The organism is Methylorubrum sp. SL192 (genome assembly GCF_026672325.1).
In the GTDB taxonomy this organism is placed as follows: domain Bacteria; phylum Pseudomonadota; class Alphaproteobacteria; order Rhizobiales; family Beijerinckiaceae; genus Methylobacterium; species Methylobacterium extorquens.
The window spans coordinates 63,419-291,972 of sequence record NZ_JAPPQV010000003.1 but is presented as its reverse complement, the minus strand read 5'-3'; the positions used below and the strand labels follow the sequence as shown (position 1 = coordinate 291,972).

The window sequence follows — 228,554 nt, the reverse complement described above, 5'->3', positions numbered from 1 at the left end:
GCGCCTGCTGGTCGAGCGGGTGAAGGCGGTGCTGCGCCGCTTCGCCCCGAAGGACGCCACGCCGGGGGCGGCTGCCCGCGAGGCCGACGCCGCCGCCCGCTCGCTCGAGCGCGGCCAACTGATGATGGACCCCGAGCGCCATACCTGCACCTGGAAGGGCGAGCCAGTGACCCTCACGGTCACCGAGTTCCTGATCCTCCAGGCGCTGGCCCAGCGCCCCGGCGTCGTGAAGAGCCGCAACGCCCTGATGGACGCGGCCTACGACGATCAGGTCTACGTCGATGACCGCACCATCGACAGCCACATCAAGCGGCTGCGCAAGAAGTTCAAGGTGACGGACCAGAGCTTCGACATGATCGAGACGCTCTACGGCGTCGGCTACCGGTTCAAGGAGGGTTGAGGCGATTCCCCCGCGGTCCCGTCCGTCGATGCTCGCCCCCCTGTCCCGCCAGCCCGATTCCGATGAGGTCCACGCCCGCCGCGGCGTCCTCGCGCGGCTCGTCGGCTCCCTCACCCGCCCGCCGCTGACCTGGCCGCGCGCCCTCTGGAACGCGGTCGGCCAGCGCGCCTCGTCGAGCCTGACGCGCCGCATCGTGGTGCTCAACCTCGTCGGGTTGATCGTCCTGCTGTTCGGCTTCCTCTACCTGAACCAGTTCCGCCAGGGGCTGATCCAGGCGCGGGTGCAGAGCCTGCTGATCCAGGGCGACATCATCGCCGGCGCCATCGCTGCCCAAGCCTCCGTCGACACCGACACGATCCGCGTCGATCCGGACAAGCTCCTGCAGCAGCAGGCCGGCGAGGGCCGGGAATTCGACGACGATCCCGCCTCGCTCGCCTTCTCGCTCAACCCCGAGAAGGTCGCGCCGCTCCTGCGCCGCCTCGTGACCCCGACGGGCAACCGCGCCCGGGTCTATGACAGCGAGGGGAGCCTGCTGTTCGACACCCGCACGCTCTACGCCCGCGGCGACATCGGCCGCAGCGAGACCGTGGTGAAGCCGCCCAAGCCCAACGTGCTGGAGCGGATCTGGGACTTCGTCGGCACCCGCATCCTCGGCCTCGTCGTCAGCGAGCGCTCGGCCCAGGAGGAGGCGGGCCCGCAGGACGGGCGCGCCTTCCGCGAGGTTCAGGCGGCGCTCAAGGGCTCGCGCGGCACGATCTCCCGGCGCAACGAGCGCGGCGAGACCATCGTCTCGGTGGCGGTGCCGATCCAGCGGGCGGGCTCAGTGCGCGGCGTGCTGATGGTCTCGACGCAAGGCGGCGACATCGACCGGGTGATCGCCTCCGAGCGCTTCGGCCTGCTCCAGGTGTTCCTCGTCGCGGCCGCCGTGATGCTGGTGCTGTCGATCCTGCTCGCGGGCGCCATCGCCGGGCCGGTGCGGCGCTTGGCCGATGCCGCCGAGCGGGTGCGCCGGGGCATCAAGTCGCGCCAGGAGATCCCGGATTTCACCAGCCGCACCGACGAGATCGGCCATCTCTCGGGCGCGCTGCGCGACATGACCCAGGCGCTCTATCGGCGGCTCGATGCCATCGAGAGCTTCGCGGCCGATGTCAGCCACGAGTTGAAGAACCCGCTGACTTCGCTCCGCAGCGCGGTCGAGACCCTGCCGCTGGCCAAGACCGACGAATCGCGCGGCCGGCTGATGCAGATCATCCAGCACGACGTGAAGCGCCTCGACCGGCTGATCTCCGACATCTCCGACGCCTCCCGCCTCGACGCGGAACTCGCCCGCGCGGAGGCGCGCCGGGTCGATCTCGGCAAGCTCCTGACCACCGTGACCTCGGTGGCCAACGAGCGGCGCCGCGCCAAGGCGGCGGTGATCCAGTTCGACATCGAGCGGCCGAGCGGCGAGATCGAGGACCCATTCCGCATCATCGGCCACGACAGCCGCCTCGGACAGGTCGTCAACAACCTGCTCGACAACGCCCGCTCGTTCTCCCCGCCCGGCGCCAAGGTGCGGGTGGCCCTGCGCCGCCTCAAGAACGAGGTCGAGTTCGTGGTCGAGGACGAGGGACCCGGCATCCCCGAGCACGCGCTGGAGCGGATCTTCGAGCGCTTCTACACCGACCGGCCGGAACAGGGCTTCGGCCAGAATTCCGGGCTCGGCCTGTCGATCTCGCGGCAGATCATCCAGGCCCATCACGGCTCGATCCGCGCGGAGAACCGCCCCGGCCCGGCCGACGAGGAGGGACACCCGACGGTGCGCGGCGCCCGCTTCATCGTGCGCCTGCCCGTGGCCCCCCGGGCCGACCGCTACCGCGACGACGACCTCGCCGCATGAGCGGGGAGGCTGCGCCGGAAAGCGAGCCGCCACAGGAGACGGTGCAAAACACGGTACAGGAAACGGTTCACGCGAGCTGCGTGCTCCTCGACGAGGCCGGCGTGCTGATCCGGGGGCCGTCCGGGGCGGGCAAGTCCGCACTCTGCCTCGCGCTTCTCGACCGTTTCTTCCTGGAAGGCCGCCATGCCCGCCTCGTCGGCGACGACCGCATCCGGCTGGAGGCGCATCACGGCCGCCTCGTCGCCCGGCCCCACCCGGCGCTCGCCGGCCTAATCGAGATCCGCGGTCTCGGCCTTCGCCGTCTGGCGGCACATGCACCGGCCGCGGTGCTGCGCCTCGTGGTCGATCTCGTGGCGGAGGCCGAGCGCCTTCCCGAGACCGCCGCGACCGCCATGCTCCTCGGTGTCGCGCTGCCCCGCCTCGCCCTTGAACCGCGCCATCCCCACGAATACCTGATCCGTGAGGCGCTTCGAGCCGGCGTGGCAATGCGGACGCACCCGGCGGCTCTTGTGCCCGGCGGCGCCCGCGATGTGTAGCGCGGCTGCCGCGGCCGTGTCATGGTGAGCCCGTTGTGTCGCGCAAAACGACGCGACCCGCTTGCGCTTCACCTTGCGCTGCACAAGATGGCGTCTCCGCTCACAGGGCGTTGGAACACGCTTCGATGATTGGAATGGTGCTCGTCACACACGGGCTGTTAGCGACCGAGTTCAAGGCCGCCCTGGAGCATGTCGTCGGCCCTCAAAAGCAGGTCGAGACGATTACGATCGGCCCGGAGGACGACATGGAGCTGCGCCGCGGCGACATCATGTCCGCCGTCGGTCGGGTCAACTCCGGTCAGGGCGTCGTGGTTCTCACGGACATGTTCGGCGGCACGCCGTCGAACCTCGCTTTGTCATGTATGAACGGCGGCCAGGTCGAGGTGGTCGCCGGGATCAATCTGCCGATGCTGATCAAGCTCGCCAGCGTGCGCGAGGCCGAGAGCCTGGGCGATGCCGTGCTCCACGCGCAGGAGGCGGGCCGCAAGTACATCAACGTTGCCTCGCGGGTTCTTGCGGGCAAGTAGCTTCTTGCGGGCAAGTAGCCCGGTCTCACTCCCGCACGGCCTTTTCTTCGCCCCGCTCCCGGCTTAACCACGTCGTCCCGCATCCGGAACGGCGCGCCGACGCGTCGCCGGTTCGCACCGAAGCGGCGGGGGAGGGAGTGCCAGGGGCGATGGGAGAGAGTGTGGACGGCGAGGTCGAGCCGCAGCCGGAGGTGCCCGAGGGTGGCCTCGTCCGGATCTTGCCGATCATCAACCGCCGCGGCCTGCATGCCCGCGCCTCGGCCAAGTTCGTGCAGACGGTGGAGCGCTTCTCCGCCGCCGTGACGGTGACCCGCGGCGGCGAGACCGTCGGTGGGCGCTCGATCATGGGCCTGCTGACGCTGGGGGCGGCCAAGGGCACCTCCATCGCCGTGGTCGCCGTCGGCGGCGACGCGGACGCCGCCCTCGACGCGATCGAGGCGCTGCTCGCCGACAAGTTCGGTGAGGACGAGTAGTCCTCGGCCGTTCCGTCTCGCGCGGCAGGGCGATTTTGGGCGCGACGGCACCGGTCATGCGCGCGGGCGATGGCGTCGCTCATCGCCTCGTATAGTTCGTGCCAGACCAGCAGCTCGCGCTGTCGCCGGTCGTGAAGTCCTTCATCAATCTGTTCCGATGCGCGGAGGCACGGCGCCGAAGGTTTGAGCGGACGTCCATGTAGAGCCTCCCGTCGCGGCACTGGCCATGATGTCGACGATAGGTCCCGGCATCGATCGTGCCGCGGGTCAGACCGTTCCCGCGCACAATTCACGTGCACGTTGCTGCGTGAACGAGGCTGTCGCGGCGCTTCGCGGCGTCACACACGCATCTGGGACGCGTTGGCGGCCTGCGTCACTTTTATTCCCCAAGCTCTCCATTTTCTGAAGGGTTCGTTCATCGGGCGTTCCTAGACGAACGGCGATGGTGTGGCCGGAAGCCTGGCCGTTGGACTCATCCCAGGGTCCCTTACGCCACCGACGTCGGACAATGCCCTTGAAGATCGCCGTCATCGCCCATCTCAAGTTCCCGATTGGACAGCCCTATCTGGGCGGCCTCGAGATGCACACGCATCACTTGGCCGGCGCGCTGCGCGCCAGGGGCCACCGGGTCACGCTTTTCGCCTCGGAGGGCTCCGATCCGGCGCTGGTGCCGAACCCCGTCTGCCCGCCGACCGGCGACGCCCTCGGCGATCCCGTCGCCTGCGAGCGGATCGAGCGCGCCGAACTCGCGGCCTACGAGCGGATCATGGAAGCGGTCGCGCGCGGCGGTTTCGACATCGTGCACAACAACAGCCTGCACGACCTGCCGCTGCGGGTGAGCCACACGCTCCCCGTGCCGATGACGACGGCGCTGCACACGCCGCCCTTCGAATCGCTGGCCGAGGGTGTGCGGGCGGCCAAGCCCGGCATGATCTTCGCCGCCGTCTCGCCGTCGCTGGCGCAGGAATGGCAGCCGCTGGTGCCGGATGCCCGCGTCATCGGCAACGGCATCGACCTCTCGACCTTCGCCTTCAGCACCAAGGCCGACCCGGCGGGCTACGTGTTCTGGAGCGGGCGGATCGTGCCGGAGAAGGGCACGCATCTGGCCATCGACGCGGCGCGCCGCGCCGGGATCCCCCTGCGCTTTGCCGGCCCGCAGCCGAACCCGCGCTACTGGAACGAGTGGATCGCCCCGCGTCTCGGAGCGGATGCGGCCTATGTCGGCCATCTCTCCCACCGGGAGCTGGCCCACCAGCTCGGCGGCGCGCGGGCGGCCATCGTCTCGCCGCGCTGGGAAGAGCCGTTCGGCCTCGTCGTCGCCGAGGCGCTGGCCTGCGGCACCCCGGTCGCCGCCTTCGGCCGCGGCGCGATCCCCGACATCGTCGATCGCTTCTCCGGCGCGCTTGCCCCCGCCGACGACGTGGCGGCCCTGGCCCGCGCGATCCAGCGCGCCGTCGGCCTCGACCGCCGCGCCTGCCGCCGCCGGGCCGAGACGCTCTACGACGCCCAGGTCATGACCGACGGCTACGAGGAGCTCTACCGCGAGGTCTTGGCGGGGGCGCCGGCCCAGAGCTCCCGCGCTGCCCTCTTCGAACGCCCGGCGGCCTGACACGATGCCCGCGACCTCCAGCCCGGCCGTCGTCTGCATCCCGGCCCGCAACGAGGCCGAGCGCCTGCCGCGCCTGCTGCGGGCACTCGCCGCACAGGAGGGGTTTTCGGCGGCTGCCCCCCTGAAGGTCGTGATCGTCAGCAACAACTGCACCGACGGAACGGTCGAGGCGGTGCATGCCCTCGAAAGCTCGGGTGCGCTCGATACCCTGGCGCTGCGTCTAATCGAGGCGACGTTCGCCCCGTCCGAGGCCCATGTCGGCAACGCACGCCGCCGCGCCCTCGATGCGGGCGCCGAGTGGTTGGAGAGCGAGGGCGCGCCGGACGGTGTACTGCTCACCACCGATGCCGATGCGCGGCTCGCCCCCGGCTGGGTCGCGGCGAACCTGCGCGCCCTGGAGAACGCCGAGATCGTCGGCGGCCGGCTCGTGATCGACGACGAAGAGGGGGCCGACCCCGCGCTCGCCACCTTCCACGCGCGGGTCGAGCGCTACTGGTCGAGTGTGCGCGCGCTCGAAGACGCCCTCGATCCGCCGCCCCATGACCCGGCGCCGCGCCACGGCGACCATACCGGCGGAAGTCTCGCGCTCCGGGCCTCGCTCTACCGCGCCGTCGGCGGTCTGCCGGCTCTGCCGCGCGGCGAGGACAACGCCCTGGTCGCCGCGGTCCAGCGGGCGGGCGGGCGCCTGCGCCACTGCCCCGCCGTGTCGGTGCTCGTCTCGGCTCGCACCGCCGGACGGGCCGAGGGTGGCATGGCGACCGAGATGCTGCGCCGTGCCCGCGTCGTGCGCGAGGGCGAGGCCTACCGGCTGCCGGTGGCCGCCCACTGGCAGCGGATCATCCTGCGCCGGGCCGCTTTGCGCCGCGCCTATCGCGAGGGCGCTGCGCCAGCCGCCCTGCACGCGCTCGGGCTCGACGCGGACGACCTCGCTGCCATCGACTTGACGGCCTGCCCCAACGACATCGCCTTCGTCGAGCGGGCCCATGCTCGCCTGGACGCGCGGGACGGTCCCGCGCCGGAATGCGGCCTCGACGAGGCGCTGGCAGCCCTCGAAAACCTCGCCGCGGCCTTGGGGCGCGATCAGGCGGCCTGAGAGCCGGCCTGTCGTCCCGGTGTTCTTGCCGCCTCGCGCCGCACGTTTCTCGGAGCCCGCATGACGCGTCCGGTCGGCTACTACGTCCACCATCAGGGCGCCGGTCACCTGCAGCGGGCGATCGCGCTGGCGCGGGCACTCGCGGCGTTCGGGCGGCCCTGCACGTTGATGGGCAGCTTTGCCGGCCTCGACATCTCCGGCGCGCCGGGCTCCGTCCTCGACCTGCCCGACGACCGCCTCGACCGGAGCTTCGACGGTCAGGACGGCGCGGGGCAGCGGCCCGAATGCTTCCATTACGTGCCGCTGAACCATCCGGGCATCCGCGCGCGGATGGGCCGGATCGCCGCCTGGGCGGCGGAGAACGACCCGGCGCTGATCGTCGTCGATGTCTCGGCCGAGGTGGCGCTGCTGGCCCGGCTCCTGTCGGTGCCGAGTCTCGTCGTGCGTCTGTCCGGCACCCGCACGGACCCGCCGCATCTGGAAGCATTCCGCGCCGCCTCGTGGCTGCTCGCCCCCTTTCCCGAAGCCCTCGACGGCGGGGATGTGCCGGCCTGGGTGCGTGAAAAGACCGTCTATGGCGGCTTCCTCGGGGGGGCTCCGGCCGGGGCGGTCTCCGAGGAGGATGGGCGCATCGTCGTGGTGTTCGGGCGTGGCGGCGAGGGCGGGCGTCTGGAGAGGCTCGTTCAGGCCGCTGACGCCGTCCCGGACCGGGCGTGGCACGTCCTCGGGCCGGTGACCGGCTCGGGCGCGGCTCCGAAAAACCTGCATCTCCACGGCTGGGTCACGGATGTGCGCCCGCATCTCGCCCCGGCCTCTCTCGTGATTGGGGGCGCGGGCGACGGGCTCGTCACCGCCGTGGCGGGTCTCGGCAAGCGCTTCCTGTGCCTGCCGGAGCCGCGCGCCTATGACGAGCAGGAGACCAAGGCGGCGGCACTGGAGCGGCTCGGCGCGGCCGTCGTCCAACGCGGCTGGCCGGACCCTGCGGCCTGGGCCCCCCTCGTCGCCCGCGGCCTCGCCCTCGATCCGGACGTGGTTCGGCGCCTCGCCGAGCCCGACGCGCTGGCGCGGACGGCCGCGGCTATCGAGACTCTGTGCCGGGATGCGGGCTGACGCGCGCTCAAGCCCATTGACCCCCGGACCGGCCTCGGCGCGTTTCACGAGCCACCTCCGGCGCGGGTCCGACGGTCGCGAGACACAGGATCGCGGCAGCGGGCAATCGCCCAACCGCCGCACCTTCACCTTTCCGGGTCGAGCCGATCAGCGCTTGGGCGTGTAGCTCGGGTCGCTGATGCGGCGCAGGTTCTCCGGCGGCGTCTCCGCCTCGGTGGCCTCGACCGACTCGATGCTGCCGCCCGCGACCGAATCACGCCGATCGAAGTCGGAGGCCGTGCGCGCTACCTGCGCCTCCCCGCCCGGATCTTCCTGGAGGGCGCGCTGGAGATCGGCGGGCCGGGCGACGTCGAGGGGACTGTCCTGCCCGAAATCCTGCCCGTTACGGTCGGCATTCGCGTTGAAGTCGCGCAGGGAATCGTGCTTGCGGCTCTCGTCCATGGCGGTTCTTCTCCTGATGCGGAGCGGATCATTCCGCTCGATGTCGGTGCGGCGCGCCGCCGTTAATGGGAGCGGTCGGTGCGGTCGGGGGCATGGCCCGGGCCGCTATGGGCGTGGTGTGCGTCGCGCTCGCCACCGCCCCCGGACACGTCGGACTTGGAACTGTTGGTCGGGCTGCCCGGTGTCGGCCCGTGATCCGGCTCGGCGGCGGGCTTCGACCGGTCCTGATGGCTGCTGCCCGGCCCGCCATGGTGACGGTCGGCGTTGGGATGCTTGCTGGAGGTGCTCATTCAGCGATCCTGCTGATGACCCTGATGGGTGGTGTTGATCTTCGAGTTGCCCGCTTGGCCGATCTTGTCCGGGTCCTTCGTCTGCGACGAGGCTCGGCCCTGGGTGGTCGCGGTCTCGGGGGCGCTTCCCGGCCCCTTGTCGGAGCGGTTGGCCGGCGGAACAGGTGGGGGCTTGGCAGTCATCGAGGCTCCTGGGTTCAAAGGAGAGATGAGATCCCCGGAGAACCAGCCGCATCTCAAAGAGTTCGCGCCGAGTGCTGAAAACTTTTTACGCGATGCGGCGGATCATCGCGCCACAGCGCAAGAGATAGGGCTGCAATGATCGGCGCTACACGTGCGTGCGAGCCGTCAATGCTACGCTGCGCCACGGATGTTGCTTGGCAGGATCATGAGGCGGGCAGGGGCCGCGCGGCCAAAACTGTGACGGCGCGTCATCCATGATGGGAGGCCGGTCCGCCATCCGGCGGCGAAAATCCCGCGCGGCGCCCGGAGCATCTTCGAGGCCGCCGCTTCGCTTGTGCCTCTCAAGGTAAGGTCGTGGAGGGGATCGACGGCATCCGCCCCCAAGACCGCTCAGAACGGCCGCTCGGGCGGCACGCGCGCGGCGGCGATCTCTTCCGGGCTCGGGCCGCGCAGGAGGGTGATGTCGGGCTCGCGGCTCTCGCCGATCAGGCCGAGCCGGGCGAAGGCGTCGAGCCAGCCGTCCATCGGCCAGAGCCCGTGCCTGGCGCGGAAGCGGCGGGCGTTGCGGACGATGTCGGCGAAATGCTGGAGCGGCGGGTCGCAGGAGAGGTGGTGCTGGTGGAAGGCCGGCGGGGCGCCCGCCAGCAGCACCGGCACGCCGATCTCGGCCGCGCGGAAGGCGAGATCGGTGTCCTCGGCGCCGTAGCCGTCATAGCCCTCGTCGAAGCCGCCGAGCCGGTCGTAGGTCGAGGCGCGCACCGCGAAGGCGAGCGACCAGAACAGGCCGGGATTCTGCGTCTCCGCCACGCCGCTGGACGGGAAGGTCCGGGCCGGGTGGAGGAGGCCGGCCTGCAGGAGATCGGCCTCCTGCCAGCCGTCCTGCACCGCGCCCGCGGGCAGGTAGCGGATCGGCCCGCAGACGAGGCCGTCATGCGCCGCCGCCGCAGCCAGGGCCGGAACGAGGCCGGCGGAGGGAATGCAATCGACGTCGAGGAAGACGAGGATGTCGCCGGAGGCCGCAGCCCGGCCGGCATTGCGCGCGGCGGCCAGCGGCAGGCCGGCGCTCGGGAAAGCGATCGGCCGCAGCGGGAACGGCGTCGCCGGCAGCGGCTCGGGGGCCGGGCCCATCTGGACCACGACGCATTCGGTGGGGGCAGGCCCGCGGGCGAGCCCCTCGATCAGTCGGGCGAGATGGGCGTCGCGCCCCTTGTTGAGCGTGACGACGCTGATGGTGCTCACGGGGATTCCGGTCCGGGCCAAGCTTTACGGTCGTACCCGTCCTGCCAGCCCCAACCTGAAACGCGGATGAAGAGCGTCAGCGGAAGGAGATCAGGGCAGCGCGATGTACCACTCGTGCGGGCCGCAGAGCCGGTCGATCATCGCCGTCTGCAACTGGAAGCCGGACGGATCATCCGTGATCAGCCCGGAGACCTGCGAGGCATGCGCCTCGACCGCCCGGCGCTTGGCCGCACGCTCGTCCTCCACCGCGAGGCGGTAGCCTTCGGGGGCCGGCCCGACCTCGCGCTCCGGCGGCAGGGTCCAGCCCCAGACCGGGTAGGCATAGGCCGCGATACCGGGAAGCCGGGCCTGGGCGAGACCGGCGATGGCGGCCGAGGCGGTGTGGTCGCAATGGGGATCGTGCCGCCAGGTCACGAACAGGGCGCTCGCCCCGGCCTCTCGGGCGATGTCGGCGATCCGGTCCGCCGCCGCCTCGGCGTCTGCGCCCTCGCTCGGCACGCCGCCATCGGGCAGGCGCAGGAAATGGACATGCTCGGAACTCAGCCCGAGTTCGGCCATCGCCGCCACGGTCTCCGCCTCGCGCAAGTCCCGCAGGCGGTCGTGCGGATAGGCCTTGGAATTCGGGTGCGAGCCGCAGCCGTTGCTGACGATGACGACGCGGACAGTTCGGCCCTCTCGCACGGCCTGCGCGATCAGCCCGCCGCAGCCGAGGCTTTCGTCGTCGGGGTGGGGCGCGACCACGACGAGGCCGCCCCCGTTCGGCACCAGGGTCGCGAGATCGGCGACGGGCAAGGCCTTCACGGCCTCGAGGAAGGCGTCGGCACGCATGGGAAGCCTCCTATTCCGCTCGCGCGGCGAGATAACGCGAAAATCCTTTGGCGCGCAGGTCGCAGGCCGGGCAGGTGCCGCAGCCATAGCCCCATTCGTGGCGCGCCCCGCGCTCGCCGAGATAGCAGGTATGGCTCTCCTCGACGACGAGATCCACGAGCGCCCGCCCGCCCAGAGTCTCGGCCAGCGCCCAGGTCTGCGCCTTGTCGATCCACATCAGGGGCGTGTGCAGCACGAAGCGGCGCTCCATGCCGAGGTTGAGCGCGACCTGCAGCGCCTTGATCGTGTCGTCGCGGCAATCGGGATAACCGGAATAATCGGTCTCGCACATGCCGCCGACGATGTGGCGCAGGCCCCGGCGGTAGGCGAGCGCGGCGGCGAAGGTGAGGAAGGCCAGGTTGCGGCCGGGCACGAAGGTGTTGGGCAGGCCGTCGCGGGCGAACGCGATCGCGCTGTCGCGGGTCAGCGCCGTGTCGGAGATCTCGCCGAGTGCGGCGAGCGCCAGCGTGTGATCCGGCCCGAGCCGGCGTCCCCAGTCCGGATCGAGGGCGGTCAGGCCCTGCCGCAGGGCCGCGCGCCGGTCGAGTTCGACCCGGTGGCGCTGGCCGTAATCGAAGCCGAGCGTCTCCACATGCGGGAAGCGGTTGAGCGCCCAGGCGAGGCAGGTCGCCGAATCCTGGCCGCCGGAGAACAGCACCAGCGCACCGGCCTCACCGCCCGCCACGGCCGCGTCCTCCGGCATGGTCAGTCGCCCTCGTACTCGGCCCAGGAATAGGGCGTCTCGAAGATCCGCACGCTGGAAAGCCCCGGAATCGCCGGCTTGGCCCGATGCCAGATCCAGGCCGCGATATGCTCGGCGGTGGGATTCTCCAGCCCCTCGATCTCGTTGAGGCAATGGTGGTCGAGCCGCTCCAGGAGCGGCGCGAAGGCACTCTCGATGTCGTAGAAATCGACCACCCAACCGCTCGTCGGATCGACCGCGCCGGAGACCGTCAGCTCCACGCGGTAGGAATGCCCGTGCATGCGGTGGCAGCGATGGGTCTGCGGCACGTTCGGCAGGCGGTGGGCCGCCTCGAAGGTGAAGGCCTGGGTGATCTTCATCGCGGGATCTTCACGAGGTCCGGAACGGTCCCGCCGCGGACAGGGCAGCGGGTTGTCGGTGGCCGGCGGGCGCACCGAGATCGTGGATATGTCACCACATCGGCCGAAATGCACCCTCTATCCGGTCTTTGCAGCCGCGAGCCCGCGTGTGGTGATCGTGCCGGCGCGGCCCCTCGAACCAGACCGGCCTCATCGCCTGGGACCGTTCGGACGATTCGTTCGAGATCAGGCTCGGGTTCAAGGGGAGACTGCAGAGGGCGTTCGGACCCGATCGCAACGTGGAGGCACGATCGTCACCCATCGACGCACGCAGCGCTGGCGGCCCCGGCCAGGGACGAGCGTCGATCAACGAACGCGGGTGCGACGGCGGGCCGGAGGCGGCTCCGACGCCCAAGCTGGCCGAGGAGAGATGTCACGCCCATCCCGGCAAACGAAGCGGCGAGCTTGGCCCATTGGGGTTACGGCTACCATCCATAATCGACGTTGCGCGCGTTGGTTGTTCATCTCAAGCTCTTGTCGCCGGCTTTCGTCGCGCTGCCACGACTGAACGGTCGCGCAGGATGCTCGTCAGCATTCCTGCATCCTTCAAAAACCGCCGGTGCTCGCGCTGCATGCAGAAAGAACTCCTGTCGTCGCGAGTGCGGCAGCAAAATTACAAATAAATTCCTGGCCTGGAGCCGTATCCGACCTGATTGCATCAGGCTGGCGGCTCTCGGTCTTTGTTTTGATGCGCAGTCTTTCGACGAGCCGGTGTCCGCTTCTTCGGAATGCGCTCTGGCCGAGTCGTCGCATGTCATGATGCAGGAAGCGTCAGACGAGATGGAGAGTCTTGATGAAGATCTCATGCGTCGGTGCGGGGCCTGCGGGACTGTATTTCGCGATCGTGATGAAGCGGCGCAACCCGAACCATGAGATTGTCGTCCACGAGCGAAACCCAGCGGGAACGACACATGGGTGGGGCGTCGTCTTCTGGGAGGATCTTCTCACCACCCTGCGGACCAACGATCCGGACAGCGCGCAGGCGATCGCGGATCAAGCGGTTCCCTGGTCCGGGCAAGTGGTCGACGTCGAGGGGCAACCGCCGCTTCACCACGGAGGCGGGGGCTACGGCCTATGCCGTCGTCGCCTCCTGCAGATCCTCATCGAGCGGGCGCTCGCGCTCGGCGTCGACGTGCGGTTCGAGAGCGAGATCAGCGAGTTGAGTCAGGTCGCCGATGCCGACCTCATCGTGGCGGCCGACGGTGTCGCGAGTCCGTTGCGTCGGCACCGCGCGGATCAGTTCCGGCCGCAGATCGAAGCCGGCCGCAACAAATACCTCTGGCTCGCAACGACGCAGCGATTCCCGTCCTTCACGTTCGGATTCGTTCCGACCAGCGCCGGATGGGTCTGGTTTCACGCCTACTCCTTCAAGGAGGGAATGAGTACGTTCATCGTGGAATGCGCACCGGAGACGTGGAAGGGGCTCGGTCTTGGCACGATGCGCGCGGATGCCGAGCTGCGCCTACTGGAAAGCATATTTGCCAAGCATCTCGACGGGCACGAACTGATCAGCCGCGATGGCCAGGGCAACACACTGCCATGGTCGAGCTTCCGCAGGTTGGTCAACCGAAGGTGGCGCGCGGACAACTTGGTGCTGATCGGCGACGCCGCGCATACGACACATTTCACGATCGGTTCGGGAACGCGTCTGGCCATCGACGACGCGATCGCGCTCGCCTCGGCGTTGAGCGAGCACGACAGCCTTCCCCGCGCCCTCGACGCGTTCGACCGTCGACGCCAACGCGCGCTCGCTCGCGTGCAACGGGATGCGCGCCTGAGTGCGGAATGGTTCGAGAACCTTCCGCGCTACATCCGCTACAACACACCCACCTTCTTCACGCTCCTGCTCGCAAGGCGCTCGCGGCTGCTGAAGCGGATACCTGCGAGAACATACCTGTATTTGCGTGGTCAATATACCAAACTGACGGGTCGCGCGGCCGCACCTCTCGGGCGAATCGGCGGACCGGCGCACCCGTTCGGATCAAGAGCCAAATGCGGCATCGCCGGAGCCGAACCGGGAACGCCCCGCCATTGACGCTGTCAGCGCCGGAGCGGGCTGAGAGCCGCGAACCCGGATCGGCGCCGAAATCGGCGAGGGCACCAGCGTCGTGCTGAGCCTTCGCGGCCTCACAACCCGGTCGGCACCGTCTCACCGCCGAGCGCCGCCTGAATCTCGCTCTGGCCCGCATCTGCGTGTTCGCCCTGCGCTGGCCAAGGTGGAAAGGGCATCCAGTCCGTGAACGCGTCCGACGCGTAGCCATGGTCGCACGAAGCGACCCGCCAGGGCTCGCTGTCACTGGAACTGCGCGGATCCCAGCGAATGACGGCGCGGCGGTCCGGCTCGCGCCGGTTGATGGCGATGATCCAGCGGCCGTCGCGGGGCGCCCGATCCATGATCCGCCAGCTCCACATCGATCAATCCTCGGATCCTCAGACCTGGGGACCCTAAACGCTGGATCAGGTCAGACCGTTCGGTCTGCTCAACTCAAATCGTCCGTCGCTCGTCAGCCCGGCTGGCGTTTCGTGATCGGCCGGAGCGGACCGTTGAAGGGGCCCGGCTTCATGCCGTGTTCGCGGGCGCGCTCCCCGATCAGCGCCTGTCCGCCCAGCAAGGAGGCGATCGGCGCGGACTGCATCTCGACGCTGTTGAGGGCCCGCCCGATCTGCCGGCCTTCCCACCAGAATTCGGCGAAGAGAACGGCGAGGACCCCGAGCAGCCCCCAGGTCAGGAGATCCCACCCCAGGATGTACACGCCGTAGGGTGGCGACAGCGCGGTCCCGAGATACGACAGGCCGATCGCTGCCGCGAAGCCGAGGACGAGGATCAGGGGCAGGCGGATCATCAGGCGCCGGTAGTGGCGCAGGGCGAGGTTGAGTTCCTCGATGGAGGAGTGATCGAGCCTGAGCGCCGCGGCGTCCGGCGTCGTGGAATCAGGCGTCATCGGGCATCCTTCTGGCCATAGGGCGGCCGGCCGGGGTTGCGCGCGAAGGTGGTCGAGGTCGGCGGCGGATGCAACCGCCGGCCGCACCTGTTCCGCCTGCCCACCCACCTGCCCACGCATCTCTGTCAGCCAAAGCCGGAAGCCGTCTCTCGGGGTGATGCCCTCACGGAATCCCGATGATCTTGTGCGTCTGGAGCGAGAGCCGCCAGCGGGCGTTCGACCGGCAATAGGCCACCGCCGCCGCGGTGTGGGCGGCGGCGTCCGGGCCGTCCATCGGCTGCAGGAAATGATGTCGGAAGGGCAAATCCGAGAAACGCTCCGGCGCGGCCTCGGCCTCCGCCTGCGGGAAGACGAGCTTCAACTCGTCGCCCGAGGTCTGGACCAGCGGGTTGCCGGCCTTGGGGCTCACGCAGATCCAGTCGATGCCGGGCGGGGCGGGAAGCGTTCCGTTGGTCTCCACCGCGATCTCGAAGCCGCGGGCATGGACGGCCGCGATCAACGCCTCGTCGAGTTGCAGCAGCGGCTCGCCGCCGGTGAACACGACGTAGCGGTTGGCCGTCCCCCCGGCCCAGGTCGCGGCGATGGCGTCCGCCAGGATCTCGGCGGAGGCGAAGCGCCCGCCGCCCTCTCCGTCCATCCCGACGAAATCGGTGTCGCAGAAGCGGCAGGCGGCGCCCGCCCGGTCCTCCTCGCGGCCGGACCAGAGATTGCAGCCGGAAAACCGGCAGAACACCGCCGCGCGCCCGGCCTGGGCGCCCTCGCCCTGAAGTGTGTGGAAGAGTTCCTTGACCGCGTAGGACATCGTTGCGCTTTTCTGTCAGGGCTTGCCCATACCTCTGAGAGGCGCGGAAGACCAAGCGGGGCACGATTTCGCGGAACGCAACCCTGATCGGCCGTGTACCGTTAGGCAAAACGCCGGGCTCTGCCATGCTCTCGCCACGGAGGGCACGTTGATGAACGGGTATCCTCGATCCGACCCTGTCCGGGCGCTTTCTTCACGAAGGCCCGGAGCCGGCAACGGAATTCCTGCTCCGCGGCGTCCCGCGCCCTCCCACCCTTTCGAGATTGGCCCGATGGTGAACCGTGTTTGGGGACGGCTGATCGGCTCGCTCACCGCCCTCGGCCTGATGGCGGGGGCGGCCTCGGCGGTGACGGCACCGATCCTCGTCGTCGATGCCGAGTCCGGCAAGGTGCTCTACAGCCAGGGCGCGACCGACCCCTGGTATCCGGCCTCGATCACCAAGCTGATGACCACCTACGTCGCCCTCGACATGGTGCGCCAGGGCAAGGTCTCCCTCGACACGCTGCTGACGGTGTCGCCGGCCGCTGCCGCCGAGCCGCCCTCGAAGATGGGCTTCAAGCCGGGCACGCAGATCACCCTCGACAACGCCCTCAAGATCATCATGGTCAAGTCGGCCAACGACGTGTCCTGGGCGATCGGCGAGGGGCTCGGCGGCTCCGTCGAGGGCTTCGCCGACATGATGAACGAGACCGCGCACCGGATCGGCATGCGCGAGAGCCGCTGGTACAATCCCAACGGCCTGCCCGAGCCGCGGCAATGGACGAGCGCCCGCGACATGGCGGTCCTGGCCCGCGCTCTGATGCGCGACTTTCCCAACCAGCAGAACCTGTTCTCGATCTCCGCGATCCAGTTCGGCAAGTCGGTGATGGCCAACCATAACGGCCTGCTCGGGCGCTATCCCGGCGCCGACGGCATGAAGACCGGCTTCATCTGCTCGGGCGGCTTCAACGTGGTGGCGACCGCGACCCGCGGCGGCCGGCGCATCATCACCGTGGTGATGGGCCAGCCGAGCGCGCGCGAGCGCGACATCAAGGCCGCCGACCTGTTTGATTACGGCTTCGGCCAATCGGCGGGCTGGACCGCGCCGACGCTCGAATCGCTGCCGCCCTCCAACGTCGCCGCCCCGCCGGACATGCGGCCCTACATCTGCGACAAGCGCAAGCCGATGCCGGTGGACGAGGGCCCCGGCGCGCTGACCGCGAGCGGCCCCGGCGCCAGCAGCGCGACGACGCAGCTCCTCGGCTCGGCGACCCCGGACGCCACCAACCTCGCCTTCGCCGCGCTCAGCAGCGCCAATGTCCGCGGACGCACCCTGCCGCCGCGGGCGCCGCTCCAGCCGATCCCGGTCTGGATCGGCAGCAGCCCCACGGAAGGCGCGATGGCGCTGGCCCGCGAGGAACAGGAGGCGCAGGCGTCCAAGCAGGCGGCCCGTCAGGCCGCGCTGGAGGCTGCTCAGCGCAAGCGCGCGGAAGCCAAGGCCACCAAGGACGCCGCCCGAGAGGCCGCCAAGCAGGCCGCCTCGGAGAAAGCCGCCAAGGCGCGCGCCGCCGCCGTGACCGCGCCCAAGCCTGCCACGAAGACCGCCGCCGGCCGGGACAAGAGCGTGCCGGCCACGACCAGTGCCTACACGGCGGTGGAGCCCGCTCCGAAGGCGGTCGCGAAGCCGGCGCACAAGCCGGCCGCCAAGAAGCCCGAAACGACAAAGCCCGAGGCGGCCAAGCCCGCTGCCAAGAAGGCGGACAAGAAGCCCGCCAAGGCGAAGAACGACGAGTCGTAAGGGGTTTTCGAAGGGCCCCGGCATCGTCATATCGTTGCCGAGACGCACGCTGCGGTGACGGCTGATCCCCTCGCCCCCGCCGGGGAGAGGGGGGAACCGCGAGCGGCTCAGACTTCGAAAGCCGTTCCACGATGCCCCAGACCGAACAACCCGGCCGCCCCGCGCCGATCCCGCTCACCGTGCTTACGGGCTTCCTCGGCGCGGGCAAGACCACGCTGCTGAACCGCCTCCTCGGCGATCCGGCGCTCGCCGACACGGTGGTGATCGTCAACGAGTTCGGCGAGATCGGGCTCGACCACCTGCTGATCGAGACGGTCGATGAGGGGATGATCCTGCTCGGCGCCGGCTGCCTATGCTGCACCGTGCGCGGCGACCTGATCTCGACGCTCGAAGATCTCCTGCGCCGCCGCGACAACGGCCGCATCAACCCGTTCCGCCGGGTGGTGATCGAGACCACGGGGCTCGCCGACCCGGCGCCGATCCTCCACGCCTTGATCTATCACCCCTATCTCGCGATCCGCTTCCAGTTGCAGGGCGTGGTGACGCTGATCGATGCCGTCAACGGCGCCGCCACCCTCGACGCGCACGGCGAGGCCCTACGGCAGGCAGCGGTCGCCGACCATCTCGTGGTGACCAAGGCCGACCTGCCCGGCGCCGAGGCGGAGGCGCTGACCCAACGGCTCGCTGCCCTCAATCCGGGGGCCCGGATCCACGGGCCCGACGTGCCGGCCGAGCGCCTGCTCGGCGGCCTGTTCGGCCTCGACGGCAAAGGCGACGACGTGCGCGCCTGGCTCGGCGCGGAAGAGCACACGCACGGCCATCACCACAACCACGGTCACCATCATCACGACGTGAACCGGCACGACGCGGCGATCCGCGCCTTTCACCTCACCAGCGACGAACCGGTGCCGCGCCCGACCTTCGAGATGTTCCTGGATCTCCTGCGTTCGGCACACGGGCCGAAGCTCCTGCGCCTCAAGGGCCTCGTGGCGCTCGCCGACGATCCCGAGCGGCCGGTCGTGGTGCATGGGGTGCAGCACGTCGTCCACACGCCGGTGACGCTGCCGGCCTGGCCCGACGCGGATCGCCGCTCACGGCTCGTGCTGATCGTGCGCGACCTCGACCCGGCCTTCGTCCGCCGGATCTGGGACGCCTTTCTCGGCAAGCCCGCCCTGGACACACCGGACCGGGCGGCGCTCACCGACAATCCGCTGGCGATCCCGGGGGGGTAGGGCGTCGTCCCGGCGAGGTCTCGGGCGTGTTCACGTCGCCCGAGGACACGCAGCGCCCTCGTGGCACGCCCAGAGACGCAGCAAGCCGGGAGCGGAGACGGTCGTCGGCGCCGCCACGTCGGGGCTGATCAGTCGAGGTGGTCGCCGTAGCGCTGGACGTGGTCGGCGAGGCCGAGGCCGTGGTCCCGCACGAGGCGCTCGGCGCGATCCGCGTCGCGGGCCTCCAGCGCCTCGATGATCTGCACGTGCTCCTCGATCGACTTCGAGGCGCGGTCGCCCTGGCGGAGCGCCGTGTTGCGGATGCCGCGCACATGCATCAGCAGGTTGCTGGTCAGGTCCGTGATCACCGCGCTGTGGCCGAGCGCAATGATCTTCTGGTGGAAGCGGATATTGGCTTCCGAGTACTCGTCGAGATGCTCGTAGGGCTGGCCGTCGAAAAACTCCGGGAAGGAGCGGCGCAGGCAGGCCAGATCCTCGTCCGAGGCGGCGGTGCAGGCGAGCCGCGCCGCCATGCTCTCCAGCGCCGCCCAGGCCTGGATCATGCCGACGATCTCGCGCTTCGTCTTCTTGACGACGAACACGCCGCGCCGGGGCTCGTTGCGCACGAAGCCTTCCTGCTCCAGCACCGTCAGCGCCTCGCGGATCGGCGTGCGGCTCACGCCGAGCGTCTGCGACAGGCCGCGCTCATCGAGCCGCACATCCCCGGTCTGGCCGTAGATGTCCATGTTGGTGATCGCGGATTTCAGCGCCTCGTAGGCCAGCGTCCGCAGGCTCGTCGCCGGAACGATCGGCTTGATCGAGAGATTTTCCATCACTTCGGATCGACCTTGATGCCGATGGGGTTGCGGGTCCGGAGTGGAAGCATCGAGCCGCGAGAGCATGGCGTCTCATCCTTCGGAAGACAAGGCAGCCCGCACTCCGGCGTCCCGGCTCTCCCCGCGGAATCCGCACGAGAACGTGCGGATCTTTGGTCTCCGGCCCGAAATGTTGACCTCTGGCATCTGGTATGCCAGAAGAAAACCGGGGAGTCGATGCTGGCGGCATTCGCCGGGTGCAGGGCAGCCTCGCGGATGGTGCCCTGAGCTGCGCTCACGTCGCGCATGCCAGCCGTACCGGAAGCCCAAGACCGGCACGGAACCAGACCAGCACGGAACCCTACGGGCGCACACGGCCGACGCCATCGGCCGATCAGCGCCCGGCAACATGCCACTCTCCTGGGGAGGAGACCTGCGATGAGCAAGGCACCGGGCAAGGCCCTCGAGGGCGTTCGCATCCTCGATTTCACCCATGTTCAATCGGGGCCGACCTGCACGCAATTGCTCGCGTGGTTCGGGGCCGACGTCATCAAGGTCGAGCGGCCGGGCGCAGGCGACGCGACGCGCCAGCAGCTTCAGGATCTTCCCGGCGTGGACAGCCTCTATTTCACGATGCTGAACCACAACAAGCGTTCGATTACGCTCGACGGCAAAAACCCCAAGGGCAACGCGATCCTCTGGCGGCTCATCGCCGAGTGCGATGTGCTGGTCGAGAACTTCGCCCCTGGTGCGCTCGATCGCATGGGGCTGACCTGGGAGAAACTGCAGGCTGCCAATCCGGGCCTGATCCTGGCCTCGGTGAAGGGCTTCGGGCCCGGCCGCTACCAGGATTGCAAGGTCTACGAGAACGTCGCCCAATGCGTCGGCGGCGCGGCTTCCACCACGGGCTGGCGCGACGGCGTGCCGATGGTGTCGGGGGCGCAGATCGGCGATTCCGGCACCGGCCTGCATCTGGCGCTCGGCATCGTCACGGCCCTCTATCAGCGCACCCAGACGGGGCAGGGCCAGCGCGTCGATTGCGCCATGCAGGATGGGGTGCTCAACCTCTGCCGGGTGAAGCTGCGTGACCAGCAGCGCCTCGCCCACGGCCCGCTGATGGAATACAGCCAGTACGGCGAAGGCGTCCCCTTCGGCGAGGCGGTGCCGCGGGCTGGCAACGATTCCGGCGGGGGGCAGCCCGGCCGCATCCTCAAGTGCAAGGGCTGGGAGCAGGATCCCAACGCCTACATCTATTTCATCACGCAGGGCGCGGTCTGGGGGCCGATCTGCGACATCATCGGCGAGCCGGACTGGAAGACCGATCCGGCCTACGCGACGCCGAAGGCCCGCCTGCCGCATCTCAACGAGATTTTCACGCGCATCGAAGCGTGGACGATGAAGCACGACAAGCTCGAGGCGATGGAGATCCTCAACGCCTACGAGATCCCGTGCGGACCGATCCTGTCGATGCGGGAGATCGCCGAGGATCCGATGCTGCGGGCGAACGGCACGGTGGTCGAGGTCGAGCACCCGACCCGCGGCGCCTATCTGACGGTGGGCAACCCGATCAAGCTGTCGGCGAGCCCCACCGAGATCACCCGCGCGCCGCTGCTCGGCGAGCATACCGACGAGATCCTGCGCGAGGTGCTGGGCTGCACCGATACGGAAATCAGCGACATCCTCGGTTCGGGTGCGGTGGGCGGCGTCCACCGCATCGCCGCGGAGTAGGTTGCGGCACTATTATGCCTAACGCCAGAGGAGTCGGAACTTGATTTCCACTCTCTGGTATGCCAGATACCAATGCAGGCGGGCGAGACCCGATACGGCGGCGTTGCGCACCGTTCGGGCCGGCGACCGGAGGATACGGTGATGGCCGAAAACGTCTCAGATCACGCCGCGGACCGCGCTCTGGCGGATCTCGTGGACGCGTTCGGTCACTACTCCGATGCCGAGATGCAGGCTTTTCTCGATGCGACGCCGTTCGCGGCCGAGATGCGCTGCGGAGTCTCGCTCGCCAAACCGGCCGGGCCCGAATGGCTGGCTGCCGCGGGATTTGCTGCAGGCGAAGTCGCGGTTCAGGCGGCGCGGGCGTAGCGGTCGGCGGTCTCCAGCGCCTCGGTGCCGCGGCCCGTCGGGGCATCCTGCGCGGCGCTCGAGACGGTCAGCCGGTCAGCCAGCTTGACGACGAGCAGAGCCTGCACGGCGACGAGGAAAACGAGCGCGGCGAGCCAAGTGGCGAGCATGGTAGTCTCCGTCGGTGCGGACTATGGTGCGGTGCGAACGAATCCGAAATAAGCCGCGCGTTTTGGGATATGAAGTACAAAATACCAGATACGCGCATGCGTCACGTTCATGTGAATGGCGTGCCGTGATCTGACCATGCGCGAATCCGGCTGCAATCTCTGCAGCCGATGACGGTGTGACAGACGCAATTTGATGTCGCACCGCAGCATGGCTGCGGTTCAGGAGTGCGCCCGGCCGGCCTCCGGACCCCATGCGCCGAGGGTCGAGGTTTCGTCCGGGCAGAGAATCTCGTCGAGCGGCGCGATGCCCTCGATCTCTTCCGTCAGGCCCGTCGCCGCGAGCGCCCGCGCGGTCCCGGCGTCGCGGCATGCGGCGGCGAGACCCGCCGGGTCGAGGCCGACGAGACGACCGTTCTCAAAGCGCGCGAAGACCCGCCCCGATGCCCGGTCGGCGAAGCGCACCACCGAGACCTGCCGCAAGGCCTCCCGAAGAAAGCGCGCCTCGGCCTCCGGTGCGTCGGCGACGCCGCGATAGACATCGGCCGCCGTGCGGGCGCGGATATCGATCCGCCGGTAGCGCTCGATCGCCAGCAGGGCTTTGGCATCGAGAATCGTCATCGCGTCGTTCGTGCCGAAGGCGATGGTGAGCGGACGCGCGCCCTTGGGCACGCTGTTGTCAAGGAATTCGTAAGTGACCGGCCGGTCCCGGCGCAGCGCCCAGGTGAAGAACAGCCGCGGCATGCCGGTGAAGGCCTCGACGTTGTGCGCGAGCAGATCCTCGACCGCCTTGTAGCGTCCGAACTCCTCGCCCCGCTTCCAGGCCCGCTCCACGGTTTCCTCGGGCGGCGTGATCATGAATTGCAGGTAGACGCGCTGGCCGAACCGGGTGAGGAGCTGGCCCGCACCGTCGCTGCCGGCCTCCGTCGAGAAGCTGTCGAAGCGGAAGCGATCGATCAGCAGGTGCGAGAGGCGGCCGCCAGCCGCCTTGCGGGTGATGTAGCGGTCGAGCTTGGCATCGATGATCTCGACCTCGTGCCCGGTCAACGGCCCGGCATAGCGGCGCGCTTCGCCCAAGCTGTCATAGTCCAGCAGGAACTTGCGCCAGACGTCGGGCGTGATGACGGCGAAGTCCTGCCATTGCGCGCCGATCCGCCCGGCGAGGTCGCGCTGATAGGGCCGGATCGTGCTCTTGCCCGAGGCCGAGGCGCCCTTGACGGTCATCACCACCGGCTGCGCTTGCGGCGCGGGCCGATGGTAGCCCTGCGCCACAGCGACCGCCTCGATCCAGGGCGCGATCAGTGCGCCGATCCGGTCGCTGCCGCAGCGGTTGGTGACGAGGATGCCGGCGAGCCGCCGCAGCAGCGTGCGGTCGCGGATCAGCATGCCCTGGCGGGCGATGACGTGGCCGAATACCGTGCGCAGGGCCTCGCGGGCGGCGCTCTCCATGCTCTCGGGCTCGCTCGCGGCCGCGCATCGTTCGTCGAGGCGGGCAAGGATGCGAGCCTGCCCGTCGCCGGCCAGAGAAGGGGAAGGGGAGGGCGGCTCGCGCGGGCCGAGGCGGCGGAGCCACCCGGCCCAGCCGGAGACCGGTTCGGGCGGCGGCGCGGGCGCCTCGTCGAACAGGGCCGACAGCTCGCATTCCAGCGCCGCATCGGCCTCGGCGCGGACCGCGTCGAGGGTCGCCGCGACCGCGTCGAGGCGGTGCATCACGCCCTCGCGCAGCAGCGTGCCGACGATGCGCCGGAAGTTCAGTCCGAGATCGGCATAGACTTCGCCGACGGGGACCGAGATGTCGGCCATGACCCGGATCAGCACCTCGTGGACCGCGAGGCGCTCGGGCCGGAAGGGGGCGAGCTGCGTCGCGGGCAGGCCGCTGACATCGGACAGTTCGAGGATTTCGGAAAAGGGCAGGCGGACGTTCTCGGGCCGGAACACCGTCGCGAGCGGGCGCATCGCCCGCGGCAGGCCGGGTTCGAGGCCGGGATTCCAGGCGTGGAAGGCCAGCTCGTCCGCGCGGGCGGTGCCGGCGGCCTCGGCCGGAAACCTGTCAGAGAGGGGCGGTGCGGCGTCGCTCATCGCTCGCCCCTCCCGGTTTCGATCAGGCGGCGGAGGCGTTCTCGATCGCCTCGAACCGGATCTGGTAGGCCTCGCCCCACAGGCTCGCCGCCCGCTCGTGCCACGCGGTGTCGAAGAACAGCTTGGCGCAGAACGAGCTGCGCCAGATGCACACCGCGATGATGCGCTCGTCCAGAACGCGGATGTGGCGGCTCTCCAGCCCGCCGGCGATGCCAAGACGGGGCAACATGTCGATGCTCGACGCACCGAATTCGTTCTCGCCCGGGAAGACGATCGGGCATTCGATGACGGTCAGATGTTTCATCGGGTTTTCCATGGCGGACGCCTTTTCTCGGACTCGTCTTCCGACCTGTTCCGGATCGTTCTCGCACAACGCTCGGTGAACGGTGCCTGCTCCCGGCAGGCATGAATCCGTAACGAGATGCGTCGTGTCCGGCGCTCCATTTGCGCTCACTGTGAGCCGTGCGCCTTCACGTATGCGGCAATGCCGGCGGGTTCGTCGCCCGTGCTTGGCCAATATCCTGGCCGACTCCTTGGCCAGCGCAGTCCCAGATACTCAGGATCGCGCTGATGCGGCAGGATTCCATTAGGGCGATGTGATCGACCTTCCGCTCGCAGAAGGTCTTCAGCCGCTCCTGCGCCGAGGCGCCGACATCGACTGCGGGAAAGTCGTGATCGGTGATGAGCCAGACGCTGCGGTTGTAGATTTCAGGGCCCTCGGTCGCCACTGCGCGGAAGATGTCGCGCTGGGTCAGCAGACCCGTCACCGTGGCGTCGGCATCGCCCTCGACGACGACGAGCGCGCCCGTTCCCGGCTCGGCGAGGAGTTGGGCCGCCTCGGCCACGGATCGGTCCCGGTGGATGGTGCGGACGCCACCGGCATCCGGCTCACGGCGCATCGTTCCAAACACGGCGCTCCTCCATCGGCATGCCTCTCGGACGGGGCCGCCTTGGACTGCAGGCTGGTATACAGCATACCTATTGTCAATCCTGCGTTTTGAATTATGGTGCCGCCGTCCGGGCGGGATTGGCAAGATTGAGCCGCCAAAATCATCCGCTTAGACGTCCTCCGTTCGGCCGGTGCGGCATGATCCGAGGCAGGTCCTGCCCCCTGATCCAGGGCTGCACGAATGCCTCGCGCTTGTCCTCGCAGGGTGTCCCCGGGAACCGGCAGAGCTCATCCGCGGCGGTGCCTTTCGGCTTCGTCAGCGCATTCTGACGAGGTGGCAGCCGGTTCGTCGAAACTCGGCGCGTTGAAACGAGGGTCCTGATCCGCCGATCCGATGTGATCGAGTTGGAGGCGACTCCAAGAATTCACCGGACGAACGCGATGGTCTGCTTACGCAGTCATTCCGCGTCAGCGAATATTTAAAGTCATATTTAAAAAATAATCGAGAAATTGAGCTGCCAAAAAGCTCGGAAAAATCGAGCGTACACTGGAGATACGTCCATGACCCAACCTACGACAACATACGTTCCACCACCGACGAGCCGATGGCTGCAATTGGTGTTCGGCATCGTCTGCATGTGCATGATCGCCAACATGCAGTACGGCTGGACGTTCTTCGTCAACCCGATGCAGGAACGGCACGGCTGGGATCGCGCCGCGATCCAAGTCGCCTTCACCCTGTTCGTTCTCACTGAGACCTGGCTGGTGCCGATCGAGGGCTGGTTCGTCGACAAGTACGGCCCGCGGGCCGTGACGCTCGTCGGCGGCCTGTTGTGCGGGCTGGCCTGGGTGATCAATGCCTACGCCGACACGCTTTGGCTGCTCTATGTCGGGGCGGCTGTTGGCGGCACCGGTGCGGGCGCGGTCTACGGTACCTGCGTCGGCAACTCGCTGAAGTGGTTCCCCGACCGGCGCGGTCTGGCCGCTGGCCTCACCGCCATGGGCTTCGGCGCGGGCTCGGCACTCACCGTCGTGCCGATCCAGGCGGTGATCCACCATTACGGCTACGAGGCCGCCTTCTTCTGGTTCGGGATCGGCCAGGGCCTGATCGTGATGCTGATCGCCCTGTTCCTCGTCGCGCCGAAGAAAGGGCAGGTGCCCGAGATCGCCCGCGTCAGCCAGAGCCGGCGTGACTTCACGCCCGGCGAGATGGTGCGCACCCCGATCTTCTGGGTGATGTACGCGATGTTCGTGATGATGGCGGCCGGCGGCCTGATGGCCACCGCCCAGCTCGGCCCCATCGCCAAGGACTTCCATATCGCCGACGTGCCGGTGAGCCTGCTGGGGATCACCCTGCCGGCGCTGACCTTCGCCGCCACGATCGACCGGGTGCTCAACGGCGTGACGCGCCCGCTCTTCGGCTGGATCTCCGACCATATCGGCCGTGAGAACACGATGTTCCTCTCCTTCGGCATCGAGGGCGTGGGCATCTACCTGCTGAGCCAGTTCGGCCAGGACCCAATCCTGTTCGTGATCCTGACCGGTCTGGTGTTCTTCGCCTGGGGCGAGATCTACTCGCTGTTCCCGGCGACCTGCGGCGACACCTTCGGCTCGAAATACGCCGCCACCAATGCCGGCCTGCTCTACACGGCCAAGGGCACGGCGGCGCTGATCGTGCCCTATACCAGCATCCTCACGACGATGACGGGGAGCTGGCACGCGGTGTTCCTGGCGGCCGCCGCGCTCAACATCCTGGCGGCGTTGATGGCGATCTTCGTCCTCAAGCCGATGCGGCAGGCCTACACGCGGCAGGAGTCGACCGTCTTGGAGGCCAACTTGGAGGCCAAGCCGACGACGGTCTCCGTCCACTGAGGCCGCGCACGGGCCGGGCCGCCGCCCGGCCTTTCGAAGAATGTCGGCGCGCGCCGGGCCCAGACGCCCGGTGCGCGCCGACGCGTTTTTCGGTCCCGACGCCGCGCATTTCTTGACGTGCTCCCGCCGACGCGGTCGATCCGGTGTGCCGGGTTGCCGCACCGCCACGCTTGGACTTTGCTGCTCTGGTATATTGTATGCCTAGCATCATTGTGCATGATGCGGCGCCAGGGGAGCACGAGAAACGTTCAGGGAGAGAACCGGATGGTACACCAACCGGCCGAGCAACACGTGCCACTCCAGGCGCCTCCGGATGCGCCTTCCGCCAAGTGGTGGCAACTCGCCTTCGGCGTGCTCTGCATGGCCATGATCGCCAACCTTCAATACGGCTGGACACTCTTCGTCGATCCGATCGATGCGCAGCACCAATGGGGGCGCACGGCGATCCAGTTCGCCTTCACGATCTTCGTCGCCACCGAAACCTGGCTGGTTCCGATCGAGACGTGGTTCGTCGATCGCTACGGGCCGAGCATCGTGGTGGGCTTCGGCGGCGTCATGATCGCCTTGTCCTGGACCTTGAACGCCTACGCCGACTCGCTTTCCCTGCTCTACGCCGCGGCGGTGATTGGCGGGATCGGCGCCGGCTCGGTCTACGGCACCTGCGTCGGCAACGCCCTCAAGTGGTTCCCGGATCGCCGCGGCCTGGCGGCGGGCGCGACGGCGGCGGGCTTCGGCGCGGGAGCGGCGGCCACCGTGGTGCCGATCGCCCACATGATCGCCGCGAGCGGCTACCAGAGGGCCTTCCTCGTCTTCGGGCTCGGCCAGGGATTGGTCGTCGTCCTGCTGTCCTTCCTGCTACGTAAGCCGTCGGTCGCCGTGCCGATCCGGCGCAAGAACCTGCGCCTGCCCCAGACCAAGATCGACCGCAGCCCGAAGGAAGCGGTGCGCACCCCCGTGTTCTGGACGATGTATGCGATGTTCGTGATGGTCGCCTCCGGCGGCCTGATGGCGGCGGCGCAGATCGCGCCGATCGCCCACGACTTCAAGGTCGCCGACGTGACGATGAACCTATTCGGTCTGCAGATGGCCGCGCTCACCCTGGCGATCTCGCTCGACCGCATCTTCGACGGGTTCGGCCGGCCCTTCTTCGGCTGGGTGTCCGACAACATCGGCCGCGAGAACACGATGTTCATCGCCTTCGTGATCGCCGCGACGGCCTGCATTCTGCTCCTCGGCTACGGGCGTAATCCGCTCGTCTTCGTTCTGTGCACGGCGATGTATTTCGGCGTGTTCGGGGAGATCTACTCGCTGTTCCCGGCCACTTGCGGCGACACGTTCGGCTCGAAATACGCCGCCAGCAACGCCGGCCTCCTCTATACGGCCAAGGGGACGGCGGCCTTCCTCGTCCCGTTGGCCAGCGTGCTGTCGGCCTCCTACGGCTGGTCGGCGGTGTTCGGCCTCATCATCGGGCTGAACATCCTGGCCGCGGCGCTGGCGGTCTTCGTGCTGAAGCCGATGCGGCGGCGCTACCTCGCGGCGGAGGCAGAGATCGCCGACGCGGCGGAGGCTCGCGCGGTGAAGCTGGCCTGAGGGCCTCGAACGATGGTCCGCCGCCTCGAACGGCTCGCGTCGAGGCGGCGGCCGCCCCAGCCGAATTCCCAGCCATTGAATTTCCCGCCACACCCCGACGGCCGACGAGATGACGTCAGGCCGTCCGCCGGAACCGAGGCCGGGACTGACCCTCAGGCGGGAAGAAGCAAAGCCGCTGGTTGGTGTGAACAAATCGGCACAACCAGCGCGGCAGATTACTGAGTTGCGATCTAAACCTATGTTTCATTTCAAGTCATTGTGAGAAGGAAGTCTCCCATCGTCATCGGGAGATTCGCAGGGTGTCGGACTTCACTTTTCACCGGGTCGGCCGGCTTGTGACGGCCCTGGTCTTGATGGCGGTGCCCGGTTCGTCGTTCGCGCAGGTCGCCATCGGCAACGAACCGGACCCGCTCGTGGACAACCTCCGGGTCGGGCCCAACGCCTCCGTGGTGGGAATGTGGTCGCCGGTGAGGGGCTGGCCGCTGGTCGGCATCCACGCGACGCTGATGCCCTCCGGCACCGTCATGACATACGGCACTGCCCTCGGCGGGGACGTGCATGACGGGCGCACCTTCGACCTGTGGGACCCGGCCCGGGGCCTCGACGATCCCGCCGCGCACTACACCCTGCCGAACGCGCAGTTCATCGACAGCTTCTGCAGCGCGGCCGCTTTCCTCAAGTCGGGCGCGATGCTGATCTCCGGCGGCAGTGCCGTGAGCAACAATTACTCGTCGCGGGCCAGCACTCTGTTCGACCCGAAGACCGCGACGCCGACGGCCGCCGCCTCGCAGCTCGCGTATCAGCGCTGGTACGCCTCGATGCTGACCCTGACGGATGGCCGCATCCTCATCACGGGCGGCGGCGCCCCCTACGTCGTGAATGCCTTTAGAGGTCCTGCCACCGCGATCGCCCAGGGCGACGTCTCGATGACGCCGGAAATCTACACGCCCGGCGCCGGCTGGAGCACGCTGCCCGGCGCGACCAGTCGCGACGCGTTCGGTCCCGACTTCAATCGGTGGTGGTATCCGCGGATGTGGGTTGCGCCGAACGGCCGGGTCTTCGGGATCTCGGCCGATAAGATGTGGTCGCTCGATCCGAACGGCCGCGGCGCCACCAGAACGCTCGGCAACTTCAAGACCGGCTTCAATGCCTTCCGGCGACCGAATACCGGTCCGACCTCGACGGCGGCGATGTTCGATGTCGGGCGGATCCTGCAGGTGGGCGGCAACGGGGCCTCGAACGAGCATGCCACGCCCTCGAGCGCGGCCGCCACGGTGATCGATATCCGCGGCGCGGCACCCGTCCTCACCGAGGTGGCGCCGATGGCCAACCCGCGGCAATGGGCGAACTCGACAATCCTCTCGGACGGCACCGTCGCCGTCACCGGCGGCACCCGCTTCGCCGACAATGCGGGCGCCGACGCCGTCTACCCGGCCGAACTCTGGGATCCCCGCACCGGCCGCTGGAAGACGGGCGCGAGCGCGGCCACCTATCGGGGCTACCACTCGGCGGCGGTGCTCCTGCCCAACGCCACCGTTCTGGTGACCGGCGGGGGCGTTCCCGGACCGGTCACGAACTTCAACGCCGAGATCTACTATCCGCCCTACCTGTTCAGGACGGACCAGGGCCGGCAGGTGCTCGCGCCGCGTCCGCGTGTTGCCAGCGTCAATGCCAAGACCTTCGATTACGGCGCGCGGCTGACGGTCTCGCTCGCGGGCGACGACAGCATTTCCAGGGTCGCCCTCGTCGCCCTCGGGACGGCGACGCACAGCTTCGACAGCAGCCAGCGCTACATCCCGGCGGCCTTCTCCCAGACCGGGCGGACGGTTTCGGTGGTGATGCCCGGCAGCCCCAACATCGCTCCTCCGGGCTACTACATGGCCTTCCTTCTCGACGCGGCCGGCGTTCCCTCGAACGGCGTCATCGTCTCGATCGGGGGGATGGCCGCGCCCGTTGCGGGGCCCACCGGGAAGGGGCCGATCAAGGCGCAGATCGGCGAGTTTTCGAAGCGCGTCTCGCGCGGCCGCGACGGCACGACCGTGGTCGTGAACGCCCAGGCCGGGACGCTCTGGCGGCTGACGGGCGGCCAGACCGCCGCGCCGATCCCCGCTCCGAAGCCGATGGCGGACGTGGCCGTCGTGACGGCCAACAGCATCTACGGTTTGGCCACCGATGGAAGCATCCTGCGCTACAACGGCAATGCGTGGAAGCAGGTCGGGCATGGCGGCCGGACGATTTCGGCCTCCGAGGACGGGACGGTCGTCATCACGAACATCGAAGACAACATCTACGTCAAGAACGCCGACGACGACGTGGAGGCCTGGAGCTACATGCCCGGCGCCGCGCTCCGGGTCGTGCCGATGAGCCGCCTTGCCTACTGGGCGATCGGGATGGACGGCAACGTCCACCGGATCGAGAGAAGCGGAAAATGGACCCAGGTCGGGGAGAGCGTCGGCGACCTCGCGACAGCCGGAGATGGCCGCATCGCCGTCACCAACAAGTTCACCAACGAGATCTGGACGAAGGCCGGCGACGACGTCATCCGGAACTGGCAGCACACTCCGACGAAGGCCATCAGCTTGGCGGTCGCGAGAGGGGGAAGCCTCATCACGGTCGGCCCGGACGGCAACGTCTATCGGGAGTAGCCCCGCCCTTCGCCGACCAGGCCTTCAAAGCTTTCGCGGTGTCACGCGAGCCGGTGTCTCGGCCCGCAGCCGCTCTGGCCGGCTGCTTACAACGAGGCTGGGCACGCTTCAGGGTCGTGCCGAGTGTGATCAGAAGCCGCTGACGACAAGCCCGCCGCCCCCCTCCATTCGGGGACCACGGCCGGCGGACGCCGGGAAGTCCGTCTCCCGACGCTTCACCCCTGACACTCTGGATCCTGCGGCCCCTTTTTCGACCGCTCCCCCGACGCTTCCCGCGTGCGGATGCAACGCCATGCGTTTCGTTTGACCGGCCTGTTGGTATTTGGTATGCCAGCTGTGTCGCAACAAGGCCGGCCACCCGAGACCGGTCCACACGCTGCGCGCGGCGCAGCAGCAGGCGCGAAATGAGCCCGGCCCGACGCCATCGGGCCCCGCGCCGGACAAGAGCATCCGCACCACAAGGGAGAACGCCGCATGACCGTCCAGGCCCAGAACATCGACGCGATCACCGCGGGCGCGATGCCCCACGAGGAGCCGGCGCTGACGGATGGCTTCCACCTCGTCATCGACGCGCTCAAGCTCAACGGCATCGAGACGATCTACAACGTGCCCGGCATCCCGATCACCGATCTCGGCCGTCTGGCCCAGGCCGAGGGTCTGCGGGTCATCTCCTTCCGCCACGAGCAGAATGCGGGCAACGCCGCCGCGATCGCCGGCTTCCTCACCAAGAAGCCGGGCATCTGCCTCACCGTCTCAGCGCCGGGCTTCCTCAACGGCCTGACCGCGCTGGCCAACGCCACCACCAACTGCTTCCCGATGATCCTGATCTCCGGCTCCTCCGAGCGCGAGATCGTCGATCTGCAGCAGGGCGACTACGAGGAGATGGACCAGCTCGCCATCGCCAAGCCGCTGTGCAAGGCCGCCTTCCGCGTGCTGCACGCCGCCGATATCGGCATCGGCGTGGCCCGCGCGATCCGCGCTGCCGTCTCCGGCCGGCCCGGCGGCGTCTATCTCGATCTGCCCGCCAAGCTCTTTTCGCAAGTCATCGATGCCGATCTCGGCGCGCGCTCGCTGGTCAAGGTGATCGATGCGGCCCCGGCCCAGCTCCCGGCCCCGGCCGCCATCGCCCGGGCGCTCGACGTGCTGAAGTCGGCCGAGCGTCCGCTCATCATCCTCGGCAAGGGCGCGGCCTACGCCCAGGCCGACGAGGCGGTGCGTGCGCTCGTCGAGGAAAGCGGCATCCCCTACGTGCCGATGAGCATGGCCAAGGGCCTCCTGCCCGACACCCACCCGCTCTCGGCCGGTGCGGCCCGCTCCACCGCGCTCAAGGATTCCGACGTGGTGCTGCTGGTGGGCGCCCGCCTCAACTGGCTGCTCTCCCACGGCAAGGGCAAGACCTGGGGCGAGCCCGGCTCGAAGCGCTTCATCCAGATCGACATCGAGCCGCGCGAGATGGACTCGAACGTCGAGATCGTCGCGCCGGTGGTGGGTGATATCGGCTCCTGCGTCGAGGCGCTGCTCGACGGCATCCGCAAGGACTGGAAGGGCGCGCCCTCCAACTGGCTGGAGACGCTGCGGGGCAAGCGCGAGGCCAATATCGCCAAGATGGCCCCGAAGCTGATGAAGAACTCCTCGCCGATGTGCTTCCACTCGGCGCTTGGGGCGCTCCGGACCGTCATCAAGGAGCGGCCCGACGCGATCCTCGTCAACGAGGGTGCCAACACCCTCGATCTGGCTCGCGGCATCATCGACATGTACCAGCCGCGCAAGCGCCTGGACGTCGGCACCTGGGGCGTGATGGGCATCGGCATGGGCTTCGCCGTCGCGGCCGCCGTCGAGACCGGCAAGCCGGTACTGGCGGTGGAGGGCGACTCGGCCTTCGGCTTCTCCGGCATGGAGGTGGAGACCATCTGCCGCTACGAGCTGCCGGTCTGCATCGTCATCTTCAACAACAACGGCATCTATCGCGGCACCGACACCGATCCGACCGGCCGCGATCCGGGCACCACCGTCTTCGTCAAGAATTCCCGCTACGACAAGATGATGGAGGCCTTCGGCGGCGTCGGCGTGAACGTCACCACGCCGGACGAGCTGAAGCGGGCCGTGGATGAGGCGATGAATTCCGGCAAGCCGACCCTGATCAATGCGGAGATCGACCCGGCCGCCGGCAGCGAGAGCGGCAATATCGGCAGCCTCAACCCGCAGAGCACCTTGAAGAAGAAGTGAGGCGGGCACTGCCCTTCCACCGCTTCGACTGAGCCGGACCGCGGTGCCCGAAATGGGCGCCGCGGTCCTTTTTTGTTCGGCGAGCCTTTCCGTTCCTCATGCTGAGGTGCGGAGCGAAGCGAAGCCTCGAAGCACGCACGACGAAAGCCCTGGGACAGCCTTTCCAGACACCGGGGAGGATCAGCGTTCCGGGTTGCTTCGAGGCCCGCTGTCGCGGGCACCTCAGCATGAGGGGCGGCGTCGGGCTCCACCCGCGAGACGCCCCATGTCCTCTTCCGCCTTCGATCCGACGGTTGCCCTCGATCCCCGTCTGGCCGGCCGGCTTGCCTTCCTGCCGCGGCTGCCGGGTAAGCCGCCGCTGCCGCCGGGCCGCCACGCGCTCGGCTTGTTCGAGACCCGCGACGCGATGCTCCGCGTGCCCGAGCACATCGATCCACGCCTGCCGACGCCGCTCGTCGTCCTGTTCCACGGCGGCGGCGGCAGTGCCGAAAAGATCCTGCCGATGCTGGAGGCCCATGCCGACAAGCGCGGCTTCCTACTGCTCGCGCCGCAATCGCTGCACCCGACCTGGGATCTCGTGATCGCCGGCAACGGGCCGGACCGGGAGCGGCTCGACCGGGCGCTCGCCGAGGTCGCCGACCGCTTCCTACTCGACCCAGGCCATCTCGCTTTCGCGGGCCATTCGGACGGCGGCAGCTACGCGCTGTCCCTCGGGCTCACCAACGGTGACCGGGTCAGCCACCTGATCGTGTCGTCCGCCGGGTTCATGTCGGTGCAGGTGCAGGCGGGTGCGCCCAAGATCTTCCTGTCGCACGGCACCCGCGACGAGCAGATCCCGATCGACCGGAGCGCCCGCAACCACGCCCGGCTGCTTCGGGTGGCAGGCTACGACCTCACCTACGTCGAGTATGACGGCCCGCACGCCTACGATCCGGAGGTGGTGAGCCAGGCCGTGGACTTCTTCCTGGGCGATTTCTTCGGTTAGGCGGCGCGGGCGAACGCGTCTCTACCCCAAATCCGGTTGATCTCGACGGGACGGCGGATTTCCCCTCTCCCCGCCCGAAGTCGGGTTTACCCGACTTCGGTGACGCCTTGCCAATCCCGGGCAGGCCCGGGATTGGTCGGGGAGAGGCCTGTCTGCACCCTGTCGTGCAGACAGGAAGCGCAGGCGAAGCCGGAGCGGCGGTGAGGGGGCGGCTCGGGAAGAGGCTCTTCGGGCCAAGCCCCCTCACCGTCGGCTGCCGCCTCGCCACGCTCCCCGACAAGGGGGAGACGTGGCCCTCTCCCCGCGTGCGGGGAGAGGGGAACGCTCGGCTTTCGCTGTGATCAGGTTTGATCAAACGAATACTGCATCAAAAACCCGGACAACGAAAAACCGGACCGACGGAGTCGGCCCGGGAAAGTCATCGGAGGAGGAAGAAACCCGGGCGTCATGCCCGGTCATGCGCTCCCGGGGCGATGCCCTGTCCCGGGAGGATCATGGCCGAAAGAGACTGGCCATCCTGTACGGGCAGCGCGGCGATCCGCGCTGCCGCTTCCCCTTTAGACCGCGCGCGACTCGTGCATCGCGGCGATCTGCTCGGGCGAGTAGCCGAGGCCGGCGAGGACCTCGTCGGTGTGCTCGCCCAGAAGCGGCGAAGCCTTGATGTCGACCTTCAGGTCCGAGAACTTGATCGGGGAACCGACGGTCAGATACGAGCCGAGCTTGGGATGCGGCACCTCGACGATGGTGCCGCTGGCGCGCAGCGACGGATCGGCGGCGATTTCCTTCATCGACAGCACCGGCGAGCACGGGATGTCGAACTTGCGCAGGATATCGACGGCCTCGAACTTGGTCTTGTCGGCCAGCCAATCCTCGATGATGGCGAAGATCTCGAAGATCTTGTCCTGGCGGGCGCGGGGCGTGTTGTAGGCCGGATCGTCGATCCACTCCTCACGGCCGAGCGCCTTGCAGATCGGGGCCCAGGCGTGGCCCTGGATCGTGAAGTAGATGTAGGCGTTGGGGTCCGTCTGCCAGCCCTTGCACTTGAGCACCCAGCCCGGCTGGCCGCCGCCGCCCGCGTTGCCGCCGCGCGGCACCACGTCCGTGAACTCGCCGTGCGGGTATTGCGGGTATTCTTCGAGGTAGCCGATGGCATCGAGGCGCTGCTGGTCGCGCAGCTTCACGCGGCAGAGGTTGATCACCGAATCCTGCATCGACACGGCGACCTTCTGGCCCTTGCCGGTCTTGGTCTTCTGGTGCAGCGCCGTGAGGATGCCGATGGCCAGATGCATGCCGGTGTTCGAGTCACCGAGCGCGGCGGCCGACACGGTGGGCGGGCCGTCCCAGAAGCCGGTGGTCGAGGCGGCACCGCCCGCGCACTGGGCCACGTTCTCGTAGACCTTCAGATCTTCGTAGTGGTGCCCGTCGGAGAAGCCCTTCACCGAGGCGAGGATCATGCCCGGGTTGAGCTCCTGGATGCGGGCCCAGGTGAAGCCCATGCGATCAAGTGCGCCGGGGCCGAAATTCTCGACCATCACGTCGGATTCTTGGATCAGCTTTTCCAGGACTTCCTTGCCCTGCGGGTTCTTGGTGTCCAGCGTCAGCGAACGCTTGTTGGAGTTGAGCATCGTGAAGTAGAGCGCATCCGCGTCCTCGACGTGGCGAAGCTGGTTGCGCGTCACGTCGCCCGAGCCCGGACGCTCGACCTTGATCACGTCCGCCCCGAACCACGCGAGGAGCTGGGTGCAGGCGGGGCCCGCCTGGACGTGGGTGAAATCGATGATTCTGATCCCGTCGAGCGGCTGGGTCATCTCGGTCTTCTCCCTATTTCGACTTCGTTGTGGGTCGTTGTTGGAAAATCGAAAAGTATTACGGCCGGTAATATTGCTGAATGGCTCAGGCGCCCCGCCTTCAGGCGCAGACGAGGGTGCCCAAAGCCTCTTCCAGCTCCGCCACGCGGCGGCGCAGGGAGCGCTCTTCCTGAAAGCGCTCGGTCTCGTCGCGGATGACCGCGGCGATGCCGGTGACCTCGCCCGCCGCGCCGTGCAGCAGCGCGACGGTGAAGGCGATCGACAGGGCCCGGCCATCCTTGTGCAGGGCCGGAACCTTGAGCAGCGACGTGCCGTAGCGGGTCTCGCCCGTACGCATCGTCTTGGCGTAGCCATCCCAGTGGCGTCGGCGGTGACGCTCCGGGGTGATGAGGTCGAGGCTCTGCCCGAGCGCCTCGGCTTCCGAGAAGCCGAAGATCCGCTCCGCAGCCGGATTCCAGACGACAATCCGTCCGTCCGCGTCGGAGATCACCACCGCGTCACCGATCGCCGCGACAAGGCCGGACGTGTCGAAGGTCTGCGATTGGGCCATCGGTTGCCCCCCTTCCGCCGCCGGCTAGCCCTGAGGCCGCGCTGTGAGCGGAGAGATGCGATGTCTGTCGAGGATGCCGCGTTCGGTCATGGCAGGCGTTGCCTCCTTGGCTTCCCGGGTCTCGGGCCTTCCGGATCGAAATCGCTCTTTCCGGTGGCTCGTCATTGGCATCTGGTATACCAGATACGAATGGCAGGTCAAGGCGCAGTGCGGGGCTCGAACGAGATCGCGCGGCGGTGGGTTGATAGGGAGGCGAGGAGGCCACGATGTCGGACAAGCACAGCATTCGGATCCGGCAGATCGAGGCCTACGCCTTCCGGATCGATTTCGGCGAGAGCTTCGTGCCGCTGCTGACGGACGAGCCGGAGCCGATCGGCGGCGGCACCGGTCCCTCGCCGGAGCAGGTGCTGATCGCCGCCGTGAGCAACTGTCTGTGCGCGAGCCTCGCCTTCGCGCTGGGCAAGTACCGGCAGGAGGGTGGGGGCGTGAGCGCCGAGGCGATCGGGCGCGTGGCCCGCAATGCGGAAGGCCGCCTGCGCCTCGTCGGGATCGAGGTCGATATCGCGCTCGGCGCGCCCGCCGAGTCGATGGACCGGCTCGACCGCGTGCTCGCTCAGTTCGAGCAGTTCTGCACCGTGTCCGAGAGCGTCAAGGCCGGCGTTCCGGTGGCGGTCGCGGTGCGGGACGGCGGGGGCAACCGCCTGAAATAGACAGGCCTGAAACAGACAGGGAGGAACGAGCGATGAGCGAGACGCAGCGGGACGTGGCACGCGAGCCGGAGGATCTGGCCCGCCTCTTCAACGAACGGGCCAATGCCGGCGATGCCGAAGGGCTGGTCGCCCTGTACGAGCCGCAGGCGGTGGTGGCCGCAGGCGATATCGTGGCGACCGGCCACGACGAGATCCGCCGCTTCTATACCGATCTGCTCGCGCGCAAGTCGGACTTCCCCGAACCCGAGACCCTGCCGGCGATCCGCAACGGCGACCTCGCGCTGACCTTCGCGCGGCTGCCGAACGGCGCGCTCTCGGTCGAGTCGGCCCGCCGGCAATCGGACGGGACGTGGCGCTGGGCCATCGACCAGCTCAAGCTCAAGCCCGTCGCCAAATCCTGAAGGGCTCCAAAGCGGGTTTCGAAAGGACAAGTCCTTTCGCGGGTCCAGGGCAGAGCCCTGGTGAAGGGACATCGGGGCGCTGCCCCGATGTCCCGCCAAAGGGATGATCCCTTTGGAAACCCGTTAATCCGCCGAGGCCGAGCGGCGCGGCGTGGCGTTGCGCCGGCTGGCGAAGATGCCGGGGGCGGTGCCGGGCACCACGACCAGGCGCCGGACCTCGCCGCTCAGATAGGCCTGGAGGAAGCGGGTGTAGTTCCGGAACACGACGCAGCCGTTCGAGGCGCCGCTCGGGCCCAGCATGTAGGTGTGGGCGAGGATGCCGTCACGCCCGTGGATGGCGGCCGAGCCACCGACCGGATTGAGGCGGATCGCCCGCACCCCATGGAACAGGGCCTCGCGCTCCCGCAGGTCGTAGACCCCGGGCGGGGTGGCGCCGCGCATCCGGATATGGACGTGGTCCGGGTTGTCCTGGGCGACGCCGAGGCCGGAATGGGCCTCCAGCACCTCGCCGCTCGGCAGCGTCACGGTGGCGGCGCTGATGTCGTAGACGGCGACCCCCGGCTCGGAGACCGGGCCCGGCACGACGCGGCGCCGCGCAGCCGAATCGACCGCCCCGCTATCGAGCCCGGCATAGGCCATCGCCTTGTCCGAGGACGGCGTGGGCGCCGAACCCGGCAGATCGAACATCTTCTCGAGGAAGTTGCGGTTGTCCGTGACCGCGGCGCTGAACACGCTGCGAGTCGGCTCGGTGGAGGCGCGCGCCGCGGACGCCGTGGCGATCCGAGGCGTCGCCGCCCGGGCGGTCTGCGTGCGCGGCTCGTAGCGGAATTCGTCGGGCCGCCGCACCGGCAGCGGCACCGTGAGGGCGAGGCGGGCCGTCGGTGCGGCCGGGCGCGGTGTGACGGCGGGCGCGGCGTCGGTGGCCTGCTCCGCGGGGAGGGCGGCCAGGGTCGTGGCCGGCTCCGATGGGGCAGGCTGCGACTTGGACGGCTCCGCCACGGGCGGCGCCCGGAAGGCGGACACCTGCGCGGTCCGCGGGATGAAGCCGCCGGAGGCCGTGTCGAGCACGGGGGTGGGGTCGAGCATCCAGGCCAGCGCGCCGGGCGCGGCCTGCACGGCCGCCGCCCCGTCGGCCTCGGCCGAAACCTGCGCGGTTTCCACGGGGGCGGGCGCAGCGCGATCCTGCGGTTGCAGGATCCCGGCGACCGCGAGACCCCCGAGGGCGGTCAGCGCGAGCGCCGCGACAGGCGGGCGGCGCCGACGGCGGATGACGGGCCGGGCGGAGCGACTCTGGACGAGCTCGGCGATGTCCATTGCGGGCGGTACTCGACAACGCGGATCCCACACGGCCTCCCGCCGTCATCTCCGGCTATCTGTGCCAGAATGACAAAACGAGATGGCTTCGCCGATTAGGGAAGGATCAACCTTAAGCCTCCGTCATTCAACGGGATCTTGGTTAATCTTGCCTAAAGCTCGGTCACGTCCTTCGAAAAACGTTCGTTGCGGATTCTCAGCGGCTCCGCCGCGCCACGAGGCGGCGGCCTCTACCAAACGCCGCGGCGCAGTGCGCGCTCGATGACGAGGCCAGCCGGACGATCGCCATCGTCTCGCGTGCCCGCCTTTGGGCCGATGCGGGAAGCGCAGCCGCTATGGGGCTTCTTGCGGAGCCCTTGTGCTCTACGGGCCACAGGTTGTGTGATGTTGTTACATTTCATTGGCCGGTCTGTTGACCCTGCGCCGCATCGCAGCGAAGTTGCTGCGGCCAAGGTTCCCCGGACGCATGTCCGAGGGCTAAGAGGGAATTCGGTAAGCCCGTCCGGGCGAGGCCGAAGCTGCCCCCGCAACTGTGAGCGGCGAGCCACCGTCGTCGAAGGTCACTGGTGCCCTGCACCGGGAAGGCCGAGACGGGGGCGCTGACCCGTGAGCCAGGAGACCTGCCTTGGCGCGACGATGTCCCCCGGGCGGGGTGCTCCGGCGGCGTGCCTGATCGGCGAGAGCGTTCCCCTGCGCTCCCGGCGGGGCACCCGCTCGGGCCCGCACCCGAACAGCCAGAGCGCGCCTTGTGACAGTTCGGACGATCCTGAACGCCATCGACGTCCCGGCCCGGCGCCCGCCTTGGATGCTCGCCGCGCTGCTCTGCGCCGGCCTGCACGGCCCGGAGGCGCGGGCACAGGAATCGGTCACCCTGGAGGAACTGGCGGTCGAGGGCGAAGGCCGCGGCGTCGGCAACGGCGCATCGGATGGCCGGACCAGCGCTGCCGGCACGATCGGCCTGATCGGGCCGACGCCGGGCTACCGCGCCGACCGCGCGGTGAGCAGCACCAAGACCGACACGCCCCAGCGCGACGTGCCCCAGATCGTCACGGTCGCCCCGCGCGAGGTCATCACGGATCTCGCCGCCACCCGCGTCGATCGCGTCTTCAACTACACGCCGGGCGTGGCGCAGCAGAACAATTTCGGCGGCCTCTCGGTGTTCAGCTACGCCATCCGCGGCGTCACCACCTCCGAGATCTACAAGAACGGCTTTCCGCTCAACCGCGGCACGCCGCCCCCGCCCGACGCCCAGAACGTCGAGCGCGTCGAGGTGCTCAAAGGCCCCGGCGGCGGGCTGTTCGGGCGCAGCGATCCGGGCGGGCTCGTCAACATCATCACCAAGCAGCCGACCGTCGAGCGCTTCGTCGAGATGGGCGGGTTGTGGGACTCGTTCGGGCAGTTCCGCGGCACGGTCGATTCCGGCGGCGCGCTGAACGAGGAGGGCACGCTCGCCTACCGCTTCAATCTCGCCGCCGGCCGCCAGGGCAGCTTTCGCGATTTCGTCGACAGCGACCGGCTGCTCGTGGCGCCCGTCCTGAGCTGGCAGATCACGCCGGACACGCGCATCACCGTCGAGACCGAGTTCCTGCGCAACCGCATCGTCTTCGACCGCGGCGTCATCGCCCTCAACGGGCGGCTCGGGCTCTTGCCGATCTCGCGCTTCCTCGGCGAGCCGGGCCAGAGCACCTATCAGACCAACAACACGATGCAGGTCCGCGTCGATCACCGCTTCAACGCCGATTGGCAGATGCGGCTCGCCACCCACTTCAACACCGGCACGCTGGAGGGTGAATCCGCCGAGATCCGCGCCATCGCCGCCGACAACCGCACCGTCTCACGCGACCGCAACATCCGCGACTACCGCTGGGACACGGCGATTGGCCAGGCGGAGGTGGTCGGGCGTTTCGACACCGCCGGCATCGGCCACACCATGCTGCTCGGCTTCGAGCGCGAGAGCACCGACAGCCGGACGGTCTACAACCGCTCGACGATCCGACCGGGTTCGACCTTCGCCATCGACATCTACGATCCGCGCTACGGCCAGCCGCTGCCGCCGATCGACCGCTTCCGCAACAACCTCGAACGGATCACCAACACCGCCCTCTATGCGCAGGACCAGATCGTCCTCACGCCCGAATGGAAGGCGCTGCTCGGCGTGCGCTTCGACTTCTTCGAACAGTCGTTCCGCGAGCGCATCCCGCGGTCCCAGGTCGATCAGACCTACTTTGCCGCGACGCCCCGCGCCGGCCTCGTCTACCAGCCGCTGCCCGAACTCTCCCTCTACGCCAATGTCGGCACGAGTTTCCGCCCCAATATCGGTCCCGATGCCGCCGCCGCCTCCGCCTTCGGGCCGTTCGCGCCGGAAACCGGCATCGGCTACGAGGTCGGGGCCAAGCTCGACCTCTATGGCGGCGCACTGGCGCTGACCGGCACCGCCTTCCGGATCGACCGGGAGAACGTGCTGACGCCGGATGCCAACGGCAGCGGCTTCTCCGTGGCGGTCGGCGGGGTGCGCAGCCAGGGTTTCGAGCTGACCGCCGCTGGCCAGATCACGCCGGAGATCAAGCTGCTGGCGGGCTACGTCTACGCGGAGGCCGTGGTCACCGAAGATCCGACCTTGCCGGCCGGCACGCCGCTCATCAACGTGCCGCGCCATTCCGGCAGCCTGCTCGCCGTTCACGAGGTGCAGGCCGGCCCGTGGAAGGGGCTCGGGCTCGGCGGCGGCGTGCGCGGCGTCGGCGAGCGGGCGGCGGACGCGGTCAACAGCTTCTCCCTGCCGGCCTATATCGCCGTCGATGCGCTCGCCTATTACCGCTACGAGAACTTCCGCTTCGGGCTGAACATCGAGAACGTGTTCGACACCGAGTATTACGAGAGCTCCCTCAACCGCTTCCGGGTCTATCCCGGCGCGCCCCGGCGCTTCACCGGAACGATGACGGTGCGGTTCTGATGAGGGCTCGCCAAGGGGCGGCCACGGCTGAGTCCGCACCGGCTCCCATCGCCGCGGGGGTCGCGCCACGCACCCGCATCGGCGCCATCGATGCCCTGCGCGGGCTCGTGATGCTGCTGATGCTGGTCGATCACGCGCGGGAGTTCTTCTACCTCCACGCCCAGGTGAGCGACCCGGTGAACCTCGCGGCGACCCCGCCCGGCCTGTTCCTGACGCGGGCCGCCTCGCATTTTTGCGCCCCGGTCTTCCTGCTGCTGACGGGGCTCTCGGCGAGCCTCTACGGGCAAAAGCACGGCAGCCGCGCCGCGACCTCCGCCTTCCTCATCAAGCGCGGACTCTTCCTGGTCGCCCTTGAAGTGACCCTGGTGAACCTCGCCTGGACCCGTGCCCTGCTGCCGCCGATCCTCTACCTGCAGGTGATCTGGGCGATCGGTCTCAGCATGATGGCGCTCGCCGCCCTGCTCTGGCTGCCGCGCCCGGCGCTGATCGGCGTAGGCCTGGCGATCATGCTCGGGCACAACGCGCTCGACGGGATCGTGCTCGCGCCCGATCAGCCGGGCTACGCCCTGTGGGCGGTGCTGCATCAGCGCGGCCTGATCCCGCTGCCCTGGGGCGCGGCGCGCACCTCCTATCCGGTGCTGCCCTGGATCGGTGTGATCGCCGCGGGCTACGCGCTGGGGCCGCTCTACGGCGCGGGCGTCGATCCGCGCACGCGCCGCCGACGCCTCGTCGCCCTTGGGCTCGCGAGCCTCGTCGCCTTCCTGATCCTGCGCGGCCTCAACAGCTACGGAGATCCGCATCCGTGGCTGGCGGGCAAGGATTGGGGCGCGGACGCCCTGTCCTTCGTCAACCTCACCAAGTATCCGCCCTCGGCCGACTTCCTGCTCGCAACCCTCGGTCCCGGCCTGCTGCTGCTCGCGCTGTTCGAGCGCCTGCCGGAACGGCGTCTAGGCTGGCTCACCGTCTTTGGCGGGGTGCCGCTGTTCTTCTACCTGCTGCACTTGTGGGCCCTGCGCCTGACCTATGACGGCCTGGCCGCCTTCGGTCTTGCGGGTCCCTCCGGCCGGATCGAAGTCGGTGCCCCGTTTCAGATCTGGCTGATCGCGGCACTGTTCGCGCTGGCCCTCTACCCGGCCTGCCTCTGGATGGTGCGGCTGAAGCGGCGCAGCCGGTGGCGGGGTCTGAGCTACCTCTGACCCCGCCCGCGCCGCCTACTGATATCCCTTCGGGAACGGGTTCGGCTCGATCAGCTCCGGGCTCTCGTAGACCACGTCGAACTGCCCGTCCGGCCGGGCGCGGGCGACCCGGGTCTTGGCCCAGAGGTGATGGTTCTCGTGGATCTTCACGGCGCCTTCCGGTGCGTCCTTGATCTCGAGGCCCGGTGAAACGGCGATCACCTTGTCGACCTCGAAGGAACCGGCCTTCTCCACCGCCGCCTTCCACAGGAAGGGGCTGAGATAGGCGGCCTGGGTGATGTCGCCGATGACGGTCTTGTCGCCCCAGCGCTTCTTGAAGGCGGCGACGAAGGCCTCGTTGGCCGGAGTCTTGACCGACTGGAAGTACTTCATGCAGCTATAGGCGTCGGCGATGTTCTCGCCGCCGATGCCGTCGACGTCGTCCTCGGTCACGGACACCGTCACCAGCGTCTGCTTCTTGAGGTCGATGCCGGCCGCCTTGAGCTGCTTGTAGAAGGCGACGTTCGAGCCGCCGACGACGGTGGCGAAGATGACGTCCGGCTTCTTGAGCTTGATCTTGTTGATGACCGAGTTGAACTGCGTGTGCCCGAGCGGGAAGTATTCCTCGCCGACGATCGTGCCCTTGGTCACGTTGGTGATGTGCTTGGTCGCAATCTTGTTGGTGGTACGCGGCCAGATATAGTCCGAGCCGACCATGAAGAAGGATTTGGCGCCCTTCTCCTTCGTCACCCAATCGAGGGCGACGAGCGTCTGCTGGGTCGCCTCCTGGCCGGTGTAGATCACGTTCTTGGACTGCTCCAGACCCTCGTAATAGGTCGGATAGTACAGGAGGCCGTTATACTGCTCGAAGACCGGCAGCACCGCCTTGCGCGAGGCCGAGGTCACGCAGCCGAACACCGCCGCGCAATGGTCGTTGACGACGAGCTTGCGCGCCTTCTCGGCAAAGGTCGGCCAGTCGGAGGCGCCGTCCTCCTGGATCACCTTCACCGTGCGGCCGAGGATGCCGCCGCTCGCATTGATCTGTTCGATGGCGAGCCTTTCCCCTTGCGTCGCCCCGGTCTCGGACATCGCCATGGTGCCGCTGATCGAGTGCAGGATACCGATGGTCACCTCCTTGTCGGTGACGGCGAGCGCGCCCGCGCCGGTCTGCGCAAGAGCACGTCCGGGCAGGGCGCTTAGCAGCGGAGAGGCGGCAAGGCCGAGCAGAAGCCGGCGGCGGAGATGGAAGTGGGCGTCGTTTCGGTCACGCGAGCGCATGTCTCTTCGAATTCCTTCGAACGTCATTCGGCCAATCGGTCCGAATGACGGCCCTGTGGCCGCCAGACGAGGCCGATGCCCCCGTGCGTATTTCGTCTCAGGAAACTGATTTGTATCAAGGGGAATTGCTGGGCGGCCTGCCCATATTTCTCGCGATGTGCCGTCCGGCTAGTCGTTTCGGGGCAATCTCTACTTTCGGCGCCGGCCGGGCGCGCACCCGCTCAAGGTCTCGAACACGATCCGGAACACCGCATCCATGCCCGCCGACAACGCACCGCCGTCCGGGGCGAGCAGGCGCAGGCCGAGTCCCGCGCCGTTGGGCAACGGGCTCACGCCGGTCAGGCAGCCCGCCGCGTCGGCCGCCTGTCTCAGATGGAGGCCGGCCAGGCGCGCGTCGTCGGGGGCGCCGAGCACGACCATCGTGCCGTAGGCGCGGTGAGGCCCCGTCGGTGAATCCGGCGCCGTGAACGCCCTCCCGTCGATGCGGCTGCGCTCCCGCACCAGCGCGCGGCCCTCGGGGTCACGGATCGTCAGGCCGAGGTCGAGCCGGTCGAACGGACGGCCCTCACCCGCGGGGTCGTGACAGGCGACGCTCTCGGTGACGATGGCGCGGGCGCCGGGCTCGGCGGTGATCTCGGTGGAGACGGCGAGATGGGCGCCCGGAAACAGGATCAGCGGATCGGGATTGAGCGCGAGGAAGGCATCCGCGGCGATGGTGAGCCGCGTCTCCTGGCGCGAGGGTTCCGGGCCGCCGCGATGCACGACCGTGCCGGCCTGGGTCGTGACATGGACCCGCGCGCCGGACCGCGCCGCGATCGCCAGGGTGAGGTGGTCGGCGGCGTAGAGGCCGCCCGAGGCCGATTGCAGGTAGAGGGTTGCGAGGTCGGGGCTATCCGGATGCATCCGGAAGGCGCGGGTGATGTGGAACGGGTAGGGCACGGCCTGCCGCGACAGCACCGTGGTGCCGCCGCCGCGGGCGAAGACGAGGGAGGCCTGCACCCGGCGCCCGACCGGAGCGGTTGGGGTGGGCGTCTCGGGAAGGCCGTCCAGCGACAGGGCCATCAGGGCGCAAACAGCACGGCGCGGCAGATCGCATCGGCCACCGCCTCGACGCCCTCGCCGGAGCGGGCATTGGTGGCGGCCACGGGCTTCGCGCCCCGGACGCGGGCGGCCTCCGCCAGCATGGCGGGCAGATCGACGCCGACATGGGGTGCGAGATCGGTCTTGTTGATGACGAGGAGGTCGCAGCGCAGCACGCCGGGGCCGCGCTTTCGCGGGATGTCGTCGCCACCCGCCACGTCGATCACGAAGATCCACCAATCGACCAGATCGAGGGAGAAGGTCGAGGCGAGGTTGTCGCCCCCCGACTCGAAGATCAGGAGTTGGAGCCCCGGAAACTTCGCCTCCAGATCGTCGCCTGCCGCGATGTTGAGGGTCGGATCCTCGCGGATGACGGTGTGCGGGCAGGCGCCGGCCTCCACCGCCTCGACCCGGGCCGGATCGATCAGCCCGGAGCGGCGCAGGCGCTCGGCATCCTCCTTGGTGACGAGGTCGTTGGTGACGACGGCGAGATCGACGCCGCGGGCCTGGAGTGCCGGGATCAGCCGCTCGATCAGCGCGGTCTTTCCCGAACCGACGGGGCCGCCGATGCCGATGCGGGCGGCGGTGACGGATTCGGGGAGGGCAGGGGAGGGGGAGGCGGTCATCGCAGCATGTAGCGTTGGGCGAGCGGGAGGACGGTAGCGGGCTCGCAGGTGGCGAGTTCCCCGTCCACGAAGACCTCGAAGGTCTGCGGATCGACCCGGATCTCCGGGCAGGCGTCGTTCCAGAGCATGTCGGCTTTGGTCAGCGTGCGGGTGCCGCGGGCCGGCAGCAGGTTCTTCCGCAGGCCCAGGCTCTCGCGGAGCCCACCCTCAATGGCGAGCGGGTGGACGAAGCAGGCCGACAGCCCCTGCTTGGCCAGCCCGAACGCGCCCCATTGCGGGCGCATCAGCATCGGCTCGCAGGTCATCAGGGAGGCCGCGGAATCGCCCATGGCGCCCCAGGCGATGAAGCCGCCCTTGATCACGAGTTCCGGCTTGATGCCGAAGAAGGCCGGGCGCCAGATCACGATGTCGGCCATCTTGCCGGGCTCCAGCGAGCCGATATGCTCCTGAATGCCGAAGGTGCGCGCGGCGTTGATCGTGTACTTGGCGATGTAGCGCTTGATCCGGGCGTTGTCGCCGAAGCCCGGCCGTTCCTCCGGCAGGGCGCCGCGCTGGTCCTTCATCTTGGAGGCGAGCTGCCATGTCCGGCAGATCACCTCGTGGATGCGGCCCATGCCCTGGCTGTCGGAGCCGAGCATCGAGATCGCGCCGATATCGTGCAGCACGTCCTCGGCCGCGATGGTCTGCGCGCGGATGCGGCTCTCGGCGAAGGCCACGTCCTCCGGCAAAGCCGGGTTGAGGTGGTGGCACACCATCGTCATGTCGAGGTGCTCGTCGAACGTGTTGACCGTGTAGGGATTGGTTGGGTTCGTCGAGGAGGGCAGGCAGTGGGGCAGCCCCGCCACCCGGATGATGTCGGGTGCGTGCCCGCCGCCCGCACCCTCCGTATGGTACATGTGGATCGTGCGCCCGCCGATCGCCGCCAGCGTGTCCTCCACGAAGCCCGACTCGTTGAGCGTGTCGGTGTGGAGCTGGACCTGGAAGTCGTATTCGTCGGCAAAGCCGAGGCAGGCATCGATCGCCGCCGGCATCGCCCCCCAATCCTCGTGGATCTTGAGGCCGAGCACGCCGGTCTCAAGCTGTTCCTTCAAGGCCGCCGGCTTGTGGGTGTTGCCCCTTCCCAAAAAACCGAAATTGACGGGCCAGGCTTCGGCCGCCTGGAGCATTTTTCCCGTGTTGAACGGCCCGCCGGAATCGATGCCGACGGTGATCGGCCCGAGCGAGCCGCCGAGCAGCGTCGTGATCCCTGAGGCGATGGCGTGATCGGGCAGGCCGGCGGAATCGAAGTGGACGTGGACGTCGATGGCGCCCGGCGTCGCGATCAGCCCCTCGCAGTCGCGCACGGTAGTGCCGGCCGACACGATCAGGCGCGGATCGACGCCGTCCATGATCGCCGGGTTGCCGGCCTTACCGAGGCCGACGATGCGCCCGTCCTTGATGCCGAGATCGCCCTTCACGATGCCGAGGACGGGATCGATCACGAGCACGTTGCACAGGAGGAAGTCGAGGGCTCCTTGCGCCGCCGTGACGCCGGGCGCGAGCCCGATGCCATCCCGAAGAGTCTTGCCGCCGCCATGCAGGCACTCGTCGCCGTAGACCGCATGGTCGTGCTCGACCACTGCGATGAGCGAGGTGTCGGCGAGCCGCACGCCGTCGCCGATGGTGGGGCCGTAGAGGGCGGCGTAATCGCGCCTTGGGATCGTGACCATGTTTCCGCGTCTCCCTCAGGCGCCCTTGAAGCCGCGAGCCTTGGCGCGCGCCAGCGCGTCGGCGCGCGCCAGCGCGTCGGCGCGGGCCGCGTCGGTGTCGAGCTTGCCCTGTGTCAGGTTGTTGAGGCCGGTGAGCTCGCGCTCGCCGCCGAACCCCACCAGCGTCACGCTCTTGCGCTGGCCCGGCTCGAACCGCACCGCCGTGCCCGCCGGGATGTCGAGGCGAAAGCCCAGCGCCTTGGCGCGGTCGAAATCGAGCGCCCGGTTGACCTCGAAGAAGTGGTAGTGCGAGCCGATCTGCACCGGGCGGTCGCCGGTGTTGACGACATCGAGGCTCACCCGCGGTCGCCCGGCACCAAGCTCGATCTCGCCCTCCGCCGGCAGGATCGCGCCGGGTTCGAGCGTGTCGGGCTCCGCCCCTTCCGCAGGCCGGATCGGCTCGTGCACGGTGACGAGCTTGGTGCCGTCGGGGAAGACGCACTCGACCTGCAGGATCGGCATCATCGAGGCGACGCCCGGCATCACGTCACCGGTCGTCAGGATGGTCGAACCCCAGCCGATCAGGTCGGCGACGGTGCGCCCGTCGCGGGCGCCCTCCAGGATCTCGTCGGTGATGATCGCCACGGCTTCCGGGTAGTTCAGCTTGAGCCCCCGCGCCCGCCGCTTACGGGCGAGTTCGGCGGCGGTGAAGATCGTGAGCCGTTCGAGTTCGGTCGGCGTCAGCAGCATCGGCGCGGCTCCTTCAATTCGCGAACAGGCGGAGTTCGGCCTGGGCTTGGCGCATGGCGGCGATCTCGATCAGCGGGGTGAAGCCGGTCAGTTCGATGGCGCCCACTGGCTCGCGCACGGGCTGCTCCAGCAGTTCGGCGATCAGCAGCAGCGCGCCCCCCAACACCCGCTGCGCCTCGATCGCCCCGATGGCGCCGAGCCGCACCGCGGCCGAGGTGAGCCCGCTGACGAAGAGATAGCCGGAGACGGATGCGGCCGCGCGCTCGTCGAGGCCGAGCGCCGGCCACAGCGCGCCCTGCACGGTGGGAAGATGCCCGAGCAGCCGGCCCGCCCGTACGGAAGCGCGCAGGTCGGCGGCGCCCGGCGTGCCGAGGCGGGCGTGCGAGGCCAGCAGCGAGGCGCCGTTGCGGCGGCTGCCGACCCGCATCGGCTCGGCCAGTGAGGCTGCCTCGACCGCTGCGTCGATGGCCGCGAGGCGTTCGATGGCGCCGCCGGCGCGGTGGGCCAGGATCAGCGCGATCCGGTCGGTCTCGGCCCAGCGGAAGCGCAGGGCCGCCGCGACGGTGCGGGCGAGCGCCGCCTCGTCGAAGGCCGGGTTCTCGGCCACCAAACCTTCGAGGCCGTTGGAGAAGGCGAAGCTGCCGCTCGGGAAGGCCGTGTCGGCCTGCTGGAGCGCGGTGAGGGCGGCGAGCAAGGCCTCAGGCCCCCTCGGCCGCCGCGTCGACGGAATGCGCGACGCGGCCCTCCTCGACCAGGGCGCCGAGGCGTACGAGGTAATCCTCGGCCGGCCCTTCCAGCGCGACGAGGATCGCCGCGCCGTCGAAGCGGACCCGCCAGTGCAGGTTGCCGGCATGGTAGCCGAGTTCGAGCGCATCGGCGGTGGAACGCGGCACGAGCCGCAGCCAGCTTTCGGTGCCAACGCGGGCGACAAGCGCGTGACCATCTTCGAGGACGAGCACCGCGCCGTCGAACAGGGCCTGATCCCGTGGCAGGGCGAGCGCGATTTCTTCGCCGGCCACCGTCGTCGCCCGCAGGCGCCGCCGGGCCACGTCGGCGCTCGGCACCCGCAGGATGTCCACCGCGCCGTGATGTTCGAGGTGATGCAGGCGCTCCGCGAGACCAGCCTCCGACCGGCTGCCCAGAACGCGTTGGATCACACGCATACGCCACGACTCCGATACACACGCCGCCCCGCCCGGTGCGGGGGCGGAGCTGTCCTTGGGGTGCCGAAACCGCAGGGCGGTTCCCGGCAACTCCCAAGATCCTAAGCGAGGATCGCGCCAGAATCGAGCGTATTGAGAATTAATTTTTCTCGCAAAGAAAGCAGTGGGCGGTGTGGCGCGCGCTCAGCGCGCATTCCGACGAAGTGGTCACCGATTCGTCGCAACAATGCGCGTCAGCACAAGGACCGAGAGTCACCGGCCTGATGCAATCAGGTCGGTGACTCTAGCGCGATGCAACCAGAGGGTTCGCGTCCCGGCCGCGACCCGGAACGACCACGACGCGGCGGATCTCGCCGCGCAGATAGGCCTGCAGGAACCGGTCGTAATTCTTGAACGAGATGCAGCCGTTCGAGGCGCCGTTGGGCCCGAGCAGGTAGGTGTGGGTGAGCAGTCCGACGCGGCCGTGGATCGCCTCGCTGCCGCCGACGGGCGTGAGGCGCAGCGCCCGCACACCGTGGAACGGTGCCTCGCGCTCGGTCAGGTCGTAGGTGCCCGGCGGGGTGGCGCCGCGCATCTTGAGATGGACGTAGCGCGGATCGTCCATGCTCTCGCCGAGGCCGGAATGCGCTTCCAACCGTTCGCCGCTCGGCAGAACCACGCTCTGGGCGCTGATGTCGTAGACCGCGATGCCGCCTTCGCCGACGGGCGGCGCGGCGGGCAGGGGCGTGGTCAGGACCCGGCGGGCGGCGGACTCGGCAGCGCCGTTCTCCAGGGCCGCGTAGGCGAGAGCGGGGGCCGGCGTGGCGGGTTTCTCGACGCCGAGCAGCTTCTCGAAGAAGGTGCGGGTGTCCTCGACCTGGGCCGGCGCCACCGCGACCGTGGACCGGCGCGCGACCATCCGCTCGGCCCGGCGCAGGGCGTCCGCCGCCCCAAGGCGCGTCAGCTCGGCCGGGCGGCGCACGGGCAGGGGCACGACCTGCGCGAGGGCCGCCGTCGGTGCCTCGTTCGGAAGCCAGAACAGGGAAGCCGTCCCGAAGCGCGCCTCGGTGGGGGCGGGCAACGCCTGGGGCATCCACTCGGCCAAGGATTCGGCCATAGCTTCGGCCGGCGGCTCCGCGGCGTCCGGTGCGGCCTCCGGCGCTTGGTCCGGGATCGAGGCCACCGTCTCTACGGGGGTATCCGGCACCGGGTCTGCCGCAATGGGGACCGCCACCGTTTGAAGCGGTGGCAGATCGATCCGTCCAAACGGCGCGGAGGAGGCCAGGATCAGGGCCGCGCTCAGATAGGCGGCCGAGGGGAGAGCCCACGAGAGGAGAGGATGTGCCATGCGCCGCCCGAATTCCCGTCCGGGAGCGGCCTCCGCCCCGGTCCTGAACCGCCCCGCCGACGCACGCGCCCTGCGACGCGCATCCCTCAGCCGGTCAATGTCTCGTTAACCAAGTGCGCCGTCGCGCTCGGCGATTCTGGGGCGAGATCATGGTCGGGCGGGGGTAAAACCGGAGCGGACTTTGGGCCGGATGATTGCGGGAGAGGCGAAGGGATGATGCCGAGGGACGGGACGGTCCGGCAGCGCGGGACCGATCCTACCGTGGATTCGGCGCCGAACTGCGAGCCCGAGCGCTTCACTCATTTCTGCGATTTGAGATAGCCTCGAATGTGTTCGAAAGATTCGCCGATCGCGCTCAAGGCGTGGCGACGCCTCCCCAGCAGATGTCGCAGGTCCAACTGGGCCGCTTCGCGGCTCGGGCCCTCCAAGGCCGGCAGGGGCGGCAGGATATGGGCGTAATAGGTCTTGCCCAGTAATCGATGCAGCAGACGTTCGCCGGGGAATGGGAGATTGTTGTTCAGGGCGCGCGCGGCTTTGAGAAGGTTTCGGATATCGTACTGTACAGGGCTGATATCCGGCACCTGCTTGTGCAGGCCGAGCAACGTATAGACGGCCACGCGCGCGGTGCGGATCGAGCTGTCTATCGTGAAGATGATGTCGTTCGAGGTTTCGACGAACTGGCCCATCAGGCCCAGATTCGTGCAGCCCTTCGGCACGACATGCGGCCGGTCGCCTGCCGCGCGCGGCATGAACATCGCCGTGATGTAGGGCATCAGCGCCAACCGCACCTTGGTGTTGGCCGCGACGGCTTCGCATTGGTCGGCGATGCCGAGATGATAGCAAAGTTCGCTCAAGATCTCCCGCCCGGTACAGGCCGGCATCGGCTTCCGGACGTGGTTCCCGTCCTTGTCCATCAGGAGCGCGTAGGCCCAGAGCACCAGCACGTCCTGGGGCTGTTCTGGGAAGTGCGGCTGACGGTTGCAGGTCACGCTCAGCACCCAGTTCGAATCCGTGAAGGTGATGATGCCACCCGTCACCGTCTTGCCCGAATAGGGATCGTTGACCGCCAACTCCTTCAGCCGCTCGACCAGGGGCGAGGGTTTGCAGGTCAGCGTCACCGATTCCCACATCGACTTGTCGATGTCGCCGTAGAACTTCGCGGGATTACCGAAGACCGGTGATTTCTCAGCCAGATTCTTCCACAACGCCCAGTCGCTGTCCTGGCCCGGATCGTGCCGACCACGTTCGAGGATCGGCGCCTGATCCATGTCGCCATAGGCCGTGCCCTCGGTCATCGAGCCGGTCAGAGCAAAGACCACGTCCCGGCTCTCGACGGGAATGACGTCCTCCTCGCCCTTCGTTTTGACGTGGATGCCCGTGACGGTGCGCGCATTGCCATCGACGCTCATAGCCAGATCATACGCCCGCACGCCGAACCGCACGGTCACGCCGCGCGCCATGAGGTGGTTGACCAGCGGCCGGACGAAACTGTCGTATTGGTTGTATTTCGGGAAGACGAGCGCCGACATATCCGCCAGCCCATCGATCGCGTCGAGGAAGCGGTGCATGTAGAGCTTCATCTCGAGCAGGCTCTGCCAGTTCTCGAAGGCGAACATCGATCGCCAGAAGAACCAGAAATTGGTCTCGAGGAACTCCGGGCTGAAATATTGCTCGATCGTGATGTCGTCGAGATCCTCCTTGCGCTTGAGCAGGAGGCGGATCAGTTCCCATTGCTGGGATTTCGTGAGGCCGAAATTCGAGAAATCGCGAATCTGCCCCTGCTCATGCATGAGGCGAGCTTTGGAGTAATTGGGGTCGTGATCGTTGACGAGCCGGTACTCGTCGAGGACGCTGTAGCCTTCCGGAAGTTCGAGCGCCTGAACATCCTGGAACATGTCCCAGAGGTTGTCGTAGTTCCAGTTCATCTCGCGACCGCCGCGGATGATGTACCCGTCCTCCGGGTTGCCGGCGCCGTCGAGCGAGCCGCCTTCGACGTCCAGCGCGTCGAGGATCGTGATGTCCTGGCCGTTCATGCCGCCGTCGCGGATCATGTAGAATGCGGCGGCCAGCCCGGCGATGCCGCCGCCGATGATCCAGGCCTTGCGCCCCTCCACCCGCGGCCCCGGCACCGGGCGGTTGCGCATGTAGGCGCCCATCATGTCGGGGGGCGGAAGCGTATTGGTGGGGCGATTGTGCCAATAGGCGGCCGATGCATCGGTTTCGACGACGAAATCGTGACCTTCCTTGCCTGGAATGGCTTCGGCCATTGCGCGTCTCCCGAGAGGACGGCCGGCGTCACAGGGCCGGCGTGACGGATAAGAAGGGCCTCACGAAACGCGCGATCACCGATCGTCCCCCCCTCCGGGCACGGCGGCGCAGCGGGCGTTTCGTGAGAGACAGTCAGGCGGGTGATCGGCTCGTGATCGCCGGCGTAGGGCCTGCTGCAAAAGCGGTTTTGAGCCTCGAAAGTCGGCCTGTTTGGCCATGAGTCCGGTGCGTCGGCATTGATGTGTCGCAATCGGGCCGTGCATCCCGTGTGTTAGCGCTGGCTTCGCGGTGAGCGATGGTTTCCCGAGGGGATGGCGCAGCAAGTATCCCGGCGAACGGCTGTGCAGAGAGAGGAGCTGCCAAGCTTCCTCTCGTTCAACAAGTCTGGATCGCGTCGTCCGCTGCCGCGGCATCGATGCGCTGCGGGACTGTTCAGGCGATGGGACGGTCCGGGTCCGCTGCCCTCGAGAATCCCCGCCAACACGTGTTCATCGAGGAGGATTGGATGGCAGAACTCGTGGTGATCGGCTTCGAGGATCCGCAGGAGGCGGATCGCGCTCTGAACGAATTGGCCCGCCTGCAGACGGAATATCTGATCGATCTCGAGGATGCGGTCGTCGCCATCCGGAGCCCTGACGGCAAGCTGCGGCTCAAGCAAAGCGTCGATCTGGTCGGCGCCGGGGCCGCCTCCGGCGGTATCTGGGGCGCGATGTGGGGCTCGCTGGTCGGCCTCGTCTTCCTCAACCCGCTGCTCGGCCTCGCGACGGGGGCCGCCCTCGGACTGGGCGCGGGCGCCCTGTCGGGCAAGCTTGCCGATTACGGCATCAACGATGACTTCATCCGCTCCGTCGCCGAGGCGGTGCAGCCGAACACCTCGGCGCTGTTCATCCTCGTGCGCAAGGCGCAGCCGGAGAAGGTGCTCGCGGAGATGTCACGGTTCCGAGGGCGCGTCATCCGCTCCTCGCTCTCGCCGGAGCAGGAGAGCCGCCTGCAGGCCGCCCTGTCGCAGCCTGACGTGTCGATGCCCGGAAGTGACGGCGCGTCGGCCGAACCATCCGCGGGCAGCACGGGCGCGCCGCCTCCCGGGGGCTCCGGCACCGCCGACGGCTCTTGATCGCGGCGCTCCCGCAACCGGCCGTGGCCGCCGGCAACCGCGCCGCCGATCCTGCGGGCCGATGGAGGCTGCCGGCCCGTCGCGGGTGGGTAGTCGGCCGGCCCTGTCTCGAAGGCGCGTAAGCCGTCGCATCCGGCCGTCGGCCGCGGCACGGCCGGGATGGGCGTGACGGCGTTGTCTCATGCGGCCGCCTAGTGAGACGCCGCCTTCCTGTCGAAACGAGGCCCGGCCTCACTTTCGCCTCCGCCGGACCTCCATGGTGGAACACTGCGTCGAGCCCCCAGCCTGTCCGAACGATGAAACCCGCCCCGATGAGCGAGCAAGAGGCTGCGCGCCTTCGTGCCTTGGACCGCTATCGGTTGCTCGACACCCCGCGCGAGCAGGATTTCGACGAGATCGCCGAGGCCGCCGCCGAGCTGTGCGAGGCGCCGATCGCGGTGGTCAATCTCGTCGGCGACGGGCGGCAGTTCTTCAAGGCGGAGGTCGGCCTCGGTGTGCGCGAGACGCCGCTCGAAACCTCCTTCTGCCGGCAGGCCATCCTGCACGATGACTTCCTCTACGTGCCCGACACCGCGCGCGACCCGCGCTTCGAAGGCAACCCGCTCGTCAGCGGCGATCCCGGCCTGCGCTTCTACGCCGGCGCCCTGCTGAGGACCGACGAGGGGCAGCCGATCGGGACCGTCTGCGTCCTCGATACCCGCCCGCGCGAACTCACGGAGCGGCAGCGCCGCGGCCTGATGCGGCTCGCCCGCCAGGCCATGACGCAGATGGAACTGCGCCGCTCGCTGCGTGAGCAGGCGGAGCAGCGCCTGCTGCACGAGCGCATCCTCGACAGCGCCACCGACTACGCGATCGTGGCCATGGATCCCCACGGCCGCGTCACGCGCTGGAACACCGGCGCCGAGCGCATCCTCGGCTGGACCGAGGCCGAGATGCTGGGCCGGACGGTCGATGCGTTCTTCACGCCGGAGGATCGGGCGGGCGACCGGCCCGATGTCGAGAAGCGCCTGGCGGCGCAAACCGGCAGCGCCCCGGACGAGCGCTGGCACATGCGCAAGGACGGAACCCGCTTCTGGGCCTCGGGCGAGATGATGCCGCTGACGGCCGAGGACGGCGGGCTCATCGGCTTCCTCAAGATCCTGCGCGACCGCACCGGGCAACGCGCCTCGGAGGCGGCTTTGCAGGCGAGCGAGTTGCGCTACCGCTCTCTTGTCGAGGTCAGCCCGCAGGTCGTCTGGTTCGGCGACGAGGCCGGCCGTGTCACCTACTGCAACACCTATTGGTACGACTATACGGGGCTGCCCCCCGGCGAGACCGGCGAGGCGAGCTGGATGGGTGTGATCCATCCCGATCACCGCGAGCGCGTTCGCGATGCGTGGCTTGCCGCGGCGCGAAGCCGGGGGGGCTACGAGGTCGAGTTCCCCCTTCGCCGCGCCGACGGGCAGTACCGCTGGTTCCTGTCACGGGCGCGGCCCGTGCGCGACGAGGCCGGGCATCTCAGGAGCTGGATCGGCACCACCCTCGACATCCACGAGCGCAAGGTGGCCGAGGAGCGCTTCGCGGCGCTCACCGAACTGGCACCGGCCATCATCTGGTTCGGGAATCCGGACGGCAGCCTCAGCTACCTCAACGACCGCTGGTACGCCTATACCGGCCAGACCCCCGAGCAGGCACTGCCGCTCGGCTGGGGTGAGGCGATCCACCCGGACGACGTGGACGGCCTTCTCAAGGTCTGGGAGGCGGCCCGCACCCACGAGACCGTCTACGACACCGAGGCACGCCTGCGGGCGCGCGACGGAACCTACCGCTGGTTCCTGATCCGTGCGGAGCCGCGCCGGGACGCGAGCGGCGCGGTGGTCGGCTGGCTCGGCAGCAACAGCGACATCCACGACCGTCGGCAGGCGGACGAGGATCTGCGCCGGGCGCGGGAGCAGTTGCACCTCGCCGTCGAGGCGACCGGAACCGGCATCTTCGACTACGACCTCGTCACGGACACGCTGGAATGGGACGCGCGCACCCGCGCGCTGTTCGGCCTGGGACCGGAGGCGCCGGTCGCCTACGACGTGTTCCTGGCCGGCCTGCATCCGGATGACCGGGCCTGGGTCGATCGGGCGGTCGAGGCCGCGCTCGATCCGGCCGGCAGCGGCACCTACGACATCGCCTACCGGACCATCGGGCTGGAGGATGGCATCGAGCGCTGGGTCGCCGCCAAGGGACAGGCCTTCGTCGCCGGCGGCCGCACCGTGCGCTTCATCGGCACCGTGCGCGACGTCACGCAGAGCCGGCGGGCCGAGCAGACCCTGCGCGAGACCGAGGAGCGTTACCGCCTCGCGGCGCGCGCCACCAACGACGCGATCTGGGACTGGAACCTCGCGACCAACCAAGTCCTCTGGAACGAAGCGCTCACGGTCGCTTACGGCTATCCGCCGGAGGCGGTCGATCCGACCGGCGATTGGTGGATCACCCATATCCATCCCGACGACCGGGCGCGGATCGACGCCTCCATCCACGCGGTCATCGACGGGACCGGCACCGCCTGGAGCGACGAGTATCGCTTCCTGCGCGCGAACGGCACTTATGCCGACATCCTCGACCGGGGCTACGTCATCCGTGACGGGCACGGGGCGGCGGTGCGGATGATCGGGGCGATGCTCGACATCAGCGAGCGCAAGCGGGCCGAGGAGCACCAGCGCCTGCTCACCGGCGAGTTGCAGCACCGGGTCAAGAACACGCTCACCCTCGTTCAGGCGATCGCCAGCCAGACCCTCCGCAACGCCCCGGATCTGGATGCAGCCCGCGAGGCTTTTGCCGCGCGCTTGATCTCGCTCGGCCGCGCGCACGACATCCTGACCCGGTCGAGCTGGACCGAGGCGCCCATCGCGGAAGTCGTGGAGGGGGCTCTGGCGGTCCATCGCGGCGCTGCCATGGCGCGCATCCGCGCGAGCGGGCCGAGCGTGCTGCTCGGCGCTAAGGCGGCGCTCTCGCTTGCGCTGGCCCTGCACGAGCTGGCCACCAACGCGACCAAGTACGGCGCCCTCGCCAACGAGGTGGGATGCGTCGAACTGCGCTGGCACGTGGTGCACGAGGACGAGGCTCCCCGCTTCTGCCTGACATGGTCCGAGCAGGGCGGCCCGCCCATCCTGAGCCAGCCCTCGCGCCGCGGCTTCGGCTCGCGCCTGATCGAGCGCAGCTTCGCCGCCGAGGTCGGCGGAGAGGTCAAGCTCACCTACGCGCCGACCGGCCTCGTCTGCCGCCTGGAAGCCCCCCTCGCATCGATGCAGGAGCCGCGCGACGAGGTCGCCGCCTGAGGGACTAGGTGCCCGCTCCACAGCAAAGCGCCTGGGATCTGGGCGAGCCTTGTATGGGTGTAAAATGGCCTAGCTTGTGCATACTGGGCCGCTGCGATCCCGTGTCGATCCGAGGCCCTGAGCCCTGGCGCGTACGACATCGCCACTCCTGACGCACCGGCGCGCATCGGCCGGTGCCGTTCGGGGTGAACACCTCTTGCAGGCGACGCCATCCATCCGGCCGCCGCGGAATCGTTGGAGATCCGGGTCATCGCGCTGTGCGGTTCCATGACGTCGGCGACGATTGTCCCGGGGCCGACGCCGAACCCGCAGGCTACGGTCTCGCCACCGGCTGTGGCTGCCGCGATCTTCACCGGTCCGCTGCGGCCGGCCGGCATCGCCCGAAATTCCGTAACGGGAAGCATCTCCACGATGAGACATACCGCCCTCCTCGCCGCGTTCCTCGCCCTTGCCGCACCGGCTTCCGCCCACGACCTCTGGATCAATCCGGTCGGCGGCGGGGTGCAGATCCTCTACGGGCATCCCCACGAGCCGGAACTGCCGAGCGCGGCCAAGCTGATGAGCCTGACCGCCTACGAGCCGTCCGGCGCGGTGGCCCTGAGCGCCAAGCTGCAGACCGGCGCGGCACCTGTGCTCAAGGCCGCCTACGATGGCGATGCGCTGGTCGCGGCGTCCTACGACAACGGCTACTGGGTCCGCTTGTCAGACGGCAGCTACCGCAACGCCAGCAAGCGGATGCTGCCGCAGGCCGACAAGAGCCTCTGGTCGGTGAAGTTCGCCAAGGCCATATCCGGCCCGACAGCTCCGTGGGACAAGGTCGTCGGCCAGCCGCTGGAGATCGTCCCGCTGGAGGAGCCCGCCGCGGCTTCGGGCCAGATCCGGGTGCGCGTGCTGTTCGAGGGCCGCCCGCTCGACGGCGCCAGCGTGGTCGCCACCGACGGCGTGAACTTCAAGAGCGAGGCGGATCAGGCCCGCGCCACGACCGACGCGGACGGCGTCGCGGTCGTCTCGCTGCGCAGTGCCGGACCGCAGGTGCTCGGCGTCAGCCACCGCGTCAGCCCCTCGCAGACGCCGGCGCTGGCCGATGCGGACAGCTACGGCGCGACGCTCGCCTTCACCGTAACCGACCCGAAGACCAACTGAGCGCAGGGACGGCACCCGGTGGCGCCGGCCTCGATGGCCGGCGTCACCGTGCGTGGTCCTGCTCGGGTGCCCTCTGGCGCCGTAGCGCCTTGAAGCTTGGCGAAAGCCCGTTCGATCGGGGTGAGGTCGGGCGCGGAGGCCGGCGAATGGCGCCGGCATCCGCGAAAGACCGTCCGCTACGGCGTTTCCTGTCGCGCCGCCGCGATCATGCGATCGCCGTCCTCCTGCAGCAGCAGGCGATCCGACACGAGTGCATCGACGGATTTCGTCACGGCCGCAACGTAGGCACCCACATCCTGATATCGCTCCTCAAGGGACAAGCGGGGGTCGCCGGCCGTGTCTCGTTCGGCACGGGTGCGCGCGAACGGGATCTGGCTGCCCTCGCGATCGCACAGCGCGCCGGCGGGGAACGGATCGGCATACAGGTTCCAACCGGTGAAGGTGGCACGCGGGGCCGCAACCGCCGGCAGGCGAATGCCGGCCACCTCGTTGCCGTCGGCATCGACGCGCGGGACCAGTGGGCGATATTGCGGGCCGCTTTCCGGGTGCGGATCCACGTAGGTGCTGAAGCGCGCGATCGCATTCGGTGCTGTCGGAACGGGAACACCGACCATGAACGGGAAGCCGATGTCAGCCGCCTCGACGAGGGTTTGATCGGAGAGGCGCGGCACACGGCTCTCCGGGGGTGCCTTACCGTCCTTCACCCACTCCTCAAGCGCGACCAGCAGCGCCCTGACCGCCGGGGCCGGGTTCAGGCTGCTGCGTGGGTTCGTGCAGGGGCCCTTGGTCGAGCCCAGGCCGGCACGCCCATAGTGGAAGCCGCTCGAGACCAAGTAGGCGCGCGCGGTGTCGGGCAGGGGCACATCGGTGCGGCCAACCGGATCGGTCGTGAGGAGAGAGGCACCCTTCTGCCAATACTCGGTGCCGGTATTGGCCTCGATCAACAGAGGGTCGAATCCGTCATCCCGCAGCAGCTTGCCCGTCCGACCAGTGACGGGATCGTGCTGGGTGATGGCCGAGAACGGGAAGGTGTTCTCCGGGTAGAGGTGGTCTTCGTGCTGCGTGTTGGTGCGTGAGGGCTGACCGAAGCGGGCGTTGAGGAACACCCCGCCCACGCCCGCGATGTGAGACAGGACGCCGTCGAACACCCGCTTGCCGGTTTCGTCCCGGTTGAAGCCCTGTTGGATGAAGTCGCGCAGATAGCGCCCGCTCTGCGAGATGCCGAGCGCGAGGGCGTGCCGGATCGCGCCACCCGCCGGATTGGCCGCGCCGCCCTCGCTGCGGAGATAGGCCACCACGTCCCGCGTGGCGGCAAAACCGATCCCAAGCACCTTCGGCTCGGTGGCTTGGTACGTGAATTCGTAGAGCGACCCGGGCAGCGGCTTGGTGCCCTTCGGCAGAAGCTCGATCTGACGCGGCGTCGCGTAGTGCCAGGCGTCGGGCGGTACCGGCCGCGGCGGGTCGGACTCCCGGCGCCGAACGGTGAGGCGCGCCTCGGCCTTGTCCGGGCTGGCTGTCTTGAAGGAAAGGTAGAACGGCGCCTCCGGCGGGCCACGGGTCGCGCTGACGAGTTCATCGCGCACGACCTCGACGATCGGCTTGCCGCTGCGCGTGGCCACCGGCACGTCGATCGCCATACCGCCCTGCTGGCGCAGTGCGTCCGCCTCCCAGCCCGACCAGACGATGGTGTAGCCCCGGCGTAGCACGAGCCCGGTCCCGGCATCGGTGGCGGTCTTAGGATCGTTGACCGCCTGCGCGGCCTGAGCCGGTGCGTCGAGAACCCAGTTGAAGAGGAACTTGCGGCCCCGGTTCAGCACCTCGAACAGGAGCGTTCCGCTGCCTCGGGCCGGATCCTTGGGCCGCAGGATGAACAGGTCTGTCTTGTACTCGACCATGCCGCGGGCGTTGCGGGGCGCCAGGGCGATGTCGACGATGCCGGCATTTGCGGGATCGGCCGGGTCCAACTCGCCACGGGCCGTGCCGACGACACGCTCGTAGCTTCCGGCTGATCCGAACTCCGCGCCATCGGCAAAAGGCTCGACGCTGGCGATCTCGATGCCGGTGATGCCCGCATGAGCCGGCGCAGCGCCGAGGGCGCAGCCAAGTGCGCCGACCACAACCCAACCGTTGCGCATGTTTGCTCCCTGTCCGGCTCGTGCTGGCCGGTGTTCTCAGCAAGCATGTCAGGGGAAAGACGTCGAGAGGGATGCCGGGCTGCGCCTCGTTTTCTCTCTGTGTTGGCACTGCGCGCTGCTTTGTACGCTCTTCAGTTCGAGCGGCGCGTTCGATGGCCGAGTGAGGACTTCGAGCGCACCGAGGCATTCCACGGGTCGTCGGTGCCGCAACCAAGGCCCCGGAGCTCGACCACGAGGCAGCGCATCGGTGCCGATTCTGATTGTCGTTATTTTGCAGGAATCTGCGCGGTGACCTGTTCCACGCACCCGTTGGATCGGTATGATCGTGCTGAGGCACGACGCGTAGGAACCAAATATGACATCGACACTGCCGGAAGGTGCGAAGCCGGGCGATATCGTGACAGCAGACGGTAAGATCCTCTGCCGTGACCGAGAGCTTCACGAGTACGGCTATTTCACCGTCACCTACGAGCAGGCCCAGATCGCCCGCAAGCATGGCTGGGGCTGCCGGGCCGGCGTCGTCTTGGATGGGGAGCACTCCGACGAGTGGAGCTGGGACTACGCCGAGGAAGAGCGTCGCATTGCGCTGGAAAACGGCGATGAGCCGCCCGGAGTGCGGATCTACCGAGAGCCGCCCGCTTCGTGCCCCGTCGAAACAGCCCCCTCTTGCCGCCTCGAAGGCCGGTAGGCGAACGGGCTTCACCAGCCTGCATCGTACCCTGAGCGGCCCGCCCAGAACGGCGAGCCGGCTCACGACGACGTCGGTGACAGCACCGCCACGCAGGGGAGAGCTGGACTTCCGATCCGGCCCGGACGGCGCATCTCCCGGCTCGCCGGGGCGGACGCTACGCTCTCAGCCGCTCCGTGTTCGCAGCCACGTGTTCACGGTAGCGGGCAACCACGTCCTCGTGTGAACCGCCGGTCAGCAACGTCGTGGTCGCTTCAGTGGCTGCCGCGATCTTCTCGAACACCATCGAGTTCATCTCGGCCCACCCTTCCTGACCGCCCCAGGCAAGCCGTACCAGACGGAGTTCGATAACCCGCTGCGCCTCGAACGCGAGCAGAAGGGACGTCATGAAGGGATTGAACAAGCAGGGGCTCCGGTCCGTATGAAGGCGAGGTGGCAACCGCGCTTCATCGGCGGGTGATCCCAAGCTGGGCAGTTGGTCGCAGGGACAGCCCTTTCACGAGCGCATGAGCGCCCGGAAATCGAAGAAGGCAAACGCCCTCCAGGCCGGTAGGCTGACGCTAAGCCAGCCCACCGCTTTCCTTATTGGCGACCCTAAGACGCCCGACGATCAGGCAACCTGGAGCTGTCCGGCCGACTCTTTGCCGCTCTTCCGGTCGATCTCGACCTCGTAGGTCACCTTCTGCCCTTCAGCGAGATCGCGCAGGCCGGCGCGCTCGACCGCCGAGATGTGCACGAACACGTCCTTGCCGCCGTTGTCGGGCTGGATGAAGCCATAGCCCTTCGTCTCGTTGAACCATTTTACCGTACCGGTTGCCATGTGTGCTCCTCCTGTGGCGAACAGAGGCTTTAACGCGCCGAGCGGCTTTTGTTCCAAACCGTTGGCTTCTTGAGGCGTCTCGCCGTAGCCGAGCCTCAGCCTCCAGGTCGCAGCCTCTTGCCCGCAGACTTGGCTTATCGCCAGGTGCGGATGCCTGATGGCGTCCCGCAGCCGATCCGCATGGGCAGGCTCTGGGTACACCAGAGACGTCACGGAGTCGAAGGCCGTCCATACCGGAAGCGAGCCCTCTTGAACGAACATGTCGATCGCCTCGACAGCCTCCCACCGCTCGAAGGCGTCAGGCCCATGCACGGCCCGGCAAACAATGCGGGCGCGCAGGAATGGGTCTTCCGCCGTGGGAGCCGTTTCCAGCGAGAACATCACCCCTGAACGGTCGGGCTGCAGCTCATCCGGGAGAGCCCCGATCTTGCGCCAGAGGCAGTGCCAGGTGGCGCAGGCGGCCGGACGATCCCGGTAGATGCCGCATGCCACACCTGTCTGATGCTCGCATAAGGTTCCGGCAGGCTTGGCCAGCGCCTTGACTTCAAGAACCCGGCAGCACGCCGCGCAGGTGCCACAGGTTCGGCCGGGAACGAGAACGTGCAAGACTTCCGGACTTCCAATCTGAGGCCGTGCTGCAGGTGCCCGCCGCTCCTCACGAGAGACGGTCTCCTCGGCCTGCCGGGGATGATCGATCGGCGGAGAAAGCCGGGCCGTCCTCAGACCCGGCGCCTGTGGCTGCCCGGTCGGATGCCCCTTTCTCGAAAGGGGTTGTTAACCTTCCCGGCATGGGGGGCGAAACGGAATCGCGAGCAACGCCGTATAGGCGCACCAGACAGGAGAGCCGGTATGCCGGATGAGACAAGGTTGCCGACCTTGGACGTTCTCGCCGATCTGCCTCAAGCGGAGTTCGTGGCCCGCTGGCGGTCTCTGGTCGGCGAACCTCCTGCCATCATGCTGGAGAGCCGGTCAGAGATGATCCGCCTGCTGGTGGACAGTACGGAACCGGCTCCGTTTCGCTTCGATGAGCAGGCTCTGAACGCGCCTCAAAGTCATCCGGACCGGCGCTGAAAAGGAACGGCCACGGAAGCTGGAACGAAGGTGCGCGTACATCCGGCGTCACCCCCATCCCGGCATCGTGGCCGCGACCGATCAAGCGACAGGGTCGCGATCGGCATGTCCCTCAGATGGGGGCATCATGGTTAACAATCAATGACGAGTCCGACGGCCCAATCACTTTCGAGCCGGCGGCATGCCGCGTTGAGCCCCTAGAACGGGGAGAGCCAAGCCCGCGGCTTTGCATGCCGATCCAGGCTGCGACCTCTTCAGTCGATCACTCCTCAGTCAATCACCTCGACGATGCGACGCGTGCCCGGTTCGACGAGCACGGGGTGATCGTTCACGATGGTGTAGTTGTAGCCCTTGAGCTCGAACTCGCGCGGAACGTCGTAGTAGACCGGGCCTTCGTCGGGCAGGACGGTGCCGACGCGAACCGGCAGACGGGAGACGAAGGAGGGACGACGTTCAGCCCGAGCGTAGATGCGAAATCGCTCACGGCGGTCGATGCCAAGAATCCCGTTGGCCGTCCCGACGGCCGCTCCGATCGCTCCGCCAACCACGGCTCCCAGGGGGCCGGCCATCTCCTCCCCACGCGCGGCCCCCTCCTGCGCGCCGCGCTGAAGCCCCTGTGCGTGAGCGGAGGCGGCCATACCGATCCCGACCGTGATAAGGATCGTAGCGAGTTTGGCGTGCATCAACGGATAGCTCACTTGCCGCCCGACGCTTCATAGGCGGTGATCGCGCGGCGGCAGTTCTCGGACAGCTCGGCGCGGTGCTTCTTGAAGCAGGCATCCATCTCGGGGCTATCGGAGTCGATGCCTCCGCAAAACTGCAAGGCATCGCCCGTGCAGTACTTCTTGAGATCCGGGTTGCCGCGCTTGCTCTCCGGTGCGGCAGAGGCCGAGGCGACGACGAACGGTGCGGCAAGCAGCAGGCCGAGGGTAGCGAGGCGTGGCATCGATTGCTTCCTGAGCCCGATATGGGCGGGCAGGAATGATCGAGAGGATGGGATCGTTCCTCGAAAGCGTGCCCCGCGGCCCAATCTGCTCAACGGTTGGCGGGGCCTGTCGTGCCCACCCGACGAAGCGCCCGTACGCGACGCGGCTCCCTCTCAGGCTGACCGAAGGCCGTCAGCCTCGCGCCAACCGCGTCATCGCAGCCTGTCCCATCCCTGCAGGACACAGCGCCTTCCGCCCCAGATCATGCGCACGTGCAACTCTGCCGCCCGGTCAGGGTCCGAGCGCTCGAACGAAAAAAGGCGCTCCCAAGGAGCGCCTGTTTCTCTGTTCACGAAGAAGCGTCAGACCATCCGGCGGTCCGGTGAGGGACCGCCGGAGATCCGGATACTAGTACGAGCCGAACTTGTAGTTCAGGCCGGCGCGGACGACGGCGAACTCGGTGTCGCGGACCTGCTGGCCACCGCTGACGAGCACGGTGCCCGGGCTGCCGATGGAGACCGTGCGGCCCTGGTTGTCCGTCGCGAAGGCGCCACGGCCGCCGGTGCCGCGGTCGAGGTTCACGTACAGACCTTCGACCTTCAGCGTCACGGCCGACGACTTGAAGAAGTTCAGGAACGAGTCGGTCGGGAGAGCGTACTCGATACCACCACCGGCGGCCCAGCCGGTCTGGAAGTCGTTGCTCGACACGCCGGTGCCGAACTCACGACCGCCGCCGGAGCCGTAGGCGAAGCCGCCGGTGCCGTACACGAGGGTGCGGTCGAAGGCGTAGCCGAGGCGACCGCGGACGGTGCCGAAGAAGTCGAGGCCGGACAGACCACCCGGGTTGAACACCTGCTGGGCGGCCAGCGGGCTGGTCGAGAGGAAGCGGTTCCGGTCACGGCCGAAATCGGCGTACTGGGCGTCGGCCTCGACACCGATCACGACACCGGAGCCCGGGGTGAACTGGTAGTTGTAGCCGATCTGACCGCCGCCGACGAAGCCTTCGTTGGACTCACGGTTGCTGAACGCGACCACGGCGGTGGTGCCCGGGGGCACGAGCAGGGAGGCCGGGCCGACGCCGATCACGGTCGGGACGCGGTCATCCTGGGTGCCGAAGCCGTAACCGGCGTTGAAACCGGCGTAGAAGCCCGTCCAGGTGAACACCGGCACCGGCTGGAACACCGGCGGCGGAGCCGCGCGGCGCGGGAGGTCGGCGGCGAGCGCCGTGCCCGACAGGAGAATGCCCGTGAGGCCGGCAAGGATCAGGGAATTGCGCAAGGTTTGAACCAGGGGTTTGTTAAACGTGCGCCCTGTTAGCAGCGGCCCAGCTCAGGTCATATGATATATTAGCCACAGCCCATCGATGACATCGCCGTGATCGTGCCGATCCCTCGCGTCACCGCCCTGTCGGCGCTCTGGGTCGGTTCGGCCCAAACGACGAGCCATTGGCCAGCGCCGGCCGCGATGCTCTGAGGGCTACGCGCGCGCTGTCGAGATCAGGCGGAGCTGTCGGCTCCGTCGACTTCCTCTTCGGTCGGCAGCTCGCAGCGGTTGTGAATGTCGGTGGCCGCCATCGCGCCATGTCCCATCGCAACCACGACTTGGTCGAGACCACGCACCACGCCGCCGGCGGCGTAGAGACCCGGTACCGTCGTGCGGTTGTGCTCGTCGACGAGGAGAGCTCCCGTTTCATCGTGCTCGGCTCCCAGTTCCAATGCGAGCTCGGAGCGAAGCTTCAATCCGAGAGCCGAGTAGAGCACTTCGAACCGATGTTCATCACCGCTCGCCGTGCATAGCCGGGTGATCCGGGCATCCTCGACATCAAGGCTTGTCACCGGCTCGTGGACGACCTTGATGCCGTGCTTCTCGACGCGCTCGCGCTCGCCCGCGTCGAGGTGCATGCCTTGTCCCAGCGTCAGAAGCGTCACGTCGCGCGAGTAGGTGCGGGCCACGAACACCGCCTCTCCCAGGCCCCTGTCGCCATGACCGATCACCGCGATGCGCTTGCCCCTCGCTTCGTAGCCATCGCAGATCGGGCAGTAGCGCACGAGGCCGCGTCGGACGGCGTCGGGAAGGTCCGGCAGGTCTGGCTCCACGTCGTCCGCGCCCGTGGCGAGAAGCACCCGGCGCGCCCGCACCTCGCGTGAGATGCCGCCCGCCTCCTCGACGCTGGCCGCGAAACCTCCCTCGACCCTGCGCAAGGCTGTGACGGTGCCATGTGTGACCTCGGATCCATACCGAGCGAGGTGCTCGCGTTGACGGCGGAGGATCTCCTGTCCGGAGATGCCGTCGGCGAAGACCGGGATGTTGTGGCTGGTGGGTATCCAAGACGCGCGGGAATCGCCTGCATCCACCACGAGGAATCGGCGCTCGAAGCGGGCCAAGTAGAGTGCGGCTGTCAGCCCGGCCGGGCCACCCCCGACAATCAGGCAGTCGATCGGCTCTGAGAGATCAGCGGACAGAAGCCGAGCCATTCGCTCATCCGTTTATGAGGGCCACCCTTGCCGAGACCACCGTCGGCCTTCATCGGTTCCGCCACTGGCCGAAGCTTCGGACCGTCGGCAGGCGTAACCCTGTTGGAGCGGGCAAGCCAGCCGAGCGGGCTCCGTCAGGCCCGCGGACGGATCGGGGCGTTGGTGCGGCCACCAGAACCTGCGCCGTCCAAAGGGCGATGCGCAGGGGCTTACCCCCCCGTTTGGGGGGGGCGTCGGACGGGAGGGCGGCGTCGAGGGCGGACATGGGAATTCCTTGCATGGGCGGATGCGACATGCCCGGCTTTGTCCGCCCTGGACGGCCCGAGAAATCGGGACAGTCTCGATCGAGAGCTTCGGATCATTCGATGGAGTTGTCGGGCACCCGAATATCGTTCGATCGAGGGGCCACCGCCCGTGAACGACGGGTATCGGGATCTACACGGCATCGGATGGTCCGAGCCGGTCGAGGAGCCAGCGGCCCCGTCCCGGAACGGTGTCCGGCCCGCTGCAGCGGGCCGGCATGTCCTTGGGCGCGTAGGTCAGTGCCGCGGTAAGGTGTGCAGCCCGCGCAGGAAGAGGTCGACGTCCTCCCGCGTGTTGTAGAAGGCCAGCGAGGCGCGCACCGACTGATCGACGCCGAAGCGGCGCAGCGCCGGCAGGGCGCAGTGGTGGCCCGAGCGCACCGCGATCCCGAGAGAATCGAGGTGGTGGGCGACGGCCTCGTTGGTGAGGCCATCGACCGTGAAGGACATGACGCTCGCCTTGTTGAGCGCGGTGCCGATCAGGCGCAGGCCCTTCACGTCAGCCAAGCCTTCCTGCGCGTATTCGAGCAGGTCGTGCTCGTAGGCCGCGATCGCCGGCAGGCCAACGCTCTCCAGGTAATCGAGCGAGGCGCCGAGTCCCACCGCGCCGGCGATGTCGGGCGTGCCCGCCTCGAACTTTTCGGGTGCGCCCTTGTAGACGGTCTTGGCGAAGGTGACGTCCTCGATCATGTGGCCGCCGCCCTGCCACGGCGGCATCGCCTCCAAGAGGTGCCGCTTCCCGTACAGGGCGCCGATGCCGGTCGGCCCGAACACCTTGTGGCCGGAGAACACCAGGAAATCGGCGTCGAGCGCCTGCACGTCGATGGGGATGTGCGGCGTCGATTGCGCGGCATCGACCAGCACCGGCACGCCGTAGGCATGCGCCAGAGCGATGATCTCCCGGATCGGGTTCACGGTGCCCAGCGCGTTGGCGACATGGGTTACCGAGACGATCTTGGTGCGGCCCGAGAGCAAAGCCGCATACTGCTCGAAGATGATCTCGCCGCGGTCGTTGACCGGGATCACCCGGATCGTCGCGCCCGTCGCCTGTGCCAGGAGTTGCCAGGGCACGATGTTGGCGTGGTGCTCGATGGTCGAGAGGATGATCTCGTCGCCGGGGCCGATATTGGCCCGGCCGTAGGAGTTGGCGACGAGGTTGATCGCTTCCGTGGTGCCGCGCAGGAAGACGATGTCGTCCTTGCTCGGCGCGTTGAGGAAGCGGCGGGTCTTCTCGCGACCGCCCTCGAACAGGTCGGTGGAGCGGGCGGCGAGCGTGTGCGCGGCCCGGTGGATGTTCGAGTTGTGGCGGCCGTAGAATTCGCTCGTGGCGTCGATCACGCTCTGCGGCTTGTGGGTGGTGGCCGCGTTGTCGAGCCAGACGAGGCGGTGCCCGTTCACGCTCTGGTGCAGCGCCGGGAAGTCTTTTCGCACGTGCTCGACATCGAACGGCGCGCCGGCCGGAACCGACCCGTGCGAGGTCACCCGCGGGGCGGGCCCCGCGTGGCGCGAGGGCTCGACCCGCGGCTGGGCCGCAGCTTTCGTCGCACGTGCGGGCGGCGGGGCCGGGCTCAGGAAGTAGTAGTCGCCCGTGTTGTCCGGCGTGCGCGGATGCGGCAGGTGGCCGAACTCCGAAAAATGCTCCTGCGCGGCGTCGCCGCCGGGCTTGCCGGGATCGCGCGGCACGAGGTGGGGTGCCAGCGCGTGGGCGAAGCCGTTGGCGCGGGGATGGTCGGCCGCGATCTGCCGGTGCAGGTCGGGGCCGCCGGGGATCGCCGCGGCGACGTCGGGCAGGCTCGGCACGAAGAATTCGGGCAGCCGGTTCGGGTTCGTGAACGGATGCACCGAGGGGATCGCCGCCACGTCGAACAGGTTTGCGCTCGCCGGCGCGGGCGTCGCGCCGACTGGGTTGGCATGGGACGGACCGGTCAGGCCCGGCAGGCCGACCGGCGGCGTGCCGAAGGAGCGCGCGGCCTGGGCCGACAGGTCGGGCTGGAAGCCCGACGGCAGCGCGCCCGAGGGCACGGAGGGCGTGCCGAGGGCGGCGCCGGGCAGCGCGGGCTGCCCGGAACCGGAGGGAAGGCTCTCAAGCCCCTGGGGGACTTGAGGCGTCTGCGGCAGTTGGGGCTGGAACGGTGCACTTCCCGCCTGTCCCTGGCCGGTGATCTCGCGGGCGAGGCGCCCGACGAGATCGGCATGCGCCAGATCGCCCGCGGTGCCGGTCGGAAGACCGAGAGCGGGGGCGTTAGGCGTAGTCATGGTAGTTTCCCAGCAGCACGTTATCGAGGCGGGCGATCGCGTCCTCCACCAGCACTGCGGCCGAGAAGTAGCGGGTCACGAGGTGCGAGGCGATGGAGTGATCGTTGGTGCCCATGTAGCGCACCGACAGGCCGGGCTCGATCTCGCCGGTCACACCCGACTTCTGCAGGCCGACCACGCCCTGCTCACCCTCGCCGACACGCAGCAGCAGGATTGAGGTCGTCTGCGCACCCGTCACCGGATCGGTGTCGATCGGCAGCTTGTCGCTCGGCACCAGCGGCACGCCGCGCCAGGTGATGAACGGCGCGCCGAACAGGTGGACGACGACCGGCGGCACGCCGCGGCGGGTGGCCTCGCGGCCGAAGGCGGCGATGGCGCGCGGATGGGCCACGAAGAAGGCCGGCTTCTTCCACACCAGGGTCAGCAACTCGTCCAGGTCGTCCGGGGTCGGCGGCCCTGAGCGGGTCGGGATGCGCTGGCGGCCGGCGACTTCGCCGAGCAGGCCGAACTGCGAGTTGTTGAGCAGCTCCCACTCCTCGCGTTCCTTCACGGCATCGACCGTGAGGCGGATCTGCTCGCGCAGCTGATCGATCTCGTTGGAATAGAGATCGGTGACGCGGGTGTGGGTGTTGAGGATCGTCTGGATCGTCGAGAGGTGATACTCGCGCGGATCGATCTCGTAATCGACGAAGGTGGTCGGCAGGCGCGGCTCGCCGGCATGGACCGCCAGGAGTTCGATGCCCTGCTCGCCGTAGGAGTTGGTGTGCCCTTTGAGGCGGTCACGCTCCTCCTGGTACTGGTCGATGCGCGAGCGGACGGCCTCGTCCTCGATCGCGGCGCGGTCGAGGGTGAGCAGCGTCACCGCCGAGAGTGCCTTCACCGCCGGCGCCGGGCCGGCCTCGCCGACGAGGGCGTCGTCGCCGAAATAATCGCCGCGCGTGGCAAGCCCCTGGCGCAGCCGGCCCTTGTAGGGGCCCGACAGGGTCAGCTCGACGGTGCCGTCGGCCACGATCACGAGGCTGCGGCCGGACGAGCCCTCCTCGGCGATGACCTCGCCGGCCTTGTGGCGACTCTGCGTGAACTTGTCCGCGAGCGTGGCCAGTTCGGCATCGCCCAGGCGGCTGAACAGCGGAACGGCGCGCAGCGAGCCGGGACGGACCGTGCGGCCCTTGTCCTCAAGGCTGAGATCGATGCGGCCGGGCTTGGCCAGCACCACGGCGCGGCGGTTGACCCGGTAGACGCCGCCCGCGACGTCGACGAAGGGCAGCAGGCGCAGGAGGAAGCGGGGGGTGTTGGCGACGTTCTGGACCGAGGTGACGGTCGCGGTCGCTAGATTGCGCGCGGCGGATGCGCTCACGCTCAGACCCGGTCCACTCATCTGTCGTCGTCTCCTTGCGGTGTTTCGGAAATTCGGCCGGTGTGGACGCGGAGGCCCGGCGCCGGCAGCACATCGGGTGCGGATGACAGGCAGCCGCCGGCACGGCGCAGGCACAAGGGCCACGCCGGCGCCGCACTGAACTTGCCAACACCATCGCTCTATTGATTGCGACTTGCCCGAGCCGGGCCTATTGAGACGTTCGGCCGGGACAATTGATGTACTAGGCGCGGCGACAACCGGCGGTCAACGGAATGATTTTCCAATTTTTGCGGACGCAGCAGGAGATGGATCTTCTTAAGCTGTCTTAATGAGTTGAACGTTTTATAAATCCACATTTTAATGGAAAAATGTTCTACAAGATGTTCTCTTGGAGAATGTCTTGAAGCAACTCGTCGCGGAAAGATTTTTCTGGCAGCCGGCTCAGATCCCGTCGCCGAAACCGAAGGACTGATCCATGGTCTGGGCGGGCTCCTCGTCGCTCCGCAGGCGGGACACGACCCGCGCCGGCACGCCCGCGACGGTGGTATGGGCGGGCACCTCGTGCAGCACCACCGCGGCGGCGGCGACCTTGGCGCCTTCGCCGACCCGGATGTTGCCGAGCACCTTGGCGCCGACGCTGAGCAGCACCCCGCGGGCAATCTTCGGATGCCGGTCGCCACTCTCCTTGCCGTTGCCGCCGAGCGTCACCGACTGGAGGATCGAGACGTCGTCGGCCACGACCGTGGTCTCGCCGATGACGACGCCGGTGGCGTGATCGATGAAAACCCCGGAGCCGATCCGCGCCGCCGGGTGAATGTCACAGCCGAACACCTCCGAGATGCGGCTCTGCACGTGCAGGGCGAGCGTCGCCCGGCCCTGATGCCAGAGCCAGTGCGCCACCCGGTAGCCTTCGAGCGCGGCGAAACCCTTGTAGAACAGGAACGGATCGAGATAGCGCCGGCAGGTCGGGTCGCGCTCGCGGATGGCGATGAGATCGCGCACGGCGTGCAGCCCCGCATGCGGGTCGGCCTCGAAGGCGGAGAAGCAGAGATCGCGCATGGTGAGCCGCGACAGGTCGCCGTCGCCGAGCCGGTGGGCGAGGCGGTAGGCCAGAGCCTCCGACAGGCTGCGCTGGTCGAGCACCGTCGCCTGGATCAGGCCCGCATAGAGCGGCTCCTCGATCAGCGCAGCCTCGGCCTCGCTCCGCATCGCCGCCCAGACATCCCCCTCCGCCATGCTGCGGCTCGTCGCCCGCAGGGGCGGGACGATCGCCAGGGCTGCGGTCACGACCGGGTCTCCGGATTGGACAGGGGGAGCGGGCGGAGGCCGCAGCGATGATCGCGCGCACGCATCGTCGGGTCGTCCGATCGCTTCACGGGATGCGCCGGAACAGGTCCGGCAGATAGCTCTGCAGGGTCTCGTGGCCGTCGAACTGGACATCGATCGTGGCGCGGCCGGCCTGACCGTGGATGCCGATCACCCGGCCCCGCGCATGGCGCCAGATCCCGAGGGCTTCGGCGAGGTCGAGCCGATCGAACACGACCTGATCGCCGGGAAGCATCGTCGCACTCAGCATGATGGTGTCCTTGAAGCGGGAATCCCGTCACGGCTTCCGATCCACCGGCCCGCACGCAGCTTCTCAAATCGCGCGCCGCGGGAGGGGGAGGAAGAGCCTGCCAACCGCGCCGGGATACGGGAGAAGATTTGCTGCGCGGGAGAGCGGATCAAGAGCATTATTTTCGATAAGTCATTGTTTCTACTCGATAATTGTCGAGAGAACGCCGTTTGGCAAGCCTTGTTCCGCACTTCTCGCCGCGCGCCCCCGGAACGGGACGGCGGCCCGCCGTCGCCTGCGAACTGATTCCGCTTCCAGTTGAGCCTTGGGTTTCGCCACACACCGTCATTGCGACCGGCGGCGAGCGCATGATCGAGGTCGGTCCGGATCTCGTCGATGTTCGCCAGCCCGACCGCGAGGCGCACAGAGCCGTCAGGGACGCTGGCGGCGCGCTGCTCATCCGGCGCCCGTTGCGAGCGGCGGGTCGAAGCCGGTTGGATCGCGCGGCTGCGGGCATCGCCGAGTTTGGCGACGCCGTAGAACAGCTTGGACGCTTCAGCGCGGAGGCCGCCTGATCCGAGGCGGGGGCGCGTGCGGCCGCACCGCCCTTCAGTGCGGCAAGGACGCCGCTCCGGCACGTCGACGGTGGGACCGGTGACCCGGATGTCGATGGTGCCGAGGGCCTCGAGCGCAAACAGGTTTTCGCATCCGCTCGCGCCAACGGCCGGCCGAACGCTCGGCCGATTGCCTCACGGGTGCTTGTGGATCGGATCGACCCAGTAGACCGTCTCGGGTCGCTCGGCCGCCTCGACATCGGGCAGGTTGACCACCACCGCCTCGTTGTCGGAGCGCACCAGCACGCAGTGCAGGGGCTCGTCGGTCGAGGCGTTGATCTCCTGGTGCGGCACGTAGGGCGGCACGAAGATGAAGTCGCCGGGCCCGGCCTCCGCCACGTATTCGAGGCGCTCGCCCCAGCGCATCCGGGCCTGGCCGGAGACGATGTAGATCACGCTCTCCAGCGCGCCGTGGTGGTGCACGCCGGTCTTGGCGTCGGGCTCGATCGCCACGGTGCCGGCCCAGATCTTCTGGGCACCGACCCGTGCGGCGTTGACCGCCGCCTGCCGGAACATGCCGGGCGTCTGCGCCGTGTTGGGATCGAGCCGGTCACCGGGGATCACCCGCACGCCGTCGTGCTTCCAGCGCGCGGCGCCTTCGTCGTGGTCGTGACTGTGAGGCTCATGGTCGTGAGGCTCGTGGTCATGGGTGTGGCCGTCGCCGAGGTCGTGCATGTTCACAAAATCCTTCGTCGCGCGATCATCGCACGGCGGCAAGCGCGTCCGAAAACCCGGTATCGAGGATCGCCTCGGCGCGCGGGGCCCGGGCCGCCGGGATCAGTCCGGCCCGCACGTAGAGGTCGATGATGCGCTGCTCGTCGGCGATCACGGTGTCATCGATCGGCACGGTGCGGTAGCGCGCGCGCCCGAACCAGCGCAGCGGCACCGCCTCAGGCAGGCCGATCAGCCGTGACCATGCGGCAGCATAGGGCGCCGGATCGGTCAGCGCCCGGGCTCGGGCCCTGGCGAGGCGGGCGGCGTAGTCGGCGAGCAGGGCGCGCTTGGACTTCAGCGCGGCGTCGCTCGCCACCGCGTAGCTCAGGCCCGGGGTGATGCCGTTGCCGTCGCGGAGCACCCGCACGAGGCCGGCGAGTTCGGCCGCGGAGGTGTAGGGCTCCCAGGTCGACCACGCATCGACCGCGCCCGAGGTCAGCGCCAACTTGGCGTCGGCCGGCGGCAGGAAGCGAAACTGCACGCTGTCGGCCGGCAGCCCCGCTTCTTCGAGGGCGGCGAGGACGACCTGGTGGCCGATCGAGCCGCGGTTGGTGGCGATCCGCTTGCCCTGGAGGTCCGCCACGCTGCGGATGGCAGAATCGGGCCGCACGAGGATGGCGAGCCCGTCCTGCCGGTTGCGGAAGGCCAGAAAGGCCTTGACCGGAACCCCCGCGGCGGCGGCGAAGGTGAAGGGGGCATCGCCCACGCCGCCCGCATCGATGGCGCCGGCATTCAACGCTTCCAGCAGCGGGGCGGCCGCCGGAAACTCGCTCCATTCCAGCCGGTAGGGGAGGCCGTCGAGCACGCCCGTGGCCTCCATCAGGGCGCGGGCGTTGCCGCGCTGGTCGCCGACGCGCAAGACCTCCTCCGCGCGGGCAGGCGTGAAGCTCGCGAGCGCCAGCGCGATCAGGACGAGCCAGCGGGCCATCACGCGGCCTCCGCCGTGCCGCGGCGCCGGGCGAGCAGATCCTTGAAGGCCGGCAGCAATTCGCGCCCGTACTGGATCGCGTCCTCCAGCGGGTCGAAGCCGCGGATCAGGAAGGTGCGCACGCCGAGGTCGTGATAGTCGAGGAGCGCGTCGGCGACCTGCTCGGGCGTCCCGACGAGCGCCGTGGAGTTGCCGGAGGCGCCGGTCTCGGCGGCGATCGCGGTGTAGAGGCGCTTGTCGAGGCGCTGGCCCTCCGCTGCCGCGGCAAGCAGCCGGCGCGAGCCCTCGTTCTGCGGGGGCGTTGCAGACGCGAGGCCGCGGGCGGTCCGCAGCCGCCGGGTCTCCGCAAGGATGGCCTCCGCCCGTCCCCAGGCCCGCTCCTCGGTCTCCGCCAGGATCGGCCGCAGCGAGAGGCTGAACCGGGGTGAGCGCCCATGCGGGGCGGCCGCCGCCCGCACCCTGCCGATCAGCTCGCGCACCTGGGCGTAGGTCTCGCCCCACAGGGCGTAGGTGTCGGCGTGTCGGCCGGCCACCGCCAGAGCCGCCGGCGAGGCGCCGCCGAAATAGACGGGGATCGCCCCGACTGGCTTCACCTCGGAGAATCCGGCCTCGATCCGGTAATGGCGGCCCGCGTAATCGAAGGGCGCATCCGACGTCCATGAGAGACGCAGGATGTCGAGGAATTCGGCGGTACGGGCGTAGCGCTCGTCCTTGGTGAGGTGGTCGCCGTCGCGGGCGAGATCGCGGTCGTCGCCCCCGCTGATCGCGTGGATCGCCACGCGCCCGCCGGTGAGCTGGTCGAGCGTCGCGAACTGGCGCGCCGCGATCGTGGGCGCGGTGAAGCCGGTGCGATGGGCGATCATCAGCCCGATGCGCCGCGTCGCGGCTGCGATCTCCGTGGCGATCAGCAGGGGATCGGGGGAGGTGGAATAGGCCGCCACCAGCACCCGGTCGAACCCGCCCCGCTCGTGCGCCTTGGCCAGGAGCCGCAGATAGTCGGGCTCGATCGCCGGCCCGCGCGCCGCGCGCGTCTCGGAGACTTCGTGTGGGGCGACGAAGCCGATGAACTCGGTCGTCTCGGGCGGCAGCAGGCTCATCCGGATTTCCCTCGACTGTCAGACACCGAGCGCGGTGCGGCCGGCGGCAACCCGCACCGCGTCGCCCTGCGGCCAGTGGATGCGCGCGCACAGGACGTCGCGCAGGTGCCGCTCCAGCGGCGCTTTTCGCGAGAGGGCGGCGTTGCCGCAGAACTCGGCCACCCGCTGCACCGCCTGGATCGCGTTCTCGGTCACGGTCAGCTTGACGAAGCCTGCCTCCTGCGGGGCCGGCAGCGTGCCCGCATCGGTCTCGGCGGCGAGGCTCGCCACGAGCCGGGCGTTGACGGAGAGGAGCCGCTCGTTCTCGCCCAAGGCCTCGTGGAAGCGCGGCAGACTGGCGAGTGGCGCCCCGAGGCTGCCGGGCACGCGCTCGTGCAGGAAGTGCCGGAACCACGCCTGCGCCGCCTGTGCGACCCCGTCGTAGAGGGCGGCGAGCAGGGTGCAGCTCCAGGCCTGCTGCAGCGGATCGGGCCGGCGCCATTCCTCCGGGCGGCGCAGATCGACCGCGTGGTCTCCCGGCACCCGCACGTCCTCGAACACCACGTCGTGGCTGCCCGAGGCGCGCAGGCCGAGATGGTCCCAGGTCTCCTCGATGCGGATGCCTGGGGACGACATCGGCACCAGCAGGTTGCCGACCCGCGGCTCCGGCTCGTCGGTGCGCACGAAGACGACGCCGTAGGCGAGGCCCGGCGCGCCGGTGGAGTAGATCTTTCGGCCCGATACCCGCCAGTCGTCGCCGTCGCGCCGGGCGAGCGTGCCGGGCAGGCCACCGCGGGCGGGTGTGCCGAGATCGGGCTCGACCCTGAGCGCATTGATGAGGGCGCCCTTCGTCACCGCGTCGCGCCCGACCGTGTCCGAGAGCGCCCGCGGCCAGGGCGTGCCGGCGCGGTGGATCAGCCCGTGCTGGAGCAGCGTCATCGCCAGCACCAAGGCGACCGCCGGATCGCCGGCACCGAGCGTACCGACGACCTGTGCCGCCCGCGCCAGCCCGGCCCCGCCGCCATCGAGCCGTTCCGGCACGGTAAGCCCGATCAGACCTGCTTCGCGCAGGGATGCGATCGGTCCGTGCGGAAAAGCGCCGGCGCGATCGCGCTCACCGGCTTCCGCGGCAAAGTTCTCGGCCAGACGCCGGACGGTATCGAGAGACGCGGCGGCCATGGTCATCGAGAGGGCATGAGGAAAGAGCGAGGGGGAGAGGCTGAGCCGAGTGCCGTGACGATTGGCGAGAGGCTTTTCGCAAGGTCTCGCTATGCTCGGCGCGGAGGAGCGGGCGGTCAACGAAACGTGTTTCCAAAGATGGGACCTCTGGAAGGAGGTTCTGCCCGCACGCTTCCGAATACCGGAAGATCGCGCTCTGCTCTGTCGACGACGCGTAGGACCTCTGCTTCGGAGGCAGTGTCCGCGGTGTCTCGCCTGCGAACGGACCGTCCTGTTGCCGCCTCCCGATGATCCAGCGCTGATCACCCTCAACCCGGATCGTTGGGCGAAAAATCTTCTCGCGGACGTCAAAGCTGCGAAAGTCTATCGCCGGACATGACGTATTTTGGAAAGATGCTTCGATTGACTTAACTGCCAAGCAATTGAAAACTGAATAAACCAGCCCCTTCCGAGAAGCTGTTCCCGATATCGACGCGCCGCATCGTCCCGGTTGACCGGGCGATTCTCCGGTGCGTCCCGCCTTGCGACCCTGCGGAGACGACCATGACCGACGAGCCCTCGCGCCCCGGCCTCCTGCCGTCGCGCCGGTTCCTGTTGCGCGCGGGCGCTGCCGCAGCGGCTCTCCCGCTTGGGTTCGGGGTGGGCGGCGTGCGAGCTTGGGGCCCCGGTCCGACCGTGCCGTTCGATCCCGGCCCGATCTGCCGCCCCGCCGCCGCGGAGGGGCCCGCCGGTCCCCTGAAGCCGATCAAGCTCGCCTGGAACGCCACCGCGATCTGCACCGCCGCGGCGCCGCTGGCCAAGGAGCGCGGCATCTTCGCCGCCCACGGTCTCGACGTGGAGTTCGTGAATTTCGGCGGCTCGACCGAGGCTCTGTTGGAGGCCATCGCCACGGGCAAGGCGGATGCCGGCATCGGCATGGCGTTGCGTTGGCTCAAGCCGCTGGAACAGGGCTTCGACGTGAAGATCACCGCCGGCCTGCACGGCGGCTGCCTCCGGCTGCTCGGCGCGAAATCCGCCGGTATCACCGACGTCGCGGCGCTGAAGGGCAAAACGATCGCGATCAGCGATCACGCGAGCCCGGCCAAGAACTTCTTCGCCCTGCTGCTCGCGCAGGCCGGCATCGATCCGGAGACCGGCGTCGAGTGGCGGCAATACCCGGCCGACCTCCTCAACCTTGCGGTCGAGAAGGGCGAGGCGCAGGCGCTGGCCGATTCCGATCCGCGCACGTGGATCTGGCTGAAGGACCCGAAATTCACGGAAGTCGCGACCAACCTCTCGGGGGCTTACGCCGATCGCACCTGCTGCGTGGTCGCCGTGCGCGGCAGCCTGATCCGCAACGACCGCGCTGCCGCCGCCGCGCTCACCCGCGCCGTGCTGGAGGCCGGTCACCGCGTCCACGAGAACCCGGAGGACGCCGCACGCATCTTTTCGGGCTACGGCGGCAAGGGTTCGGTCGAGGATCTTGCCGCAATGCTGCGCAGCCAGCACCACGGCGACCGCCCGGTCGGCACCGACCTGAAACGCCAGCTCGTGCTCTACGGCGACGAGCTCAAGCAGGTGAACGTCCTCAAGCGCACCACCGACACGGCTAAGTTCGCCGAGCGCGTCTATGCCGACGTGCTGAGCTGAGGGGCGCTCATGACCAGCCTCACCGGATTCGCCGGCGCCTTGCCCGATGCCCATGGGCGCTCCCCGGGGCTGCCGCTGCGAGCGCTCGCCCTCGGCGCGGCATGGCTCGCGCTCGCGGGGGCGACCTACGCCCTGCCGGAGGACGGCGACTTCCCCACCACCGTCGCCTTCGCGGCCGGGGCCCTCGGCCTCGGCCTCGTCCTGCCGCTGCTGGTCGCCCGGTCGGCGCATCTCGGCCGGGCCGGAGCCTCCCTGGCGCACTGGACGCCCTGGCTGACGCTTCTGGCGCTGGCCCTCACCGCCTGGGAGCTCATCACGGCGAAGTTCGCGCTCCTGCCGATGCCCTTCTTCCCGCCGCCGCAGGCGATCCTCGAAGTTTTCCTGGAAGAACTGGCCGAGGCTCGGCGGCAGCATCCTGGCCTCGCTGAAGCTGCTCGCCGGAGGCTACCTGATCGGCGCCGGTCTCGGCTTCGTGCTCGGCGTCGCCATCGGCTGGTCGAAGGCCGTGGGCTACTGGGCGCATCCGATTTTGCGCTTCGTCGGGCCGCTGCCGGCGACCGCGTGGCTGCCGATGGCCTTCTTCGTGTTTCCCTCGTCCTGGTCGGCCAGCACCTTCCTGATCGCGCTCGCCACCGGCTTCCCGGTCACGGTGCTGACGTGGTCGGGGGTCGCCGGGGTCAACAAGGCCTATTTCGACGTGGCGCGCACGCTGGGGGCCTCGCCCGCCTTCCTCGTGCTGCGGGTCGCAGTGCCGGCGGCGCTGCCGCACGTCTTCGTCGGGCTGTTCATGGGGCTCGGCGGCGCCTTCGCCGTGCTGGTGGTCGCCGAGATGCTCGGCGTGAAGTCCGGCCTCGGCTGGTACCTGCAATGGGCTCAGGGCTGGGCCGCCTACGCCAACATGTACGCCGCGCTGATCGTGATGGCGCTGATGTGCTCCGGGCTCATCACCCTGCTGTTCCGCCTGCGCGACCGGGTGCTCTCCTGGCAGAAGGGGCTGGTGCAATGGTAGCCGGACCGCTCGAACACTCCACCCCGGCGCCCCTTGCGGCCGCCGGATCGCGGCTCACCGTCGAGGCTGTCTCGCACGCCTTCGACATCCGCGGCGCCGCGCTTCCGGTGCTCGACCGCATCTCCCTCGACGTGGCGCCGGGCGGCTTCGTGGCGCTGCTCGGTCCCTCCGGCTGCGGCAAGTCCACCCTACTGCGTCTCGTCGCCGGGCTGGAGCCGCCCGGCGCTGGCCGCATCTCGATCGACGGGACGGGGGTCACGGGCCCCGATCCATCGCGCCTGCTCGTGTTCCAGGACCCGACGCTCTATCCCTGGCGCACGGTGCAGGGGAACGTGATGCTGGGGCTGGAGGCCCGCGGTGTCGCCAGGCGCGAACGCGCGGCCCGGGTCGAGGCGGCCCTGCGCCTCGTCGGGCTCGACGGCTTCAGCGAGGTCTTCCCGCACCAGCTCTCCGGCGGCATGGCCCAGCGCGCGGCGCTGGCCCGCGCCCTGGTGAACGCGCCGCGCCTTCTCCTCCTCGACGAACCGCTCGGCAAGCTCGACGCTCTGACCCGACTCAGCCTGCAAGCCGAGATCCTGCGGCTGTGGCAGGAGACGCGCTTCACCGCGCTCCTCGTCACCCACGACGTGGAGGAGGCGCTGGTGCTGGCCGAGCGTGTCATCGTGCTCTCCGACCGCCCGGCCGCGATCCGCGCGGACATCCTCGTCGAGCGTCCCTATCCCCGCCACCGCGACGATCCTGAATTGGTGCGTCTGCGCCGAAAAATCCTCGGCATCCTCGGTCAATCGATCTGATCGGCTGCCGCTCGGGGCCGTGCTTTCATCTCCCGTTCGACCGGCCCATCCGTAACCACTGCGCCAACCGAAGCCGGTGGCGTCGGTTGGTTGAGCGAACAATGTTGGGCCTTCGTGATATGCGTGCCAACGGTCTGCTGCTGGCGCGAAGCAGGCATTCCCGTTGCGGATCAAAGCTAACTCCAGACCTCGATGACGCGCTGAAAGCGTTCGTGGGGAGCGTCGGGATGGGAGTTGCGCTCGAGGTTCTTATCCATTGCCGCCGACAACGTGAATCGCGAACGACCCACCGAACAGGCCGAGCGCAGCGAGTGTAGGATCACCGCGATTTTTGTCTGTGCTGATGCATTCAAGCCTGAGGACAGAGGCTACGAATTCCGCGTCTCGAATATATGAGAGCGGGAGCCTTCAGGGTTGCGCGGTCACTCTTAGTGCAGCGGTCACGGTCCAATCGACCAATTGAGGCTTGGTGACGCCCGACAGTGCATGCCGTTGCCCTGCATGACATCCGGCGGCCGGCATGACCGAGATGTCTAACGTTGGGCCGGGCCAGAGCTACGGGTGTTCACGCGAGTTGATGCCAACCCGAGTGCAGTGCGAATGACAACGGACGATGGGCAGGCCAAGTTGGAGCGTACTCGGCTTAGGGTCTCTCACAAAACTCCCGCCGCGCTGTCATCGCCAGAGCGAGAACGGTCGGAAGCCGGGAGTTTTGTGAGGCATTCTTAGTCCAGAGCTTGGCCGGGGGACTGGAACTTGGGCGCCGCATGTATCGCCACGCATTGCGGCGGCATGCACGTAAGCACACCCATGCAGGCAGAGGGGCAAGGGTGCAGCGCGCGGAAGCGGCGACAGCCTGCAAACAATCGACGCACCCCGCGCTTCGAATGACAATATTTTGAACAAAGATGACTGCATTTGCGCCACAATTCGGCGAATCGCGTGCACCGCAACCGTAAATTGGACTTATGCGTACGCTCTCAGGCGCTGTCCGGCTCCGACTATATTCTTACATGGTCGCTTTTAATTCGAATTTAACGAAAAATTTTCGCAACCCTTTCGGCGCCGCAGCAATTCAGAGGGCGTCGCACGGCCGGTGACCCGATCGGTTGCCGTCCGCAGAGCGACCCATTCCACCCGCCTGGAGTTGGCCTCGTGTCCCAGCCTACCCTCACGTCCGCGCCCGAGCACCGCCATAGCCGGCTCGTCCGCGTGTCGAGCGTCGGTCTTGCCTCGGTTCTGGCGATCTTGATCGGCACCTCGGTGCTTCCGCCTCTCGTGGCGGACCAATCCGATCGCGCGGTGGTCAACGCCCCGGTCACCCTGCTGACGGCCCCGATCGCGGGCGATATCGGGGCGATCCCGGTCACCGCGGGGGACAAGGTCGAACGCGGTTCGCTGGTGGCCCAGATCACCAATGACCGCCTGGATCGCGCCACGGCGATCCAGCTTGCTGGGCGGGTCTCCGAACTGCGGGAGCGCGCGCTTGCCGCCGAGAACAAGAGAACCTCGAACGAGGCCTATCTTGCGGCCATCGATCGGGCGATCCGGGATCAGTCCGCACAGATGATGCAGGTCCTCCGCTCACAGGTCGAGGAACTCAAAGCCAAAATCGCCTCGGCCAACGCGTCGGGCGAGGAGAAGCGGGTGCTGATGGAGCGTCAGGTCGGCATGGTCGCGCGCGACGTGGCGAGCCCCGATATGGTGAAGTCGACGACGCAAGCCTTCAATGCCGCGATTCAGGAGAAGAAGGCGGCGGAGGCCAAGCTCAATCAGAAGACGGTTCAGCTCGAGGGACTGGCTCGCGGGCTGTTCCTGGGCGATGAACTGCGCAGCCTCGCCGACCTGTCGGAGAAGCAACTCTCCATCACCTACGATACGCAGCGCCTTGCAATCGAGGAGAAGGAGCTGAAGGCCGCGATGGTCGATCAGCAGGCGCTGCTGAAGCGGGAGGACCAGCGCCTCGACAGGTTGACAACCTCCGAAATCAAGGCTTCGGCCAAGGGCGTCGTCTACAACGTCAACGCCACGACCGGACGGCACGTCGGAGCCGGCGACAGCCTCGCCTCCGTCGTGGATTGCGAGCGCAGCTTCGTCGTCGCCATCTTCTCCTACCGCCAGGGCCAGAACCTGCAGGTGGGAAGCGCGGTCACGATTTCGGGCGGATCCGTCGGGACTCGCCGAGGCATCGTGACCGAGATTCTGCCCAAGACCAGCGACACCGTCGACGCGACCTACGCGGTGCCGTTCCCGCAGACGGAGCGGCGCGAGCTCTACGTCCTGGTCAGGCCCGAGCCGCTCCCGGCCAGCGGTGCGGCGCCCGAAACCCTGGCGGAGTCGGCTTGTGGCGTCGGGCGCTGGGTGACGGTCACACGGGAATCGGGCTGGGTGCCGTCGAACTCCGTCGTCTGGCGCGATCTCGGTGACGGCGCGAGCGGGCTCGTGACGAAGGTCGCGGCCGCCGCACCCGATGTCGTGCAAACCGTGTCCGATCACGCCCGGGCCATGGTCTCCTCCGCAAGCGACGTCCTGAAACACGTCGTCTCCACGGGTGCGGATGTCGCGGGCCCGGCGCGGGCCGGCCAAGACGTCCCCGTGCGGCCGGAACCCGGAACGCCTCGCGCGAGCTCAGCCGTTGGTGAGGGCCGTTCCGAGACGCAATCGGAGGCGATCGCGCCCGCTATCCAGAGAGACGCGCCGACCATCGCGTCCACGGAGGCCGGGGAGAAGCCTGTGGCCGATCGCATGGCCCCGATCCCGACTCAGTCCTCGAGCACGGGGCAGCAGCCGGCCGAGATCGCCCCTGCGCGCCGCATTTCGATGCCGCCGCTCCCGCCGGCACGGCCGAATTCTTTCCAAAGCGAGGCTCCGAAACGGACAGGTTCCATCGCACAGGAGGCACGCAGCTGAGGGCGGTCGCCGCCGCGCTCGCTCTCACGTTGGGAATGTCGGCCCCTGCCTGGGCGGATGATCTCGGCCGGGAGTTGTGCCGCGCCCTGTCCGGCGCCGTCGAGAGGACGGCGCCCGATGGGGACCCCGTGTTCCTCGCGAGCTACGAGCCCGGGCCGGACGAGAAGGAGGTTCCGCCGCCGCTGCGCAGCACCGCCTTCTCCTACGACAACGCCCTGGCGGCCACGGCGCTCGCCGCCTGCGGCGACCTGCGGCGCGCCCGTCAGATCGGCGAGGCCTTCCTCGTGGCGATCGAGAGCGACCGCACCTTCGAGGACGGTCGCATCCGCAATGCCTATCGCGCCGGCCCGGTGCGCGCGCGTCCCGTGCTCCTTCCGGGCTGGTGGGACGCCGCGAACAAGCGCTGGTCCGAGGACCGCTATCAGGACGGCTCGGCGACCGGCAACGTCGCGTGGGTCGGGCTGGCGCTGCTCAATCTGCGCGACGCGACGCAGGACCCGCGTTTCGAGAAAGGGGCCACCCGTCTCGCGGCCTGGATCCGAGCGCGGACGGCCCGCCACAACGGGCCCGGCTTCACCGGAGGGCTCGACGGCTACGATCCCGACCAAGCTTCGCTGAGCTGGGCCTCCACCGAGCACAACCTCGACATCGTTGCCCTGGGGATGCGGCTCGGCAAGCCCGACGACCGGGCCATGGCTGCCTCGGCGCGGACATTTCTCGACGCCGCCTTCGACGAGCGGGCCGGCTGCTTCCGGATGGGAACCGATACCGAGGGCCATATGCGCGGTGTCGAGGCCGTCGCCCTCGACACGCAGCTCTGGCCGCTGCTCGGGGTCGCCGATCCACCGGAGGCTTGGCGGCGCGCCCTGTCCTGCGCGACCACACGGTTGGGCGTGCCCGGCGGGTTCGATTTCAACGACGACCGCGACGGCCTTTGGGTCGAGGGGACCGCACAGGCGGCGCTCGCTTATCGCTCCGTCCAGAACGAGGCCACGGCGGGGGAACTCCTGCAGACCCTTGCCGGTCAGCGCGCCCCCTCGGGCTGGCTCTATGCAAGCCGCGAGGCACGGCTGACCACCGGTCTGCGAATCGGGCCGGCGAGCACGCAGGACGACTTCTTCTACTTCCGCCGTCCGCATCTTGGCGCGACGGCTTGGGCCGCGCTGGCGGCTTTGGGCCACAATCCCTTCACAGGAGGCCGCGTCCAATGATGTTTCCCTCGCCCGGCGACGCGGCCTCCGTGCTCGCGCTCTCGTTCGGCATCGCGCTCGGACTTTTCGCTCTCGCGGGCCTGTTGCGGCCGGAGCGCGCCTTCGATCGCCTTCTGTTCGGAGCGCTGACGGCTGCGCTCATCGCCACTTACGCGCGCTGGCGCTGGAGCGACACGCTGCCGCCGCTGACCCCCGAGGCCGGTGCCGTCTGGTCCTACCTGTTCTTTGCCGCCGAGATGGTGGCGGTGGTCTATACCCTGCTCTCGGTGATCATCCTGCTGCGCTTCAAGGATCGGTCAAGGGAGGCCGACGCGGCCCAAGCGCGCCGCGAGGCGAGTGGCGAATGGCCAGCCGTCGACATCTTCATCTGCACCTACAACGAGCCGCGCGAGGTGGTGGAGAAGTCGATCCTGCCATCGCTCGCCATCGATTACGAACCCAAGACCGTCTGGGTCTGCGACGACACCCGCCGCGACTGGCTGCGCGACTATTGCGAGGAGGTCGGCGCCCGCTACATCACGCGCCCGGACAACAAGGGGGCCAAGGCCGGCAACCTCAACAACGCCCTGCGTCACACCGCTGAGCGGACCGATGCCCCCCTGATTCTCGTGCTGGATGCGGATTTCGCGCCGCAGCCGAACATCCTCAAGCGCATGGTCGGCCTGTTCGATGATCCGAAGACGGGCGTGGTGCAGTCGCCGCAATTCTTCTTCAATGCCGATCCGATCCAGCACAATCTCGCCGCTTCCGACAGCTGGGTCGATGACCAGCGCATCTTCTTCGACGTGTTCCAGCCAGCAAAGGACGCCTGGAATGCGGCCTTCTGTGTCGGCACCTCGTTCATCGTGCGCCGCGACCGGCTCGGCGAGATCGGTGGCTTCCCGGATGCCGCGATCTGCGAGGATCTCAACTTGTCGCTCGGCATGTCACGCCGAGGCTACGAGACCCACTGGCTGAACGAGCGGCTGAGCATGGGCCTCTCGGCTGAGGGCCTCCCGGAATACATCACGCAGCGTACCCGCTGGTGTCTCGGAACGATTCAGATCGCGTTGCTCGCCGACGGGCCGCTTCGCGGGCCGGGCTATACCCTGGTCCAGCGGATCCACTTCCTGCATGGCGTGCTGAACTGGGCCTGCAAACCCTACATCGTGCTGATGTTGCTGGCCCCGGCGGTCTACTGGATTGCCGGGCTGCCGGCCTTCGAGGCCGACGTGCTGTCCTTCCTGCGATACGGTGCGCCCCCACTCTTCGCTCTGTGGGCCTATAGCGGCTGGGTTTCGCGCTCGCGCACGCTGCCAATCTTCATGGAGGTGACCCACGCGATCAGTGCGCTCGCCGTCACCATGACGCTCATCCAAGCGGCCGTCCGACCCTTCGGCCGTCCGTTCAAAGTCACGGAAAAGGGCGGTGATCGCTCCCAGATGCGCGTCCGCTGGCGCATGGCCTCGGCCTTCGGCGGCCTCTCCCTGCTTTCAGCCTTCAGCATCGTCTGGGCCTTCATCGCCCCGACCGCTCCGGCCGAGATCTCGGATATCGACTACTTCAACCTCGTCTGGGCCGGAGTGGCGATGGTGCTGACCTTCATCTGCTTCCTCGTCTGTTTCGAATACCCGCGCGTCGATCTCGCGTTCCGCTACGACGCCGACGCCCGGATCGAAGCCGGCGGGACCAGCCACGCCTGCCGCATCGCGACCCTTTCGCCCGGCCGGGCGACCCTCGCCGAGGCGGGGGAGCCGGTCTCCGCGCTGGGTGCGCCGCTGATCCTGCACCTTCCGGGCATCGGCGCGATCGACGCGGTTGCGGACCCCGCCGGCCTTTCACTCGATCCCACGCCGGAGCAGTACCGGGCTCTGGTCGTGGCCCTCTACTCCACCCCACGCGACACCATCGCCCGTGCCGCCCGGTTCACCCCGGCCGTCGGTGGCCTGCTCCGCCGGAGCCTGGGCCTCGGCTGAGCGGCGCCGCGGGCGAAGCGGATCGGCGGATACTCTCGAACGCATTCCGACCGAGTGGCGGCCGGTGCGACCGCAAGAACCCGCGGCAAGACAAGCATTTAGAGACGCCGGCCTGAGGCAATCCGGCCGGATACGGCTCTAGGTGTGGTGATACATGTCGTGCACCGGATGCGTCTGATCCGTGACCCCGATCAGGCCGACCGTGTGATGGGTCGTTGCTTCGTCCGGCCCGTGTGGAAGGGCTGATGGCGCCGGATCCTGAGGGGCGTCCGTGTGGAACACGAGATTGCCGTCCGCGTCGATCGCCGCGGGCGGAGGGCTTGGCCGGCCCGGCTTCGCTTGACCGGACGCCCCCTGGGACGCCGCGGAGCCGGATTGGCTGTTTGGCAAAGGCCCGCCCGCCAGATCGGCTTCGACCTGTACAGGCGGCTGGGTCGGCTCGTTGACCTTGACCGGAAGGGCCGCCTGTCCGGGCGCCTCGCGGTCGGTGCGGCCGGTGACCGAAAGGACGTCATCGACCTGTCCTCGATCGGGATGGGCCGGTGCGATCGCCTCCTGCGCAGCCGGTGCAGACGGCGACGTCAGGTCAGGACCTCCGGACGGGCCGGACAGGTCATTCTCGTCCACGCCGTGAACCGTCGCCTGCGGGTCCGCCACTGGGATCGCGCGAACGACGACGGGCTCCGCGCCGTCATGCGGCCCGTCAGGATCGGCTTGGGCGTGCTCACCCTTCGGCGCCGCAATCTGAGCGTCCGACGCCGGTGAAGCGCCGTGTCCGAGGGGAGGGTCCGCGTCCGCCCGATCGCTTCCCCGATCCTGCAAGACTGGATCGTGGGCAGCCGACGCGGGAACGGCAGGCTCCGCATCGGCCCTTTGCTCGTGCGGCGCCGACTCTTCCTGCGCAGGCCACGCCTGGGGCCCTGCGCCGCCGGCAGGGACGTTCGATGGCAACGTCACGGCGACGTCGCTCGGCGTGGATCCGTGCTCCTTCGTGCCGAACACGTCTCCGTTCGTCTGTTCCGAGGCTGCCGCGTTCGCGGCCTGATCGGAGCCGTGCTCGATCGAATGACCCCGTGCGGGTTCGGAGGGCGTCGATGTCAGATCCTGACCAGGTCCATCCGCCGCCGCGGTCGCCCGATCGGCCTTGGCAGCAGGCTCGGGAGCCGCTCCGTCGGTCGGTTCGTGCGCGCCGCCCGGCAGCTCGGTCGCGCTGAGCGTTTTCGATCCGTGGGAAGCGGGACCGGGGTCAAGCAGTGCATGAGCCTTTGGGGTCGGTGCCGCGTCGGATCGCGTTTCGCCGGCAGTTTCTGGCTTACCGTGACTTGAAGCCGTGTCGGTCGTGCCGGGACCATGCGCTTCGGGCGCTTGCTGGTCGTTCCGCTCGGCCGGGACCGAGTTTTGACTCGGGCCGCGATCGGCCTGCTGCTCAGTCGCGGGAAGAACGGCCTCGGCCTGTGCCGCCGATCCCCGCTCGTTGGCATCGCTTGGGGCCCGACCGTGGCCGGCGGTCGGCGCGTCTGAGCTCGGCTCATGGAGCGCGACAACCTCGGCCTTCGAGTTGCTGCCATGACCCTGGCCGTTGTTGCTGCCCGTCGGCTCGATCTGCGGATCGTTTCCAGACGCCGCCTCGGTCGGCCGCTGCGAACCTTGATCGTTGGTATTTTCCAGGCCGCTGGCGCGACCACCCTGTTGATCCGCGGGAGGATCGCCGGTCACGGCCTCGGCCCGTGCGCTTCCCGGACCAGAGACGCTGGCATGGCCTTCATTCGGGCCGGTCCGCACGATCGGCGGGTTCTGTGCCACCGCAGGCTCAGCCTGCGAGCCCCGCTCTTGAGCAGCGGCACCGGCGTTGCCGCTACCACGGCTACTCGCCTCGACCGGTGGGCTATTCGCACCTTCAGCCTGAGCCGGCGCGGCGTCTTCCCGAGCGACAACACTGGAATGGTCCTGGCCGCGGCCGGGCTGCGCGGGCAGCGGATCACCTCCCGTCGCATGCTCGGCCTGCGCGCCCCGGTCCTGAGCAGCGGCGCTCGTGTTGCCGTTGTCACGGCCGGTCTGCTCGACCGGTGGGCTGTTCCTCGTCTCGGCTTGAGCCGGCACGGCGTCTTGCCCAGCGGCAACGCTGGATTGGTCCTGGCCGCGGCCGGGCTGCGCGGGCAGCGGATCACTTCCCATCGCATGCTCGGCCTGCGCGCCCCGGTCCTGAGCAGCGGCACCGGCGTTGCCGCTACCACGGCTACTCGACTCGACCGGTGGGCTATTCGCAGCTTCGGCCTGAGCCGGCGCGGCGTCTTGCCCAGCGACCACGCTGGATTGGTCCTGGCCGCGGCCGGCCGGCGCGCTCGGCGGATTACTTCCCGTCGCAGGCTCAGCCTGCGGACTCCGCTCCTGAGCAGCGGCACCGGTGTTGTCACGGCGGGTCTGCTCGACTGGTGGGCTATTCGCAGCTTCGGCCTGAGCCGGTGCAGCGTCTTGCCGAGCGACAACGCTGGATTGGTCCTGGCCGCGGCCGGTCTGCACGCTTGGCGGATTACCTCCCGTCGCAGGCTCAGCCTGCGGGCCCCGCTCCTGAGCAACGGCGCCGGTGTTGCCACGGCTACTCGCCTCGACTGATGGGCTATTCGCAGCTTCGGCCTGAGCCGGCGCGGGTTCCTGCCGAGCGACGCCGCTGGCGTGGCCATTGCCCCCGCCGGCCGGCGCGGTCTGCGGGTTGTTTCCGCTCGCTCCCTCAGGCGATGTAGCGCGGTCTGGACCGACGGTGCTCACCGGGCCGTTCGTGGGGCTCGTTGGTTCGGCCCGCATTTCATGAGAGGCTGCAGCCGGCGCGCCCTGATCCTGACCTTGGGCGCTGGCCTGGCCCTGACCGGGTCCAACCTGCTCGGCGTTCGGGCTGTGTCCGACGGCCGCCATCGCCGGCGCGCCGCGGTCCTGGCCGGTGCTGTCGATGGGACTTTGATCGGGGCGGGCCTGCCCGGCCTGCGGCGTGTTCCCGGTCGCGGGTTCAACCTGCGGGCTCTGGGCCGCCGCAACGCTGGTGGTTTGCCTGTCACTCTCGGCGCCACGCTCGGCCTGCGGGCTACTTCCGGTCGCCGTCTCGGCCGGAACGCCTCGACTGACGCCCTCGGGCTGGCTGTGACCGGGGGCGGCCTGCTCCCCTGTCGGATGGGTCTCGGCTCCAGCCTTGGCCGGGGATTCTCGATCCCGGCCCACGCCCTCGACGTGACCGTTGGCAAGCCCCGCCGGATCGGCCTTCGGACTGTTCCCGAGCCCAGCCTCCGCGGGTCGGCCGTCGCCCCGATCGTCGGCATCCCGCGAGGCTTCGGGGGACGGAACCCGGTTCGTCGCAGTCTGGGTCACGGCATTGACCCAGGCCGGTCGGGCAGGTCCGCTACCAGCGTCGGCCGAGTCAGACGATGCGGCAAGTGCAGAACGGGCGCGGGAGCCGGGCTCGGCGATCAAGGCCGAGGCCGAACCGGCGTGCTGATCACTTGAGGCCGACCCCGGCTCGTCCGATGTGGGCGCTGCACTCTCGCTGCGAGCCGACGTCGACGCCTGTTGGCCGCTGGATTTAGCGGCGGACGCCTCGGCCGATGTGTTGGCCAGCGCGACGTCGCTGCCAAATTTCGGCGCCAGCGGCTGGTTCTGCGAGGCTGGTGACTTCGGCGCTTCACCCGGGGATTCGGTCCGCGCCACAGGAGACGGATCGACCCGGCTCGCCGCTGCAATCGTGTCGGAAGCCGGGTGAGGACGAGCATCGGGATTCGCGCCGCTGCCCTGCGCCGTCAGAGCGGCCGGCTGAGCCGACACGCTCCCGCGGCCGGAGCCAAACGCGGTGCCCGACGCCGGCGCCGCTTCACCCTGCGCGGTTAGGATCGAGGCGTTGCCCGCCCCGTCCGCGAAGTCGAGATCCAGCTCCGCGCTCACGGCGCGGTGATCGATCGCCATGGCCTCGGCTGCGAAGATCATCGCGGAGAGGATGATGGCCTCAAGCTGCTTGCGATCAGTATCCCGATCACCGGACCCGCCATTGGCCTTCGGCTGTGGATGGCCCTGCGCGGGCTCGCCTCCCTGGGAGGTCGGCGGCGGAGATACGCCTTCGCCCCCCGCCACGAGCGGACCGGCATGGGCATCCTCCGACGACAAGCTCAAAGCTGCCGCCGCCACCAGCGCCGCGAGCAGCGCGGCCGGATGAACCACGAGCGTCGTCCCCGTCGCTGTCGCCGGGATCGGGAGCAGGTGCGGATGCAGTCGAGCGATCTGGTCGATCAGGGTCCGGAAATCCGTGCCGCGCACGGGCCGATCCAGAGCGTCCGAGGCGATGAGATAGTTGCCGTCGATTTTGGCGAAGTGAATGATCGCGTCGCCGTCCGGTTGGCAGAAGACGAACCACGGCTCACCCTCGTCGCTGAGGCCGTGCTCGCTCGCGATGCTGAACCCGGCACGGAGGAGAGCCGCCTCGACGCGATAGAACTCGGCCAGCTCCTGCTGCGACCAGTTGCCTTGCCGCGCCGATGCCGGACGGAAGAAGGGAATGACCGTGCTCATCGTCATCTCACCGTGTCGGCTCGTGGCGACCCTTGGCGGAGAGCGCCGCACCCCATGGCGGAGCGACCGGGCGCGGCGCTAGCGTTCATGGAAGGCGCGTCCCATCGCGTCGAAGAAGGGTGCGAATAGATATTCCAGGGCCGTGCGCTCCCCGGCCGAGACCACCACCTCGGCTGGCAAGCCCGCGAGAAGGCGATGTCGGACCTCGGCGGGAAGCTGGTGTTCGTCGATCTCCACGGTGCCGGCGAAATAGGCCTGCTTCGACCCCTCGTCGACCAGACGGTCCCGCGACACCACCGTGAGCGTTCCGAAGACTGCGGGCGTCCGGCGGGCCTGAAAGGTCGGAAACTTGATCTCCGCCCGCATGCCGGCATGGACGGCTTCGAGGTCGTTGGGCGAGAATTGCACGTTGACCACGAGCCTGTCCGCCGTCGGGACGATCTCCATCAGCGGCTCGCCCGAGCGGACGACCTGCCCGATCGCGAAAACCTTGAGCCCCTGGATGACCCCGTCGTGGGAGGCGCGGATCTCGTGCCGCCGGAACACGTCCTGCGCGACGACGAGCTTTTCCCGAAGTTCGCCGATCCTCTGCCGCGTCTCGAGAAGCTGGCCGGTGACCGCCTCCTGAAGCTTCTGCTTCAACTGGGTGACCTGCAGCCCGGCCTCGCTGATGGCGTTCTCGGCTTTTGCTCTCTCCGCGACGGAGCGCCCGATGACACCCTCCAGTCGCGTGCGCTCCCGCTCCATCACGAGGAGGCGCGACAGCGGGATCAGATTTCGCTCGTGCAGGCTGCGCAGGCCCTCCAGTTCCTGTCGGATGAAGCCGACCTGCTGCTCGACCGAGGACTTCTCGACGGCAAGGCCGGAGATCTCCGTCCTCAGCTGGGTGACTTTGGCCTCGATGAGGGCGAGTTGGCCCTTCAGCGTCGTCCTCCGTTCGGCCAACTGACCCGCCTGATCGCCGATCATGCGTGCGAGGACGGGCTCGTTGCGCCGTGCAGCGATCTCGGCCGGCAGTTGCAGATCGTCGGACTGCGCCTGCTCCGCCCGCAGCCGCGCCTCCAGGACGAGAGCGGCGTCGAGCTGGTTTCGGAACAGGTCCGCACTCGCCTGGGACTGTAGGGGATCGATGCGCAGAAGGACGTCGCCGGAGCGAACCATCTGCCCGTCCTTCACCAGTACCGCATGGACCATGCCGCCCTCGAAGTGCTGGACGACCTTGCGGCTGGTTTCCGCGACGATGACGCCGGTGCTGATGACGGCGCGATCCAGGCGGACGGTGGCCGCCCAGGCACCGGCGACGCCGAAGGCCGCGGCGATGAGCGCATAGCCGCCGATCGCGTAGCGCTGCCACGCGATCGGCGAGACGGCCCTGTCCTCGGCGCCCGTTCCGCCTCGGCCCAACGACGAGGAAGCGGCGGACGACGTGATCGGGATCGGGGCTGGAGGCATTGTCATGGCTCAGCCCGCGCTACGTTGGATTTCGGGCATCCTCTCGTTCTCGGGCATCGCGCGACCGCCGGTCGCGACCAGCGCCGGAACCGGGCGCGGCCCGGAAACCTGGGTGAGGATCTGATCGGCCGGGCCCGAAGCGCGGAGCGTTCCGCCCTCCAGCATCAGGATCTGATCGGCTCCCGCCAGCAGGCTCACCTTGTGCGTGACGATCACAACCGTCGTCCCCCGCTCTCGAAGGTCCGCCACCGCCCGCATCAGCGCGGCCTCGCCGGCTTGGTCGAGGCTGGCATTCGGCTCGTCGAGGACGACCAAGCTCGGGTCCCCGTACATCGCCCGCGCCAGGGCGATGCGCTGACGCTGGCCGCCGGAGAGGCCGTGCCCGCCCGATCCGATCCGGGTGTTGTAGCCGTCCGGCAGAGCCTGGATCAGGTCGTGGCACCCCGCGCGTTGCGCCACCGCAACGATGGCGGCGTCGTCCTGGGTGTCGAAGCGCGCGATGTTCTGCGCCACCGTGCCGTCGAACAATTCAACGTCCTGCGGCAGGTATCCGAGATGCTGGCCGAGCGCCTGCGGGTCCCAGTGCCGGAGGTCGGCTCCGTCGATCCGCACCGCGCCGGAGGTGATGGGCCAGACGCCGGTGATCGCGCGGACCAGGGTCGATTTCCCGGCCGCACTCGGACCGATGATTCCGACGACGCTGCCGGGCTCCAGCCGCACGCTCACATCGTGGAGAATGGCCGTCGGCGAGCCCGGCGCCGCCACGACCAAATTCTCGGTCTCGATCAGACCGCGCGGACGCGGCAGCATCACGCGCTGCGGTTCGAGGCCGATGCGCCCCACGATGTCCGCCAGCCGGGCATAGCTGCGCCGGGCTGCCGTGAAGCTCTTCCAATGCCCGACGACCGCCTCGATGGGCGCCAGCGTCCGGCCCATGATGATGGAGGCCGCGATCATCGAGCCGGCAGAGATCTCGCCATGGATGGCAAGGTAGGCGCCGACACCAAGGACCATCGTCTGCAGGAACATGCGCGTGAACTTCGTCGCCGCGGTGATGAGGCCGGCGCGATCGCTCGCCCGGGCCTGCAGCCGAATCGCCTCGTCGTGACGCCGACGCCACCGGGACCGCAAGGCGCCGAGCATGCCCATGGCGCGCAGAACCTCGCCCCCTCGCATGGTCGCGCGGGCCTGCTCGCCCGCTTCACGGGCGGCTTGGCTCGCCACGTCGAGGGGCCGCCGGGTCGTGAGATCGGTCAGGAGCGTGAGCCCGAGGAGCGTGCCGCCCCCGAGCAACGCCATCCAGCCGAACCAAGGATGGAGGATGAAGCAGGCCATCAGGAACAGCGAGGCCCAGGGCAGGTCGCAGAGCGCCAGGATCGCGCCGCCCGTGAGGAACTCACGCAGGACATCGACATCGCGAAGGACCGTTTCGTGCCCGGCGCGCGGCTTGAGCAATGCGGCCCTGTGAACGATCTCGAAGACCGGTCCGGCAACCTTTCGATCGAAGATCATTCCGCCCCGCACCAACAGGCGCGAACGAAGCATTTCGAGGACGGCATAGACGGCGAGCGCGAAGGCCGCGATGCCCGTGATGCCGAGGAGCGTCGCCTCGTTCCGGCTCGAGAGGACGCGATCGTAGACCTGCAGCATGTACAGGGGGCCGGCGAACAGAAGCAGGTTCGTGAAGAAGGCGAAGACGAACACCGTCACCAGAACGGGGCGGATCGCCCGCAGCCCATCCTTCAAGACGGACTCGGCCACACGATCGCTCATGGCACCTCCCGGCGCGCCGGTTCATGGGGCCCGGATCGCGCGGCCAAGCCGTCCGCCTGCGAATGCCGGCCACAGAGCGCCATCCCTCGGAACAGGAATGGGCGCTTCGAGGCCGTCGGCCGGGATTCATTCCCGGAAAAATGTGACTCGTGCCGCCGCATCGCGTCCGCTTCCCCGGCTCGCATCATCGCGTGCCGGCTTATGAATCTTAGCGCAGGCTTATTGTATTCCAAGGAGCGCCGCCGAGACCGTCGAAAATCGTACGCAATGCGAACTGGACATTGGCTGTCTGAGCGCCATATGGAAATCACTGTACCATTCGGCGCTCTCGCAATTGAGCGCTGGCGGGAGCCGCACATTTGTATGTCCATCAGCAACGTCTCGGCTCTGAGGAGGTGCAGGAATTGCGCCGCGAAGGTGGCCGCTTCCTGAAGGACCTTCGCGAGAAGCAGGGTCTCTCACAGAGACAGTTGGCTGCCCTGGTCGGTGCCGAGTACTACACCTTCATCTCACAGCTTGAGACGGGACGCGGCCGTGTGCCCCCGGACCGGTACCGGCTCTGGGCCGATGCCCTGGGCGTGGATGCGAAAGACTTCGTGAAGAGCCTGATGCGCTTCTACGATCCGCTGACGTTCGAGATCCTCTTCGGCGACTGACCCGTCGTCGAGACAAGCTCAACTCTTGCTGTGAAACGCGCGGAAAGCTGGCTGTCTGCGCCTATTCCGCCGCGAGGCTGAGCGTCTCCGCTTCGACAAGGACGGCGCCACAGGCGGTCATCAGGTCGCGCAGCATCGCCAGAGCGGTTTGCACTTCCGCCGGCGTCGACAAGCCCTCGCGGAAATGCGTGCCACCACCGGCCAACGTCACTGCGATGTCGAACCGTCCGTCAGGGCGTTCGAGGATCCGATACGACGCGCGGCGAGGCATGGGCACGAGGGAGAGCGATGGCTGGAAGTGTGAAGACCAGCCCTGTCATGCGTCGCCCGTTCGTGCAGTTCAAGCTATGGACTTCGCTGTATCCAGCCGCTCCAAACGAGGCGTGGACAGCCGCAATGTGAGACAGAGCCCGAATCCGCACTGATCGCGGACGACGTCATCCGGCGCTCGAAGCAGATTTGGGCCAATCGGAGAAAGATGAAGTTCAGGCCGGCACCTTGGTGGAAGACATGCTCAGCTGCTCCATCAAGTAGGAGCGAGCACGGCTTACCCGGCTCTTCACCGTGCCGGTCTGGCAGCCCATGACCTCCGCGGCCGCTTCGTAAGTCAGGCCCTGCGCACCGACGAGAAGCAGCGCTTCGCGTTGGGGGGCAGGTAGCCGCGCGATGTAGGACAGGACGACCTGAAGGTCCGAGCCATGCTCCTGTGCCGCCAGCGCAACCAGTTGGCCCGCCATGACACCGTCCACGTCTTCCACCTCACGCCTGTGCTTGCGTCGCTCGGTGTAAAAGTGATTGCGGAGGATGGTGAACAGCCACGCTTTCAGATTCGTGCCTGGCACGAACCGATCCTGATTGGCCCACGCTTTCAGCACGGCCTCCTGCACGAGATCATCGGCCCGTGCAGCACTTCCGGCGAGCGACTGCGCGAACACCTGCAGCGCCGGGAGTGCTGCCGTGAGCCCCGCGCGAAAGGCTGCGTCGCGCTCACTCGCCAGGGGCGCGAGAGCACTCTCCAGAACCCGCGTGAGATCAAGCAAATGCTGCGGTGCACCTGAAACGACGATTTCGAGATAAGTCGCCTGCAACTGAGCTCCGATGTGCTTCTGCACCGCGAAGGGCAGCCTGGCAGCTCCCGCTTTCCCTTCCGGATCCGAGCAAACCGGACCGAGTCCGCTTGCAATCAGCATGTCGATCAACCCACGTTCCTTCTCGGAGCGAGCGGCAGAGAGATGCCTGAGCCAGCTCCTTCCGCCGTACAGTGAACATCTAACTCGCGAACCTCGGGGATCGATCCATTCCATCGGCGCGTTCGGGGTTGCGCTCGGAGTAGCGTTGAGAGCTTGCACGGTCGAAGTGATGACATGCCCGGTGACGTATCGAGTCGTTGACTGTCCGGATGGTCGGTTCGCGGTCGTCGTCGTGGCTGCATCGGGTGCTGCGTACTGGCGCAACGGATTGCTCACGCTCGCGGAGGCAGAGGCTTGCGTCGAGGATCTCCGCGCCATCCTGGCACACTGCGGCGCGGCGCTCGCGTGCTACGACAATACGCAAGACATTCAAACAGAGAGCTGGCCGCGCTCGCTGAGCTAGGTGGCCTGCGCTGGGGCTGTAATTTCCTCGTAAGTGCGCTGAGTGGCCTGCTGCCGCCGTGGACAGCCGCACGTCAGCTGGAAGAGCCCATTCTCGGCAGGGAGCGGAAGCCGACAGAAGTGGCGTCAGGTGTCTTTGGGCCGAAGTAGGCCTCGTAGCTCTCCGACGCCGGGCCAGGTTTCAGCCGGTTGCTTCCCCTGCCGCGATGGAGAAACTTGGCGGTGAAATTTGGCCCGGACCGTGCCTCACCTCAGATCACCGCATGTTCGATTGGAACGACCTCACCTTCTTCCTGGAGTTGGCCCGGCATGGCCGGCTGATGCCGGCCGCGCGTCGGCTCAAGGTCGATAACACGACGGTCAGCCGTCGCATTGCGGAGTTGGAGCGGGGGCTCGACACAAAACTGTTCCAGCGCTGCTCCGACGGCTTCCTGCTGACCGAGGCCGGCCACAAGCTCTTCGTGATCGCGGAGGCGATCGAACAGAAGATGCTGTCCGTGCCGGACGAACTCGGCCTCTCCGATGGAGCCGAGCCCGCGGGACGCGTGCGTGTGGCCAGCATGGAAGGCATCGCCGCCTTCTACCTGTCGGCCAAGTTCGCCGAGTTCGCCGCCGCCATGCCCGGCATCGTGGTCGAGCTCGTCACGGAGCGGCACCTCATCAACCTGACCAAGCGCGAGGCCGACATCTCGGTGTCCTTCGTGCCGCCCCAGGGCCCGCGCCTCAAGGTGAGGCGGGTCGGCGAGTTCCGCTTGGCCCTGTTCGGGGCGGAACGCTACTTCGCCACGCATGGCCGACCGACGACGCGCGCCGACCTTCAGGACCACGTTTTTGTGGACTACGTCGATGATCTCGTGGCGATCGAGCCTGTGCATTGGCTGCTCGAAGTCCTGAAACCGACGAACGTGGTCTTCCGCTCCACCAGTATGGCCGCCCAGCAGACGGCCGTCGCCGCCGGGGCGGGGCTCGGCCTGCTGCCGCTTTTTTCAGCAAAAACCAACCCGGCGCTCATCCCCGTCCTGGCGGACGATGTGGTGGTGCAGCGTGAACTCTATCTCGGTGTTCACGAAGACATCGAGCATGCCGGCCGGATCCGCGCCGTGACCCGCTTCCTGGCCGACCTGTTCTCAAAGGAGGCAGCGTACTTGAACCGGTTTTAGGCAGGTCACGGCAAGAATGCAGCGGGCGTTGCGGATTTTCCACCTTCGCGGCGCGGACGGCCTCTGTTGCAAATGCGGCATCCCGTTCCAGGAGCCGCGTCGATGTCCATCCAATACCCGAAGTTCAAGGCGGCAGCCTGCCATGTCGCCTCGGTCTTCCTCGACAGCACCGCCTCCGCCGAGAAGGCCGTTGCGCTGATCGGAGAGGCCGCCCGCACGGGCGCCGACCTCGTGGTCTTTCCCGAGGGTTACATGCCGGGCTTCCCCCTTTGGGCGGCCCTGCGGGCGCCGATCCACAACCACGATCTGTTCAAGCGCCTCGCGGCCCAGTCCGTGCGCCTGGACGGCCCGGAGATCGGCGCGGTCCGCGCCGCCGCCCGGCGCCACGGCGTACTCGTCTCGCTCGGGTTCAGCGAGAGCACCGAGGCCAGCGTCGGCTGCCTGTGGAACGCGAACGTGCTGATCGGGCGCGACGGGGCGATCCTCAACCACCATCGCAAGCTCGTGCCGACCTTCTACGAAAAGCTTATCTGGGCGAACGGCGACGCGCGGGGCTTGCGCGTGACGCGCACCGAGATCGGCCGCGTCGGCATGCTGATCTGCGGTGAGAACACCAATCCGCTGGCCCGGTACACGCTGATGGCCCAGGGCGAGCAGGTCCACATCTCGACCTACCCGCCGGCCTGGCCGACCCGCCCGCCGGGAGAGAGCGCCGCCTACGACCTGAAACGGGCCATCGAGATCCGTGCCGGGGCGCATGCCTTCGAGGCCAAGGTGTTCAACATCGTCTGCTCCGCCGTCCTCGACGCGGCCGCCAGGGCCACCCTCTGCGACGGGGACGCCGCCCTCGCCGAACTCGTCGAGCGCACCCCCGCGGGCGTGTCCATGGTCCTCGACCCCACCGGCTCCCATGTCGTGGAGCCGCACCAGGGGGACGAAACGATCGTCTACGCGGACATCGACGTCGAGGCCTGCGTCGAGCCCAAGCAGTTCCACGACGTCGTCGGCTACTACAACCGCTTCGACATCTTCCGCCTCCATGTCGACCGCACGCCGCGCGAGCCGATCAGCTTCGACGCGGCCGTCCGGCCGTCGGGCGTTGCCGCCGACGGCGTCGGTGGGCTCGAGGCTCTCGATCCGGATGGCGCTCGCGCACAGCCCGGCCTCGGCGAGCCGGCGCCGGCCCCGCCGCTTCGCCGCGCAGGCCACTGAGACGGTTCGGACGCGGCCGAGCCTCGAGGGCGACGCCGCGCCGGCTCCGGAGGCTTCGGCCTCCCGGAAGTGTTCGCAAAATCTCGCACGCATGGACGGAGGTGCAGCATGCTTTCCCCCGATAGAGTGGCCCCTCGCGAGGAGGCCGAGGCGATCGCACGACTGTCGCGAACGCGATCGCGCGTGGCGATCGTGCTGAGCGTCGTGATGATCACGATGTATTTCGGGTTCATGACGATGTTCGCCTTCGCCAAGACTGCGATGGGTACGATCCTGATGCCCGGTTTGTCGCTCTGCATCCTGCTCGGTGCGGGGGTAATCGTCGGATCGTTTGTCCTTTGTCTGGTCTACGTCGTCTGGGCGAACCGGTTCTACGACCCGGCCGTGCGCCGCATCATGAGCTGAGGAGCGAACCATGCAGGCCTCCAACAACCCCCTCGCCGTCACGTTCTTCTTCATCTTCATGGCGCTGACGCTCGGCATCACCTACTGGGCCGCCCGGCGCACGCGCACCACGGAGCAGTTCTTCGCCGCCGGAGGGCAGATCACGGCCTGGCAGAACGGCTGGGCGCTCGCGGGCGACTTCCTCAGCGCGGCCGCGCTGCTAGGCATTGCCGGCATCATCACGTCGCATGGCTTCGACGGCTTGATCTACTCCATCGGCTTCCTGGTCGGCTGGCCGATCATCTCGTTCCTGATCGTCGAGCCGCTGCGCAACCTGGGCAAGTTCACCTTCGCCGACGTCGTCGCCTACCGCTTGCGGCAGCGCCCGGTGCGGATGGCCGCCGCCATCGGCACCTTGACCGTGATCCTGCTCTACCTGATCGCCCAGATGGTCGCGACGGGCTCGCTGATCAAACTCCTCTTCGGCCTGCCCTACACCGCCTCGGTCATCGTGGTCGGCACCGCCATGCTCATTTACGTGATCTTCGGCGGCATGCTGGCGACCACCTGGGTTCAGGTGATCAAGGCGGTGCTCCTTTCGCTCGGCGGACTCGTTCTGGCGCTCCTCGTGCTCGCCCATTTCGAGATGAACCCGCTGCGCCTGTTCTCGGCGGCGGCCGACAAGTACGGCGAACGCGTGCTCCAGCCGGGCTCCAAGGTCGCGGGAAGCGGGTGGGACGCGATCTCGCTCGGCGTCGGGCTGATGTTCGGCACGGCCGCGCTGCCGCACATCCTGATGCGCGCCTTCACGGTGCCGGATGTGAAGGAGGCCCGGATGTCGATCCTCTACGCCACCGGCATCATCGGCTCGTTCCACCTCCTCGTCTTCGTGATCGGCTTCGGGGCGATGGTTCTCGTCGGGCCCGAGGCTGTCACAAAGGCGGGCGGCGGCGGCAACATGGCGGCACCGTTGCTCGCCCTCACGGTCGGCGGTAACGGGTTCTTCGGCTTCATTTGCGCCGTCGCCTTCGCGACCATGCTGGCGGTCGTCGCGGGCCTGACGCTCTCCGGTGTTGCCACGGTCTGCCACGATCTCTGGGTCAACGTCGTCCGCAATGGCCATGCCCCGGAGCGCGAGCAGCTCACCGTTGCCCGGATCGCGACGGTCGCCATCGCGGTCCTGGCGGTGGTTCTCGGAATCGTCTTCGAGGGCCAGAACGTCGCCTTCATGGCGGGGCTGGCCTTCGCCGTCGCCGCGGCCGCCAACTTCCCGGCCCTGCTGCTGTCGATCACGTGGAAGCGGTTCACGACGGCGGGCGCGGTCGCCAGCATCCTGATCGGGACGTTCGCCTCGCTGCTGCTGATCAGCCTCTCCCCCACGATCCAGGTCGATGTGCTGGGGCGGAGCCTCGCGGAGGTCTCGCAGGCCTGGTGGTTCGTCCCGATGAAGAACCCGGCCCTCATCAGCATGCCGCTGTCCTTCCTGGTGGCGATTGGCGTCTCGCTCGTGACCAAGGAGGATGCGGCCGACAGCACCTTCCAGGAGATGCGCCGGAGGATCATGTTCGGTGCGTCGCGGACGGCCTACGCCGGCCGCTGAACCCTCGGCCCGGGGCTATCCCTGGACGGGGCGTCGAAGGACGCCCCGTCCATGGGCGTTCGGGTGTCGGCCGCTCAAGGCTGCACGCCGAGCCGGGCGGCGACGCGCCGGGCGGTGGCCGTGCGGCGTTCCGTGATCGCCGCCACCGCGGCGCGGGCCTGTTCGAGGATGGCCGGCGGCGCCCTCTCCGGGGTGCCGCTGTCGAAGGGCGGCTCGGGCGCGTAGGCCATGTAGAGCTGGATCGCCTTCGCGGCGTCCTCGCCGCGCAGCTCCGCGGCCAACCGCAGGGCGCCGTCGATCCCGGCCGTGACGCCCGCCGCAAACACCCATGTGCCGTCGACGACCACCCGCTGGTCGACGGGGATCGCGCCGAAGTAGGGCAGCAGATCGAACGAGGCCCAGTGGGTCGTGGCGCGGCGGCCTCTCAGGAGGCCCGCGGCCCCGCAGAGCAGGGCGCCGGTGCAGACCGAGAAGACGCTCCGCGCGCCGCCCGCCTGGCGGCGGAGCCAGGCGAGGACGGCCTCGTCCTCCATCAGATCCTCCTGGCCGAAACCGCCGGGGACGTGCAGCACGTCGAGTTGCGGCGCGTCCTCGATCGCCGCGTCCGGCGTCAGCTTCAGGCCGCGAACGTCCCGGACCGTCTCGGCCGTCTTGCCGTAGACGCGGTAGGTCGCGTTCGGGATGCGCGACAAGACCTCGAACGGGCCGGTGAGATCGATCTGGTCGACGCCTTCGAACAAGAGGGAGCCGATTTCCAGGTGAGTGTCGGGCGGGATCATGTCTGCCTCCGGTGGACAGCCGAAGGGTACTCGGGCAGGTTCTGGCGCGGATGCCAAAGAACCCTCGTTTCCCGCCAAAACCGGTGCGGTCCGTGGAGGTGCTCGCCTTTCCGGGCGTGCAGGTGCTCGACGTCACCGGTCCACTTCAGGTCTTCGCCTCCGCCAACGAGCATGCCGCCCGCGACGCAGAGGGGCCGCCCTACCGGCTCCGGGTGGTCGCGAAAAGCGGCGGCACCGTCGCGTCCTCCGCCGGCCTCGCGCTCGCGGCGGAGCCGCTGACGCCGATGCCGGAGGCGGTCGATACCCTGATCGTGGCCGGCGGGCCCGGCGTCGATGCGGCGGCCGACGATCCCGAACTGCTCGATTGGCTGCGTCGGCGCACCGCGCAGGCGCGACGGGTCGCCTCCGTCTGCACCGGTGCCTTCATCCTGGCGGCTTCGGGTATCCTCGACGGCCGGCGGGCCGTGACCCACTGGTCGTACTGCGACGCCTTCGCCCGGCGCTTCCCATCCGTGCGCGTGGAGGCCGATCCGATCTTCGTGCGCGACGGCCCCGTCTGGACCTCCGCGGGTGTGACGGCCGGGATCGACCTCGCGCTGGCGCTCGTCGAGGCGGATCTCGGCCGGGAGACGGCGCTGGCCGTGGCACGCTACCTCGTCGTCTTTCTCAAGCGTCCGGGCGGTCAGGCGCAATTCAGCGCGGCCTTGTCACTTCAGACGGAGGGGGACCGCTTCGACGCGCTGCATCGCTGGATGCGGGTGAATCTCGGCGCAGACCTGTCGCTCTCGGCCTTGGCTGCGGAGGCGGGGATGAGTGAGCGCAGCTTCAGCCGGCATTACCTCAAGGAGACCGGGCTTACGCCGGCCAGAGCCGTCGAACGGCTGAGGGTCGAGGCCGCCCGCCAGATGCTGGCGGAGACCCATCGGCCGATCAAGCGGATCGCGCACCATTGCGGCTTTGCGTCGGAGGAGACGATGCGCCGAAGCTTCCTGCGTCTGCTCGCGAGCACGCCGCAGGACTATCGCTCCCGCTTTGGCATCGATCCGCAGATCAAGGCCTTCGCGTGAGCCGCGCCGAACATCCTCTCACCTGAGCCCGAGCCTCGTAGCGGACGGGCGGCCCTGGCGCCCAGCGGCTCCTTGGAGTTGGCGGTGCAAGGTCAGGAATGGATCAGGCGTTCGCACTCTTCTTGATCGGCCGCGCACTCCTCGTTTCCGCACAGTCGGTCGACGCTTAAACTTCGAGGTGGCATCGGATCAGAGCGCATTGCCCGATCGAGATGGGCTCAGAGACATGCAACTTCGGGCATGCAATTTCGGCTGCCTATGCGTGATCGGCGCGTCTCCGGGGGACAAGCCGGTTCGGATGTGCGCCGACCTTTGCACGAAGCTTGCAGGTTGCTGAGGCGCCAATCAGGAACCTGGGGTGCGCCGCGGAATGGATGGAAGCCTCAAGGGCGCGTCGAGCACACACTGGCGGACGCAGGAGATGTTCCTCGTCCAGGAGGTCATGAACCTGATCGGCAAGGGCCTGCGGCTCGATCAGGTCGCGCGGGAGATGCTGCATCTCCTGTCCGAGATCGTGGGACTGAATCGGGGACGGATCGTCCTGAAAGACCCCGACGGCAAGGGACACCGCATTGCCTACGCCTATGGACTGACCCGCGAGGAGGTCGCGCGAGGCCGCTACGCGCCGGGCGAGGGCATCACCGGACGCGTCATCCAGGACGGTCACCTCATCATCGTGCAGGACATCGACAAGGACCCGACCTTCCTCGGGCGGGCGGTGGCGCGGGCGCAGCTTCCCCGCGGCGCGGTGTCGTTCCTGGCGCTGCCGATCCGGGTCGATCACCGGACGGTCGGCGCCATTGCCTGCCACCGCATCCGCCACCGGGAGCGAGCGCTCTCGGACGACCTCACCATCCTGCGCATCATCGCCACGATGGTCAGCCAGTTGCTGACCCTGAACGAGCGGGTGGAGCAGAAGACGCGGGCGCTCGAGGAACACAACGACATGCTGGCGCGCGAGCTGCGCATCAAGCGCGCCCGCTACGGCATCATCGGAACCTCGCCCGCGCTGCTGCGCGCGCTTGCGCAGGTGGAGAAGGTCGCGAGCGCGACCGCGAGCGTGCTGCTGCTCGGCGAGTCCGGAACCGGCAAGGAGCTCTTCGCCCGGGCGCTCCATCTCGCAAGTCCGCGCCGAGACCGGCCCTTCATCAAGGTCAATTGCGCGGCGATCCCCGACAGCCTGTTCGAATCCGAGCTGTTCGGGCACGAGCGCGGCGCCTTCACCGGGGCCGTCGATGCGCGGGCCGGCTGGTTCGAGCAGGCGAGCGGCGGCACGATCTTCCTCGACGAGATCGGCGAGATGCCGGCGGTCCTCCAGACCAAGCTGCTGCGCACCCTTCAGGAGGGAACGGTCGTGCGCCTCGGCGGCAAGCGCGAGATCCGGGTCGATATGCGCCTCGTCGCCGCGACGAACCGGGATCTCGCCACCGAGGTCGCCCACGGCCGCTTCCGAGAGGACTTGTTCTACCGCCTCAACGTCGTGCCGATCACCCTGCCGGCGCTAGCGGAGCGGCGCAGCGACATCCCCGATCTGGTGCTGCACTTCCTCACCCAGGCGAACCAGAACAACCAGCGCAACGTCAACCTGACCCAGGACGCGGTCGCGCATCTCGCCCGCCAGTCCTGGCCGGGCAACATCCGCCAACTCGCCAACTTCATCGAGCGGCTCGTGCTGCTGGCGAGCGAAGGTGTCTTGGACGTCGAGGACGTGCGTCCGATGCTCGAAGGCGCCGTCGTCACAGCGCCCCCCCTGCTCGCTCCCGCCTCGGCCCCGTTCTTCTCGCCCGAACGGGAAGCGGCGTTGCGCGCGATGGGCACCGTGCGCCCCTACCTGCCGGCCGACTCGCACGGCCACGAACAGTTGCGCATGGCCCTGGCCCAGGCCGGCGGCAACAAAACGCGGGCGGCCCAGCGGCTCGGGCTCACCGAACGCCAATTCTCCTATCGCTGGCGCAAGCTCCAGCCGGCCCCCTGACCTGCCTCCGCCAAACCCGACAATGTCGACAAAGTGTCGACATTCGTCGACACCTCATCCGGAGGAGACGTTCACGGATTTTCGCTAAAACACTGAAAAAAATCAGCAATATGAAATAGTCGCGTGGGCGTCCGATTTGGCACCCGCTTTGCGCAAGTCCCTCCGAGCCGGCCCCGACGAAGACGGGGGCAGGGCACGAACAGGAGTTGCCGATGAGCGCGAGCGCCGCCCCCACCACCGTCACCACCTACTTGCGTCCGATCGACCGGGACGGCCTGATGCAGTTCGCCGAGAAGGGCCGCTGCAATCCCGGCTCGCGTGGCACCAACAAGGTGCACACCGTCGTCGACGGGCAGTACCGCACCCTCAGCTATGTCGGCGACCACCAGCCGGTCGTGGTGGACGAGCCCCTGCACCTGTTCGGCGAGAACACGGCGCCGGCGCCGGGTGAGATCGTGCTCTCGGCCCTCGGCGGCTGCCTCGCGGTCGGCATCACCGCCGTCGCGACCTGGAAACAGGTGCGCCTCTCACGCCTCGAACTGCATCTCGAGGGCGACATCGGCAACCCCGCCGCCTGGGGCGCGGGCGGCGCCGAGAAGCGGCCGGAAGACATGGGATTCCAGGAAATCCGCGTGGCCGTGACCATCGAGGGCGATGCGAGCCGCGAGGAACTCGACGAGATCGTGCGCCACGCGAATGTCTACTCGCCGGTGGCCAACTCCATGCGAAACCCGATCGCCTTCAAGATCGGCTTGGCTGGCTGACCCGCAGGGCGGGACCGAACGGTCCCGCCGCCTTCCCCGATCCTTGAGGAGACTGCACGATGTCGAGCGCCCTCGCTCTGCGGCCGGTGGATGATGCCGTCGGGCCGGTGCCGCCTGCCACGCCGAACCGCCCCGATTGGACCGACGAGGCCGTCCTCGCCGGAGCGAAGGCCATCGCCGATGGTCCGTTATGCGCCGCGGCGGCGGAGATCGACCGCGGCGCCTACCCGCTCGAGATCCTGGGCCGGCTCGGTGGCGCGGGCGCGCTCGCCGTGCATCTCGACCGGCACGGAGGGCGCTTCGGCCTCTCGGTGGCGGCCATGCAGGCGGCGAGCCGGGCCTGCGGCGCCACCGGCTTCCTGATGTGGTGCCACGACGTGTGCGGCCTCTACCTGGAGCAGTCGGGCAATTCGGCCCTGACCGGCGCGGTGCTCGACGATCACGCCGCGGGTCGCAGCTTCGGAGGCACGGCGCTCTCCAACCCGATGAAGGCCTTCGCCGGGATCGAGCCGATCCTGCTGCGCGCCCGCCGCGTCCCCGGCGGCTACCGGGTCAGCGGCATGCTGCCCTGGGTCAGCCATATCGGGCCGGGCCAGTATTGCGGCGCCATCGCGGGTGTCGTCGGCGCCAACGATACGATCAGCCACGAGATCATGTTCGTGCTGGCTTGCGACCGTGCCGAGTTGCGGCCCTGCCCGCACTTCTCCGGCATGGAGGGCACCAGCACTTGGGGTGTGCGGCTCGACGATCTCTTCGTCGGGCATGACGATCTCATCGCCGATCCGGCACGCCCCTTCATCGGACGCATCCGCGGCGCCTTCATCCTGCTTCAATGCGGCATGGGCCTCGGCGTGGCCGAGGGGAGCCTCGACGCCATGCTGACGGTCGAGGAGACGCTGGGCCACGTCAATCAGTTCCTCGACGATCGGCCCGACGCCATCGCGGCCGAACTCGCCGAGCTGCGCGCCCGCGTGATGCGGCTTGCCGAGACGCCCTATGACGGTTCCACCGACTACCTGATCGACGTTCTCGACGCCCGCGCCCAGGTCTCCGAACTCGCCTTGCGCGCCTCGCAATCGTCGCTGCTGCACCAGGGCGCCCGGGGCTACCTGATGTCGGCCGCACCCCAGCGCCGGATCCGCGAGGCGCATTTCGTCGCCATCGTCACCCCCGCGATCAAGCATCTGCGCTGGGAGATGGCCCGGCTGTCGCGAGAGACGCTGCCCACCGTGACCGAAGGGAGCCGGGCATGAGCCTCCCTGAGCCCACCGACGGCCTCGGCCCCTGGCAGCTTTTCCTCTGCCGGGCCTGCGGCCTGATCTATGACGAGGGCGAGGGCGACCCCGATAGCGGCCTGCCGCCCGGCACCCGCTTTGCCGACATCCCCGATGACTGGGCCTGCCCGATCTGCGGCGTCACCAAGTCGGATTTCGAGCCCTACCAGCGGCGTGCGCCTGTCGCTCCGGTGCCGGCCTCCTTGGTCCCGCAGCGCCGGCCCGGCGTGGTGATCGTCGGTGGCGGAATCGGCGGTTGGAGCGTCGCCGAGGCGATCCGGGCCGAGGATGCGGAGTTGCCGATCACCCTGGTGAGCGCGTGCGACGGCAGCCTCTACCACAAGCCGGAACTCTCGGTGGCCCTCGGGCGCGGCCTGACACCCGACGCGCTCCGCCGTGAGACGGGCGCCGCGGCGGCGGCACGCTTGTCCCTGCGCCTGATGGCCGACACGGTCGCGGTCGGCCTCTCGCCCGAGCGCCACGCCTTACGCACGACGCGCGGCGCGCTTCCCTACACCCATCTCGTCCTCGCCCACGGGGCGCGGCCGGCGTTGCCGGACTGCCTCGACCCCGCCCTGTGCTGGCGGGTCAACGACCTTGCCGGGTGGTCTTCGCTCCATGCCGAGCTCGCCCGCGGCCCCCGCACGGTCGCGGTGATCGGTGCCGGCATGGTCGGCTGCGAACTGGCCGAGGATCTGGCCCGCGCCGGACATGCCGTCACGCTTCTCGGGGCCAAGGCGCTGCCGCTGCCCGAACTCCTTCCGGAGCAGGCCGGACGGCGCCTGCTGGCGGGCCTCGAAGGCATGGGCGTCCGTTACCGCGGCGAGAGCCTCGTGAGCGGCCTGAGCCGCCGGCCGGACGGCACCGTCGCGCTTGCCCTCTCGGACGGGACGAGCCTGGCCGCCGCGACCGTGATCGCCGCGACCGGCCTTGCCACGCCCTCGCGCCTCGTGCGGGGAGCGGGCCTTGCCTTCGACCGCGGCATCGTCGTCGATCCGGCGACCCTGCGCACGAGCGGGCCGGACATCTTCGCGTTGGGCGACTGCATCAGCATCGCGGGGCGGCCCTGTCGCTTCATCGAGCCCATCGCCCGCCAAGCCGCGGTCATCGCGCACGCGATCCTCGGCCGGGCTCATCCGGGCTACGCGCACGCCGCCCCGGTCATCCGCCTGAAGACCCGCTCGGCGCCGATCGCGCTGCACGGCACCCCCGTCGCCGACCGCCCCTGGCACGTCGTCGAAGAGAGCGAGCACCGGCTCGCGATGGAGCAGCGGCAGGGCGGCGACGTCACCGCCTGGCTCGCGGCCTGAGCCTGCCGACAATGTCGACAAAGGATCGACATTGTCGAAGGCGCGAGAACCGACCGAGCCGCCCCCACAGGCGGCAAGTCGCTGGCCCAAAAGCAGAAATAAAAAATCCCAGCGGTTGGCGCGACTGTTGCTGAGAAATTCTTACTTGCCCTGCCGGAGACCGCGATGGCCCCGTTCGACAATCCCTTCGATGCCAAACGCCGTTTCGCACGCGGCGGCTGCTCCTGCGGTTCGCACGCGTCCCAGGCCGCGCACGAGGCGGCCCTGCCCAGCGGGGACGCCGCGATCGAGCGGGCCGTCGAGGCGACGATGATGCGGGCTCTGTTTCCGCATCAGGCGGAGCGCCGCGCCTTCCTGCGCAGCGTCGGCCTCGCGACGGCGGCGGCGGCCGTCAGCCAGTTCCTGCCGACGAAATTCGTGGCCGAGGCCTTCGCCGAAGCGGGCAAGCCGGAGAAGACCGACCTCAAGATCGGCTTCATTCCGATCACCTGCGCCACGCCGATCATCATGGCCAAGCCGATGGGCTTCTATGAAAAGCAGGGCCTCAACGTCGATGTCGTGAAGACCGCCGGCTGGGCGGTCGTGCGCGACAAGACCCTGAACAAGGAATACGACGCCGCCCACATGCTGGCACCGATGCCGCTCGCCATCACGATGGGGCTCGGATCGAACCCCGTTCCGTTCGCCGTGCCGGCGATCGAGAACGTCAACGGGCAGGCAATCTGCCTCGCGAATAAGCACAAAGACAATCGCGACCCGAAGAATTGGAAAGGATTCAAGCTCGCGATTCCGTTCGATTACTCGAACCACAACTACTTGTTGCGCTACTACCTCGCCGAGCACGGCGTCGATCCCGACACGGACGTGCAGCTTCGCTCGGTACCGCCACCCGAGATGGTCGCGAACCTGCGTGCCGACAACATCGACGGCTTCCTCGCGCCCGACAACGTCGTCCAGCGCGCGGTCTATGACGGTGTCGGCTTCATCCACATCCTGTCGAAGGAGATCTGGGACGGGCATCCCTGCTGCTCCTTCTCGGTGGCACAGGACACGATCCGCGACATGCCGAACGCGACGGCCGCGATGCTGCGCGCCATCCTCCAGGCGACCGCCTACGCCTCGAAGGCGGAGAACTGCAAGGAAATCGCCGCCGCCATCGCGCCCGCGAACTACCTCAACCAGCCGCTCACCGTGGTGGAGCAGGTCCTCACCGGCACCTATGCCGACGGGCTCGGCAGCGTGAAGAAGGACCCGAAGAGGGTCGCCTTCGACCCGTTCCCCTACGAGAGCTTCGCGATCTGGACGCTGACCCAGATGAAGCGCTGGGGCCAGATCAAGGGCGATGTCGACTACGCGGCGGTCGCAAAGCAGGTCTACCGCGCCACCGACGCCGCCAAGCTGATGCAGCAGGACGGACTGACCCCGCCGGAGGCCACCACCAAGACCTTCGTGGTCATGGGCAAGACCTTCGATCCGGCCAAGCCCGAGGAATACCTCGACTCCTTCAAGATCAAGCGTGCGAGCTAGAGCCATGCAACGCACGCTCTCGCTGCGCGCCGGCGTCCTCTCCCTCGCGCTTCTCGCGCTGATCCTGCTCGGCTGGCAGATCGCGGTCAGCGGCACCGCCCGCACCGAGGCCATGGACCCGGAATACGCCGCCCTGATGGGGCAGGCGGCCACCACGGGCAAGTCGGCCATGCCCGGCCCGCTGGATGTCGGGGCGACGATCTGGAAACACCTGAAGGATCCGTTCTACGACCGCGGGCCCAACGACAAGGGCATCGGGATCCAGCTCGCCTACTCGATCGGCCGCGTGGCGCTCGGCTACGGCCTCGCGGTGCTGGTGGCGATCCCGGTCGGCTTCCTCATCGGCATGTCGCCGCTGATGAGCCGGGCGCTCGACCCGTACATCCAGATCCTGAAACCCGTCTCACCCCTCGCCTGGATGCCGCTCGCCCTCTACACGATCAAGGATTCGAGCCTGTCTGCGATCTTCGTGATCTTCATCTGCTCGATTTGGCCGATGCTGATCAACACGGTCTTCGGCGTCGCGGGCACGCGCAAGGAATGGCTCAACGTCGCCAGAACCCTGGAGGTGAGCCCGGTTCGGCGCGCCTTCACGGTGATCCTGCCGGCGGCGGCCCCGACGATCCTCACCGGCATGCGCATCTCGATCGGCATCGCGTGGCTCGTCATCGTGGCCGCCGAGATGCTCGTGGGGGGCACCGGCATCGGCTACTTCGTCTGGAACGAGTGGAATAACCTCTCGATCACCAATGTGATCACCTCGATCCTGGTGATCGGCCTCGTCGGCATGGTCCTCGACCAACTTCTGGCGCGGGCGCAAGCCCTCGTCACCTTCCCGGAGTGAAGCGATCCATGAGCACGCTCCTTCCGTTCGCGCGGCGCGCCCGCCGCTCCGCTTCCCAAACGGCTGATGCCGGGACCAGCCGCATGTCGACGACTGAAAAATTCATCTCCATCGAGGGGATCGCCCGGCGCTACCCGGCGCCGGGCGGCAAGGCCACGACGATCTTCGAGAACCTGTGGCTGCCGATGCGCCGCGGCGAGTTCGTGTGCATGATCGGCCATTCCGGCTGCGGCAAGACCACGGTGCTCAACATCCTCGCCGGGCTCGATGCACCGAGCGAGGGCGTCGTCATCGTCGACGGGCAGGCCATTACCGGCACGAGCCTCGACCGCGCCGTGATCTTCCAGGGCCACGCCCTGCTGCCCTGGCGCAGCGTGCTCGGCAACGTCGCCTACGCGGTGTCCTCGCGCTGGCGGAAGGCGAAGCGCTCCGAGATCGAGGCACGCGCCCGCAAGGCGATCGCTACGGTGGGTCTGGCCGGCTCCGAGCACAAGCGTCCGTCGGAATTGTCGGGCGGCATGAAGCAGCGTGTCGGCATCGCCCGGGCGCTGGCGATCGAGCCGAAGATCCTGCTGATGGACGAGCCGTTCTCGGCGCTCGACGCGCTCACCCGCGGCACGCTGCAGGACGAGGTGCGCCGGATCTGCGTCGAGACCGGGCAGACGGTCTTCATGATCACCCACGACGTCGACGAGGCGATCTATCTCGCCGACCGGATCGTGCTGATGACGAACGGGCCGGAGGCGAAGGTCGCCGAGATCGTCGAGAACCCGCTGCCCAAGAACCGCGACCGCGCCCAGCTTCACCACGCGCCGGGCTACTACGCCTTGCGCAACCACCTGATCGACTTCCTCGTGACCCGCTCCCGAACCCTGCGGGACGCCATGCCCGAGGGCTACGACCCCCGCCATCCGCCGGTGGTGCGCCCCGCGCTCAGCGAGGCGGACGCCGCCGCAATCGCCGCCGAGCCGCCGGCCCGGCGAGCCTGATCCCGGCGCCGGCACCTCGCGGGTCGTGTCTTCGGGATCCATGAGCCCGCTTCCCGGAGCGAGCCGCTCCACCGGGTCGTCTGGATGTGACGACGCCTGCGCGCCAAGTCCTGGCGCACAATCGACGGCCGGTTCCGGCCCTGGATCGCGAAGGGGCTGTTCGAGGCTCTGATGCGAGTTCTGGCCTGTGGCCAGCGGTGGCGCTGCGGATGTCGGTCCGATCCACGGCTGGCGCTCAGGTCCGCTGTTGAAGCTTGAGGCGACCTGGATGTGAAAGCGTGGCCCGGAAGCGCTGAGGCCTACGGCCGGATGCTGTGGTCATTCGCCTGGACCGAAAGTCACATCGAGATTGGAGCGCATTGAGACGGCTCGCTGAAATTATATTAGAAACACCTAAACAAGGTGGATCTAACGTTATGGACTGCGAGCCCGTGGATGCCGTTACGCCGACCGATCTGCTGCGACTCCAGGACAAGGCGGCCGACGCCGCGCGCCTGTTGCGGCTCCTCGCCAACGAGAAGCGCATGCTTATCCTGTGCCTCCTGCTCGCCCGCGGTGAGATGGACGTGACGAGCCTCAGCGAGGCGGTCGATCTCAGCCAATCGGCCCTGTCGCAGCACCTCGCCAAGTTGCGTGAGGACGGGCTGGTCGCGTTTCGGCGCGAGAGCCAGACCCTGTACTATCGACTGGAGGACCCCAGGGTCGCCCGGCTGCTCGCGACCTTGAAGGATATCTTCTGCCCGGAGACCGGCTGAGCGTGCCGGGCACCGCACCCCTCCGCTCGCAGCGCCGCCAGTGACGCAGACGGGCTCATGGCGCACCCGCGGGTCGCCGGAGCCGTACGGGTTGGACGCAAACAGTATCAGGCTGCCGCTGTCTCGGGCGCTGCTTCGGCTGGCCCTGGAGCCAGCACCCGCATGGCGTTGAGAATGACCGCGACGTCGATGGCTTCCTGGAGCAGCGCGCCCTGAAGCGGCGTCAGGTAGCCGAAGGCTGCGGCGACCATTCCGGCGAGCGACAATCCGAGGCCGACCCAGACGCTCTGAAGGGCGATGAACTTGGCCCGGCGGGCGATGCGGATTGCGCCCGGAAGCGGGGCGAGGCTATCGACGAGCAGGACCACGTCGGCGGCTTCGGCCGCCGCGGCCGCGCCCCGCACGCCGAGCGCCACACCGAGATCCGCCGCGGCCAGCGCGGGGGCGTCGTTCACGCCATCCCCGACCATCATCACAGGACCTCGCGCCCGCTCGGCCGCCACCACCGCGGTCTTGTCCGCCGGATCGAGGTCGGCGGCGATGGCATCGATGGGCGCTCCCGCGACGAGCGCTTCCGCGATCACGCGCCGGTCGCCCGTCGCGAGTACGATGCGCCGGATGCCGCAGGCCCGCAGGGCCGTGAGCGTGGCGGCGCCGTCCGCGCGCAGCGGGTCCGTCAGGTACAGCCTGCCCGCTGGGCGGCCATCGACGGCCACGAGCACCGTCGCCGCCGCACCGCTCGTCGCGACCGGCGGCTCCTCGGCCGGGAAGGTCAGCCCCATCCTGTGCATCAGGCGCGGCCCCCCGACCGTGACCGAGGCGCCCTCGACCGAGCCCGTTACGCCTTCCCCCGGCACCTCCTCCGCTCGTTCCGGCTGCGCGAGATCGAGCCGCTGACTCAGAGCTTCGTCGACAAGAGCCCGCGCCGTCGGGTGGGCTGAGACTTGATCGAGGGAGGCGGCGAGCCGAAGCACCTCTGCCTCGCCGAACGGCGGGAAGGCCTCGATGGCCGAGAGATGGGCCGTGCCCTGGGTCAGCATACCGGTCTTGTCGACCACGAGGACGCTGACCTCGGCCAGCGTCTCTAGGGCGCCCCCGCCCTTGATCAGCACCCCACTCCCGGCCGCCCGCGACAGGCCGGAGACGAGGGCGACCGGAACCGCGAGGATGAGCGGACACGGTGTCGCGACCACGAGGACGGCGAGGGCGCGCAGCGGATCTTGCGTGACGGCCCAGGCGCCGCCGGCGAGGGCAAGGGTGACGGCGAGGAAGGCGAGGCCGTAGCGATCGGCCAAGCGCACCATCGGCGCCTTCTGTTCGCGCGCGGCCTCGACCAGGCGAACGATACCCGCATAGGTGCTCTCCGCTGCCCGGCGCTCGGCCACCAGCGAGAAGGGTGTCCCGACATTGACGGAGCCGCTCAGCACAGCGCCTCCCGCTTCGTGGATGACGGGCAGCGCCTCGCCGGTGAGGCTCGCTTGGTCGAGCACGGCGCGACTGGCCACGACGCGCCCATCGACAGGGACGACGTCGCCAACCCGGACCAGCACGCGGTCGCCCGGGACGACCGCGTCGATGGGCACCTCGTGCACGCCTGCGCCGTCCTCGCGATGCGCGGTGCGCGGCTGCCGTGACAGCAGCGCGGTCATCTCCCGGGCCGCGCGTCCCGCCGCGAAGGCTTCGAGCGCCTGACCGCCCGCATACATCAGGGCGATGACGACGCCGGCAAGCGGCTGCCCGAGTGCGACGGCGCCGCTCATCGAGAGAAGCGCGACGAGGTCGAGGCCGACATCGCCCTTCAAGAGGCTCGTGACGACCTCACGGACAAGACTGGCGAGCACGACCAGGGTCGGGACGGTCCAGGCCCAAAAGGCAAGGTCCGGGGCGCCGAGCGCTTGTGCGGCCAACCCGGCGCAGAGCCCCGCGAGCGGAAGCACCGCCTGCCACCGATGCAGCGCTTGCCGCCACCAGCCGCCATCGGCAGCCGCTTCGCCTCTCGCGGTCGTCGATCCTGGGCGGGTCGCGTCGATGGACGCTGGAACAGGCATGCCACTCGATCAAACGCGACCAGCTCGGCCGAGGCAAGATAGGGTCATACCCCCCGTTCCGGAGAGCGCCAGCGTTGCGGCCTTGGCCTCGGGCTTCCGCTCGATGTTTGACGTCGCATCGAGCTCGCGCAGCAGGCTGCCGCTGGCCTGCGGGGGTTCAGCATGCCAGCGGACGCTCGCATCGAACTCGGCAGCAATGCGCTGGTTGTCGCGCACCTGTGTGAAGCGAATCCCGCTCCGCCGTCACAGGGATCATCGGGCGTCTCCTTCTTTACGGTAAATTAGATATTGCTAATTAAGTGTCATCTAATTATGGCTCGGTTGGATGCGGGGGCATCCGGCCCAAACGACCCCGCAGCCTTCATACGGAGCCCATAGCGCCGGCAGGTTTGTCCCTGTGGCAGTTCGGGAGAGATCATCATGGACGGCTTCACGCCACTCAGCGCCACCCTCGGCGGCGTCATGATCGGCGCCGCCGCTGCCCTGTTCCTGCTTCTGAACGGACGGATCGCCGGCATCAGCGGCATCCTTGGCGGTTTGCTCGCCCCTCCTTCGCGCGAGACGGGATGGCGGGCCGCCTTCCTGGCCGGTCTGGTCCTGGCGCCGCTGGTCTATGCCGGCTTCGGAGGAAGCCTGCCGCCGGTGACGGTCGATGCCTCGTTCCCGCTCCTGGTGGTCGCGGGCCTGCTGGTCGGGTTCGGCGCGCGCCTCGGGGCCGGCTGCACCAGCGGCCACGGCGTCTGCGGCATCGGTCGCGGCTCGCCCCGCTCCCTCGCCGCCACTGGCACCTTCATGGCCGTCGCCATCCTCACCGTCTTCGTCACGCGTCACCTGCTCGGAGCCTGAGCCATGGCCAGAGCCGTTTCCGCATTTGCCGTCGGCCTGTTATTCGGGCTCGGCCTGCTCGTCTCCGGCATGGCCAATCCGGCCAAGGTCCTCGCCTTCCTCGACGTAACCGGACGCTGGGATCCGAGCCTCGCCTTCGTCATGGCGGGCGCCGTCGCGGTCTCGGCCGCCGGCACCCTCGTCGCGCGGCGGCGCGGCCGGCCGCTGCTCGCGTCCCGGTTGGAGATCCCGACCCGGCGTGACCTCGACCCGCGCCTGATCGCCGGTGCCGCGGTCTTCGGCGTAGGCTGGGGCTTGGTCGGCCTGTGCCCCGGACCGGCGCTGACTCTCCTGACGGTCGCGCCGGCCCCCGCCGCGACCTTCGTGGCCGCCATGGTCGTCGGCATGCTGCTGTTCCGCCTCGTGCCCTCGGCGGCCTCGAAGCCGACGGCCGTTCAAGGGGCTGACGCGTGATGTCCGGCTTGCTCACATCCGGTCTCGCCACCGGCCCGGGTGGGATCGTTGGGGCGATCCTCGGCCTCGTCAGCGGGGGCGGCTCGATCCTCGCGGTCCTCGCCTGATCTACGTGGTCGGCGTGAGCTCGCCGCACGTCGCCATCGGCACCAGCGACCTGGCGGTCTCGGTCAGCGCGGCGGGCAATCTCGTTTCGCAATAGCGGGCCGGGAATGTGAAGTGGCGATGCGCGGCCGCGTTCTCGCTTGCAAGTGTCCGCGACGGAGGATGGAGCGGACTGACACCTCAGGCGGAAGAGGTGTGCTTCTATTCATCCGGGCCCCATCCTCTCAAAAGTTGGAGCCTCCCGGGAATCCGGAGCGGTTCAGTCCCGTTTGATCAAGCCGGAGTGTTCGTACTCTGCGAGAAGAGGCTGAAGCTGCCTTGATCGGGTGACGGCGGCGACGAGAGGGATGACCATGTTCCGCCTTCTCCCTCGGTTGTGTGCCCTGCTCCTCGTCGCTGGGCTCGGCTTGCAGGCGCAGGCGCAGCCGGCCGCGCCCGCTGCAGTCCCGGTCGGGACGGCCTTCGCTCAACGCAAGGCCATCGATCAGGCACTCGACTTCGTTGGGCGCGTCGAGGCGGTCGGTCGTGTCGAGGTGCGCGCGCGCGTTGTCGGCTTTCTGGATGCCGTCCAATTCAAGGAGGGAGAGCCGATCAAGGAGGGGGCGCCGCTCTACCGGATCGAGCCGGACCTGTTCGAGGCCGCGGTCAAGCAGGCCGAGGGCGCACTCGAGCGCACCAGGGCCGCCGAACTCCTGGCAGCCATCCAGTTGCAGCGGGCGCAAGACCTACTCGATAAAAGCTCCGGGACCGTCGTTGCCCGCGATCAGGCCCGCGCCGCGCGGGACCAGGCGAAGGGCGCCGTCATGGGTGACGAGGCGAGCCTCCAGACGGCGCGGATCAATCTCGGCTACACGCAGATCTTCGCGCCGATTTCCGGCCAGATCGGCCGCACCAGCGTCACCAAGGGCAACGTGGTTGGGCCCGACAGAGGCGCCCTCACCACGATCGTCAGCCAAGACCCGATCTACGTCACCTTCCCGGTGAGCCAGCGCGAGTTCCTGCGCTACCAGCAGGGCGAGGCGCGCCCAGACCGGAGCAAGATCGGAGTCCGGATCCGTTTTCAGGACGGCTCGGAATACGGTCAGATCGGACGGGTCGACTTCGTCAACATCAGCGTCGACCGCGCGACCGACACGGTCGTCGTGCGCGCCACGATGCCGAATCCGGCCGGTGCGCTTCGCGACGGGCAACTCGTGCGCGTCAACCTTCAGGCCGGGCAGCCGGAGCAGAAGGTCGTCGTGCCGCAATCCGCCCTCATCGCCGACCAGGGCGGCGTCTACGTGTTCGTCGTCGAGGAAAGCCGGGCCAAGATACGGCGCGTCAAACCGGAGCCTGGCGGCACCGGAACGGACGCGGTCATCGCGGAGGGCCTCTCGGGCGGCGAGGTTGTCATCGTCGATGGGCTGCAGCGGGTGCGGCCCGGGATCCTCGTTCAGGCGACCCCGGCCAGCGAGACGGCCAGCAGGATCTGACGTCCATGTTCTCCGCCATCTTCGTCGACCGGCCGCGCCTTGCGGTGGTGATCGCCATCGTGATCTCGATCGCGGGCGCGCTGGCGCTCCTGACGATCCCGGTGGCGCAGTACCCCGACATCGTGCCGCCGCAGGTCTCGGTGACCACGACCTATCCGGGCGCATCCGCGGACGTAGTGGAATCGACGGTCGCGCAGCCGATCGAGTCCCAGGTCGTCGGTGTCGACAAGATGATCTACATGAAGAGCGTCAGCGGCAACGACGGCAGCTACACGCTCACCGGCTCGTTCGAGCTCGGTACCGATCCCGACATCAATGCGGTCAACGTCAACAACCGGGTCCAGATCGCCCTCGCCAAGCTGCCCGAGGACGTTCGCAAGCAGGGCGTCACCGTCAAGAAAAAATCCTCGGCCCTTCTCGGCGTTCTGGCGGTCTATTCGCCAAAATCGACCCAAGACCCGCTTTTCATCTCCAACTACGTCACGATCAACCTGCTCGACCGCATCAAGAGCACGCCCGGCGTCGGCGATGCGACGCTGTGGGGCCCGCAGGATTACGCGATGCGAGCCTGGGTGCGCACCGACCAGCTCACCGGGCTCAGCCTGACCACGGGCGACGTCATCGGGGCGATCCAGGCCCAGAACGTGCAGGCGCCGGTCGGGCGGATCGGTGCCCGGCCGATCTCGGACGAGCAGCAGCTTCAGCTCAGCATCCAGACGCAAGGGCGCCTGACCTCCGCGGAGCAGTTCCGCAACATCGTGTTGCGCACCAACCCGGACGGGTCGGTGCTGCGCCTCGGCGACGTGGCGAGAGTCGATCTCGGCGCGGCCAATCTCGACCGTGAGACGCGGCTCAACGGCAGCCCGGCGACGGTGATCGCGATCTACCAGTCACCCGGCGCCAACGCCCTCTCGACCCTGAAAGAGGTCGAGAGGCGGGTCGGAGAGCTGGCGAAGACCTTCCCCGAGGGGTTGGCCTGGAAGGTTACCTACGATCCGACCGCCTTCATCACCGAAACGGTGCACGAGGTGCAGAAGACCCTGGTCGAGGCCTTCGTGCTCGTTGTGATCGTGGTGTTCCTGTTCCTCGGTAGCCTGCGCGCCACGCTGATCCCGACGCTGGCCGTGCCTGTCAGCTTGATCGGCACCTTCATCGTCCTCAAGGCGGTCGGCTACTCGGCGAACTCGGTCTCGCTTCTCGCCCTGGTGCTCGCCATCGGGATCGTCGTCGACGACGCCATCGTGGTGGTCGAGAACGTCGAGCGCGTGATGGAGGAGCACCCGGAGCTGTCGCCCCGGGATGCGACGAAGCGGGCCATGGCGGAGATCACCGCCCCGATCATCGCCATCACGCTGGTCTTGCTCTCGGTCTTCGTGCCGGTCGCCTTCGTGCCCGGCATCTCGGGCGAGCTCTTCCGCCAGTTCGCGGTCGCGGTCGCGGTCTCGATGTTCATCTCGGCGATCAACGCGCTGACTCTGTCGCCGGCTCTCTGTGGCGTGCTGCTGCGCCCGCACCACGGCCCTCGCCGGGGTATTATGGGCATGGTGATGCGCTCCATCGACCGGGTCAGCAACGGCTACGGTGCCGCCGTGGCGCGCATCGTGCGCTTCTCGATCCTCGGCCTCGTGCTCGCCGGCGCCGCGGCCTACGGCGCGACCGAACTCGCGAAGCGAACCCCGACCGGCTTCCTGCCCGAAGACGATCAAGGCGCCTTCTTCGTCGTGGTGCAGTTGCCGGAAGGCGCATCGGTCGGGAGGACCTCCGAGGTCGTGGCCCGGGCCGAGCAGATCCTGCGGCAGGAGCATGCGGTCGCTGACACCACCTCGGTGATCGGCCTCAACTTCATCGACAACTACTCCCAGGGCAACGCGGCCTTCCTGGTCGTGACCCTCAAGCCGTTCGAGGAGCGCAAGGCTGCCGCGGACGGGGCGGCGGCCATGATTGCGCGCCTCGGCCAGCAATTCCGGGAGATCCCCGGAGGCACCGTCGTACCGCTCGCTCCTCCACCCATCATCGGCCTCGGCACCGGCGGTGGCTTCAGCTACGTGCTGCAGGATCTGCGCGGTGGCGATCCGAAGGAGCTCGCTCAAGTCCTGCGCGGCTTGGTCGTGGCAGCGAACCAGGATCCGCAGCTCAACCGCGTGTTCAGCACCTTCTCGGCGACGAACCCGTCGGTCTATCTCGATATCGATCGCGACAAGGCGCAGGTTCTCGGAGTGCCCCTGAGCGCCGTGTTTCAAGCGCTACAGGCTTCGCTCGGCGGCTACTACGTCAACGACATCAACCTGTTCGGCCGTACCTGGCAGGTGCAGGTTCAGGCGGAGGCCGCCGACCGGACCAAGATCGACGACATCTATCGGATCAACGTGCGAAACAAGGACGGCGAGATGGTGCCGCTGCGCTCGCTCGCGGAGGTCCGGATCGTGGTGGGGCCGCCGGCGCTGATCCGCTACAACAACCTTCGCGCCGTCACGATCCAGGGCTCGCCCGCGCCGGGCGTCTCGTCCGGTCAGGCGCTCGCCGCCATGGACGGCGTTGCGGCCCGGACCCTGCCTGCGGGCTTCGGCGGCGAGTGGACGGACACCGCGTTCCAAGAGAAGCGCGCCGAGGGCAAGACCGCCATCATCCTGGGCTTCGCGGTCCTGTTCGCGTTCCTGTTTCTGGTCGCGCTCTACGAGAGCTGGACCATCCCCGTCCCGGTGCTGCTGTCGGTCACGGTCGGGATCGCCGGGGCCTACGCGTCCATGGTGTGGGGCAAGCTCACCCTCGATCTCTATGCGCAGATCGGCATGATCGTGCTCATCGGGCTGGCTGCCAAGAACGGTATCCTGATCGTCGAGTTCGCCAAGGAGCAGCGGGAGAAGGGCGTTCCGCTTCAGAAGGCTGCCACCGAAGGCGCGCGCCTGCGCTTCCGCCCGGTGATGATGACCTCCTTCGCCTTCATCCTGGGCCTGCTCCCCCTGGTCATCGCTGTGGGAGCCTCGCAGCTCGCCCGACGCAATGTCGGGACGCCGGTCTTCGGCGGCATGATCGCCGCGTCATTCCTCGGCATCTTCGTGATTCCACCCCTCTACGTCCTGTTTCAGGGCCTGCGCGAGCGGGCCTGGAGCCTCATGAGCCGCAAGGGAGCGAAACAGCGGGCGGAACCGCCGGCTGAAGGCGCAAGCGGCGCCCCGAAGCACTTGCCGGCCGAGTGATGCGATCGACCCCTTCGATGCGGGCAGGTGGGAGCATGACGATGCACGATATCGAGCAGGTCATCCCGACCACGAAACCCGATGCGGGTCGGCCCCAGGCCGGGACCGCCAAGAAGCTCAAGAAAAAGGACTACGAGAGGGAATTGCACACCCTACAGGTCAAGCTGTGCCATCTGCAGGACTGGGTCAAGCGAACCGGCGCCCGCATCATCATCGTGTTCGAGGGCCGCGATGCGGCCGGCAAAGGCGGGACGATCAAGGCCATCACCGAGCGGGTCAGCCCGCGCGTGTTCCGCGTCGTCGCGCTGCCGGCACCAACGGACCGGCAGAAGTCCCAGATGTTCATCCAGCGCTACATCGAGCATTTCCCGGCGGCCGGCGAGATCGTGATCTTCGATCGGAGCTGGTACAACCGCGCCGGCGTCGAGCGCGTCATGGGCTTCTGCAGCGACGCGGAGTATCGCCGGTTCCTCGACCTCTGCCCGCGGATCGAGCGCTTCATCGTCGATGGCGGGACCCAACTCATCAAATTCTGGCTGGAGGTTGGAAAGCAGGAGCAGAAGCGGCGCTTCCTGGCACGGATCGAGGATCCCCTCCGGCAGTGGAAGCTGAGCTCGATGGACCTTGAATCCTACGAGCGCTGGTACGCGTTCTCGAAGGCGCGCGATGCGATGCTGGCGGCCACCGACACTGACGACGCTCCCTGGCACATCGTCCGCTCCGACGACAAGCGGCGGGCGCGCCTCAACTGCATCACTCACCTCCTCCGTCTGATCCCCTACAGGGAACAGAAGCACGACGCGGTGACGCTGCCGAAGCGCAGCAAGGAGGATGCGTACGACGATACCCTCAGGAACAGGCGCTTCGTCACCGAAAGGTACTGAGGTTGGGATCGCGCCGGCAAGCTCCAGGGCAATCCCGGGGTCGAGGCGCGGCCGAGCGCCGGCCGGGCATGAGGCTGCGTGTCTCACAAAAAAACGCCCACTGCGCCGCCAGCGCGAGTGGGAGGGCGCCTGTGTCCGGGCGTCTCGTGAGGCACTCTTAGCCCAGCGTCGACGTCGATGGTCATGCCGGGCTCGGTACCGACGCCCAGGAGAGCTTCGCGGCGCACCGGCTTGGAGTTGACCGGCTGTTGGAACCGGCGCGCCGACAACTAGCCCCCCATCGAAGACGAGGCGCAACGGCCTGCCCACCCTGTCGGACTAAGCCCGTCGTTATCGCGCGGCCATGGCTACCATTCTGAAGGTCGGTGGAACCTATGCGCTGCGTGTTTCCCAGGTGAGCAAGAAGCCCACGTCACCTGGCATGCCGTCGGGAAAGTCGACAATTACGGCCTTCAGACCGTAGCCGGCCGGCTGCAGGCGGTCCCGCCAGAACTCGAAAGCTTGGCGCGGGCGTCCGGTCAGGGTCTCGGGCCAACCTTTCTCGAAATTGTTGATGGCCCGTCCGCCGTCACTGCACATCACGTTCGGGAAACGCATCACGAGAAGTTCGTTCTTGCCCTGCTCGGCCGCGATCCGGAGCTTGTACAAGAGCGACGTCATGATCTCGTGCACCTTCTTAGGCGTGACCTCGATGGTCTCGGACAGAGCCTTGATGAGCTCGGCCCGCGCCTCTTCGGCTCGATCCTCGGTCTGCAGGGCCTTCGCGGCCTTCAGTTTGGCCGTATAAGCGCCGAGTTCGGCGGCGGACATGAAGCTCTCGTCGCCAAGCTCGTGTTCGGTCTGTGGATTCGTCTTCAGCGCTTCCATGGCGAACTCCTGTTGTTCATAAGGCCGGTTCGCGCTGGACCTGGGCCAGCGCTTCGCACGTTCCGCGCGCGATCGTCATCTCCTCGTCCGCCGGAATGACCCAGGCAGCGGGACCCGGCCCTCGGGTCACCTTCGGGCCGCCGGAAGCATTGGCCGCCGCGTCGAGTTCGAAACCGGCCCAGGCGGCTCCCCGCAGAACTTCGGCCCGTGTGGCGACGTCGTTCTCACCGATGCCGCCGGTGAAGATGAGGGCATCCAGGCCGCCGAGTGCCGCCACCAGCGAGCCGAGCTCCCGCTCGATCCGGTAGACGAAGAGGTCGATGGCCCGCTGCGCATCGGGATCGGTCGCCGCGAGGGAACGGAGCCTGCGCATGTCGTGCGACAGGCTGGAGACCCCGAGCAGGCCCGATTGCGTGTAGAGCATCCGCTCTGCCTCGTCCGGGGCGAGCTTCATCTCCCGCATCATGTAGAAGACGACCCCGGCATCGAGGCTACCGCAGCGCGTTCCCATGGGCAGTCCGTCGAGTGCGGAGAAGCCCATCGTGGTCGCGATGCTCTGCCCGCGCTCCAGGGCACACAGGCTGGCGCCATTGCCGAGATGAGCGACGACGACGCGGCCGGTGGCAAGGGCGGGGTCGTACTGCGCCAAGACCGAGGCGATGTGGGCGTAGGACAGGCCGTGGAAGCCGTAGCGGCGCACCCCCGCCTCGGTCATCGCGTGCGGTAGGGCAAAAAGCTGTGCGATTTCCGGCTGGTTGCGGTGGAATGCGGTGTCGAAACAGGCAATCTGGGGGAGGTCCGGGAAACGCCGCCGGAGGATCCGGATCGGCGCCAAGTTGTGGGGCTGATGGAGCGGAGCGAGCGGTACTAGGCGCTCCAGCGCCTCCAGCACCTCCTCGTCCACCCGCACCGGCCTGCTATAGGCCCTTCCGCCATGGACGACCCTGTGCCCGGCGGCGGCGAGCCGGAAGCCGCTGCAATGCTCACGCAGCCAAGCCGCCACGTGCAGGAGCGCCTCCTCGTGGCCGGACAGGCTTTCACGGTGGAAGGCCTGGTCGGCGACAACCGTCCCGGCGCTGTCCCGGATCAGCAAGTGGGGCGAACCGTTGAGTTCCTCGAACACACCCTTGAAGATGCGGCATGGATCCGCGGTCTCGCCGAACGCGAACACTTGGAATTTGAGGCTCGAAGAGCCCGCGTTCAGTACAAGCAGGACCGAGGTCATCGCCTAGACCTCCGGAAGGGGCCGGCAGGCGCGCTGGGCGGCGGCGAACAGTGAGGCGACCGCACAGGAGGCGAGACGCGTGAGCCGAGAATCGGCCCGGCTCGTCAGGATGATCGGGACCCGAGCCCCAAGCACGATCCCGGCCGCGTCCGCACGGGCCAGGAAGGTCAAGCTCTTGGCCAGCATGTTGCCGGCTTCCAAATCGGGGACCACGAGAACGTTGGCTTGGCCGGCCACCGGTGAGTGGATCTTCTTGATCCGTGCCGCTTCGGGGTCGATGGCATTATCGAGGGCAAGAGGGCCGTCTAGGATGCCGCCGGTGATCTGACCCCGGTCGGCCATCTTGCAGAGGGCCGCGGCATCGAGGGTCGAGGGCATCTTCGCGTTGATGCTCTCCGTGGCCGACAGGATGGCGACCCGCACCGAAGCGACGCCAAGGGCTTGTGCGAGGTCGATGGCGTTCTGCGTGATGTCGCGCTTTTCCTCCAACGAGGGCGCGATGTTGACCGCGGCGTCCGTAATGATCAGGGGCGTCGCATGGCCCGGCACGTCCATGACGAAGCAGTGGCTGACGCGGCGAGCTGTCCGTAGGCCGCCGTCCCGGCGCACCACCGCAGCCATCAACTCGTCGGTGTGGAGGCTCCCTTTCATAAGGGACTCGGCCTCGCCGGCGCGCACGAGAGCAACGGCCTTCTGAGCGGCCTCGTGGCTGTGACCGGCGTCGACGAGCCGGAACGCGCCGATATCCGCATCGAGTGCGGCCGCGGCGGCGGCGATCTTTCCCGGTGGGCCTACCAGAATCGGTTCGACGATTCCGAGCGCGGAGGCCTCGAGCGCCGCCCCCAATGTGGCCGCGTCGCAGGGATGGACGACGGCGACCTGAAGCCTCGGCAGCGCCTGGGCAGCCACGATCAGACGGTCATATTTCTCGTGTCCGCGGGTTTCGACCGCTGCCTGTTCGATGGTCGCAATCGACACCCTGGCCTCCTCTGACAGTTCAAGGAAAGGATCCGGAGCGGTCCTGTGCGACGGGCGTGGCCTCTCGCGAAGGTGCCTCGTCGCCTGCGCCGCGGAGACGAGGACCGCCTACTCATACGCTCTTGGGATCAGGCGGCTTGATCGGACGGGACGGATCGGCGGCCGATGGCGCTGGCCGCGTAGGCGATCCGACTTCTCCTCGGACCATCTTCCGGCGTTTGATCATGCACAGCGATGTGCGCCGCGGCGTATTCTGGGTCACCTCCGCAACAACGGCGCACCCTGTCTTATGGGATGGTCTTCATTCTGGTTGAAGAACATTTGTGCACTATTGCCGCGACAGCCGCTTGCAACTCAGATGACGAGCGTCAACTTTCCATCGCAGACGGCGGCGTGACAGCCGACGGCGGCAATCCCGAAAGGAGCGATGCCATGGGAGACCTGTCATGCTACTCGGCCGTCGAGCGTCTTTGCGATGGGCGCGCCTTGGAGATCCGCGCGCTTCGGCCGGATGACCGGGAGCGGATGCTGGCAGCCATCGACCACACAAGCGCCCAATCGCTCTATCGCCGCTTCTTCGCTGCGAAGCGCCACTTCACCGACAAGGAGATTGCGTTCTTCCTCAACGTCGACTTCAGGGAGCAGGTGGCCTTGGTCGCGACCGCAGACGAGGATGGCGAGAAGGCGATCGTCGGCGGCGCTCGCTATGTCGCGACGCGGCCGGGTCAGGCCGAGGTGGCGTTCACCGTGATCGACGAATATCAGCGGCGCGGCATCGGTGCCGCGCTGGTGCGGCACCTCGTGGACATCGCTCGGGCGGCAGGGCTCACGGAACTGACGGCGGAGGTTTTGCCCGACAACGCTCCGATGCTGAAGCTGTTCGAGCGAACCGGACTACCGCTGAGCAGCCGACGCGAGGCGGACGCGGTCCACTTGGTACTTCGGCTAACCTGAGCACGCCTCAAGTCGCGAACCCATGAAATTTGGCACGGATGACCGTCATCACGGGCACGCGACTGCGGGCCCGTGACCGAGAGCGCATTCCGACAAAATGGAAACCGATTCGTCAAAAATGCGCGTCGAAACAGGGGTCCAGAGACGCCGAATCCGGACGCAGTCTCCTGGGCTTGCCCGTCAGTAGGGGCGGCAAGTGCCCGAATACTGGTCGTAGAAGGCGTATCGCCCGCACCCGCCGTAGGTCGAGCCGTAATAACCGGCGGCCGCAGCAGCTCCGACCCCGGCCGCGGCGAGCCCGTATCCGGGACGGTACCCATACCGGCCGTAACCGTAGCGGCCGTAGCCGTAGCCGTAGCGGCCGACCCCTCTGTGACCGTAGCCGCCGACGCGACCATAACCGCCGCGATAGCCGGCCACGCCCCGGCGATAGCCACCGGCCCCACCGCGGAATCCGCCCGCCCGGCCACCGTGAAAGCCGCCGCCATGGATGCCGCCACCCCGGAAGCCTCCGCCTCCGCCGCCACGGAATCCGCGCGCATCTGCCGTGACGCTGGTCAGGATCAGGGCTGCGAAAGCCGCAGACGCAATCAGGAGAGTTTTCATGACGTTGTTTCCTCGCAGGAGGACAACATGGAGGTGAGGCGCATCAGTCCCCGCCGGCGTGACCGGACCCGTAACCTGCTCGGGTCCCAAACCCTGGTCGACCGGTTCGTACTACCGAGTCTGCAGCGTTGCTTGATCCCGGAGGACAGCCGGTGAAACCTGTTCGCCGACGCGGTCGTGGATCACTGGCTTCGTGTATCGCTGCGGCGAGATCATTCTGGCTGCGCGCTGGTCTCTTCCCGGCCCTGTCGTCCCCATGAGCGGCTTCCTGCTTTCGGTTCATCGACAGACGTCATCTTCCGGATATTTCGGCGAACCCTATTCCACCTGGACGAAGGCGTGCATTGAGATCATCGTCGGCAGCGAACGGACTGCCCGGCTGTTCGCATCCACCCTGCCGACCTCGGCCGCAGAGGGCTGGCCGAGGCCGCGCAACTCGGCGGCTCCCGCAGGAGACGACGGAGCACCCCCCGGTTTGGCCCCAGTGACCGAACCGGACGCGGAGGAGCGCAGATGACGGGCCTTGGATCGACGACGCGGACCTCCACGACCGACGCGCCGACGAAACTCCGCTCCGACATTGTGGCAGGGCTCACCGCTGCGGCCGTCGTCCTCCCCAAGGCGATGGCTTTTGCCACGGTGGCCGGGCTGCCGGTCGCGGTCGGCCTCTACACCGCCTTCGTTCCCACGCTCATCTATGGCCTGTTGGGCTCATCCCGCGTCCTCAGCGTGAGTTCGACGACGACGCTGGCGATCCTGACAGCCGCCGAAATCGGCAGCGTGGTGCCGGATGGCGATCCGGCGCGGCTGGTTGCCACCACAGCGACGCTGACGGCCCTCGTCGGCGCGCTGCTGCTCGCGGCCCGGCTGGTGAAGCTCGGCTTCATCGCCAGCTTCATCTCCGTGCCGGTCCTGACCGGGTTCAAGGCCGGAATCGCCTGCGTGATCCTGCTGGATCAAGCTCCCAAGCTCCTCGGGCTCCATCCCGCGAAGCAATCGTTCTTCATCGATCTCGCGAGTCTCGCTCGCCACCTCCCCGAGACGTCGCTGCCGACCCTGGCTGTCGCAGGGGTGACGCTGGCTGTCCTCGTCGGCGCTGAGCGCCTCAGGCCGCATTCGCCGGTTCCGCTGGTCACGGTCGTTGCCGCCGTCGCGGCCTCTTGGCTGCTCGGCCTCAACGCATGGGGAGTCGCGACGGTCGGGGAGATCCCGCCGGGGCTCCCCTCCGTGAGCATGCCCGACCTGACGCTTGTCCAGGCGCTCCTGCCGGGCGCCATGGGCATCGCCCTGATGAGCTTCACGGAGAGCATCGCCGCGGGCCGGGCCTTCGTGGCTTCGGGAGATCCGCCCATCGATGCCAATCGTGAACTGGTCGCCACGGGTGCAGCGAATTTGGGGGGAGCCTTGCTCGGGGCGATGCCGGCCGGCGGCGGGGCATCGCAGACCGGGGTCGTGCGGGCCGCCGGAGGCCGGACGCAGGCGGCCTCATTCGTGACGGCCGCGCTTGCCCTCGCGACGATGCTGCTCCTGTCGCCGGTCCTGGGCCTCCTGCCGCAGGCAACCCTCGCGGCGGTCGTGATCGTCTACTCGGCCAGCCTCATCCAGCCGGCGGAGTTCCGGGACATCTTCAAAGTGCGGCGGATGGAGTTCCACTGGGCAATCGTGGCGGGGATCGGGGTGCTCGTCTTCGGGACGCTTCAGGGTATCACCGTCGCCATCGTCCTCTCGCTGGTCGGCCTGGGCCTCCAAACGGCCCATCCCCGCATCTCTGTCATCGCCCGCAAGCACGGCGCGGACGTGCTGCGCCCCCTGTCGCCGGAGCACCCCGACGACGAGACGTTCGTCGGCCTCCTGATCCTGCGCCCGGAGGGGCGCCTGTACTTTGCCAACGCGCAGAACGTGGCAGACCGGATTCGGGCGCTCATTGCCGAGCACAAGCCGCGTATCGTCGCCCTCGACCTCAGCCGTGTGCCCGACATCGAGTATTCAGCGCTGCAGATGCTGCGGGATGGTGCCCGGCGGACCAGCATGACGTTTTGGCTCGTCGGCCTCAACCCTGACGTCCTGAACATGGTGCGGCGCGCGGGTTTGGATCAAGAACTCGGACCGGACCGCCTGTTGTTCAACGCGCGAACCGCCATCGAGCGCTACAAGGCGCTCCTGGCGTCCTCAACGCCTGACTAGAAATGTCGGCGACCTCGCTGAGTCAGCTGGCATTGTCTCGCGTAGCGTGATCTGATTCCCAGTCGACGGCCGACGGCCGACAGGAGGGGCGAGGGCGTCGCCGTTGTCGTCCGATCGGCGCGGGCCCGTCGTGCAGGCCACGGCAGCCGCCACCGGCATGGCGCGCCGCATGGCGGCCGCCGCCGAGTGGCCCGGCGTTCATGCGGTGGAATTAGTAGCCGCAGGTACAGCCGCCGTATCCGTAAGCGGGATAGCTTGAGCCATAGGCGGCGGGAGCGTAGCCACCATAGCCGGCATTGTCGTAGCCGTAGCCGTAGCCGCCGTAATAGTTACTGGCCGCAGCCCCGACGGCCGTGCCGACCGCAAGACCAGCGAGACCCGCACCGACGCCGTATCCGTAGCCCCGATAGCCGTACCCGCGGTAGCCGTAGCCACGACCGCCGTAGAAGCCGCGCCCGCCGTAGAAACCGCCGCGGTAGCCACCGGCCACGCCGCGATAGCCGCCAACGCCGCCGCGCCAGCCGCCTGCGACGGCACCGCCACCGCGAAAGCCACCACCGCTGAAGCCGCCGCCCCGGAATCCGCCGCCAAAGCCGCCGCCGCCGCGGAAGCCGCCACCGCCGAATCCGCCGCCTCGGAAGCCACCGCCGCCAAAGCCACCACGGGCCTCAGCGGTATCCGCGGCAATCAGCGCACCCATTCCGAGTGCTGCCAGCGACACCAAAGCAAGTTTTTGCATTGCATCCTCCATGCTCACACCCACCGAGCCGTATTGGGTGTTTCGACGATCCTCGGATTGCTTGATTTTTAGGATCGCGATCATCCGCAGGCGCCAGCCCGATCCTTGTTGGCAGCCGGCGGGCTCCGCGACGACGCAAGAGCGCATTCCGACGAGAAGGGAACCAGCTCGTCCAAAAACGGCGCCTCTCAACAGCAGTTTGGAGGCGCCGACTGGATGCGATCGGGGTGGATACGGCTCTAATAGGCGTAGTAGGCGGGCCGATATGGACCGGGCGAATACGGTCCATATGGACCGGATGCCGGCATGCTGGTGCCAACGACCGGGGCAACCGGATCGAAGGGTAGAAGAGCCGCGCTTGCTGACATGAAGCCTGCCAACGCACGCAGTTCGTCGGGCTGTCGCGGATCGCGCGAAATGAATGCCGTCTCGCGCTTGAACCGCAGATTGCAGGCTGGCGACGGCAGGCCGCCGGCAGGGGTGCAGGCGTCGTGGCGCGCGCAGGCGGCATCAAGCGCATCGATCGGCGGCCGCGGCGCGTTATTGCCGAGCCCGCAATAGTTGCCGTGAATGAGGGCCGCTGGCTGGCCCCGGTCAATCGCCGACTGGGCAAGCGCGGGCGAGGCCAGGCACGCGGCAAGTATAAGAGGCGGTAAAATCCTAAGGGTCATGGCTTTTGACCTCGCGACATGTGGGTGCGGCCCGGGGCACGCCGAGATGCCGGTCCGTAGGAACGGCAGACCCCAGAATACGTCGCTCGGGTCGTATGACAGCCTTGATCGCGTTGCTTGATCCAAGAGGACATTGAGCGAAGTCTTTGCAAACGGATGCCGTGATTTCGGCGGCGTCGTGGAGCATGTGCAGCGAGCCACTGGTTGGCTCGGCTTATTCTATCAGTTCCAAGCTTTGTGCTGCTGTTTATCTAGGGGGTGGCGGAAAAACTCCAAATTATGATTGCGTGATCGAAACGATTTTAAGTTGATGTATGATCTGCAGGGAAAGGGCCGTAAATCTGAGCAGCAACTGCACGCCGGCAGTTTGGACGCCATCGCGCTTGCCCACCACCTTGTGAGCACCGTGATCGTTAGGGATCACCGTATCGCCGGGCTTCAACACAGGTGACAGGCTGTCGGTGACATAGGCCCAGAAGCAGTCGCCCTTCGTGGCCTCGTCGAAACAACGTGGGTGGCGTGGAGCATGCTCGTATTCAGAGCGGTGGCCGTGGCCTTCACGACCGGCGCGTCGATCCGACGACAATGGTGGCGTGATTGAAGTTTGTGCCCGAGGGGAATGAAAATTACGCTCTCCCAAGGCAATTCGTATGAAATGATCATTGCAATGTTAAATAATACAAGCCTAAGTACGCAGGCTTGGCCTCGAATCAGGGGGGGCGCATCACGTCTTCGTCCGAGAAATCAGGTTCAATTGTGCGCCAACGCCCGCCCGCGGTCGTTGGAGACATCGGATCGCACGAGAGGCCATCTCTCATTGGCTTGACTCGCCCCGGAGTCGCGAAGGCGGTCTACCTCACTCTCGTCGAACTGGGCGCCAATTTGGACGAACTGCTCGCCGAGGCGGGGCTTGATCCTCGGACCTTCGACGGCGGCAGGACCCCTGTCCCATACGCCTCGCTCGGTCGCCTGATCGCTCTGGGAGCCGAGAGGACGGGTTGTCACCATCTCGGGCTCCTCGTTGGACAGCGCGCGACATTGGCCTCGCTCGGGCTGCTTGGCCTGCTCATGCGCCACTCGGACACCATCGGCGGCGCTTTGCGGGCTCTTGAAGCGCATGCTGGTGTGCGGAACTGGGGCGCAGTCGTCGGACTCGATATCGACAGTGAGGTGGCCGTTCTCAGCTACTGCCCTTATGGCTCGGAAGCCGAGAGCACGGCCCTCCAATCAGAGAGGGCACTCGCCACAATTACAAACGTCGTTCGGGCGTTGGGTGGCTCTGATGCGGCTCTATTAGAAGTGCTGTTGCCGCGCTCCGCGCCACGCGACACAGCGCCCTACATCAGCTTCTTTCGGGCGCCCGTGCGGTATGACCAAGAAACGGCCGCGTTGGTGTTTCCAACTCTACTCCTTGAAAGACGCATCAAGGGGGCGGACCCGGCAGCCCGCGGGAGAGTTGAGGATCGCATCCGCAAGCTTGAGGCCGAACAGCCTTCCACGCTGAAGGACAAGCTTCGCGAGTACCTCCAAGCCCAGGTGATGCGGCAGCGCTGTAAGGCCGCGCACGTGGCGCGACTGCGACTGGTCCCCCCCCGTACCCTGCGTCGTCGGCTGAAAGCCGAGGGCACGACGTTCAAGCAGATCGCTAACGAAGCGCAGTTCTCAGTCGCCAAGCAGCTTCTAGCCAATACCAGAATGAGCATGGCGCAGATCTCGGCGGCCTTGGATTTCTCCGAGCCCGCCGCCTTTAGCCATGCGTTCCGACGCTGGTCAGGCTTTGCGCCTAGTACATGGCGGCGGGAGCATCAATCGAAGTGCCTTGGTCGAGAGCGGGACGAAAATTCCTACTCCGCACAGACACAGCAGCCGGTCCGATAGAGCTTACGCAGGAGGTAGTGATGCGAACGGCACGTCTCATGGGTGTTGCAGGACTTGGGCTAAGCCTTGCAGCCTCGGCTGGTGTTTCGGACGCGTTCGCAGCAGGACCCGGGTTGTCTGCCTATCGGGGCGCTTGGGTACTGGAAGGGCGCGACTGTGCGGATGTCTTTTCATCCGCGGGCAAAGGTGGGGCGTTCAAGAAGCCGATCGACATTTTCGCTCCAGCCTTCATCGTCTCAGGAAAGCGCCTGAAGACCCCCATGGCGACGTGCAGCATCAAGTCTGTTCGACCGACCGGGGACCGCCAGCTTCTCGTTCTCGACTGCGCGAACGCCGTGGCCGCCCAGGAGGTCAGGGTTTACATGATGCCTCAGCCGAACGGCCCCCTCAAACGCTATTACAATGAGCAAGACCCGGCGGGCACAGGCTACCAACGCTGCTCGAAATGAGACGCAGCAACGGAAAGCTGTCTTTTGTTGAGTTGATCCGCTTCTGGTGATTGAGATCGCAGATATCTCTTCCCCTGATCCGCGAAACTGTTGAGCTTGGTGGCCTCGAGGCGCAGCGGATCGTCGATTTCACGCCATCGACGATCGGTCTCATGCAAAAATTGCCGCGCGAGCTTCAATGCGAAGCTGCGTGGCACACAGATCAATGGTAATGTTCAAGAAATTTCCGTAAAACTTATGTCGTGTCCGAATAGTAACTAGCACATTATAGTAGTATCGGTCCGCTCTCGTTGCGCGGCTACTATCCGCTTGCGGCAGAAGCCGCCGTCCGATCAGCCAGCGCGGGCCGCTCAGCGCCGATCGCTCACCCCACCATCCTCACGCAATCTGAGTTTGTAGAACGGCCAGGTTTTGGCTGCCGACGGGGGCAGTCACGTTTTCACGAACGCGATGACCGTTTCGATCAAGAAGATCCACAGCGAATGCACTAAATTTCGCAAAGTTAACCTGAGTTATCCGAATCAGCTTGGCCCCCGAATAGGAGGAACTTGCTATGTTCTCTTGTGCCGCTTTGGCAACCGGATACCCCAGCCCACCTGAGAACCTGCTTCCTGTCGGCTTGGCGCACCTCAGGGTCGCTCAAGCGATCTACGCCGTCCTCGTCGAACTCGAAGCGGATCCCGACACCCTCATGATCGAGGCAGGGCTCGATCCGAGGCTCTTCGAGTGTCATGGCAAGCTCGTCCCGTACAGCTCCCTCGGTCGCCTGATTGCCATAGCGGTTGAGCGCACCCGCTGCCCTCATTTGGGGCTCCTCATCGGGCAAAGGACCACCATCACCTCCCTCGGGCTTCTCGGCCTGCTGTTGGGCAACTCGGATACCATCGGCGATGCCTTGCGGGCTCTCGAAGCGTATCTGGGTATGCTGAATCGGGGTGCGGTGGTCGGCCTCGGCATCGACAACGACGTGGCCGTCCTCACCTACTGCCCGTATGAGCCGGGAGCCGAGGGTGCTGTCCACCATTCGGATCGGGCGCTGGCCACAGCGACAAACATCCTTCGGGCCCTGTGCGGGTCTGATTGGGCCCCATTGGAAGTGTTGCTGCCGCGTTCTGCTCCGAGCAGCACGACGCCTTATAGCCAGTTCTTTCGAGCACCCGTCCGGTTCGATCAGGAAACGGCCGCCTTGGTCTTCCCGGCCAGCCTCCTCAAGCGGCGCATCGCCGGAGCCGATCCGGTCCTGCGCCGCAGAGTGGAGGATCGTATCCGCCGGCTTGAATCGGCACGACCCTCCACGCTGAAGGACGGGCTTCGTCAGCACCTGCGCGCCGAGGTGATCCGGAAGCGTTGCGACGTGATGAAGACGGCGCTTCGCCTGTCGCTCGGTCGCCGCACCTTGAGCCGCCGCTTGAGAGCCGAAGGGACAAGCTTCGAGCAGCTTGCCAACGAGGCGCAATTCCGGGTGGCCAAGCGCCTCTTGGCCGATACCAAAATGAGCATGACGGAGATCTCGGCCGTCCTGGACTTCTCGGAGCCCGCCGCCTTCACGCACGCCTTCCGGCGCTGGGCAGGCATGACGCCCAGCTCATGGAGGCAGGGAAACCATTCCGAGACGAAGCGCGAGGAACACCAATAAGATCCTCCCCTCATCGGCAGAAGGCTCGGATAAGGCAGTGCGTTCGTGCCGGTGCCGGTGCGCTCATGATGCCGACGAGCGTGATCAGCGAGCAGGATCTGAGCGTAATCGTCAGGCAGATCCCTCTCATCGGACCATCCGCCGGGGGATTGGCGCCCAAAGCCTCGATGTGCCGAAGATATAGAATGATGTAGGAGAGCTTTCCTTCATCTCACTGGACAAGATTTTGCCTCAGGCTGGTTGTTTCATGGTGAAGTCATGATTGAAAAGCCTGGCTTCGAAATTCGCATCACGACCACCGAGACGGGCAGCATCCTCCGCGCGCAGACCGAGCGCGAGGTGGCTACGAAAGCGGAATCCCTGATCCGCAGGGTACATGCGCGCGGCGAGTTGATCGGGTTCAGCATCATGGGGCCGAGCGCGACCGAGATCGGCCGAATCAAGGCCTATCTTGAGGATGTCCTGATCGAGGTTGCACAGCTCAGCATCTGACTCCTGCTGGCTTCTCTTAGAGTGCGCCGCATCGTGATCTGTGCCTGTCCTGTCAGATCAAGCGAGGCGCCCGGCCCGGTGCTAGCGTTCTCTGCACCAAACGGTTGATGCTGTACGGACCCACTGCGTCGTCGCACGACCGAATCCGACTTGGCTCACCTCGACTTGGTGTCCTCCGGCTAGGAGACGACCTCATGAAAGCGCTCCTGATCTCATCGGCCGCCTTCGCGGCCCTGATCCTAACCGGTGTGGCGGCCGATGCGCGCGGCTTCCGCGGTGGTGGTGGCGGCTTCCGCGGCGGCGGCGGCTTCCACGGCGGTGGCTTCCGCGGCGGTGGTGGTTTCCACGGTGGCGGTTTCCGCGGCGGAATTGGGCGGCCAGGCTGGGGGGCTGCAGGCCCGATTGCCGGACGCCCCGGTTGGGGGGCGGGACGTCCGATTGCCGGCCGGCCCGGTTGGGGAGCGGGACGTCCCATTGCCGGACGCCCCGGTTGGGGTGGCGGTCGGGTCAGCCGGGGCTACGTTGTCCGTGGCGGCTATGGTTGGGGTGGCTATCGGCCCTATGGCTACGGGCTCGCCGCGGCCGGGGTCGGTGCAGCCGCAGCCGCTGGCTACTACGGGTATCGGAGCGGCTACGGAGGCTGCGGGCCCTACGCCTACTACGATGCGTATACCGGCGCCTGTGCCCCGTATTGAGGCGCCGCGCGTCCGGTCTTTGGCGAAACGACGCGCTACCGCAGCCGGAAGCGTGCGGCATGCTGATGCCCAAGGCCTCCACCCGGAGCAAGCCCGCCGCTTCGCGCCAGAGTCGACCCAGCACCGAAGCGAGGCAGTCAAATGGACGCGATCCTCAAAGCTCGGCGGCAGCCCAAGCGCACGGCGCGGACATCCGAGCTGACCCTGATCGATGCCTATTGGCGGGCGGCAAACTACTTGTCGGTCGGTCAGATCTACCTCTACGACAACCCGCTACTGGTGGAACGGCTGACCAAGGAGCACATCAAGCCGCGTCTGCTCGGCCACTGGGGAACCACTCCGGGTTTAAATTTCATCTATGTTCATCTGAATCGTCTTATTAAAAAGCATGATCTTGATGTTATCTATATTACAGGGCCGGGGCATGGCGGTCCTGCCTTGATCGCCAACGCATACCTCGAGGGGACTTACAGCGAAGTCTATCCGAACATCTCCGCCGATGCTGAGGGCATGAAGCGCCTCTTCAAGCAGTTCTCCTTCCCAGGCGGCATCCCGAGCCATGTGGCTCCTGAAACACCGGGCTCGATGCACGAAGGCGGAGAGCTGGGCTATTCCCTCTCGCACGCCTACGGCGCCGCGTTCGACAACCCCGACCTCATCGTCGCTTGCGTCGTCGGCGATGGCGAGGCCGAGACCGGACCTCTTGCCACAAGCTGGCATTCGAACAAATTTCTCAACCCGGTGAGCGATGGGACGGTTCTGCCGATCCTGCACCTCAACGGGTACAAGATTGCCAACCCGACTGTACTGGCAAGAATTAGCCACGCGGAGCTTGAACATCTCTTCCGTGGGTACGGGTACACCCCCTACTTCGTGGAAGGACATGATCCGGCCGAAATGCACCAGCTCATGGCCTCCACCATGGATGCTGTCCTGCGAGACATTCGGCGGATCAAGTCCGACGCGCGCGACAAAGGCTTCACGGGCCGGCCGTTCTGGCCGATGATCGTTCTTCGGACGCCAAAAGGATGGACATGTCCGAAAGAAATCGATGGACGGCGCACAGAGGATTACTGGCGCTCGCACCAAGTGCCCATGGGCGAGATGCACGACAATCCCGCCCATGTGCGCATGCTCGAAGACTGGATGCAATCTTATCGGCCCGCCGAGCTCTTCGACGAAGGCGGCCGACTTCGCTCCGAGCTTGCCGAGCTTGCCCCGACGGGCGACCACCGCATGAGCGCCAATCCGCATACCAATGGGGGCACTCTGCTCCGCGACCTTCGGCTCCCGGATTTTCACGACTATGCAATACCGGTGACCGCCCCCGGTGCCGCCGTCGCCGAGTCCACGCGCGTGATGGGACGCTTCCTCCGCGACGTCATGGACCTGAACGCAGAAGCGCGAAACTTCAGGCTGTTCAGTCCGGACGAGAATAACTCAAATCGCTGGCAGGACGCGCTCGAGGTGACCAACCGCGCCTGGGTGGCCGAGACGTATCCGTGGGATGATCACCTCGCGCATGACGGCCGCGTGATGGAGATGCTGAGCGAGCACCAATGTCAGGGCTGGCTCGAAGGCTATCTGCTGACGGGTCGGCACGGCTTCTTCTCGTGCTACGAGGCCTTCATCCACATCATCGACTCGATGTTCAATCAGCACGCCAAGTGGCTGAAGGTCTGCAACCATATTCCGTGGCGGCGACCCATTGGGTCGTTGAACTACCTTCTCTCCAGCCACGTCTGGCGTCAGGATCACAACGGGTTCAGTCATCAGGACCCAGGATTCATCGACCATGTCGTGAACAAGAAAGCCGAGGTCGTTCGTGTCTACTTGCCGCCGGATGCGAATTGTCTGCTTTCTGTGACCGACCACTGCTTGCGAAGCCGCAACTACGTCAACGTCGTCGTCGCGGGTAAACAGCCGGCACCCCAGTGGCTCACGATGGATCAGGCGGTCAAGCACTGCACCGCCGGGCTTGGGATCTGGGAATGGGCGAGCAACGACCGCGGCAGCGAGCCGGACGTCGTGATGGCGTGCTGCGGGGATGTGCCGACCCTTGAGACGCTCGCGGCCGTCGACCTCCTCCGCTGCCATGCGCCGGATCTCAAGGTGCGCGTCATCAACGTCGTGAACCTGATGAAGCTGCAGCCCGACACGGAGCATCCACACGGCCTGTCAGATCAGGATTTCGATGCCCTGTTCACGACGGACAAGCCGGTCGTCTTCGCCTTTCACGGGTATCCGTGGCTCATTCACCGGCTGATTTATCGACGTCACGGACACAGCAACTTCCATGTGCGTGGCTACAAAGAGGAAGGCACGACGAGCACGCCGTTCGACATGTGCGTGATGAACGACATGGATCGGTTCCACCTGGTCAGCGATGTCATCGACCGCGTGCCGGGCCTAGCCGCTCGGGCGGCCTACGCCAAGCAGGCGATCCGGGACAAGCTGATCGACCATCGCGCGTATATTCATCGGCACGGCGACGACATGCCGGAAGTATCCGGCTGGTCCTGGAGTCCGATGGCGACGACGCGCGGTCTCGGCTCGACGGAGAGTGACAATGTGTGAGGAGGGGCGCTTCGACCGGCGTCGTGCGTTTTGAGACCGGCTCTCCTCGCGGCGATCTTCGACGTTGACGGTGTGCTGGTGGACTCGCCGCACGAGCGCGCATGGCGCGAGGCGCTCACAGGGTTCGCCGACCCGGCAGGCTTCACCACGTCCTTCTATCAAGCCAACGTCGCCGGCAAGCCGCGCCTCGAAGGCGCTCGGGAGGCTCTGGAGCGGCTTGGCGGACCTGAGGCTGCGGCCCGGACCGCAGAGTACGCGGACAGGAAGCAGGCCCTGATCGACCAACTGATCGAGGCGGGTAGCTTCGAGGTGTTTCCGGACGCCCTTCGCTTCTCCTCCGCCCTGAAGTCGGCCGGGCTACGGTTGGCGCTGGCCTCCTCATCGAAAAACGCCGCCGCCATGCTGTCCCAGCTGAAGCTGCCGGATGGGCGCACGCTCCTGTCGCTGTTCGACGCCGACCTAAGTGGCCGTGACGTGCCGAGGGGCAAGCCGGATCCCGCGCTGTTCCTGCTCGCAGCCGAAGCTCTGAACACACCGCCGTTGCACTGCGTCGTCATCGAAGACGCACCTGCCGGCATCACGGCGGCGCGGGCGGGCGGGATGACCGCGCTCGGGATTGCCCGCCTCGGCGACGAAGCCCTGCTGCGCGAAGCGGGCGCCGATCTCGTCGTGACGAGCCTCGACCAGGTCGAGATCGCCGCCCTTGGCGCGGGCACGCTGCGCGCCCGAACCGTCACGGAGCCCGTTGCCGATGCTTGAGGTGCTTCGACCGACACAGGAGCCCGGCTGGGTTCTCACGCACGAAGGCTACAGCGTGCTTACGGAGAGCGCGGTCGAATCCCGCTTTGCCCTCGGCAACGGCTTCCTCGGCATGCGTGCCGCGCGCTCGACGGGCCGAGGGCCGACCTGGGTGAGCTGGCTCGGCTACATCCGATGGGCTTCTTGGCCGCGCTGCTACGTCGCCGGGCTGTTCGACATGCCCAACACCGAGCCGCCTGTGCCGGCGCTCGTGCCCGTCGCCGACTGGTCGCGGATTCGCCTTATCCTCGATGGGGAGCCGCTGGTGGTGCGCGAAGGCGAGATTCTTCATGGCATGCGGCGGCTCGACATGCGTCGCGGCGTGCTTCTCTCGGAATGGACGCATCGGACACCGGCGCAGGTGACCGCGAAGGGCCACGAGCTGCGCCTCCTGTCGCTGGCGGACCGGTCGGTGGGACTCCAGCTTCAGCAGATCGTGCTGGACCGCGACGACATCGACGTCCGCCTCGAAGCGAGCTTCGGGCTAGCCGGCGTCGGTATGGAGCCGGTGCGTCTCGAAAACGACCTCGGCGCGTGGCGCACCGAGGGGACCGGTAAGGTCGTGGCGATGGCGGGTGCCGCATCGTTGCATCTTGATGGCGCCTTGGCCGACCCCGAGCGCCCATTTCCGCTGCGTTGGATCTGGCGTTGGCGCTCGAAGGCTGGCCAGGTGGCGCAATTCGCCCGCCTCGTCGCCGTCGCTCGCGCCGAGCGATCGGAAGAGGATCCTGCGCCCCGCGCCGCGGCGACGCTCGCGCGCAGCACATCGGTGGGCTGGCGCGCGATCCTCAAGGCTCATGAATCCGCATGGGATGCACACTGGAGCGACAGCGGCATCGTCATCGACGGCGACGATGACCTGCAGCGCGCGCTGCGGTTTGCCGTGTACCACCTGACGAGCGCCGCGAACCCGAGTGACGACCGGGTTTCGATCGGCGCGCGCGCGCTGACCGGCGATGCCTATTTCGGCCACGTCTTCTGGGACACCGAGATCTATCTTCTGCCGTTCTACACCGCGGTCTGGCCGGAAGCGGCGCGCGCGCTGCTGATGTACCGGTTCCATACGCTGCCCGGAGCACGGGCCAAGGCGACGCTCGGCGGCTGGCGAGGCGCGCTCTATCCATGGGAATCGGCCGACACCGGCGAGGAGACCACACCGGACTCGGTGCTAGGGCCTGACGGGAAGCCGATTGAGATCCTGACTGGCAAGATGGAGCACCACATCAGCGCCGACGTCGCCTACGCGGTGTGGCAGTACTGGCGTGCCACCGGCGACGACGATTTCTTCCGCGATGCGGGGGCGGAAATTCTCCTTGAGACGGCGCGTTTCTGGGCGTCCCGAGCCGTCGCCGAAGCGGATGGCCGGCGCCACATCCGCCATGTGATCGGGCCGGACGAGTACCATGAGGATGTCGACGACAACGCCTTCACCAACGTGATGGCGCGGTGGAACATCGGCTGCGCACTGGAGGCGCTCAACCTGTTGCGCAAGGGTTGGCCGGACCGTGCCGAGGCGCTTCGAGACAAGCTCGCGCTCGACGACCGGGAACTCGATGACTGGCGGGACGCGGTCGCGCGGATCGTCACCGGTCTCGACCCCGCAACCGGACTGTACGAGCAGTTCGCCGGCTTCCACGGCCTCAAGCAGCTGAACGTCGCGGACTATGTCGACCATGCACTGCCGATCGACGTGGTCATCGGCCGGGAGCAGACGCAAAGCTCGCAAGTGATCAAGCAAGCCGACGTCGTCGCGCTGATCGCCTTGTTGCCCCAGGAATTTCTCGAACAGGGAGCGGAGATCAATTTCCGCCATTACGAGCCGCGCTGTGCCCATGGCAGCTCCTTGAGCGCCGCGATGCATGCCCGCGTGGCCGCGCGTCTGGGCGCCTCGGATACGGCTCTTCGATACATGCGCGAGACCGCGTCTCTCGACCTCGACCTCGATCCAAACAGCGCCGGCGGCGTCCGGATCGCCGGGCTCGGCGGGTTGTGGCAGGCGGCGATCCTGGGCATCGCCGGCCTGAACTTAGCGGGCGACACGCTGGAGCTCGATCCCAAGCTGCCGCCTCAGTGGGATACCCTTTCGTTCAAGGTCTGGTGGAGGGGCCGATCCGTCGGGCTCAGCGTCAGCCGCCCTATGCTGGAGGCCAGGCTGATGGCCGGAGACGGGATGGACGTCACGGTCGCGGGCGTGACGCAGCACCTGACACCTGGATCGCCACTGCGGTTTGAGCTGTAGTCGAAGGCGTCTCGCGACGTGCCGGGCGCCGATGGCACGCTCTACGGCGCCAAGCCACTCAGCTGCCGTAAGCCAACGAGGGCGCCGCGCCCGAGTCGTATCCGACCTGATGGCATCAGGCCGGCGTCTCTAGACCTTCGTTTCAATACGCTTTCCTTCGCCGAACCGGCGTCCGCTTCGTCGGAAAGCGCGTCAGCGCCGAAAGGCCCCTGGGACTTGGCTGCCAAGCCGAACTCTCACATGCTGCGATGTCTTCCGCAATAAAAGTGCACGCCCCTACGCTGCATCGGTAGACAGTCACCCAGAAAGAGAGAGAAGGCCGATGATCTGAACACTGAGTACTTTGACGATGGTCATTGAAGGAAAGATCATCGCGTAACATATGTCCGGCCGGTCAGTTGGCGCGATGCGCAACGAGTAGGCCAGAATGGCAGGGTTGCCGGTGGCACCGCAGGCCACACCGAGCAGGTCGTCGTATGGGATTTTGAGCAGGTAGAAGCCGACGAGCAATACGATTGCGACCGTGGTCAGCAGCACCGCCACGCCGATCAGCAGCATCAGCGGGCCGGTCTGCGCTACCGTGGTGACGAAAGCCTGGCCGGAATTGATCCCGACCGTCGCCAGAAACAGCGTCAGACCGAAATTCCGCAGCACGATATTGGCGGGCAGTGGCATGACCCAACTGAGCGGCCCGGTGCGCCGAAGCCTGCCGAGAATCAGCGCCACGATGAGGGGGCCACCGCCGATGCCGAGCGTGACGGTGCCCACGCCCGGTACCGGGATCGGCAAGAGGCCGAGAAGGACGCCGAGCACCATGCCGAGGCCGACGGAGACATAGCTGAATTCCGCGGCTGATTTCAGGGTATCACCAAAATGCGCCCGCGCGGCAACCACCTGCTCGGATGCCACAATGACGCCGACCCGGTCGCCCAACTCCAGCATCAAGTCTGGCGAAGGCATGAGGTCCACGTCATAGCGTCGGACATGCAGAATGCGGATCGATACATCCGGCGGCATGGGCAGGTCGGCCAATCTCACGCTGGTCAGGGCCGACTTCGAGACGAAGAAGCGCTGGTAGGTGATATCGCTTCGATCCTTGGCAAGTCTGCCCTGGTCGATGTGTCCGAGCGCCGTGGCGACCTCGTCCAACGCCGCGGCGCGATCGGCCGCAATCAGAAGCGCGTCACCGGCATGCAGTTCGAGGTCTGGATCCGGCAGCCGGTTATGGTGCTCCTGCCGCACGCCGGCAATCTGCACGCCAGCCGGAAGCGTCGCCATGACGGCGCCGAGCGTCGCGCCAGACGACGGCAGGCGTTCGAGTGTCACTTCGCCAAGGTGGAAGCGCGAGGGCTTCGGCGGAAAGACGGGCTTCGCCCGGCGCGTCATGAAATAGAGGCAGAGGATCGGGCCGATCACGCCGAACGGATACGAGACCGAGTAGCCGACGGAAGGGTCTCGGTTCCCAATCGTGTCGAGTGCGGCTTGCAGCGCAGCGGTGCTGACCATTGAACCGGCGAAAATGCCGAGGGTATGGCCGAGTTTCACATCGAAAATAGCGCCGAGGCCGAGCGCCACCAACAGGCTGGCGACGACTGCGACGGTCGCGAGCACGTTATAGATACGCCCAGGCCCCGACAGACCCTCGAAGAATTGGCGCCCGTAGAGAATCCCGATCGCGTAGAGGAACATGATCAGCCCGACCAAACCGAGCGGACCGGTGATTTGGGCCTTCGGGGCGAGGGCACCGATCAGCAAGCCGACGAAGAGCACGGCCGCCACGCCGAGGGAAAAGTTCAGAATACTGATTTGCCCCACCGCATAACCGAGGCCGATGGCGAGGAAGAGCGCGAGGATCGGCTGCGTCCCGACCAGCTCGCTGACTGAGGCCATCATGGAAGGACTCCCACTTCAGTGCGCGCCTCGCTGATACCGAGGATCTCAGTATTGTCCCGCACCTGTCATCTGCTCGACGGGTCGGCGCCGACCCATCGCTCGATGAGACGGCCCGTTGATCATGATCGGTTCAAAGCCACATCAGGCTGACTCATTCGACCTTTAAGCGTCCGCCCGCACCTGACCGGTCGGGCGCGTGATCACCGGCTCCGCGGAGGAAAGAACGAGATCCTCGCCAACATGCGAGAACCCCAACCGCTCTCCGCTGAGAAGAGTGTAAATGACAGAGTTAGGACCAACCTCGATCCGAAACCTCTGCCCTCTTACGGTCAGGACAAGACTCAGGTGGGACCACTCCTTCGGGAGGATCGGATTCAACGAAATGCAGCCCTTGCTGTCGCGAAGTCCTGCGAAGCCGTAGACGAGGGCAAGCCACGTGCCGCCGATTGCGGCGACGTGAGCGCCGTTCATCATATTCCCGCCGATATCCGACATATCCATTGCCGCGGCGAAATTGAAATATTCGATTGCTTTGTGCGGCAGACCAATTTCATTTGCTACGACACTCTGAATACAAACAGATAAAGATGAATCGTGAGTCGTAAGCGGATCGTAGTATTCGAAGTTTCGCCGTTTCTCTTCGTGGGTAAAGTGCTCATTGAGCAAAAACATGGCCATCACGGTATCAGCCTGCTTGATGACCTGTGATCTGTAGAGATTCAAGGGGTGATAGTATAGTAGGAGTGGATATTTGTTTTCTGGAGTTGCCGCAAAATCCCATTTCTCGAGATCCAGAAAATCATCATCCTGAGGATGGATCTTCAAACGCTCGTCATAGGGCAGGTACATCCTTTCGGATGCGTCCTCCCAATCGGCCAGTTCGGAACTGTCCAAACCAGTGCGTTGGGCCAACGCATGGAAGCGATCGGGGTGCATGCGCTTGAGATCGCGAACCACTTGCGCGGCGTAGCGCAAATTTTCTCGTGCCATCAGGTTCGTGAAACAGTTATTGTTCACGATCGCGGTATATTCATCCGGTCCAGTGACGCCGTTGATACAAAATTTTCCTCCTTTCGACTCGGAGAAGAAGCCGAGATCGAACCACAGACGGGCAGTCTCCGTGAGAATTTCGGCTCCATAGCTCCAGAGGAATTCGTTGTCGCCGGTAACATTCACATATTTTTGCAGGGCGTATGCGATGTCAGCATTGATGTGATACTGAGCCGTTCCCGCAGCATAATATGCCGACGCTTCGTCGCCGTTGATGGTTCGCCAGGGAAAAGTCGCCCCACGGTGGCCCAATTCGCGCGCCCGCGCCCGCGCCTTGTCCAGCATGTCGTAGCGAAATTTTAGAACACTACGCGCGATCTCTGGATTCGTATAAATCAGGAAAGGCAGCACGTATATTTCCGTGTCCCAGAAATAGTGCCCCTCATAGGTTCGTCCGGTTAGGCCTCTGGCGCCGATTCCGTGCCCCTCCGATCGCTCCGAAGCCTGCAGAAGCTGAAAGAGGTTCCAGCGGATCGTCTGCTGAGTTCTCGGATTATCGCACTCAACCGCAACATCGGCTCGCGCCCAAAATCGTTCGACATCGCTTCTTTGGCGCTCGACGATTTCCTGAAATCCACTCTTGAGCGCGCGGTCCAGGGTCAGGGCGGTTTGGAACAAGATCCGCGCCGGAGAAGATTTGTCTGAATAATGATAGCTCAGATATTTATAAATCACGATCGGCTTGTTTCGCGCAAGCTTACAGCGGATCGTTACGGCAGCGAAATCGTCGCTGCAAACCTGCTCTGTGAGATATGAGCTCTCCGAGGAGACCGCGTGGTCCATCCCGCAACCGAGGTGAAACCCAGAGCTTTCAGTCCGGTAACTCAACATGGCGCGCATCCCCTCAGCTTGAAATCCCGTGGGGTGCAGGACACGCCCGGCAAGGCTCGCCGCGAGGCGGGGGTCCGCGATGTCGGCCGTCGATGACGGAGCGTTTTCGAGTTCCGACGAGATCGCGATCTCGACGTCGGCATCTTCTGCAGTGAGGATGAACGCGATGGCAGCGAGGTGCCGATGCGCGAGTGAGACAAGACGCACCGTCCGCATATGCAGGCGCGTGCCCGCCGGCGAAGCCCAGCGAACATCTCTGTTCAGCGTGCCGGCTCGCAGATCGAGGCTCCGCCGATACGACAAGATCTCGGCTTGCGGAACGACGAACGGCTCGTCTTCGACGAAGAGCTTCAGGGCCGTACCGCTCGGGCAGTTCAAGATGCTCTGGCCCACGGTCGGGAAGCCGTAGGCATGCTCACCGTAGGAAATCGGGCGGTGTTCGTAGAAACCGCTCAGATACGTGCCGGCTTCTTGAACCGGAGTACCTTCCTCGACTGAACCGCGGATGCCCAGATACCCGTTGGATAGGGCAAACATCGTCTCGGCTTGGCCCGTCAATTCTTGCGCCAGACGTGCGTCGTATTGGACGGCCTCAAATGCCCAGGGGTTTGGCGGAAAGATATCTTCGGGTGGAACATAGCGCGGGCGCAGCATCGGTCATCCTTGCAAGCGTCTCGGAGCTGCAACTTCGTTTGTGAGAGGGTGGCCCGCCTCGAGTTCAGAGATGCTTTTGAGCGTCGTGCCGAGGATCGTCTCCAGCGCCTCCTGGGTGAAAAACGCTTGGTGTCCCGTAACGATGACATTGGGGAACGAGATGAGGCGTTGGATGACGTCGTCCGGGATCACGGTGCTCGAAAGATCTCTGTAGAACAGCTCTGCCTCTTGCTCGTAGACGTCGATCGCCAGCCCGCCCAGCCGACCGGACTTGAGTGCATCGATCGCCGCGTCGGTATCGATCAAGCCGCCGCGGCTCGTATTGATCAGAAGTGCGCCCTTTTTTACGCGTCCAAGCGTTCGCGCATCGACGATGTGATAGGTTTCGGGCGTCAAGGGGCAATGCATGGAGATGACGTCCGCCTCTTCAACGCCCGCAGCGTCGACATAGCGTCCGCCAATTCTTTCAAATTCAGGCGACCGGTGCACGTCGAACCCGATCACCCGGCATCCGAAGCCAGCCATGATCCGTCCGAAGATGGTCCCGATCTTTCCGGTGCCGATCACTGCCACGGTACGATCGACAAGGTCGAACCCCATGAGGCCATCAAGTCTGAAGTTCCCCTCGCGCGTCCGATTGTAGGCACGGTGGACCTTGCGATTGAGCGCCAGCAGCAATCCGACTGCAAATTCGGCAACGGAGTTCGGAGAATAGTTGACGACGCGCACGACTCGGATTCCGAATTCCTCCGCGGCCTCCAAGTCGATGTGGTTGAAGCCCGTGCATCGCGTTGCGACGAGCTTCGTTCCCCCCTGGGCGAGCTGCCTCAAAACATTGCGGTTGACGCTATCGTTGACGAAGACGCTGACTGCGGTGAACCCAGCCGCCAGTGAGGCCGTCCCTGGTTCGAGCAAGGCATCGAAATACGTGAGGTCATGCTCCTGGCCGACGTTCAGATCATCGAGAAGCGCGCGCTCGTAGTTCTTCGCACTGAACACTGCAACTCGCATGCTTATGCCTCCTTTTGCATGTTCCTGTGCCAAAACGAATTGGTAAATCCGTTTTCAGACTTCCAATCAATTCGGAGACATTGTGTTTCGATAGTTGTCCGCGCAGTCTCCTGCACCACCAGTCAGGATCCGGAGGCTGCCCGTCGGCGTGCAAAGTGATGAAATTCGCAAATCGAATGGAGATTTGTAAAAAACATCTGTTGGACTGGTTGCCTAGCGCTACTGCCACAGCCTCAGCGAGGCCGGAGCCTCCGCGGCACCGTCCACGGCAGGAAACCGATTGTCTCCTTTTGCAGCCTCATTTTATGGTGTGCAAAATTCTACGCTTGATCAGTCGGGACATTTGACCAGGACTGTGCCATCTCGCCCTGGCTCAGCAAAACGGTCCGCGCCCGGCGCAAGGTTTCGGCACTCTGAACCCTGAAGGAGGGCGGACGCCATGCCTCGCAGGCTCTTCACGACTGCGCCGATCGACTTTGCCCTACAGCAGGCTTCAAAACCGTGCGACGGTGGACGAGGTCTGCTGGGAGATGGTCTGACCGAGATTACACAGCTCGGTATCTGACCGCGGCCGTCCGAAGGGCTTAATTGGTCCGCTGCGGAGGCGACGGGTTCAGAGCCCGGTCCCGCTCTACCCGCGCTTCCGTCGGCGACCGGCCCGTCCAGCGCCGGAAGGCGTGGGTGAAAGCGGTGGCCTCCCGGAACCCCAGCAACCAAGCGATGCGCGAGATCGAGAGGCGCGTGTCCCGAAGGTAGCGCAGGGCAAGGTCCCGCCGCATCTCTTCCAACACGCTCTCGAAGCTGAGCCCCTCTTCGGTCAAGCGGCGGGACAGGGTTCGCTGGCTTGTGCCCAGTGCCCGTGCAATCTCGGAGATGCGCGGCCGACCATGCGGCAGGAGCGGCATCACCGCGTTCTCTACCCGCGTACGCAGGCTCTCCGCCAAGCGGACACGATGGGCGAGCGCTTCTTCGCTGTACCCGAGCAGGAGATCGTGCAGGTAGGGGTCGGCGCCGGTCAGGACCGCGTTCCCCGCGGCAGAGGGAAATTGAACCTCGTCCACCAGGGCATCGAACGCAATGGCGCAGCCGAGGAAGGCCTCGATCTCGCGGGCTCCTGCGTGACGTGGGTGGCACAGGGTCAGGTGGATTGGCGATAGTCGCAGGCTGGTCAATTGCTGGGCGACCCGGACGAGACCCGTCATCCAGAACTCGACCTGATGCCGCGCAGCGTGCCGAGCCAGCCCGACATACGAGACGCGGACCTCACCGCTCTGGCTATAGATCGGGGCGATACCCTCGTTCGTGATCGCGGCGTAGCGCTCCGCCCGACAGAGCGCGTCACGCAGCGTTGGGGCAGAGGCCATCACGTAATAAAGCAGCCCAATCTCACCGAGCTCGAAGCTTTGGCCGAGATGAAAACCGAAGAGGTCATCCTCGAGCGCCTCAGCCAGCAGACCGACGAGCGCGGCTTGGTTTGTCGCACCGATGCGAGCGTGCCGGTTCTTGATCTGGCGCTCGCTCAGACCGGCCCTGGACAGGCACGGCCGGACATCAATCCCTGACGCAGCCGCGCGAGCCACCGCGAGCCGGGCCAGCGCGCCCGTGGCGCTCGGGGGCATGGACGGCGCCGCCGCGCGCGAACGCACCTCCTGCTTCGTCGCGGTGAGGTTGGCTGTGAATGGCATGAGGTACCAGCACTTTGGCCGAAGATAGCAGGACGAGCCGCCGATGTCCCTGATAGGGATGCGGCTGGTCCAAGAGCAGTCTCCGCCAGTCTCCTGACCTCGTCGGCCCCAGCTTGGGTGCGAAACACGTCCAATCCAGCTGGACCAGATCAATCCGCCCGATGCGACAGAATTTATGATGCCCGCTGTTTGCCTGCGAGACCCCTGGTCGACCCGCGCTTTCGATCCGCAGCGCTTATTGGTCCAGGCCTACACCCGGCTGATCCTGCTGCCCGCGCGGGCGGACGGCTCCAAGATGGCCGTGATCGCCCGGTTCGGCACCCGGGACATCTGCTTGATCGAGACACTGGCAGCCGACGCGCCGCCTGAGAGTGTGGCGCTCCGGGTCGAACTCTACGATCGGGCACGCGGTCACGCCGTCGAGAGCATGGCCTGCAACGATCTGGAGGAGGCAGAGGCCGCGACGACCGAACTCATGAAGGATGCACGAGAGGCGGTCTTTGGATGTTTACCGCCAAGCTCGGGCCAGCCCTGCGCGGACGCAGCAGGGCGCTAGACCATCGTTCTGCAACCCATCCCGCCTCACGTGGGCAGCCCGGATGAGGCTGGGCTGCGGGCCTAACGGACGACCGGCTCGTCGCTGTCTTGGTTCGGTTGTCCGGCCGACTTCACGACACCGAGCTCACGGGCTCCCGGTCCATGGAAGCCGGCTTCGGGCCATGCGGGCCCGATGGACAGCGGTTGTTCACGACGCTGGTCGCGGCCGAGGGATGGCGGCGTGCCGGCCTTTCCGAAAAGGGATGGGAATCTGCATGGTCACCGACGACAGCTGCGGTCTGGAAGCCGTCACGGCAAGCATCATCATCGCCTACGTGCGCAACAATCGTCTTCCCGGAGCCATCCTGCCGGACCTGATCAGGACCGTGCACCAAACGCTCCTTTCGCTGGGTACGACGACGGCGCCGCCCGCTCCGGAGAGTGCAAGGCCAACGCCGGCCGAGGTCCGCAAGTCGATTACGCCGGACGCGCTGATCAGCTTCATCGACGGCAGGCCTTACAAGACGCTCAAGCGGCATCTGACCAGCCGCGGCCTCGACGCGTACAGCTACCGCGCGCGGTTCGGCCTGCCAGCCGATTACCCGATGGTGGCTGCATCCTATAGCCGAGACCGTTCAGAGATTGCCAAGGCGCTAGGATTGGGCATTCCGAACCGCACCAAGGCCGCGACCGAGCGGCCTCGCTCCGGGCTGTAGGCGCTGGCGCGTCAAAGCGCGTCGCGGCGCCCCTGTCGGCACGTGGGCGAACCATTCCGCCGAGGCTGTCGCACCCTGAGATCCTCACCGGTCCAGCGAGTGTGTCTCACACATCGGACGGTTCATCTTGCGAAGCCCCATCATGCGGCGGTTCATGCTGACCGAGAAGAAGATCGGGTTCCGGCAAACGACGGTCCGACGATCCAGAGAGGGTTTGCCTTGTGCGAGGCGATGTGACGACAGCCTCGGTGGGTTGCAGACGTTTCTGGGCTCGTCATGATCCGTTGAATGGAAAATGCAGCCACGCCCCCCTTTTCGCACCTAATCAGCCTGTCCTGCCAGGACGTCGAACGGCGCGAGGAAGCGGAAGCAACGTTCTCCGTCGTGCTGGCATGAAGAGCTGGGCGGCAGTCGCCGTGGCCAGACGCGCGCTCCCGCTTTTCCTTGCGGTCGCGATATTCGGGGCATGCGCTGGATGGGTCTTCGCGGGGGCCTTCGAGACCGGACGCCCTTTCATCAATACAATCTATGGGATGTTTTTCAGCCTCACGCTGTTCCTCTACGAGCGCGGAAAACTTTTACCCGGCCTGCGTGCCCGCGTCCGCCGGGCGGCGACGCCAATCTTCTTTGCCGCCACACTCCTGATCTTCGGCTGCACATTCGTCGTCGGAACGACTGTGGCCGGAACCGTTCTATGGGCGGTCGGCATTGCGAGTACCCCAATCCTCGACGTCGCTCCGACCGCTCAAAAACTCACCTACGCCTTCGTCACTGCGGCACTCCTCGTGGCAGTCCTCCGCATGCGCGACCTGATTGGACCGCGGATGTTCATGAGCTTCCTGCTGGGGCGCTACCATAAGCCACGCCGCGAGGAGCGGGTTTTCCTATTTCTCGATCTTATCGGCTCAACGCGCTTTGCAGAGGAGCGTGGCGACCTTGAAGCGATGCTCTACCTAGGTCACGTCTTCGAAGTTCTCGCCAGACCTGTGGAACTCTATCGAGGGTCGATAGACGATTACGTGGGTGATATGGCGTTGGTTACGTGGCGTATGGGCCCGGACCTGGAGGATGCGGCTCCCATCCGCTGCCTGTTCACATTCCTCGACCAAGTGGAGCGAGACGCGGGGGAATGGCGTCGCAGGTTCGGCGAGGTGCCCCGGTTCCGCGCCGCGCTTCACTGTGGGCCGGTGATGACGGGCGAGATTGGCGTCGACCGGCACAAAATCACGTACTTCGGCGATGTTATCAATACGACGTCCAGACTTGAGAGTCTGGCAAAAGCGCTCGATGAGCCTGTCGTCGTCTCGGCCGAACTCCTCGCCCGCCTCGGGCCGGTACCCGAGGGCGTAACGGTCACCAACCTCGGTCGGCACTCTCTGCGCGGACGCGGCGAGGCGCTGGAAGTTGTGGGGCTGCGCCGGTCGATCGGTGAAGATTAAGGGGCGACATGATCCAGGTTTCAGCGCCGCGTAGCAAAGCACACTTCGATGCAATTGATCCAACCTGATCTGCATTGGCTCCAGAACGCACTCCGATGAAGTGGTCACCGATTCGTCGAAAGAATGCGCGTTGAAACAAAGACCGAGAGCCGCTGTCCTGATGCAATGGGGTCGGATATGGCTCTAGGAAGATTCAGGTGAAGGGGTCGATGAAGGGCATCGCCTCGCTCCTCAGGACTTGAACGCAGAGCGGAAGGCGCGTCGCAGCCGCTGGCCGCCCGCGGGTCGCACGCGCAGGTGAGTTCCGATGAGCGTCCGGAAAGCGAAGTCGACCTGGCCGTACTCTTCGCCGCAGCCCTTGGCCCTCTCCTTGGGCAAGTAGCCCTTGGCCACGATGGCGCGGTACCGTCTCCGGTCCGAGCCGTAGGCCAAGCAGGCGAGATTGTAGAAGCGCTGCCAGGACAGCCCGTGCACGTCGGCGAAGGCACCCTTGTCGATTGGCTCCTCCTTGGCTGTCGCCGCGAAGAAGTACGCGCTCCCGTTCACGACCCTGCGGGCATCGGCGGGCGACAGGTGCAGGAGGATCAGCGAGGCGACCTGGTCAGCGGCGTCCTCCTCGCGTCCGAGGATGGGCACCTGCAAGAGGTCGAACAGAGCGTGGCTGCTCTCATGCAGCAGGATCTGGAAGACCGGGCCGTGGATCGCATCCAGCCTGGTCACCCCGGCCGGCGACTTCGTTCGCGGTGCGGCCTGGACGATGCTGTCGAGGAGCTCGTAGCAGACGGTCACGCTCCGGTTCTCGGGCGCGTACCAAGCGTTGCGCTCGCCGGAGCATTCGGTCAGCCGGTACGTCAGTCGATTGGGCAGCCTGACGAGACCGATGATGGCGCCGACCCGCTCCAGCACCCTCTGCTCGCGCATGGTGTCGTAGATCTCATGGTAGGCGGCCGTCTTGGGTGCCACATGGACGACCCGAATGCGTTCGCCGTCGCGTCCACTCGGACCGGCCGACGCGCTCACCGGAAGCACGGTTGCCGCCAAGAGGATGGCGATGTGCCAGGCACGGACCGGCATCCGCGTCCCCGTCAGCCGTTCCAAGTTGGCCGGACTCATCGTGGGAAGCCCCGCATGGCGTTTGGATCATTGGGCAATGGCTCCCTCCTGACAACGCAGCGGAAGCCGATCTGGCTGGTCGTGGTACGCCGCCAGCGCCGCGAGCAGCGGGTCATCAAGGCTCGGCTCTCACGGCTTGAAGAGTGGAAGCTGCCCGATGGTCTCGCGTGTGGCGCTGACGGTCAGGTCGTTGTCCGCCTGCCGCAGGAGAGGAACCGGGATGCCAACCTCCCCACCCCCGAGCCAGCGGCGGCGGGCCACCACTGCGATCAGCGCCGTGCCGTCGGCCGAGACCCGCACATCCTTTACGCGCCCGACGACGAGCTTGTGATCAGCATAGAGCCAGCGGCGGCGGAGCGTCGGCACGAGCGAGGCGGCGCCGATCTGCATGCGCGAGTCCGCCGCGTCGATCAGGGGCGATCGGGCTTCCTGCGCGCTCGCCTCGCCAGCGAGCATCACGAGGACGCAGGCCCAGGCAGGAAGGTGCTGCTGCATCCGCTGTCCCTCTTCCGTCGCAAGCGAGCTTCTTCGTGCTTCACATCGCGCTTCACCCCGTTCGTTGAACCTTCCGCCAGGTGCTGGGCGTCATGCCCACCCAACGGTGAAAGGCACCAGACTACACGGTTGAAGCTGCCCGATTCGAGTAGATGTCGGCGACCAACCTGACGAAGCTGGGCATGGCAGCATCCTCCAGCCGTCAAATGGCCCGTTGTATAGATTTTTGCTTGATCGGATGGGACACCAAGAGGTGCCTGCCAGGCGCTGAACCGGGCTGTACTTCGTCCGCAGTTGCGCTTCGTTTTGAGGAGCGCGGTCCGCCCGAGGGCGAGCGCGCGAAGGCGGGCGAACACCTCGGCCTCAGCGCGAACGCCGAGCGCCGCGGTCGGCTCGTCCAGGACCAGCACTTCGGATTCGCGCATGTAGGCGCGGGCGATCGCGAGCTTCTGCCACTCGCCCCCGACAGGTCGACCCCGTCCTCGAAGCGCCGGCTCAGCCGCTGGCCGTAGCCCGCGGACAGCCGCGCTACAGCAGCGGCGTCGGCGAGCGTCCGGCCTGCCGCGCCCTCGATGCGGGCCGCATCCGCCCGCGCCGCGATGCGGCCGACCGCGATGTTCTCGCCCGCCGTCAGATCGAAACGGACGAAGTCTTGGAAGATCACGCCGATGTGGGTCCGCAGCACGTTGGGGTCGCCGAGCGTGAGCGTGCCGGTGCCCGGCCACGATCGGGTCGACGACGAGCTTGGCGACATAGAGAACCGAGGCAGGGATGGCCGCGCGGGCAAGGCGCAAACCGATACTGGCGCGTCAGGGTGCGGTTCGTCGCCCAGGCGAGGTGGAACAGGGCGGGAGGTGCCGGAACGGACCGATCCGTGCCGCGGCTGCGCGGCAAAGCCGGGCGGTGGTTGAAGGAAACAAACGCACTGCGCGCCGCTCGGGCGTTCCCTGCTGTGTCGAAGGACAACGAACACGTCCCGTACGGGATTGCCACGCGTTCCGGGGCGGTGACGACACGCGACACGATGGCACCCGCGATCCGGCGGCTGCCCCCTCAACGGAGTCTACCGTCTATGTGCGGGTCGGTCTTCGCGGCCTCACTGAGTCGGCATTGAAGCTGCGGCATCAGGCTCTGCGCACCACCTCGAACCAAGTCGGCCGCGCATCTGTTGGTGCCCCATCATCGGTAGCTTCAACGGTAAGCTCGCACCGTGTCTGCAACCCGGATCGCCTCGCCCGAACTGCCCGAGCTGCCAGCCGAGGCATTCACGAAACATGACCCCTCGCCCGATTCCCGCTTCTACAGGGAGCCGCGCTTCGTCACGCATATCGATGAGCCGGCCATCGCCGCGGTGACGCGCCTGTACGCCGAACTACTCCCCTCGGGCGGCATCATCCTCGACATGATGTCGAGTTGGGTCAGCCACCTTCCCCCGGAGAAAGCTTTTTCAGCGGTGATCGGCCATGGCTTGAACCAGCGCGAACTCGACGCCAACCCAAGGCTGACACGACGCTTCGTGCAAGATCTGAATGCCGACCCGCATCTCCCCATCGAGAGCGCGAGCGTCGACGCGGCGCTGATCTGCGTGTCGGTGCAGTACCTCCAGCAACCGGTGACGGTGCTGTCCGAGGTTGCGCGCGTGCTCCGCCCAGGATCGCCGGTCATCGTCAGCTTCTCGAACCGCTGTTTCCCGACCAAGGCTGTCGCGATCTGGACTGCTCTCGATGCGAGGGGGCACGCGCAGCTCGTCGATCTGTATCTGCGACGCGCAGGTTTTGCGCGAACCGAAACACGGGTCCTGATCCCGGATGGTGGCCCGAGCGATCCGATGACGGCTGCGGTCGGCTGGTTCGCACCGGAATGACGGCCATTCGGCTCGGGAACGGTAAAACAAGCATCACTTGGGCTTAATCGGCGGCTTGGGGCCGATGAGGCGGCCGAGGTTCCACGGTCGGCGGGTGGTGCCGCTGGCTGAAGGCATGATGGAACTCCGTTTTGGAAGCCATCAGCATCGCACCCCGATCCGCCCGCGCCGCAGCTGCGCGCTTCGAGCTGAAGTTGTGTCGATGCCTCCGAGCAGGCGTGCCGTCACGAAAGGGCATGCGGTCGGCATCGGCTCCCCTTAAAAGAGCCCCATGTCCGATGCCCTGTTTTCGCCGGCCGCAGCCCGCAACGCCGCCCCGATCGTCGAGGTCCTCAAGCGCGTTCTCCCGCCCAGCGGCGTTGTCCTCGAGATCGCGAGCGGGTCGGGCGAGCACGCCGCTCACTTCGCTCGTGCGCTACCCGCGCTCGTCTGGCAGCCCAGCGATCCGGATGAGGCGGCCCGTCGCAGTATCGTCGCCCATGCCCGCGCCGCTGGGCTCGCGAACATCCGATTGCCACTGGCGATCGACGTGACCCGTCAGCCGTGGCCGGTGACACGGGTGGACGCGGTTGTCGCGATCAACATGATCCACATCGCCCCCTGGGACGCGACCATCGGGCTGATGGCTGGCGCGGAAGCGACGCTCCCGGAGGGGGGTATACTCTACCTCTACGGTCCTTTTCGGGAGGATGGCGCCCACACCGCACCGAGCAACGCCGCGTTCGACGACAGCCTGCGCGCGAGGAATGCCTCTTGGGGGATCCGCGATATCGAGGCGGTCGCGGCGGCCGGCCGAGCGCACGATCTGCATTTGGTCGAGCGCGTCCCGATGCCGGCCAACAACCTCAGTCTGATCTTTCACCGAGGGTACCGAGGCTCCGCTGTTGACAGGGAGTTCACGCCTTGACCGCCTCGCGCCAGACCAGCGCGGTCATCGTCGGTGCGTCCGGCGGCATAGGCGGGGCCTTGATCCGCGCGCTCGCCGAGTCTGCTGCCTACGCGCCCATCTTCGCGCTCTCACGCTCGGGAGCGTCTGTCCCGCAGGGCGTCCGAACCCTCCCGATCGACCTAACCGACGAGGCGACGGTTGCGGCGGCGGCGGTCAGGGTCGGCGAAGCCGGACCGGTCGGCCTGGTCATCGTCGCCACCGGCCTTCTTCACCGGACAGGCGTCTCGCCCGAGAAGACGCTCAAGGCGCTCGATCCCACCGCGATGGCCACCGTCTTCTCCGTCAACACGATCGGCCCAGCGCTCGTCGCCAAGCATTTCGTGCCTCTGCTGGCGCAACGGGAGCGATGCGTGTTTGCGGCCTTGTCGGCGCGGGTCGGATCGATCGGCGATAACCGACTTGGCGGCTGGTACGCCTACCGCGCCTCGAAGTCGGCGCTGAACCAGATTCTGCGAACGCTCGCGATCGAGGTGGCCCGTAGCCGACCGGAGGCGATCGTCGTGGGCCTGCATCCGGGCACGGTCGCCTCCGGCCTGTCGCGGCCCTTCCGGCCGGACCCGACGGCCGACGGCGTCTTCTCTCCCGAGGAGAGCGCGTCGCATCTCCTGCGCGTACTGAACGGCCTCAGCGTGGACGACACCGGCGGCGTCTTCGGCTGGGACGGCTCGCCGATCCCCGCCTGAGCGCAGTCTCGGCGCGAGCGGATGCGCTGGGGCGACGCCGTACGATCGTCTGGAGCTGGGCTCGCTTACGACATGCGACACGTCCGGACCTTCGCTCTCGCACGGCAGTCGGTCCGCTGCTGACGCGTGAACGGGCGTGAAACGTGTTGATCGCGAGGCGCTTCAGCGATGCGCCTCTTGGCTCGGCGCACGACGGACGCCGCCGATACTGCGGGAAGCGGTTGCGCTCGCTGAAGGCGAAACAAATCGCGCCCCGCCGTCCTTGTATGTTCATTGGGAGAGGCGGCCTTGGCGGACGCGATCATGCCTGATCTGGAGGAAACAGCTCGTTCTATCGCACTGGGCCGCTACGCGATCTTAGACACGGCTCCAGAGCCGGCCTTCGACGACCTTGTGCTCCTCGCCTCGCGGATCTGCGAGGCGCCTGTCGCACTCATCAGCCTTGTTGGATCAGATCGGCAGTGGTTCAAGGCCCGCATCGGCCTTGCCCCTTCCGAAATGCCCATCGAGCAATCGGTCTGCCGTCATGCTTTGAAGCAGGCCGGACTCTTTGTGATCCCGGATCTGACGCTCGATCCGCGGACCTCCGGCAATCCTCTCGTCACGGGCGAACCTCACATCCGGTTCTACGCCGGAGCACAACTGGTGACCTCGGACGGTGTCGCTTTCGGCACGATCTGTGTCATCGACACCAAGCCGCGGCCGGAAGGCCTCACGGATAACCAGGCCAGAAGCCTTGAGGCACTCGCCCGGCAGGCCATGTCACAGATGGAGCTCCGTCGCGTGATCGCCGAGCGCGCTGAGACGGCGCTGCGCAGGAGCGAGGAACGGTTCCAGGCTTTGGCCAACCTTGTTCCCGGCTTTCTCTGGAGCAGTGATCTCGTCGGTCGAGCAACGTGGTTCAGCGAGCGCTGGTACGAGTACTCCGGCCAATCTGAACCGGAGGCTCTCGGCTATGGCTGGCAGACGGTGATCCATCCAGACGAGCGCGAGTACACAATCACGGGCTTCCGGGCCGCCATGGATCAGGAACGGCCGTATAACCGTGAATACCGCATTCGCGGGAAGGATGGCATATACCGCTGGTTCATGGTCCGTGCTGAGCCGATACGGGATGCTGCAGGGCAGATCGATCGCTGTTACGGAGCGGTCACAGACATCCACGATCTGCATGAGCTGCAGCAGCGTCAAGCGGTGTTGGTGGATGAGCTGCAGCACCGCACCCGCAATCTGCTCGCCGTGGTGCGCTCGATCGCGCAGCAAACGATGACCCAGACCGGTTCGACCGAACAGTTTTGCGACCGGTTCAACGACCGTCTCGCGGCGCTCTCACGCGTGCAGGGTCTGCTCTCACGTTCCGACAAGGAGCCGATCACCATCCAGGCGTTGATCCAGATCGAGCTCGACGCGTTCGGGGCTGCCGCGATGCAGGCGCGAGTGGCGCTGAAGGGCCCGCCGGTCCGCTTGCGTAAGGTCAGCGTGCAGACACTCGCTCTCGCCCTGCACGAGTTGGCCACCAATGCGCGCAAGTACGGCTCTCTCGCCAACGAGCAGGGGAGGCTCTGGGTGAGCTGGGATACCTACAGGGGAGAGGACGAAGAGCGGCGGCTATCGCTGGTTTGGCAGGAAGAGGGTATCCGCCGGCCCCAGGAAGGCAGTCCGATCCGGCGAGGCTACGGGCGTGACCTGATCGAGAAGGCGCTGCCCTACGCACTGAAGGCCCGCACCAGTTACGAACTCAGTGAGGCTCAACTGCGCTGTGTCATCGACCTGCCGCTCACCGATGGCGCGAAGAAACGGCTTTGAAGATCTCTACGGCAAGCTTGCCGGCACGTCAGCTTTGGACGTTCATCGCGAGCGCATCGAGCTTCCGCTTCCGATCCATCGCGGACATCTCAAATTTCCGGCGCACATAGACTCATCTTTCTGCGTGCGGCGAGCGCTAGAGGCGCCGTAGCGACAACGAACTGGGGGCAGGCCGCTAGCGCGGCAGCACCTTTGCCTCCTGTAGGCGGCGAATGGCGGACATCAGAGCTTCGACGCTGTCGACACTCTCGCCGAACCCAGCGCGCCGGATCTTGCCCATGTCGGAGACGAGGTCGAAGTCGCTGTGAAACACGAAGTCGCCGAAGCCCCAGCCGACCGCACGCTCGTAGGGCATGTCGCTCAAGCCCTGTTCAGCCACCAGCTTCTCCCAGGCCGGCTTCTTGTCCGCCATGTGGGTGGCGAGGCGCATGGGAACCGGCGGCCCGAGCGGCAGATCGAGCGCGGTGGCGAGCTTCTCCCAGACCCGCCGCCACCGGAAAGGCTCGTGTACGTAGTTGAAGGCCTCGCCGCGCGCGGCGTCCGCTGTCGCAGCCCAAAGGCTTGCCCGGCCAAGGGCGCGGGCATCTGTCACCTGGGCGAACACGCCCTCGTAGACGTGCGTGGGACCAGGGAAACGGAACGCTGCCCCTTCCATACGGCACAGTGCGGCGTAGGCGCCGATCACCATGGCGATGTTCATGGCGTTACCGGCCGCGTCGCCGACCACCACGTCGGGGCGCAGGATCGACCACGCCGCACCGCCGCGCTCCGCCCGACGCCGCAACACGTCCTCCTGCGTGAAGTAGAAGTTCGGCCCGATGTGGCGCGGGTTCTCGTCCTCGTAGAACGGTGCAGGAACCGGCCCGAGGTGGACGCCATAGACCTTCGCGCCCTGATACAGGACCACGCGCTCCAGCGGCGCGCCGACGGCGTCCAGCCCGTCGAGGAGGTTGCGCAGCATCGCGCCGTTCACCCGATCCTCTTCGGCGAGGCTCGGATGCGGCGCGAGCGCGGCGTAGAACAGGTGCGTCGTATCTCGAGCCTGCGCGAGGGCGGCGCGGGTCGTGTGTGGATCGGTGAGATCCGCCGCGATGTCCCCGCTCGATCCGTGCGGTCGACGCGAGAGGGCGCGCGCATGCCAACCGTCCGCTGCCGCGAGTTCCTGCATCAGCGCCTTGCCGATGATGCCATTCGCGCCCGCAACCAGGGCCCTTCGGATCTCTGCCATCATCGCTCGCGTGGTTGCCGGGGGACCGGTGCGTTCTGCTGTGCCGCTGCGGGCCGAACGACGCGCAGCCAACAGGCGGTCAACCCACCGGAGTAAGATCCGTTCGAGAACCGGAGTCTTCGCGTGCTCGACCGCGCTCCACAGAGGCAGCGCTTGCCTACGGCTCGGTCTTGATGAACTTGGGCCGTTGCAGGCTCGAAGAGGCGCCTCATGCAGCAGGACGAGGCGGAAGGCGAGGATTGGCGATCCGTCAGCACGCGAGGGCCTGACGAGCGGAGCATCGGCGTCGCGCTCACCCGATCACGCGAGCCCAACCGTGGCCGCACGGCTGATCAGCCCTCCGACATTCCGGCTCTTGGCTGGCGGGACATCCTCTGGCGGGTCGTCCTCTCCCTACAGCGCGATCGGGTTCTGGCGACGGCGGGCGGTGTCGCGTTTTTCGCCCTGCTCGCAGTCTTTCCCGCGCTCGCCACGATCGTTTCGCTCTACGGCCTGTTCTCGGACCCGACAGCGATCGGACAGCACCTGAGCCTGCTTGCAGGCGTTCTGCCGAACGGCGTGCTCGATCTGCTGTCGGAGCAACTCGTCCGCATCGCCCGGCAGAGTACGGGTGCTCTCAGCACCGCCTCGCTGCTCAGCATGATCATCGCATTCTGGAGCGCGAACTCGGGGGTGAGCGCGCTGTTCGATGCGCTCAACGTGATCTACCGAGAGCGCGAGAAGCGATCGCTGGTGGGCTTCTACGTAACCACCTTCCTGTTCACCTTGACCGGCATCGTCTTCGTTCTCGCGTCGACCGGCATGGTGGTGATCCTACCGATCGTACTGAGCCGCATAGGCTTGGGCGGACTTGCCGATACAGCGCTTCGCATCCTGCGCTGGCCTGCCCTCCTGCTGCTCGTTAGCCTGAGCCTGTCACTGACCTATCGCTATGGCCCGAGCCGACGAGAGGCGAAATGGCGCTGGGTCAGCTGGGGCAGCGTCGCCGCCTCTCTCTCCTGGGTCTGCACCTCTGTTCTGTTCTCTTGGTACGTGGCCAGTTTCGACAGCTACAACCGTGTCTACGGATCGCTCGGTGCCGGCGTCGGATTCATGACGTGGATCTGGCTGTCCGTCGTCATCGTGCTGCTTGGGGCGGAACTGAACGCCGAGATGGAGCGCCAGACTGCCCGTGATAGCACCGCGGGGCGACCCAAGCCCCTCGGATCACGCCAAGCCTTCACGGCCGACACCGTCGGTCCGGCCCAGGATTGAAGCACGTGCCGGGCGGTTCCGTTCACAGAGGTGAGTTGGGTCGCGCGGACCGCCTGGTTCACGCCAAATACACCGAATGCTCATTCCTGACCCCGGGCAGCCATTTGCGCCGGGGCCGGTTGAGGGCCGGATGAGCCGCGGAAGCAGTCTCTCAGTCGTTCGCGGGTGAGTGCGGAACTCTCAAGTCGTGAGCAGATGGGCTGGGCCTTTCAACGAGGTCGAGCGCAAGCGCACCGGTTTGCAGAAAGCGAGCGAACGCTAGGCGACGTGGAGGGACTGGCGTTCAACCGCGGTGGGGCGGTCCGCTCCGTCGCTCTGTACGGCGAGGTAACGCCGCCAGCTGCCGTATCGGGTGATGTCCGTACCAGAAGCGATCCCCTCGGCCTCGACCAGAAACCCCTTGGGACTGGTGCCGTCAGCGAGGTGAAGGGTACCGATGCCGAGTGGGGCCGGGATGGCGGCCACGAAGCGGCCGAAGGCGGTCGGCGACAAGGCCCAGACTTCGGCTGCGATGTTCGCGCCCGCGCCGGCCGCGACTCGCAACAGGCCCGGCCGCCGGGGCGGACCGCCGGGCAGCGCGTAGAGCCGATAATCCGGCCGCGTGGCGCCCGTCCGGAGGAAGCGTGCCCCGAGGCCGGTCAGCTCGCGGTTGAGCGGAAGTCCCGAGAGATGCGCGCCGATCACCGCGAGTTCGATTTCGTCTGGGCCCGCGCTCGCCGGCCCGGCCTCCGGTGCTGGCACTGGCTCCCCGCTCGCGCCGATCGGGACGCCGGCCGCCGCGTGAAGGCGGGCGCCCAAGGCGGCGAGGAGCCCGTCCCGGCCGCGCGGCGCGATCAGCGTGAGGCCCGCCGGCAGGCCGTCGGTCCGGAAGCGGCCCGGCACCGCGAGCGCGCAGAGGTCGAGCAGATTGACGAAGTTCGTGTAGGTCCCGAGTTCGCTGTTGGGGCCGATCGGATCGACTTCGAGTTCGGCGCAGGCGACCGGCCGCGGGTAGGTCGGCACCACCAGTACGTCGATGTGCTCCCACACGGCGTCGGCGGCTCGGCGCAGCTCGGCCAACCGGTAGAGGCCAGCGAAGGCGTCAGCGGCAGTAAAGGCCGTGGCCCGGCCGATCACCGCGCGGGTGGTCGGGTGCAGCGCTTGCGGTGACCTCTCGATGAGCGGACGGATCGCCTGATAGCGCTCAGCGACCCAGGGGCCGTCGTAGAGGAGCGCGGCGATGGCGAACATCGGCGCGAGATCGACTGCATCGGGCCGTCCGGTGAGGGTAGCGAGGTCGTCGAGTCCTGCCACGAAGGCGGCCTCCGACAGGGGATCGCCGCCGAAGCGGAGGCTTGCGGCATCCGGCATGCCGACGCGCAGGCCCGGCGGCAGCCCGGGTGGCTGGGTCGGCACGAGTAGGTCGCGGGAGTAGGGATCGGCCGCGTCGTAGCCTGCCATGATCCGAAACACCCGGTCGGCATCCGCGACCGTGCCAGCGAAGACCGAGACGGTGTCGAGCGTCCGGCAGGCCGGCAGCAGGCCCCGGCTCGACACGGACCCAAGCGAGGGTTTCAGCCCAACCACGTTGTTGAGGCCGGCCGGCACCCGCCCGGAGCCCGCCGTGTCGGTGCCGAGCGCGAAGGCGACGAGCCCGTGCGCCACCGCTACCGCCGAGCCGCTGCTCGACCCGCCGGGCACGAGGTCGGCGTTCAGGGCATTGCGCGGGGCCGGATGGGGCGTGCGAAGGCCGACAAGGCCGGTGGCGAACTGGTCGAGATTGGTCTTGCCGATCAGGATCGCACCCGCGGCCAGCAGGCGCGCGACGCAAGTTGCGGTCTCGGACGGCACGAAGGCGAAGTCCGGACAGGCCGCTGTAGTGGGCAGGCCGGCGACGTCAAGATTGTCCTTGACCGCGAAGGGCACGCCCCAGAGCGGTTTTTCGGTCGGGTCGAAGGGCCCGAGCGCCGCCGCGGCTGCGAAAGTCTCTGCCTCGGGCAGCAAGGTGAGGAAGATACCCGGATCGTCGATGGCGACGAGTCGCTGGTAGGTCTCGGCCAGGACTTCTCGCGGGCCGAGGCCGCTGGCGTAGGCCGCGTGCAGGGCGGAGATTGTCGGGAAGGGAGGCACGGGTCCGTCCTCGTCGTTAAATGTCACAGGCCCGCGAGGCGGGCGCCTTCTCGGGCGATTGGCCCGTCCGGCGCGATCAGGGCGTCGAGCACCCGGAAATGGTCGGCGCCCGGCACGACATGCAGGTCGCCAGCGAGGCCCAGCGCCCTGCGGGCGGCGTGGTAATCCTCAGATTGGCGGCACAGCTCGGGCAGCTCGGCCCCGCCATAGATTACCGAGACGGGCGGCCCGTCCGGGGCGAGGCGGCGGATGGGCGAGAGCTCGGCGACCTCCCCATCGGTGAGGCGCAGCGCGTCGTTGAGTGCGGTCCCAGCGATCGGTTCGAGATCGAAGATCCCGCTCACGGCCAGGGCGGCGTCGGCCGCGTCGGCGGCGAGCGTTGTCATCAGCGCCGCGAGATGGCCGCCGGCCGACCAGCCCGCGACGACGAGGCGCGAGGGTCCGATCTTCTGCCGCAGCAGGCGCAAAGCCGCCCCGACTTCCTCGGAGATCCGGGTGAGGCTTGCCTCCGGGGCCAGGGTGTAGCCGATAAGCGCCACGTCGAGGCCGAGGGCGAGCGGCCCCTCGGCCATGCAGGTGAAGTCTTCGCGGGCATTGCGCTGCCAGTAGCCGCCATGGATGAAGGCGAGGCAGGGCGCCCCCGCCGCGCCGCAGCGGTAGAGATCGACGGCCTGCCGCGGGCCGGGGCCGTAGGCCAAGGTCTGCCCCGCCTTGCCTTCGCGGAAGGCGGCGCTGCGGGCGCGCCAACCCGCCACGAGGGCAGCGCTGTCCCGGACCGCCCCCGAATTGTCGTAGGCCCGGGTGAGCGCGGCGCGGTCGAGGTCGCGCCAGTGCACCGCATCGGCCGCGGCCATCAGGCGGCCTTCGGCGCGTGGTGGCTGTGGAGCTGGGCCGACAGCATGCGGCGCAGATCGTTGAAGGCAGGGCTCGACACGTCCCGGCGCCGCGGCAGGTCGACGGTGTGGACGGCCTCGATCCGGCCCGGCCCCGGCGACATCATCACGATCCGGTCGGCGAGGAAGATCGCCTCCTCGATGGCGTGGGTGACGAACAGCACGGTAAGACCGGTCCGGGCCCAGAGGTCGAGGAGTTCGTCCTGGAGGCGCTCGCGGGTCATGGCGTCGAGGGCACCGAACGGCTCGTCCATGAGGACCATCTCGGCCTCGTTGGCGAGCACCCGGGCAATGGCCACGCGCTGCTTCATGCCGCCCGAAAGCTGGTGCGGATAGGCGTCGGCGAAGCGGCCGAGACCGACCAGATCGATATAGCGGCGCGCGGTGTCGCGGACCTCCGCCGCGGGGCGGCCCCGCGATTTGGGGCCGAAGCCGATATTGTCGCGCACGGAGAGCCAGGGGAACAGGCCGTAATCCTGGAAGACCATGCCGCGGCTCGGAGCGGGGCCGACGATCGGCTTGTCCCACATCAGGGCCTGGCCTGAACTCGGCGCCTCGAAGCCGGCGGCGATGCGCAGCAGGGTCGACTTCCCGCAGCCCGAGGCACCGAGCAGGCAGACGAACTCCCCCCGCTGGACGGTGAGGCCGGCGCCGCGCAGGGCCTCCGTCCGTCGGCCTTGCGCCGTGTAGGTCTTCGAGACGTCCCGGATCGTCAGAATGGGAATGGTGGGCTCAGCCATGGGAGGGGCTCCACGAGAGGAGGCGGCGGCCGATGCGCATGACGATCCAGTCCGAGACGAAGCCGGCGACGCCGATCACGCCCATGCCGCAGATCACGATCTCGGTGCGCGAGAGTTGGCGTGCCTCCATGATGACGGCGCCGAGGCCGGTCTGAACGCCCGTCATCTCGCCGACCACGATCACCACCCAGGCGAAGCCCAGGCCGAGCCGCAGACCGGTGAAGATCGAGGGGAGGGCGGCGGGCAGCACCACCCGGAGGAACTGGGCGGGACCCGTGCAGCCCAGCATCGCCGCCGCCTCGAACAGGCGCGGCTCCACCGAGCGCACGCCGAACACGGTGTTGACGAGGATCGGGTAGAAGGCGCCCAGGAACACGAGGAAGAAGGCCGAGGTGGCCCCGAGCCCGAACAGGATCATCGCCAGCGGCAGCCACGCGGTGACAGGGATCGGGCGCAGGATCTGCAGCACGGGATCGAGGAGAGCCCGGACCAGGGGCACCCGTCCGATCATCAGCCCGAGCGGCAGGGCCGCCGCGGCGGCCAATGCGAAGCCGCCATAGACCCGCGACAGCGAGGCCCAGAGATGGGCCCAGAGAGTGGCGCTGAAGGCGTCGTCGTTGATGCCGCCGAACGCCATGTCGCGCAGGGCCAGCCACACTTCAGCGGGAGGCGGGACGAGGCTGTAGGGCCGGTTCGCGGTGGCAAAGTGCCAGAGCGCGAGGGCCGCCAGCGGCACCACCAGCGCGAGGACAGGGCCGCGCAAGCGGTCGAGGAGGTTGCGCAGCGGGGCGGCCGGCCTTGGGCTCTGCTCCTGAACCGGCATGGCGGTCGGCAAGGCGGCGGGGAGGGCGGCGCCCTCGATCGCGGCGCTCACGCGTCCCTCATGGCATCGACGAAGCGGGTGTCGATGAAGCCGTCTTCGGGAAGGCGCTTGATCTGCTTCAGTGCCAGCATGCGATCGGCATAGATCTTGGCCTGCCGCACCTCGTCCGGCCCGAGCTTCCAGGTCAGTTCGACGTTCGGGGCCGAGATCGCCAGCGCCTCGCGCTTCTGGCCCAGCTTGGCCACCGCCATGGCGATCATCGCCTCCCGGTCCTTGGCCGCGAACTCGGTGGCTTTGCGGTGGATCTGCAGCATGGTGCGCACGAGGTCGGGCCGCTCGGCCAGCGTGTCCCGATGGGCGCCGAACACCATGTTGAGCGAGCCCATCTCGGTGCCGTAGGGGTACTCGACGAGCTGGCCGATGCCCGAGGCGAGGCTGACGCCGGGGGCGGGCTCGGCACCGACATAGGCATCGACGTCGCCGCGGGCGAGCGCGAGGTGCATCTCCGAGAAGGAGATGCGCACCGGGGTGATGTCCTTCACGGACAGTCCCTCCATGCGCATCCGCTCCAGGGCGAACACCTCCTGCGTGCTGCCGGGCCAAATCGCCACGCGCTTGCCGCGCAGGTCCTTGATCGTCCGGATGTCGGAATCCTTGCGGGCGATCACCCCCATGCCGCGGTTGCAGGTGGAGGCGATCACGACGATCGGCTCGCCCGCCGCGGCCCCGAGCGTCGCTGCCGCGAGCCCGAACGTGCCGAAATCCACCGACTTGGTGACGACGGCGTTCTTGCCCTCGGTCGGGCTCTCGAACGGGATGACCTCGACCCGCACGCCTTCGGGCGTGAAGCGCTCGTAGAAGTGGGGCGCGATCGAGTGAATGAGCTTGAGCGAGCCCATCCGGATGACGATCGGAGCGGACTGTGCCCGCGCAACGCGGCTGGGGAGTGAGCTCGCGACAAGGCCGGCTCCGAGACCGGCGAGGAGGCTGCGGCGGTCGATCATCGGGCGGCTCCTGCATGTACCGAAGCCATGAGCCTAGGAAGCAGGACTGTTGCCGAGAAGTGCTAATTCTTGACGGCGCTGTTGAATTTTTGGCAACACCGTGCGGGAGGACCGGGATGAAGCATCTGCGCAGCCTGACCGCGGTGGCCGAGGTCGCTCGCAGCGGATCGATCCGGCGGGCAGCCGAGCGCCTTAACATCACGCCCTCGGCGCTGACCCGGCAGATCCAGGACATCGAGTACGAGCTCGGAACGCCGATCTTCGAGCGCCTTGCCCAAGGGATGCGCCTGAACGCGGCAGGGGAATTATTGGCGCGGCACATCCGCGATCAGGCCGCGGACCTCGACCGGGTTCGCTCGCAGATCGCCGATCTCTCCGGCGTGCGCCGAGGCCAGGTGGCGCTTGCCTGCAGTCAAGCCTTCGTCACCCGGATGATCCCGGAGGAGGTCGAGACCTACCGGGCACAGTTTCCCCAGGTCGCCTTCACCGTGCAGGTGCGCGATCACGTCCAGGCGGTGGCCGCCCTCGTCTCGTTCGAGGCCGACCTCGCGCTCATCCTCCAGCCGCCGCCCTCGGCGGAGCTACATGCGTTGTATGCCGGCCGTCAGTCCCTGTGCGCCCTCATGCGGGCGAGCCATCCCCTGGCCTCCGAGGACGGGCCGATCCGGCTGCGCGACTGTCTCGCCCACGCCTTGGCGCTGCCCGACCGTTCGCTCGCCATCCGCCACCATATCGAGCAGGCCCTCGCCCGGCGCGGGATCGAGATGCGGGCGACCGTGGAATCGGGATCGCTGGAATTTCTGCGCAACGTCGTCCTGCGGGAGGATGTCGTCAGCTTCCAGGTGCCGAGCGGCATTCCGGACGACCCGCGCCTGCGCAGCCGTCTGATCGACGCCCGCGATCTCGAACCGATGAGCGTCGTGCTGGCGCAACTGCGCGGACGTCTGCTCCCGGTCGCCGCCAGCAAATTCGCCGACCAACTCGCCGCACGCCTGAACCTTCAGGTGACCACAGCCTGACCGACTCTCGAAGATGTCAAAGCCGGATGGGTAAGGACGGCGTGATTGTTGGATGGCCGAGGAGGAGAACCGGCTCGGAACGGAATGTCGCGGACGTGCTGCCCTCCTTGGCACGGGGCCGGCATGCGTAGCGGGTTTGGTTGCGCCAGCAGGCCTCGGCCCCGTGGAGCGCCGCACCGGCGAGGCGGTAGAGGTTTAGCGGGCCCCCGCCCGTGCGGACGCCCGCGGCCACGCCGCTGCTGACCGTGACGGCCCCGGCGTCGAGCCTGGCTGACAGGCTCCCGAGCAGCGCGCCTGCCGCTTGGACTGTGCTGGAGACTCGCTGCGCCCCGGCCTGGTCTGTGTCGAGCTGCGAGCCTCTGTCTGATCAGCTGAAGATACAGCTCCCCAGAGTAGGATTAAGGTCCGGACTTGGATCATGAGCGGACCTTTAGAGGGCAAGGCCGAGGGTCTGCGAACGGCGCAAAGCCGAACAAGGTGGAGGCGAACTCCTGACCCTTTGCGGACATTCGACAAGCGGCAGCCGAAGGTCCGCCTTGGGTGGAAAGCGGGCGCTCGTAATCGTCACTGGCGCTGACGTGATGGGATGATGCATCGGGCTAAGTGAACTGCGCACGCGAGAGTGTTGGCTAACATCAGAAGCATCACACCCACAAAGACCCAAGGCCACTGATAGGTGGTTCGACTGACCGGCCAGGTACATGGGCCCGGGCGAACGCCAACGCTGATCTGCTCCCCTATCTCTGGATAGGTCCTCGCAGTGCCCAGCGACACTTTCCCGATACAGGCAACTTTACGTCCGTCGGTCGTACCGCTGTATTCGATGGTCGCTACGGAATAACCTCGCGCGCTGTGCAAAGACATCACATGCGCGTCAACGAACTGCCCGTCGCGCAGCACGGCCGCATCCTCGAACTGTGACATGGCCGAGGAGCCGAAACAGTAAGTGAGAATCAAGCCGATGAGCACCCCGGCAAGATTCTCTCGGATACGTTGCTTGAGAGTGTTGGTCGGGGCCAATTTCATCACCTAATCTCAGGGAGCACCCTGAAGATATGAACCGCGAACTTTACCATGTCGGCCTCAAGGGGAGCCGTTGAGGTGGACTGCCACTCGGCCTCGCACATACAACATGACGGCCTGCTAAGGGTGGGAAGCAGACCCTGGCATCGTGTCTGAAGGCGGCCTTTCCGCTTCCGGTCCATGTTAGCTTTGCCGACAGTGCCCGAGCTGTCCGCAAGCGGCCATTTGTTGGCCCTCGGCCACTTCGGCTCGGGCGGGAAGCGGTTCGCGGTCCGTGCGATGAACGTCTGAAAGGCGGGCAGGCCAGGCGATCCAAGTGTTCGACCGGCAGCTCATAATTCAGAAGCTCTGAACGGAACTGTATGAACAATAATCAATCCCAGGAACAGATCCGGATTGGTGCATGGCCGGCGAAGCGATGCCGTGATAGTCAGTGCTGCCGCCCACACGGCGAGACGTTCGAGCAGAAGGGGGGAAGCCATGACGCTTGTTACCCGGCGCAACCTCGTTACTGGCGCTGCCCTCGCGGTGCCACTGATCGCCAATTCGTCGCTGGTGTCGGCGCAAGTCTCCGAGGCACTGCTAGGAAGCGCATCCGATGCAGAGCGGATCGCCATGGACGCCTATATTTACGGCTACTCGCTGATCACCACGGAGGTGACTCGGGTGCAGATGTCGAACGTGCCTGCGCTCAGCGGCCTGCACGGACCTATGGGGCAGTTCATCAACGTCAAACGCTATCCGCCGGCCGACTACCGCGGCGTATCGGCGCCCAATGCGGACACCCTCTATTCGGCTGCCTGGCTCGATCTCGGCGCTGAGCCGACGGTGTTCTCCCATCCCGATATGGGTGACCGCTATTTCCTATTCCCGATGTACAGCCTTTGGATGCCAGTGGTGGAATGCCCAGGCGCGCGCACGACGGGGGGCCGGGCAGCTAGCTTTCTGATCACCGGGCCTGGTTGGTCGGGCCAGGTGCCGTCGGGTATGAGGGAAATCAAGTCACCGACGCGCTACCTGCTCATCCTCGGTCGTACCTATGCCAACGGTACCGACGCTGACTTTGCAGCGGTCAATGCCCTGCAGGAACAGTACAAACTCGTCCCGCTCTCCTCCTTCGGAAAACCCTTCACCTTCCACGCACCGCCGGTCGACCCGAACCCCGGTTTCAGCATGACCGACAAGCCGCAATCGGTGATCCTCAGCATGTCGGCTGAGGACTACTTCAACCGGCTGGCGCGTCTGATGGGGACGGTGGCCCCGCCCGCGCCAGAGGATGGACCAATGCTTGCCCGCATGGCACGCATTGGCATCGCTCCCGGTCAGCCCTTCGATGCTGCAAAGCTCAACCCTGCCGTGCGCGAGGCCCTGCGCGACCTTCCGCAGCGGGCGCTGGCCGTGATCGGAGCGGGACGTTCCAGCCTTGGCAACGAGGTGAATGGCTGGACCGTGACGAAGGGCCTCGGCCGCTACGGCACCGATTACATGAAGCGCGGCGTAGTCGCCGCCTTCGGCTGGCCCGCCAATCTTGAGGAGGACGCAGTCTACCCTAATACGACAGTAGACAGTAAGGGCCGCGTGCTGAACGGCGCGAACAAGTACACGCTCACTTTCGCCGCCGGGCAGACGCCACCCGTCAACGGCTTCTGGTCCATCACCATGTACGAGGTCGGCCAAGGCTGGTGGTTTGTACCCAATCGCCTCAACAAGTTCACAGTCAGCCTGCGCGATGACCTGAAGCGCAACACCGACGGCTCGATCACGCTCCATTTTCAGAATGAGTCGCCCGGCCTAGAACGGGAGAGCAACTGGCTACCGGCACCGAAGGGAGATTTTATACCCATGCTAAGAATGTACTGGCCAAAGGCCGGAAACCCGTCGCTGCTGGACGGCAGCTGGGCGCCGCCTTGGGTGCAGCGCGTCAGTTGAGGAGAGGAAGCGGGCGGGAAGGCAACGTCCGCTTCGAGGACTTGCTGCTTGACAGCGCACCGGCACAGAACCACCCAACTCAGTCGTAGAGTTCTGTCCCATCGATAGCCTGGAAGCAGACGTTTCCAGGGTCAGCAACGGGTCGAGAGCGGCCATTCCGGCCTAACGAGTTGAATGTCGGCTGCTGGCGCTGTTCGGACGAAAGAACCGTAACCTGAGGGCCGGCAGCTGTTGCTTGGGCGAACGGAGCAGACTCGAGCGACCCCGGCCTTAGCCTGATTGCCACTGTTGCTGATCGTCACGGAACCACCTGCTGTCCGCAGCGGTATTCCGGGCATGTTCTTTTTCTTCTCCAACCGGTTGGGTTGTCTCGGCTCGATCCTGATCTCCGTGCTGCTCACGGTCATCCTGATCGGGATCTTCCGGGGGGTTTGAGGCCCATTGCTTCTTCGAGCCGTGAACGCCTATCTGCCAGCACGTTGGCTGTTTAGGCTCCCACCCTCGTAGAGAATAACAGGATGACGGTCAGCGAAGGAGACACCCAAATCGAACTTAGCTGAGCCAGATTTGGACGTGCCCTTGCTAGGATTGCCCACGTCGAAATCAATCGTTGAACGCGCGGCGCACTTCAGTGTGGATGCATTGCAGTCGATCTTGAGTGTTCCGGGTCGATGAATGTATTGCCGCACCGGCCACTGACGTATCGCTCGCCGTTTTTCGTCCACCAGATTGGCCTGAGTATACCGTTTACCGTAGAAAATCACTGTTGGTCCGTACATGTATGGCACGCCTGAAATCGGACTCGCATTATTGGCAGACCAAATTTCGAGATAGCGGCTGGCAATGACTGCCGTGCGTTCCCGCATCTCAGCCAGACTGATGGCTTGAGCGGAGGACGACCATGCAGCAAACGGAGCCAGAATCGCTATCAACTTGTAAGTTTTCATCCGCTGTTCCGCTAAACATCTGAAGAATAATCCATAAGACTGCACTTATTGATGGACGCCGTTGAGGCGCCGAGCCGTCCTTATCTATCTCACTACAGCAGCATCTCTCGGGGGAATTGCCGTTTTAGAAGCGAGAAGGCTGAATGAGCCACTGCATCACCCCATTAGGCTGAGTCGAGGTGACGTGCTGCCTGGGCTCAGGTATCTCTCTTCTAGCCGCATCCTCCTTAGTTCCAGCATGGCGCTGTACGCTGACCTGTACCGCTTTCTTGTTTCGAGGAGTGCTATCAGCTTGATTGGGAACAACAATCTTTCTGACGCGATCTTCGGTTACAAGCGTACGGGCATTTCGATCGGCTGAGTTCGCGATAATGCGGAAATGCTCTGGTCTGCGGGGGGGCACGGGTACAGCAAGCCCAGATGCCAGCTTGTTCGCTTGATCAGGAACATCTTGAGGCTCCTCTGTTGGAGCGTCAGCTTGGAATACCAGATTCGGCGAGACAACACCGGCGGCATGCTTCGTTGTAGCGGGTTGATTGGGATTTACCCAGCTACCCAAGCCGGACTCAGCTCCAGAGGCAATGGCCGAGGCAGGCAATCTTGCTTCCGTTCCCTCCCGTGGAGTCATAGTTCTGTCGGGCCCGGTTGCAATAAAGGCTGCAGTGGAAGCTGCTCCTGCCGCAAATGCTAATGCAATCATAAGGCGTGGCTTTGAGAAAGCAGGCATCTGCAGTCTTTGTGCTAAAAGTGAATGAGGGCTCGGGATTCAACACCTGACGAAGAATTTCGGTTCCGGCGACGGCGGATGGCAGGCGTCCAAAGTTGAGCAGTATTGATTCACAGCTCCAATCACCCGGCCGGGGTCACGGCGCGCGGCAGTCCATCGCGGTTGCCGCCTCGATGACACTAAGGGCCCTTCGCCGGACTTCGAGCGATACGCTCGGGCTATCCGAGACGATGGCTGCGTCCCGCTTCAGTGTCGCGTCGCAGGCGCATGAGCTGTACCCGGCGGTGTCGTAGCAGGCGTCGTGGCGCATGCACGCGGCGTCGAGGTCGTCCGTCGGCGGCAGACCCTCGCCCCGCTGGCCCTTTCCGCAGTAGTTCCCGTGGAACAGCTCTTTCCCGGCGACGACCCGGCTAAGGTTTCCTTTCGGCGGTGCCGGTGCCTCGGCCCGGCCGCTCGAGTTGAGGTCGTTGGCTGGCCCGCCCGCCTTGGAGCCTGAGGCGCGTAGGGCCTTCGGGATACCGGAGCGCTCGCCTGGTTCGTTCAGGGCCTCGCCGGCCCGGCCGTTCGGGTCCGAAATGTCCGGTAACGGAGGAGGCGGCCCAGGGCGCGGTTCGTCCGCCTCGGCGGACGCAGCGGGTACTTCCTGAACGCCTTGTGCGACGGAAGTGTTCGGGTCGGCCACAAGCAGCAGCCCCAACATTGCGAGAAGAGATGGTCTCAAGGAAGCCCCCCGGATTGGCGCCGCCTAAACTCGAAGCTCAACCTTACCGTTCCGGGGAACGTCCCGCCGCGGTCATGGAGAAGCGGCGACCGTGGGGCGACGCCGTATGAGCCCTCGCAGGAGGCGAAACGGCAGGAAGACGAGCTTCAACCAGAGATGGGGAACAGGGCCAAATCGTTCCGCCGACCGCGTCTGGGCGGAAGGGATCTCTTGCTGGGACGCCGCCGAGATCCGTGCGTGCAACGGTTTCTGCCCCTCAGGCTTTCTGACCCGTCCATCAGGATGCGAAGAGGCTTCCTGATGTCGGTACGTTTGGAAGAGACACCATCAACGCGGACCTGAGCCCGTCAATGAACCGTCGCACGCGCGCCGGCATGTGTTGCCGGGTTGGGAGCACGGCCCAGATGGCCAGCTGCTCCGGCTCGGCATCGTTGAGGGTTAGGGCCTTGAGGGTGCCATTGGCCAAGTCCTGTGCCACATCCCAATAGGTCAGCAAGGCGAGCCCAGCTCCGGCGACGCAGGCGGCGTGCACCGTATCGACGCTGCTGGCGGCCAGTCTGCCTTTGATGCGCTTGGCAATAGGGTGCCCGGCTTGGCGGAACGTCCAGGCGTCCATCGCGTGCAGTGTCAGGCAGGCGTGTGCGTCGAGGTCGGCGAGACGCTCGGGGCATCCGTGCGCAGCGAGATAGGCCGTCGCGGCACACAGGATGCGTGGGTTGTCCGCCACTTGAACGGCTACCAGCTCGGACGCTTGCAGGGTTGCTGCTCTAATCGCCACGTCGATACCGGCGGCCGCGATGTCCACGATCCCGTCCGAGAAGGTCAAGTCGACCTTGAGGCGCGGGTTTTCGGCCATCAGCCGGACGACCAGGGGTACGACGAGAGCCCGGCCGATGCGGTGGGGCGCGGTCACGCGCAGGACCCCGCTCAAGCCCTCGTGCTGTTCGGAGAAGGCCGCCGTCGCCGCCTCCTGCGCCTCCAGCATCGTCTGAGCGAGCGGCAGGAACGTCTCGCCGTCCGCTGTCAGAGCCACGGAGCGCGTGGTGCGGTGGATCAGGCGCACCCCGAGCTCGTGTTCCAGTGCCGCAAGGCGCCGGCTGACCGCCATCGGAGACAGTCCCGCCTGCCGCCCGGCGGCCGAGAGGCTGCCGGTCGTGACGATGGCGCAGAACAGGGCCACATCCAAAAGATTCATCGGCATATCACTGACCGATAAAATGCTTATCGTCCATCACGGCTACTGAATGGCCGACCCGGCTGCTATCTTGCTGTCAAACGAGCAGCGAGAGCCGATCGGAAGCCGAACATGAGCAAGGACGCAAACGGCCTTTTCACCGCCACCGATATAACCGGGTTGACGCTTCGTAACCGCTTGGCGGTCGCTCCGATGACACGCGTGAGCGCTTCCGAGGACGGCACCGCCACGGAGACGATGGCCCGCTATTACGAGCGCTTCGCCCGTGGCGGCTTCGGGCTCCTGGTCACGGAAGGCATCTATACGGACCAGGCGTTTGCCCAGGGCTACCTTCGCCAGCCCGGCATTACCAACGAGGCTCAGTCGGAGGCTTGGCGACCGGTGGTGGACGCCGTGCATCGGCATGGCGCGCGCATTTTCGCGCAGCTCATGCATGCGGGTGCGATCAGCCAGGGCAACCGCTTTCGCGACACCACCGTCGGACCCTCGGCCGTGCAGCCTAAGGGTCACCAGATGGAGTTCTACTACGGCAAGGGCTCCTATCCGATGCCCGCCGCCATGACCGAGGAGCAGATCGCGGACGCCATCGAAGGCTTCGCCACGTCGGCGGCACGGGCGGTCGCAGCCGGGTTCGACGGCATCGAGATCCACGGCGCGAACGGCTACCTCATCGACCAGTTCCTGACCGACTACGCCAACCGGCGCGACGACCGGTGGGGCGGCGACATGCGCCGGCGCACCACGCTCGTGCGCGCCGTGTTCGATGCGGTTCGGGCCACGGTCCCGGCCGGCGTCCCGGTTGGCGTGCGCATCTCGCAGGGCAAGGTCAACGACTTCAGCCACAAGTGGGCGGGTGGCGAGCAGGACGCCGAGGCCATCTTCGGCACACTCGCCGAGGCCGGAGCCAGCTACCTCCACGTCACCGAGCACAAGGTGTGGGAGCCTGCCTTCGAGGGAGGTCGCGACAGCCTCGTTGCCCTGGCTCGCCGCTACGCACCGCATGTCACGCTGATCGCCAACGGCGGCGTGCAGGATGTGGCGCGGGCGCAGGAGGTGATGGCCGCGGGGGCCGACATCGTGGCGCTCGGCAAGGCCGCGCTCGCGAACCCGGACTTCCCAAACCGCGTCCGGGCCGAGCGGGAGGTGACCGCGTTCGACCCCGCCATCCTCGGGCCCATCGCCAACATCAAGCCGAGCGAGCTCGCGGCCTGACACGCGCTTCCGCGGATCGGCGCATGCGTGTGCCGTCGCCGGACCGCGGATATTTCCAGCACGGCCCGCAGCCATAACGCAGCGACAGGAGATAGACGATGTTGGAACGTGTGGTCACCGAACCGGACAACTATGCGCCGTTCCTGCTCTCGCAGGGCATCCGCTACGGGAACCTGCTCTTCATCTCTGGCCAAGCGGGCGCCGCGGATGACGGCAGGATCGTCGAGGGCGGCTTCCGGGCACAGGGCGAACAGGCCTTCGCCAACCTGCGCCGCGCACTTGAGGCCGGTGGATCGAGCCTGAAGGATGTCGTCAAAGTGACGATCTTCGTCACCGACATGAGCCACTTCAAGGATGTGGTCGAGTTGCGGCGACAGTTCTTCTCTGAACCCTATCCAGCCGACACGATTGCGGAGGTTAAGGCGCTCTACGATCCTGCGGCGATGATCGAGATCGAGGCTATCGCGGCCGTCCGCACCCCCTGATGTCACCGGTCCGGACTGTGTGTTGCGGCCGCAGCTCCAATGAAAAACGACTTCGGCAGATCATTATGTAGGCCATAATGTTTGCCGAGGCGCATTTCACACATCTCTCAATCGCCTCTGCACCAAAAACCGACTTTGGACCGGTAAAGTGCTGAACCGCTGCTTGCGGCCTGTTGCGGGCATTCTTCTCGTTGCACACTCAGGCCCAATGACTGAACGCGATCCCAACTGGATGCAACGCTTGCTGTACGAGCGCGCGCTTCGCAGGCGCTCGGCCAAGTTGATACGTCAATGAGGCTCGATCTACGCGTAGATGTCTATCAGTCGACGACAGCCTTTCCGAATTGCACGCCGCCTCACGTTACAGCACGTCGGTCCTCCGGCTTGCCGTTCGGCTCCTCATCATCTTGGCGGATCACGCTGATGGAACCGTCGCCTTCCAGCGAGGCGAGCCGAACGAGGACTGGATCGTCGATGCCTTGCTGGCGAAGCTGGCTCATCAACTCGGCGTGCGTGATCATCTCCCGGCGCATGTTCCGCCAGCAGATGCGGCCATCGACGACAAGCGGCAGGCGCTTGGGCGTGATGAAGCGCTCAAAGGCCGGAACGCGGAAGGCCAGCCAGTCGATGGCGTAGTTCCAGCCAACGATGGTCAGGACGAGCAGGAGCCCCTCCGTCAGCGACTTGTACTCGTTCGAGAAGGCGTTCTGCGAAACGTCGGCGATCAGCACGATGACCAAGAGGTCGGCTAGGCTCACGGCGCCCGCCTGGCGCTGCATGACAAACCGCATGACGAGGAACAGGGCCAAGTACATGATCGTGCCGCGCAGGGCGATCTCCAGCAGGGAGTGCTCCGGCACGAACAGAGCCTGCCAATCGGGCATCGAGACCTCCGCAACGCTCAACCGCCTCGGGCCGTCGGATGCTGCCATCGCGCAACTGGGTGCTTAAGCGTAAGCTCCGACCCGATGAAGAACGCACCACGAGGCGGCAGAGTGCGATGCCGGGCCCTGTCCGTCACGGCTGCCTGGGGGCTTGCCTTGGCGGCCGCACTGGCGTTTCCGAGCGCAACTGCGGCACAGGACGAGCCGATCACCCTGGCGGATGATCCCTTCGAGGTCACCGACCCGCACGCCACGCCGCCCGGAGAGGCGGCCTACTCCATCGTCGGATCCTATGAACGAGCCGCGACAGGCCGCGTGCGAAGCACCTGGGGCGCCGAGACCGAACTGAGCTACGGCGTGTCACCCAATCTCGACCTCCGCATCGGCCAAACAGGCGCTTACGGTAACCTGGACGTGCGCCGTCGCCTCGGAACGGTGTCGACCGAAGTGGGTGGACCCGGCTCGGAGCAGGAGCGTGCAGCTCTCGGCGGAACGACCCGGCTGGGTGCGCTCTACCAGTTGACGGAGGAGAGCGGCTCCTGGCCGATTGTCGGCTTGCTCGGCCGCGTGCGCTCCCTCTACGGACCGGGTGGCACGGCGTACGAAACCGAAGCGACAGCCCTCTTCGGCAAGACACTCATTGCGGGCGAGCGTCCGCTCGGCGTGAGCCTGAACATAGGTACCGTCTACCGCTTCGATCCAGCCCCTGGGGAGCGCATGACCCGCTATCTCGTCAACGCCTCAGCCGGACAGGTTCTTACCCGCGACACGGCTCTGGTCATCACCTACGCACGCGAGCAGCAGGAGAAGGGGCAGCCAGATTACAGCTTGGCGCAGGCGGGTGTGCGACACCGCCTGAGAGACCAGCGTGCGATCCTCGGTGCAGCGGTGGGCTTCGGACTCAACCGGAACACACCGCAGTTCCAAGTCGCGCTCGCCGTTCAATGGGAGCTTGGCGCCTCGAAGTAAGGCAGGTGCATGATGCTCAGGGTGGTCAGGCTCGCGGCATCGAACGTTGATCTCCAAGACAGCACCGCGGCCGCTCCGACCTTCAATCGGCGCCCTCATCGGGAATGTTCAAGGTCGTGCCGCAAGCCTTGCAGTGAACCGCATCCGGTTCGTGGCGCTGCAAGCCGCAGGTCGGGCAGGCAAAGCGCACCTTGTTGGGCCGGAACAGGACCTGGGCGAGGCGCAGGAACAGGGTCACGCCGCAGATCATCACGACAACGGAGATCAGCCGCCCGCTGGTCCCCTGTAGAGTGACGTCGCCGTAGCCCGTCGTCGTCAGCGAGGTCACCGTGAAATACAGCGCGTCAACGTAGTTGGCGATATTTGGATTCGTGCGATGCTGCGTCGCATAGACGATGCTGGTCATGATGAAGATGAACACCGCGAGGTTCAGCACCGCGATGATCGCCTCCTCGTTGCGGCGGAAGAACGGAAAGTCTGCTCGCAGCCGATCCAGCAGTTGGTAGGTCCGCAGCAGCCTCAGCGTGCGAAGGATGCGCAGGAATCCGGCGCCCTCGCCGACGATGGGCGCCAGGAAGGAGGCGATAGCGGCGACGTCCGCCCAAGTCGTCGGCCGCAGGAACTCTCGGGCCGGTCGTGGACAGATCGACAGTCGCGAGAGGAAGTCGGCAGCCACCGCGGCACCGATGAGAATATCGACCACCTCGACCCATGGGGGGCGGGGCATGAACGAGGACACGACGATGAACAGGAGGGTGGTCAAGTCAAAGGCGAGCAGGCCGTAACGAAACCGATGCGCACGGTCGCTATCGCCCTCGTAAAGCTCCCACATCCTCCGCTTCCAGGTCGCCATGTGTAGAGACACGTCCGCCGCTTCGCTCCGGGGAAATAAACGTTCCTCGAACGTAGCTCGATCCGGGATGCGACCGTCGCCTCCTTGTTGATCGAGCTCATGTTCACGTTCGTTTGGCTGTTTGGCAGAACGAGGGAGCGATCCCCTTGGTGGACACGTTCAGCGGGATGGATGTCAGGTCCCGCGACCTGAACGGACTTTCTCGAGCAGCCTCCCTTATCCGGAAGGGGTCAGAAGTTCGCTTGCCAGTTAGTCGGCTGTGCGACACCAGTGCTCCTTCGGTAGGCACATCCCAGACAGCCGGTAACGTTCCACCAGCGGACCTTTTGCCGGGGCGGTCGCTCGCTACGTGAGGCAGCCGTCCCGCATGGTCCGGTTTGGGGATGGGAGGGGGCCTACCAAAAGGCACATGCCCCTCCCATCGTTCTCAATCAGAGCGTGCAGGCCTCTTCGGCTCCACCCGGCTAAAGATGTGCTGCCATTGCATCCGATCTAATATATCCCGGAGACGCTCAAGCTCACTGGCATCTGGCATCCCAGGTTTTTTCTTGATGTAATCCAGGAACTTTGCTTCTGATCTCGTCACGGCACGCTCCTTTACTGGAGAACGCCCCCGAGATATCGTAACGATCCGATTGAGTTGCGGTTGCGTGGACTGACGCTTTGATATCCGTGCGCTGGCGTCGGTTCGATTTCGGTATGCGGCCGAAGACCAGCGCCGCCGGTTCGCGATAGGTGCACTTTTAACGGATCGCCATTCATGGCCGCTTCCGGCTCCACTCGGACCTTTAGCTTGTCCTCGCCGCACGCGAACTCATGGCCCATTACGGACTTCCCCCGCGGTCGCTTCGAACGTCCGCTACCGAGGCAGAAGCGGTCCGTCAGCGGCGGCTACGTCATAGCAGGTTCGGGTATGTGGCAATAGGATTAAATTCCGGAGCTGCGCTCATACTCCGACGCGGTCGCTACGGTCAACAGGCCGAAATTATCGCGACGGACAAAGTGCTTCGGAACTGAGTGCGGCGGATCGCATCCTCAGCCCCCTGACACGAGGGAGACCAACTCATCGAGGTGCCTCGTCGACGGGCTCACGATTCTCGGACCAATGGCCCTGATGCTCCTTGAGACGGCACAACAAAGTGGTAGCGCGCGTTTACCATCTGTGTTGGCGCAGAACTAAAGGAGATGAACTATGTCAGACGCGCATACGACGTCAGCTCCGAGCCACCCGTTCATCGAGAGCAGTCGTGTCGAAGGCACTGCTGTGTACGACGCAAACGGAAAACAAATTGGGATAATCAAGCGCCTTGTGATTGAGAAGGTAAATGGCAATGTCGCTTATGCCGTCACCTCGTTCCGAAAATTTATTGGCGGAAGTTCAGACAGTCACACAATTCCGTGGAGTTATCTGCACTACGATTTGGGCCTGCAAGGCTATCGCACAAACATCACGGAGGAGCAGCTGCATAATGCGCCTGAGTTCTCAAGGCGCGATGACCATCTAATTTCCGGACAGGAGTGGGAACTGCTTGCTGAATATTACGCAGGACCCTTGTAGTGGTTGCACTTGCCGTCCCTGTGTACGCGAGGAGCTGCTCGGGCATCCCGCAGTTCGACAACCTGATCGAGAGCTACCCTGCATCGAGTCTGCTACCCGCCTGAAAGCTGTCTCATCGAGCCAAGGCGGGCGGCAGGCCCATCATGAGCCCGACGCTTTCCGCTCGGTCTAACGGGGCGCGACCGTTCCCTCGTTCGCGCAGCCCGGCACACCCGCGAACCGCCTGAGCCTCGCGCCGACCGACCTATCGAGCGCAGAGCGATGCCTTGCGGTCCGGTTCGACCATGGTTCGCACCGCGCCGGAAGCTCGCTTTACGACAATATCGGAGCGCTCGACGAGGTTGCCGACTCCTGGACGACGATCTGCTCGACGGCGTCATTCTCGTCGAGACGAGGACCGTCTTCGAAACCGTACGAGCCGGAGCGCTGGCCAGCCTTGAGGCGCTTACGCTCATCCTGGGTGAGCTGTTGCAGGAAGGCCCGTGCGAGTTGGCTGGAGGATGAGCTGTCGTGCGAATGCGGATCCGTGGATGGAAGCAGGTGCGATGGGGCGAGCATGCGTAATCTCCCGCGGCCGAGCCACATGAAGACTGACCGTCAGCGTGGGTGCTGTATGGGGCGGAGGCGACGCGGCTGGCTCGACAGGTCGGGAGCACTCGGCAGATCCTTCCATAATGCGCTTGTCCGTAGAAACCAGAGTAGGTCGTTGAGGATTGGACTGCGCCACTCAGCGGACTGGCCGAGGCGCGGCCCCGCGCGACTAAAAGCGCACCAATCTCGCTAAGGAAAATGCAACCATCGTGCGATCCCAAGGATCCATGCCGGCGCAGTGAGCGTTTTCGTGTCTGGGCAACAAGCAAATCATCCCACTCGCTTGAGCTAACCACCTGAGCCAACAAGGCGCCGAGACGCCGTATCAGGATGATGGGGCATGTTTTGGAACACTCGTGCTGTTCGCATCCTTGTCGGATTGGCGCTTCTAGCCACCGCAATCGTCGTAATGCTGCCGGGCCTGACCGGATATACGAGCCTCGATGGAACCGTAAACGCGCGCTTCGCCGTGGTGTCGGCGCCGATCGAGGGCGTCGTTTCCGAGACTCCTCCCAAGGTCGGGACCGCGCTGCCGGAGGAGGCCGAGATCTTCCAAATCACGAACGATCGCATCGCCCGCACGGCGGAAGCGCAACTCGATGCTGACCTCGGCGCCGCGCTCGAGCGCCTGAAGGCGCTCGACGCGCAGATCGGTCAGCTCGCGGCTCTCAAGAAGGAACTCGCTGCGCGGCTCGGCGACTACCAGAAGGCGAGCCTGCAAAGCATCCAGCAGGAGATCATCATCCGCCAGCAACGGATCAGCACAGCCCAGGCCAACCGTGTCTCGGCAGAGGCCGACCTCAGCCGCAAGCAGACCCTCGGTGCGACCGGTGTGGTCGCAAACAGTTCAGTCGAAGCGGCGAGGGCCGCAGCCGTCGCCTCCGGCAACGAGGGCACGATCGCCAAAGCTGAACTTGATCGGCTGAACCAGCAGCTCGACGCATTGAAGCGTGGCACCTTCGTGGGCGAGGGACGTAACGATGTGCCGTACTCGCAACAACGTGGAGACGAAGCCACGATTCAGCTCGCCAACGTCGAGGCCCAAGCTAAGATCGAACGCGCACGTGTTAAGCTCCTAGAGAAGCAGCTTTTTATCGAACGCAACCGCAACGACAGGCTGTCGAGTGCCTCCATAAGGCTCCCGTTTCGCGGTGTGATCTGGCGCAACAACGTCGTCGGCGGCTCGAACGTGATTGTCGGCAATGAGCTGACCCGCCTGCTCGACTGCCGGGATCTCTTTGTCGACATCCTGCTCGACGAAGTCGATTATGATCAAATCAAGCCCGGCGATCCCGCAGAAGTGCGGCTGCTCGGAACCTCCGACGTTATTGCCGGACGCGTGAACTCCGTCCGTGGGTCAAGCGCGGCCGTCGAGGAGGTGACGCTTGCGGCCATTCCGCCCAAGAGTAGAGGCAAGAATGCCCGCATTCGGCTGATCCTCGATCAGAATGCGATGCAAACCGACTACGAGAACTTCTGCCATGTGGGCCGCACCGTGCAAGTCCGGTTTGCACGATCTGCAGCGACTCTGCCGTTCGTCAACTGGGTGAAGAGCCTGTGGTTCAGCATCTCCTAGAGCTCAACCTCGCTCCTCTCGCGCCGACCTGCCTCGTCGGGGCTTTCTTTTATCTTTTCGTGACGAACTGGCCGCGGCAGAAGACCTGGGCGCGGAGCATCGCCTGCGCCTTCGTTCTCGCGGTGGCCGTGCGCTACCTCCTCTGGCGCTTCTTTCACACGGTGCTGCCGCATCCTGTGGACGGCAGCTTCGCCCTCATCTGGACCTGGGCCGTCTTCTTCGTGGAACTCGGCGCCTTCGCCGACATCCTGCTCTTCCTTGTGGTGATGAGCCGCTCGGTCGACCGAAGCGCCGAGGCGAGCCGGTTGGAGCGAGCCTTCTTCGCACGCCCGGAGGCGGAGTTGCCGACCGTCGATGTCTTCATCCCAACCTACAACGAGCCGCTCGACGTGCTGGAGCGGACCATCGTCGGGGCTCTCGCGCTCGACTACCCGCCGGACAAGTTCAAGGTCTATGTCCTCGACGATAAGAAGCGCGACTGGTTGAAGGCGTATTGTGAGGAGAAGGGCGCGATCCACGTCACCCGGCCGGACAATTCCCACGCCAAGGCCGGCAACATGAACAACGGCCTCAAGGTCTCCTCAGGCGACTTCATTGCGATCTTCGACGCCGATTTCGTACCCTACCGCAATTTTCTGCGCCGCACGCTGCCCTTCTTCACGGACCCGACGATTGGCATCGTTCAGACCCCGCAACATTTCTTCAACAAGGATCCGGTCCAGTCGAACCTCTCGCTCGAAAAGGTCTGGCCCGACGAGCAGAGATTGTTCTTCGATGAGATGGCCGCGAGCCGCGATGCCTGGGACGTGAGCTTCTGCTGCGGTTCCTGCTCGATCGCCCGCCGCGCGGCCCTCGATGTAATCGGCGGCTTCCCGCACGACTCGATCACCGAGGATCTCCTTACGACCCTCGCGATGCTCAACAAGGGATACAAGACCCGCTACCTGAACGAGCGCCTGTCGATGGGTCTCGCGGCGGAGAACCTGAAGGGATACTTCGTCCAGCGGGGCCGCTGGTGCCGCGGCGGCATACAGACGATCTACCTGCATAACGGCCCGCTGCGGGGGCCGGGCTTGAACCTGTTCCAGAGAATAATGTTCCTGCCCCTGTCGTGGCTGATGCAGTACACGACGCGGTTCGTGATCCTCGTGGTACCGGCCGTCTACCTCTGGACCGGCGCGGCACCGCTGTACTTCACCGGCTCGCAGGACATCGTCTATTACCAGTTGCCCGTGCTCACGGCCTACTTCCTGCTGATGGGCTGGTTGACGCCGACCCGCTACTTGCCACTGGTGTCGAGCGCGGTGGGCACCTTCGCGACGTTCCGCATGCTGCCCGTTGTGGTCTCCAGCGTGATCAAGCCGTTCGGCGTGCCGTTTCGCGTGACGCCGAAGGGCAGCGGCAACGAGGAGAACGCCTTCGATGCCTACACCTTCTTCTCGATCGCCTTCTGGATCGCCGTCACCGCGCTCGGCCTCGTCATCAACATCGTGCCGGAATGGTCACGCATCGGCGAGGGTGAGTTCTCGCTCGTCTCGGCCTACTGGGCCGCCCTCAACATCCTCGTCCTCTTGGTCGCGGCCCTGATCTGCTTCGAGAAATCGCGTCCGCTCCTGGACAGTTTCGCAACAGACGAGCCGGCCCGCATCGTCGCAGCGGACCGCACCTTGGACGCGCGGATCGTCACTCTGTCACTCGATCGAGGCATCGCATCCTTCCCGGCCGATCCCGAGCTACGCCCCGGCGACCACATCTGGATCGAGATGGAGCGCTTCCCGCACCTTGAAGCCACGGTCGAAGGCGTGACCCCGGGCAGGCGTCGGAGCCCCGCATGCGTCCGATTTTCCTACAATCTCGAGGGCGCCTGCCGCGACGTGATGATTGTCCGACTCTACACCGGCCAGTACTCGCAGGACATCCGTGACATCGACAAGTCGGCCGTCGTCGGGGGCCTCTGGAGCCGCCTGTTCGGACGAGGTGGCACCTATGGTCCGGCCTGAGCCGATCTTTTCTCAGGAGCTGCTGAAGGCCGCCTGATGGCCAGGATAGGTGCAAAACCGAATGTCGGCTTTTGGGTGACAACCCAATGACGGCTCACCACCCCGAGCCGAAGTTGCCGAATGGCCGACGGAAGACCGCTTGCGGGAAGCGCTGACGGGTGTCCGCACGAATGCCATAGGTCGTAAGCGGAGCGTCTGCTTCGAGCCAGAAACGAAAAGCCCCGCGCGGCGGGGGCCTTAGTCGGGCAATCTGCGATCGGGCAAGGTATCGGCTCTACGATTTAATCCACGCGGGACCATGTGCTGTCGGCAGAGCGTGAGAGTGCCCCGTGCGGCTGCCTGTATAGATCGATGGGTGCATTTGGCTGCAAACAGCAGCCATGAAACAACCTATGACACTCGGCGACATCCTCGTGCTGATCGGTGCCGGCGTCGTTCTAGGAGGCTTGGCCCTTCATGTGCTGCGTAGCGCCCCTGCATGGGTAGGCACGTGAAAAACCCCACCGCGGCGAACCGAGATGGGGCAAGTCCGGTATCGACGCCTACTGGAGGGTAGGCCTTAGGTAGACGGGCCTCCGCCCACTGATCGCCAGCCTTCGGTGCCCATTCTGCAGGGCGATTATGGGGTGGAGGTCGGGTCGCACGATCACCCCGGCGCCGCTCCGCCCGTCCCTAGCCCCCCGTCCGCCACCAATCTCCGATGTAGCGCTGGGTCCGCTCGATCGCCGCTCAATGTCCGACTAGGTTCAGACAACGAAGCCCCACAACTTCGTGCTCGCTGCCGTGCCTTCACTCGCTCCAATGCACGTTGCGATTGACGATCCACTGGCCGCGAAGTGGAACGCACGGTTCAAAGCGGAGAGAAGCGTCGGCCAGCGTGCTCAAACCGCTCGGCTCACCAGCAGGGCGAGGAGCGCGAGCCCGAGCCCTAGCGAGACCAGTTTCCAGAACAGGACCGGATTGCGCTCCAGCAAAGCCGCCCGGCGCATTCCAGCGAGCGAAGGGTTCGGGTGGCGCAGGTCGTAGGTGAAGGCCGACAACGCCTCGTAGCGCAGCGCCGGGTTCGGGTGGACGGCCTTGCGCAGCGCGCCGTCGATCCAGACCGGCAGGCCCGGCCGCACGGCCGAGAGCGGGACGTAACGCAGGCGCTGCGCCCGCGCCTCGGTCAAGGCCCGGGCGGCCGCCGCGCCATAGGGCAACTGTCCGGTCAGCATTTGGTAGGCGATGATCCCGAGGGAGAACACGTCCGCCGCGGATGTACCGGGATGGCCGGCGAGGTATTCGGGCGCGCTGTACTGCTGGGTGCCGAGCACCGGTTCCTCGGGGGCGAGCTCGGCCACGCCCGCCACGCGCGTCGCGCCGAAATCGATGATCCGTACGGTGCCGGCGGCGTCGATCAGGACGTTCTGAGGCCGCAGGTCCTGGTGCACCATCTCGCGCCGGTGAAAGGCCTGCAGGCCCCGCGCGATCTGCTCGACAAGGCTGCGCACGGTCTCGAGGTCCGGCGCGGGATTGTCCCGCATCCACTGCGCCAGCGTGCGTCCCTCAACATACTCCATCGCCGTGTAGAGGTGGCTGCGCCGCCGCGCCTGCGGCTGGGCCTTCAACACGTGCGGGCTGTCGATGCGCCGGGCGATCCACTCCTCCATGACCAGTCGGCGCAGCTGTGCGGGGTCATCGCGTGCTTCCGTCGAGGGCACCTTGAGGGCGACGGTCGCGCCGGTCTCGGAATCCAGCGCGAGATAGACGTGGCTGCGGTGGCTCGCGTGGAGCGTGCGCAGCACCCGGTAGCCATCGAAATCGGTCGGTGGATCGAGCAGGGGCGCGGGCGCCAGATCCGCGACGCGGCCCGCTAGATCGGCCGGCCCGTCCTCGGGTGCTGCCTCAATGCGCACGATCTGTGCGGTGAGATTGTCGGCGCTGCCGGCTTCGTAGGCATGTCTGATGATTTCGCGGGCAGCCGTGTCCAGATCGGCAGCATGGCGCGCGATCAGGCCAGCGATCGTCTCTGGATCGACGTGCTCGTGCACGCCGTCGGTGGTCAGGACGAAGACGTCGCCGGGCTCGGTCCGCAGGCTGGCATGGTCGATCTCCACGCGTCCGCCCGCGCCGAGTGCCCGGCCGAGATAGGATTCCTCCGCCGACAGGACGAGGCGGTGATCCTCGGTCAGCTGCTCCAAGGAGCGGCCCGCAACCCGGCAGATCCGCCCGTCGCCGACGTGGAAGAGGTGGGCGGTGCGGCCCTTGAGGATGAGGGCGCTGAAGGTGGTGACGTAGCCGCGGTCGGGCTCGTGCCGGCTGCGCCGCGTCTCGGCGTGGAGCCAGGAATTGGCCGCCGCGATCACGCGCTGCGCCGCGCTCTTCACCGACCATGTGTCGGGGGTGTCATAGTAGTCGGTAAGGAAGCTCTTGACCGCGGTCTCGCTGGCCACGTGGCTGACCGCACTGCTGCCGATCCCGTCCGCGATCACAAGGGCCGCGCCCTTGAGCCCCAGAGCCGGCTGCACGGGGATGAGCGCCCCGTGAAAATCCTGGTTGTGCGGCTTGCGACCCGCCGCGCTGTGCTGGCCGAGCGTGAGCCTGAGGTCGTTCGGCATCGGGGCGGACTTAAGGGACAGGGACCCGTGCCCTTGCGGCGCGGGTCCCCGTCCGGTCAAGCACGGATCAGGCGGCGAGGCGGCGCGCCTCGCCCTGCACGGCCGTGCGCTTCGGCGCGGTGCGGACGTGGGTGGTGTAGAGGGTGAGCCCCGTGAAGGCCAAGCCGCCGACGAGGTTGCCCAGCACGGTCGGGATCTCGTTCCAGAAGAAGTAATCCCCGATCGAGAAGTTGCCGCCCATCATCAGGCCGAAGGGGAACAGGAACATGTTCACCACCGAGTGCTCGAAGGTCATGTAGAAGAACACCATGATGGGCATCCACATGGCGATGACCTTGCCGCTCACCGTGGTCGAGATCATCGCGCCGACGACGCCGGTCGAGACCATCCAGTTGCAGAGCATGCCGCGCATGAAGATCGTGAACCAGCCGCCAACGCCGTGGGCGGCATAGCCGAGGGTGCGGCGCTCGCCGACATGGGCGATGAACTCGCCGACTTTGTCGGCCGGCGCGGTGAAGCCGAAGGTGAAGACGAAGGCCATCATGAAGGCCACCGTCAGCGCCCCCAGGAAGTTGCCGAGGAAGACGAGGCCCCAGTTGCGCAGCACCCCGCCCCAGGTCACGCCCGGGCGTCGATCGAGGAGCGCCAGCGGGGCCAGCACGAAGACGCCGGTCAGAAGATCGAAGCCCAGCAGGTAGAGCATGCAGAACCCGACCGGGAACAGGGCGGCGCCGAGGATCGGGATTCCGGTCTGCTGAGTGATGGTGACGGCGAAGACCGCGGCAAGCGCCAGGATCGCGCCCGCCATGTAGGCGCGGATCACGGTGTCGCGGGTCGCCATGAAAATCTTGGATTCTCCGGCATCGACCATCTTGGTCACGAATTCGGAGGGCGCGAGGTAAGCCATACTGGTTTCCTTGTGGCGGCCGGAAGATGCTGGGTTCGACGAGTCCCCGCCCGGATCTCCGGGCGCCTCCGGTCCGACGTGGTGTCTGACCCGCCGGCGCGAGCCTTGCCCGCACCGGTCGGTCGCGCCTCAGCAAGATCCACGCCCGTTTGAGCAGCACAGCGTGCCGTGCGACGCCCTTGCCGATGCCACGGTTCGGGCGGCTCTCCGGCGACGATCGCGTTTCCGCCGTTCAAGACCGGGCGTCCTGCCGCTCGGCGCCGGTCTGCCGAGCCGAAGCTCACCCGTCTGCCATCAATCCCTGAGGAGGAGCGCACGCGCCCGATCGCCGAGCCGAGGGCTGCTTATTTTTCTAGAGGCGGATGTCGGGGAAAAAGGGGTCTGTTCGGTCGCGTTGCGGGACAACCGCTTCAAGCCGTAAGCGGAGTGACCGCGGCTCATCGCGGACGTACCTGACGACGGAACGCACGATGGATCACGACGTCACAGCACCAGGATCGGGCGAGCAGGCCGCGATCATCGAGGCTGCTGAAGAGGTCGTGCTGGAGCCGCTGGCCGACTTCCCGCACATTGACCTGCGCACCGGAGTCGAGCCGTGGAATAAGCGTCGAGCCGCGGGCAAGACGCTGCGACGCGACCTTCCCCACGCCGATCATGCCATCCTAGGCGCCGACGCGGATCGACCCGATCCGGTCTCGCTCATCGAAGGAGCGCATGCTGGCCGGCAGGAACACCTCATCCCGCTGCGGGTCGCCCGCATGGCTTCCTCGCCGTTCGCGTTCTTGCGCGGGGCAGCGCAGGTCATGGCCTGGGATCTGGCTCAGGGACCGCGCGGTGCGATCGACGTCGTGATGAACGGTGACGCCCATATATCGAACTTCGGCCTGTTCGGCTCTCCACAGGGCGACGTTGTTCTGGATCTCAACGATTTCGATGAGGTCACGGTCGGACCGTGGGAATGGGATCTGAAACGGCTGTGCGCGAGTATCGAGGTCGCAGCGCGAGACGCCGCCGTGCCCGTAACCGAACGGCGTCAGGCGGTCCAAAGCGCCGCCGCGGGCTACCAGCACGCCATGGACGATCTCGCTCCGCGCGGATCGTTGGACGTCTGGCAGCAGGCCGCGCGCGCTGATGATCTCGACTTCATCGGCATTGAAATCGATGCCCAGTCGCAGGCCGTGGTGCACCGAGCCGTCGAGAAGGCCAGACGCAAGAATAATCAGAGCCTGCTCGATCGGGTCGGCGAGCGGCGCACGGATGGTGGCTGGCGCTTCCGCGAGGAGCCGCCGATCCTCACCCGCGTCGATGAAGCGACACGCCAGAGCGTCACGGCCGGACTGGAACGCTACGCCGAGACGCTGCCGCGCGAGCGCCGGTTCATGCTGAGCCGCTACCACGTCGTCGATGTCGCGCACCGAGTGGTTGGCGTCGGTAGCGTCGGCACGCGGGCCTATGTCGCCTTGTTATGCGGAAATTCGGACCAGGATGCGCTCTTCCTCCAGGTCAAGGAAGCCGTGCGACCGGCAAGCGCACCGTATCTGCGCGGCATGCCCGAGCCCTATGCGAGCCACGAGGGCGAACGCGTCATCTACGGACAGCGCCTGCTGCAGGCAGTGGGCGACCCGCTACTCGGCTGGACCAGCATCGGTGGCCGCCCATTCTACGTGCGTCAGATGAAGAACATGAAGGGCGAGATCCCGCTCAGTCGTATGGCGGGTCGCTCGCTGATGTACTTCTCGCACGCGTACGGTGCGCTGCTGGCGAAGGCGCATGCCCGCACTGGGGATGCAGCGGCGATCGCGGGCTACTTCGGTCACGATGGGCGTGCCGACCTGCGTGAAGCCCTTGCTGATTGGGCGCAGGCCTATGGGGATCGAAATGCGGCCGACTACGAGATGTTTCGTGCCGCGATAGCCGAAGGTCGCCTCACGGCAGCGGATGACCCGCATTTGTGATGGAGGAAGAGAGCGGCCGACATTTCCATCGCCCAGTGTACTGAACCGGGCCTCTGCCCGCCTGAACATCAGAGGTAACGGCGTTGGGGCATGGCGCACGTCGGCGGATTTGTGGACTGCGCTGGCAGCTGGAGTGCCAAGCGCGCGGGTTGATGTACCCGAGCCGCGGCTTGAGGCTGGTTTCTCCAGAAGCCGGTGTCCCATATCGTCTGCCAGGACGGTGACCGCCTGCCAGCCCCTAACCCTGCACGTGGCTGGAACGGGCGGAAAAGGTGGTTTCAGGCATTTGCGGCACGAACGACGCTAACTCTGTCAGGAACGTCGGCAGAAGTTGGAGGTTGGCCGGAGGAGCTCAAGGAGGTTCCTCATGTCAGCACCCCGCAGTCTGCAAGATGTATACCTCGATGAACTGAAAGATAATTGGTCTGCTAACGACCAGATGGCCCGTACCGTTCAACAGCTCAGTCAGAAGGCTAGCGACGCCAAGCTGAAGCAAATGCTTGAGAAATCGGTCGAGGGTATCAACAAGCACACTGGCATCCTCAAGAGCTTGATCGAGCAAGCCGGAGGAAAGGCTGAGCCGGAGCACTGCAAGGGCATGGAAGGGCTGGTCACCGAGGCGCGTAAGCACGCGTCCGAAGAGGCCCCGCAGGATGGCCAGCTTCGGGACGTGGTGATCATCGCCCAGTACCAGCGCATGGCGCATTACGGTTTGGCTGGGTTCGGATCAGCGGCCGCTTACGCCAAGGCTCTTGGCAAGTCGGAGGACGAGCAGAAGCTGAAGCAGGCTGTCTCGGAGATCTACAAGGGCGATGAGTTCGCCAGCCAGTTGGCTGAGAGCCTGCAGCAGGTTGCCACGAAGTAGTTGAAAGCGCTGCCGCCCAAGCGGCAGCGCTTTCACCGAGCGGAACTTGCCTGCACCTCGCTCGCCCTGGGTGGCGGCGGATGAGACTGCGCGACTGGCCTCAGAGATCCCCGACGACTCCGACGTTGAGGCGTTGCGCGCCATCGCGCGCGGTCAGCGGGTGAGGGCGCTCGAACTGCAAGGCCAGACGGTAAAGATCGCGGCTAGGGAATTGATCAACGCACGCGCCCTCCATGGATCCATCGATGACAACGGGCTGTCCACCGGGCGATGAGGCGCCCCGAACCCGACCAGACCGTGAGGGCAGCCTCACCGTTCTCGCACTAGGTTGCGGGCTAGACACACCGCATCGCGGCAGAACTCACTTGAGGTCGGGTTCGACGGTGATGGTGGCGAAGTACGCGGCAAGACGCTTTGCCGCTTCGAAATCCTCGCACTCGATGTTGACCTGCCCAGGCCAAACCCGCTCCTCCTGTCGGAGCTGATGCAGGATGTGCTCGGCCGTATCGGCGGCCTCGGCTTCAGTGTTCCCAGCAACACGGCACTCGTACCGCTTGCCGGATATGACGATGGTAAAGGGTGCAGGTCGCATGGCCTCAACATGGTCGGCGATGGCTGCTTTCGCGCTGTGACAGAACGCCCGCGCTCACGGCTTCCTACCGCGAACGGAGTCTGGCTACTCACGCCACCGTGGCACGGCCATGATTTGGGTTCGCCAACGCCTCGGAGGCCGCCGTGACAGTAAAGGCGATTTCTCTTGGCTTTCGCCGTGATTGGTCGCATGTTGCGATCTTCGCACGCTCGCATCCGCCGATCTGTTGTGGAGGGAGAAGATGCTTAGATCGTTCGAGGAGAGAGAACGCGCCGAAGAGCTTTTATTTGTGATCGGCGAGGAACGACGCTTTCTGAACCGCCGCGCTGGCGCCCAAGCATTGGCTGATTTCGCGATCCGGAAACTTGGCTGTGATGCTCGGACGAGCCGCGCCTACGCTGACGTGCTGATCGATGCAATGATCCATGGCGCCAGCAACGAGGCCTTGCTCGAACGGGTGCGCGCCGATCTGGCAGCCAACCTCGCAGACTTCAGCCTCGAAGAACTGAGAGCCGTGATGTTGGGCGGCAGCGATCCTGCTCTCAGATCCAGGCCGGTCGTGACACCGCGCTCGCCAGTTCGCAGCTCTTCCCGTTTGTAGCGCAATAACGATAGAGATCGCAGCCGCGGCCGAGCCAGACGAAGACGGTCTCAGCCGGAGCTCGTCAGCGGCTATGAGGAAGACATTCTCTGCTCCTACTCACAAGCCCCGTAAGCGCGCGGCTCGGAGGATGTCTTTGTGACGTCCGACTAAGGCACGCAATCGTTCTTGCTGAAGTTGTGCCACGCCGAATCCTTTCGGGCGCGCGATCTACTCGTTTGCTAGACATGAGGTTTTTCCTTCGATGCCCTAGGCGTCGGGCTGGGGCCGCCGCAGCGATCTTCCCCAGATGATGGGTGCGAGGTGCGACTCAGACCGGTCTGGTGGCCTGACGCGATGGCCGTGTTTCGAGGGCGAGTCGCTTCTTCGAACCCTGAAGGCGGAGCCAGACCTGGTTTCCGTCACTTCGTGCGAGGCCGAACTCTGGCCCGGAGCGTGATACGCGTCAGCTCGGACGGAGGACCTAATCGGAGGGCGAAGCCCGGCCACAGCGCCGTGCCGTTATTGACGTAAAGCGTCATACCGCCGACCGCGTATGCGCCCGAGACGAAGCCGCCATTCGCCCGCGCGACCAGCCTATCGAGACCCACGATCATCCCGCCATGCGTGTGACCCGACAGTTGCAGGGCCACACCCTTCATGGCCGCCCTGGCCGCATCCCTCGGCTGATGGTCGAGGAGGACGATCGGGGCGCCGACCGGAGCATCGGCCAACGCCGCATCGAGGTCGTGGGCCGGCTGGCCGGAATGCGAGGCCGAAAGGTCAGTCACACCAGCCAGGACTAGGGTATCATCACCGCGCCTCAGGACCGTGTGCCGGTTCGCAAGCACGGCCATGCCCAACTCGGCATAGTGGCGCATCCACGCCGTGTACTCGAAGAAGTATTCGTGGTTGCCTGGGATCAGCCAGACCCCATCGGGGGCCCGGAGATCACGCAGCGGTTCGACGTCGGCACGACGGGTGGCAAGGGACCCGTCGATCAGGTCACCGGTGATTACGATAAGATCGACACCGAGCGCGTTGGATTGCGCCACGACCTCGCGCGTCCAACTCGCCGGGAACAGGCGGCTGATATGCAGGTCAGTCAGCTGGAGAAGGGTATAGCCGTCGAAGCCGGCCGGGAGGTTCTCGATCTCGACGGTGACATCCTTCAGCGGGGGCACCCGCACGGCCTGCTGCACCGCGACCGCCGACAGAAGCATGGCCAGAGCTGCCTCGGCGTAGCGCCACGTCGCCGGCAGCGGCCAGCCGCCTCCGGGCACGAGCTTGCTGACCAGCGTCACGACATCGAGCGCCAATTGCATCGCTGCTAACAGGAAGATCGCGCCGAAGGCCCAGTTGAACAGGATGACCAACGCGCGCGGAAACTCGGGTGAGAACACGGAGCCCGAGGAGAGGCGGCTCCACAGGTGGTACTGGGATGCAACGAGCAGGAGGACCGCAACGCAGGTCTTCAGCGCGAACGGCCAAGGCAGGGGCCACAGCACCCTGGCGATGACGTACAGGCAGGGCAGACCGAAGATCAGGTGGAACATGGACCGTCCGAGCGGGGCAGGGTTGGCGCAACCGCTACGAGCGGGGACGATATCGGCGTGATGGGTGCCGCGACGATTCGGTGACGAGGTAAGCTGTGGGCGCCACGGCTAGGATCGGGCTCCAGGCCCCGCTCCATGACGACAACGGTGAGGGGTCGCCTCGGAATACCAGGTCGAGGAAGGCCAGCGCGCCTTCTGCGGTCGCCTGTTTGACCTGCGGATTGAGCGTTACTCCGCCTGTCAGCAGCCGGTCGGTGAAGATGCTGTGCGACCCGCCCTGGAAGACCGCCAGCGCCTTCCTTGTCGTCCCGACCGCCTCGTAGACCTCAAGACGATCCTGCACGGGCGACCGTCGACCGGGCAACGCGATGACGTCCGCAGTCGCGGTCACGTGGAAGGTTGGGATGGTGATGGCCGCGAGCACGGCGTGCAGGTCACGCTCGCCGTAGAACGGCGGCGCCGAGATGACGATGCCGGCCTTGAAGCGCATGTCCCTACGATCGATTGTCCGCCCTTCGCGAACAACACGCGCCCCGCCGACGATCAAGGTCGTGTTCGCACCGTAGGAATGGCCGGCGGCGACGATACGCGCCCGGTCGATGAGCGCGGCGAAGGCGCTGTCCTTGTCGAGGAGGCGGTCGAGAGCGAAGCTCATGTCGGCGGCCCGAGCGATCGCCTCGCGTTCGTCCGCTGCGACGTTCACGCGATCGAGAACCTCGAACGGATTGCCGGCCCACACGCTGCCGTCGCTTCCGACGTGCTGCACGTGAAGGCTGGCGTAGCCGTTGGCCGCCCAGTGGCGCCCGAGATAGCTGTAGCCGGTCCGCGACTGACCGAGGCCGTGCGAGAAGACGATCAGGGGAACAGGCCCCGCCGGTGCTCCCGGGGCCGGCCAGTACAAGCGCGCCGGAACGCGGCGGTCGCGACGGGCATCGACCCAGTCCAGATCGGCGATACGGACGTCCTCGGGCGCCGCCTCGGCCGGACGGATCGCGCGGGTGACCACGCCTGTCGCGAAGCCGCCGACGATCATGGCCGTGAAGCGACGCCGGCTGTAGCCGAGGCGCGGAACTGCGTCTTCCCTCACAGGGGCCTGCCTCTTTGAGACGGTGGCGACATCGACACACGTCGCTGGCTAGGGCACTTGCCGTCCTGAACGCGGTGAGGAGGCGCACACCGCGGGCGGCCGAACACGCCTTGCTTGTTACCTCTTTGATGGCGCAGGACGGCGTTCCCCGCCTGCCTGACGCCGTGGCCGCCTACGCCGCGCAAGACGTGATCTACGGTGCCTTCATCGCTGCGAGCTGTCGGGACAGCGGAGATCCCGGATGGCGGTCCTGGGACCCGGCGGAGCGGGCCTGGACCTAGCGCGGTTCGTCAGACGTTCTTCTGCCGACGATGCCGATCGAGATCGAACGGTAGGCCGGCCTCCTGTTCCTCAGTCACAGCACGCAGGACGCGATGGGGTCGGTGGCGATGACGCAACGGCTCGAAGCACGCTTGCTGCGGGCAACGCACACCCCGGAAGTGCATCTGTTGGCGGGCCAGGACCATAACCCGCATGGCGAGGATGAGAACGAGCACCGCCGCACGCTCATCACGCTCCCGCGGCGAACGTTGGGGGCCGCTTAGGGTGGAAAGCTGCTGTTCCGCGCGCGGATGCTGAACGTCGGCTCTGCGCCGGCAGCCGACATTCAACTCATTAGGCCGGAATTGCCGCTCTCGACGCTCTGCGGACGTTTGGTACGATCATCCCCGACCACATAATCCCCTGACACCATGAGTTTTTGTGCGAGTGGCATTTTAGCAGCAGGCAGATCGGCCAACATCGGTTCTAAGCGGACGTGCTGGAGCACTGCCCACCCAAGGCCCTCGCAGGATCATGACCGGAAGCAACAGGCCAATTCGACACGTCTCGGTAGTGTTGGGCGTACTGCTCACTCTCGCCATTCCGCCCTCTGCTCAGGCCAAACCAAGTGACAAGCCTCAGACGGAACAGAACGGTTCGCCGGGAGGCAGCGCAGACAAGGATCAGAAGGCAGAGAAGTCCGACAAGAAGGACGTCGATACCGAGCACCTGTTCGGCTTCACGGAAGGCGCTGATGCCGGAGAGAAGGGTGAACAGGAAGTCGTAATCGATACCGTCACACGCGTCAGCAAGCGCAGAGACGGTCCTGGCCCATCGACTTATCGCGTGCTCGATACGCGGTTTGCCTACCAGTTCAACCCCATCGACAAGCTGAGTATCGAATTCAGCGCTTTCGGCACGCTGCGGCGGCAACGCAACATCGTGGATCTGGACGACAAATCCTACGGCACCTTCGACGGTGTCTCCATGGAGGTGAAGTACCAGTTTCTGAAAGGTACGAAGGAGCAGCCATTGGGGCTCGCCCTGGAGGTGCGTCCCCGATTTACCCGTATCCTGCCCGTTGAAGGCAATGGCGCCAACATCTTCGACCTTGAGAGCCTGCTCCAGCTCGACGTTCAGGTGGTGCCGGACAAGCTCTGGTACGGCAGCAACATCAGCTTCGAGCCCGCCGCTGGCCGCCAGCGGGGTGGTGGTCCTGGCTACCGCTCCTCGACATTCCTGTGGTCGAACGTCCTGGTGGGACGGATTGGGGAGAACACGTATTTCGGTCCGGAAGTACGCTACCTACGCGGATATGAGGGAATTTTCCTAAACCAGCTGGAGAGCGAAGCGCTCACTGTGGGGCCCGCCCTGCATCATAGGTTTACTGAGAAGATCTGGCTGACAGCCGCGTATGCGGGGCAGGTTTGGGGTCGGGATGCAGATCCGACCCTCGCTGGCCGTGCCCTTGGGCTCAACCAGTTCGAGCGGCACAACGTCCGGGTCAAGTTTGGCATGGAGTTCTAACTTGGGTTCGCCTCGGGACCGAGGTTGACCTTCGAATGGGCGGCCACCGTCTGCGCCTGATTGGCAGCGGTGCCGATCTATTCCATGGCCAAGGCGGCCATCAACAGCCTGACCCACACCCTCGCCGCGTTCCGCCCGAACATCGGCCTCAGCCGCCCATGCAGGCCGGAAGACGTCGCCGCCGTCGTGGTCCTCGCATCCGACCGGGCGGGCTTCGTCACCGGGACGAACCTACGCGTTGAGGGCGGGTCGGTGTCGACGCTCTGACCGGATCGCGGTAGCCTCGCATGATGCCCTCTATTTCCCCGGCATCGCGGAAGCGAACCGACGTCAGGCCCGTCCCGCTGCCCTCCGACTGCGCCGTGACCTCCTGGTACGCCGGCGCCGACCTCGCCGACGCCTTCGCGGTGAGGCTGCCCGGGCCGGGGCCGCACGATTTGTCCAGGCTTGCCGAGGATGCGCTGTCGAACCCGGCAGCCTGGGTCACCCTGGCCATGTGGTTGCGCGACGGGGCCGTGCGCCCCTTCGGGGTGCGGACGTCGGGCCAAATCCGGACCCGGTTGGAGACCGGCGGACGGGACCGGATCGGTTTCTTCCCCGTGCTCTCGCGCTCGGACCGGGAGATCGTGCTCGGCGAGGACGACCGCCACCTCGATTTCCGCCTGTCGCTGCTTCTGGTCACGCGCGACGATGGACGGGAAGACCTCACCGCCACCAGCGTGGTCCGTTGCCATAACCTGTTCGGGCGCGCTTACCTCGCCGCCATCCACCCCGGGCACGTACGCGTCGTCCGCTCCGCCCTGGCAAGGGCCGGGATGCGCTGAATGCGCCGCCGCGCGTCCCGGACGGCACTTTGACCCGCCCTGGCAGGGAATCGTGTCCTCAGATGTCGATCCGGGCGCCGATCTCGACGGCCCTGTCGACCGGGATGCGGAAGTAGCGGGACGCGTCCGTCGCCGCGCGCGCCATGGCGATGTAGAGCCGATCCTGCCAGACCGGCATGCCTGTCTCCGGCGAGGGCACCAGGACCCGCCGGGTCAGGAAGTAGGACAGGTTGCTCGCGTCGAAGCCCGCTGCGGCCAAGGCACGGGGCAGGTCCGGCAGCTCCATGAACCCGAAGCGCACCGTCACGCAGGTGAAGACGTCCGAGAGCGGCTTGACCGTCACGCGGTCCGCCTGAGGCACCCGCGGCAGGTCCTCGGTGACCACGTGCAGGATGACGTTGCGGGCATGCAGCACGTGGTTGTGCTTCACGTTGTGCATCAAGGCCCCGGGCGTGTCGCCCGGCGAGCCGGTCAGGAATACGGCCGTGCCCGGTGCCCGCAGGACCGAGCCGGTCTCGGCCATGCGCGTGAAGTTCGACAGGGGAACGCGACGCCGGTGGATCTCCTCAGCAACCAGGGCCGAACCGCGCCGCCAGGTCCACATGGCCGTCACAAGGGCCGCCCCGATGGTCAGCGGCACCCAGCCGCCATGGAGCAGCTTGAGCGCGTTGGCGGACAGGAACACCAACTCGATGAGCAGGAACGGGGCGATGACCACGGCCGCCAGCACGGGTGACCAGCGCCATGCCTTCCAGGCAACGATGAAAAGCAGGCTCGCCGTGATGACCATGTCTCCGGTGACCGCAATGCCGTAGGCCGCCGCCAGGGCGCTCGACGACTTGAACAGCACCACCAGGAACACGACGGCCACGAGCAGCCACCAGTTCACCCGCGGAATGTAGATCTGCCCCTTCTCGGTCTCGGAGGTCCGCTGCACGCGCATGCGCGGCAGCAACCCGAGCTGCATGGCCTGCTGGGTGATCGAGAAGGTGCCGGTGATGACGGCTTGGCTCGCGATGACGGTCGCCACGGTGGCGAGCAGCACCATCGGCAGCAGGGCCCAGGACGGGTAGAGCAGGAAGAAGGGGTTCTCGATGCGCTCGGGATGGGCGAGCAGCATGGCGCCCTGTCCCAGGTAATTCAGGGCGAGCGCCGGCAGGATCAGGCCGAACCATGCCGCACGGATCGGCGAACGGCCGAAATGGCCCATGTCGGCGTAAAGCGCCTCGGCGCCGGTCACGGCGAGGAAGACGGCACCCAGCGCCAGCAGGCCGGCCGTGCCATGGTTGAGCAGGAAACTGACGCCGTAGGCCGGGTTGAAGGCCGCCAGGATGCTCAGGTCGTCGGCGAGATGGCTGAGGCCGCCGAGCGCCATGACGACGAACCAGAACGCCGTGATCGGCCCGAAGAAGGTCGCCACCCGCGCCGTGCCATGGCTCTGGACCGCGAACAGGCCGATCAGGATAGCGAGGCTGAGGGGCAGCACGTACGGCTCGAAGGCCGGGGTGACGAGCTTCAACCCTTCGACGGCGGACAGCACCGAGATGGCCGGGGTGATGATGGCGTCGCCGTAGAACAGGGCGATGCCGACCATGCCGAGCACGATGACGAAACTGCCGGACTGGCCGAGCACCCGCTGGGCGAGCGCCACCAGGGAGGGCGTACCGCCTTCACCCCCGTTGTCGGCGCGCATGACGAGCAGCACGTACTTCAGCGTCACGATGAGGATGAGGGCCCACAGGATCAGCGAGACGACGCCAAACACCATGTCGCGCGTCGGGGCGTGCCCCCCGCCTGCGGCAGCGTGCAGGGATTCCTTCAGCGCGTAGAGGGGGCTGGTCCCGATGTCGCCGTAAACGATGCCGACGGATCCGAGAGTCAGCGCCCAAAAGCTGGTCTTGGAGCCGTGGCCCGCATCGGCCGATGGCGGCGTCTGCAAGGCCGAGAGTTCAGTTGTGGAACCCGACATCCGACGCTTCCTCCGAACACGGGCAGTTCCCGCCAGGATCGGCCTTCAACGGCCAAGCGGCTCGGTTCGTTCGCGGCAAAAGCATCTTGCTCGGGCAAGCCTCACCATTCCCACATGCCACCCGAGGGCTGGCTCGGACATCCGAGGAACCATCGCTGCGGCCGCGGACCTTCGCTCCCCGCGCCCGGCCGACTGCCGGGATCCCAGTTAAGACCTTTCGGGGTTTCCGCTTGCTTCTCCTTATCGTTTATTATTGAACTTAATAATTACTTGTTCCAGTGAGCGGGCGATGAGACTTTCCGTATCAACTGGGCGTAAGTCATACGACCAAATTTTCACGGTTTGTTCTTCGCGGTTTTCAAGGTTGCCATTTATGGGCGACCATAAATTTCGGTCTAAATAATTGCGGATGCACGGAAGGCGGGCGGTTATTATGTGTCCTGCTGGATTAATGCATACTCAGAGAGTCAGCTGCGAGATGGGCCCTGGTTGGAACCTGCGGCTTTTGCGCTTGCCGCAGGCTCTATCCGTCCGGGTCGGGCTGCTTGCCTCATTATGATCGCCGCAGGCACCCTTCACTGCCCGTAGCTGACACACTTCCCGTGAACACTGACAAACATCAGGTTGTCTCACACAAGCAGTAGCACGGCGTAACTATGAGCACCCTGTCGTCGAGCCGCAGGTGTCGCACTTCAGGCAGGTACCGTTGCGGACCAGCGTGAAGTTCGCGCATTCGGGGCAGGCCTCGCCGACATAGCCCTTCATCTTCGCTTCGGCCCGGCGGTCGGCGACGGTGCGCTCTGCCTTTGGCTCCGGCTTGGCGAACGGCAGCGCTTCGATGCTGCCGAGGCTCTGCGGCTCTGCCTTCAGGGCAGTCGCGCCCCGCACGGCGTGGACCGTGCCGCCGGCCGGGGCCGTCTGGCCCGTGGCGGCTGCGGCCACCCCCGTCGTGGCGCCGGCCGGACCGCCCTGGATCAGGGTGAGCCGGTCGGCCGAGCCGCGCAGCAGGCCGCGGGAGACGACCGCCGAGGCGGCCGGCGCCGGCTTGGCCGATTCGCGGGTGGTGTCGCCCTCGCCGCCGCCGAGCACCGTGCCGCCGATCTCGGCCGGGTTGACGTGGGCGAGGTCGGTGCGGCCGAGATACGAGACCGCCAGTTCGCGGAACACGTAGTCGAGCAGCGAAGTCGCGTTCTTGATCGCGTCGTTGCCCTGCACGAAGCCCGCCGGCTCGAAGCGGGTGAAGGTGAAGGCCTCGACGTATTCCTCCAGCGGCACGCCGTATTGGAGGCCGAGCGAAATCGCGATGGCGAAGTTGTTCATCAGGCTTCGGAAGGTCGCGCCTTCCTTGTGCATGTCGATGAAGATCTCGCCGAGGCGGCCATCATCGTATTCGCCGGTGCGCAGGTAGACCTTGTGGCCGCCGACGACCGCCTTCTGGGTGTAGCCCTTGCGCCGGTCCGGCATCTTTTCGCGCGAGCGGATCCGCTCGATGCGCTCGATCACCCGCTCGACGATCTTCTCCGCCGCCGCCGTCGCCTTGGCGGCGGCCGGGGCCTGGATGATCGCCTCCAGAGCCTCGTCGGCGTCCTCCTCGTCGTCGGCGATCAGCGCCGAGTTGAGCGGCTGCGAGAGCTTGGAGCCGTCGCGGTAGAGGGCGTTCGCCTTGAGCGCGAGGCGCCAGGACAGCAGGTAGGCCGCCTTGCAATCCTCCACCGTGGCGTCGTTGGGCATGTTGATGGTCTTGGAGATCGCCCCCGAGATGAAGGGCTGCGCCGCGGCCATCATGTGGATGTGGCTCTCGACCGAGAGGTAGCGCTTGCCGGTGCGCCCGCACGGGTTGGCGCAATCGAACACCGCGTAGTGCTCGGGCTTGAGGAAGGGCGCGCCCTCCAGCGTCATCGCTCCGCAGACATGGGTGTTGGCGGCCTCGATCTCGCGCTTCGAGAAGCCGAGGAAGGGCAGGAGCTCGAAGGTCGGGTCAGCGAGTTTTTCCGCCGGCACCTTGAGGGTATCCTTGAGGAAGTCGTCGCCGAGGTTCCAGCGGTTGAACACGAACTTGATATCGAAGGCCGACTTCAACCCCGCTTCCACCGCCGCGATCTTGTCGTCGGTGAAGCCCTTGGCGCGCAGCGATCCCGGGTTGACGGCCGGAGCCTGGCCCATGGAGCCGTGGCCGACGGCGTAGGCCTCGATCTCGGCGATCTCGGATTCGCGGTAGCCCAGCGCCCGCAGGGCGTCCGGCACGGCGCGGTTGATGATCTTGAAGTAGCCGCCGCCGGCGAGCTTCTTGAACTTCACCAGGGCGAAGTCGGGCTCGATGCCGGTGGTGTCGCAATCCATCACCAGACCGATCGTGCCGGTCGGCGCGATCACGGTGGCCTGCGCGTTGCGGTAGCCGTGCTGCTCGCCGAGCGACAGCGCCCGGTCCCAGGCCGCGCGGGCATGGGCGCCGATATCGGCCTGCGGGATGTTGGCGTGGTCGAGCGGCACGGGGCTGACGTTCAGGCCCTCGTAGCCGGCGACCTCGCCATGCGCCGCACGGCGATGGTTGCGGATCACCCGCAGCATGTGCGCGGCGTTGTCCGGGTAGGCCTCGAAGGTGCCGAGTTCGGCCGCCATCTCGGCGGAGGTGGCGTAGGCCACGCCCGTCATGATTGCGGTGAGCGCGCCCGCCAGCGCCCGGCCCTTATCGGAGTCGTAGGGCAGGCCCATGGTCATCAGCAGGCCGCCGATATTGGCGTAGCCGAGGCCCAGCGTACGGTACTTGTAGGAAAGCTCGGCGATCTCCTTGGACGGAAACTGCGCCATCATCACCGAGATTTCGAGCACCACGGTCCAGAGCCGGTTGAGGTGCTCGAAGGCCTCGACGTCGAAGTGCTTGGACTGACGATCGTACATCGTCAGCAGGTTGGCGCTGGCGAGGTTACAGGCCGTGTCGTCGAGGAACATGTACTCGGAGCACGGGTTCGAGGCCCGGATCCGCCCGCCCTCCGGGCAGGTGTGCCAGTCGTTCATCGTGGTGTTGAAGTGCAGGCCCGGATCGGCCGAGGCCCAGGCGGCCTCACCGATCTTCTCCCACAGGTCGCGCGCCTGCGGCGTCTTCACGACCTTGCCCGTGGTGCGCGAGGTCAGGCTCCACGGCCCGTCCGCTTCCACCGCGCGCAGGAATTCGTCGGTCAGCGAGACCGAGTTGTTGGAGTTCTGGCCGGCGACCGTGAGGTAGGCCTCCGAATCCCAATCGGTGTCGTAGACGGGGAAGTCGATCTTGGTGAAACCCTGGCGGGCGAACTGCACGACACGCTTGATGTAGGCGTCCGGCACCATCGCCTTGCGGGCGGCCTTGATCTCCCGCTTGAGCGCCGGGTTGCGCTCGGGGTCGAAGCAGGCATCGCCCTCGGCCTCGCACTGGGTGCAGGCCTTCATCACCGCGGTGAGGTGCTTGGAGACGACCTTGGAGCCCGTCACCAGCGCGGCGACCTTCTGCTCCTCCTTCACCTTCCAATCGATGAAGTTCTCGACGTCGGGATGGTCGATGTCGACGATCACCATCTTGGCGGCGCGCCGGGTGGTGCCGCCCGACTTGATCGCGCCAGCCGCGCGGTCGCCGATCTTGAGGAAGGACATCAGGCCGGACGACTTGCCGCCACCGCCGAGGCGCTCGTTCTCGCCGCGCAGCATCGAGAAATTGGAGCCGGTGCCCGAGCCGTACTTGAACAGGCGCGCCTCGCGCACCCACAGGTCCATGATGCCGCCCTCGTTGACGAGGTCGTCCTGCACGGACTGGATGAAGCAGGCATGCGGCTGCGGGTGCTCGTAGGCGGTGGCCGACTTCGTCAGCACGCCGGTCTTCGGGTCGCAGTAGAAGTGGCCCTGGCTCGGCCCGTCGATGCCGTAGGCCCAGTGCAGGCCGGTGTTGAACCATTGCGGCGAGTTCGGCGCCACCATCTGGCGGGCGAGCATGAAGCGCAGCTCGTCCATGAAGGCGGCGGCGTCTTCCTCGGACGAGAAGTAGCCGCCCTTCCAGCCCCAATAGGTCCAGCAGCCGGCGAGCCGGTCGAACACCTGGGTCGCCGAGATCTCGGAGACGAAGCGCTCCTCCTCCGGCAGTTCGGCGAGCGCGGCCTCATCCGGCACGGCACGCCAGAGGAAGGAGGGAACGCTGTTCTCCTCCACCTTCTTCAGGCAGGCCGGGACGCCGGCCTTGCGGAAATACTTCTGCGCCAGCACGTCGGCGGCGACCTGGCTCCAGCTCTCCGGCACGGAAATGCCGTCGAGCCGGAAGACGATCGAGCCGTCCGGGTTGCGAATCTCGCTCACCGCCTTGCGGAAGGCGATGGCAGCGTAGGGCGACTGGCCTGCCGTCGTGTAGCGCCGCTCGAACCGCATGAATCCCTCTCCCTCGGAGCCAAGCGACCCCGTGCCGCGGCGTAAGCCGCGGATCATGGATGAAAAGCCGGATGTGCCTCGGCCGGTTCGGGGCCCCGCAGCAGACGACGTGGGAGCCTGTCCGTCATGCGGAAACGGGGTTTTTCCCAAACCCCGCCGAACCGTTCGAAGCGATGCCCGGACCTTACGTCCGAGCGGCCATCTGCGTCAATAACTAGTGCCGGCTACCCGTGTTCCGCGCTAGATGTTGTGTCCTGCATCATAAATCTGTGGATATTCGGGGCGGTTCGCTAAGTGGCCTTTCGGCTTGATCGAATCCGCCGGGAAAATTTTTCGGTCCACAGGGAAGGCGATGCGTTTGGCCGCCCTCGACAGGGTCGGACAGGGTTAACGGGTGCGCGAGACAGGGGGAGCGTGCCGTAAATGCGACAGCGGTCCGGGGTGCTGGACTCACACGCGCGTGACGACCATAACGACCGCGGCGACGGCACCGCGGGTCCGTCGCTCGCCGGAGGAATCATGGCCCTCAAGGACACGCTGCTGCGCATCTTCACCTGGTGGAACGGGCAGACGATGTCGCTCGCGCTCTATACCGCGCGCAGCGGCCAGTTCGTCGGTTCGGACGAGCTCGGCAACAAATACTACAAGGCGCTGGGCCCGCTGATCGACCGTTCGGTCGGCCCGGAGCGGCGCTGGGTCGTCTATAACGGCTATGCCGACGCTTCCCGCGTGCCGCCGGGCTGGCGGGCCTGGCTGTGCCACAATGGCGACGTCGCCCCGAGCGAGGAGGATTACCAGCCTCGCGAGTGGCAGAAGGCCCACGAGGAGAACCTCACCGGCACGGCGGCGGCCTACCGGCCGAAGGGCTCGCAGCTCTCCTGGGGCCAGCGCCCGGCCGCGACCGGCGACTACGTGCCGTGGACGCCCGCCGAGTAGACGAAGCCGTGCCGCGAGCCGGGGGGTCACCGCGATCTGCTGCAGGGCGGTCGGTGCGCAGCTCGGGCGGAACTGACAGCATCACGGCCCGGCCGCCCTTTTTCCACCACCCTTGGGGTGTTGGAACGTCCGCACCGTTTGCCGGCCGCGATGGCCGGCTCCAGACTCAAGAGGGCGCCTTGAGCCGCATCCCCGCAACGATCCTGCGCCGGACCGCGCTCGGCACGCTTGCCCTGGCGCTCTGCGCGCTGCCGGCCTCCGCCGACAAGATCAAGAACCCGACCGCGGTGTTCTCCGGCCTCGACAAGATCACCGGTCGGATCGTGACCTTCGAGGTCGCCATCGACGAGACGGTGCAGTTCGGCGCGCTGCAGATGACGCCGCGGGTCTGCTACTCGCGCCCGCCCACCGAGACGCCGAAGACCACGGCCTTCCTCGAGGTCGACGAGGTGACGCTGGACAGCAAGTACCGGCGCATCTTCACCGGCTGGATGTTCGCGGCGAGCCCCGGCCTGCACGCGATCGAGCACCCGATCTACGATGTGTGGCTGACCGATTGTAAGGGTGGCTCCGACGTGATCGCTGAGGCGAAGGAGCAGGAGGACGTGCCCGCGCTCGCCTCGCGCCAGGACAAGCCGAGGAAGAAGGGCGCGGACCCGACTAAGACGTCTGCCCAGGTTAACCAGAACGGTCAGGTCGACGTCGAGGGGCCGCGCGGCGTGCCGGTCCAGCCCAAGCAGAAGCCCTCGCGCAAGTTCTTCCCGAACAACGAAGGACCGGCAGCGGCCCCGCCGCCTCCGCGCGAGCCGCAATCGATTTTCGACGCGATTTTTCGTTAAGGGTCCCTAGGTCTTTGTTTTAACGCGCATTCTTTCGACGAACCGGCCACCACTTCGTCGGAATGCGCTCTAAGAAGCCAGCCGCTGCCGCGAGGTCATGAAGGGCCCGAGCGGCTGGCGGGCGGCGGCGAAGGACGCGAGCCCGATCGGGCGCGGCATGCCGACATAGATCGCCTCCATCCCGCCCGAGAGCCGGTAGGCCTCGTGCCAGAAGCCGTTGCCGGCCGGATCGCGGCCGAAATCCCGCCACCACGTCTTGTGCGGGTCCGAGCGGGTGAAGGCCTCCAAGCTTTCCAGATCGCGCCAGTATTGCCGCATGCCGATATGGTTGAGGCCGTAGACGAGGTCCTCGTGCGCCAGCAGCCCGTCCGGCCGCTCGCGCTGCATCTGGGCCAGCCCGCGCCCGATGCCGAGCAGCGCCTTCAGGCCCCGCATCCGTCCGACGCGAAAGCCGAGATAGACCACGACAAGCCCCGGATAGGCCGAGAGATCGACCGAGTCCCGCGTGGGGCGGCCGTTTGCGGCGGCTTGCCTATCCGATGTCTGCATGGCACCAATCCCATGTTTACGGTGTAATCATAGGCGCGTTGCTTACAGTGTCAACATCGAAGGCTGAGTCGAATCCGGCCAAGGGCAGCTACCATCACGGCGATCTGCGCGGGGCGCTGGTCGCGGCGGGCCTGTCGATCCTGGAGGAGGGGGGCGATCCGGCCTCGCTCGGCCTGCGCGAGACCGCGCGCCGGGCGGGTGTGTCGGCGATGGCGCCCTACCGGCACTTTCCCGACAAGGACGCCCTGCTCGCGGCGGTGGCCATCGTCGGCTTCGAGCGGCTGCGCGCGGCGCTGGAGGTCGCGGACCGGGGAGGGGAGGGGGCGGGACGCGAGGCCCTCTACGCGCAAGGGGCGGCCTACGTCGCCTTTGCCTGTGCGCAGCCCGGATTGTTTCGCCTGATGTTCGGCGGCGCGCGCTCGGGCGGGTCACGGCCCCAGGCGCTGTGCGAAGCCTCCGCCGCCGCCTACGCGGTGCTGGCTGAGCGGGTTGCGACGCTGCTGCCGGCGGAGGCCGCCGCCGACGAAGCCTTGCGGTCCTGGGCGCTCGTCCACGGCATCGCCGCGCTCGTCATCGACGGCCTGCTCGGTGAGGCCGTACGGACCGACCCGCAGGCGGCCGCGGCGCTCGCCAGCCGCCTGCTGCGGCTCGAACCGATTCCCGGCTGAAAGAATGGGAACCCAAAGGGATCATCCCTTTGGCGGGGTATCGGGGCAGCGCCCCGTTGTCGCCCCTACGCCTCGGCGCGGCCGATCCCGAGGGCCGCCAGGGCTTCGGCGCCGCGAAAGACCCGGTCCGGCGGACCCCATTCGGCCCGCTCGGTGATCGCGGCGGCGAGGTGGCGCTTGTAGATATGGCGCGGCATTTCCTCGACGCCGAACTGGCTCAGGTGCTCTGTGAGGAACTGCGTGTCGGCGAGCCGGTAACCTCCGGAGCGCAGCCGAGCCACGAGGTGGACGAGGGCGACCTTCGAGGCGTCGCGCACTTCGTGGAACATGCTCTCGCCGAAGAAAGCCGCCCCGAGCGAGACGCCGTAGAGCCCGCCGGCGAGGCGCCCCTCGTGGTAGACCTCGATCGTGTGGCAATGGCCGAGATCGAACAGCGCGCCGTAGAGGTCGCGGATGCGGGCGTTGATCCAGGTGCGGGCGGTATCCCGGCGCGGGGCGGCGCAGCCCTCGATCACCGCATCGAAATCCCGGTCGCTAACGACCTCGAACCCGTCGGAGCGCACGGTGCGGGCGAGCCGCTTCGGCACATGGAAACGGTCGAGGGGCAGCACCCCGCGGGCGCGCGGCTCGACCCAGTAGATCGTCGGATCATCCGCATCCTCGGCCATCGGGAAGATCCCGGCGGCATAGGCCTTGAGCAGGATGTCGGGCGTGATGTCCACGGGCGGCCTGTCGTGCATCGAAGCGTTGTCGCGCGCTCCGGGCGCGAACACCAGCCGTCAGAAGGCAGCAGGCGTGCCGTGTCGGCCTGCCGCCCCGCTTTCTCAGCGCCGGGTCTCGACGCCGTTCAGCTCCTCGCGGGCCAGGAAGCCTTCGAGCCAGTGAATGTCGTAGAGGCCGTTCTGCACGTCGGCATTGCGCACCAGCGTGCGGAACAGCGGCAGCGTGGTGTCGATGCCATCGACCACGAACTCGTCGAGGGCCCGGCGCAGGCGCATCAGGCACTCGTTGCGGGTGCGCCCGTGCACGATCAGCTTGCCGATCAGCGAGTCGTAGTTCGAAGGAATCCGGTAGCCCTGGAAGGCGGCCGAATCGACCCGGACGCCGAGGCCGCCCGGCGGGTGGAAATAGGTGATCAGCCCCGGCGACGGCCGGAAGGTCGAAGGGTGCTCGGCGTTGATCCGGCACTCGATGGCGTGACCCTCGACCTTGATGTCCTCCTGGGCCACCGACAGGCCGCCGCCGGCCGCGACCCGGATCTGCTCGTTCACGAGATCGATCCCGGTGATCATCTCGGTGACGGGGTGTTCCACCTGGATGCGGGTGTTCATCTCGATGAAGTAGAACCGCCCGTCCTCGTAGAGGAACTCGATCGTGCCGGCGCCGAGATAGCCGAGTTCGCGCATGGCGTTGGCGCAGATGCCGCCGATCTCGGCGCGCATCGCCTCGTTGAGGGCGGGCGAGCCGCCTTCCTCCCAGACCTTCTGGTGGCGGCGCTGGAGCGAGCAGTCGCGCTCGGCCAAGTGCACCGCGTGGCCCTTCCCGTCGCCGAGGATCTGCACCTCGATGTGGCGGGGCTTGGTGAGGTACTTCTCGAGGTAGACCGCATCGTCGCCGAAGGCGGCCTTGGCCTCGGTGCGGGCCATGTCGAGGGCCTGCTCCAGCTCGCTTTCCGAGCGAGCGACCTTCATGCCGCGCCCGCCGCCGCCCGAAGCGGCCTTCACCAGCACGGGATAGCCGATCTCGGCGGCCACGCGCTTGGCTTCGTCCGGATCGGTGACGCCGCCCTCCGATCCCGGCACGCAGGGAATGCCGAGGCGCTTGGCGGTGCGCTTGGCCTCGATCTTGTCGCCCATGATGCGGATATGCTCGGCCTTAGGGCCGATGAAGCCGATGTTGTGGTGCGCCAGAACCTCGGCGAACCGGGCGTTCTCCGACAGGAAGCCGTAGCCGGGATGCACGGCGTCCGCCCCGGTGATCTCGCAGGCGGCGATGATCGAGGGGATGTTGAGGTAGCTGTCGCGGGCGGCCGGCGGGCCGATGCAGACGCTCTCGTCGGCCAGCCGCACATGCATGGCGTCGGCGTCGGCCGTGGAGTGGACCGCGACGGTGGCGATACCGAGCTCCTTCGCCGCCCGCAGGATGCGGAGTGCGATCTCGCCGCGGTTGGCGATCAGGATCTTGTCGAACATCGCGGGGCGGCTACTCGAGAACGAGGAGGGCTTCGCCGTACTCGACCGGCATCCCATCCTCGATGAAGATGGCGGTCACCGTACCGGCGCGGGGCGCGACGATTTCGTTGAAGGTCTTCATGGCCTCGACCAGCAGCAGCTTGTCGCCCGCCTGGACCTTCGTGCCGATCTCGATGAACGGCTTCGCGTCCGGCGAGGGGCGCAGATAGGCGGTGCCGACCATGGGCGACGGCACGGCGCCGGGATGGCCCGCGCCGGATTTGGCGGGTGCCGGCGCCAGAGCGGCGGGCGCCGCCGCGACCGGTGCCGCCGCAGCGGCCGGGGCGGAAGGCGCGACCTGAACCGAGACCGTCTCGATCTTTCGGGCGACGCGGATGCGCAGATCGCCCTTCTCGACCTCGATCTCGGTCAGATCGGTCTCGGCGACCATCCGGGCGAGTTCGCGCACCAGTTCGGGATCGAAGGGTTCGTTCTTGGCCATCGGCTCGTAGTTCTGAGGTCAGGAGGCGGACGGGGTGCGTCCACGCAGGAGATGGGCGAGGGCGTCGAGCCCCAGGACGTAACTGTGGGCACCGAAGCCCGAAATCAAACCGGCGCAGACCGGCGCGATCCGCGAGACGTGGCGGAAGTCCTCGCGGGCATGGACGTTGGAGAGGTGGATCTCCACCGCCGTCACCCCCGCTCCCTTGATCGCGTCGCGCAGCGCGATCGAGGTGTGCGTGTAGGCGGCGGCGTTGATGAGCACCCCAGCCCCGGCGGCGCCGGCCTCCTGCACGAACGTCACGAGTTCGCCCTCGTGATTCGTCTGACGGAAGGTCAGGGCGATATCGAGGCGAGCCGCCTGCTCCCGCAGGTTTTGCTCGATGTCGGCAAGCGTGGCGGCGCCGTAGATGCCCGGCTCGCGCTGGCCCAGGAGGTTGAGGTTCGGCCCGTTGAGGCAGTGAATCGCGATCATGCCGTCCGGCTGCGTCGGCCGGAGGCTTCGCGAACCACCCGGCAGGAGGGGCGGTCTTAGACGAGTGCGTCGGTGCGCGACAAGGGCAGTTGCCGGCCGGTTGCCCGGCCAAGCTTTCAATAAGTCCAGCGTTGTGCCTTGTTCACGAGGAAATCGCGGAAGGCCTGGACGCGGGCCACCGAGCGCATCTCTTCGGCATAGACGAGATAGCTCTCCATCGTCGGCATCTCGCTCTCGCGCAGCACCTGGACGAGGCTCTCGTTCCCATCGACGGCGTAGTCCGGCAGGATGCCGACGCCGACCCCCGCCTCCATCGCCTTGTGGAGGGCGGTGATGTTGTTGACCGTGAAGTGGACCGGACGGCGCTCGTCCCCCTCGCGGCCGATGCTGGCGAGGTAGTGGGTCGCGAGCAGATAGGACGGTTCGTTGCCACCGAACGAGACGAGGCGGTGCTCGTCGAGGTCGCTGATGGTTTTGGGCTCACCGAAGCGCTTGACGTAATCGGGGCTCGCGAAGGCGTGATAATGCACCGTGAACAGCCGCCGCTGGATCAGGTCCGGCTGGGCGGGACGGCGCATGCGGATCGCGATGTCGGCCTCGCGCATGGCGAGGTCCAACTCCTCGTTGGTGAGAACCAGCTCGATCCGTACATCCGGATAGAGATCGAGGAATTCCGAGACGCGCTGCGACAGCCAGGATGTGCCGAGGCCCACCGTCGTCGTCACCCGCAGGTCACCGGAGGGGCGCTCGCTGGTCTCGACGAGGCGGGCGCGGGTGTTCTCCAGCCTGAGCTTCATGTCGCGCGCGGCGCGAAACAGCAGGTCGCCCTGCTCGGTCAGGATCAGGCCGCGGGCGTGCCGGTGGAACAACGGCGCCTTCAGCTCCCGCTCCAGCGCGCTGATCTGCCGGCTCACCGCCGACTGGCTGAGGCCGATATCGTCGCCCGCCCGCGTGAAGCTGCCGGCCTCCGCGACGTTAAGGAAAATCCGGATCTTGTCCCAATCCAAGGCCGTCACTCCCGCCCGTCGAGGTCGGCCCGTCGCAGTCAGCCCGCACGGGGGGCCACGACCTTCGGGCGTTGCACGACGCCAGTTCGTTGCCCTGCCATACCCGGCGAAAGGCTTCTTCGCGAAACCTGCCGGCTCCCGCAGCTTTCAGGTTAGGACGACAAGCTTGCAATTTGGTTGCGTCATTTCCGCCATCAACAGGGAAATGCGTGTCGAACAACGCCTTGAATGCTTCGACAGCGCCTGTCGCCGGTCGGTCTCCGTGTCCGACACGATGGCGAAGCGGGCGTTCTTTTGAACAGTACTTGAAACGCCCGCGAGACGCCCGAAGCCCGGCGCCTACTCGGCCGCAGCCTTGGCCGGGCTCTCGCCGACATCGAGATTGGCCAGGAACTTCTCCGCCTCCAGCGCGGCCATGCAGCCCATGCCGGCCGCGGTGATCGCCTGACGGTAGACGTCGTCGGTGACGTCGCCCGCCGCGAACACGCCCGGGATGTCGGTCGCGGTGGTGCCCGGCGTCACCGTGATGTAGCCGCCGTGCCGCATCGGCAGTTGGCCCTCGAAGATCCCCGTGGCGGGCTGGTGGCCGATCGCCACGAACAGGCCGTCGGTGGGCTGCTCGACGATCGCGCCGGTGCGCAGATCCTTGAGACGCAGATGCGTGACGGAGGGCGGCGTGTCGGAGCCGCAGATCTCCTCGACCGCGTGATGCCACTTCACCGTGACGTTGGCGTGCTTGAACAGGCGTTCCTGCAGGATGCGCTCGGCCCGGAACTCGCCGCGGCGGTGGATCACGGTGACCGACTTGGCGAGGTTGGCCAGATACAGGGCCTCCTCGACCGCGGTGTTGCCGCCGCCGACCACGGTCACGTCCTTGCCGCGGAAGAAGAAGCCGTCGCAGGTGGCGCAGGCCGAGACGCCGAAGCCCTGGAACTTCGCTTCCGAGGGCAGGCCGAGCCACTTCGCCTGGGCGCCGGTGGCGATGATGAGCGAGTCGCAGGTGTAGGTTTCGCCGGAATCGGCCTCCAGCCGGAACGGGCGCACGTTCAGGTCGACGCTCGTGATGTACTCCGAGACGATTTTCGTGCCGACATGCTCGGCCTGGAGCCGCATCTGCTCCATCAGCCAGGGGCCCTGGATCGCGTCGGCGAAGCCCGGATAATTCTCGACATCGGTCGTGATCATCAGTTGGCCGCCGGGCTGGAAGCCCGAGATCAGCAGGGGCTCCACCAGGGCGCGGGCGGCGTAGATCGCGGCGGTGTAGCCCGCCGGCCCCGAGCCGATGATGACGAGCCTCGCATGGGTGTGGGCCATCTGTGCCGTCTCCTATCAGCGGGCGTCCCGATCCTTGGGCGCCGGCTGTCCGTTGTTTTGTGTAGCCTCACGCCCAGTCTGGCACGAGGAAGCCAAAAATTTCTTCCCAAAGCGGAGGACGCGGGGAAAACAGCCCGTCCCGGTGCCGTCTCAGAACGGTCCGCGTGGGGCAGACGTCGGTTCGGCCGGGCGCGGCACCGCCGCTACTTCCCCTGCCAAGCGCGCGCGATGCCGCTGGTAACCCTCCGCCAGCGCCGCCGCGATCTCCGGCGTCGCGTCGATCGGGGCGTAGCGCAGCGCCTCCAGGCGCCCGATGAACGGCTTCAGCGCGCCGGCCATGGCGAGGCCCGCGAACATCCGCCGGTGGCGGATATAGGTACGCGGCAGGTCGAACAGCAGGAGGGGCACGCCGGTGCTCGCGGCCTCGCCCACCATGTTGGCGGAATCGGAGGTGACGACGATGTGGTCGGCGATCGCCAACATGCCGACGTACGGGTTATCGCCGCTGCCGTCCCAGAAGAAGCCGCCCTTGTCCTTCACCAAGTCCTCGAGGGCTTTGCGCAGGTCCGGCGGCGTGCGTCGGGACACCGTCAGCATCAGCGAGCAGCCGCCCTCGGCGAGCTTGGTGAGATCGCGCACGAGGCGCTGCATGTCGGCTTTGCGGTAACGCAGGTGCCGGCTGTCCCCGCCGATCAGAACGGCGATGCGTGGCCAGGGCAGGCGCGCGAGACGCGGATCAGGAGTCGTGCGGGCGGCGTCGAGCCGGGCGCGGGAGACGGGGTGTGGCGCGGTGAGCGTGGTGAAGACGTTGGGGCCGCGCAGGTCGTCGTAGTCGGGAACCCAGATGAAGTCCGCCGTATCATGGCCGGTGCGCGGGTCCTTGAGGAAGGCCGTGAAGGTCTTCTCGTCCGAGGCGCGGCGCACGGCGCGCAGATAGGGCACGGCGCGCCGCCCTGACGCGATCAGGAGATGGGGAAGCGGGCCTTGCAGCAGGCCGCCGGCCCGGCCCGGCGCGTCCCGCGGGTCGATCGGCCCCCACGGGGCCATCCAAGTCAGGGGCCGTCCGTCCGGAATCCGCCGCGTCTCGTAGGCGAGGCCGAGCGCCTCGGCGATGCCGATGCACTGGTTCTCGTCGCCGGCCTTGCCGTCGGTGAGGATCCAGACGCGGGCCCGCGCGAGCTCCGGCGGTACGCTATCGTCGGGCTTCACCGGCGCTTGCGCCCGCCCTTGCACCGGCCCCTGTTCGTTCACGCGACGCAAAACCTTCGATCCCACCAAACCCGGCCTACTGGGCCGGGAGCCTGCGCCGCAGCCACTGCGCGTAGTGCTCGGCAAGGGCCGCGACCCGCCGCCGCTCGGAGGCCGGATCGTACCACGCGCCGCCGGAACTCGCGGGCAGAGCCGAAAGCTGGGGATGGCGCGCGAGGATCTCGCCCCCACGGCCGACCAACACAGCCTCGCCGTCGAGATAGTCCGTCGTACCGCTGCCGCCGAGGCTGCTGCGATCGCCGCCCTGCGCACCGCCATAGGCAGCCAGCGACAAGCCGCTCACGCGCACCACCAGGGTCGGCGCGCCGCGGACGATGCGGTCACCGAAGCTGTGTTGCATCGCCTCGGTCAGAACCGCGCGCAGAAGCTCCGTCTGCGGACCGCGGGCATAGACTTGCAGGGGGCGCACATCGACGGCGATGCCGCCGACCCGGTCGAAGTCCTGCGCCGCGGCCGGGACGCCGAGCACGACCCCGGCCAGGAGGCCGAACGCGGCCGCGAGGCTGGGGACGCGCATGGGGGTCAGGCTCCCCACTCGACGGCGACAACCTCGTAGGACTTGCCGCCGCCGGGCGTCGTGACCTCGACCGTGTCGCCGACGGCCTTGCCGATCAGGGCGCGGGCGATGGGCGAGGAGATCGAGACGCGGCCCTCGCGCACATCCGCCTCCGGCTCGCCGACGAGCTGGTAGGTCTTCTCCTCCTCGGTATCCTCGTCCAGCAGCTTCACGCGGGCACCGAACTTGATCTTGGAGCCGGACAGCTTCGAGGTGTCGATGATCTCGGCGCGCGCGATCATGCTCTCGAGTTCGAGCACCCGCCCCTCGTTGTGGGACTGGGCCTCCTTGGCGGCATGATACTCGGCGTTCTCGGAGAGGTCGCCCAGCGCGCGGGCTTCGGAGATCGCCTGGATGATCCGGGGGCGTTCCACCTGCTGGCGACGCTTCAGCTCCTCCTCGAGGGCTGCGTAGCCGCGTGCCGTGATGGGAAGCTTGTCGATGCTCATGGTCTCGCGCCACAATGAAGAGGCCCGGCCGGAGCAAAATGCTCCTTCCGGGCCGGGATAACGGCTCTCGATTGTGTGCTCTCGGGCCGCCCGCTTCCGTCGGCGGGCCGCCCGGCACACGAACGTCTAATTAGGCCGCGAAGTATTCCTGCAAGGCGCGAACCTGAAGATCGCCTTCAAGATAGGCCTTGATCCCCTCGGCCGCCGCCATCGCGCCAGCGAGAGTGGTGTAGTACGGCACTTTATGCAAGAGGGCCGCCCGCCTCAGGGAGCGTGAGTCGGACAGCGCACCGGCGCCCTCGGTCGTGTTGATGACCAGCGCGATATCGCCGTTCTTGATCGAATCGACGATGTGGGGACGGCCCTCCAGCACCTTGTTGATGCGCTGGGTCGGGATGCCCTCGTCCGCCAGGAAGCGCTGCGTGCCGCCGGTCGCCAGGATGGTGAAGCCGAGGCCGGCGAGCTGCCGGATCGCCGGCAACACGCGGGGCTTGTCGTCGTCGCGCACGGAGACGAACACCGTGCCGGTGCGCGGCACCGCCGTGCCCGATCCGAGCTGGCTCTTGGCGAAGGCCACGCCGAAGCCCGCATCCAGCCCGATCACCTCGCCGGTCGAGCGCATCTCCGGCCCGAGCAGCACGTCGACGCCGGGGAAGCGGGCGAAGGGGAACACCGCCTCCTTCACCGCGATGTGGTCGAGCCGCTTCGGCTTGAGGCCGAAGCTGTCGAGCCGCTCGCCGGCCATGATCCGCGCGGCGATCTTGGCGATCGGCTCGCCGATCACCTTGGCGACGAAGGGCACCGTGCGCGAGGCGCGCGGGTTCACCTCCAGCACGTAGATCGCGCCGTCCTTGATCGCGTATTGCACGTTCATCAGGCCGCCGACCTTGAGGGCCAGCGCCATCGCCTTCGTCTGCCGCTCCAACTCGGCGAGGATCTCGGGCGAGAGCGTGCGCGGCGGCAGCGAGCAGGCGCTGTCCCCGGAGTGGATGCCCGCCTCCTCGATGTGCTCCATGATGCCGGCGATGAACACGCTCTGCCCGTCGCAGACCGCATCGACATCGACCTCGGTCGCGTCCGACAGGTAGCGGTCGAACAAGAGCGGGTTCTTGCCCAGCACCGTGTTGATCTGCCCCGTCTTGTCGTTGGGGTAGCGCGCCTTGATGTCAGAGGGGATCAGGCTCGGCAGCGTGCCGAGCAGGTACTCGGCGAACTGTGCCTCGTCATGGATGATCGCCATGGCCCGCCCGCCGAGGACGTAGCTCGGGCGCACCACGAAGGGCAGGCCAAGTTCGGCGGCGACGAGCCGGCTCTGCTCCACCGAGTAGGCGATGCCGTTCTTGGGCTGCTTGAGGCCGAGCTTGTCCAGCAGCCGCTTGAACTGGTCGCGGTCCTCGGCGAGGTCGATGGCGTCGGGCGAGGTGCCGAGGATCGGCACGCCGGCAGCTTCGAGGGCGCGCGCGAGCTTGAGCGGGGTCTGGCCGCCGAACTGCACGATCACGCCGTGGAGCGTGCCCGCTTGCCGCTCGGTCTCGACGATCTCCAGGACATCCTCTTCGGTGAGCGGCTCGAAGTAGAGCCGGTCGGAGGTGTCGTAGTCGGTCGAGACCGTCTCCGGGTTGCAATTGACCATGATGGTCTCGTAGCCGGCCTCGGTCAGCGCGAAGCAGGCGTGGCAGCAGCAATAGTCGAACTCGATGCCCTGGCCGATCCGGTTCGGGCCGCCGCCGAGGATGATGACCTTCTTCTTGTCCGACGGGTACGCCTCGTCCGAGGTCTGGCCGGCGAAGGGGGCGACGTAGGTCGAGTACATGTAGGCGGTCGGCGCCTTGAACTCGGCGGCGCAGGTGTCGATCCGCTTGAAGACCGGGCGCACGCCCAAGCCCCGGCGGGCGGCGCGCACGGCGTCCTCGTCGGTGTCGGTCAGCACGGCCAGCCGCGCGTCGGAGAAGCCGGCGGCCTTGAGCTGGCGGAAGGCGCCCGGGGTCTTGGGAAGGCCATGCGCCTTCACCCGGTTCTCCAGATCGACGATGGCCTGGAGCTGCTCCAGGAACCACGGATCGATCGCGCAGGAGGCGTAGATCTCCTCGTGGCTGATCCCGAGGCGCATCGCCTGCGCGACCTTGAGCAGCCGGTCCGGCGTCGGCGTGCCGAGCGCGGCCTTGATCGCGTTGTGGTCGTCGCCCTTGCCGAGACCCTCGATCTCGATCTCGTCGAGGCCGGTCAGCCCCGTCTCCAGCGAGCGCAGGGCCTTCTGCAGGGATTCCGCAAAGCAGCGGCCGATCGCCATGGCCTCGCCCACCGACTTCATCGCGGTGGTCAGCGTCGGCTCGGCGCCGGGGAATTTCTCGAAGGCGAAGCGCGGGATCTTGGTGACGACGTAGTCGATCGTCGGCTCGAACGAGGCCGGGGTCGCGCCGCCGGTGATGTCGTTGGCGATCTCGTCCAGCGTGTAGCCGACGGCGAGCTTGGCCGCAACCTTGGCGATCGGGAAGCCGGTGGCCTTCGAGGCCAACGCCGAGGAACGCGACACGCGCGGGTTCATCTCGATCACGATCATCCGGCCCGTCTTCGGGTCGATCGCGAACTGCACGTTCGAGCCGCCGGTCTCGACGCCGATCTCGCGCAGCACGGCGAGCGAGGCGTCGCGCATCACCTGATATTCTTTGTCGGTGAGCGTCAGTGCCGGCGCGACGGTGATCGAGTCGCCCGTATGGACGCCCATCGGATCGACGTTCTCGATGGAGCAGACGATGATGCAGTTATCCGCCTTATCGCGGACGACCTCCATTTCGTACTCCTTCCAGCCGAGCACGCTCTCCTCGATCAGCACCTCGTTGGTCGGCGAGGCGTCGATGCCGCGCTCGACGATCTCGAGGAATTCCTCGCGGTTGTAGGCGATGCCGCCGCCGGTGCCGCCCATGGTGAAGGAGGGGCGGATGATCGCCGGCAGGCCGACTTCGGCGAGCGCGATCAGCGCCTGACCCAGCGCGTGCTCGATGTAGCGCCGCCGCCGGTCGCCCTCGCCGCCGCTCCACTGCCGGTCGAATTCGGCGAGCGCCGTCGCGCGGACGGCCGGATCCGACTGCGCCGCCTCGATGCGCGCCTTCTCGGCGAGATAGCGGTCGCGGTCGGCCTTCTTGGCGGCCGAGGCGTTGGCGAGCGCGGATTTCGGCGTCTCCAGGCCGATCTTGGTCATCGCGTCGCGGAAGAGGTTGCGGTCCTCCGCCTTGTCGATGGCCTCGGCCGTCGCGCCGATCATCTGCACGCCGAACTTTTCGAGCACGCCCATGCGCTTGAGCGAGAGCGCGCAGTTGAGCGCCGTCTGTCCGCCCATGGTGGGCAGCAGCGCGTCGGGCCGCTCCTTCTCGATGATCTTGGCGACGATCTCCGGCGTGATCGGCTCGACATAGGTGGCATCGGCCATGTCCGGGTCGGTCATGATCGTCGCCGGGTTCGAGTTCACCAGAACGATCCGGTAGCCCTCTTCCCGCAGGGCCTTGCAGGCCTGCGTGCCGGAATAATCGAATTCGCAGGCCTGCCCGATGATGATGGGGCCCGCACCGATGATGAGAATGGAGGAGATGTCGGTGCGTTTCGGCATTGAGCGCCTTGAAGCGAGTTCGCGCGCGCTCGCCCTCGCGCACCGCCATTTCGAAGGCGGCGCCAAGGGGGCGCAGGCGCTGGGATGATCGTCAAGCCCTGCGTTTACACGCAGCCGCGCAGGTTTGAAAGGCCCGGCCCATCCAGTCCCGCCATGCTTCTTGGGGAGCCTATTTCAAAGTGTAATAATTCAATTTCTCAAGTAATTATCGCTTTGATACTCGGTAAATGACTCGGTATCTCGTAATTGTCGACGGAAATCGTCGATTATCTTAAGAATTATTACGAGGAAACGAATGATGATTTTCAGGGCCCTGATCGCGGCCGCCACGATCACCATCGCTATTGCCACGACCTTGCCGGCGGCGGCCGACGAAGTGGCGGTCAAGATGCTCAATAGCGGGCCGGGCGGGATGATGGTGTTCGATCCCGCGCTCGTGCGGCTGAAGCCCGGCGACAGCATCAAGTTCCTGCCGACCGACAAGGGGCACAACGTCGAGACGATCAAGGGCATGGCACCGGACGGCGCCGAATACGTCAAGACGACCGTCGGTCAGGAAGCCGTGGTCAAGTTCGACAAGGAGGGCGTCTACGGCTTCAAATGCGCGCCGCATTACATGATGGGGATGGTCGCCCTCGTGGTCGTCGGCGACAAGCGCGACAACCTGGAGGCCGCCAAGAGCGTCCAGCACAACAAGCTGACGCAGAAGCGCCTGGATCCGCTCTTCGCGCAGATTCAGTAGCCGTGACAGGCGGCCCGGCCGCGTCGGGGCTCGGGCCGCTTCACCTCAATCGCCGGCCATCACCAGCGCCCAGAAGCGCTTGTAGCGCGTCCCTGGAGCATCGAACCGGGCGATGCCGACGCGCCGGAGCTGCGGCATCAGCATGTTGCGGTTGTGCTCGGGCGAGGCCTTCCAGCGGGCGAGCACCTGATCGAAGGTTTCGGACCCGGCGCTCAGGTTCTCCGAGGCGTAGCGCCGACCGAAACCGGCGCCCGCCATGCGGCTGTCGAAGCTTCCGGCGATCTCGTGGCTGAGCCGCCCGGCTCGCGCATTGGCTTGTGCCTGGAACGAGGCCGCGGTGATCAGACGGGAATCGATGACGACGGCGCTCAGCCCGTGCTGCGCCCTGTAGCGGGAGAGCGCGGCGGCGGCGGCTTGTTCGTCGAGGATCACCGGCACGGCCGGTACGCCCGCATCGAGAACGGGTGATCCCCCGCAGCCGGCCAGTGTCAGGGTGACGAGGGCCGCGGCGGCGGACAGGCGCAGATTCGGCATCGGAGGGGTGAGGGCTGCAGCGTGAGTCGGATGCGCCCGCTTCCCTGGCCGTTGCGGCGAAACCGGGGCGCCCGCTGCTCGGACCCGCCACATCGCGCGGCTTGTGGCGCATCGGTCACGCCTGACGAGGCGAGCGAAATCGCGCGTTCACCGCGCAAAGAAGCGTAACGATTGTCTGAGGATTGTGAAGTTCAGCTGTCCCGGTCGGATCGACATCGGGAACATGGCGCGGGCGACGGGGCTCGAACCCGCGACCTCCGGCGTGACAGGCCGGCACTCTAACCAACTGAGCTACGCCCGCGTTCTGCGTCGCCGGCCGGCTGGGCTCGTGTCGGCGACGAGGCGGGGTTTATGTGGGGCGCCCCGGGCTGTCAAGCAGCGGATTGGGGAAATGCGACGATCCCGCGACGGTTCGTGGAAAACGGCCCGAAACGCGGAAGGAGGACAGGCGCATCGCGCCACAGCTTCCGTTGGGTACGGTGTGGGCACTTCTTCGCCGCCCGCGCGCCGTGCTTGCGACCCATGGCTCTGGTATGCCAAATGCCAGAGTTGGCGGTCGAGGAAGCGACGGGGATGAAATGGCGATGCTCAACCGTGCAGGGGCATGCGCCGATCCGTCCTGTGGTCCGGTGCACGGATACCCCCATCTGTCAGCCAATGAGGTGATTGTGCGACGCGCAATGCCCTTGTTTCGCGGGGGGGCTCGTCTAAGCCTCGCCCGCGCTCAGTCTGGCATTGGAGGAATTCCATCCGGGGGATTCCACGGGCCGGAAGCCGTCGCGAGGGCCGTCGTTCATGATCCTCACGCGCAACCACATGAGAGGTGCGGCATGACCGGCCTATTGGCGGATTACCTGCCGCTCATCATTTTCCTCGGTGTGTCGCTGTTCATTGCAGTGGCGCTGCTGATTGCTCCCTTCATCGTGGCCTATTCGAGCCCCGATCCGGAAAAGCTCTCAGCCTACGAGTGTGGTTTCAACGCCTTTGATGACGCGCGCATGAAGTTCGACGTGCGCTTCTATCTCGTGGCGATCCTGTTCATCATCTTCGACCTCGAGGTCGCCTTCCTGTTCCCCTGGGCGATCACCTTCGGGGAACTCGGCTGGTTCGGCTTCTGGTCGATGATGATCTTCCTCGGCGTTCTCACCGTCGGCTTCGTCTACGAGTGGCGCAAGGGCGCCCTCGAATGGGACTAGCGGCACGGTTCTTCCCGCGTCGTTTCCCTCCCGCTCTCGCTCAGAGGCAGAGATGGCCCTGACTCCGACCTTCTCCCGCGCGCCCGACATCGCGCCGGCGCCCAAAGGGATCATCGATCCCGCGACGGGGCGTCCGATCGGCGCGAACGATCCGACCTTCCTGTCGATCAACGACGAGTTGGCGGATCGCGGCTTCCTCGTCACCAGCGCCGACGAGCTCATCAACTGGGCCCGTACCGGCTCGCTGATGTGGATGACCTTCGGTCTCGCCTGCTGCGCGGTCGAGATGATGCAGATGTCGATGCCGCGCTACGACTGCGAGCGCTTCGGCTTCGCGCCGCGCGGTTCGCCGCGGCAATCCGACGTGATGATCGTCGCCGGCACGCTGACCAACAAGATGGCCCCGGCCCTGCGCAAGGTCTACGACCAGATGCCGGAGCCGCGCTACGTCATCTCCATGGGCTCCTGCGCCAACGGCGGCGGCTACTACCACTACTCCTACTCAGTGGTGCGCGGCTGCGACCGGGTGGTGCCGGTGGATATCTACGTGCCGGGCTGCCCGCCGAGCGCCGAGGCCCTGCTCTACGGCGTCCTGCTGCTGCAGCGGAAGATCCGCCGCATCGGTACGATCGAGCGGTGAGGGAGGGCGCGATGGAGGCCATCACCACGAACGGCATCACGCTTCGCCGCACCGTCGCAGCCGCCCAGGGCGAGGACGCCCTGCGGGCCATGGGCGAGCGGATCGCCGGAGCGCTCGGCCCGGCGGTCACCGAATGGGCCATCACTCGCGGCGAGCTGACGCTCGTCGTCCAGGGCAGCGACATCGTCTACGCGCTGACCTATCTGCGCGACGAGCCGGCCTGCGCCTTCCGCTGCTTCATCGACATCTGCGGCGTCGACTACCCGCAGCGGGCGCGCCGCTTCGACGTCGTCTACCACCTACTCTCCCTGCGTCATAACATGCGGGTGCGGGTGAAGGTGCAGACCGACGCCGCGACCCCGGTGCCCTCTGCGATTCCGGTCTTCCCGGCGGCCAACTGGTACGAGCGCGAGACCTACGACCTCTACGGCATCCTGTTCTCGGGCCATCCCGACCTGCGCCGGCTGCTCACCGATTACGGCTTCGAGGGCCATCCGCTGCGCAAGGACTTCCCGCTGACCGGCTTCGTCGAGGTCCGCTACGACCAGGACGAGGCGCGCGTCGTCTACGAGCCGGTCAAGCTGACCCAGGAGTTCCGCAACTTCGACTTCCTGTCGCCGTGGGAGGGCACGGATTACGTGCTCCCGGGCGACGAGAAGACGTCGAGCTGAAGGCTGCGGCGATGACCGAACACAACATCCGCAACTTCTCGATCAATTTCGGGCCGCAGCACCCGGCGGCGCACGGCGTGCTGCGCCTCGTGCTGGAACTCGACGGCGAGGTGGTCGAGCGGGTCGATCCGCATATCGGGCTGCTGCACCGGGGCACCGAGAAGCTGATCGAGCACAAGACCTACCTGCAGGCGACGCCCTATTTCGACCGGCTCGACTACGTCGCGCCGATGAATCAGGAGCACGCCTTCTGCCTGGCGATCGAGCGGCTCGCGGGCATCGAGGTGCCGCGCCGGGCTCAGCTCATCCGCACCCTGTTCTGCGAGATCGGGCGGCTGCTCTCCCACCTCCTCAACGTCACCACGCAGGCGATGGACGTCGGCGCGCTGACGCCGCCCCTGTGGGGCTTCGAGGAGCGCGAGAAGCTAATGATCTTCTACGAGCGCGCATCGGGCGCTCGGCTCCACGCCAACTACTTCCGGCCCGGCGGCGTGCATCAGGATCTGCCGCCCGCGCTGATCGACGACATCGAGGCGTTCTGCGACCCGTTCCTGAAGGTGGTCGACGACCTCGACAACCTCGTTATGGCCAACCGGATCTTCAAGCAGCGCAACGTCGACATCGGCATCGTCTCGGTGGACGAGGCGATGGCCTGGGGCTTCTCCGGCGTGATGGTGCGCGGCTCCGGCATCCCGTGGGATCTACGCAAGTCGCAGCCCTACGAACTCTACGAGGAGATGGAGTTCGACATCCCCGTGGGGAAGAACGGCGACACCTACGATCGCCAGGTGATCCGCATGGAAGAGATGCGGGAATCCGTGAAGATCATGCGGCAATGCGTGGCCAAGCTGCGCGAGCCCGCCGGTCAGGGCCCGATCGCCTCGATCGACGGCAAGTTCGCGCCGCCGCCGCGCCGGGAGATGAAGCGCTCGATGGAAGCGCTCATCCACCACTTCAAGCTCTACACCGAGGGCTTCCACGTGCCCGAGGGCGAGGTCTACGCCGCGGTCGAAGCCCCCAAGGGCGAGTTCGGCGTCTATCTCGTCTCCGACGGCACCAACAAACCCTACCGCTGCAAGATCCGCGCGCCGGGCTTCGCCCATCTTCAAGCGATGGATTGGATGTGCCGCGGCCACCTGCTCGCCGACGTGTCCTGCGTGCTCGGCACGCTCGACATCGTGTTCGGCGAAGTGGACCGCTGAGGAGACGGGTCGAACGTCATGGCCAACCGCAGGCTAGCCCCCGCCGCCGAGCAGCCCCAGGATTTCGCGTTCACGCCCGAGAACGCTGACTGGGCTCGCGGCCAGATCGCGAAATATCCGGAGGGCCGGCAGGCCTCCGCCGTCATCCCGCTGCTGTGGAAGGCGCAGGAGCAGAATGGCGGCTGGCTGCCGCAGAAGGCGATCGAGGCGGTCGCCGACGAACTCGGCATGCCGCATATCCGGGTGCTCGAGGTCGCGACCTTCTACACGATGTTCGCGCTGGAGCCGGTCGGCCGGTTCTGGATCCAGGTCTGCGGCACCGTGCCCTGCGATTGCTGCGGGGCGAAGGAGCTGAAGGCTTCGCTCCACGAGCGCCTCGGCCCCTCCGGAAAAGTGACGGCGGACGGCAACTTCTCCTGGCTCGAAGTGGAATGCCTCGGCGCCTGCTGCAACGCGCCGATGGTGCAGATCAATCAGGACTACTACGAGGATCTGACGCCCGAGAGCCTGAACAAGCTCATGGACGACCTCGCCGCCGGCCGCCCCGTGAAGGTTGGCTCGCAGATCGGCCGAGTGTCCTCCGAGCCGAAGGATGCGGTCAACACGCTGACGGACGAGAGCCTGTTCGACGGCTCCCGCGTCGGCGCCTGGCGCAAGCGCTTCGAGCAGACCGAGGGCGCGGACCAGGGCGGGGAAAGCGTCAAGAAGGACGAGGCCGCCTCGACCGAGGCCCGCGTCAAGGATGAGACCAAGCCGGCCCGTCCGTCGGCCGGGCGCGCCAACGAAACGAACGCCGTCGATGCGCCCGCCGAGCGGGCCAGCGCCGGTCAGACGCCGGTAAAGCCCGAGGACGAGGCGCAGGCCCGCGACGCGAAGGCGTCCCCCAGCCAGGATCCGGCCGTCGTCGAGGACGAGGTCCTTCGCACCGAGCCGCCGCAGCATCCGGCGACGGTCGGTGCCGGTGACGACGTGCCGGAGGGCGAGAACCCGGAGGCTCGCGCCGACGCCGCAGGCACCCGGCCGAAGGGGCTTGATACCCCGCGCGACGACCGTCCGGACGACCTGACCAAGATCAAGGGCATCGGCCCGATCAACCAGCGCCGTCTCAACGATCTCGGCGTCTGGCACTACGATCAGGTCGCCGCCTGGTCGCCGCCGGAAGTTGCCTGGGTGAGCGCCTACCTCGCCTTCCCGGGACGGATCGACCGGGAAAACTGGGTCGGACAGGCGTCCGATCTCGCCGGCAGCAGGGGCTGAGGAGCGGATCATGCTCGCCGATCAGGATCGCATCTTCACCAATCTCTACGGCCTGCACTCGCCGGGGCTCGAGGCCGCGAAGAAGCGCGGCGCCTGGGACGGAACCAAGTTCCTCCTCGACATGGGCCGTGACTGGATCATCGATGAGATGAAGGGCTCGGGCCTGCGCGGCCGCGGCGGCGCCGGCTTCCCGACCGGCCTCAAATGGTCGTTCATGCCCAAGAAGTCGGATGGGCGCCCGCACTACCTCGTCGTCAACGCCGACGAATCGGAGCCGGGCACCTGCAAGGACCGGGAGATCATGCGGCACGACCCGCATCTCCTGATCGAGGGCTGCCTGCTGGCCTCCTTCGCCATGGGCGCGCATGCCTGCTACATCTACATCCGCGGCGAGTACGTGGCGGAGAAATTCGCCCTCCAGCGCGCGGTGGACGAGGCCTACGAGGCGCGTCTCGTCGGTCCGTCGAACGTCCACGACTACCCGTTCGACATCTACGTCCACCACGGCGCGGGCGCTTACATCTGCGGCGAGGAGACGGCGCTCATCGAGAGCCTGGAAGGCAAGAAGGGGATGCCGCGGCTGAAGCCGCCATTCCCGGCCAATATGGGCCTCTATGGCTGCCCCACGACCGTCAACAACGTCGAATCGATCGCGGTGGCCGGCACGATCCTGCGCCGCGGCGGCGCGTGGTTCGCCGGCCTCGGCGGTAAGAACAACACCGGCACCAAGCTGTTCTGCGTCTCGGGCCACGTCAACAAGCCCTGCAACGTCGAGGAAGAGCTCGGCATCACCTTCCGCGAGCTGATCGATAAGCATTGCGGCGGCATGCGCGGCGGCTGGGACAACCTGCTCTGCTCCATCCCCGGCGGCTCCTCGGTGCCGCTGGTGCCCGCCGAGCAGATCATCGACGCCAAGATGGACTTCGACACCCTGCGCAACCTCGGCTCGGGGCTGGGCACCGCGGCGGTGATCGTGCTCGACAAATCGACCGACATCGTCGGCGCGATCGCCCGCATCTCGTACTTCTACAAGCACGAGAGCTGCGGCCAGTGCACGCCCTGCCGCGAGGGCACCGGCTGGATGTGGCGCGTGCTGACCCGCATGGCCGCCGGCCGGGCGCAGAAGCGCGAGATCGACATGCTCCTGGAAGTCACCAAACAAGTCGAGGGCCACACGATCTGCGCGCTGGGCGACGCCGCGGCATGGCCGATTCAGGGCCTGATCCGGCACTTCCGCCCCGAGATCGAGAAGCGGATCGACCAGTACAGCGCCAACCCGCACATGGATGCGGTGCCGATGGCGGCGGAGTGAGTGCCGCCCCGATGCTCACCTTCGAGATGACCCGATGACCAAAATCCTCATCGACGGCACCGAGGTCGATGTTCCGGCCGACTACACCCTGCTTCAGGCCTGCGAGATCGCGGGCGCGGAGATCCCGCGCTTCTGCTTCCACGAGCGGCTGTCGATCGCCGGCAATTGCCGCATGTGTCTGGTCGAGCTGAAGGGCGCGCCCAAGCCCGTAGCCTCCTGCGCCTACGCGGTGAAGGATTGCCGGCCCGGCCCCAACGGCGAGCCGCCGGAGGTGCTGACGCGCTCCGGGACGACGAAGAAGGCGCGTGAGGGGGTGATGGAGTTCCTCCTCATCAACCACCCGCTCGATTGCCCGATCTGCGACCAGGGCGGCCATTGCGACCTGCAGGATCAGGCGATGGCCTACGGCGTCGACTCGACCCGCTACAGCGAGAACAAGCGGGCGGTCGAGGAGAAGTATATCGGCCCGCTGGTGCGCACGGCGATGAACCGCTGCATCCACTGCACCCGCTGCGTCCGCTTCCTTGCGGAAGTGGCCGGCGTGCCGGATCTCGGCGCCATCGGCCGCGGCGAGGACATGGAGATCACCAGCTACCTCGAAGAGGCGATGGGCTCGGAGCTGCAGGGCAACGTCGCCGACCTCTGCCCCGTCGGCGCACTGGTGCACAAGCCGCAGAGCTACAACGTGCGCCCGTGGGAGCTGCACAAGACCGAGTCCGTCGACGTGATGGATGCGGTCGGCTCGGCGATCCGCATCGATGCCCGCGGCCGCGAGGTGATGCAGATCGAGCCGCGGATCAGCGAGGAGATCAACGAGGAGTGGATCTCCGACAAGACCCGCCATGTCGTCGATGGCCTGCGTCTCCAGCGCCTCGACCGTCCGTTCCTGCGCGAGAACGGCCGCCTGCGTCCCGCTTCCTGGGGTGAGGCGTTCTCGGCCATTGCCGCCAAGGTGAAGGGCGCCGATCCCAAGCGCGTCGGCGCGCTCGTCGGCGACCTCGCGGGTGCGGAGGAAATCTTCGCTCTCAAGGCGCTGATGGGTTCGCTCGGCGTCACCAATTTCGACGCGCGCCAGACCGGCGAGGCGATCGATCCGGCCTGGGGCCGGGCCGCTTACACGCTGGGCGCGACCATCCCCGGTATCGAGCAGGCGGACGTGATCCTGATCGTCGGCGCCAACCCGCGCACCGAGGCATCGCTGCTCAACGTGCGCATCCGCAAGCGCTGGCGCATGGCTCCGGTCTCGATCGGCCTGATCCTCGATGAGCAGCCGGATCTGACCTACCCCTACACCTATCTCGGCGCCGGCACCGACACGCTGGCCTCGATCGCCAAGGGGGAGCACAGCTTCCTCGACGTGCTGAAAAAGGCCGAGCGTCCGCTCATCATCGTCGGCGAGGGCGGGCTCGGTTCGCTTGCCGCCGCCGCCGCCTTGGCGAAGGATGTCGGCGCGGTGACGGACGGTTGGAACGGCTTCGGCGTGCTCAACACGGCGGCGGCCCGCGTCGGCGCCCTCGATCTCGGCTTCGTGCCGGGGGAGGGGGGCTTGAGCTTCTCGCAGATGCTGGAGCCGGGGGCGCTGGACGTGGTGTTCAACCTCGGTGCCGACGAGCGGGTGATCGGGCCGGGCGCCTTCGTGATCTATCAGGGCACCCACGGCGATGCCGGCGCGAGCCGCGCCGACGTGATCCTGCCGGGCGCCGCCTACGCCGAGAAGAGCGCGACCTACGTCAACCTCGAAGGCCGGGTGCAGATGGCCAACCGCGCCGGCTTCCCGCCGGGCGACGCCCGCGAGGATTGGGCGATCCTGCGCGCCTTGTCCGACGTGCTCGGCAAGCGCCTGCCCTACGATTCGCTCGCCGCTTTGCGTAAGGCGATGTATGCCGCACATCCGCATCTCGCGGCGGTCGGACAGGTCGAGCCGTCCGACGCGGCGGCTACGCTCGATCGGCTTGCCGCACTGCCGGCCGCGACGGAGAAGGCAACCTTCTCCTCACCGGTCGCCGACTTCTACCTTACCAACCCGATCGCCCGCGCTTCGCGGGTGCTCGCCGAGTGTTCCGGCCTCGCCCGAGGCCGCGCCCTCGAAGCGGCGGAATAGGGGACGCCACCGATGACCTTCTGGGAAGTGCTCGGCACCGTCCTCCTGATCGCGTTGAAGAGCTTCGTGCTCCTCGCCGCGCTCCTCGTCTTCATCGCCTACGCGCTGCTGGCCGACCGCAAGATCTGGGCGGCGGTGCAGTTGCGCCGCGGCCCGAACGTGGTCGGGCCCTGGGGCCTGTTTCAGTCCTTCGCCGACCTCCTGAAGTTCGTGCTGAAGGAGCCGGTGATCCCGGCGGGCGCCAACAAGGCGATCTTCCTGCTGGCGCCGCTGGTCTTCGCGATGCTGGCGCTGGCGTCCTGGGCGGTGATCCCGCTCGCCGACGGCTGGGCGATCGCCGACATCAATGTCGGCATCACCTACATCTTCGCGATCTCCTCACTCGGCGTCTACGGCGTCATCATGGGCGGCTGGGCCTCGAACTCGAAATACGCCTTCCTCGGCGCGCTTCGCTCGGCGGCGCAGATGATCTCCTACGAAGTCTCGCTCGGCTTCGTCATCATCTGCGTGCTGCTCTGCGCCGGCTCGCTCAACCTCTCGCGCATCGTCATGGCGCAGGACACGGCGCTCGGCCTGTTCGGCTGGTACTGGCTCTGGCTGTTCCCGATGTTCGGCGTGTTCTTCGTTTCGGCTTTGGCCGAGACCAACCGCCCGCCCTTCGACCTGCCGGAGGCCGAATCCGAACTCGTAGCGGGCTACATGGTCGAGTATTCCTCGACCCCGTACCTGCTGTTCATGCTCGGCGAGTACGTGGCGATCATGACCATGTGCGCGCTCGGCACGGTCCTGTTCCTCGGCGGCTGGCTCTCGCCGATCCCGTTCGTGCCCTTCACCTGGGTGCCCGGCGTGATCTGGTTCACGCTCAAAGCCAGCTTCCTGTTCTTCATGATCGCCATGGTGAAGGCCATGGTGCCCCGCTACCGCTACGACCAGCTCATGCGGCTCGGCTGGAAGGTCTTCCTTCCGCTGTCCCTGATCTCGGTCATCGTCGTCGCCTTCGTCCTCAAGCTCACCGGCCTCGCGCCGGGAGCCTGACCCGTCCCTTGTGAGGTCGCATTTCCTTCCCGCGAGCCGGTCACCCGCTCGCTCAGGAAGGCGACCAGAATTGGAGATCGCGCCGTGAAGCTCGATCAGGTCGCCAGAAGCCTTCTCCTGAAGGAGTTCGTGTCGGGGTTTGTCCTCGCCATGAAATACTTCTTCAAGCCGAAGGCCACGATCAACTACCCCTTTGAGATGGGCCATCGCGGGCCGCGCTTCCGCGGGGAGCACGCCCTGCGCCGCTATCCCAACGGCGAGGAGCGCTGCATCGCCTGCAAGCTCTGCGAGGCGATCTGCCCGGCCCAGGCCATTACCATCGAGGCGGGGCCGCGCCGCAACGACGGCACGCGGCGCACCACGCGCTACGACATCGACATGGTGAAGTGCATCTATTGCGGCATGTGCCAGGAAGCCTGCCCGGTCGATGCCATCGTCGAGGGGCCGAACTTCGAGTTCTCGGTCGAGACCCGCGAAGAGCTGCTCTACGACAAGCAGAAGCTCCTCGAGAACGGAGATCGCTGGGAGCGCGAGATCGCCCGCAACATCGCGGTCGACGCGCCGTACCGCTAGTTCGGCCGCCGACATCGGTTGTGCGCCGCACAGCCCAGTTCTATAGAGCATCGTCCCGAACGGCGGCTTCCGGCCCTCGGAAAAAGACGATGCGGAAACAGGAACCTAGCGCCTCGCTCTCGATGCGCTAGACGGGCCGCCGCCTGCGGCCGAGGGTCCACCGAGGCAGAAGGGAGCCGCTCGCTTGGGCGGCCGATGCTGAAAATCGCATGACCGCAGCCGCCGCCTTCTTCTATCTCTTCGCAGGCTTCGCCGTGGCCTCGGGCTTCATGGTGATCGCAGCCAGGAACCCCGTCACCTCGGTGTTGTTCCTGATCCTCGCCTTCGTGAACGCCGCCGGGCTGTTCGTGCTCATGGGCGCCGAGTTCCTGGCGATGATCCTCGTCGTCGTCTATGTCGGCGCCGTCGCGGTGCTGTTCCTCTTCGTCGTGATGATGCTCGACGTGGACTTCGCAGCCCTCCGCCAGGGCTTCCAGCGCTACCTGCCGATCGGCGGGTTGATCGGCGCGATCTTCCTGATCGAGCTGGTCCTCGTCGTTGGCACCTGGACCATCGATCCGGGCCTCGTGCAGGCGCCGCTCGGCCGCGCCGCCCACGGAGAGACTGCGACCAACACCGAGGCGCTCGGGCGGGTGCTCTACACGGACTACGTCTACGCCTTCCAGATCGCCGGCCTGATCCTGCTGGTGGCGATGATCGGCGCCATCGTGCTCACCCTTCGCGAGCGCACCGGCGTGAAGCGCCAGAACATCGCCGTACAGAACGCCCGCACGCAGGGCATGGCGGTCGATACCATCAAGGTGCCCTCGCGGCAGGGCGTGGAGGTCTGAGGCCGATGATCGGATTGAGCCACTACCTGACGGTTGCCGCGATCCTGTTCACGCTCGGCGTGCTCGGCATCTTCATCAACCGCAAGAACGTCATCGTCATCCTGATGTCGGTCGAGCTGATCCTGCTCGCCGTGAACATCAACCTCGTCGCCTTCTCGACCCACCTCAACGACATCACCGGACAGGTCTTCGCCCTGTTCGTGCTGACGGTCGCCGCGGCCGAGGCCGCGATCGGGCTCGCGATCTTGGTGGTGTTCTTCCGCAACCGCGGCTCCATCGCCGTCGAGGACGTGAGCATGATGAAGGGCTGACGCTCCCTCCAAGAGAGCCCCGACCCTTCGTCCGCCTGCTGCGAGGCACGACCGACCCATGTATCACGCGATCGTCTTCTTCCCGCTCATCGGCGCCCTGATCGCCGGCCTGTTCGGCCGGTTCATCGGCGCGCGGATGAGCGAGCTCGTGACGACGGGCTGCCTCGCCTTCGCAGCCCTGCTGTCCTGGGGCGCCTTCTTCCTCGTCACCGGCGACGGCCGCGCCGAGACCGTGCCCGTCGCCCAGTGGTTCACTGCCGGCGATCTCGTGGTCGATTGGGCCTTCAAGGTCGACACGCTGACCGCGGTGATGCTGGTGGTCGTGACCTCGGTCTCGACCCTCGTGCACCTCTACTCCATCGGCTACATGCACGAGGATCCGCACCGGCCGCGCTTCTTCGCCTACCTGTCGCTGTTCACCTTCGCCATGCTGATGCTGGTGACGGCCGATAACCTCGTGCAGATGTTCTTTGGCTGGGAGGGCGTCGGCCTCGCCTCCTACCTGCTGATCG

Annotated in this window: 197 protein-coding genes, 1 tRNA gene, 2 pseudogenes and 1 riboswitch (2 of these 201 running past the window's edge); of the genes and pseudogenes, 102 read left to right on the top strand and 98 right to left on the bottom strand. The window is 67.0% G+C overall.

Annotated features, from left to right (window positions below; all coding sequences use genetic code 11):
- The 8 genes from OVA30_RS02305 to OVA30_RS02270 all read left to right on the top strand — a co-directional run.
- Nucleotides 1-400, top strand: the 3' portion of a protein-coding gene (locus OVA30_RS02305) for a response regulator transcription factor (protein WP_003606011.1). The gene continues 314 nt to the left of window position 1, outside the view; 400 of the gene's 714 nt are visible here — the last part of the coding sequence; its start codon lies off the left edge, out of view; the stop codon is at nt 398-400.
- 28 nt (nt 401-428) lie between these two features.
- The gene (locus OVA30_RS02300; protein ID WP_015821863.1) at nt 429-2,279 is read left to right on the top strand and encodes a sensor histidine kinase; all 1,851 of its coding nucleotides are present in this window, start codon (nt 429-431) and stop codon (nt 2,277-2,279) included.
- Entirely contained in the window at nt 2,276-2,815 is a 540-nt protein-coding gene (locus OVA30_RS02295) for an HPr kinase/phosphorylase (RefSeq protein ID WP_268174472.1), read from the top strand. Before OVA30_RS02300 ends, OVA30_RS02295 begins: the two co-directional genes overlap by 4 nt.
- A gap of 125 nt (nt 2,816-2,940) precedes the next feature.
- Complete coding sequence (locus OVA30_RS02290; RefSeq protein ID WP_003606016.1) at nt 2,941-3,342, top strand: PTS sugar transporter subunit IIA; 402 nt, start codon at nt 2,941-2,943, stop codon at nt 3,340-3,342.
- Between the two features lie 149 nt (nt 3,343-3,491).
- Entirely contained in the window at nt 3,492-3,815 is a 324-nt protein-coding gene (locus OVA30_RS02285) for an HPr family phosphocarrier protein (RefSeq protein ID WP_003606019.1), read from the top strand.
- Between the two features lie 514 nt (nt 3,816-4,329).
- On the top strand, nt 4,330-5,424 hold the full coding sequence (locus OVA30_RS02280; protein ID WP_268174471.1) for a glycosyltransferase family 4 protein: 1,095 nt from the start codon (nt 4,330-4,332) through the stop codon (nt 5,422-5,424).
- A 4-nt stretch (nt 5,425-5,428) separates the two neighbouring features.
- Nucleotides 5,429-6,517: a glycosyltransferase gene (locus OVA30_RS02275; protein ID WP_268174470.1), complete on the top strand. Its 1,089-nt coding sequence runs from the start codon at nt 5,429-5,431 to the stop codon at nt 6,515-6,517.
- 60 nt (nt 6,518-6,577) lie between these two features.
- On the top strand, nt 6,578-7,627 hold the full coding sequence (locus tag OVA30_RS02270) for a glycosyltransferase (RefSeq protein WP_268174469.1): 1,050 nt from the start codon (nt 6,578-6,580) through the stop codon (nt 7,625-7,627).
- A gap of 147 nt (nt 7,628-7,774) precedes the next feature.
- Here the strand turns inward: OVA30_RS02270 and OVA30_RS02265 are convergent, their stop codons facing one another.
- The 7 genes from OVA30_RS02265 to queD all read right to left on the bottom strand — a co-directional run bounded on the left by OVA30_RS02265 (nt 7,775) and on the right by queD (nt 11,709).
- Complete coding sequence (locus OVA30_RS02265) at nt 7,775-8,068, bottom strand: hypothetical protein (protein WP_012252877.1); 294 nt, start codon at nt 8,066-8,068, stop codon at nt 7,775-7,777.
- A 62-nt stretch (nt 8,069-8,130) separates the two neighbouring features.
- Nucleotides 8,131-8,358, bottom strand: a complete 228-nt coding sequence (locus tag OVA30_RS02260; protein WP_268174468.1) for a hypothetical protein — start codon at nt 8,356-8,358, stop codon at nt 8,131-8,133.
- Nucleotides 8,359-8,541, bottom strand: coding sequence for a hypothetical protein (locus tag OVA30_RS02255; protein WP_003604187.1), 183 nt, complete (start codon nt 8,539-8,541; stop codon nt 8,359-8,361).
- Nucleotides 8,542-8,931: 390 nt separating this feature from the next.
- Nucleotides 8,932-9,780: a glycosyltransferase family 2 protein gene (locus OVA30_RS02250; RefSeq protein ID WP_268174467.1), complete on the bottom strand. Its 849-nt coding sequence runs from the start codon at nt 9,778-9,780 to the stop codon at nt 8,932-8,934.
- Nucleotides 9,781-9,870: 90 nt separating this feature from the next.
- Nucleotides 9,871-10,608, bottom strand: a complete 738-nt coding sequence (locus OVA30_RS02245; RefSeq protein WP_268174466.1) for a PIG-L deacetylase family protein — start codon at nt 10,606-10,608, stop codon at nt 9,871-9,873.
- Between the two features lie 10 nt (nt 10,609-10,618).
- The gene (gene queC, locus OVA30_RS02240) at nt 10,619-11,350 is read right to left on the bottom strand and encodes a 7-cyano-7-deazaguanine synthase QueC (protein ID WP_268174465.1); all 732 of its coding nucleotides are present in this window, start codon (nt 11,348-11,350) and stop codon (nt 10,619-10,621) included.
- 2 nt (nt 11,351-11,352) lie between these two features.
- Complete coding sequence (gene queD, locus OVA30_RS02235) at nt 11,353-11,709, bottom strand: 6-carboxytetrahydropterin synthase QueD (RefSeq protein WP_003604191.1); 357 nt, start codon at nt 11,707-11,709, stop codon at nt 11,353-11,355.
- 832 nt (nt 11,710-12,541) lie between these two features.
- On the opposite strand from queD, the gene OVA30_RS02230 reads away from it, so the two are divergent.
- Nucleotides 12,542-13,783, top strand: coding sequence for an FAD-dependent monooxygenase (locus OVA30_RS02230; RefSeq protein WP_268174464.1), 1,242 nt, complete (start codon nt 12,542-12,544; stop codon nt 13,781-13,783).
- A 92-nt stretch (nt 13,784-13,875) separates the two neighbouring features.
- On the opposite strand, the gene OVA30_RS02225 is transcribed toward OVA30_RS02230, so the two are convergent.
- From OVA30_RS02225 to queE, 3 genes are all read right to left on the bottom strand, one after another.
- A complete protein-coding gene (locus tag OVA30_RS02225) occupies nt 13,876-14,142 on the bottom strand; it encodes a hypothetical protein (RefSeq protein ID WP_245268173.1) in 267 nt (88 codons plus the stop codon).
- 110 nt (nt 14,143-14,252) lie between these two features.
- Nucleotides 14,253-14,690 carry an ABC transporter ATP-binding protein gene (locus OVA30_RS02220; RefSeq protein ID WP_268174463.1) on the bottom strand — a complete coding sequence of 146 codons (438 nt, stop codon included), beginning with the start codon at nt 14,688-14,690 and terminating at the stop codon, nt 14,253-14,255.
- A 163-nt stretch (nt 14,691-14,853) separates the two neighbouring features.
- Complete coding sequence (gene queE, locus OVA30_RS02215; RefSeq protein WP_268174462.1) at nt 14,854-15,492, bottom strand: 7-carboxy-7-deazaguanine synthase; 639 nt, start codon at nt 15,490-15,492, stop codon at nt 14,854-14,856.
- 271 nt (nt 15,493-15,763) lie between these two features.
- Here queE and OVA30_RS02210 point away from each other — a divergent pair, with 271 nt between their 5' ends.
- Both OVA30_RS02210 and OVA30_RS02205 read left to right on the top strand, forming a co-directional pair.
- On the top strand, nt 15,764-17,269 hold the full coding sequence (locus tag OVA30_RS02210; protein WP_268174461.1) for a D-alanyl-D-alanine carboxypeptidase family protein: 1,506 nt from the start codon (nt 15,764-15,766) through the stop codon (nt 17,267-17,269).
- Nucleotides 17,270-17,400: 131 nt separating this feature from the next.
- The gene (locus OVA30_RS02205) at nt 17,401-18,501 is read left to right on the top strand and encodes a CobW family GTP-binding protein (protein ID WP_268174460.1); all 1,101 of its coding nucleotides are present in this window, start codon (nt 17,401-17,403) and stop codon (nt 18,499-18,501) included.
- 128 nt (nt 18,502-18,629) lie between these two features.
- On the opposite strand, the gene OVA30_RS02200 is transcribed toward OVA30_RS02205, so the two are convergent.
- Nucleotides 18,630-19,313 carry a GntR family transcriptional regulator gene (locus OVA30_RS02200; RefSeq protein ID WP_012752280.1) on the bottom strand — a complete coding sequence of 228 codons (684 nt, stop codon included), beginning with the start codon at nt 19,311-19,313 and terminating at the stop codon, nt 18,630-18,632.
- 420 nt (nt 19,314-19,733) lie between these two features.
- On the opposite strand from OVA30_RS02200, the gene frc (OVA30_RS02195) reads away from it, so the two are divergent.
- Together frc (OVA30_RS02195) and OVA30_RS02190 are read left to right on the top strand one after the other, a co-directional pair.
- Nucleotides 19,734-21,023 (top strand): formyl-CoA transferase, encoded by a 1,290-nt coding sequence (frc, locus tag OVA30_RS02195; RefSeq protein WP_003606199.1) that lies wholly within the window; start codon nt 19,734-19,736, stop codon nt 21,021-21,023.
- A gap of 141 nt (nt 21,024-21,164) precedes the next feature.
- Nucleotides 21,165-21,389 carry a hypothetical protein gene (locus OVA30_RS02190; RefSeq protein WP_253389234.1) on the top strand — a complete coding sequence of 75 codons (225 nt, stop codon included), beginning with the start codon at nt 21,165-21,167 and terminating at the stop codon, nt 21,387-21,389.
- Here the strand turns inward: OVA30_RS02190 and OVA30_RS02185 are convergent.
- The 4 genes from OVA30_RS02185 to OVA30_RS02170 form a co-directional block, all read right to left on the bottom strand.
- Entirely contained in the window at nt 21,371-21,538 is a 168-nt protein-coding gene (locus OVA30_RS02185; protein ID WP_015821845.1) for a hypothetical protein, read from the bottom strand. The genes OVA30_RS02190 and OVA30_RS02185 overlap by 19 nt on opposite strands.
- A gap of 219 nt (nt 21,539-21,757) precedes the next feature.
- Nucleotides 21,758-23,614, bottom strand: a complete 1,857-nt coding sequence (locus OVA30_RS02180; protein WP_268174459.1) for a hypothetical protein — start codon at nt 23,612-23,614, stop codon at nt 21,758-21,760.
- A 22-nt stretch (nt 23,615-23,636) separates the two neighbouring features.
- A complete protein-coding gene (locus tag OVA30_RS02175) occupies nt 23,637-23,918 on the bottom strand; it encodes a hypothetical protein (RefSeq protein WP_012752276.1) in 282 nt (93 codons plus the stop codon).
- Between the two features lie 166 nt (nt 23,919-24,084).
- On the bottom strand, nt 24,085-24,525 hold the full coding sequence (locus OVA30_RS02170; RefSeq protein ID WP_085856945.1) for a CBS domain-containing protein: 441 nt from the start codon (nt 24,523-24,525) through the stop codon (nt 24,085-24,087).
- Nucleotides 24,526-25,064: 539 nt separating this feature from the next.
- Between OVA30_RS02170 and oxlT (OVA30_RS02165) the strand changes: the two genes are divergently transcribed.
- From oxlT (OVA30_RS02165) to OVA30_RS02145, 5 genes are all read left to right on the top strand, one after another.
- A complete protein-coding gene (oxlT, locus tag OVA30_RS02165) occupies nt 25,065-26,375 on the top strand; it encodes an oxalate/formate MFS antiporter (RefSeq protein ID WP_268174458.1) in 1,311 nt (436 codons plus the stop codon).
- A gap of 264 nt (nt 26,376-26,639) precedes the next feature.
- A complete protein-coding gene (gene oxlT, locus OVA30_RS02160) occupies nt 26,640-27,965 on the top strand; it encodes an oxalate/formate MFS antiporter (protein WP_147019229.1) in 1,326 nt (441 codons plus the stop codon).
- 299 nt (nt 27,966-28,264) lie between these two features.
- Nucleotides 28,265-30,610 (top strand): galactose oxidase-like domain-containing protein, encoded by a 2,346-nt coding sequence (locus OVA30_RS02155; protein ID WP_268174457.1) that lies wholly within the window; start codon nt 28,265-28,267, stop codon nt 30,608-30,610.
- A 474-nt stretch (nt 30,611-31,084) separates the two neighbouring features.
- Nucleotides 31,085-32,836 (top strand): oxalyl-CoA decarboxylase, encoded by a 1,752-nt coding sequence (gene oxc, locus OVA30_RS02150; protein WP_268174456.1) that lies wholly within the window; start codon nt 31,085-31,087, stop codon nt 32,834-32,836.
- A gap of 265 nt (nt 32,837-33,101) precedes the next feature.
- Nucleotides 33,102-33,821 (top strand): alpha/beta hydrolase, encoded by a 720-nt coding sequence (locus OVA30_RS02145; protein ID WP_268174455.1) that lies wholly within the window; start codon nt 33,102-33,104, stop codon nt 33,819-33,821.
- A 557-nt stretch (nt 33,822-34,378) separates the two neighbouring features.
- On the opposite strand, the gene frc (OVA30_RS02140) is transcribed toward OVA30_RS02145, so the two are convergent.
- Nucleotides 34,379-35,629 carry a formyl-CoA transferase gene (frc, locus tag OVA30_RS02140; protein WP_003602639.1) on the bottom strand — a complete coding sequence of 417 codons (1,251 nt, stop codon included), beginning with the start codon at nt 35,627-35,629 and terminating at the stop codon, nt 34,379-34,381.
- A 100-nt stretch (nt 35,630-35,729) separates the two neighbouring features.
- Complete coding sequence (locus OVA30_RS02135; RefSeq protein WP_015821836.1) at nt 35,730-36,179, bottom strand: PAS domain-containing protein; 450 nt, start codon at nt 36,177-36,179, stop codon at nt 35,730-35,732.
- A gap of 266 nt (nt 36,180-36,445) precedes the next feature.
- Here OVA30_RS02135 and OVA30_RS02130 point away from each other — a divergent pair, with 266 nt between their 5' ends.
- Together OVA30_RS02130 and OVA30_RS02125 are read left to right on the top strand one after the other, a co-directional pair.
- A complete protein-coding gene (locus OVA30_RS02130; RefSeq protein ID WP_147019227.1) occupies nt 36,446-36,889 on the top strand; it encodes an OsmC family protein in 444 nt (147 codons plus the stop codon).
- A gap of 32 nt (nt 36,890-36,921) precedes the next feature.
- Nucleotides 36,922-37,290 carry a YybH family protein gene (locus tag OVA30_RS02125; protein WP_003602632.1) on the top strand — a complete coding sequence of 123 codons (369 nt, stop codon included), beginning with the start codon at nt 36,922-36,924 and terminating at the stop codon, nt 37,288-37,290.
- 123 nt (nt 37,291-37,413) lie between these two features.
- Here the strand turns inward: OVA30_RS02125 and OVA30_RS02120 are convergent, their stop codons facing one another.
- Entirely contained in the window at nt 37,414-38,604 is a 1,191-nt protein-coding gene (locus OVA30_RS02120) for a tlde1 domain-containing protein (RefSeq protein WP_268174454.1), read from the bottom strand.
- A 434-nt stretch (nt 38,605-39,038) separates the two neighbouring features.
- Nucleotides 39,039-39,246: riboswitch (cobalamin riboswitch) on the top strand.
- A gap of 163 nt (nt 39,247-39,409) precedes the next feature.
- Here OVA30_RS02120 and OVA30_RS02115 point away from each other — a divergent pair.
- Nucleotides 39,410-41,554 (top strand): TonB-dependent siderophore receptor, encoded by a 2,145-nt coding sequence (locus OVA30_RS02115; RefSeq protein WP_442786131.1) that lies wholly within the window; start codon nt 39,410-39,412, stop codon nt 41,552-41,554.
- Nucleotides 41,554-42,750: a DUF1624 domain-containing protein gene (locus OVA30_RS02110; RefSeq protein ID WP_268174452.1), complete on the top strand. Its 1,197-nt coding sequence runs from the start codon at nt 41,554-41,556 to the stop codon at nt 42,748-42,750. The genes OVA30_RS02115 and OVA30_RS02110 overlap by 1 nt, the downstream gene beginning before the upstream one ends.
- A gap of 15 nt (nt 42,751-42,765) precedes the next feature.
- Here OVA30_RS02110 and urtA read toward each other — a convergent pair whose 3' ends face one another.
- The 9 genes from urtA to OVA30_RS02065 all read right to left on the bottom strand — a co-directional run bounded on the left by urtA (nt 42,766) and on the right by OVA30_RS02065 (nt 52,908).
- Nucleotides 42,766-44,007: an urea ABC transporter substrate-binding protein gene (gene urtA / locus OVA30_RS02105; protein ID WP_003604328.1), complete on the bottom strand. Its 1,242-nt coding sequence runs from the start codon at nt 44,005-44,007 to the stop codon at nt 42,766-42,768.
- A 189-nt stretch (nt 44,008-44,196) separates the two neighbouring features.
- Nucleotides 44,197-45,069 carry an urease accessory protein UreD gene (locus OVA30_RS02100; RefSeq protein WP_268174451.1) on the bottom strand — a complete coding sequence of 291 codons (873 nt, stop codon included), beginning with the start codon at nt 45,067-45,069 and terminating at the stop codon, nt 44,197-44,199.
- Nucleotides 45,069-45,713 (bottom strand): urease accessory protein UreG, encoded by a 645-nt coding sequence (gene ureG, locus OVA30_RS02095; protein WP_268174450.1) that lies wholly within the window; start codon nt 45,711-45,713, stop codon nt 45,069-45,071. The genes OVA30_RS02100 and ureG overlap by 1 nt, the downstream gene beginning before the upstream one ends.
- A complete protein-coding gene (gene ureC / locus OVA30_RS02090) occupies nt 45,710-47,422 on the bottom strand; it encodes an urease subunit alpha (RefSeq protein WP_268174449.1) in 1,713 nt (570 codons plus the stop codon). Before ureC ends, ureG begins: the two co-directional genes overlap by 4 nt.
- Before the next feature lie 15 nt (nt 47,423-47,437).
- Complete coding sequence (locus tag OVA30_RS02085) at nt 47,438-48,151, bottom strand: urease subunit beta (protein ID WP_268174448.1); 714 nt, start codon at nt 48,149-48,151, stop codon at nt 47,438-47,440.
- Between the two features lie 13 nt (nt 48,152-48,164).
- A complete protein-coding gene (locus OVA30_RS02080; protein ID WP_268174447.1) occupies nt 48,165-48,845 on the bottom strand; it encodes an urease accessory protein UreF in 681 nt (226 codons plus the stop codon).
- A 4-nt stretch (nt 48,846-48,849) separates the two neighbouring features.
- Entirely contained in the window at nt 48,850-49,314 is a 465-nt protein-coding gene (gene ureE, locus OVA30_RS02075) for an urease accessory protein UreE (RefSeq protein ID WP_268174446.1), read from the bottom strand.
- A gap of 283 nt (nt 49,315-49,597) precedes the next feature.
- Nucleotides 49,598-50,641: a DUF2778 domain-containing protein gene (locus OVA30_RS02070; protein ID WP_253394098.1), complete on the bottom strand. Its 1,044-nt coding sequence runs from the start codon at nt 50,639-50,641 to the stop codon at nt 49,598-49,600.
- Nucleotides 50,642-50,940: 299 nt separating this feature from the next.
- Nucleotides 50,941-52,908, bottom strand: a complete 1,968-nt coding sequence (locus tag OVA30_RS02065; RefSeq protein ID WP_268174445.1) for an oleate hydratase — start codon at nt 52,906-52,908, stop codon at nt 50,941-50,943.
- A 506-nt stretch (nt 52,909-53,414) separates the two neighbouring features.
- Here OVA30_RS02065 and OVA30_RS02060 point away from each other — a divergent pair.
- The 3 genes from OVA30_RS02060 to OVA30_RS02050 all read left to right on the top strand — a co-directional run bounded on the left by OVA30_RS02060 (nt 53,415) and on the right by OVA30_RS02050 (nt 58,474).
- Nucleotides 53,415-54,023: a DUF1269 domain-containing protein gene (locus OVA30_RS02060; RefSeq protein WP_085857608.1), complete on the top strand. Its 609-nt coding sequence runs from the start codon at nt 53,415-53,417 to the stop codon at nt 54,021-54,023.
- A 311-nt stretch (nt 54,024-54,334) separates the two neighbouring features.
- Complete coding sequence (locus tag OVA30_RS02055) at nt 54,335-57,331, top strand: PAS domain-containing protein (RefSeq protein ID WP_268174444.1); 2,997 nt, start codon at nt 54,335-54,337, stop codon at nt 57,329-57,331.
- A gap of 411 nt (nt 57,332-57,742) precedes the next feature.
- The gene (locus OVA30_RS02050; RefSeq protein WP_268174443.1) at nt 57,743-58,474 is read left to right on the top strand and encodes a DUF4198 domain-containing protein; all 732 of its coding nucleotides are present in this window, start codon (nt 57,743-57,745) and stop codon (nt 58,472-58,474) included.
- Between the two features lie 176 nt (nt 58,475-58,650).
- Here OVA30_RS02050 and OVA30_RS02045 read toward each other — a convergent pair whose 3' ends face one another.
- On the bottom strand, nt 58,651-60,609 hold the full coding sequence (locus OVA30_RS02045) for an alpha/beta hydrolase domain-containing protein (RefSeq protein WP_268174442.1): 1,959 nt from the start codon (nt 60,607-60,609) through the stop codon (nt 58,651-58,653).
- Between the two features lie 355 nt (nt 60,610-60,964).
- On the opposite strand from OVA30_RS02045, the gene OVA30_RS02040 reads away from it, so the two are divergent.
- Nucleotides 60,965-61,297, top strand: coding sequence for a hypothetical protein (locus OVA30_RS02040; protein ID WP_056117739.1), 333 nt, complete (start codon nt 60,965-60,967; stop codon nt 61,295-61,297).
- A 157-nt stretch (nt 61,298-61,454) separates the two neighbouring features.
- On the opposite strand, the gene OVA30_RS02035 is transcribed toward OVA30_RS02040, so the two are convergent.
- Together OVA30_RS02035 and OVA30_RS02030 are read right to left on the bottom strand one after the other, a co-directional pair.
- Nucleotides 61,455-61,700, bottom strand: a complete 246-nt coding sequence (locus OVA30_RS02035; RefSeq protein ID WP_012252842.1) for a hypothetical protein — start codon at nt 61,698-61,700, stop codon at nt 61,455-61,457.
- A gap of 207 nt (nt 61,701-61,907) precedes the next feature.
- Complete coding sequence (locus OVA30_RS02030) at nt 61,908-62,117, bottom strand: cold-shock protein (RefSeq protein ID WP_012252841.1); 210 nt, start codon at nt 62,115-62,117, stop codon at nt 61,908-61,910.
- Between the two features lie 849 nt (nt 62,118-62,966).
- Between OVA30_RS02030 and OVA30_RS02025 the strand changes: the two genes are divergently transcribed.
- Nucleotides 62,967-63,188 carry a hypothetical protein gene (locus OVA30_RS02025; protein WP_056501704.1) on the top strand — a complete coding sequence of 74 codons (222 nt, stop codon included), beginning with the start codon at nt 62,967-62,969 and terminating at the stop codon, nt 63,186-63,188.
- A gap of 269 nt (nt 63,189-63,457) precedes the next feature.
- Here the strand turns inward: OVA30_RS02025 and OVA30_RS02020 are convergent, their stop codons facing one another.
- The 13 genes from OVA30_RS02020 to OVA30_RS01960 form a co-directional block, all read right to left on the bottom strand.
- Nucleotides 63,458-63,871 carry a DUF1236 domain-containing protein gene (locus tag OVA30_RS02020; RefSeq protein WP_056118465.1) on the bottom strand — a complete coding sequence of 138 codons (414 nt, stop codon included), beginning with the start codon at nt 63,869-63,871 and terminating at the stop codon, nt 63,458-63,460.
- 11 nt (nt 63,872-63,882) lie between these two features.
- Complete coding sequence (locus OVA30_RS02015) at nt 63,883-64,134, bottom strand: cysteine rich repeat-containing protein (protein WP_003600629.1); 252 nt, start codon at nt 64,132-64,134, stop codon at nt 63,883-63,885.
- A gap of 388 nt (nt 64,135-64,522) precedes the next feature.
- Entirely contained in the window at nt 64,523-65,392 is an 870-nt protein-coding gene (locus OVA30_RS02010; RefSeq protein ID WP_003600628.1) for an outer membrane protein, read from the bottom strand.
- Between the two features lie 218 nt (nt 65,393-65,610).
- Complete coding sequence (locus OVA30_RS02005; RefSeq protein WP_268174441.1) at nt 65,611-66,588, bottom strand: NAD(P)/FAD-dependent oxidoreductase; 978 nt, start codon at nt 66,586-66,588, stop codon at nt 65,611-65,613.
- Between the two features lie 539 nt (nt 66,589-67,127).
- Nucleotides 67,128-69,146, bottom strand: a complete 2,019-nt coding sequence (locus tag OVA30_RS02000; protein WP_268174440.1) for a family 2A encapsulin nanocompartment cargo protein cysteine desulfurase — start codon at nt 69,144-69,146, stop codon at nt 67,128-67,130.
- Nucleotides 69,133-70,524, bottom strand: a complete 1,392-nt coding sequence (locus OVA30_RS01995) for a family 2B encapsulin nanocompartment shell protein (RefSeq protein ID WP_003600625.1) — start codon at nt 70,522-70,524, stop codon at nt 69,133-69,135. Before OVA30_RS01995 ends, OVA30_RS02000 begins: the two co-directional genes overlap by 14 nt.
- Before the next feature lie 420 nt (nt 70,525-70,944).
- Complete coding sequence (cysE, locus tag OVA30_RS01990; RefSeq protein ID WP_003600623.1) at nt 70,945-71,790, bottom strand: serine O-acetyltransferase; 846 nt, start codon at nt 71,788-71,790, stop codon at nt 70,945-70,947.
- Between the two features lie 85 nt (nt 71,791-71,875).
- A complete protein-coding gene (locus tag OVA30_RS01985; RefSeq protein ID WP_003600621.1) occupies nt 71,876-72,079 on the bottom strand; it encodes a hypothetical protein in 204 nt (67 codons plus the stop codon).
- Entirely contained in the window at nt 72,073-72,696 is a 624-nt protein-coding gene (locus OVA30_RS01980; RefSeq protein WP_268174439.1) for a PLP-dependent transferase, read from the bottom strand. Before OVA30_RS01980 ends, OVA30_RS01985 begins: the two co-directional genes overlap by 7 nt.
- Nucleotides 72,697-72,807: 111 nt before the next feature.
- Nucleotides 72,808-73,347 (bottom strand): cupin domain-containing protein, encoded by a 540-nt coding sequence (locus OVA30_RS01975; protein ID WP_268174438.1) that lies wholly within the window; start codon nt 73,345-73,347, stop codon nt 72,808-72,810.
- 25 nt (nt 73,348-73,372) lie between these two features.
- Nucleotides 73,373-74,314, bottom strand: coding sequence for an ABC transporter substrate-binding protein (locus OVA30_RS01970; protein ID WP_268174437.1), 942 nt, complete (start codon nt 74,312-74,314; stop codon nt 73,373-73,375).
- Nucleotides 74,314-75,411 carry an LLM class flavin-dependent oxidoreductase gene (locus tag OVA30_RS01965; protein WP_268174436.1) on the bottom strand — a complete coding sequence of 366 codons (1,098 nt, stop codon included), beginning with the start codon at nt 75,409-75,411 and terminating at the stop codon, nt 74,314-74,316. The genes OVA30_RS01970 and OVA30_RS01965 overlap by 1 nt, the downstream gene beginning before the upstream one ends.
- 18 nt (nt 75,412-75,429) lie before the next feature.
- A complete protein-coding gene (locus OVA30_RS01960; RefSeq protein ID WP_268174435.1) occupies nt 75,430-76,575 on the bottom strand; it encodes an acyl-CoA dehydrogenase family protein in 1,146 nt (381 codons plus the stop codon).
- 537 nt (nt 76,576-77,112) lie between these two features.
- Between OVA30_RS01960 and OVA30_RS01955 the strand changes: the two genes are divergently transcribed.
- The 6 genes and pseudogenes from OVA30_RS01955 (at nt 77,113) to OVA30_RS01930 (ending at nt 86,077) form a co-directional block, all read left to right on the top strand.
- Nucleotides 77,113-78,198, top strand: a complete 1,086-nt coding sequence (locus tag OVA30_RS01955; protein WP_182569842.1) for an ABC transporter substrate-binding protein — start codon at nt 77,113-77,115, stop codon at nt 78,196-78,198.
- 9 nt (nt 78,199-78,207) lie between these two features.
- Nucleotides 78,208-79,207: pseudogene (locus OVA30_RS01950) on the top strand (ABC transporter permease).
- Nucleotides 79,201-80,001, top strand: coding sequence for an ABC transporter ATP-binding protein (locus OVA30_RS01945; RefSeq protein WP_268174434.1), 801 nt, complete (start codon nt 79,201-79,203; stop codon nt 79,999-80,001). Before OVA30_RS01950 ends, OVA30_RS01945 begins: the two are co-directional and overlap by 7 nt.
- A gap of 1,155 nt (nt 80,002-81,156) precedes the next feature.
- Entirely contained in the window at nt 81,157-82,911 is a 1,755-nt protein-coding gene (locus OVA30_RS01940; protein WP_268174433.1) for an HlyD family secretion protein, read from the top strand.
- 35 nt (nt 82,912-82,946) lie between these two features.
- Nucleotides 82,947-84,122 carry a hypothetical protein gene (locus OVA30_RS01935; RefSeq protein ID WP_268174432.1) on the top strand — a complete coding sequence of 392 codons (1,176 nt, stop codon included), beginning with the start codon at nt 82,947-82,949 and terminating at the stop codon, nt 84,120-84,122.
- Entirely contained in the window at nt 84,119-86,077 is a 1,959-nt protein-coding gene (locus OVA30_RS01930; RefSeq protein WP_268174431.1) for a glycosyltransferase, read from the top strand. The genes OVA30_RS01935 and OVA30_RS01930 overlap by 4 nt, the downstream gene beginning before the upstream one ends.
- A gap of 138 nt (nt 86,078-86,215) precedes the next feature.
- On the opposite strand, the gene OVA30_RS01925 is transcribed toward OVA30_RS01930, so the two are convergent.
- The 3 genes from OVA30_RS01925 to OVA30_RS01915 form a co-directional block, all read right to left on the bottom strand.
- Complete coding sequence (locus OVA30_RS01925) at nt 86,216-90,622, bottom strand: hypothetical protein (RefSeq protein ID WP_268174430.1); 4,407 nt, start codon at nt 90,620-90,622, stop codon at nt 86,216-86,218.
- Between the two features lie 78 nt (nt 90,623-90,700).
- Nucleotides 90,701-92,074, bottom strand: a complete 1,374-nt coding sequence (locus OVA30_RS01920) for an HlyD family type I secretion periplasmic adaptor subunit (protein ID WP_268174429.1) — start codon at nt 92,072-92,074, stop codon at nt 90,701-90,703.
- Nucleotides 92,075-92,083: 9 nt separating this feature from the next.
- Complete coding sequence (locus OVA30_RS01915) at nt 92,084-93,847, bottom strand: type I secretion system permease/ATPase (RefSeq protein WP_268174428.1); 1,764 nt, start codon at nt 93,845-93,847, stop codon at nt 92,084-92,086.
- Nucleotides 93,848-94,206: 359 nt separating this feature from the next.
- Between OVA30_RS01915 and OVA30_RS01910 the strand changes: the two genes are divergently transcribed.
- On the top strand, nt 94,207-94,503 hold the full coding sequence (locus OVA30_RS01910) for a helix-turn-helix domain-containing protein (protein ID WP_012252820.1): 297 nt from the start codon (nt 94,207-94,209) through the stop codon (nt 94,501-94,503).
- A gap of 61 nt (nt 94,504-94,564) precedes the next feature.
- Here the strand turns inward: OVA30_RS01910 and OVA30_RS01905 are convergent, their stop codons facing one another.
- Nucleotides 94,565-94,774: a hypothetical protein gene (locus OVA30_RS01905; RefSeq protein WP_015950104.1), complete on the bottom strand. Its 210-nt coding sequence runs from the start codon at nt 94,772-94,774 to the stop codon at nt 94,565-94,567.
- A gap of 214 nt (nt 94,775-94,988) precedes the next feature.
- Nucleotides 94,989-95,693: a sigma-70 family RNA polymerase sigma factor gene (locus OVA30_RS01900; RefSeq protein WP_182569945.1), complete on the bottom strand. Its 705-nt coding sequence runs from the start codon at nt 95,691-95,693 to the stop codon at nt 94,989-94,991.
- 665 nt (nt 95,694-96,358) lie between these two features.
- On the opposite strand from OVA30_RS01900, the gene OVA30_RS01895 reads away from it, so the two are divergent.
- The 4 genes from OVA30_RS01895 (at nt 96,359) to OVA30_RS01880 (ending at nt 100,451) form a co-directional block, all read left to right on the top strand.
- Entirely contained in the window at nt 96,359-97,255 is an 897-nt protein-coding gene (locus OVA30_RS01895) for a LysR family transcriptional regulator (protein WP_268174427.1), read from the top strand.
- A gap of 102 nt (nt 97,256-97,357) precedes the next feature.
- A complete protein-coding gene (locus OVA30_RS01890) occupies nt 97,358-98,467 on the top strand; it encodes a carbon-nitrogen hydrolase family protein (protein WP_268174426.1) in 1,110 nt (369 codons plus the stop codon).
- A gap of 108 nt (nt 98,468-98,575) precedes the next feature.
- Complete coding sequence (locus OVA30_RS01885) at nt 98,576-98,872, top strand: DUF485 domain-containing protein (protein WP_268174425.1); 297 nt, start codon at nt 98,576-98,578, stop codon at nt 98,870-98,872.
- 10 nt (nt 98,873-98,882) lie between these two features.
- Nucleotides 98,883-100,451, top strand: a complete 1,569-nt coding sequence (locus tag OVA30_RS01880) for a solute symporter family protein (RefSeq protein ID WP_268174423.1) — start codon at nt 98,883-98,885, stop codon at nt 100,449-100,451.
- A 74-nt stretch (nt 100,452-100,525) separates the two neighbouring features.
- Here OVA30_RS01880 and OVA30_RS01875 read toward each other — a convergent pair whose 3' ends face one another.
- Nucleotides 100,526-101,230, bottom strand: coding sequence for a DJ-1/PfpI family protein (locus OVA30_RS01875; protein ID WP_015821797.1), 705 nt, complete (start codon nt 101,228-101,230; stop codon nt 100,526-100,528).
- Between the two features lie 50 nt (nt 101,231-101,280).
- On the opposite strand from OVA30_RS01875, the gene OVA30_RS01870 reads away from it, so the two are divergent.
- The 9 genes from OVA30_RS01870 (at nt 101,281) to OVA30_RS01830 (ending at nt 111,735) form a co-directional block, all read left to right on the top strand.
- Nucleotides 101,281-102,297: a GlxA family transcriptional regulator gene (locus OVA30_RS01870; RefSeq protein WP_268174421.1), complete on the top strand. Its 1,017-nt coding sequence runs from the start codon at nt 101,281-101,283 to the stop codon at nt 102,295-102,297.
- A gap of 370 nt (nt 102,298-102,667) precedes the next feature.
- Nucleotides 102,668-104,272 (top strand): sigma-54 interaction domain-containing protein, encoded by a 1,605-nt coding sequence (locus OVA30_RS01865; protein ID WP_268174420.1) that lies wholly within the window; start codon nt 102,668-102,670, stop codon nt 104,270-104,272.
- Nucleotides 104,273-104,484: 212 nt separating this feature from the next.
- On the top strand, nt 104,485-105,036 hold the full coding sequence (locus OVA30_RS01860; protein WP_012252811.1) for an OsmC family protein: 552 nt from the start codon (nt 104,485-104,487) through the stop codon (nt 105,034-105,036).
- Between the two features lie 59 nt (nt 105,037-105,095).
- Entirely contained in the window at nt 105,096-106,289 is a 1,194-nt protein-coding gene (locus OVA30_RS01855) for an acyl-CoA dehydrogenase family protein (protein ID WP_268174418.1), read from the top strand.
- The gene (locus OVA30_RS01850; protein WP_268174417.1) at nt 106,286-107,620 is read left to right on the top strand and encodes an FAD-dependent oxidoreductase; all 1,335 of its coding nucleotides are present in this window, start codon (nt 106,286-106,288) and stop codon (nt 107,618-107,620) included. The genes OVA30_RS01855 and OVA30_RS01850 overlap by 4 nt, the downstream gene beginning before the upstream one ends.
- Before the next feature lie 165 nt (nt 107,621-107,785).
- The gene (locus OVA30_RS01845) at nt 107,786-109,147 is read left to right on the top strand and encodes a CmpA/NrtA family ABC transporter substrate-binding protein (RefSeq protein ID WP_268174415.1); all 1,362 of its coding nucleotides are present in this window, start codon (nt 107,786-107,788) and stop codon (nt 109,145-109,147) included.
- A gap of 4 nt (nt 109,148-109,151) precedes the next feature.
- A complete protein-coding gene (gene ntrB / locus OVA30_RS01840; protein WP_012252807.1) occupies nt 109,152-109,991 on the top strand; it encodes a nitrate ABC transporter permease in 840 nt (279 codons plus the stop codon).
- 8 nt (nt 109,992-109,999) lie between these two features.
- On the top strand, nt 110,000-110,980 hold the full coding sequence (locus tag OVA30_RS01835) for an ABC transporter ATP-binding protein (RefSeq protein ID WP_268174414.1): 981 nt from the start codon (nt 110,000-110,002) through the stop codon (nt 110,978-110,980).
- Nucleotides 110,981-111,411: 431 nt separating this feature from the next.
- Nucleotides 111,412-111,735 (top strand): ArsR/SmtB family transcription factor, encoded by a 324-nt coding sequence (locus OVA30_RS01830; RefSeq protein WP_268177444.1) that lies wholly within the window; start codon nt 111,412-111,414, stop codon nt 111,733-111,735.
- A 107-nt stretch (nt 111,736-111,842) separates the two neighbouring features.
- Here the strand turns inward: OVA30_RS01830 and OVA30_RS01825 are convergent, their stop codons facing one another.
- Both OVA30_RS01825 and OVA30_RS01820 read right to left on the bottom strand, forming a co-directional pair.
- Complete coding sequence (locus OVA30_RS01825; protein WP_268174413.1) at nt 111,843-113,783, bottom strand: heavy metal translocating P-type ATPase; 1,941 nt, start codon at nt 113,781-113,783, stop codon at nt 111,843-111,845.
- 9 nt (nt 113,784-113,792) lie between these two features.
- Nucleotides 113,793-113,999 carry a hypothetical protein gene (locus tag OVA30_RS01820; RefSeq protein WP_268174412.1) on the bottom strand — a complete coding sequence of 69 codons (207 nt, stop codon included), beginning with the start codon at nt 113,997-113,999 and terminating at the stop codon, nt 113,793-113,795.
- Nucleotides 114,000-114,203: 204 nt separating this feature from the next.
- Here OVA30_RS01820 and OVA30_RS01815 point away from each other — a divergent pair, with 204 nt between their 5' ends.
- From OVA30_RS01815 to ppk2, 6 genes and pseudogenes are all read left to right on the top strand, one after another.
- Nucleotides 114,204-114,629, top strand: coding sequence for a YeeE/YedE family protein (locus tag OVA30_RS01815; protein WP_268174411.1), 426 nt, complete (start codon nt 114,204-114,206; stop codon nt 114,627-114,629).
- A 3-nt stretch (nt 114,630-114,632) separates the two neighbouring features.
- Nucleotides 114,633-115,082: a DUF6691 family protein gene (locus tag OVA30_RS01810; protein ID WP_268174410.1), complete on the top strand. Its 450-nt coding sequence runs from the start codon at nt 114,633-114,635 to the stop codon at nt 115,080-115,082.
- Nucleotides 115,082-115,281, top strand: a pseudogene (locus OVA30_RS01805) (hypothetical protein); the annotation flags it as partial. The gene OVA30_RS01810 and the pseudogene OVA30_RS01805, both read left to right, overlap by 1 nt.
- Nucleotides 115,282-115,540: 259 nt before the next feature.
- Nucleotides 115,541-116,659 (top strand): efflux RND transporter periplasmic adaptor subunit, encoded by a 1,119-nt coding sequence (locus OVA30_RS01800; protein ID WP_268174409.1) that lies wholly within the window; start codon nt 115,541-115,543, stop codon nt 116,657-116,659.
- A gap of 5 nt (nt 116,660-116,664) precedes the next feature.
- Nucleotides 116,665-119,856 (top strand): efflux RND transporter permease subunit, encoded by a 3,192-nt coding sequence (locus OVA30_RS01795; protein WP_147019384.1) that lies wholly within the window; start codon nt 116,665-116,667, stop codon nt 119,854-119,856.
- Nucleotides 119,857-119,897: 41 nt separating this feature from the next.
- The gene (gene ppk2 / locus OVA30_RS01790) at nt 119,898-120,740 is read left to right on the top strand and encodes a polyphosphate kinase 2 (protein ID WP_085857605.1); all 843 of its coding nucleotides are present in this window, start codon (nt 119,898-119,900) and stop codon (nt 120,738-120,740) included.
- 372 nt (nt 120,741-121,112) lie between these two features.
- On the opposite strand, the gene OVA30_RS01785 is transcribed toward ppk2, so the two are convergent.
- Genes OVA30_RS01785 through OVA30_RS01775 form a run of 3 tightly spaced genes read right to left on the bottom strand, consistent with a single transcriptional unit; the run spans nt 121,113 to nt 123,810 of the window.
- Nucleotides 121,113-121,607 carry a hypothetical protein gene (locus tag OVA30_RS01785; RefSeq protein WP_012251878.1) on the bottom strand — a complete coding sequence of 165 codons (495 nt, stop codon included), beginning with the start codon at nt 121,605-121,607 and terminating at the stop codon, nt 121,113-121,115.
- Between the two features lie 16 nt (nt 121,608-121,623).
- Nucleotides 121,624-122,832, bottom strand: coding sequence for an acetate/propionate family kinase (locus tag OVA30_RS01780; protein WP_268174408.1), 1,209 nt, complete (start codon nt 122,830-122,832; stop codon nt 121,624-121,626).
- Between the two features lie 3 nt (nt 122,833-122,835).
- Nucleotides 122,836-123,810 carry a phosphate acetyltransferase gene (locus OVA30_RS01775; protein ID WP_268174407.1) on the bottom strand — a complete coding sequence of 325 codons (975 nt, stop codon included), beginning with the start codon at nt 123,808-123,810 and terminating at the stop codon, nt 122,836-122,838.
- A 432-nt stretch (nt 123,811-124,242) separates the two neighbouring features.
- Here OVA30_RS01775 and OVA30_RS01770 point away from each other — a divergent pair, with 432 nt between their 5' ends.
- Entirely contained in the window at nt 124,243-124,764 is a 522-nt protein-coding gene (locus OVA30_RS01770; protein ID WP_268177443.1) for a GNAT family N-acetyltransferase, read from the top strand.
- Between the two features lie 180 nt (nt 124,765-124,944).
- On the opposite strand, the gene OVA30_RS01765 is transcribed toward OVA30_RS01770, so the two are convergent.
- Complete coding sequence (locus OVA30_RS01765; protein WP_268174406.1) at nt 124,945-125,370, bottom strand: hypothetical protein; 426 nt, start codon at nt 125,368-125,370, stop codon at nt 124,945-124,947.
- Between the two features lie 513 nt (nt 125,371-125,883).
- Here OVA30_RS01765 and OVA30_RS01760 point away from each other — a divergent pair.
- A complete protein-coding gene (locus OVA30_RS01760) occupies nt 125,884-127,554 on the top strand; it encodes a SulP family inorganic anion transporter (protein WP_268174405.1) in 1,671 nt (556 codons plus the stop codon).
- Between the two features lie 211 nt (nt 127,555-127,765).
- Here OVA30_RS01760 and OVA30_RS01755 read toward each other — a convergent pair whose 3' ends face one another.
- The 3 genes from OVA30_RS01755 to OVA30_RS01745 all read right to left on the bottom strand — a co-directional run bounded on the left by OVA30_RS01755 (nt 127,766) and on the right by OVA30_RS01745 (nt 129,604).
- Nucleotides 127,766-128,305 (bottom strand): hypothetical protein, encoded by a 540-nt coding sequence (locus OVA30_RS01755; RefSeq protein ID WP_442786130.1) that lies wholly within the window; start codon nt 128,303-128,305, stop codon nt 127,766-127,768.
- Between the two features lie 227 nt (nt 128,306-128,532).
- Entirely contained in the window at nt 128,533-128,964 is a 432-nt protein-coding gene (locus OVA30_RS01750; RefSeq protein ID WP_268174404.1) for a hypothetical protein, read from the bottom strand.
- Between the two features lie 277 nt (nt 128,965-129,241).
- A complete protein-coding gene (locus OVA30_RS01745) occupies nt 129,242-129,604 on the bottom strand; it encodes a hypothetical protein (protein WP_150105666.1) in 363 nt (120 codons plus the stop codon).
- 116 nt (nt 129,605-129,720) lie between these two features.
- Between OVA30_RS01745 and OVA30_RS01740 the strand changes: the two genes are divergently transcribed.
- The 8 genes from OVA30_RS01740 (at nt 129,721) to OVA30_RS01705 (ending at nt 139,728) form a co-directional block, all read left to right on the top strand.
- Nucleotides 129,721-130,842 (top strand): AraC family transcriptional regulator, encoded by a 1,122-nt coding sequence (locus tag OVA30_RS01740; protein WP_253399560.1) that lies wholly within the window; start codon nt 129,721-129,723, stop codon nt 130,840-130,842.
- A 20-nt stretch (nt 130,843-130,862) separates the two neighbouring features.
- Complete coding sequence (locus OVA30_RS01735) at nt 130,863-131,291, top strand: hypothetical protein (RefSeq protein WP_268174403.1); 429 nt, start codon at nt 130,863-130,865, stop codon at nt 131,289-131,291.
- A 553-nt stretch (nt 131,292-131,844) separates the two neighbouring features.
- Entirely contained in the window at nt 131,845-132,927 is a 1,083-nt protein-coding gene (locus OVA30_RS01730; protein ID WP_268174401.1) for an AraC family transcriptional regulator, read from the top strand.
- 240 nt (nt 132,928-133,167) lie between these two features.
- Nucleotides 133,168-133,419: a hypothetical protein gene (locus tag OVA30_RS01725; RefSeq protein WP_012251866.1), complete on the top strand. Its 252-nt coding sequence runs from the start codon at nt 133,168-133,170 to the stop codon at nt 133,417-133,419.
- A gap of 194 nt (nt 133,420-133,613) precedes the next feature.
- Nucleotides 133,614-134,114, top strand: a complete 501-nt coding sequence (locus OVA30_RS01720; RefSeq protein WP_268174399.1) for a hypothetical protein — start codon at nt 133,614-133,616, stop codon at nt 134,112-134,114.
- A 141-nt stretch (nt 134,115-134,255) separates the two neighbouring features.
- Nucleotides 134,256-136,691, top strand: a complete 2,436-nt coding sequence (locus OVA30_RS01715; protein WP_268174398.1) for a phosphoketolase family protein — start codon at nt 134,256-134,258, stop codon at nt 136,689-136,691.
- 30 nt (nt 136,692-136,721) lie between these two features.
- The gene (locus OVA30_RS01710; protein ID WP_268174397.1) at nt 136,722-137,450 is read left to right on the top strand and encodes an HAD family hydrolase; all 729 of its coding nucleotides are present in this window, start codon (nt 136,722-136,724) and stop codon (nt 137,448-137,450) included.
- The gene (locus tag OVA30_RS01705; RefSeq protein ID WP_268174396.1) at nt 137,443-139,728 is read left to right on the top strand and encodes a glycoside hydrolase family 65 protein; all 2,286 of its coding nucleotides are present in this window, start codon (nt 137,443-137,445) and stop codon (nt 139,726-139,728) included. The genes OVA30_RS01710 and OVA30_RS01705 overlap by 8 nt, the downstream gene beginning before the upstream one ends.
- Nucleotides 139,729-140,025: 297 nt before the next feature.
- On the opposite strand, the gene OVA30_RS01700 is transcribed toward OVA30_RS01705, so the two are convergent.
- The 4 genes from OVA30_RS01700 to OVA30_RS01685 form a co-directional block, all read right to left on the bottom strand.
- Complete coding sequence (locus OVA30_RS01700; RefSeq protein WP_268174395.1) at nt 140,026-141,618, bottom strand: aspartate:alanine exchanger family transporter; 1,593 nt, start codon at nt 141,616-141,618, stop codon at nt 140,026-140,028.
- A gap of 165 nt (nt 141,619-141,783) precedes the next feature.
- On the bottom strand, nt 141,784-144,156 hold the full coding sequence (locus tag OVA30_RS01695) for a glycoside hydrolase family 65 protein (RefSeq protein ID WP_268174393.1): 2,373 nt from the start codon (nt 144,154-144,156) through the stop codon (nt 141,784-141,786).
- Nucleotides 144,157-144,159: 3 nt separating this feature from the next.
- Complete coding sequence (locus tag OVA30_RS01690; RefSeq protein ID WP_268174392.1) at nt 144,160-145,167, bottom strand: 2-hydroxyacid dehydrogenase; 1,008 nt, start codon at nt 145,165-145,167, stop codon at nt 144,160-144,162.
- 584 nt (nt 145,168-145,751) lie between these two features.
- Nucleotides 145,752-146,852, bottom strand: coding sequence for an AraC family transcriptional regulator (locus tag OVA30_RS01685; protein WP_268174391.1), 1,101 nt, complete (start codon nt 146,850-146,852; stop codon nt 145,752-145,754).
- 238 nt (nt 146,853-147,090) lie between these two features.
- On the opposite strand from OVA30_RS01685, the gene OVA30_RS01680 reads away from it, so the two are divergent.
- The 3 genes from OVA30_RS01680 to OVA30_RS01670 all read left to right on the top strand — a co-directional run bounded on the left by OVA30_RS01680 (nt 147,091) and on the right by OVA30_RS01670 (nt 149,544).
- Nucleotides 147,091-147,408 carry a hypothetical protein gene (locus tag OVA30_RS01680; protein ID WP_268174390.1) on the top strand — a complete coding sequence of 106 codons (318 nt, stop codon included), beginning with the start codon at nt 147,091-147,093 and terminating at the stop codon, nt 147,406-147,408.
- A gap of 256 nt (nt 147,409-147,664) precedes the next feature.
- Nucleotides 147,665-148,105: a MucR family transcriptional regulator gene (locus OVA30_RS01675; RefSeq protein WP_268174389.1), complete on the top strand. Its 441-nt coding sequence runs from the start codon at nt 147,665-147,667 to the stop codon at nt 148,103-148,105.
- Nucleotides 148,106-148,497: 392 nt separating this feature from the next.
- Nucleotides 148,498-149,544: an adenylate/guanylate cyclase domain-containing protein gene (locus tag OVA30_RS01670; RefSeq protein WP_268174388.1), complete on the top strand. Its 1,047-nt coding sequence runs from the start codon at nt 148,498-148,500 to the stop codon at nt 149,542-149,544.
- A 231-nt stretch (nt 149,545-149,775) separates the two neighbouring features.
- Here the strand turns inward: OVA30_RS01670 and OVA30_RS01665 are convergent, their stop codons facing one another.
- From OVA30_RS01665 to OVA30_RS25930, 3 genes are all read right to left on the bottom strand, one after another.
- Nucleotides 149,776-150,657: a DUF4344 domain-containing metallopeptidase gene (locus OVA30_RS01665; RefSeq protein WP_268174387.1), complete on the bottom strand. Its 882-nt coding sequence runs from the start codon at nt 150,655-150,657 to the stop codon at nt 149,776-149,778.
- Between the two features lie 129 nt (nt 150,658-150,786).
- On the bottom strand, nt 150,787-151,152 hold the full coding sequence (locus OVA30_RS01660) for a PRC-barrel domain containing protein (protein ID WP_268174386.1): 366 nt from the start codon (nt 151,150-151,152) through the stop codon (nt 150,787-150,789).
- Entirely contained in the window at nt 151,113-151,877 is a 765-nt protein-coding gene (locus tag OVA30_RS25930; protein WP_326493629.1) for an ATP-binding cassette domain-containing protein, read from the bottom strand. The genes OVA30_RS01660 and OVA30_RS25930 overlap by 40 nt, the downstream gene beginning before the upstream one ends.
- Nucleotides 151,878-152,362: 485 nt before the next feature.
- Between OVA30_RS25930 and OVA30_RS01650 the strand changes: the two genes are divergently transcribed.
- The 4 genes from OVA30_RS01650 (at nt 152,363) to OVA30_RS01635 (ending at nt 156,454) form a co-directional block, all read left to right on the top strand.
- The gene (locus tag OVA30_RS01650; protein WP_268174385.1) at nt 152,363-153,016 is read left to right on the top strand and encodes a methyltransferase domain-containing protein; all 654 of its coding nucleotides are present in this window, start codon (nt 152,363-152,365) and stop codon (nt 153,014-153,016) included.
- Nucleotides 153,017-153,287: 271 nt separating this feature from the next.
- Nucleotides 153,288-153,923: a DUF938 domain-containing protein gene (locus tag OVA30_RS01645; RefSeq protein ID WP_268174384.1), complete on the top strand. Its 636-nt coding sequence runs from the start codon at nt 153,288-153,290 to the stop codon at nt 153,921-153,923.
- Nucleotides 153,920-154,648, top strand: coding sequence for an SDR family NAD(P)-dependent oxidoreductase (locus tag OVA30_RS01640; RefSeq protein ID WP_268174383.1), 729 nt, complete (start codon nt 153,920-153,922; stop codon nt 154,646-154,648). The genes OVA30_RS01645 and OVA30_RS01640 overlap by 4 nt, the downstream gene beginning before the upstream one ends.
- A 303-nt stretch (nt 154,649-154,951) precedes the next feature.
- A complete protein-coding gene (locus OVA30_RS01635) occupies nt 154,952-156,454 on the top strand; it encodes an HWE histidine kinase domain-containing protein (protein WP_268177441.1) in 1,503 nt (500 codons plus the stop codon).
- 175 nt (nt 156,455-156,629) lie between these two features.
- On the opposite strand, the gene OVA30_RS01630 is transcribed toward OVA30_RS01635, so the two are convergent.
- A complete protein-coding gene (locus OVA30_RS01630) occupies nt 156,630-157,754 on the bottom strand; it encodes an SDR family oxidoreductase (protein ID WP_268174382.1) in 1,125 nt (374 codons plus the stop codon).
- 138 nt (nt 157,755-157,892) lie between these two features.
- Between OVA30_RS01630 and OVA30_RS01625 the strand changes: the two genes are divergently transcribed.
- Nucleotides 157,893-158,936 carry a YihY/virulence factor BrkB family protein gene (locus OVA30_RS01625; protein ID WP_012252780.1) on the top strand — a complete coding sequence of 348 codons (1,044 nt, stop codon included), beginning with the start codon at nt 157,893-157,895 and terminating at the stop codon, nt 158,934-158,936.
- A 258-nt stretch (nt 158,937-159,194) separates the two neighbouring features.
- Here the strand turns inward: OVA30_RS01625 and atzF are convergent, their stop codons facing one another.
- The 5 genes from atzF to OVA30_RS01600 are packed head-to-tail and all read right to left on the bottom strand — an operon-like array spanning nt 159,195 to nt 164,505.
- Complete coding sequence (atzF, locus tag OVA30_RS01620; protein ID WP_268174381.1) at nt 159,195-161,045, bottom strand: allophanate hydrolase; 1,851 nt, start codon at nt 161,043-161,045, stop codon at nt 159,195-159,197.
- Nucleotides 161,046-161,068: 23 nt separating this feature from the next.
- The gene (locus OVA30_RS01615) at nt 161,069-161,899 is read right to left on the bottom strand and encodes an alpha/beta hydrolase (protein WP_268174380.1); all 831 of its coding nucleotides are present in this window, start codon (nt 161,897-161,899) and stop codon (nt 161,069-161,071) included.
- Entirely contained in the window at nt 161,899-162,678 is a 780-nt protein-coding gene (locus OVA30_RS01610; RefSeq protein WP_056113911.1) for an ABC transporter ATP-binding protein, read from the bottom strand. The genes OVA30_RS01615 and OVA30_RS01610 overlap by 1 nt, the downstream gene beginning before the upstream one ends.
- Nucleotides 162,671-163,501, bottom strand: coding sequence for an ABC transporter permease (locus tag OVA30_RS01605; protein ID WP_442786129.1), 831 nt, complete (start codon nt 163,499-163,501; stop codon nt 162,671-162,673). The genes OVA30_RS01610 and OVA30_RS01605 overlap by 8 nt, the downstream gene beginning before the upstream one ends.
- 47 nt (nt 163,502-163,548) lie before the next feature.
- The gene (locus OVA30_RS01600; protein ID WP_268174377.1) at nt 163,549-164,505 is read right to left on the bottom strand and encodes an ABC transporter substrate-binding protein; all 957 of its coding nucleotides are present in this window, start codon (nt 164,503-164,505) and stop codon (nt 163,549-163,551) included.
- Between the two features lie 116 nt (nt 164,506-164,621).
- Between OVA30_RS01600 and OVA30_RS01595 the strand changes: the two genes are divergently transcribed.
- Complete coding sequence (locus OVA30_RS01595) at nt 164,622-165,524, top strand: LysR family transcriptional regulator (protein ID WP_268174376.1); 903 nt, start codon at nt 164,622-164,624, stop codon at nt 165,522-165,524.
- A 564-nt stretch (nt 165,525-166,088) separates the two neighbouring features.
- Here OVA30_RS01595 and OVA30_RS01590 read toward each other — a convergent pair.
- Entirely contained in the window at nt 166,089-166,550 is a 462-nt protein-coding gene (locus tag OVA30_RS01590) for a hypothetical protein (RefSeq protein WP_268174375.1), read from the bottom strand.
- Nucleotides 166,551-167,027: 477 nt separating this feature from the next.
- On the opposite strand from OVA30_RS01590, the gene OVA30_RS01585 reads away from it, so the two are divergent.
- Nucleotides 167,028-168,476 carry a DUF1254 domain-containing protein gene (locus tag OVA30_RS01585; protein ID WP_268174374.1) on the top strand — a complete coding sequence of 483 codons (1,449 nt, stop codon included), beginning with the start codon at nt 167,028-167,030 and terminating at the stop codon, nt 168,474-168,476.
- A 288-nt stretch (nt 168,477-168,764) separates the two neighbouring features.
- Entirely contained in the window at nt 168,765-168,911 is a 147-nt protein-coding gene (locus tag OVA30_RS01580) for a hypothetical protein (protein ID WP_186813010.1), read from the top strand.
- Between the two features lie 29 nt (nt 168,912-168,940).
- Here the strand turns inward: OVA30_RS01580 and OVA30_RS01575 are convergent, their stop codons facing one another.
- From OVA30_RS01575 to OVA30_RS01565, 3 genes are all read right to left on the bottom strand, one after another.
- Nucleotides 168,941-169,423 carry a hypothetical protein gene (locus tag OVA30_RS01575; protein WP_268174373.1) on the bottom strand — a complete coding sequence of 161 codons (483 nt, stop codon included), beginning with the start codon at nt 169,421-169,423 and terminating at the stop codon, nt 168,941-168,943.
- An 863-nt stretch (nt 169,424-170,286) separates the two neighbouring features.
- Complete coding sequence (locus OVA30_RS01570; protein WP_268174372.1) at nt 170,287-170,850, bottom strand: hypothetical protein; 564 nt, start codon at nt 170,848-170,850, stop codon at nt 170,287-170,289.
- A gap of 298 nt (nt 170,851-171,148) precedes the next feature.
- Nucleotides 171,149-172,072, bottom strand: coding sequence for a LysR family transcriptional regulator (locus tag OVA30_RS01565; protein ID WP_326493604.1), 924 nt, complete (start codon nt 172,070-172,072; stop codon nt 171,149-171,151).
- A 105-nt stretch (nt 172,073-172,177) separates the two neighbouring features.
- On the opposite strand from OVA30_RS01565, the gene OVA30_RS01560 reads away from it, so the two are divergent.
- Nucleotides 172,178-173,278 (top strand): NADH:flavin oxidoreductase, encoded by a 1,101-nt coding sequence (locus OVA30_RS01560; RefSeq protein WP_268174370.1) that lies wholly within the window; start codon nt 172,178-172,180, stop codon nt 173,276-173,278.
- A 98-nt stretch (nt 173,279-173,376) separates the two neighbouring features.
- Nucleotides 173,377-173,763: a RidA family protein gene (locus OVA30_RS01555; protein ID WP_082290080.1), complete on the top strand. Its 387-nt coding sequence runs from the start codon at nt 173,377-173,379 to the stop codon at nt 173,761-173,763.
- Between the two features lie 356 nt (nt 173,764-174,119).
- Here OVA30_RS01555 and OVA30_RS01550 read toward each other — a convergent pair whose 3' ends face one another.
- On the bottom strand, nt 174,120-174,647 hold the full coding sequence (locus OVA30_RS01550; protein ID WP_268174369.1) for a DUF421 domain-containing protein: 528 nt from the start codon (nt 174,645-174,647) through the stop codon (nt 174,120-174,122).
- 156 nt (nt 174,648-174,803) lie between these two features.
- Here OVA30_RS01550 and OVA30_RS01545 point away from each other — a divergent pair, with 156 nt between their 5' ends.
- Nucleotides 174,804-175,616, top strand: coding sequence for a hypothetical protein (locus OVA30_RS01545; RefSeq protein ID WP_268174368.1), 813 nt, complete (start codon nt 174,804-174,806; stop codon nt 175,614-175,616).
- Between the two features lie 82 nt (nt 175,617-175,698).
- Here the strand turns inward: OVA30_RS01545 and OVA30_RS01540 are convergent, their stop codons facing one another.
- Nucleotides 175,699-176,448: a potassium channel family protein gene (locus OVA30_RS01540; RefSeq protein ID WP_003601425.1), complete on the bottom strand. Its 750-nt coding sequence runs from the start codon at nt 176,446-176,448 to the stop codon at nt 175,699-175,701.
- 1,213 nt (nt 176,449-177,661) lie between these two features.
- Between OVA30_RS01540 and OVA30_RS01535 the strand changes: the two genes are divergently transcribed.
- A complete protein-coding gene (locus tag OVA30_RS01535; protein ID WP_268174366.1) occupies nt 177,662-178,027 on the top strand; it encodes a PRC-barrel domain-containing protein in 366 nt (121 codons plus the stop codon).
- A gap of 312 nt (nt 178,028-178,339) precedes the next feature.
- Here OVA30_RS01535 and OVA30_RS01530 read toward each other — a convergent pair whose 3' ends face one another.
- On the bottom strand, nt 178,340-178,585 hold the full coding sequence (locus OVA30_RS01530; protein ID WP_268174365.1) for a hypothetical protein: 246 nt from the start codon (nt 178,583-178,585) through the stop codon (nt 178,340-178,342).
- A gap of 373 nt (nt 178,586-178,958) precedes the next feature.
- On the opposite strand from OVA30_RS01530, the gene OVA30_RS01525 reads away from it, so the two are divergent.
- Together OVA30_RS01525 and OVA30_RS01520 are read left to right on the top strand one after the other, a co-directional pair.
- Nucleotides 178,959-180,194 carry an HlyD family secretion protein gene (locus OVA30_RS01525; RefSeq protein WP_268174364.1) on the top strand — a complete coding sequence of 412 codons (1,236 nt, stop codon included), beginning with the start codon at nt 178,959-178,961 and terminating at the stop codon, nt 180,192-180,194.
- Entirely contained in the window at nt 180,176-182,194 is a 2,019-nt protein-coding gene (locus OVA30_RS01520; protein ID WP_268174363.1) for a glycosyltransferase family 2 protein, read from the top strand. The genes OVA30_RS01525 and OVA30_RS01520 overlap by 19 nt, the downstream gene beginning before the upstream one ends.
- A gap of 881 nt (nt 182,195-183,075) precedes the next feature.
- Here OVA30_RS01520 and OVA30_RS01515 read toward each other — a convergent pair.
- Together OVA30_RS01515 and OVA30_RS01510 are read right to left on the bottom strand one after the other, a co-directional pair.
- Nucleotides 183,076-184,791 (bottom strand): bifunctional protein-serine/threonine kinase/phosphatase, encoded by a 1,716-nt coding sequence (locus OVA30_RS01515; RefSeq protein ID WP_268174362.1) that lies wholly within the window; start codon nt 184,789-184,791, stop codon nt 183,076-183,078.
- Between the two features lie 67 nt (nt 184,792-184,858).
- The gene (locus OVA30_RS01510) at nt 184,859-185,698 is read right to left on the bottom strand and encodes a formate/nitrite transporter family protein (RefSeq protein ID WP_003603596.1); all 840 of its coding nucleotides are present in this window, start codon (nt 185,696-185,698) and stop codon (nt 184,859-184,861) included.
- A 470-nt stretch (nt 185,699-186,168) separates the two neighbouring features.
- On the opposite strand from OVA30_RS01510, the gene OVA30_RS01505 reads away from it, so the two are divergent.
- Both OVA30_RS01505 and OVA30_RS01500 read left to right on the top strand, forming a co-directional pair.
- The gene (locus OVA30_RS01505) at nt 186,169-187,653 is read left to right on the top strand and encodes a DUF2252 domain-containing protein (RefSeq protein WP_268174361.1); all 1,485 of its coding nucleotides are present in this window, start codon (nt 186,169-186,171) and stop codon (nt 187,651-187,653) included.
- A 367-nt stretch (nt 187,654-188,020) separates the two neighbouring features.
- Complete coding sequence (locus OVA30_RS01500; protein ID WP_056502789.1) at nt 188,021-188,518, top strand: YciE/YciF ferroxidase family protein; 498 nt, start codon at nt 188,021-188,023, stop codon at nt 188,516-188,518.
- A 361-nt stretch (nt 188,519-188,879) separates the two neighbouring features.
- On the opposite strand, the gene OVA30_RS01495 is transcribed toward OVA30_RS01500, so the two are convergent.
- Complete coding sequence (locus OVA30_RS01495) at nt 188,880-189,110, bottom strand: hypothetical protein (protein WP_003603602.1); 231 nt, start codon at nt 189,108-189,110, stop codon at nt 188,880-188,882.
- Between the two features lie 241 nt (nt 189,111-189,351).
- On the opposite strand from OVA30_RS01495, the gene OVA30_RS01490 reads away from it, so the two are divergent.
- Nucleotides 189,352-189,711, top strand: coding sequence for an ATPase inhibitor subunit zeta (locus tag OVA30_RS01490; RefSeq protein ID WP_003605492.1), 360 nt, complete (start codon nt 189,352-189,354; stop codon nt 189,709-189,711).
- A 401-nt stretch (nt 189,712-190,112) separates the two neighbouring features.
- On the opposite strand, the gene OVA30_RS01485 is transcribed toward OVA30_RS01490, so the two are convergent.
- Entirely contained in the window at nt 190,113-191,246 is a 1,134-nt protein-coding gene (locus tag OVA30_RS01485) for a metallophosphoesterase (protein ID WP_268174360.1), read from the bottom strand.
- 34 nt (nt 191,247-191,280) lie between these two features.
- Entirely contained in the window at nt 191,281-192,333 is a 1,053-nt protein-coding gene (locus OVA30_RS01480; RefSeq protein ID WP_326493603.1) for an alpha/beta hydrolase family protein, read from the bottom strand.
- 795 nt (nt 192,334-193,128) lie between these two features.
- On the opposite strand from OVA30_RS01480, the gene OVA30_RS01475 reads away from it, so the two are divergent.
- The 3 genes from OVA30_RS01475 (at nt 193,129) to OVA30_RS01465 (ending at nt 194,945) form a co-directional block, all read left to right on the top strand.
- Nucleotides 193,129-194,121, top strand: coding sequence for a hypothetical protein (locus tag OVA30_RS01475; RefSeq protein ID WP_268174358.1), 993 nt, complete (start codon nt 193,129-193,131; stop codon nt 194,119-194,121).
- A 69-nt stretch (nt 194,122-194,190) separates the two neighbouring features.
- Nucleotides 194,191-194,388 (top strand): SDR family oxidoreductase, encoded by a 198-nt coding sequence (locus tag OVA30_RS01470; protein WP_268174357.1) that lies wholly within the window; start codon nt 194,191-194,193, stop codon nt 194,386-194,388.
- A gap of 95 nt (nt 194,389-194,483) precedes the next feature.
- Nucleotides 194,484-194,945 carry a DUF2867 domain-containing protein gene (locus OVA30_RS01465; RefSeq protein ID WP_268174356.1) on the top strand — a complete coding sequence of 154 codons (462 nt, stop codon included), beginning with the start codon at nt 194,484-194,486 and terminating at the stop codon, nt 194,943-194,945.
- 58 nt (nt 194,946-195,003) lie between these two features.
- On the opposite strand, the gene OVA30_RS01460 is transcribed toward OVA30_RS01465, so the two are convergent.
- Both OVA30_RS01460 and OVA30_RS01455 read right to left on the bottom strand, forming a co-directional pair.
- A complete protein-coding gene (locus OVA30_RS01460; protein ID WP_268174354.1) occupies nt 195,004-196,914 on the bottom strand; it encodes a potassium transporter Kup in 1,911 nt (636 codons plus the stop codon).
- A gap of 654 nt (nt 196,915-197,568) precedes the next feature.
- The gene (locus OVA30_RS01455; RefSeq protein ID WP_268174353.1) at nt 197,569-201,300 is read right to left on the bottom strand and encodes a vitamin B12-dependent ribonucleotide reductase; all 3,732 of its coding nucleotides are present in this window, start codon (nt 201,298-201,300) and stop codon (nt 197,569-197,571) included.
- 519 nt (nt 201,301-201,819) lie between these two features.
- Between OVA30_RS01455 and OVA30_RS01450 the strand changes: the two genes are divergently transcribed.
- Together OVA30_RS01450 and OVA30_RS01445 are read left to right on the top strand one after the other, a co-directional pair.
- The gene (locus OVA30_RS01450; protein WP_012752230.1) at nt 201,820-202,236 is read left to right on the top strand and encodes an NADH:ubiquinone oxidoreductase subunit NDUFA12; all 417 of its coding nucleotides are present in this window, start codon (nt 201,820-201,822) and stop codon (nt 202,234-202,236) included.
- Nucleotides 202,237-202,415: 179 nt separating this feature from the next.
- On the top strand, nt 202,416-203,075 hold the full coding sequence (locus tag OVA30_RS01445; RefSeq protein WP_003598227.1) for a DUF2155 domain-containing protein: 660 nt from the start codon (nt 202,416-202,418) through the stop codon (nt 203,073-203,075).
- 69 nt (nt 203,076-203,144) lie between these two features.
- On the opposite strand, the gene OVA30_RS01440 is transcribed toward OVA30_RS01445, so the two are convergent.
- A complete protein-coding gene (locus OVA30_RS01440) occupies nt 203,145-203,624 on the bottom strand; it encodes a monooxygenase family protein (RefSeq protein ID WP_268174349.1) in 480 nt (159 codons plus the stop codon).
- A gap of 47 nt (nt 203,625-203,671) precedes the next feature.
- Here OVA30_RS01440 and OVA30_RS01435 point away from each other — a divergent pair, with 47 nt between their 5' ends.
- The gene (locus OVA30_RS01435; protein ID WP_268174347.1) at nt 203,672-204,292 is read left to right on the top strand and encodes a TetR/AcrR family transcriptional regulator; all 621 of its coding nucleotides are present in this window, start codon (nt 203,672-203,674) and stop codon (nt 204,290-204,292) included.
- Nucleotides 204,293-204,357: 65 nt separating this feature from the next.
- Here the strand turns inward: OVA30_RS01435 and aat are convergent, their stop codons facing one another.
- The 10 genes from aat to carB all read right to left on the bottom strand — a co-directional run bounded on the left by aat (nt 204,358) and on the right by carB (nt 215,638).
- On the bottom strand, nt 204,358-205,032 hold the full coding sequence (gene aat / locus OVA30_RS01430) for a leucyl/phenylalanyl-tRNA--protein transferase (protein WP_238508790.1): 675 nt from the start codon (nt 205,030-205,032) through the stop codon (nt 204,358-204,360).
- An 84-nt stretch (nt 205,033-205,116) separates the two neighbouring features.
- The gene (gene accC / locus OVA30_RS01425; RefSeq protein ID WP_003598219.1) at nt 205,117-206,484 is read right to left on the bottom strand and encodes an acetyl-CoA carboxylase biotin carboxylase subunit; all 1,368 of its coding nucleotides are present in this window, start codon (nt 206,482-206,484) and stop codon (nt 205,117-205,119) included.
- 10 nt (nt 206,485-206,494) lie between these two features.
- Entirely contained in the window at nt 206,495-206,965 is a 471-nt protein-coding gene (accB, locus tag OVA30_RS01420; RefSeq protein ID WP_003598217.1) for an acetyl-CoA carboxylase biotin carboxyl carrier protein, read from the bottom strand.
- A gap of 18 nt (nt 206,966-206,983) precedes the next feature.
- Nucleotides 206,984-207,439 carry a type II 3-dehydroquinate dehydratase gene (gene aroQ, locus OVA30_RS01415; RefSeq protein ID WP_003598216.1) on the bottom strand — a complete coding sequence of 152 codons (456 nt, stop codon included), beginning with the start codon at nt 207,437-207,439 and terminating at the stop codon, nt 206,984-206,986.
- A gap of 116 nt (nt 207,440-207,555) precedes the next feature.
- Nucleotides 207,556-208,446 (bottom strand): LysR family transcriptional regulator, encoded by an 891-nt coding sequence (locus tag OVA30_RS01410; protein WP_003598214.1) that lies wholly within the window; start codon nt 208,444-208,446, stop codon nt 207,556-207,558.
- A gap of 339 nt (nt 208,447-208,785) precedes the next feature.
- Nucleotides 208,786-209,760, bottom strand: a complete 975-nt coding sequence (gene trxB, locus OVA30_RS01405) for a thioredoxin-disulfide reductase (RefSeq protein WP_015821662.1) — start codon at nt 209,758-209,760, stop codon at nt 208,786-208,788.
- Between the two features lie 150 nt (nt 209,761-209,910).
- Nucleotides 209,911-211,035 (bottom strand): mitochondrial fission ELM1 family protein, encoded by a 1,125-nt coding sequence (locus tag OVA30_RS01400; RefSeq protein ID WP_442786087.1) that lies wholly within the window; start codon nt 211,033-211,035, stop codon nt 209,911-209,913.
- A gap of 10 nt (nt 211,036-211,045) precedes the next feature.
- Nucleotides 211,046-211,546, bottom strand: a complete 501-nt coding sequence (locus OVA30_RS01395; protein ID WP_268174343.1) for a hypothetical protein — start codon at nt 211,544-211,546, stop codon at nt 211,046-211,048.
- 5 nt (nt 211,547-211,551) lie between these two features.
- Nucleotides 211,552-212,028 carry a transcription elongation factor GreA gene (greA, locus tag OVA30_RS01390; protein ID WP_173390180.1) on the bottom strand — a complete coding sequence of 159 codons (477 nt, stop codon included), beginning with the start codon at nt 212,026-212,028 and terminating at the stop codon, nt 211,552-211,554.
- 136 nt (nt 212,029-212,164) lie between these two features.
- Entirely contained in the window at nt 212,165-215,638 is a 3,474-nt protein-coding gene (gene carB, locus OVA30_RS01385) for a carbamoyl-phosphate synthase large subunit (RefSeq protein WP_268174341.1), read from the bottom strand.
- 295 nt (nt 215,639-215,933) lie between these two features.
- On the opposite strand from carB, the gene OVA30_RS01380 reads away from it, so the two are divergent.
- Nucleotides 215,934-216,380: a pseudoazurin gene (locus OVA30_RS01380; protein WP_268174339.1), complete on the top strand. Its 447-nt coding sequence runs from the start codon at nt 215,934-215,936 to the stop codon at nt 216,378-216,380.
- 45 nt (nt 216,381-216,425) lie between these two features.
- Here the strand turns inward: OVA30_RS01380 and OVA30_RS01375 are convergent, their stop codons facing one another.
- Together OVA30_RS01375 and OVA30_RS01370 are read right to left on the bottom strand one after the other, a co-directional pair.
- Nucleotides 216,426-216,914: a CAP domain-containing protein gene (locus tag OVA30_RS01375; RefSeq protein WP_076640656.1), complete on the bottom strand. Its 489-nt coding sequence runs from the start codon at nt 216,912-216,914 to the stop codon at nt 216,426-216,428.
- A 224-nt stretch (nt 216,915-217,138) separates the two neighbouring features.
- Nucleotides 217,139-217,215 (bottom strand) — tRNA-Asp (locus OVA30_RS01370).
- Between the two features lie 529 nt (nt 217,216-217,744).
- Between OVA30_RS01370 and OVA30_RS01365 the strand changes: the two genes are divergently transcribed.
- From OVA30_RS01365 to nuoL, 12 genes are all read left to right on the top strand, one after another.
- Nucleotides 217,745-218,110 carry an NADH-quinone oxidoreductase subunit A gene (locus OVA30_RS01365; protein WP_003598200.1) on the top strand — a complete coding sequence of 122 codons (366 nt, stop codon included), beginning with the start codon at nt 217,745-217,747 and terminating at the stop codon, nt 218,108-218,110.
- Between the two features lie 52 nt (nt 218,111-218,162).
- On the top strand, nt 218,163-218,750 hold the full coding sequence (locus OVA30_RS01360; protein WP_003598199.1) for a NuoB/complex I 20 kDa subunit family protein: 588 nt from the start codon (nt 218,163-218,165) through the stop codon (nt 218,748-218,750).
- Between the two features lie 11 nt (nt 218,751-218,761).
- Nucleotides 218,762-219,421: an NADH-quinone oxidoreductase subunit C gene (locus tag OVA30_RS01355; RefSeq protein ID WP_015950020.1), complete on the top strand. Its 660-nt coding sequence runs from the start codon at nt 218,762-218,764 to the stop codon at nt 219,419-219,421.
- A gap of 11 nt (nt 219,422-219,432) precedes the next feature.
- On the top strand, nt 219,433-220,623 hold the full coding sequence (locus OVA30_RS01350) for an NADH-quinone oxidoreductase subunit D (protein WP_003598196.1): 1,191 nt from the start codon (nt 219,433-219,435) through the stop codon (nt 220,621-220,623).
- 18 nt (nt 220,624-220,641) lie between these two features.
- Entirely contained in the window at nt 220,642-221,880 is a 1,239-nt protein-coding gene (nuoE, locus tag OVA30_RS01345; protein ID WP_268174338.1) for an NADH-quinone oxidoreductase subunit NuoE, read from the top strand.
- 10 nt (nt 221,881-221,890) lie between these two features.
- Entirely contained in the window at nt 221,891-223,192 is a 1,302-nt protein-coding gene (gene nuoF, locus OVA30_RS01340; RefSeq protein WP_265223019.1) for an NADH-quinone oxidoreductase subunit NuoF, read from the top strand.
- A 34-nt stretch (nt 223,193-223,226) separates the two neighbouring features.
- The gene (gene nuoG, locus OVA30_RS01335) at nt 223,227-225,293 is read left to right on the top strand and encodes an NADH-quinone oxidoreductase subunit NuoG (RefSeq protein WP_268174336.1); all 2,067 of its coding nucleotides are present in this window, start codon (nt 223,227-223,229) and stop codon (nt 225,291-225,293) included.
- A 12-nt stretch (nt 225,294-225,305) separates the two neighbouring features.
- Entirely contained in the window at nt 225,306-226,328 is a 1,023-nt protein-coding gene (gene nuoH / locus OVA30_RS01330; protein ID WP_003598188.1) for an NADH-quinone oxidoreductase subunit NuoH, read from the top strand.
- Between the two features lie 84 nt (nt 226,329-226,412).
- Nucleotides 226,413-226,901 (top strand): NADH-quinone oxidoreductase subunit NuoI, encoded by a 489-nt coding sequence (gene nuoI / locus OVA30_RS01325; RefSeq protein ID WP_003598186.1) that lies wholly within the window; start codon nt 226,413-226,415, stop codon nt 226,899-226,901.
- Nucleotides 226,902-227,110: 209 nt separating this feature from the next.
- On the top strand, nt 227,111-227,731 hold the full coding sequence (locus OVA30_RS01320) for an NADH-quinone oxidoreductase subunit J (RefSeq protein ID WP_003598184.1): 621 nt from the start codon (nt 227,111-227,113) through the stop codon (nt 227,729-227,731).
- 5 nt (nt 227,732-227,736) lie between these two features.
- Nucleotides 227,737-228,042, top strand: coding sequence for an NADH-quinone oxidoreductase subunit NuoK (gene nuoK / locus OVA30_RS01315; RefSeq protein ID WP_003598182.1), 306 nt, complete (start codon nt 227,737-227,739; stop codon nt 228,040-228,042).
- Nucleotides 228,043-228,100: 58 nt separating this feature from the next.
- On the top strand, nt 228,101-228,554 hold the start of the coding sequence (nuoL, locus tag OVA30_RS01310) for an NADH-quinone oxidoreductase subunit L (protein WP_268174335.1). The gene runs 1,658 nt beyond the window's last position; the window shows 454 of its 2,112 coding nt (coding positions 1-454); the start codon lies at nt 228,101-228,103; its stop codon lies off the right edge, out of view.

What these genes read in the sequence shown, in the direction of transcription:
- OVA30_RS01645 (WP_268174384.1), top strand. Translation starts at nt 153,288, where the DNA reads ATGTCCGATGCCCTGTTTTCGCCGGCCGCAGCCCGCAACGCCGCCCCG.
- OVA30_RS01450 (WP_012752230.1), top strand. Translation starts at nt 201,820, where the DNA reads ATGGCCCTCAAGGACACGCTGCTGCGCATCTTCACCTGGTGGAACGGG.
- OVA30_RS01945 (WP_268174434.1), top strand. Translation starts at nt 79,201, where the DNA reads ATGGTAGCCGGACCGCTCGAACACTCCACCCCGGCGCCCCTTGCGGCC.
- OVA30_RS02015 (WP_003600629.1), bottom strand. Translation starts at nt 64,134, where the DNA reads ATGCCACGCCTCGCTACCCTCGGCCTGCTGCTTGCCGCACCGTTCGTC.
- OVA30_RS01675 (WP_268174389.1), top strand. Translation starts at nt 147,665, where the DNA reads ATGGTCACCGACGACAGCTGCGGTCTGGAAGCCGTCACGGCAAGCATC.
- OVA30_RS01360 (WP_003598199.1), top strand. Translation starts at nt 218,163, where the DNA reads ATGGCCCTGACTCCGACCTTCTCCCGCGCGCCCGACATCGCGCCGGCG.
- OVA30_RS01600 (WP_268174377.1), bottom strand. Translation starts at nt 164,505, where the DNA reads ATGATCGACCGCCGCAGCCTCCTCGCCGGTCTCGGAGCCGGCCTTGTC.
- OVA30_RS01615 (WP_268174380.1), bottom strand. Translation starts at nt 161,899, where the DNA reads ATGGCCGCGGCCGATGCGGTGCACTGGCGCGACCTCGACCGCGCCGCG.
- OVA30_RS02070 (WP_253394098.1), bottom strand. Translation starts at nt 50,641, where the DNA reads ATGGCACATCCTCTCCTCTCGTGGGCTCTCCCCTCGGCCGCCTATCTG.
- OVA30_RS01530 (WP_268174365.1), bottom strand. Translation starts at nt 178,585, where the DNA reads ATGCTCGCCCCATCGCACCTGCTTCCATCCACGGATCCGCATTCGCAC.
- trxB (WP_015821662.1), bottom strand. Translation starts at nt 209,760, where the DNA reads ATGGCCCACACCCATGCGAGGCTCGTCATCATCGGCTCGGGGCCGGCG.
- OVA30_RS02040 (WP_056117739.1), top strand. Translation starts at nt 60,965, where the DNA reads ATGACATCGACACTGCCGGAAGGTGCGAAGCCGGGCGATATCGTGACA.
- OVA30_RS01845 (WP_268174415.1), top strand. Translation starts at nt 107,786, where the DNA reads ATGGCCCCGTTCGACAATCCCTTCGATGCCAAACGCCGTTTCGCACGC.
- OVA30_RS01505 (WP_268174361.1), top strand. Translation starts at nt 186,169, where the DNA reads ATGGATCACGACGTCACAGCACCAGGATCGGGCGAGCAGGCCGCGATC.
- ureG (WP_268174450.1), bottom strand. Translation starts at nt 45,713, where the DNA reads ATGACCGCCTCCCCCTCCCCTGCCCTCCCCGAATCCGTCACCGCCGCC.
- OVA30_RS02050 (WP_268174443.1), top strand. Translation starts at nt 57,743, where the DNA reads ATGAGACATACCGCCCTCCTCGCCGCGTTCCTCGCCCTTGCCGCACCG.
- nuoF (WP_265223019.1), top strand. Translation starts at nt 221,891, where the DNA reads ATGCTCGCCGATCAGGATCGCATCTTCACCAATCTCTACGGCCTGCAC.
- accC (WP_003598219.1), bottom strand. Translation starts at nt 206,484, where the DNA reads ATGTTCGACAAGATCCTGATCGCCAACCGCGGCGAGATCGCACTCCGC.
- OVA30_RS01955 (WP_182569842.1), top strand. Translation starts at nt 77,113, where the DNA reads ATGACCGACGAGCCCTCGCGCCCCGGCCTCCTGCCGTCGCGCCGGTTC.
- OVA30_RS01720 (WP_268174399.1), top strand. Translation starts at nt 133,614, where the DNA reads ATGAAAGCGCTCCTGATCTCATCGGCCGCCTTCGCGGCCCTGATCCTA.
- OVA30_RS02300 (WP_015821863.1), top strand. Translation starts at nt 429, where the DNA reads ATGCTCGCCCCCCTGTCCCGCCAGCCCGATTCCGATGAGGTCCACGCC.
- OVA30_RS01755 (WP_442786130.1), bottom strand. Translation starts at nt 128,305, where the DNA reads ATGGAGGATGCAATGCAAAAACTTGCTTTGGTGTCGCTGGCAGCACTC.
- OVA30_RS02270 (WP_268174469.1), top strand. Translation starts at nt 6,578, where the DNA reads ATGACGCGTCCGGTCGGCTACTACGTCCACCATCAGGGCGCCGGTCAC.
- OVA30_RS01695 (WP_268174393.1), bottom strand. Translation starts at nt 144,156, where the DNA reads ATGCTGCGCCCGCGCTATGTTCCACCCGAAGATATCTTTCCGCCAAAC.
- OVA30_RS02120 (WP_268174454.1), bottom strand. Translation starts at nt 38,604, where the DNA reads ATGGACATCGCCGAGCTCGTCCAGAGTCGCTCCGCCCGGCCCGTCATC.
- OVA30_RS02265 (WP_012252877.1), bottom strand. Translation starts at nt 8,068, where the DNA reads ATGGACGAGAGCCGCAAGCACGATTCCCTGCGCGACTTCAACGCGAAT.
- OVA30_RS01350 (WP_003598196.1), top strand. Translation starts at nt 219,433, where the DNA reads ATGACCGAACACAACATCCGCAACTTCTCGATCAATTTCGGGCCGCAG.
- OVA30_RS01915 (WP_268174428.1), bottom strand. Translation starts at nt 93,847, where the DNA reads ATGAGCGATCGTGTGGCCGAGTCCGTCTTGAAGGATGGGCTGCGGGCG.
- OVA30_RS02145 (WP_268174455.1), top strand. Translation starts at nt 33,102, where the DNA reads ATGTCCTCTTCCGCCTTCGATCCGACGGTTGCCCTCGATCCCCGTCTG.
- OVA30_RS02225 (WP_245268173.1), bottom strand. Translation starts at nt 14,142, where the DNA reads ATGGATCGGGCGCCCCGCGACGGCCGCTGGATCATCGCCATCAACCGG.
- OVA30_RS01595 (WP_268174376.1), top strand. Translation starts at nt 164,622, where the DNA reads ATGAAGCATCTGCGCAGCCTGACCGCGGTGGCCGAGGTCGCTCGCAGC.
- OVA30_RS01320 (WP_003598184.1), top strand. Translation starts at nt 227,111, where the DNA reads ATGACCGCAGCCGCCGCCTTCTTCTATCTCTTCGCAGGCTTCGCCGTG.
- OVA30_RS02220 (WP_268174463.1), bottom strand. Translation starts at nt 14,690, where the DNA reads ATGACGCCTGATTCCACGACGCCGGACGCCGCGGCGCTCAGGCTCGAT.
- queE (WP_268174462.1), bottom strand. Translation starts at nt 15,492, where the DNA reads ATGTCCTACGCGGTCAAGGAACTCTTCCACACACTTCAGGGCGAGGGC.
- OVA30_RS01665 (WP_268174387.1), bottom strand. Translation starts at nt 150,657, where the DNA reads ATGAGTCCGGCCAACTTGGAACGGCTGACGGGGACGCGGATGCCGGTC.
- OVA30_RS01395 (WP_268174343.1), bottom strand. Translation starts at nt 211,546, where the DNA reads ATGCGCGTCCCCAGCCTCGCGGCCGCGTTCGGCCTCCTGGCCGGGGTC.
- OVA30_RS01890 (WP_268174426.1), top strand. Translation starts at nt 97,358, where the DNA reads ATGTCCATCCAATACCCGAAGTTCAAGGCGGCAGCCTGCCATGTCGCC.
- OVA30_RS01555 (WP_082290080.1), top strand. Translation starts at nt 173,377, where the DNA reads ATGTTGGAACGTGTGGTCACCGAACCGGACAACTATGCGCCGTTCCTG.
- OVA30_RS01560 (WP_268174370.1), top strand. Translation starts at nt 172,178, where the DNA reads ATGAGCAAGGACGCAAACGGCCTTTTCACCGCCACCGATATAACCGGG.
- OVA30_RS01585 (WP_268174374.1), top strand. Translation starts at nt 167,028, where the DNA reads ATGACGCTTGTTACCCGGCGCAACCTCGTTACTGGCGCTGCCCTCGCG.
- OVA30_RS02275 (WP_268174470.1), top strand. Translation starts at nt 5,429, where the DNA reads ATGCCCGCGACCTCCAGCCCGGCCGTCGTCTGCATCCCGGCCCGCAAC.
- OVA30_RS01995 (WP_003600625.1), bottom strand. Translation starts at nt 70,524, where the DNA reads ATGAGTGGACCGGGTCTGAGCGTGAGCGCATCCGCCGCGCGCAATCTA.
- aat (WP_238508790.1), bottom strand. Translation starts at nt 205,032, where the DNA reads ATGCACGACAGGCCGCCCGTGGACATCACGCCCGACATCCTGCTCAAG.
- accB (WP_003598217.1), bottom strand. Translation starts at nt 206,965, where the DNA reads ATGGCCAAGAACGAACCCTTCGATCCCGAACTGGTGCGCGAACTCGCC.
- OVA30_RS02290 (WP_003606016.1), top strand. Translation starts at nt 2,941, where the DNA reads ATGATTGGAATGGTGCTCGTCACACACGGGCTGTTAGCGACCGAGTTC.
- OVA30_RS01500 (WP_056502789.1), top strand. Translation starts at nt 188,021, where the DNA reads ATGTCAGCACCCCGCAGTCTGCAAGATGTATACCTCGATGAACTGAAA.
- nuoK (WP_003598182.1), top strand. Translation starts at nt 227,737, where the DNA reads ATGATCGGATTGAGCCACTACCTGACGGTTGCCGCGATCCTGTTCACG.
- OVA30_RS01475 (WP_268174358.1), top strand. Translation starts at nt 193,129, where the DNA reads ATGACCGGAAGCAACAGGCCAATTCGACACGTCTCGGTAGTGTTGGGC.
- OVA30_RS01765 (WP_268174406.1), bottom strand. Translation starts at nt 125,370, where the DNA reads ATGAAAACTCTCCTGATTGCGTCTGCGGCTTTCGCAGCCCTGATCCTG.
- OVA30_RS01355 (WP_015950020.1), top strand. Translation starts at nt 218,762, where the DNA reads ATGGAGGCCATCACCACGAACGGCATCACGCTTCGCCGCACCGTCGCA.
- OVA30_RS01610 (WP_056113911.1), bottom strand. Translation starts at nt 162,678, where the DNA reads ATGGCTGAGCCCACCATTCCCATTCTGACGATCCGGGACGTCTCGAAG.
- oxlT (WP_147019229.1), top strand. Translation starts at nt 26,640, where the DNA reads ATGGTACACCAACCGGCCGAGCAACACGTGCCACTCCAGGCGCCTCCG.
- frc (WP_003602639.1), bottom strand. Translation starts at nt 35,629, where the DNA reads ATGACCCAGCCGCTCGACGGGATCAGAATCATCGATTTCACCCACGTC.
- OVA30_RS01930 (WP_268174431.1), top strand. Translation starts at nt 84,119, where the DNA reads ATGATGTTTCCCTCGCCCGGCGACGCGGCCTCCGTGCTCGCGCTCTCG.
- queC (WP_268174465.1), bottom strand. Translation starts at nt 11,350, where the DNA reads ATGCCGGAGGACGCGGCCGTGGCGGGCGGTGAGGCCGGTGCGCTGGTG.
- OVA30_RS02210 (WP_268174461.1), top strand. Translation starts at nt 15,764, where the DNA reads ATGGTGAACCGTGTTTGGGGACGGCTGATCGGCTCGCTCACCGCCCTC.
- OVA30_RS01850 (WP_268174417.1), top strand. Translation starts at nt 106,286, where the DNA reads ATGAGCCTCCCTGAGCCCACCGACGGCCTCGGCCCCTGGCAGCTTTTC.
- OVA30_RS01515 (WP_268174362.1), bottom strand. Translation starts at nt 184,791, where the DNA reads ATGCCGAACGACCTCAGGCTCACGCTCGGCCAGCACAGCGCGGCGGGT.
- OVA30_RS02205 (WP_268174460.1), top strand. Translation starts at nt 17,401, where the DNA reads ATGCCCCAGACCGAACAACCCGGCCGCCCCGCGCCGATCCCGCTCACC.
- OVA30_RS02175 (WP_012752276.1), bottom strand. Translation starts at nt 23,918, where the DNA reads ATGAAACATCTGACCGTCATCGAATGCCCGATCGTCTTCCCGGGCGAG.
- oxc (WP_268174456.1), top strand. Translation starts at nt 31,085, where the DNA reads ATGACCGTCCAGGCCCAGAACATCGACGCGATCACCGCGGGCGCGATG.
- OVA30_RS01875 (WP_015821797.1), bottom strand. Translation starts at nt 101,230, where the DNA reads ATGATCCCGCCCGACACTCACCTGGAAATCGGCTCCCTCTTGTTCGAA.
- OVA30_RS02245 (WP_268174466.1), bottom strand. Translation starts at nt 10,608, where the DNA reads ATGCGTGCCGACGCCTTCCTCGAGGCCGTGAAGGCCTTGCCCGTCGCC.
- OVA30_RS01900 (WP_182569945.1), bottom strand. Translation starts at nt 95,693, where the DNA reads ATGCTGATTGCAAGCGGACTCGGTCCGGTTTGCTCGGATCCGGAAGGG.
- OVA30_RS01985 (WP_003600621.1), bottom strand. Translation starts at nt 72,079, where the DNA reads ATGCTGAGTGCGACGATGCTTCCCGGCGATCAGGTCGTGTTCGATCGG.
- OVA30_RS01485 (WP_268174360.1), bottom strand. Translation starts at nt 191,246, where the DNA reads ATGTTCCACCTGATCTTCGGTCTGCCCTGCCTGTACGTCATCGCCAGG.
- OVA30_RS02000 (WP_268174440.1), bottom strand. Translation starts at nt 69,146, where the DNA reads ATGACTACGCCTAACGCCCCCGCTCTCGGTCTTCCGACCGGCACCGCG.
- nuoE (WP_268174338.1), top strand. Translation starts at nt 220,642, where the DNA reads ATGGCCAACCGCAGGCTAGCCCCCGCCGCCGAGCAGCCCCAGGATTTC.
- ntrB (WP_012252807.1), top strand. Translation starts at nt 109,152, where the DNA reads ATGCAACGCACGCTCTCGCTGCGCGCCGGCGTCCTCTCCCTCGCGCTT.
- OVA30_RS02285 (WP_003606019.1), top strand. Translation starts at nt 3,492, where the DNA reads ATGGGAGAGAGTGTGGACGGCGAGGTCGAGCCGCAGCCGGAGGTGCCC.
- ppk2 (WP_085857605.1), top strand. Translation starts at nt 119,898, where the DNA reads ATGCACGATATCGAGCAGGTCATCCCGACCACGAAACCCGATGCGGGT.
- OVA30_RS01365 (WP_003598200.1), top strand. Translation starts at nt 217,745, where the DNA reads ATGACCGGCCTATTGGCGGATTACCTGCCGCTCATCATTTTCCTCGGT.
- OVA30_RS02180 (WP_268174459.1), bottom strand. Translation starts at nt 23,614, where the DNA reads ATGAGCGACGCCGCACCGCCCCTCTCTGACAGGTTTCCGGCCGAGGCC.
- OVA30_RS01490 (WP_003605492.1), top strand. Translation starts at nt 189,352, where the DNA reads ATGCTTAGATCGTTCGAGGAGAGAGAACGCGCCGAAGAGCTTTTATTT.
- OVA30_RS01635 (WP_268177441.1), top strand. Translation starts at nt 154,952, where the DNA reads ATGCCTGATCTGGAGGAAACAGCTCGTTCTATCGCACTGGGCCGCTAC.
- OVA30_RS02020 (WP_056118465.1), bottom strand. Translation starts at nt 63,871, where the DNA reads ATGCACGCCAAACTCGCTACGATCCTTATCACGGTCGGGATCGGTATG.
- OVA30_RS01825 (WP_268174413.1), bottom strand. Translation starts at nt 113,783, where the DNA reads ATGCCTGTTCCAGCGTCCATCGACGCGACCCGCCCAGGATCGACGACC.
- OVA30_RS01815 (WP_268174411.1), top strand. Translation starts at nt 114,204, where the DNA reads ATGGACGGCTTCACGCCACTCAGCGCCACCCTCGGCGGCGTCATGATC.
- OVA30_RS01855 (WP_268174418.1), top strand. Translation starts at nt 105,096, where the DNA reads ATGTCGAGCGCCCTCGCTCTGCGGCCGGTGGATGATGCCGTCGGGCCG.
- queD (WP_003604191.1), bottom strand. Translation starts at nt 11,709, where the DNA reads ATGAAGATCACCCAGGCCTTCACCTTCGAGGCGGCCCACCGCCTGCCG.
- OVA30_RS01565 (WP_326493604.1), bottom strand. Translation starts at nt 172,072, where the DNA reads ATGCCGATGAATCTTTTGGATGTGGCCCTGTTCTGCGCCATCGTCACG.
- OVA30_RS02135 (WP_015821836.1), bottom strand. Translation starts at nt 36,179, where the DNA reads ATGGCCCAATCGCAGACCTTCGACACGTCCGGCCTTGTCGCGGCGATC.
- OVA30_RS01375 (WP_076640656.1), bottom strand. Translation starts at nt 216,914, where the DNA reads ATGCCGAATCTGCGCCTGTCCGCCGCCGCGGCCCTCGTCACCCTGACA.
- OVA30_RS01625 (WP_012252780.1), top strand. Translation starts at nt 157,893, where the DNA reads ATGCAGCAGGACGAGGCGGAAGGCGAGGATTGGCGATCCGTCAGCACG.
- OVA30_RS02230 (WP_268174464.1), top strand. Translation starts at nt 12,542, where the DNA reads ATGAAGATCTCATGCGTCGGTGCGGGGCCTGCGGGACTGTATTTCGCG.
- OVA30_RS02200 (WP_012752280.1), bottom strand. Translation starts at nt 19,313, where the DNA reads ATGGAAAATCTCTCGATCAAGCCGATCGTTCCGGCGACGAGCCTGCGG.
- OVA30_RS02295 (WP_268174472.1), top strand. Translation starts at nt 2,276, where the DNA reads ATGAGCGGGGAGGCTGCGCCGGAAAGCGAGCCGCCACAGGAGACGGTG.
- OVA30_RS01460 (WP_268174354.1), bottom strand. Translation starts at nt 196,914, where the DNA reads ATGTCGGGTTCCACAACTGAACTCTCGGCCTTGCAGACGCCGCCATCG.
- ureC (WP_268174449.1), bottom strand. Translation starts at nt 47,422, where the DNA reads ATGGTCACGATCCCAAGGCGCGATTACGCCGCCCTCTACGGCCCCACC.
- OVA30_RS02185 (WP_015821845.1), bottom strand. Translation starts at nt 21,538, where the DNA reads ATGCTCGCCACTTGGCTCGCCGCGCTCGTTTTCCTCGTCGCCGTGCAG.
- OVA30_RS02085 (WP_268174448.1), bottom strand. Translation starts at nt 48,151, where the DNA reads ATGCTGCTGACGCCGACCGAACTCGAACGGCTCACGATCTTCACCGCC.
- OVA30_RS01860 (WP_012252811.1), top strand. Translation starts at nt 104,485, where the DNA reads ATGAGCGCGAGCGCCGCCCCCACCACCGTCACCACCTACTTGCGTCCG.
- OVA30_RS01795 (WP_147019384.1), top strand. Translation starts at nt 116,665, where the DNA reads ATGTTCTCCGCCATCTTCGTCGACCGGCCGCGCCTTGCGGTGGTGATC.
- urtA (WP_003604328.1), bottom strand. Translation starts at nt 44,007, where the DNA reads ATGCGCTCGCGTGACCGAAACGACGCCCACTTCCATCTCCGCCGCCGG.
- OVA30_RS01690 (WP_268174392.1), bottom strand. Translation starts at nt 145,167, where the DNA reads ATGCGAGTTGCAGTGTTCAGTGCGAAGAACTACGAGCGCGCGCTTCTC.
- OVA30_RS02030 (WP_012252841.1), bottom strand. Translation starts at nt 62,117, where the DNA reads ATGGCAACCGGTACGGTAAAATGGTTCAACGAGACGAAGGGCTATGGC.
- OVA30_RS01715 (WP_268174398.1), top strand. Translation starts at nt 134,256, where the DNA reads ATGGACGCGATCCTCAAAGCTCGGCGGCAGCCCAAGCGCACGGCGCGG.
- OVA30_RS01870 (WP_268174421.1), top strand. Translation starts at nt 101,281, where the DNA reads ATGCCAAAGAACCCTCGTTTCCCGCCAAAACCGGTGCGGTCCGTGGAG.
- OVA30_RS02255 (WP_003604187.1), bottom strand. Translation starts at nt 8,541, where the DNA reads ATGACTGCCAAGCCCCCACCTGTTCCGCCGGCCAACCGCTCCGACAAG.
- OVA30_RS01920 (WP_268174429.1), bottom strand. Translation starts at nt 92,074, where the DNA reads ATGCCTCCAGCCCCGATCCCGATCACGTCGTCCGCCGCTTCCTCGTCG.
- OVA30_RS01590 (WP_268174375.1), bottom strand. Translation starts at nt 166,550, where the DNA reads ATGAAATTGGCCCCGACCAACACTCTCAAGCAACGTATCCGAGAGAAT.
- OVA30_RS01885 (WP_268174425.1), top strand. Translation starts at nt 98,576, where the DNA reads ATGCTTTCCCCCGATAGAGTGGCCCCTCGCGAGGAGGCCGAGGCGATC.
- OVA30_RS01935 (WP_268174432.1), top strand. Translation starts at nt 82,947, where the DNA reads ATGTCGGCCCCTGCCTGGGCGGATGATCTCGGCCGGGAGTTGTGCCGC.
- OVA30_RS01810 (WP_268174410.1), top strand. Translation starts at nt 114,633, where the DNA reads ATGGCCAGAGCCGTTTCCGCATTTGCCGTCGGCCTGTTATTCGGGCTC.
- OVA30_RS01670 (WP_268174388.1), top strand. Translation starts at nt 148,498, where the DNA reads ATGAAGAGCTGGGCGGCAGTCGCCGTGGCCAGACGCGCGCTCCCGCTT.
- OVA30_RS01575 (WP_268174373.1), bottom strand. Translation starts at nt 169,423, where the DNA reads ATGAAAACTTACAAGTTGATAGCGATTCTGGCTCCGTTTGCTGCATGG.
- OVA30_RS02260 (WP_268174468.1), bottom strand. Translation starts at nt 8,358, where the DNA reads ATGAGCACCTCCAGCAAGCATCCCAACGCCGACCGTCACCATGGCGGG.
- OVA30_RS01455 (WP_268174353.1), bottom strand. Translation starts at nt 201,300, where the DNA reads ATGCGGTTCGAGCGGCGCTACACGACGGCAGGCCAGTCGCCCTACGCT.
- OVA30_RS02190 (WP_253389234.1), top strand. Translation starts at nt 21,165, where the DNA reads ATGGCCGAAAACGTCTCAGATCACGCCGCGGACCGCGCTCTGGCGGAT.
- OVA30_RS01750 (WP_268174404.1), bottom strand. Translation starts at nt 128,964, where the DNA reads ATGACCCTTAGGATTTTACCGCCTCTTATACTTGCCGCGTGCCTGGCC.
- nuoH (WP_003598188.1), top strand. Translation starts at nt 225,306, where the DNA reads ATGACCTTCTGGGAAGTGCTCGGCACCGTCCTCCTGATCGCGTTGAAG.
- OVA30_RS01730 (WP_268174401.1), top strand. Translation starts at nt 131,845, where the DNA reads ATGTTCTCTTGTGCCGCTTTGGCAACCGGATACCCCAGCCCACCTGAG.
- OVA30_RS01550 (WP_268174369.1), bottom strand. Translation starts at nt 174,647, where the DNA reads ATGCCCGATTGGCAGGCTCTGTTCGTGCCGGAGCACTCCCTGCTGGAG.
- OVA30_RS01605 (WP_442786129.1), bottom strand. Translation starts at nt 163,501, where the DNA reads ATGCCGGTTCAGGAGCAGAGCCCAAGGCCGGCCGCCCCGCTGCGCAAC.
- OVA30_RS01895 (WP_268174427.1), top strand. Translation starts at nt 96,359, where the DNA reads ATGTTCGATTGGAACGACCTCACCTTCTTCCTGGAGTTGGCCCGGCAT.
- OVA30_RS01835 (WP_268174414.1), top strand. Translation starts at nt 110,000, where the DNA reads ATGAGCACGCTCCTTCCGTTCGCGCGGCGCGCCCGCCGCTCCGCTTCC.
- OVA30_RS02060 (WP_085857608.1), top strand. Translation starts at nt 53,415, where the DNA reads ATGGCAGAACTCGTGGTGATCGGCTTCGAGGATCCGCAGGAGGCGGAT.
- OVA30_RS02025 (WP_056501704.1), top strand. Translation starts at nt 62,967, where the DNA reads ATGCCGGATGAGACAAGGTTGCCGACCTTGGACGTTCTCGCCGATCTG.
- OVA30_RS02125 (WP_003602632.1), top strand. Translation starts at nt 36,922, where the DNA reads ATGAGCGAGACGCAGCGGGACGTGGCACGCGAGCCGGAGGATCTGGCC.
- OVA30_RS01905 (WP_015950104.1), bottom strand. Translation starts at nt 94,774, where the DNA reads ATGCCTCGCCGCGCGTCGTATCGGATCCTCGAACGCCCTGACGGACGG.
- carB (WP_268174341.1), bottom strand. Translation starts at nt 215,638, where the DNA reads ATGCCGAAACGCACCGACATCTCCTCCATTCTCATCATCGGTGCGGGC.
- OVA30_RS02065 (WP_268174445.1), bottom strand. Translation starts at nt 52,908, where the DNA reads ATGGCCGAAGCCATTCCAGGCAAGGAAGGTCACGATTTCGTCGTCGAA.
- OVA30_RS01965 (WP_268174436.1), bottom strand. Translation starts at nt 75,411, where the DNA reads ATGAGCCTGCTGCCGCCCGAGACGACCGAGTTCATCGGCTTCGTCGCC.
- OVA30_RS01970 (WP_268174437.1), bottom strand. Translation starts at nt 74,314, where the DNA reads ATGGCCCGCTGGCTCGTCCTGATCGCGCTGGCGCTCGCGAGCTTCACG.
- OVA30_RS02005 (WP_268174441.1), bottom strand. Translation starts at nt 66,588, where the DNA reads ATGGCTCGGCTTCTGTCCGCTGATCTCTCAGAGCCGATCGACTGCCTG.
- OVA30_RS02045 (WP_268174442.1), bottom strand. Translation starts at nt 60,609, where the DNA reads ATGCGCAACGGTTGGGTTGTGGTCGGCGCACTTGGCTGCGCCCTCGGC.
- OVA30_RS01925 (WP_268174430.1), bottom strand. Translation starts at nt 90,622, where the DNA reads ATGAGCACGGTCATTCCCTTCTTCCGTCCGGCATCGGCGCGGCAAGGC.
- OVA30_RS01865 (WP_268174420.1), top strand. Translation starts at nt 102,668, where the DNA reads ATGGATGGAAGCCTCAAGGGCGCGTCGAGCACACACTGGCGGACGCAG.
- aroQ (WP_003598216.1), bottom strand. Translation starts at nt 207,439, where the DNA reads ATGATCGCGATTCACTGCCTCAACGGGCCGAACCTCAACCTCCTGGGC.
- OVA30_RS01785 (WP_012251878.1), bottom strand. Translation starts at nt 121,607, where the DNA reads ATGGAAGCGCTGAAGACGAATCCACAGACCGAACACGAGCTTGGCGAC.
- OVA30_RS02115 (WP_442786131.1), top strand. Translation starts at nt 39,410, where the DNA reads ATGCTCGCCGCGCTGCTCTGCGCCGGCCTGCACGGCCCGGAGGCGCGG.
- OVA30_RS01760 (WP_268174405.1), top strand. Translation starts at nt 125,884, where the DNA reads ATGACGGGCCTTGGATCGACGACGCGGACCTCCACGACCGACGCGCCG.
- OVA30_RS01685 (WP_268174391.1), bottom strand. Translation starts at nt 146,852, where the DNA reads ATGCCATTCACAGCCAACCTCACCGCGACGAAGCAGGAGGTGCGTTCG.
- nuoG (WP_268174336.1), top strand. Translation starts at nt 223,227, where the DNA reads ATGACCAAAATCCTCATCGACGGCACCGAGGTCGATGTTCCGGCCGAC.
- OVA30_RS02110 (WP_268174452.1), top strand. Translation starts at nt 41,554, where the DNA reads ATGAGGGCTCGCCAAGGGGCGGCCACGGCTGAGTCCGCACCGGCTCCC.
- OVA30_RS01960 (WP_268174435.1), bottom strand. Translation starts at nt 76,575, where the DNA reads ATGACCATGGCCGCCGCGTCTCTCGATACCGTCCGGCGTCTGGCCGAG.
- OVA30_RS01770 (WP_268177443.1), top strand. Translation starts at nt 124,243, where the DNA reads ATGGGAGACCTGTCATGCTACTCGGCCGTCGAGCGTCTTTGCGATGGG.
- OVA30_RS01800 (WP_268174409.1), top strand. Translation starts at nt 115,541, where the DNA reads ATGTTCCGCCTTCTCCCTCGGTTGTGTGCCCTGCTCCTCGTCGCTGGG.
- OVA30_RS01705 (WP_268174396.1), top strand. Translation starts at nt 137,443, where the DNA reads ATGCTTGAGGTGCTTCGACCGACACAGGAGCCCGGCTGGGTTCTCACG.
- OVA30_RS01880 (WP_268174423.1), top strand. Translation starts at nt 98,883, where the DNA reads ATGCAGGCCTCCAACAACCCCCTCGCCGTCACGTTCTTCTTCATCTTC.
- OVA30_RS01380 (WP_268174339.1), top strand. Translation starts at nt 215,934, where the DNA reads ATGATGATTTTCAGGGCCCTGATCGCGGCCGCCACGATCACCATCGCT.
- OVA30_RS01700 (WP_268174395.1), bottom strand. Translation starts at nt 141,618, where the DNA reads ATGGCCTCAGTCAGCGAGCTGGTCGGGACGCAGCCGATCCTCGCGCTC.
- OVA30_RS01440 (WP_268174349.1), bottom strand. Translation starts at nt 203,624, where the DNA reads ATGCAGACATCGGATAGGCAAGCCGCCGCAAACGGCCGCCCCACGCGG.
- OVA30_RS02130 (WP_147019227.1), top strand. Translation starts at nt 36,446, where the DNA reads ATGTCGGACAAGCACAGCATTCGGATCCGGCAGATCGAGGCCTACGCC.
- OVA30_RS01735 (WP_268174403.1), top strand. Translation starts at nt 130,863, where the DNA reads ATGCGAACGGCACGTCTCATGGGTGTTGCAGGACTTGGGCTAAGCCTT.
- frc (WP_003606199.1), top strand. Translation starts at nt 19,734, where the DNA reads ATGAGCAAGGCACCGGGCAAGGCCCTCGAGGGCGTTCGCATCCTCGAT.
- OVA30_RS01525 (WP_268174364.1), top strand. Translation starts at nt 178,959, where the DNA reads ATGTTTTGGAACACTCGTGCTGTTCGCATCCTTGTCGGATTGGCGCTT.
- OVA30_RS01975 (WP_268174438.1), bottom strand. Translation starts at nt 73,347, where the DNA reads ATGCACGACCTCGGCGACGGCCACACCCATGACCACGAGCCTCACGAC.
- OVA30_RS01495 (WP_003603602.1), bottom strand. Translation starts at nt 189,110, where the DNA reads ATGCGACCTGCACCCTTTACCATCGTCATATCCGGCAAGCGGTACGAG.
- OVA30_RS02055 (WP_268174444.1), top strand. Translation starts at nt 54,335, where the DNA reads ATGAGCGAGCAAGAGGCTGCGCGCCTTCGTGCCTTGGACCGCTATCGG.
- OVA30_RS01535 (WP_268174366.1), top strand. Translation starts at nt 177,662, where the DNA reads ATGTCAGACGCGCATACGACGTCAGCTCCGAGCCACCCGTTCATCGAG.
- OVA30_RS01570 (WP_268174372.1), bottom strand. Translation starts at nt 170,850, where the DNA reads ATGTTGGGGCTGCTGCTTGTGGCCGACCCGAACACTTCCGTCGCACAA.
- oxlT (WP_268174458.1), top strand. Translation starts at nt 25,065, where the DNA reads ATGACCCAACCTACGACAACATACGTTCCACCACCGACGAGCCGATGG.
- OVA30_RS01510 (WP_003603596.1), bottom strand. Translation starts at nt 185,698, where the DNA reads ATGGCTTACCTCGCGCCCTCCGAATTCGTGACCAAGATGGTCGATGCC.
- ureE (WP_268174446.1), bottom strand. Translation starts at nt 49,314, where the DNA reads ATGCGTGTGATCCAACGCGTTCTGGGCAGCCGGTCGGAGGCTGGTCTC.
- OVA30_RS01540 (WP_003601425.1), bottom strand. Translation starts at nt 176,448, where the DNA reads ATGTGGGAGCTTTACGAGGGCGATAGCGACCGTGCGCATCGGTTTCGT.
- OVA30_RS01780 (WP_268174408.1), bottom strand. Translation starts at nt 122,832, where the DNA reads ATGACCTCGGTCCTGCTTGTACTGAACGCGGGCTCTTCGAGCCTCAAA.
- OVA30_RS02100 (WP_268174451.1), bottom strand. Translation starts at nt 45,069, where the DNA reads ATGGCCCTGTCGCTGGACGGCCTTCCCGAGACGCCCACCCCAACCGCT.
- OVA30_RS01660 (WP_268174386.1), bottom strand. Translation starts at nt 151,152, where the DNA reads ATGCAGCAGCACCTTCCTGCCTGGGCCTGCGTCCTCGTGATGCTCGCT.